Below are 230,686 nucleotides of genomic sequence, written 5' to 3'. Positions count from 1 at the left end.
TAACAATGAGGGTTAAGTCATGTTGTTATCTGACATTTCAGTAAAAAGGCCGGTATTTGCAACGGTTATCAACCTACTGCTGATTATATTTGGTGTGGTCGCCATTTCTATGTTGGCCCTTCGTGAATACCCAGACATTGACCCGCCTATCGTCTCGGTTTCCACCAAATACACAGGCGCATCAGCCAATATTGTTGAAACGCGCATAACCCAATTACTCGAAGACAGGATTTCGGGTATTGAAGGGATTAAAAATATTACTTCAACGTCCACCAATGGGCGCTCTGATATCACCATCGAATTTAAATTATCCCGAGATATTGACGCTGCAGCCAACGATGTGCGAGAGCGAGTGAGTCGGGCACTGAACAACCTGCCTGATCAGGCCGATCCCCCAGAAGTTTCAAAGGCCGACTCTGATCAAAGCGCTATTGTGTGGTACAACCTGCGCAGTACAAACCTTAATACCATGGAGCTTACCGACTACGCAGAGCGTTTCTTAGTTGACCGCCTCTCGGTAGCCGATGGAGTAGCACGGGTTCAAATTGGCGGTGGTCGTCGCTATGCCATGAAAGTGTTTCTTGATAGAAACGCGATGGCTGCCCGCGGCATAACCGTTGCCGATGTTGAAAGCGTTATTAGTTCCGAGAACGTTGAACTTCCCGCCGGTGAAGTAGAATCGCTAGATAGAAACTTTGAAGTGCGTGTAGCACGTACGTTCTTATCGCCAGAAGATTTTGCGGCGTTAACCGTAGCGGTAGGGGACGATGGATACCTTGTTCGCTTGGGGGAAATTGCGAACGTAGAGTTAGCGGCTGAAGACGACGAAACCGAGTTTAGAGGTGACGGCGTTAACATGATTGGTTTGGGCATTATTAAGCAATCAAAAGCCAATACCTTAGATGTTGCACGCTCAGCAAAAGCGCAAATCAGAAAAATTGAAGAAACCTTGCCGGACAATATTTTCATTGTGCCTAGCTACGACTCATCGGTATTTATTGAAGCATCGATTAACGAAGTTTATGAAACCCTTGCCATAGCCATGCTTATGGTGGTGATTGTTATTTATCTTTTCTTAGGCAATGTACGCGCCACACTTATTCCCGCGGTCACCGTACCCGTATCTCTAGTCGCAGCATTTATTGTGATGTATGCATTAGGCTTCTCTATCAACCTACTTACCTTACTGGCCATGGTGTTGGCGATTGGGCTGGTGGTAGATGACGCTATTGTGGTACTTGAGAATATTTCCCGTCGTATAGAAATGGGCGAGCCCCCTATATTAGCCGCTTTTCGAGGCGCTAGAGAGGTGGGTTTTGCAGTTATTGCTACTACCCTGGTATTGATTTCTGTATTTGTGCCCTTGGTGTTTTTAGAAGGTAATGTAGGGCGTTTGTTTACTGAGTTTGCCTTAGCTATTGCTGCTGCTGTGGCGTTTTCTAGTTTCACCGCATTAACCCTATCGCCCATGATGGCCTCGAAAATTCTGAAAAAGCGTACCCGTTCAGCAGGATTCGGGGCGTGGATGGATAAGCGTTTTCATGCCCTAGAAAATCGCTATTTCAAAAGCCTAGGAAGTACTATTCACCAGCCGTTTATCATGGTGTTATTGCTGATTGTTTCAGTGGTGGCATTAGTGCAAATATCAGAAAAGTTACCTAGCGAATTTGTGCCAAAAGAAGATCGCGGTAATTTTTATATTTTAATGAATTCGCAAGAAGGGGCTAGTTTCGAAAGCAATGCAGCTAATTTAAAACTTATCGAAGACATTCTAATGCCTTACCGTGAAAGTGGTGAAATAGGCAGATTACTGGTACGTACACCTGGGTTTGGGAATAATGCAGGTATGGCTATTATTGGCTCTGCTGATTGGGATGAACGTGACTTTAGCACCTTCTCATTGATGGATGAAATCAGTGCGAAGCTTGATGTCGTGCCAGATGTAAGAGCATTTGCCATCATGCGAAGTGGTATTTCAGGCGCAGGTTTCGGCCGCCCAGTGCAATTCGTCTTGCAAGGTGACACTTATGAGAACTTAGTTGAGTGGCGTGACATCCTAATCGAAAAAGCGTCAGAAAATCGAAAGTTAGTTCGTATCGACTCTGACTATAAAGAAACATCACCTCAGTTGTTGGTCAATATAGACAGAGACAGGGCAGCTGATTTAGGTGTGTCTATAAGTGATATTGGCCGTACCTTAGAAGTGATGTTAGGGCAACGTACGGTATCCACATTTTTAGATAGAGGCGAAGAGTACGATGTTATTATCGAGGGTATAGAAGCTGATTTCAGAAGTCCAAATAGTATCGATAATCTTTATGTTCGCTCTTCCAGAAGCGGCGAGCTTATTCCCATGGACAACTTGCTTACTTTCGAAGAGCAGGCAACGTCCTCTCGTTTAAATCGCTATAACCGTATGCGTGCTGTGACCATTTCAGCCAACCTTGCCGGCGACTACACGTTAGGAGAAGGCTTAGCTTACCTCGAGAATATCGTACGCACAGAGCTACCTGATAATGTCTCTATCGACTACAAAGGTGAGTCACAGCTTTATCAAGAACAAGGAAATTCATTTATCTATGTGTTCATGCTGGCGCTTGCAGTCACATACTTGATCCTTGCTGCGCAATTTGAAAGCTGGATACACCCGCTAGTCATCATGTTAACCGTACCTCTTGCGCTAATAGGTGCTTTTATTGGCCTCTATTTTGCCGGTATGACACTTAATATTTATAGCCAAATAGGGCTGGTTATGTTGATTGGTCTTGCTGCGAAGAACGGTATTTTGATTGTGGAGTTTGCGAATCAACTTCGCGATGCAGGTATGAACTTCGAAGATGCGCTACGACGGGCAGCCGCTCAACGTCTTCGCCCTATCGTTATGACTGGTTTTACGACGGTATTTAGTTCTTTGCCCTTAGTGTTTGCTTCAGGGCCTGGCGCGGAAAGTCGCATGGTTATTGGTATGGTTATCGCTGCAGGCGTGCTGGTTTCAGCATTCATGACCTTATACGTAGTGCCTACCGCTTACAGTTGGCTGGCCCGAAATACAGGCTCACCACAGCAAAGAACCACTGAGATAGAACGCTTAGAAGTTGAAATTCCCTACCGTAAAGGAGAAGAAAACTAAGTCTGTTTTACTATGAGCAAAAGCGTGTTTATTAAACGCCTATTCAATTCATCTATACGTAGTGAATAACTAAGAAGTATTGAAAAGTTCAAAAAGTCGTACGATATTAAGGTATATGTTTTTATACATTAATATCGTTCGACACTCCTAAGTGAAATTTTTTATTTGTTGGTATCTATATGATTTTATTGGTTTTTGTTTGTTTATCCGCTAAGCCTTAATTATTTTCACGTATGAATTAGTGACCCCTACCGTTACGCTTATCCTTTAGTATAGTTGCTTCTACGCCCTTCTTCCCTAAACTGCGCCTACTTTTTAAAGCCAGACTGAACTTACAGAAATTTTATACAAAAATTTTTTCGTATCTCAGTTGGCAGTTTTTCCAATCCTTGCTAATACTTATCTTAATCTTTAAGCAGGAAGATATCTGTATGAGTAAGCTTAAAAAATAAGCATATCGGTGTTGCGAATTGAAAATTAACGTTCTTAAATCGCGCTACCGAAACAAATACGACTTAGAGGACATGTAATGAAACAGTGGATACTAGCAGCAAGTTTGTGCAGCAGCATGGCTTTTGCAGATGTAGCAGTGATAGTTCACCCATCCAATGGTGATGCGTTAGATAAAGATTCAATCAGCCGCCTCTTTCTTAACAAAATGAAAGCTTTTCCAAACGGCACGAAAGCAGTACCGCTAGCGCTTGCTGAAGGGCAAGCTGCGACAGATGAATTCAACGGTAAAGTTCTGAATAAATCAGCGTCTCAGCTTACCGCGTTTTGGTCAAAACTAGTTTTTACTGGGAAAGGTCAGCCCCCTAAAACATTAGGGAGTGACGCCGAGGTGGTTTCAGCTGTTGCTGCAGACCCAGGTGCAATTGGCTATGTAGATGCTGGCTCCGTAGACGGAAGCGTACGCGTAGTAGCCACGTTCTGATTACACAGTTTAAAAATATTAAAGGATTCAACATGAAAACCAAACTTGCCCTTTTATCAGTTGCTAGCTTACTTGCCATGCCGGCGGTTGCAGACATAAAAATCAATGGATTCGCCAACCTTATTGGTGGTATGACACTAGATGATGACGAAGTTTTATACGGTTACGATAGCGATTTTAATTTCGACCCTGCGAGTGTTTTTGGACTTCAAGTTCGTGGTGATGTTAGTGAGAAGCTTTCTGCAACAGCGCAACTTGTTGGTCGTGGAAGTGACGATTACGATGCAAGTTTCGAATGGGCATACATGACTTATGCACTTTCAAATAACTCGAGCATCAGTGCCGGGCGTATTCGTATGCCATTGTTTAAATATTCAGCATCACTAGATGTGGGTTACTCATACCACTGGATAACGCCACCAGATTCTGTGTACGGTGTACCTTTCGATAATATGGATGGTGTCCGCTATGATTACACCAACTACTATGGTGATTGGGAGTATTCTGTACAGGTGTTTGGAGGCCGTGCAGAAAGTGGCCCAATAGAAGCAGAAAAACTTGTTGGACTGACGTTTGAGGCAACCCTGGATTGGTTCAACATTCGTTCGATTTATTCACACACTGAATATAGTGCCCCGAACGAAGATTTAATCGCCTTAACAAATGCCTTTAATCAGTTTTCTTCTGTTGTTCCAGCGGTGACGGCTTTATCAAATAATTTTTTAACCGACGAAGATTCAACGCAGTTCATCGAACTAGCGGTTAGCATTGATAAGTACGACTGGTTCATAGGAGCGGAATATACTCAGATTGACTTCGATGGGGCGCCCATCGCAGGGGATGCTTCTTGGTATGTGACGGCAGGTATGCGTTTCGGAAAATTCACTCCGCATATTACTTATGAATATAAAGATGCAGATGCTAATGATGTACTAGGGTACCTTAACGGTATTCCTTCTACTATCGCGACCGGCGATGCTGTAGATGATGCAACCTATTCTGCCTTATATCAAAATTTTGCTGAAATAGCTGCGGCGCAAGAAGTGGGAACATCAGCAGTAACGCTAGGATTGCGTTACGATGTTGAGCCTGGTTTTGCACTTAAAAGCGAAGTGACTTGGTATACTGACGATGTAAATGAAGCGAACGATGCAACACTATTACGCGTTGGCGCAAGTTACACTTTCTAGTCTTCGTTTGTAGTAAAGTTTAGGCCCCGCTCAGTAATGAGTGGGGCTAAGATATTTCTAAAGTTTTTTGAGAAAGTGAAGATATAGAATAACAAAGCCATGTTTTGTGGCCGTGCCTAAAGTAACGTGACGTAATTGGTGAGATAAAAATGAATTTTCTAAAAAAAATGCCCATCGCAACAAAGATTTTCCTGATACCGGGAATTGCTGCATTAAGCTTTATTATTTACCTCTTAATTACGGTTTATGTTGCTTTGAACAATGGCGACACCCTAGAGAAAGTTGAGAAGGTTCAGTTCCCCGCACTTCAATTGTCTGCCTCTACCTTGGTAGATATGCAAAAAGTGAGAGATACATTGAGTAGCGCGGTGACCACAGGCGATCAAGATACATTAAGCGCTGCGAGTGAGTTAGCCTCAGATGCAAAAGCAGGGCTAGATGAGATTAAAGCAATTAGCCCTGAATTCGGTTCTGCAATATCTAAGATTTCCCAGGGATTTGATGATTACTTCGAAGTGGCCTACGGAGTTTCTCAATCAATGGTTGATGGCACTGCTGATTTTAGCCGTTTAGGTCAATTATCGTCGCAAATGAACGGTTCATATGACGCCGTTATTGCCTCTATGTCGAATTTTAGAGACGAGCAACAGGCCGCTTTTGATGCTTCATTCGCCAAAACCGATGCGGCGAATACTTCGTTAATTAGTACTGGTGTGGTAATGACTATTGTCGTTACTTTATTATTGTTTGCTACTGCAGTGCCCATCGTTCGTGGCATTAAGCAGAGTATTGATGACGTCGTACGCTCGCTTAAAGATATTGCTCAGGAAAATGGTGACCTGACGGTTCGAATCGCAACGAAAAGTGAAGATGAAATTGGTGAGCTGGTTTATTGGTTCAACCAGTTTATGGATAAACTGCAAGGCGTTGTGAAAGACGTGGTTGAGGCAAGTTTGCCGTTATCAAACTTGGCGCAAAACCTTCGCGGCCTAACGGAAGAAACTCAACGCACTATTGATATTCAACAGCAGTCTGCACAAAACGCCAAACTAGCGGTTGATACCATGAGTGGTTCGGTCGACGGTGTGGCACACAGTGCTGCGCAAGCTGCAGGTGATGCTAACGAAGCGACTAGCGCTGCTGGCGAAGGTCGTCTAATAGTACAACAAACCGTTTCTAGTATTCAGCAGTTAGCCGAAAACGTGCGTGAAACCGCTGACGTGATTGGGCGCCTTGAGTCAGATTCTAATAAAGTTGGTTCGGTACTCGACGTGATTAAAGGTATTGCTGAGCAAACTAACTTACTGGCACTTAATGCCGCTATTGAAGCCGCTAGAGCCGGCGAGCAAGGGCGTGGTTTCGCCGTTGTTGCTGATGAAGTTCGTACATTAGCATCACGTACCCAACAATCGACTGAAGAAATTCAAAGCACCATTGAGCAGCTACAGAGCGCAGCGCATTCGGCTGTAGAAGTGATGTCTCGCGGTACCGAGCAAGCAACCAATAGTGTTGAAACAGCTAATAAAGCCGGTGTTAGTTTAGAAACGATAACCAGTACAATCGGTCGCATTAATCAAATGAACGAACAGATTGCGCACAACACTGAAGATCAGCGTACAGTGGCGGTAGACATTGTTAGGCATGTTGAAGAGATTCACCAACGTACAGAGCAAACCTCTAGTCGTTCGGGTGAATTAGGTGTTATGTGTAACGAACTTGCCGATTTAGCACAGCATTTAGAATTGATAGCAAAGCAGTTCCGTGTATAACCGCTAACCAAACATTAAAAACGCCCTCAACATTGAGGGCGTTTTTGTATCTGGCATTAAGTCGTATCGCCCAGTACAAATTGCGAGCGACTGAATAATTAGCGCCGCAAATGAAACGTAATTACTTTGACAAGTAACCATGTTGGCTGTTGCAAGTGACTATTTTGTGCCACCGCTTAGCGCTAATTCAGATAAAAAAAATCCCCTGACAAAGCAGGGGATTTTTAACTGTTTTATTACTCGCGAGTATTCTACTCGTCTAAGAAGCTTCGTAGCTGCTCAGAGCGACTAGGGTGACGTAGCTTACGCAATGCCTTCGCTTCAATTTGACGAATACGCTCACGGGTAACGTCAAACTGCTTACCCACTTCTTCAAGTGTATGGTCAGTATTCATGTCGATACCGAAACGCATGCGAAGTACTTTCGCTTCACGTGCTGTAAGCCCTGCCAACACTTCTTGTGTTGCGTCTTTAAGGCTACCGCCGGTCGCAGAATCGAGGGGCTGTATAATGGTACTGTCCTCGATAAAATCACCTAGATGCGAATCTTCATCATCGCCAATTGGCGTTTCCATTGAGATTGGCTCTTTAGCAATTTTCAACACTTTGCGAATTTTGTCTTCTGGCATAAGCATGCGTTCAGATAATTCTTCAGGTGTTGGCTCACGACCCATTTCTTGTAGCATTTGACGAGAGATACGATTAAGTTTGTTAATCGTTTCAATCATGTGCACAGGAATACGGATAGTACGCGCTTGGTCGGCAATAGAACGGGTAATTGCCTGACGAATCCACCAGGTAGCATAAGTTGAGAACTTATAACCACGGCGATATTCAAACTTATCTACCGCCTTCATCAGGCCGATGTTACCTTCCTGAATAAGGTCAAGAAATTGCAAACCACGGTTGGTGTATTTCTTAGCAATTGAAATAACCAAACGTAAGTTAGCTTCAACCATCTCTTTCTTCGCACGGCGAGCTTTTGCTTCACCAATTGACATACGACGGTTGATGTCTTTGATATCAGCAATAACCAAACCAGTTTCTTGTTCAACCTGGTTCATCTTGCTAATACAGCGTTCAATTTCTTCTTTATTAACGGCTAATGCGTCAGAATAAGCTGCGTTAGCTTTAATCGCTTTTGTTAACCAAGCAGAAGACGTTTCGTTTCCTGCAAATGCCTTAATGAAATCTTTCTTAGGCATTTTAGCGTTAACAACACAGAACTTCATGACAAGACGTTCTTGGATACGCACTTTGTCCATCATTGAACGCATGTTTTTAACCATACGATCAAATTGCTTAGGCACTAGACGGAATTCTTTGAAAACTTCACTCAATGCATTGATTTGCTCACGAGCGGCGGCATGAGAGCGGCCTTTCTTCTCGATAACGTCACGTGCTTTGATGTATTGATCACGAAGTGCACCAAACTTAGCACGGGCTAATTCAGGATCTACACCGCCTTCATCTTCGTCTTCTTCATCATCGTCATCATCTTCATCTTCCAGTTCTTCTTCTGAAAGTTCAGAGCCGATGTGCGTGGCCGTAGGAGCAAGATCTTGATCATCATTCGGGTCAACAAAACCAGAAATAATGTCGCTAATGCGAATTTCTTCTGCTTCGTACAAGTCCCATTGATCGAGCAAATAGGTGATGGCTTCAGGGTATTCAGCAACAGAGCACTGAACCTGGTTAATACCATCTTCTATACGCTTGGCAATTTCAATTTCGCCTTCACGAGTAAGAAGCTCAACCGTACCCATTTCACGCATATACATACGCACAGGGTCGGTGGTGCGCCCAATTTCGCTTTCTACTGTAGCAAGCGCTTGAGCCGCAGCTTCGGCTGCGTCTTCATCGGCGGTTGCTTCTTGCATGAGAAGTTCGTCTGAATCTGGAGCAGATTCAGAAACTTGAATTCCCATGTCGTTGATCATGCGAATAATATCTTCAATTTGATCAGAATCGACAATATCTTGCGGCAGGTGGTCGTTAACTTCTGCAAAGGTTAAGTAACCTTGCTCTTTACCTTTTGCAATCAGGAGTTTAATCTGAGACTGCTTGCTTTGCGCCATATAACCTACACTTCTCACATTCAATTAGTTTGCAATAGAAATACCCATACCAAAGAGGTATGTACATTATTTCTCTGTAGTACTACTGTTGTATCAATGCCGCTTCCGCTCGGTGTCACGTCATATTAAACGGTGCACACCTGCCCGGGTTTGGTTCTGCCCGTTTTGTTCGGCTTTATAATTGCTACTGACATTGCTGCAAATTTGTTCACATTTATGCTTATAAGCTTGCGTGCAGCGAATTAGCCAGTATAGCAGAATTACTAATGGTTTTACCAGATTGACGGCTGTTTTTTTAGCCAGTTATTAGCCTCGACCTTATGGTCAGCTTTTCTGGCGCTCCTTCATTAACAAGTTCAGTTCCTCTTTTTCCACTTGAGTGAGTGGTTGAACCCGAGAGCGGGAAATTAAAGTTTCTATGCGGCTATCGAAATGCCAATCGAGTAATCGAGCAAAACTGTCGCTATAAACACGCTCAGCATCCTCGTCTTTAACAAGATGTTCTTGTAACAATAATTTCGCGATAGTAGAAGAATGGGGATGATTGCGGAAGTTTTCAACCAGCTGAGCAGTGGTTGCTTGGGGATATTGGGCACAATAGCGATGAATATCCAATAACAGGTCCATCCCAGTTGCGTCACTCCCTTCAAATACCGAAGGTTGCACGTCATCACAACGTGTGGCTAACGAGGGAGAGTCTAGCAGTAACCTAATCAGCATGCGTAGCGGTGACAAGCGAGCTTTACCTACTTGATTTCTATTCGCTGAATATGCGGGTTTGCTACTGGCGTGGTTCGCTTTGGATATATCTTGCTGTAACTTAAATCTATCGTATTCACCGGTGTGTTTAGCAAGCTCTTCTAATAGCATTTGCTTTTGGTCGTCACCCTGCACACTCTCAATTAACGGCATGGCTGCTTTGCGAAGCGCTATTTTACCTTCCGGTGTACCCACTTTATGTGTTTTCAATTGATTTTCGAAGAAGAAGCGTGACAATGGCATAGCATTATCAAGCATTTCCATGAAGGCATCTTTACCAATTTTTCTTACCATAGTATCTGGGTCTTCGCCGTCAGGTAAGAATAAGAAAGACAGTCTGACACCGTCTTTCAAAGCAGGCAGAGCATTTTCTAATGCGCGCCACGCCGCTTCTCGACCTGCACGGTCGCCATCATAACAACAAACAATATGCGGGGTTGCGCGCACTAACATTTGCATATGTTCAGCCGTGGTGGCGGTGCCAAGTGCAGCCGTTGCTTGGTTAATACCAAACTGACTTAACGCCACCACGTCCATATAACCTTCAACAATGAGTACTGCGTCGAGCTGACGGTTCTGTTGACGAGCTTGGTAAAAACCAAATAGCTCGCTGCCTTTATGAAAAATACGGGTTTCAGGGGAGTTTAAGTATTTAGGGCCACCGTCTTCTAATACACGGCCACCAAAACCAACAACGCGGCCTCGCTTGTCCCGAATGGGGAACATAATTCGGTCGCGAAAAAAGTCGTAGCGTCTACCTTGATCGTTCTGATTAACCAATTTTAAGTCGATAAGCTGTTTTACCCGGGCTTGGTCTTTGCCAAACGTTTTTAGCAACGCATCCCAACTGTCTGGTGCATAGCCTATTTCCCATTGCTTAACGATATCGCCACTAAGCCCACGACTTTTTAAATAATCTATGGCTTTGCCGCTATTTTCATTTTGTTTAAGTTGGTGTTGGAAAAAGCGAACAACTTGTTCCATTAGTGAGTAGTCGTCTTGCTGCTGCTGCTTTTTCTCTTCGCTAACAACAGGCAAGTGGCCTTTTTCTCTCGGTACTTCTAATCCGTAGAGTTTGGCGAGTTCTTCAATAGCCTCAACAAACTCAAGGCGGTCGAATTCCATCAAAAAAGAAATCGCGTTGCCGTGGGCACCACAACCAAAGCAATGATAAAACTGCTTTTCTTGGCTTACGGTAAAAGAAGGGCTTTTCTCATTATGAAAAGGGCAGCAAGCTTGATAATTTTTGCCCGCTTTTTTTAACTTCACCCTACTATCAACAATGTCTACAACATCGGTACGTGAGAGAAGATCATCAATAAAATCGCGAGGTATTTTTCCGGCCATGGGGAGACACTAATGCTTATAACGGTAATTAGGGTAGCACAAAAAAGTACTGTAACAGGGAAGGTAAATAATGAAAATGCCAGGTTTGCGATTACACAAACCTAGCTAATGCTATTACTACCCCTCGACTTTTATCGATAGTTAGGCATTTAAACGGGCTTTTATTTTAGCGCTTAGAGCGCCCATATCTGTGCGGCCTTGTACTTGTGGTTTAAGGCTACCCATTACTTTACCCATGTCTTGCATGCCTTGAGCACCGGTACTTACCATAGCTTCATCAATTAAGGCAGCCAGTTCGTCTTCGGTCAAAGGCTGTGGAAGGAAACCTTCTAACACAACAATCTCTTCACGCTCTTTACTGGCCAAGTCATCACGGTCAGCGGCATCAAATTGAGAGGCGGCATCTTGACGTTGCTTAACCATCTTGGTTAGTACTGCAAGAATGTCGCTATCAGTAAGGGTGATTTGCTCGTCGATTTCACGTTGTTTAATGGCTGCTATTGCCATGCGAATGGTGCCTAGACGTAATTTCTCTTTAGCGCGCATTGCATCTTTTTGTGCAGATTTTAAATCGTCTATTAAAGCCATGATGCTCCCAAATTAAGTAAAGTTTCAACAAAGAAGGAAAGTCATTATAAAGGTATAAAGAAAAAAGTTATAAAAAGAAAAAAGTTAAACAGTAAAAGTAAAAAAACATTCTATGCAGGGACACTCATAAAAAGGCATACACTATCTATAACGGGCAAGTCAGTGGGGTATTAAAAATCGGGAGTCTATCAGGGGGTCTTGATATTCACCGACGCACTGCAGGTTAATAACCGGCGCGTTTCGCGTAAACAAATAATGCTAACAAGCGCTAATCAAAAATTTTCTGTACCCCAGAAACGCGAAAGGTGCTGCAAATGCAACACCTTTCAGACTCGTAACTTAACCCTGTTTTAGTAGAGTTTTACGCGACGTGCGTTTTCACGAGCTAATTTCTTTAGATGACGCTTTTTCGCAGCGGCTTTCTTACGCTTGCGTTCCCAAGTAGGCTTTTCGAAGAACTCACGACGACGAACTTCAGACAATACACCTGCTTTTTCACAAGAACGCTTAAAACGACGCAGCGCTACATCAAACGGCTCGTTTTCTCTAACTTTAACGATAGGCATTTAAACACTCACCTCAAAACTTTTGCTGTATAATTCCGGGAAATTGAGCGCTAAAAAGGCCACCCGGGTTAAAAATGGTGCGAAATTCTAATCATTTCCGAACAGAAAGTAAAGACTGAATTGCCAAAAAATAGGCAATATTGCGCAAATAAACGAAGCACCATTCCAAGATATGCGGAATAAAGGTAAACTCTGCGCCCTCTGAGACAAGGTAATACCTTTTATCTGTCTACGTGAGAAGAAGAATTCAGCGCGATCCCGCATTGGTTGAGTGGATCATATCACAGATCGCAGATGATCAAACAGGTCAGGTGCTGATCTATTGCAATAAACTTTGTTGCAATAAGTGCTGAGGTAACTCAAGTATCCTCTTGCAGGGTAAACGATGCTGATTATGCTCAATACTTGCGATTCGGCTATAGCTTGGGCTCGACAGGTTCGATAACTAAGCAAGCCATTGGTGTTTGTTATACCGTAAACATTGTTGTTAAAGACGTAAAAGTAAGGTTTGGCTCAATGCAAATATTAGGAATAGTATGCGTATATTAGGAATAGAAACTTCTTGTGATGAAACGGGTATCGCCGTTTATGACGACACTGCGGGATTATTGTCACACGAATTATACAGCCAAGTGAAATTACACGCCGATTACGGTGGTGTAGTGCCTGAACTTGCGTCACGGGATCATGTTAGAAAAATTATCCCGCTTATCGAAAAAGCGCTTAGTGATGCTAACACCCAACCTAATGAATTAGACGGCGTAGCCTTCACCCAAGGCCCAGGCCTTATTGGTGCGTTACTAGTGGGTTCTTCCGTGGGGCGTTCTCTAGCTTACGCGTGGGGGGTACCCGCAGTAGGTGTACATCATATGGAAGGGCATTTACTCGCCCCCATGTTAGAAGATAACGCGCCTGAATTTCCTTTTATTGCATTACTAGTTTCTGGCGGCCACTCTATGTTGGTAAAAGTAGAAGGCATAGGCAGCTACGAAGTTCTCGGTGAGTCGATAGATGACGCAGCCGGTGAAGCCTTTGATAAAACGGCCAAACTACTGGGGCTTGATTATCCAGGCGGGCCTTTATTAGCCAAGCTGGCAGAAAAAGGCGAGCCAGGGCATTACAAATTCCCAAGGCCAATGACAGACCGCCCAGGTTTAGATTTCAGCTTCAGCGGCTTGAAAACTTTTGCCGCTAATACCATCCGTGCTGCGGATGACAACGAGCAAACCAAAGCTAATATTGCATACGCATTTCAAGAAGCGGTTATCGACACGCTTATTATTAAGTGTAAGCGTGCACTCAAGCAAACGGGTATGAAGCGCTTAGTGATTGCCGGTGGCGTAAGTGCGAACACCATGTTGCGTACACAAATGAAAACCTTGATGGACGACTTACGTGGTGAGGTTTTCTATCCTAACTTAGCGTACTGTACCGACAACGGCGCCATGATAGCTTATGCAGGTATGCAGCGTTTGAAAGCCGGTGAAGTATTGGGGCTTTCTTCACAAGCTAAGCCTCGCTGGCCGCTGGATACGTTAGCGCCAGTATAATAATGTTGTCATCACAGGGTTTTATCATGCATGCTAAGTAGCAAATAAATTTACTTAGCATGTAGGAAATCTAGTGGTGTTTTTCCGTGATAGCGCTCGGCTCACAATACCGTTTATTGGCGCGGTACTTACCGCTAGTTGGTTGTCGCTAGCGGCCTTTAGTGCCCATGCAGATAATAAGCATGCAATTAATAACACCGTCGTTAATCAGAATGCGGTTAGCCATAAGAATCTGGCCTCGAGCCAGTCGGCTGAAAGTAGCAAAAATCATGTAGTTCTTATATCTTTAGACGGGTTTAGACATGATTACATCGAGCTGCACAATGCAAAAAATCTCGCACGAATTGCTAAGGCTGGTGTTCGAAGCACATCGTTAACACCTGTCTATCCCGCCAATACTTTCCCCAACCATATTTCTATTGTGACTGGGCTACTCCCCATACATCACGGCATTGTCGATAATCGTTTTTATGACAAGTTGCGACCCAGCAAAGAGGGTAGCTACGCACAATATTCTATGGGGAAGGCGCAAGACGATAGCAGCTGGATTACTGCGATGCCGCGTTGGCATTTGGCCGAGTTTCAGGGGCATAAAGCTGCAACCTATTTCTGGCCTGAATCTGACGCTAGAATAGCAGGAGCGCTGCCTTCTTATCTTTATCACTACTCGAAGCATGCAGATTACCAACAACGGATAGACCAAATTGTTCAATGGTTAAGTCTGCCGGAAGCTGCAAGGCCACTTTTTGTCTCAGGCTACTTTTCATTGACTGACACTGTGGGTCACGACGAAGGGCCTATGTCCGAGAAAACAAAAGAGGCTGTTGCAAAGGTAGATAAGCTAATCGGTCAATTGTACGACCGATTAAATGCGCTTTCGATAGACGTTAATTTGGTTGTGGTATCTGATCACGGTATGACCAACGTCAAAGATAGCCACCAGATTATGGTTGAGTCTTTAAATATTCCTGATTATTTCACTGTGCTTAACAGTGGTGCGCAAGTGCGTTTATATGCTAAGCCAGAGGTTACCTATGAGCAAATTGAAGATGAAAAAAATCGCCTCCGGTTGTTAGCGGAAGGGAGATTCATCTTGCTTACCTCCGTTGAACGCGATGCCAGGCATGCACAGTACAATGCGCGAACCGGCGATATTATTATGGAAACTGCCCCGCCTGCACGGTTTAAAAGTGAAGGAGATACTCATGTGAGCAAAGGTAGCCATGGTTATCTCAATACGTTGCCAGACATGGGCGGGCTATTTGTGGCGTCCGGGCCTTCGTTTAAACAAGGTAAAATGCTTCCAGCTTTCAGTAATCTAGAAATATACCCAGCGCTTGCTGAAATTATGGGCTTGGCCTTACTTGCCCCTATCGATGGTGAAATTAAGGTACTTCGGGAAGGTTTAAAAGAGGAATAACGCTAGGGCAGCTTTACCATACGCCCGAGCGAAAATAAAACATGTACGCTAAAGAAAGGTTGCTCACTCTTTGGTGTTGCCTTTGTCCCAAATTTTGCCCTCAGAGCGGCTGACTAACCTTTTGATATTGTCGCGATGACGCAAGATAATCAGCAAAGAGAGCATGATGACTGGAACGGTATAAAGGGGTTTTATTAACCAAGTAAAAAGCGGGGCAAGGCTTACTGCTACCAAGGCGCCAAGTGAGGAATAGCCGGTAAGAAACACCACTATAACCCAGCTCAAAATAAGCAAGCCAGCTAAATCTAATCCAATGGGTAACATGGCACCAAAGGCCGTTGCTACTGCTTTGCCCCCTTTGAAGCCAAAATATAAAGGGAAAATATGACCTAAACATGCGGCAATAGCGACTAGGCCTAAAAGCACGGGGTCTAAGCCCAAAAAGTAGCTGGAATAAACCGGAATAGTCCCTTTTAAAATATCCATTACTAGCACCAGCAATGCCGGAATCCTGCCGCCAATTCGATATACATTGGTGGCGCCGGGGTTCTTAGAACCAGCAGTGCGGGGATCGGGAAGAGAAAATGCTTTGCAGATAACTACCGCGCTCGATAAAGAGCCAAACAAATAGGCTACGCAAATCATTAAAAGGGCCAACGGTATCATTATTGCTACTTTAACCTGCTGCTTTGTACACTAAACGTATATCTACACTAATAATATGGGGCGAATGCTATTGTGCGTGTTGCCCCCACTTGCAGTACAACGGTATAGTTGTGCCACCATCGCCCCATGGCGAATAACGTAAAGCGTAAAGCTACTCCATTCAAAAGTGATATACCACCTTTTGAGAAGAAGTTAACGTGGTAGTAAGACCAGTATGGTCATAAGAATGAAAAGGTTTATGGGAAAAATATATATAACAGGGCTGGCTGTCGATACCCTTATCGGTGTGTATGATTGGGAACGGGAGCGTTTAACCACGCTGTTGCTCGATGTTGAACTCGACGCTAACCTAGATGCCGCAATGCAGTCAGATAATGTCGACGATACCATTAACTATGCCGACGTGGCTGATTGTATTACCGAGGTAGGAAAAAACAGTCGTTTTATGCTGTTAGAAGCATTTGGCGGCGCGGTAATGAACAAGGTATTAGCCATGTTTCCGGCCCATGCCATCAGCCTTAAAATTGTGAAGCCGAATATTCTACCTAATGCCCAAACGGTGGCAGTGGCTATGTATCAGGAAAAGTCCTAGTGGGGCGTCATACCATTTTAATCAGTGTGGGTTCCAATATCGACAAAGAACACTACATACGAGAAAGTATTAAAGCGCTTAAACTGCATTTCGATGACGTTAGTTACTCGTCGGTATATGAGAGTGAGTCAGTCGGCTTCGATGGCAGTGCCTTTTATAACCTAGTGGCGAAAGCCGTTACTTCTATGAGTATTATTGAAGTGCGAGATACCTTTCGTCAGATTGAAAGTGACAACGGCCGTAAACACGGGGAAAAGAAATTTTGTTCCCGTACACTGGACTTAGATTTACTCACGTACGATGACCAAATTACCCATGAACCCGTTGTGCTACCTCGGGAAGAGATTCTGTATAACGCCTTTGTATTATGGCCGTTAGCTGAATTGGTTCCTAATGAAATCCACCCTGTTGAAGGCAAAACCTACGAGGCACTTTGGCAGGCATTTGATAAAGAAAAACAAACACTCTCGCCCATCAATTTTACTTGGAGCTAAGCAACGGAATGACACTGTTCGAAATAATCATATTGGCCATTATTCAGGGCGTTACCGAATTTTTACCTATCAGCAGTTCTGGGCATCTTTTGCTGCCCGCAGAATTATTTGGCTGGGTAAGTCAGGGGTTAGCGTTTGATGTTGCTGTTCACGTGGGAAGCTTACTGGCGGTAATGATTTATTTTCGCCAAGAAATTGCACAAATGACAGTGGCTTGGGTAACTAAGGGTTTTACAAAAGAGCAAAGCACCGACAGTAAGTTAGCATGGTATGTGATTATCGCGACTATACCTGCTGTGATTATTGGCTTTGTAATGAAAGACTGGATAGAACTTAACGCCAGAACCGCCCTTGTTATTGCCGCTACCACCATTATTTTTGGCCTTGCCCTATGGTATGCCGACGCCACTGCGAAACGCACCCAAGAATTAACATCGCTTAATTGGAAACAAGCATTGTTAATTGGATTAGCACAAGTGCTGGCACTTATTCCTGGTACTTCACGCTCGGGTATTACCATGACCGCAGGTTTGATGTTGGGGTTAAATAGAGAGAGTTGTGCGCGCTTTTCGTTTTTACTTTCTATACCCGTTATTCTGGGCGCTGGTTTGCTTGCCACCCTCGATTTATTGCAAGCTAACGAAGCGGTTGATTGGTCTGCATTACTTTATGGCGCTGCGTTTTCATTTGTGAGTGCTTACTTATGTATTTACCTTTTCCTTAGCTGGATATCACGAATTGGTATGCTGCCATTTGTGATTTACCGCTTACTGTTAGGCGTCATTTTGCTTTGGTTCGTTTTTGCATAAGTTGTTCCTATAAACTCAAGAGCAAAGAAGACTGGGTCGCAAATGACTGTGTTGGTGTAATACAATAAGGCGAATTCCTGTCTAGGGAAAGCGCCTCTTTTAAAGCATAAACAATGTAGTATGGTTACAATAATTGATGCAGGGAGTACGCAATGTTAGACACTATTTTTACGAAGATTATCAATAAAGAAATACCAGCAGATATCCTTTATGAAGATGATATCTCGTTGGCGTTTAGGGATATAAATCCGCAAGCGCCGGTGCATTTTTTAGTGATCCCGAAAAAGGCTATTCCTACCATTAACGACATCACTAAAGAAGACAGGGAAGTCGTAGGGCACCTATCTTATGTGGCTGCAAAGGTCGCGGGTGAATTAGGCGTAGATGAGCAGGGTTACCGCACGGTAATGAACTGTAATGAGTTTGGTGGGCAAACGGTGTACCACATACACTTACATGTGCTAGCCGGTAAAATCATGGGCTGGCCGCCATATACTGATACCGCAAAGCCTTTGGAATAGATAGGGTTTAGCGTAAAAGCCCTTAGAATGAAAAACGTTTTAACTCACCACTCAACGTAGAATGGTGAGTTAAATAGCCAGTCAGTTGCTTAACACAGGCAACTAACTGGCTTAGTGTTTAATGAACCGCTTATCGATAGATAGTGGTTAGTTCAAACCAAGTACCTTTTTACCTTGTTCGAAGTGAATATCGACAGGGATGTTTGCCGCTTCTAAGCGCGCTAAATCTGCTGCTAGCTGTGGTTTAATCACGCCCATATTGGCTACAAGTTCTGCAACACCATCGTAGTCGCCATCACCTTGCAGGGTTAAAATAAGCTCAGATAATGCGGCGACTGCTGCGCCCATCTTCTCAACATTAACGCGATAAACACCTTCTTCGGTTTGCTCAAAAGCGCCTTCTTGTGCAAAGAAATTAAAGCGGATCATATTCGCCTTACCGTGCGCACTAGAGGCCCCAAAACGTACTGAGCGGAAAATGCCGGCCATAAAAGTGACATAGTAATCTTCAAGTGTACCCTCTGAAATTTCGCCTTTTTCAAGCAAGCTTTGAATCATGTAAAGACCCAAAATGTCAGCTTTACCTTCTTCTAATGCCGAGGCGTGTTCTTTAAGTGAGCCTCTTACCGTATCGCTACCATCAAGGGTGTTTTTTATACCTAAGCCATGCGCCACTTCATGAAACATGGTGTTAGCAAAAAACGCATCAAACGTAATATGATCACGTTGCTCAGGTGCAATTAACATATCCGCAATAGGAATAAGAATATTGTCGAACTTGGCACGCATCGCGTTTTTAAGTTGCAAACGACGGGTGCCTTTTTCAAGCTGTACACGCTCATCATTAGGTAAGTTGATCGCAATGGTTTTACTGCCAGCATTTGAATGCCCCGCGTAATACACAACGTCATAGGCGTTTAAGTCGGCGTCGGAGCCAGGTACTTCCGCTTTGTACTGGGCAGGTACAGGCAAACCTTTTTGTAGCTCTGGAAGAAAAGCAGCGTATTTTGCGAGTTTTTCACTCCACGCTAAATCTTTTACCAAAACGTAGGCTTCAAAGGCGGCGCGATAACCAAATAGTTGGTCTTCATAGCTTTCGATTGGGCCAATTACCAACTCTACAGGGTTGGTCTTCATGTCCATCCACGCCATATCTGAGGCTAAGTAATCGTCGGTAAGTAATGCTTGTGCACGTAGGGTTAAGTAGGCTTTAAAGCTTGGATCTTCGGCAAGTTCAGCAGCCTCTTTAAGAATATTTGATGCAGCGGTTAATTCACTTTTATACGCCTCAGAGTAGGGCACTGAGTAAAGGTTGCCAGCTTCATCTTGCTTCACCAATGAGTATAAGCCTTGTTTGTCATCAAACGTGGCGGTCGCGAAGCCAGCCTTTGTCATGTTGTGAGGATAAAATTCAGCACCTAGGGCTTTCTCCTCATAGCCCGAAAGAAACGCGTTATCGCCGTTCAATCTGTCCCATGGGCCATAGTTGATTGAAGCAAAGTGTTTAACGTCGTCGTTTTCAATACTATTTAAAAACGCATTTTTATCACCGAAGAAGGCTTGTTTCCAAAACAGGTCGTCCATTATTTTAGACGCATCTATGAGCAAACCTATCATCTTTTGTTGGTTGTCACTTAAATGGGATAAGTCGCTGGTCAGTTCAACAGGATGATAAATAGATAACCGAGACTCATTCACAAGAAGCGTACTGTCAGGTAATACGGTTTGTGAAGCTTTTTCAGTGGTATTAGCTTGTGATACGGCTTCTTCTGGCGCCTTGGAGCAGGCGCTCATAAATAAACTTGTGGCAACTGCCACGGCAAGAGTAGAGTAATGTTTGCGTGATAATTTCATCATAAAGTTTTCTGTTCTACATTTATCGGCAGGTAAAGAATATACAATAAAGTAACATGTTAGCGAGTGGCATTTTGATGTGTATCAAGGTTTCATGTAAAGGCATATGTACTACACTGTTGATAACGCGTAATAATGCATATTCAATGTTGAGTTAGTAAAAGGTTCAATGTTATTCGAGCTCAATAACGGTTATAACATAAGGGGAATGTGATTTCCTGCTATCATAAAGCTATGCTTTTCATATGCGTAGCGTATAGTGGAATAGTAAGTCTCTGAGCAACTGCAACTTGGTCATTTACTCGCAAACAAGGATTACAGTGTAACCGCGGGTATCTTAAATTCATTGCCTTTTAGTGGCTATTTGAAACATATCTAAGGGTAGGTATATGTCTACACAAAATGCGCTCTCAACAATTCTTGTTGAAAAAATAACAAACGACACACTCGTACTTCCTACATTACCGGCTATTGCTTTAAAAGTAAGAAAGTCAGCGGACGATCCTAATATCAACTTAAGTGCAATGGGTGATGTTATCGGACAAGACCCCTCCTTAAGCGCAAGAATGATTAAAATTGCGAACAGTGCTTATATGGGGCGCAGTATCAAAGTAAATTCTATCAGCCAAGCGGTAACCCGCATTGGTTTACGCCAAATCAAAAATATTTCAACTGCGCTTGCCATGGAGCAGCTGTTCGTTTCTAAAAACGATGTAGTGAGTGCCTATTTGCAAAAAGAGTGGGCGAATACGGTGAATATCGTGGCTAACTCAATGGCGGTAATGCAGCTTTATATCGCGCGCACGAAAAAGCGTGAAATGAGTATGGATATTATGACGCTAACAGCGTTAACCCATAACATTGGCGTATTACCTATTTTGACCGAAGCGGAAAGACACCCTGAAGTGTTTGCGAATCCAACCTTTTTAGAAGTGGCCATCGACAAACTGGCTGGGCAAATTGGCGCTAGCATCATGCGAGAGTGGGGCTTTGGTGAAGAGTTTGTGAGTGTAGCTAAATGCTGGAAAGATTTAAGCTATATTCCTGAGCAGGTTACCTACATAGATTTCGTTCGTGTTGGTGCGGCCGTTTCTGGCGCAATGGACAGTCAAAAAGACGCTGTTTTGAACTTAGCCATACAGCGTGATGTGATTGACGATGTAGCGATACTTCATTCTGATGAATTTGCCGACCTTGCCAGTGCCGCAAAGCAAATATTTGCCTAACACCTTACTAGCATAATGTTAGTAAAGCAGGATTATCTGAAGCCGAACTTATGTTCGGCTTTTTTGTTTGTTGCTTTCAACCAACATTAACAATAAGCCAAGTAAAAGGCCCCACACCGCTGACGTGATGGATAGAAGACTAAAGCCTGATGCCGTACATAAAAAGGTGACCAAGGCAGCGTGACGGTACTTGTCGCTCTCTACGGTTTTGACCAAGGCGGCTTGCAAGGTAGCCAGTAGTGCAAGACCTGCCAGTAAATGCACCACAATCGAGGGCATTGATACGAATAGCACCACCACAACAGACGCGAGTAGCCCCATAAATAGGTAGCCAATACCTGCTGCAATGGCCGCTTTGTACCGCTGGCTTTTATCTTTGTCTGCTTCTTCCCCCATACACAAGGCAGCAGTTATTGCCGCTAGATTAAACGTGAACCCGCCAAACGGTGCTAGCACACCCTGCAATATTGCAATGCCACTTAGCACCTTTTTATGGTCGGGGTGATAACCGTGGGCATGCTGTATCGCAATACCGGGCAAATTCTGAGAAAGGGTAGTAATGATGTACAAGGGAACGGCAAGCCCTATAGCGGCGGTTACTGAAAACTCAGGGCTAACCCACACGGGAGTTGGAAGTGCGAGTGTTAAGGGAATCTCGCCGTTTAACCAGCTACTTGTAACGATAGAAACAGCCAGTAAGCACAACATAAGGTAGCGAGGGAAAAACCGACTTCCAACAAGATAGATAGCCAGAAAACTGGCAACAATGTAGGGGTGTTGCTCTACATCAGTAAATATCGAAATACAGATAGGCAGTAAAATACCTGCCAGTAGCGCCGATGAGATACTAGCCGGAATGCGGCTTATTTGATTGAGTAGACTGCGACTTTGCGCGGTAACCAGTGAAAGTAACGCGCAAATAATAAAGGCGCCAATACTCTCGGGAAGACTGTACTGTTCAACGCTCCCTAATAAAAAAGCCGCACCAGGGGTAGACCAGGCGGTGACCACGGGCATTTTCATTAGCCAAGAATAGAAAATACAGGAAATGCCCATTCCTAAACCTAATGCGAGAAGCCAACTTATAACCATATCAGGGCTTGCCCCCGCTTTACGGGCAACATCGATAACAATAACAACGGCGCTGCTATAGCCAACGGTGACTGCGGTTAACCCTGAAGAAATGTGGCTAATCTGCCATTTTGATTTCATCTTTGCCTCAACGATTTGAACCCATTTCAAAATTACTTCATACTCTGTGCGTTATAACGTACGCAATAAGTTAACTCTACACTTGTGCGCTATAGCGCACAAGGTATTTTGTTTTTAAAATACTCAATCGATTCTATTTATGGGTATTCGATAAGAAGCAGTGAATGATGAAGAACAATAGCGATGCACTACAGGCGGGGGATTTTTCGTTAAGTATTTCTTTGCGTTTGAAGCAATTACGTAATGATATGGGCTTGTCTCTTGATAAAGCCGCCACGCTAACCGGCGTATCTAAAGCTATGTTAGGCCAAATAGAGCGGCAAGAATCAAGTCCTACTATCGCCACCTTGTGGAAAATTGCAACTGGGTTGAATGCTTCGTTTTCCTCCTTTATTGCGGCAAACGCACAGTCTGAATTCGACGTTAATCACGGCTTTATTCACGACCCAAACATGCAAGTCAAAACCCTTTTTCCTTTTGATGTAAACAAAGGTTTTGAGGTGTTTGAAATTACCTTAACGCATTTTCATGAACAGCGTTCTACGGCCCATCAAAGTGGGGTGACAGAGCATATTCATTGTATTGAGGGCAGGTTAACCTTGAGGCAAGGCGATGAGAGTAAAACCATCACGGCAGGCGAGCAGTATTTAATAAAGGCCGATCAAGTACATGGCTATAAAGACGAAAGTGGGGAAACCCGGTTTATTAATATTATCCACTATCCGGTGCTGTAGAGGCAGATGACAGGCAAATGGTTAGATGCAAAGCTGGAGGGTAAGATAAATAAAGTGTTAAGCGGTGCCTATGAGGCACTGCTCAACACGTATTAGTTATGCGCTACTTGAAAATGATATTACGTGTTAGCGTCATTCAAGTTGAGCGTTTCTCGCAAGAAGTTTAGCAAAGTACAAAGCTCCGCAGACATTAAGGCAAATTCAGCATCTAAGCGGGCTTCCACTTGGTCTTTAGGAATGTCTTCAGTCTCTTCTTTTAATCGGTCGGTAAACTTAATACGCTTTAACGATCCGTCTTCAGCAATAACAGCCGTTAGCGTATCTTGGTATTCAAAAGCGACTTTTTGTACCAGCTTTCCTGCATCCAAATGTATCGTGATTTCATCACTATCCAGAGGCTGGTTTTTGCAGCGAATAATACTGCCAGCATCATCGGTCGATTTAAACTCAGCTTCTTCAAGTAGCGCTATGCCATCTGGCGCAGCATCAGTCAGCCAGTGAGTAAGTTCCGACTGCAAACTGTGTCGTGCCAAAGGTACAACAGGCAGTGAGCCAATGGCTTTTCTTACCAAGGCTAAAAAGGCTTCAGCTTTGCCATCGGCAGAAGCATCAACAGCTACAAGGTTATCTTCTAACGATATAAACCCATGGGTATAAGTGTTTTTAGTAAACGCTTGAGGCAACAAGCGAGTTTGAATTTCCTGTTTAAGATCGGCTTTCGCTTTTTTACCTACAGGTGAACCGGTTTCCATTTCAATTTTGGCAACCATGTCGTCCAGTTCGGCATTTATGACCGCAGCAGGAAGTAGCTTTTCTTGCTTCTTAACAGTAAGCCAGTAACGTTGGCCAACACGCTGAAACATGGTGCCTTGTTTGCCGGCCTGAGAGAAAGGGGAGGCAAAGCCCATAGTGGCCAAGTCTTGACTCTTACAAGGACGGAATGCTTGCTCGCTTAGCACGCGTTCTAGGTCGCCATCGTCAAGGGAAAGTGGCTGTGTAATTTGGTAGGCTTTTATATTTTTAAACCACATTTGAGGCTATCTCTTTTAAAAATGGTGGGCAAGCGTACCAAGCTAGCGAATGCGGTGCAACGGATATAGTACGGGAGCTATAGAGATTTTTTGTTAAGCCTGTTTACCCTTCATAGGAAAGCGAATGGTATATTGAAGGCCATCGCCAGGCTTGCTTTGCGCTTCAATGTGGCCAGATAAAGACTGAGTAACAAGGTTGTACATAATGTGTGTGCCAAGCCCGCTGCCGCCTTCTCCTCGCTTAGTGGTAAAGAAGGCATCAAATAACTTATCCAAGTCATCATTAGACAAGCCTTTTCCATTGTCGCGGTAACGCATCTCTATGGTGTTGTTATCAGTACTTACATCTAGCGTAATTTTGCCATCGTTGGTATCTTCAAAACCATGCACTAAAGAGTTTACAATCATGTTTGTTACAATTTGAGCAATGGCACCTGGTGCACAGCGAATATAAAGATCTTCAGGGCAATTAACTACTATTTCATGGTTACTGTGCTTGAAGCTTGGCTTAAGCGATTTAATGATGTCACGAATGTAATCATTTAGGTTTATCTCTCGCTCAGTTTCGCTGGTTTGATCCACCGCCACCTGTTTGAAGCTAGCAATAAGCTCAGACGCTCTATTTAAGTTAGTTAAGAGAAGATTCGCTGTTTGTTCTGCTTCATTAATGAAGTTTTCCATGTTCTTAGTTGTCAGACTTTTCTCTTCAAAACTAGTTTTTAAGTTACCGAGTCGCTCTTGTAAAAAGCTGGCTGCCGTCACGCCAACGCCCAATGGTGTATTCACATCGTGGGTAATACCAGCTACCAAACCGCCAAGAGAGGCCATGCGTTCTGATTCTACCAACTGGTCTTTGGCAAGTTGTAAATTTCCCATAGAATTCGCCAACTCCGCATTTCTTTTGCGAAGCTCGTCTTCTATATACTGCCTATTTTCATTCTCTTGTCGGAGCTCTCTTTGATTTGCGATAAGTTCGTCTTTTTGCTGTTCGAGGCTAAGCATAATTTGAGAAAGCGAAGAGGTTTTCTTGGCGACTTCTTGCTCTAAAATGAGGTTCTGATCGTCTAGTTTTTTATTGGCATGTGACAGCTGGTCTTGTGCATTGGTCAACTTGTTATTAGAAACGATTAAATCGTCGATAACGTTGTTGTAGGATTCTTTTAATTGCAGTAATTCATTATCGTCATTAATTTTTACTGAAAGCTTACTTTCGTTGGGATGAAGCGGGTCGAACCCTTCCATTTGATGAATTATTTCAGCCAAGGGTTCGGACAACATGGTGCGAAACGCGGTCATAAAAAGAAACACCAAAAAGGTGGTTTTTATTAACGCATTTCCAATAAGAAAAAAGATCCCAATTTCGATACGGCCAAAAATAGTATCGAAACTTGAGTAGAGCGTTACATCGCCTACGGTCGATTCTCGTCCTGAAAATTTAAATATTAATGGAAAGCTATAGCTAAAAATGCCACTTGGGTGGTCTTCTATTAATTCTTCTTCGATAGGAGAGCGAGGACGCTGAATACTTAAACCGTAGTCGGCAATTTGATTGCCATTTTCATCTCTAACTTGCACGCCTTCAACGATGGGAAGTTCTAATAACCCCTCTGCAATTGAGTTTGCTTGCTCGGTGTTAAGTTCCCACAGGGCGCGGGTTAAGCTGGTTGAGAAGGTGTTTTTTAACGTTTGTAATTCGTCTTCAACATGATCTTTGGTGCTTAAATACTCAGTGAAAATCTGTCCAACGGTAACAATAAGCGTAAGAATGAAGTATACAGAGAGCACTCGTGTCAGCAGTTTTCTTGATAACCCAGTTTTTACCGCCGCCATTGAACAACATTCCTCTGTCTATAATTTACTTTACCTTCATTGCCAAGAATATGCGTAAATGTATGAATAAACAAGCAAGCGCTATGAAGAAAATACGACCCATCTTTGTAGAAAACTTGACACATTAATGTAATCGTTTTAATAAAAGTGTCACAGTGCACATTAATAATAGCGGCGTTTTGTGATGAGCAGGAAAATAATAATGTCTCGTACAGTTTTGGTGGTTGAGGACGAAGCGCCCATCCGTGAAATGCTTAAGTTTGTGTTAGAGCAATCTGGTTTTAATATTATTGAAGCCGAAGATTACGATATAGCGCAAGAAAAAATATGTGAACCTTACCCAGATTTAATCTTACTCGATTGGATGCTACCTGGTGGAAGCGGCGTTCAATTGGCCAAGAGTTTAAAGCAACATGAGTTCACTCGTGATATCCCAGTGATCATGCTTACCGCAAGAGGCGAAGAAGAAGATAAAATTCGCGGTCTTGATGCGGGTGCTGACGATTACGTCACCAAACCGTTCTCACCTAAAGAGCTTATTGCTCGAATAAAAGCGGTGATGCGACGAGTAACGCCTACATCAAATGAAGAGCCTATTGAATTTAACGGCTTGAAACTTGAGCCTGTGTCTCATCGCGTTATGGCCAATGAAGATCCGTTAGACATGGGTCCAACCGAGTTTAAACTTCTTCACTTCTTCATGACCCATCCAGAGCGCGTTTATAGCCGTGAGCTATTACTCGACAATGTCTGGGGGACGAATGTATATGTGGAAGATAGAACCGTTGATGTGCATATCAGACGTTTACGCAAAGCTATCTCTCGTCATGGGCATGATGCTATGATTCAAACCGTGCGTGGAGCCGGTTACCGTTTCTCTACCAAACTCTAAATTCCCAGCGGATAAGAGACGCCGATAGCGTCTCTTCGCTCTCCGCGTTTCACTGTTTCAGGGCGCATTCACTATGTACTACCCGTTCTCATGGCTGAGAAGTACCCTTCGACTAGTGCTATACCTTTTGGTATTCGCGCTAATCGGTTGGTATATGAATGACATGTTATTTGCTGTAGCCATTGGCGCCACCTTGCTGCTTATCTTCAACTATTGGCATTTATACAAGCTTAACCGCTGGTTGTGGCATAGTCGTAAAATGTCACCACCCACCGTGCGTGGTGTGTGGGAACATATTTACGAAGGCATTTATTACCTGCAGCGCAGAAACAGAAATAAGCGTAAAGAGCTAGGTGAACTCGTGAAGCGATTTCGTGAGGGCTCTGAAGCCTTACCCGATGCCGCGGTAGTGGTGGATTCAAAAGCATGTATTATTTGGTGTAACCGCTTAGCCCGGCTGGATTTGGGCTTGAAGTGGCCACAGGATGCGGGCAGAAGGCTCGATAATTTACTACGCCACCCAGAGTTTATTCAGTACTTCCATGCTGGAAATTTCAAATATCCTATTGAAGTACCATCACCCACTAACCCGCATAAAACCTTTGAATATCGGGTTATGCCTTATGGTGACGAACACCTTTTATTAATTGCGCGTGATATTACCCGTGTTTCTCAGTTAGAGGCCATGCGTAAAGATTTTGTCGCCAATGTGTCACATGAATTAAGAACGCCGCTTACGGTAATTAATGGGTATTTAGAAATTTTGCCGGTGGATGAGTCGGCCGATCCTTTTATGCAAAAAGCCATGAAGGAAATGACCGCGCAAACTCATCGTATGCAAAATTTGATTGAAGATTTATTAGTGTTGTCTCGCATTGAGGCCAGCTCTGAACGCATTTATGAAAACGTAGTGAATATTCCTACGGTACTGTCTCAGATAGAGCGAGAAGCGCAGGCGCTTAATAAAGAAAAACAGCACCATATTGAATTTCATATTGATACCGAACTAAAAGTATTTGGGGTTGAAACCGAATTGCGAAGTGCTTGTTCTAACTTGGTATTCAATGCCGTGCACTACACTCCACCTGGTGGAGAAATTCATGTATATTGGCATGGTGACGAGGAAGGGGCTAAATTTGCCGTTCATGATAATGGCGATGGTATTGAGTCTAATCACCTTAATCGACTTACCGAGCGTTTTTACCGTGTCGATAAAGCACGGTCTCGCAAGACTGGTGGCTCAGGATTAGGCTTGTCGATAGTAAAGCACGTACTTAGCCATCACAATTCCCGTTTAGACATTGCCAGTACCTTAGGTGAGGGCAGTCAGTTTTCCTTTGTGCTTGATAAAGAGTTAATTGCGGAGCAAATTTAAATGCGAATAAAGCAATTCATCGCCTCGTGCAATGTGGCCGTTTTGCTTCTTGTATCAGGCTCGTTGGGGGCTGAAACTACCCATGAGCTAGAGTATGAACGCCAACCTGGGGTGGCAGGAAAGATCACCTCGGTAGGTTCAGACACACTCGCGAATTTAATGACCTTTTGGTCGCAAGAGTTCAAAGCCCTCTATCCGCAGGTGGGTTTCCAAATTCAAGCCTCGGGGTCTTCTACTGCGCCCCCTGCGCTTATTGAAGGTACAGCCACTATCGGCCCCATGAGCCGAGAATTAAAGCCTAGTGAAATTCGCGATTTTACCCGCAAGCACGGTTACCCGCCTTTAGTCCTTAAGGTTGCGATGGATGCTATCGCTATTTTTGTGGAACGCAGAAACCCGCTACAAGGCCTTACCCTGAACCAAGTCGATTCTATCTTTTCTCAAACACAATTTTGCGGTGGGGATGGACCAATCAATAAATGGTCAGAGTTAGGCATTGATGCCAACGGATATCGCGCCCCAATTCGCTTGTACGGGCGAAACTCGGTATCAGGAACCTATGGATTATTTAAAATCATAGCCATGTGTGACGGTGATTTTAGAAATACGGTAAACGAGCAGCCTGGGTCGGCTTCAGTAGTGCTGTCTGTCGCCTCAGGTAAAGGCGCTATGGGTTATGCGGCCTATGGTTACAAAACCGCAGGGGTGCGGGCGCTGCCGTTAGGTGAAACGAAAGATTCGTTAGTGCCACTTACCATAGATAACGTTCGTAGTGAGTCTTATCCGTTCTCGCGCTTCTTGTATTTGGTGATAAACAAAAAACCTGGTGAGCCACTGCCTACCCTTGAAAGAGAGTTTTTGCGTTATATTCTATCTGAACAAGGGCAAGAACAAGTCGCGCGTGATGGGTACTTTCCAATTAGGGAAGATATGCTCTTAAGGCAGCGTAGGTTGGTCGATTAATTTGTATCAAACAGGTGAATAACCGTGGAGCATGTTTCATCACGCTGGAAAAATTGGGTAGTTAAAAACCTTCTCGCAGGCACAGCACTTCCCGTGATTACAGAGCAGTTAACGCTAAATGGGTTTGATGCAGATACAGTTCGTCGGCTTTTAGGCCGTAATTTACCTTCAAACTATGTTTTCGACCGAGATGTAGAGTTTTATCGCAAGCTCGCAACGCCCGCATTTTTACATCAGCCTTCAATTAATAATGTGACCTGTTTGTGCGATGAAAAGGAAGTTCAGCTTTATCGTGTAGATGACTTTTTATCGGCAGAAGAGTGCCATGCTGTAATCGACCTTTCTTCTAGCAAGCTTTCGCCCTCAAAACTGACAGGGGCGCCCTCTGCAAAAGGGATCAGAACATCGTCAACTTGCGAACTCGCCTTTATGGACAGCGCACTAGTTACCTCAATAGATAGCCGCATCGTCAATTTTTTAGGCTTGGGCATAGGAGAAAAAGAAGTTATACAAGCTCAGCATTATGAGCAGGGTCAATACTTTAAACCGCATTTTGATTTCTTTCCCCCAGGTACGCCGCAATATTTAGAACACGCAAAGCGGCGAGGTCAACGAACATGGACTTGCATGGTTTACTTAGATGATGGCATGGAAGGAGGCCATACTCATTTTACAAAAATGGGTGTATCGGTAAAACCCCATCGAGGCACAGCACTCCTATGGAATAATCTGACGAACACAGGGGAGCCTAACTTCAATACGCTTCATTATGCTGAGCCTGTAACGGCTGGTAATAAAAACGTCATAACTAAGTGGTTTCGAGATAAAAATTAGTCCCTTTGTCAATATAACCACCCGGTTCGCCCCTTCAATCTCTCACTAACAATATAAAAAACAAGACAAAATTTAAGGTGTTAACTGATTTTATAAAAGTTCCAAAAATTTCAGTGTGAATCCACATTTGTAACAAAAATGTCACCCTTCTCATTTAACCTCTACCGGACTTTGAAATTCAAACTAAGATCTAACTGGAGAATTTAATGGAAATTCGTAATGTTTTTAAGATCAGTGCTATTACCACAGCACTTGTTCTTGCAGGTTGCGGTGGCGATATAAATATTAACGAAGGTGACGAAGTTGTTGTAACGCCAACGACTCCAACCACGCCAACGACCCCAACTACGCCAACGACCCCTGATGTTGATACGCCATTTTCATTAGGCTTGGCGACTGACGCCTCAAGCGAATTCTCTACAATTACCGATAAGCCTGTCTATCGCTTAAACGACGATTTAGTGTTAACCCAAGACATGACGTTAACAAATGATGCTCACTGGATCATCAAAGGTCGTACGGCAGTAGGTAACGACAATGCTGATTCAACAGTACTGACGATTGAAGAAGGTACAACCGTTATCGGTGAAGACGGTGATGACTTTTTAGTCGTACGCCGTGGCTCACAAATCGAAGCGTCTGGTTCATCTTCAGCGCCAATCATAATGACGTCTATCCAAGACGTCACTGGTGAAGAGACATCAATTGGCCAATGGGGTGGTGTGGTATTACTAGGTAATGCCCCAACTAATCTTTGTAACACAGGTGACGATGACCAAACTTCTGACGATGAATTGGCTTCTTGTGGTGTTTCAGCGGAAGGTGATGCAGGCCTATATGGCGGCAACAACGCGGAAGATAACTCAGGTACGCTTGAATACGTTGTTGTAAAGCATGCTGGTAAAGCATTGGCTTCTGGTGATGAACTAAACGGTATTTCATTTGCGGGTATCGGTTCTGAAACAACAGTTAATCACATTCAAGTTCATCAAAACCTTGATGACGGAATCGAATTTTTCGGTGGTACGGTTAGTGTAAGTAATGTTGTACTTACTGACATTGGTGATGATTCACTCGATTGGTCTTTCGGCTGGACGGGTAGTGCAACTAACGTTTACATTCAGCAATCTGCAGACGGTGGCGACAACGCTATTGAAGCGGATAACAATGAAGATAATCCTTCATGGTTACCACTTACCAAGCCAACTGTTTCTAACGTAACCATTGTAAGTGCCGACGGTACTAACGGCGTACGTTTACGTAACGGTACAGCAGGGGTGCTATCTAATGTAGTCGTTACCGGCTCTACATTAGCGGCTAACTGTCTGCGCGTAAATGGCGACGAGTCTATTGCGAATGCAGAGTCTGGCGAGCTAGCGATAACTAACTCTGTTGTTGCGTGTGAAACACCAGCAAACAACTTTGGTTCTGATGATATTGGTGGCGAATCTACGCAAGCTTGGTTTGAAGGTCAAACAGGTAATAGCGTATTAACGCCTTCTGAACTTTTATTTGAAGATAACGGTTATTTCCCAACTTCTGCATCGCCTTTAGCTAACAGTGGAAATTACATCGGCGCATTTGACCCAGCGGGAGAAGATTGGACGACCGGTTGGACGGTTGGTGTAAACGGTGGATTCCCAATTGATATTCAGACTGCTTTCGAGCAAGGTCTTGCGACAGATGTTTCAGCTAACTTCCCTGAATTAACAGACAAGCCAGTTTATGAACTTGCTGAAGATACAACACTAACCAATGATGTAACGTTAACTAACGATGCTTACTGGTTAATTAAAGGTCGTTTAGCTGTTGGTAACGATAACGCAGACAACGCGGTACTTTACATTGAACAAGGCACAACCGTTTTCGGTGAAGAAGGCGATGACTTTTTAGTAGTGCGTCGTGGCTCTCAGATTCAAGCTGAAGGTACGGCTAACGCACCAATCACTTTTACGTCGGTTCAAGACTTAACGGGTCAAGAAACGTCAATCGGCCAATGGGGCGGTCTAGTTTTACTTGGTAACGCACCTACAAACCTATGTAACACGGGTGATGACTCAGATACTTCAGATGCTGAGTTAGCGGCATGTGGTGTAGCAGCGGAAGGTGACGCAGGCCTTTACGGTGGTGCAGATGCTGAAGATAATTCAGGTACACTTCGCTATATCGTTGTTAAGCATGCAGGTCGCGCATTAGCGGCAGGTGACGAACTCAACGGTATCTCATTTGCGGGTATCGGCTCTGGTACTGAAGTTGAATTTATCCAAGTTCACCAAAACCTAGATGACGGTGTTGAATTCTTCGGTGGAACAGTAAGCGTTCGTAACATTGTGTTGACTGATATCGGCGATGACTCACTTGATTGGTCATTTGGTTGGACTGGTAACGCACAAAACGTTTATATCCAGCAATCGGCTGCAGGTGGTGATAACGCTATTGAAGCGGATAACAACGAAGATAACCCTGCATGGTTGCCGCTTACTAGCCCAACTATCTCGAACGTAACTATCGTTGGTGCAGATGGCACAAACGGTGTGCGTTTACGTAACGGTACCGCTGGTGCAGTACGTAACTTAGTCGTTACTGCGGGTGAAGGCTATTCAAACTGCCTACGTGTTAATGGCGCTGAATCTATCGCGAATGCAGAGTCTGGTGCGCTTTCAGTGGAAAACTCAATAGTTGCCTGTGAGACAGATGACAACTTCGGTTCTGATGAAATCAGCGGTGGTTCAACACAAGCATGGTTTTCCGGCCAAACTGGGAACAGTGTACAAACGGCTGACGCATTGATGCTTTCTACTGATGGCTTCACACCTCGCTCTGGTTCTCCTTTGCTTGGCGCTGGCGTTGATATGTCTGCTGACAGTGATTTCTTCACATCAACTGACTACATCGGTGCGTTCGACGGTGAAAACAACTGGATGGATGGTTGGACTGTTGCTGTTAACGATTCAATTCCTTCTGATGTGACTAACGCATTTGAGCAAGGTTTGGCCACTGACGTTTCAGGCAGCTTTGCCGCGATTACTGACAAGCCAGTGTATCAGCTAGCCGCTGATACTATCTTTACCGCAGACGTTTCTTTAACCAACGATGCTCATTGGTTGATTAAAGGCCGCACTGCTGTAGGTAACGATAACGCTGATAGCGCTACGCTTTATATCCAACGCGGTACTACCGTATTTGGTGAAGATGGCGACGATTTCTTAGTAGTACGCCGCGGTTCGAAAATGGAAGCGTCTGGTACTGCAACATTGCCTATCACTTTCACCTCATCTGAAGATATTACAGGTGGCGAAACGACTATCGGTCAATGGGGTGGCCTAGTTATCTTAGGTAATGCACCTACTAACTTGTGTAACACAGGCGACGACGACGCAACCTCAGATGCGGAATTAGCATCATGTGGTGTATCTGCTGAAGGTGATGCTGGTCTATACGGCGGCGCTGATGCAGAAGATAGCTCTGGTACTTTCCGCTACGTTATTGTTAAGCATGCAGGTAAAGCACTTGCTGCTGGTGATGAACTAAACGGTATCTCATTCGCAGGTGTTGGCAGTGGTACAGAAGTAGACTTCATCCAAGTGCACGAAAACTTAGACGATGGTGTTGAGTTCTTCGGTGGCTCGGTAAACGTTAGTCACCTAGTTCTAACTGCCATTGGTGATGACTCACTAGATTGGTCTTTCGGTTGGACGGGTAAAGCACAGTACGTGCTTATCAAGCAGGGCCTTAATGGCGGCGACAATGCATTTGAAGCTGACAATAACGAAGATAACCCTACTTGGACACCACTAACAACGCCTACTGTTTCTAATGTAACCATTATTGGTTCTACAGATACCAACGGCGTACGTCTTCGCAACGGTACCGCAGGAACCATTAAGAACTTAGTAGTAACTGGCGGCGCTGACTACAGCAACTGCCTACGCGTTAACGGTGATGAATCAATTGCAAACGCAGCAGATGCTTCACTTACTGTTACTCACTCTACAGTGGCTTGTGAGTCTACCAGCGCATTTGGTTCTGACGTAATTGGTACGGCAACAACCCAAGAATGGTTTGAAGCACAAGACGGTAACACCGTTGTAGCAGACATTGACGCGCTAAGTTTCGATGATGCAACCGGTTATGTTCCAAGCAGTGATTCAGCGTTACTTGGTTCTGGTTTTGATGCGTCTACGCTAGATAGCTTCTTCGATAGCACAGATTATAAAGGTGCATTCGATGGCGAAGCTAACTGGACGCTAGGCTGGGTAACTGTAGGTCTTGAAGACTAATTTACTTTCGTCATTCATTGAAGCTAAGGCGCTTGTGCGCCTTAGCTTTTGTGTTGAAAGGTCTTCCTAACTACAGTCCCATAGGAGTTTCCATAATGAAAAATAATCAATCGTCAATATTCAAGTTAGGTAGTCTGACGCTTGCCATTTCTACTATTCTAGGTTCAAGCTTATTGTCTACCACGGCAATGGCGCAACAATCAGAAGATGAAGTGATTGAAGAAGTTGTTGCTACAGGAACCCGATTAAAAGGGACAGCAACAGCGGTAATGCAAGAACGTCAAAACCAAGCGTTTGTTGCCGATATCATGGGTGCAGATCAAATTGCACGTACCGGTGATGGTGATGCTGCGGCGGCACTTCGCCGTGTAACTGGATTGACATTGGTAGATGGCAAGTTCATCTACGTTCGTGGTTTGGGTGAACGTTACTCAAGTACACAGTTAAATGGTATGACAGTACCTAGCCCTGATCCAACGCGTTCGGTGGTTCCGCTAGATTTATTCCCTTCAAGCATCATTGAAAGCTTGAACGTTCAAAAATCGTTTTCGCCCAATATGCCTGGTCATTTTGGTGGCGGTAACGTTAATATTCGCACTAAATCTATCCCTACTGAATTTGTTTTCAGTGTGTCTGGTGGAGCAGGTTGGAATTCAGAAAACAGTAACGATGGTTTTTTCTACGACGGTGGCAGCGACGATTGGACTGGACGAGATGATGGCACACGTGCCTTACCGTCTATCATAGCATCGAACCTAGCGGCTTCTGGTTCAGATGGGTTTGAAGGTGATTCTTCACGCACGTTAGCGCAAACACAAGAAATACTAAATTCGTTCAATTGGGATATTGGCCCTGAAAGTAAGTCTGCAGACCCAGACTTCAATTTTGGCGCAACCTTAGGTAATCGTTACACGTTTGACGATGACAGTGTATTGGGTTTTCTCGCGACGGTTTCTTACAGTAATGAATGGTCAATTACCGAAGAGCAATTGGGTAATGATATTGGTGGCGGACAAGATAATCCGCGCTTTACTAAATATCGTGACATGATTTCTACCGAGCAAAATGTTCGTTGGAGCGGCATGTTCAACGTGGGCTACGAGTTAAATAGCAACCACAAAATTGAACTTGTTAATATGATGCTGCATGACATGCGCGACCGCCTGCGCGATGGCGAATACTTCGACGACAGTGAAACAACGGTAGGCGTTGAAGAATTTAGCCGTATGGATATCATTTTCGAAGAGCGTGAAATGGTATCGTCACAGTTGAAAGGAACCCACAACTTCCTTGACATTGCTAACGGTGTATTCTTTGATTGGTATGCAGGTACAAGTCGTGCCTCACGTGAAGCGCCAGATATTATGGAAGTCACTTACCAGTTATTTTATGACGACGCAGGTGCGTTAGAGCTTGAACGTATTGATGATACTTCAGGGACTAACTTAAACCGTCAATATCAAAGCCTTCAAGATGAATCTGATACTTATGGTTTTAATGTCTCTACCCCCTTCTATGGAGACGGGTATGATATTGAAATTAAGGCGGGTTTCGACTATTACGAGAAAACTCGTGATGCCGTTAATATCGATTTAGCTATTCGTCATTTTGGTATCAATGATGAGTTTAAAGTGGGTAACCGTCTGTATGATATTTTCTCAGAAGAAAATATTAATAACCCAGACTTCTACGCAAGCTCAACCGGTAGCTCGTTATTCCAAGACAATACCGGTGAAGGTGATAAGTATTCTGCAGCAAGTAAATTGACTGCCGGTTACTTGATGGTAGATGCCTTTATCGATAAGAAATGGCGTCTAAGTGGTGGCGCACGTTGGGAAGAGTTCCAGCAAATTTCAGTCCCTTATGTTGAACACTCGAATGAGTTTGCAGCAGAGACAGATGAAATTGTTGATAGTATTTACAACGAAGATGACATCCTACCTTCATTCGCGTTGACGTATATTGCTAATGATGAAATGCAGTATCGTTTCAACATCAGCCAAACGTTAATTCGTCCTGATTTACGTGATATCAGCACCACATTCTTTATCGATCCGCTTACCGAATTCCTTGTTCGTGGCTCACCATCTTTGGTAGAAACAGAGCTAATGAACATAGACGTTCGCTGGGAATGGTATATGTCTCAGGGGAATAACGTATCTGTAGCATTATTCTATAAAGACATGGAAAACCCTATCGAGATGGTTCAGTTCGATGGTGGTGAGGGTGTACCTCAGTTACTTACCGCTAACGGTGAAGAAGGTGAGTTGTACGGGCTTGAAGTCGAGTTTTTACACGACCTTAGCTTCGTCAGCGATTCAATGAGCAACTTCTTTATATCCGGTAACATGACTGTATCGGATTCAGAAGTGACTATTGGCAGCGGTGATCAAGACTCTTTGTTCTCACAGCAAGCTCGTGAAGCTTATGGCGGTACTATTACAGCGACTATTACTAATGACCAGCGTCGTTTAGTGGGCCATTCAGAGTGGGTTGCTAACCTTCAACTAGGTTGGGATTCAGACAATGGAGAGCACTCGGCTTCATTGGTGTATAACTCGTTTGGTGAACGTATTATTGCGCCAGGTGTTCGCGGATTTGAAGATGGTATTGAAAACCCTTTCCATTCTTTAGATTTTGTTTACACCTACTATCCAGATTTCAATACTACGATTAAGGTTAAGTTTCAAAATATCCTTAACGAGGATAAAGAAATTGAACAGGAAGGGCTACTGTTACGCCGTGAATCAGTCGGCACAGGCATTAGCGCTAGCGTGAAGTACGACTTCTAATTTAAAAAGCCCGGAATTATCCGGGCTTTTTATTGCGCGATAGTCTACTGAATGTGACGGTTGTGTAATAAAACTGTCATGGAAAACTCCTATCCTACGCCCAGAATTTTATAGTCGGTAATCCCGATTTCTTTTAACTTTAAAGGTTTGAATGTATGAAGCTTATCAATTCTTTGCTTATTGCAGGCGCGCTTGTAGCGACACCTGTACTAGCACAAGACGATGAAGTACTAAATCCCGTTATCGATGAGGCGGCGAAAATTAATGAATCTGCTGCGAAGTCGCAGGAAAAAATAAACGGCATTACCGATCAGATTGACAGTAAACTTCAGCAATTCAAAACTTTGATGAAAGAAATTGAAGGTTTGGAAGTTTATAACACTCAACTTCGTAAACAAATTAACAGCCAAGAACAAGAAATGGATGACTTGAACGCCGCTATTGATGAAGTATCGGTTGTTGAGCGTCAAATTACCCCGCTTATGATGCGTATGATTGACGGCATGGAACAGTTTATTGCCCTAGACGTACCTTTTCTTCCTGAAGAACGCAAAAACCGCGTTATGGATTTGAAAGCCATGATGGACCGCGCCGATGTAGCCGCGTCTGAGAAGTTCCGACGTGTAATGGAAGCGTACCAAGTTGAGATGGACTACGGTCGCACCATGGAAGCCTACAGCGGCTTGCATACTATTAATGGTCAAGAGCGTGACGTAGAGTTTTTACGCTTAGGTCGCACAGCGCTTATTTATCAAACTCGTGATGCTAGTTCACAAGGTGTTTGGAACAAGCAAACTCGCCAGTGGGAAGAGCTAGACAGTAGCTACCGCACACAAATTACCAAAGGTCTGCGCATGGCGAAGAAACAACTTGCCCCAGACTTATTAATGCTACCAGTGGCTATCACAGACTAAGAGGTTGATGAGAATGTTTAATTCAGTAAAACGTATCGCTTTTGGCCTAGTAGCCCTTAGCTTAAGCGCTGGTGCAGTAGCACAGAACGACCGCGCAATGGACCTTGATGCACTGCTTAAGCAGCTAGAAGAAGGTCAATTTGCCCAGTCTGAGCAAAACAAACAACGTGAGCGCGATTTCATCGCTCAACGTGCTGAGCAAGATCAAGTATTGCGTGACACCCGTGCTCGTCGTGACCAGATGTTGGCACAGTCAGAGCAGCTTGAAACACGATTTGAAGAAAATGAATTTAAATTGGCCGACCTTAACGGCGCACTAGATACACGTTTAGGTTCACTAAAAGAATTGTTTGGTGTTCTTCAGCAAATTGCTGGCGACACGAAAAACAAATTTTATAACTCAGTAGTATCGGCTCAAATCACAGGTCGTTCAGACTTCCTTGATAAAATGGCACAAGACATGGGCTCTAGCTCAAAGCTTGCCTCTATCGAAGAAATTGAGCGTGTATGGTTTGAAATGCAACGTGAAATGACTGAGTCAGGTAAAGTAACCAAATTCACTACTGACGTAGTTGAAGCGGGTGGCCAGAAAGTATCAAAAGAAGTGGTGCGCGTAGGACCTTTCGCATTAGTTGCTGACGGTAAATACCTTGAATACAACGGTGTGACTGGTACGGTTTCAGAACTTATCCGTCAGCCTGCTGACCGTTACAACAGTTCTGCTGCAGAGCTTCAAGAATCGACTAGCGGTGAACTTGTACAGTTTGGTATCGACCCAACCGGTGGTTCAATTCTAGGCTTGTTAGTTCAAGCGCCTAATCTGAAAGAGCGTGTAGAGCAAGGCGGCGTGGTTGGATACATCATCCTTATCGTTGGTGCGTTTGGTTTACTGCTAGCCATAGAGCGTTTGATTACCTTGTCGCTTATTCGCATGAAAGTGAACAAGCAACTTAAGAGCAAAGAAGTTAAAACTAACAACCCGCTAGGCCGTGTACTTAAAGTACGTGATGAGCATCCAAATGCTGATGTTGAAGCACTAGAGCTTCATCTTACCGAAGCGATTTTAGGTGAAGTACCTAAGTTAGGGCGTAACCTTACTATCATCAAGATTATCTCAGTAGTAGCACCGCTTATGGGTCTACTTGGTACGGTTACCGGTATGATTAATACTTTCCAGGCAATTACCTTGTTTGGTACAGGCGACCCGAAACTAATGGCTGGTGGTATTTCAACAGCACTAGTTACAACGGTTCTTGGCCTAGTAGTCGCGATTCCGATGACTTTGCTATACGCCATGCTTAATACACGTTCTAAGAACATCGTATACATTCTTCAAGAACAAGCGTCTGGCGTTATTGCAGAGCGCGCAGAGCGGAGCTAATCATGATCGAGTTTCTGGAGGCAATTCGCGATTTCACAGAAACAGGTGGCCAGGTTCTCCTGGTCATCGGTCTGCTGATATTCGTTATGTGGCTTTTGATCCTCGAGCGTGCCATGTATCTGATGATTTGGCATAAGCAAGCTAAGAAAGAAGCGGTGTCTATGTGGACTGCACGTAACGACCGCGCTTCTTGGATTGCACAGCAAGTTCGTCAGAAAACGATTTCACAGTTAACTATGCGTCTTAACGGTAGTATCCCGATTATTCAGTCTTTGGTTGCGCTTTGTCCGCTACTTGGCTTGATGGGAACGGTAACCGGTATGATTGAAGTGTTCGATGTGATGGCCATTGCTGGTTCGGGTAACGCCCGCTCTATGGCATCAGGCGTATCGAAAGCCACTATCCCCACTATGGCGGGCATGGTTGGTGCACTTTCAGGCGTATTTGCCTCTACATGGCTTAACCGTATGGTGAAATCTGAACGCACGCATCTTGAGGATGCATTGACTATTCAACGTTAATGCTACGGCATTAAGGTAAGGTAAAAATTATGAAGCAACATTTTCAAAACCTAGTTGATGAAGAAGAAGCAGCCATAGATATGACGCCCATGCTGGACGTTGTATTTATCATGTTGATTTTCTTTATCGTAACCGCATCCTTCGTAAAAGAAGCGGGTATTGATGTTAACCGTCCTGAAGCAGCCACTGCTGTTAAAAAAGACCGGGCTAACATTCTTATCGCTATCTCTGACAAAGGCGAAATTTGGATCAATAAGCGTCGTATAGATGAGCGTGCAGTACAGGCGAACATCGAGCGTCTTCACGCTGAAAACCCGCAGGGTACCGTTGTGATTCAAGCAGATAAAGAATCAACGACTGAAACCCTTATTAAAGTTATGGATGCCTCCCGTGCGGCAGGTGTTTTTGATGTTTCGATTGCAGCTCAAGAGCCATAAATCATGCCACGATATATAATCGCATTTGTTATATCCCTTGCGATCACGTTAGGCCTGTTCTTCTTGATGCAATCACTCATCAAGATGGGTGGCAGTGCGTTAACGGAACCGCCAAAGGGTAGTGTACTTGACTTTGTTAGGGTTAAGCAGGACGAACAGGTCGAGAAAAAAGATCGTAAGCCTAAGAAGCCGCCTAAGCCAGATCAGCCGCCACCGCAAATGGAACAACCTCAAATGGACTCACCTACTCCGGATGCGGAAGGGACGTCTATGGACTTTGGTGCAGATGTTGGTGATGATATTTCATTAGACGGAGGGTTAGCCCTTGAGTCTGGTGATGGCGAGTATTTACCTATTGTTAAGGTGGCGCCGGTTTATCCTCGTCGAGCTTTACAACGTGGTATTGAAGGCTTTGTTATTGTTGAATTTACGGTAACTAAGCAAGGCGCAGTACGAGATCCTATCGTGATAGAAGCCAACCCAGAAGGTATATTTGAACAAGCAGCAATGGATGCCGCAATGAAGTTTAAATATAAGCCGCGAGTGGTAAATGGCGAAGCCACGGAAGTGTCTGGTATTCAAAACCGTATTACCTTCCAGATAGACGGATAATGACATGAGAAAAAAACAAACGAATACATTGCTTAGTGCACTGGCGTTTGCAGTTGTTTGCGCAACTGTGTCTGTTCCTACTCTGTTGGTTGCCGGTGATGCAGTTGCTCAGGAACAAAAAGCCAGTGATAAGAAAACCCGTCGTGTGCCTACACTTCGTGGAAAGGTTTACGAGCAGTTAGCGCGAGCACAATCAGCCGCCGACGATGCGGGGAATGTAGAAGAAGCTATAGCTATTCTTAAAGAGGTGGAAGATAAATCTGACTCGATGAATAGCTACGAAAAAGCCATGATGTATAACTTTTTCGGCTTTATTTACTACAACGATGAAAATTACGACAAAGCGTTAGAGTCGTTTGAAAACGTGGTTAACCAGCAACCTATTCCTGAGAAGTTCGAAATGTCGACGCTTTTCAGCTTAGCGCAGTTGCATTTGATGCAAGGTAACTACGACAGAACGATTGAGTTTATCGAACGCTGGGAAGTATTAAACGACGGTGTTATACCACCTAAAAATAAGGTGTTAAAAGCGCAAGCCTACTATCAAAATAAGCAGTATCAAGAGTCTGCTGATTGGATAACACAGGCCATTGATGAACATGAAGCCGAGGGCATGTTACCCGATGAAGCATGGCTTATTCTTCAACGCGCGGTTTACTATGAACTAAAGCAACCTGAGAAAGTAAAAGATATTTTGATTAAGCTGGTAAAGCTGTACAGCGAACCGAAATATTGGATACAACTGGCTGGTATGTACGGTGAGTTAGGTGAAGAGCGTAAGCAGCTTGCGATTATGGAAACGGCTTACCAACAGGGTTTTGTAGAGTCTCCAGCGGATATCTTCAACATGGCGCAGCTTTATTACTATCACCGTGCTCCTTATAAAGGTGCATTGTTGATGGAACAAGCCATGAAAGAGGGCGTGCTGGAAGAAAACCTTCGAAATCTTAAGTTTTTAGGGCAAAGCTGGACGCTAGCCAAAGAGCAAGACAAAGCCATTCCGGTGATGATGCAAGCAGCAGAATTATCAGAAGATGGTGAGTTAGATGCTCAGTTAGCGCAAATCCTACTTAACGAACAACGCTGGGACGACGCTATTGCAGCGGCAGATCGCGCCGTTGAAAAAGGTGAGATGCGTAACCCAGGCTTGGTGTATTTGATTAAAGGCATGGCCCTTTATAATCAAAAGCAGTACGCACTGGCGCTTAACCAGCTTGCTGAAGCTGAAAAGCATCAGAAAAGCCGAGCTATGGCGCAGCAGTGGAAACAGTTTGTTCAATCTGAAAAGAGACAAGCTGAAATCATCGAAACTGAGCTTGGTAATAGTTAAACGCAACAGTTAGCACGTTTATACGTGGTAGTAGAAACGCCGCAGGCATCTAAACGAGCCTGCGGCGTTTTTGTTTGGGCCATCGTAATTAATGGCTTACTAGGCTGAGTCGTTACCCTTAAAGCCGCTGGCTAAAAGATAATGATACAAAATCTAATCCAGGGTTAGGCTTCTTAAAGCCGGCGTTTGAGTAATGAAAATAGCGCAATGACACGCGGTATTCTTGGTATTGTCCAAACGTCGTTGAAAATCCAATTCTATCTTCAAATTGATAATGGGTAGACACGTCTTTACCCGCAAATTGTGTATCGTCTAGTAACGACACCCCAATCCCCAGTTCTAAATCGATAGGTTTATCAAACACTGTGGTTAGCGGAAAGCGTAAAATAGGTGAAAGGGCGAGTACGACATTTGAGTCGTACTGGTTATCGTCGCCATACTCCCAAAAGTTTGCGCTGGTTTCCATGGTTAAAGTCATAGGCCAACTTACGTTTAAAGGCTGGTCGATATTATATTGATAAGCTAATTTGATGCCATTTACAGCGCCTTCCCCGCGTATAAAGTCGATAGCATAGCCATGGGCGCTTTGTGTTTGTGTGGGCCATAGGCTAGTCGATTGGCTCTCGCTGCTACTAGCAGAAAGTGGGGTAAGTAATAGTGTGAGTAATGCCGTAAGTGTAACGATGTGTGTGTTAGTCATAGTGTGTTCCTCCAACGCCCTATATGAGGGAGGAACATCGGTAACCCAATTCTAAAAAAAGACGTGTTTTATTCGATTAAATATGACAATTTTATTCTGATAATTTAGAGAAAAACGAACTAACAGATTAACGCTAAAACCCGTCGTTTCATCGTGGTTTTTTGCGCTATAAACTGCTTTCGCTGATTAGCGCCTTTCACAGAAGGCGCCAATAATAAAGGCTCAGGGAAGAAAGGCTTCAATTGATGGGAGTTCATTTCTAGCTTCAAGTTCATTCCAGTAAACTTTTGTTTTCAACACATCTTCTTTGATAGACATAAAAGTGGACACTAATTCCGGGTCGAAGTGCTTGCCCGATTCACTTTCGATGTAGGCAAATGCTTCTTCATCTGGCCACGCTTGTTTATAAGGCCGCTTCATCGTCAGAGCATCAAACACATCTGCAATTGCCACAATGCGTGCGCTTATTGGAATTTGTTCACGCTTTAATGAATTAGGGTAGCCACTGCCATCCCACTTTTCATGATGATAGCGCGCAATTTCTGCCGCCAAACTAAACAAGGGTGAATTACTGCGGGTTAATATTTCATAGCCAATTGCCGCATGAGTGCGCATGACTTCCATTTCATCAAAGGTAAGTCGTCTTGGGGCTTTTAAAATACTATCAGGAATTCCTATTTTCCCGGTATCGTGCATAGGCGCGGCTTGTGCCAGCAAAGAGGCTTCTTCGGGTGACCAACCGGAGGCTAACGCTAAACACTGACAATAAGCGGCCATGCGCCAGATGTGATGGCCGGTGTCAGTATCGTTGTAATGTCCGGCTGCGGCCAACATACTAATAGCACTTTGCTGACTACGAAGTAGCTCTTGAGTTCTGATTTTAACTTCTTGTTCAGTTACTCTCACTTGATGTGCTAACGAGATGTGAGTTTTTACTCTAGCAAGCACCAAAGCCGGTGAGATAGGCTTAGTAATATAATCCACTGCACCTAATTCAAATCCTTTCTCTTCATCTTGACCTTGACCCAAAGCCGTTACAAATATGATAGGCACCTTAGCCAGTCTTGGGGCAAGCGCTGGGGAAGTTTTAATCTGTCTGCATACCTCATGGCCATCAATACCCGGCATCATGATATCGAGTAAAATAAGGTCTGGAGTGAACTGCTCTACGACTTTCAACGCAATATGCCCAGTGGGCGCTACTTTTACTTGGTAATAAGGCGACAGAATACCCTGTAATAAATCGATGTTTGCAGGCTCGTCGTCAACGACTAAAATGCTAAAGTCCGTTTTTCTCGATTTCTGGTTATCAGCCATTTAGCAATGTATCCCTTAGGCGTAAAAGTTCTTCAAGTGCTCGGCCGTAATCGTAAACACTAACAAGTTGCCTTGCATGGTTTAATGCATGTACCGATGCCGATGCCGATGTTGATGATGCATGTTTGTTGTATAGCGCTGATAGTAGAGATACCGCCTCAGCATCGTAAGATTCAAGGCTAGTGATCACCGCTGATAAATCTGAGATAGATAGTGTCTCTTCTACTTCTTTTTCATCATACTCTTTTGGCAATGAAAGCGTATGAGCAATAAGTCGAAGAGTGGCGTCTAAAGCGAAAGAGATGTTGGATATCTTATGCGCATAATTAGCTTTGTTTTCAAGGCTGCTTGGTAGCTCTTCTAACGCGGCCACCAAAGTATCAGCCCCTATTTTTCTCGCATCGTCCAATAGCGAATTAATGGCATCATGCTTTGAGTCGTTTTCAACCATGATATTAATAAGCTGCGCGAGTAATTCTGCATTTCCGTAATTTAAGTAAAACTCAGCGAGGGAAGTGAGGTAGGGATCGTCACTGTCATGCATGTTATTTAGATTGGCAGTAGTGTGAATATTGATGTCGATGACATGTAATATTTCAGCCGCGCTTGCGGGTTTCAACAAGTGCGCACACATACCAACGCTAGATGCTTTTTGTTTATTCTCGCTACTACCATCTGCACTAAGTGCAATGATAGGACAGTGCCAGCCATTTAAATTATTTAGTTCCTCAGCAACAGTGAATCCACTCATATTTGGAAGAATGCAATCGAGTAGTACCACGTCGAAGTCGTTACTATTGCCCAGTGCCAAGGCTTGCTCGCCAGAGGTTGCTGTGGTCACACTCAAGCCTGCATCAAGTAAAATTTGCTGCGCTATTTCAAGGCTTATACTGTCATCATCAACCAACAAGGCATGCTTTCCTGCTAGTCGTCGCTTACGCCATATCTTGCTTTCCAATCCATCAGCGTGAGTTGGCGAAGTGGAGCTAGAGGTAGGGAATAATTCCCGCAAGATGTGAACGTCAGTAAAGGGTAACTCTATAATATTAAGCGTGTTGAGTTTGACAGATTGTAATCGACGTTTAGCTTCTTCGGTGTCGATAGGCGTTACAATACATACAAGGTTGAGGTTTTCATATTCACCAAGTTTTATATGGTTGACGAATTTTTGCCATTCTGCTGGCTTAGCGGGAAGCAACACCATTGCATCATGCCGTGTAACTGGGAACGCATCTGTATTTGGGTTAACAAAGGTGCAAGGTATGGAGAGTCGCGACAGTGTGTGTGCTAAAATATTGTTCGCTTCATCCATATCCTGGCTTGTGTTCGCACACAGTAAGGGGTGATCCAATTTCGATATGGGTATGGCTGGCTTTACTTTTTCACGGCTAATTTCATTAGCCGTCTCATGAACCAATTCCGGAACAGCAAAACAAAATTGCGTTCCCTTACCAAGCTCACTGGTAAATTCAAGTTCACCATGCATCAGTTCAACTAAGCGCTTGCTAATCGCTAGGCCTAATCCAGTACCGCCATATTCCCTTGAAATAGACGCATCGGCCTGTACGAAGGCGTTAAACAGTTTTTCTTTGTTGTCGGCATCAATGCCTATACCTGTATCGCTCACACAAAAACTAAGGGCGTCTTTTTCTTTACTGACGGTTAATTTAACGAATCCGTGACGAGTGAACTTGATTGCATTTCCCAATAAATTAACCAATACCTGATAAATCTTGTCGCTATCACCGTTACAGGTAACGTCTGTGTCTAAGCGCATGTCGAATAGTAACTGTAAATGCTTTTGGCGCGCTTTATGTTGAAACACCTGTGCGAGCTTGTTCATCATATCGGCAAGGTTGAAATCAGCATGGTGTAATTCAATTTGTTGGGCTTCAACTTTGGAAAAATCCAAAATGCCGTTTATTAGCGTTAGCAACGAGGTGGCGCTGCCTTTTACCTTGGTCATGTAACTTTGCTGCTGCGTGTAATTGTCGGTTTCAAGTGCTAAGTGGGTTAAGCCTATAATGGCATTCATTGGGGTGCGAATTTCGTGGCTCATTGTGGCTAAAAAGTCACCCTTGGCTTTGTTGGCATTAGCCGCTTCTTTGTAGGCATGTTGCAGCTGTCGCTCTAACCCTTTACGTCCACTTATATCTCTAAACACGCCTACGTGGCCGTTGGGTTCGCCATGAATGTCTTCAAGAGGTACTGCAACAATTGAAATTGGAAAGATGCGTCCTCGCTTATCGGTAAAGAAGTCTTCATCAGAGCTATAGGTTTTTCCCTTACAGATCGCATGGTTTACGGGGCATTCATCTCGAGATAAAAGTGTGCCATCTTCTTTTTGATAATGAACAGCATTGTGGAACCTGTGGCTTTGTAAATCTGCTAATTCCCACCCTAACAAACGAGATGCTTCAGGGTTGAGAAATTGGGTTTTGCCTTTAGCATCTACGGCATATACACCTTCACCGATGCTGTTAGTAATACTTTGATAAAACTGCCTACCGGTCTCTAACCTTTTTTCTAACCTTTTTTGATTGGAAATATCTGTGCAGAGTACAACGAGGTTTTCGACACGGCCTTGTTCATTAACGTTGGGAACAATGGTACAAAATACAAACCAAGGGGTGCCGGATTTCGTGACACTTTGAAGCTCGCCGTGCCAAATCTCTCCTTTAAATAAGGATTGCAGAATGGCTAAGCGTGTGGGCAGGGGAACGTTTTTAACATTGAGCATATCCGCATTGTTCCCGATAAGCTCGCCTCGAGTAAATTCAGATAGCTGACAACATTTATCATTAGCGCTTAAGATAGTGCCATTTAAGTCGAGCGTGACCACTATGCTGTGCTCATCCATAGCTCGCCTTTGGATCAGCATGTCGTTCTCTTTATGTTGCTGCTCAGTAATTAAGTCTAATACCAAGGTAGACAGCGACGTTAAGCTAGCAATGTCGTCATCAATTTCGGGGCGCGCTTGCGCTGTTAATAATGTATTTACCGATTGAACAAGGTTGTCGGTTATGGCTGCTAATTCTTGAGGCGAAGTTTGCCCCTGAGCTACAGGTGGCCTATCCATATTATTTTGACGTGCATAACCGCCGCTTGTTGTCTTACCTTCTGCTTCAAGACCATGTTGGCGGTATGTATTGTCAATAGAGGCGAGCAATGCACTAAGGCCCGTGGTAAGGCGGGATGCATCATGGTTGTCTAATAAAGAGGTTTTATTAAGTATATCGTCTAACCAAAGTTCGCCTTCTTCGTTGTTTTCACAAGAAAAAGCAGCTTTGATTTGCTTGATTAAAAGGGAGTTCACAGCGTTGGGAGCAGACTTACGTTAGGCCTAATAGATTATGTATAGAATGAAAATGGTATTGCAGCAAACAAATCAGGTTATTCTTTGGTAGCAATAACCTGATTTTATTCATATTAACGGCAATTATCGCCAAGACAATTTAGACTGAACGAAGCTCTCTACGCAGAATTTTCCCAACGGTAGATTTAGGCAGCTCTTCTAAAACGGTAAGTTCCTTAGGGACTTTGTAATTGGTTAAGCTTTCTTTGCAAAACGCAATGATGTCATCGTTAGTAACTGGCTTGCTGACGGTGATGAACGCGCATACTCGCTCACCAGATTTTTCATCTGGTTTACCGACTACAGCGGCTTCCATAATATCTGGGTGGGCAGTGAGTACATCTTCTACTTCATTAGGGTACACATTGAAACCAGAAACAATAATCATGTCTTTCAAGCGATCGACAATTTTAAGTGCGCCAGATGCTACCCAAACGCCGATATCACCGGTTTTAAAGTAGCCATCTTTGGTCATGACTTTTGCTGTCTCATCGTCTCTGTTCCAATAGCCCAGCATCACTTGTGGTCCACGAACCGCAATTTGCCCTGACTCGCCTTCGCCTACTGGGTTATCGTAGCTATCTAGCAAAGCTACCTCAGTATCTTGCAGTGGTTTACCAACGGTACCAACTTCTTCTTCGCCAGGTAAGTTAAAAGAAACCACTGGCGCGGTTTCTGACAACCCGTAACCTTCAGTAATAGTATTGCCTGTTACTTGTTTCCATATAGATACTGCGCCTTGAGCGAGGGCTGTACCACCAGACATGGTTAAATGCAGTTTTGAAAAGTCGAGCTTGGCAAATTCTGGGTGACGACCCAAACCAACGAACAAAGTATTGATACCCGCAAACGCGGTAATTTTATGCGGCTTTAATGTTTGAATGAAACCGTCGATATCACGAGGATTCGGAATAAGCACGATATGGCTGCCCTTCGCGAATAGTGCCATCATACAAACAGTAAAGGCATAAATGTGATACAAAGGAAGTGGACAAACTACCACTTCTTCACCTTCCTTGAAGAACCCGCCTAGGTGGTCAAGCATTTGAACGCTGTTGCTCATAACGTTTTTATGGCTAAGGGCTGCGCCTTTAGATACCCCTGTAGTTCCTCCCGTGTATTGCAACATGGCAAGGGCTTCAAACTCTGTTTTAGGTCTTACCACGGCGGGCAAATTTGCACCGGCGTTAATCGCATCAGTTAACGATACAGTACCTGTTAAAGTAGGCGCTGTAGCAGCATCTAATAATTCAGTCGCCGATGTAGCAACAACGGTTTTAATTTGAGTGTCGCTTTTAATGGCATCAAATTTTGGCAGTAAATCACTTAAGATAACTAACGCTGTTGCGCCGCTATCAGTAAATTGGTGCTTCATTTCCCGCTCGGTATAAAGCGGGTTAGTGTTAACCACTACCAAGCCTGCGCGCAAAGCAGCATAAACGGCAATAGGGTTTTGAATAAGGTTAGGCAGCTGGATAGCAATTCTGTCGCCGGCTTCTAGCTTGGCTTCATGAGTGAAGTAGCGCGCTAAGGCAGCAGATTTTTCGTCTATTTCTTTGAAGGTAAGGGTTTGACCCAATGCGGTATACGCAGGCTTATCAGCATGCTTAGTAAGAACGGCTTCAATATTGTCGGCCAGGCAAGTAACGTTTTCTGGGTACGTTAACATAATGCTTTATCCTGAATGAGAGGTTTCAATGAAAGATGACTATGTCGCTACAGTAACAAATGTTCATTTTTATTTACATACCTATTACATTATAGCTAAATATTCACCTCAGTGATGGTTGCTGACAGTTTGAATAAATTTGAATGGGGCTGGGGATCGCTGGTTTGAGAAAGGTTTAAGCGTGGATCCTGCGTGACATTAGCGTTGGGAGTGGCGGCTATTACCTATTTGAAAGTGCACCCGACTCACTCGTTGCCCGCAATAAGCCATAAATGAAACCACCTAATAGTCCTGCGAAACATTGAAGTAAAAAGCCATCGTACCCGCGCGCTCCCGCAATAAGCGTGACGTTAAGAATAGGCTGCATGGCAAGTAACGCGACGGCAATACTGCTTGCACCCGCTACACTCGTTAACGTGATAAAGCGAGGTTTTTTAATGTCGTGCTTTATCGCGTATTTGCGAATGATAGTGACAACCCAGAACGCAAGTAACAGTGCAACAGCGATGATAATGCCGTAGGTGGGTAGCAAGCCTACGGCATCCTTCCAAGCAGCAGATAACCACTCAGTGGATGATATTTCTACCCCAATACTGGACAGTGCATTCAGTACTTGAAACGTGTGTAAACTGCTAGCCACTAGAAAGGTTGCTAACCACGCAGGAAGAAAACTTTTGATAAAAGACCACATAACCGCTGTTTCCGCTATTTTAAGGTGTTATAACAATCAAACTACTATTGCATGCTAAGGTAGCGTAATAAATAGGGTAAGGGAATGCTGTTTAGCAATAGTGAGTCGGCAAGACTAGGTAATAAAATGGCTATTAATAAAATGCGAGTTTACAAAATAAGCGGATTTAAAAAACATCGGACACAATCGATTTCACGACATGTAGCCATTTTGTTGCTCATGTTTTTGAATGTACAGTCAGCGTTTGGTGTTTCAGCAAATATATCAGGTAAAAGTGCTCTTAAGGCGCAAACGTCTGATACAGCAATAACGACGGCAATTGCCAAAGATTTACATTATCCGAAAGCACTTTTGCAATTGCCCGATAGCAGCTGGCTAGTGGCAGAACGAGACGGCACGATTGTCACTGTACCTTATACTGTTAATAGTTCTGGCAAACCTTCTTCGCCCCAACAAGCCGGCTCAGCACAAGCATCAGCTCGAAAAACCTTAGCTCAACAAAAATTACCCCTTCCACAGCTTTATCAAAAAGGGCAGGGCGGTCTGCTGCACATGGCGCTTTCTCCTGATTTTAGCACCTCGAGAATCATTCTTTTTTCTTACTCTAAAGGCACCGATGACGCGAATCGTTTGGCAATCATGCGGGGTGTTTTGGCTGATGATGGGCAAATTAAAGCACTCACACCAGTAATGGAAATTAAAGACAGTAAAGCTACGCCTGTGCATTTTGGCGGTAAGCTTGTCGCCATGAAAGATGGTACTTGGTTGGTAACCACAGGCGATGGTTTCGATTACCGCGAGCAGGCCCAAGTATTAAGTTCACAGTTAGGGAAAGTGCTTCGTTTTACTTTAGAAGGAGAGCCTGTCTCAAATGTGCCTTTTAATAATGCACCGTTTGTTTATACCTTGGGGCACAGGAACCCACAAGGGTTAGTGAAAATGCAAAATGGTGACGTCTACTTGAATGAACACGGCCCAGATGGCGGCGATGAACTAAACAAGCTGACGCCTGGAGCGAACTATGGTTGGCCGGTGGTTACGCTAGGAAGGGACTATTCTGGGGCAACCATTTCCCCCTTTAATCATTACGAAGGCATGGTGAATCCGCTGGTGGATTGGACGCCATCTATAGCGCCATCGTCTATGGCGATATACAACCACAATACTTTTCCGGCACTCTCTAATCACTTGCTTGTTTCGGCCTTAAAAGCGAAGGCGCTTTATGCGGTTGACTTATCAAGCCAGTCTTTTCAATATCGAAAGGTATTTTCTTCGGTAAATCAAAGGGTTCGTGATGTTGCGGTAGGAAACGATGGCGGCGTTTATGTGCTGACTGATGGGGAAAGAGCCGAGCTGATACAGTTACTCCCCCCTAACCCTTTTATCGCTGAAACAAACTTAGATTAGTTACAGAGAATTCAATAACTAGAAAATATTGTAAAATTACTACATTATTGTTTATTATTTCATCTGGTTCGACCATAAATACGAGAAATACCTAAGATAAGTCGTACTTTGTATAGCTCGCTTTTCATATTGCCCAAAGAAGCAGTATAAAAGTAGTTTAACGCTAACTGTTTATTCTAACTCAATGATAATTAGTAACTATTTTTTGTTTTAGTCAATTGGCTTTTAACTGACAAGTAAGAAAATTGTAAATACGCCGAAGTTAATAAAAAGTGTAAATAGGGCTTTGCGCCATTCTGCGGTTTTCTAATGATTACCTGACGCTTAAAAATCAGTTAAAATAACCACTATAATTTCATGCGTATAGCTAAGACCGACGTATAATTAAACCCTGCGTATAAAAATACCTACGTATAACCAAGACCGAGAGAATTATATGAGTTTGTATTCAGATTACATGGCCGAAATCGAGACCCGTAAAGCGGAGCTTGGTTTACACCCTAAGCCTATCGACAGTGCCGATTTACTGTCAGAAATTATTGCTCAAATTAAAGATACGAATAACGAGCACCGTGAAGACTCTCTTAACTTCTTCATCTACAACACACTGCCAGGTACAACAAGTGCTGCAGGTGTTAAAGCTGCATTCCTTAAAGAAATCGTACTAGGTGAGTCAGTTGTTGCTGAAATTACACCTGAGTTTGCGTTAGAGCTGCTTTCACACATGAAAGGTGGTCCGTCTGTTGAAGTGCTTCTTGATTTGGCGCTTTCAGACAACGAAGCCGTCACTAAGGCTGCTGCTGAAGTAGTTAAAACACAGGTTTACTTATACGAAGCTGATACAGAACGTTTAGAAGCGTCTTACAACGCAGGTAATGTGATAGCAAAAGAGATCCTAGAGAGCTACGCAAAAGCAGAGTTCTTTACTAAACTGCCTGACGTTCCAGAAAAAATTGATGTAGTGACTTATATTGCTGCAGAAGGTGATATCTCTACTGATTTGCTTTCTCCTGGTAACCAAGCTCACTCTCGTGCAGATCGCGAGCTACACGGTCAGTGCATGATCACCCCTGAAGCACAGCAAGAAATTGTTGAGCTAGGTAAAAAGCACCCTAACGCTAAAGTAATGCTTATTGCTGAAAAAGGCACCATGGGCGTAGGTTCTTCGCGTATGTCAGGTGTGAATAACGTTGCACTTTGGGCCGGTGAGGCAGCAAGCCCTTACATTCCATTTGTGAACAAAGCGCCAGTAGTTGCAGGTACCAACGGTATCGCGCCTATCTTCTTAACGACCGTAGACGTTACCGGCGGTATTGGTTTAGACCTTAAAAACTGGGTTAAAAAGACGGATGCTAACGGTGATGTGGTTCGCGATGCTAACGGCGACCCAGTGTTAGAAGAAGCATATTCTGTTGCTACAGGCACCGTGCTTACCATCGACACTAAAGCGAAGAAACTGTTTAACGGCTCAGAAGAACTTGCTGATATATCAAGCGCTTTCACTCCGCAAAAAATGGAGTTTATGAAAGCCGGTGGTTCTTACGCGGTAACGTTTGGTAAGCAGTTACAAACTTTTGCTGCAAAAGTGTTAGGTACAGACGTACCTGAAGTTTATGCACGTTCGAAAGAAGTATCTGTAGCGAACCAAGGTCTAACAGCTGTTGAAAAAATCTTTAACCGCAATGCGGTAGGCGTTAAGTCTGAGACTCCGCTTCACGCTGGCTCAGACGTTCGCGTTAAAGTAAACATTGTAGGCTCACAAGATACAACCGGCCCGATGACATGCCAAGAGCTAGAGTCGATGGCAGCATCAACTATTTCTCCGCTTGTAGACGGTGCATACCAGTCGGGCTGTCACACAGCGTCGGTATGGGATAAGAAAGCCCAAGCTAATATTCCTAAGCTTATGTCTTTCATGAATAACTTTGGCGTAATCACGGCACGTGACCCTAAAGGGGTTTACCATGCAATGACTGACGTTATTCACAAAGTATTGAACGATATTACCGTTGACGATCGCGCTATTATCATTGGTGGTGACTCACATACACGTATGTCTAAAGGCGTCGCGTTCGGAGCTGACTCGGGTACGGTAGCGGTAGCGCTTGCGACAGGTGAAGCGGCGATGCCAATTCCAGAGTCGGTTAAAGTGACCTTTAAAGGCCACATGAAGAGCCACATGGACTTCCGTGACGTTGTTCATGCTACTCAAGCTCAAATGCTGAAGCAATTTGGCGGTGAGAATGTGTTCCAAGGTCGTGTTATTGAAGTGCAAATCGGTACTTTGCTTGCTGACCAAGCGTTTACCTTTACCGACTGGACAGCAGAAATGAAGGCGAAAGCCTCAATCTGTATTTCTAACGACGAGACTATGATCAAGTCGCTAGAAGTGGCGAAGAGCCGCATTCAGATAATGATCGATAAGGGCATGGAAAACGATGCCAGCATGCTTCAAGGTTTGATTGACCTTGCTGATAAGCGTATTGCTGAAATCGAGTCTGGCGAAGAGCCAGCGCTTGCACCAGATGACAGCGCAAAATACTACGCAGAAGTGGTTGTTGATTTAGACCAAATCGACGAGCCAATGATTGCTGACCCAGACGTAAATAACGATGACGTTTCCAAGCGTTATACCCATGACGTTATTCGCCCAGTTTCTTTCTACGACGGCAAAACTGTTGATTTAGCCTTTGTTGGTTCTTGTATGGTTCACAAAGGTGACATGCAGATTATCGCTCAAATGCTTCGTAATTTAGAAAAGCAAAATGGCAGCGTGTCGTTTAACGTACCACTTGTTGTTGCACCACCAACATACAACATTGTTGATGAACTAAAAGCGGAAGGCGATTGGGACATTCTTACTAAGTACGCAGGTTTCGAGTTTAACGACGACAAGCCAAAAGAATCTGCGCGTACCAAGTACGACAACATCATGTACCTAGAGCGTCCAGGATGTAACCTTTGTATGGGTAACCAAGAAAAGGCAGAACCTGGTGATACGGTAATTGCTACCTCTACGCGCTTATTCCAAGGTCGTGTTGTTGCCGACTCTAACGAGAAGAAAGGTGAGTCACTTCTTGGTTCAACACCATTAGTCGTGCTATCTGCTGTGCTAGGTCGCTTCCCAACAATGGAAGAGTACAAAGCTGCGGTTGAGGGTATTAACCTTACTGACTTCGCGCCGCCAGCAGAAGACATGAGCGTTAAAGCTAAGTTCGAGCCAAGCGTTGCTGTTAAAACAGTAGGCTAAAACGCTATTTAACCTTACGCTAAATAGCAACTAGCATATAAAGCCTCAACCTCGGTTGGGGCTTTTTTATATCTCTATTCCCACCTGTATTTCCGCCTGTATTCCGCCTGTATTCAAAGCCTTCATGTAAACCCACCTTAAGCCCAGTTTACACATAAGTTGATAAGCGTAAGCTTTTTGTTTTTTAACAAGAATGCCAAAATGAATATTAAATATGTTATCTCGATACTACTACTTGCGATAAGCCAGCCTACAGTTTCATTTGCCACACCCGTTGCGACACCCGTTGCCACCCCCGTCACTTACCTAACGTCTGACACAACTGAACCGATGTCTGACTTTGCTAAGCCAATTTCTGATGCTGCTAAGCCGATGGCTAATGTCGCCAAGCCGTTGTTTAGCCCTATTAAACCCGTGACAGAGCAGGGTGTAATGCCTATCCAATTGGCAGCGACCTACAATAAGAGTGACTACATCAATATTGCTGAGTATTTGGTTAGCGAAAAGTTAGATGGCGTGCGTGCCCGCTGGACGGGTACGCAGCTTCTTACCCGCAACGGTAATAAAATTCACGCACCTGAGTGGTTTACCAAGAACTGGCCTGATGTAGCCCTTGATGGAGAGCTATGGACTCAGCGAAGCAGTTTTGAAGCTATCGCTTCTATTGTGCTTAGTCATACGCCTGATGAACGCTGGAGGACGGTGAAGATGATGCTGTTTGATATGCCCGTCAGTCATGTCCCGTTTGCCACACGCTTGTCTACGATGGAGGCACTGGTAAAGCAAGCAAATAGCAATAGTTTAACTACTATCCCCCAGTTTACGTTGGATTCTCAGCGGCTTCTTGAAGCGAAAATAGATGAGGTCACTGCGAAGGGCGGTGAAGGCCTAATGCTACATCACAAAGCTGCTTTTTATCAGGACGGACGCAGTAATCAATTATTAAAAGCGAAACGGTTCAACGATGCTGAAGCCAAAGTGGTTGGCTATGTAAAAGGTAAAGGAAAGTTCGCCGGCATGATGGGCTCGCTTATGGTCGAGACGCCCGAAGGGGTACAATTTAAAATCGGCACGGGGTTTAGTATGAAACAGCGCCGATATCCGCCTCCAATGAACAGTTGGATCACCTTCAAATACTTTGGCGTAACAAAGAAGGGGATCCCCCGATTTGCAAGCTTTAGGCATGTACGCCCAGACAAAGACCTTCCCGATTTATAAGATGTTATCCCCCAGTGGTGTTCAAACCGAGCTTGTGTTCCACGATTATCGCCTCCATTTCAATGATGACAGGGAATAATCCTAGGAAGCAATAACACCCAATAAATGTGATTGCTTTTAGGGTTTAATTTTAGAGTTTTTAATAGCTTTAATCGTTCAATATTAAGCGCGCTGAATGGCGACTATAAGCGAATAAAAAGCCTCAAAAATTTAATTTAGGCAGGTTAATCGTTATACTTATGAAGTATTTTTAATCAGACCTTGCGTCAAGACCGTACAAGACCGTTATTCCCATTGCGCAAGCTAAACCAAGAGGAAGACATCGTGTTACAAGACTATCGCAAACACGTAGAAGAACGTGCTGTTGAAGGGATCCCTCCAAAGCCGCTAAATGCTGAACAGGTAGCAGGCTTGGTTGAGTTAATTAAAAATCCACCAGAAGGCGAAGCAGACAATCTACTAGAATTGTTGTCTGAACGTGTTCCACCTGGCGTAGATGAGGCCGCTTACGTTAAAGCCGGTTTCCTAAGTGCTATCGTTAAAGGCGAGGACAGCTGCTCGTTAATTTCAAAAGAAAAGGCCATTGAGCTTCTAGGCAACATGCATGGTGGCTACAACATCGTGACATTAGTTGAGCTTCTCGACGATGAGGGCCTAGCGCCACTAGCGGCTAAAGAACTTAAGCACACGCTGCTTATGTTTGACGCCTACCATGATGTTGAAGAAAAACACAAAGCCGGAAATGAATTTGCCACTGACATTATTAAGTCGTGGGCAGAAGGTGAGTGGTTTACCTCGCGTAAATTAATGGACGATAAAATCACTTACTCTGTATTTAAAGTAACCGGTGAAACCAATACCGACGACTTGTCTCCCGCCCCAGATGCGTGGTCGCGCCCAGACATTCCTCTTCACGCCTTAGCCGCTTATAAGATGACCCGTGATGGCTTAGAGCCAGAAGAGCATGGTGTTAAAGGCCCAATGAAGCAAATCGAAGATGTAAAAAACCAAGGTTATCCCGTTGCCTTTGTAGGAGATGTGGTAGGAACCGGCTCTTCACGTAAATCGGCCACCAACTCAGTGCTGTGGTTCTTTGGTGAAGATTTACCTGGCGTGCCAAATAAGCGCGGCGGCGGTGTATGTATTGGCAGCAAAGTAGCACCCATTTTCTTCAATACTATGGAAGACGCTGGGGCCTTGGTTTTTGAAGCTGATGTAGAAAAAATGAATATGGGCGATGTTATCGACATCTACCCGTTTGAAGGCAAAATTACCAACCATGAAACAGGTGAAGTGTTAGCTGAGTACGAATACAAATCTAAAGTCATTTTAGATGAAGTACGCGCTGGTGGTCGAATCAACCTTATTATTGGCCGCGCGCTCACTGAAAAAGCACGAGAAACATTAGGTTTAGGCGCAACAGATTTGTTCCGCACGCCAGAACAACCTGCCGATACCGGTAAGGGCTACACTCTTGCCCAGAAGATGGTAGGTAAAGCATGTGGCGTAGAAGGCATTCGCCCCGGCACCTATTGCGAACCTAAGATGACCACCGTTGGTTCGCAAGATACTACAGGCCCTATGACGCGAGATGAGCTAAAAGACTTAGCCTGTCTTGGTTTCACTGCCGACTTAACCATGCAGTCGTTTTGTCATACCGCGGCATACCCTAAGCCTGTTGATATTGAAACTCAGCATACCTTGCCAGACTTCATGATGAACCGAGGCGGAGTATCCCTTCGCCCCGGCGACGGCATTATTCACAGCTGGTTAAACCGCATGTTGTTGCCAGACACAGTAGGTACCGGTGGCGATTCACACACCCGTTTCCCATTGGGCATTTCATTCCCAGCAGGGTCTGGCTTAGTGGCTTTTGCTGCAGCAACCGGTGTGATGCCCCTTGATATGCCTGAATCCATTCTGGTTCGTTTTAAAGGCGAAATGCAGCCGGGCATTACCCTGCGTGATTTAGTACACGCCATTCCGTTATACGGTATTAAGCAAGGCTTACTTACCGTAGAGAAGAAAGGCAAAATTAATGCGTTCTCTGGTCGCGTACTTGAAATTGAAGGGCTGGAACACCTAACGGTAGAGCAAGCATTTGAATTATCTGATGCATCGGCAGAGCGTTCTGCGGCGGGCTGCAGTATTAACCTTTCAGAAGAGTCTATTGCTGAATACCTGAACTCAAACATCACTATGCTTCGTTGGATGATTAACGAAGGTTACGGTGACCCACGTACGCTTGAACGCCGTGCTCAGAAGATGGAAGAGTGGTTGGCCAACCCTGAACTTATGCGCGCCGATGCAGATGCTGAGTACAAAGAAATTATCGAGATAGACCTTAGCGATATTAAGGAGCCTATCGTTTGTTGCCCTAACGATCCTGATGATGCGAAAACCTTATCAGAAGTAGCTGGTGAGAACGTAGATGAGGTCTTTATTGGTTCATGTATGACAAACATTGGTCACTTTAGAGCGGCCGGTAAGTTACTTGAGCAGTTCAATAAAACCCTACCTACCCGTTTGTGGATGTCGCCACCCACGAAAATGGATAAGGCTCAGTTGATGGAAGAAGGCTACTACAACATTTATGGGCGAGTGGGCGTGCGTACAGAAATGCCCGGGTGTTCATTGTGTATGGGTAACCAAGCACGTGTAAATGCAGGTGCTACGGTGCTGTCTACCTCTACCAGAAACTTCCCTAACCGTTTAGGTGACGGGGCGAATGTGTACCTTACGTCGGCTGAATTAGCGGCGGTAGGTGCTATCGTTGGCCGTATTCCCACGGCAGAAGAATACATGGAATATGCGAGCAAAATTAACTCCATGTCGTCTGAAGTATTCCGTTACTTAAACTTCGATAAAATGCCAAGTTTCAAGAAGGCAGAGGAAGAGGCAAAGGCCAATATCATTCCAACGTTGAATGTTGCCTGATTTAGTGTATAAACTACAAAGCCGGGCGCCGTAAGTGTCCGGCTTTTTTTATGGGTAAAAGGAATGTCTAATGGCTAAAACTACTGTCATCGCAATCGCGCTTTTTGTGCTTCTAGGGTATGGCGCTTTAAATGCCAGCGCGCAAATGGAACCTAGCGTAAAGTTTGATCAAGTTACTTTAACGATTGATGGAAAACTTTACCAAATGGAATACGCGCATTCTTTTGAACAACGTGCTCAAGGGTTAATGTTCAGAGAATCACTGTGTGATGACTGTGGAATGTTTTTTAAGTTTGCATCGCCGCGATACGCCAGTATGTGGATGAAGAATACAAATGTTGCTTTAGATGTCGCCTATATCGACAGAAATGGCGTAATTACAGATATAAAACCTCTAGAGCCTCACGACCTAACGTCAGTGCAGGCAACTAAAGAGGTACTCTACGCGCTAGAAATGAACCAAGGGTGGTTCGCTTCACATGACATTCGTGTGGGTGACCAGATAGAAATTAATCGTTAAACCGGTGCGAATAATTAATTCGCCGGTCGGTATCGAGCAGTATGCTCGGTAAAAGAAATTCGGAGTAAAATCGTGGCAAATGCTTTAACCATCGCCAAGTTCGGCGGAACCAGTGTTGCGAACTATGAAGTGATGCAAAACTGTGCGCGAATTGTTGCCTCAAACAGTGCGACCCGTATCGTGGTAGTAAGTGCATCAGCAGGGGTGACAAACCACCTGGTGAATTTAGCGCACAGCCCACTTACCCAAGAGCAAATAGAATCTACTTGCCAATCTATTGTTGATATTGAACTTGCCATTCTCAACAAGCTTGCAGATAAGAGCTCGGTTGAAAGCAAGCTAAATGATTTGCTAGATGAAATGAAATCGCTAGCGTTCCACGAAGAGATTTTACATAGAAACGATTTGAAAGATCAGTTGCTTTCTATGGGGGAGCGCATGTCGTCATTGATGTTCAGTGCAGTCTTAGCCGAACAAAAAGTAGCTGAACAAAATGTGACTACCATGAACTTCGATGTACGCAAAGTCTTGCGCACCGACAGTGAATTTGGTGAAGCAGTGCCACAGATAGACACTATTGAAGCTTTGGCAAAGCAGTTGCTGGCCCCTGAAATTGAAAATGCCATTGTGGTTACACAAGGGTTTGTGGGAGCCGATGATGAAGGGCGAACTACGACCTTAGGTCGTGGTGGTTCTGATTTTACTGCCGCGCTTCTAGCAGAAGCATTAGACGCTGACGCCTGTGAAATATGGACAGACGTGATTGGGGTTTATACTACCGATCCACGAATTACTGCTGCTGCTCGCCCATTACCAGAACTTAGCTTTGAAGAAGCGGCTGAAATGGCGACATTTGGTGCTAAGGTACTGCATCCTGCCACCATGGAGCCAGCCCTACGTAAAAATATTAAAGTGTTTGTGGGTTCAAGCAAAGAGCCAGAAAAAGGCGGTACTTGGATTGTTCGCGATTGTGTTGAAGAACCACCTTATCGTGCCATTACTCGCCGTAAAGACCAAGTTATGGTAACAGTGAAAACACCCAAGATGATGTATGCTCAGGGCTTCCTACAGCAGGTTTTTGCCATCATCGCTAAGCACAAGCTAAGTGTGGATTTGGTGACTACGTCGGAAATTTCGGTGTCGTTTACCTTAGACAACCCTGCCAATTCAGTGGCACAGCGCTTAAACAAAGAAACCATTGCAGAGCTTGAAACTATTTGTGATGTGAAAGTAGAGAACGGTTACGACTTAGTCACTGTGGTCGGTAACCACATGCAAACGGCAATTGGTGTGTCTAGCAAGATTTTTGCTGCGGTGTCTGACTTTAACTTGCGCATGATTTGTTTCGGTGCGAATCCGCACAATCTGTCATTCCTAGTGAATGAAACTGACAGCGATAAAATAGTGAAGGACTTACATAAAGCGCTTTTTGAATAGCGTGTAATGTGTTTTTCACAGACAAAAAAGGGAAGGTGTTAACCTTCCCTTTGTCATTTAACGCTAAGTATTTAAGTCTATCCAATCCAATTAAACCAAATACGCAGTGAGATTCTATACCTTAAACTGACGGATAGATTGCTGTAGTTCTTCAGCAAGCCTTGCCACTTCGTGGCTAGAGTCAGAAGTTTGCTGAGCTCCTGAAGTGGTTTCTTCAGCAATATTAACGATAGTTTCAAGCTTCTCGCTAATTTCTTGTGATACCGTATTTTGTTCACGTGCCGATTGTTCAATTTGAGAACTTACGTCGTGGGCTTTGTGTACCGCTTCAGAGATGATATCAAGCGCTTGAGTTGCTTTTTCCGTTTGCTCAACACAGGCTACGGTTTGTTCTTTACCTTGATTCATTACTGATACCGCGCGCTCAGCACCCGCTTGAAGTACCTCAATCATCGCGTTAATTTCTTGCGTAGACTGTTGCGTTCGGCTCGCTAGCGTACGTACTTCATCGGCAACTACCGCAAAGCCTCTACCTTGCTCACCCGCACGGGCAGCTTCAATGGCGGCATTCAAGGCAAGTAGGTTAGTTTGGTCGGCCACGCCGCGGATAACATCAAGAATACCCCCGATGCTAGCGCTGTCTTGATGAAGTTTGTTGATAACATCTGCAGCATCTTGTACGTCTTTGGCAAGAATTTCGATAATACGTTTATTCTCAAGTGAGATTTGACGTACATTTTCAGCTTCGGCATCAGCATGACGAATTTGGCTCAGCGTATCTTCAGCGTTTTGCACTACTAATTGCGAGGTAGAGTGCATCTCTGTAGTGGCGGTTGCCACTTGACCAATTTGCGACTTTTGATCTTGAATCGAATGCGTGGTTTGCGCGGTAACGGCTGAGGTTTGTTCTGATGCCGCGGCAAGCTGCTCTGCACGGGTATTAATTCCTGAAATCAGCTCTTTGAGGTTGCCAATCAAGTTATTACAGTTTTTAGCTAATAGGCCAAATTCATCTTCTGCTGAGTCGTCTAAACGGTGAGTTAAGTCGCCAGAAGCGGCCACGGTAAGCAACTCGTTCACGCGGTACAGCGGGCGAGTAATGGCGCGTACTGTTATGTAACCAATAATGATAGCTATCACGATAGATAGGATAACCACTGCACTGATAATAATGTTACCTGTGGTAATAGCACCGTTCACCTGGTCTTCGACGTCTTTTGCTTTGGCGTCTGCAAGCGCTAGTAATTGTTCAAGTTCAACAATACCGTTCGCGATGTTTTTATCTGACGCATTCAGCGCGGTTTCAGAGTCGTTTCTGCGTTCTAGTCTTTCTACATGCAACGCCATTACGCCATCACTGGCTGTAATCGCATTAAGGGCATCGTTTACTAATTCATTAATATCGCTAAGCGTACCAGACTGGTCTCGCTGTCCAGCGGCTTGGCTCATATCACTGAGTAAAGTAGCAACCTTATCTACCACTAAGTCAACTTCGTTACCCAGGGTTTGAGAGCGTACGATAGTTTCGGTCTTTACGTATTCATAAGAAACGGTAAGTAGAGAAAGTAATGAGGTTTCTAGTTGGCTACCAATATCTGCTGCGCGTCTAAGATTTGGGTCACTTTGCACTGCGTCAAGGTCAGAAAAGTCTAGTAGGTAAGTAGACGCATCGTCAGCGTTATCTTCAGCATCACCTAAACGGTCGTCAATGGTGTTTCGGATATCCATGAACTTTTGGTGGTTCAAATAAACCGCTTCAACATTCTTAATATAGTTGTCAAAGGAAGCTCGAACGCTGTTTAACTTACTCTGAAGTTCAGGTTCATCGGCTACCGCAGTCGCAAGCTTCTTATATTCAGTTTCGAACATGTCTCGGCTTTGATTGAACGCTGTACGCTTTTCCTGAAGGCCAGACAAATCTTCTTCTATATAGGCTTCGAATGTCAATCTACCCATGTTTAGGAAGTTCGCTTTTAAGGCGTTACTACCCGCTACTGTAGGAAGCGCAACGTCATTTACCTCTTCGGTTGCTGAACCAATGGAATTGAGGTTAAACAACGAAACAACGCTAATGACAATCAGTAGACAAGTAATTGCTACAAAACCGCCGACTACGCGAGTGGCTACTGTAATCTTCATTGAAACTCCTAGACTATTTTTTATTCTTTTGCGTGACGATACTACCCCGCACTACGTCCAAAATACACCTCAATGACCTAGAGGAAGGTATTAAAATGTATAACATGAACGGTAATGGGATTATAGACTATCGTATATAACCAGAGTATCGGCAGGTAAGCCATTAAGTTAACAAGTAAAGCATAAGAAATTGCGATTTAGTAGTTTGCTTTAGCAATTAAGTCATTTACGCATTTACTCTGATGAGTTTACCTGTATTGACATCCAGCATGGTCATTTCTTGACCCCAAATATACCCAGTATCTAGCGCGACAAAACGATCATCTTGCGTCTCGCTGTTAAGTGCAGCCCAATGACCGAAGAGTACTTGTTCTTGTGCTTTTAGATGGGGGTTGTCTACCTTGAACCAAGGAACGATAGATTTCGAAGCCTGAGCGGGATGGGTTTTCGTCTCAAACTCTAAGCTAGTATCTGCGTTTAGAAAGCGCATTCTGGTGCACGCGTTGACAATAAAGCGGGTTCGCAATTCACCTTCAAGTTTATCAGACCATTTAGCCGGTGTGTTGCCATACATATTTTTTAAAAAGTCAGCATAGTGCTTCGATTGTAATTTTTGACTGACTTCATCACTTAAGCTGACGAGCGTGTCTGTACTCCAGTGAGGGTAGAGACCGGCATGTACGATGGTGTGATTGTCATTGATTTTTTTAGCGAGAGGAAATTGGCGAAGCCAATCGAGTAGTGTTTTTAAATCAGGAGCATCAAGCAAGGGCTGCAGGTTGTCAGCTTTCTTAGGTTTACGAATTTTGTTCGCAACCGCCAGCAAGTGAAGATCATGGTTTCCTAGTACTGTTTCAAAACTGCTACCTAAGCTTTTTAAAAACCGTAAGGTGCTTAGGGAGTCTTCGCCTCTGGCAACTAGGTCGCCAACGGCGAAGAGTTTATCTTTATCCGCAGAGAATTTGGCTTTTTCTAGCAGTTGCTGTAGCCCGCTATAACAACCTTGAATATCACCCACGACGAAGGTGTTGCGATAAGTCATAAATCTCAAAAATCAGTGAAGAATGTTGGGAACCGCTAAACGGAATACTTCAATAGGAACACGAAAACGTTCTCCATTTTCACGCTCCATTTCGTAATAGCCTTGCATATTTCCTACCGGGGTATCAAGTACTGCACCACTGGTATAGTCAAAATCTTCGCCCGGTTTTAATATGGGCTGTTTACCCACAACACCTGAGCCACTCACCTCTGAGGTTTTACCGTTAGCATCGGTAATTTGCCAGTAACGATTAATCAGTTGTACCGTTTCCTGGCTGTCATTCACAATGGTCACGTGATAAGCGAACGCAAATTGTGGCGAATCAGAAGGTAGATGTTCGGGCAGGTGACGGGTTTTCACCCGCACCTTAATTTCAGACTCATTCATAAGCTAACTTTAATTTTCTTGTGCTTCTTCTAACGCTGATACTGCATTCGCTATGGTGGCGAAATCCTGCAAGGATAGCACTTCAGCCCTTACGGTTGGGTTTATACCCAGCTCGCTGATTTGTGTTTCAGTAAGACTTTCTTTTAACGAGTTTCGTATTGTCTTGCGACGTTGATTGAACGCCTGCGCGCATACTCGCTCAAGGGTAGCTACTGAAACCACATCTACTGGCGGTGTTTTGTGCGGAATAAGACGTACTACCGCAGAATCAACCTTCGGGGGCGGCTTAAAGGCACCTGGTGGCACATTGAGAACCGGCATAACCTTACAATAGTATTGGGCCATTACCGATAATCGGCCATAGCTTTTAGAACCATGCCCTGCGGCTAAACGATTCACCACTTCTTTTTGTAGCATGAAGTGCATGTCATCTACGCACGCTGCGTGAGAAAACAGGTGAAACATTAGCGGCGTTGAAATGTTATACGGTAAGTTACCAAAAACGCGTAACCCTTTATCTTTCACGGGCATAGTTTTAGCCAGCTCAGTGAAATCCATGGTCATTGCGTCTTGTTCAATAACAGTTAGCTTATCGCCGTTAAACGGATGTTCTCGTAAACGCTTAGCTAAATCTCGGTCAAGCTCGATAACGGTAAGTGCTTCAACTTCATCGCAAACAGGATCGGTTAGCGCGCCTAAGCCAGGGCCGATTTCAACCAAGTTTTGCTCGTGTTGCGGATTAATGGCCGACACGATTTGTCCAATCACATAGTCGTCATGAAGGAAGTTTTGTCCGAAGCGTTTTCTGGCCGTGTGGCCTAAATGTGTTTTACTCATTGTTGATGATGTGCAAGCTCAATGGCTTTTTCCAATGCTTTTCTGAAACTGCCAGGATCGGCATTACCATGGCCTGCTAAATCTAGTGCAGTACCGTGATCGACGGATGTTCTTATAAATGGAAGGCCAAGGGTAATGTTAACCGAAGCGCCAAACCCTTTATATTTTAGCACGGGAAGGCCTTGGTCGTGGTACATCGCAAGAACAACATCTGCATCTTCCAGATATTTAGGCTGAAATATCGTATCGGCAGGAAGTGGCCCGGTAATATTTAGCCCTTCTTCACGTAACTCGTTTAGCGCCGGAATAATGGTTTGAATTTCTTCTGTACCAATATGACCATCTTCACCTGCATGGGGATTAAGCCCACACACGTAAATATGCGGATTACGAACACCAAATTTTAGTTTAAAGTCGGTGTTAATAATATGGAGCACTTTGTGAAGGCGTTCTTTAGTAATGGCGCGAGATACATATTCTAAAGGAATATGGGTAGTAGCTAGTGCGACATTTAAGCCTTCTGTTGCCAACAACATGACAACATCAATCGTATTGGATTGATACGCGAAAAATTCAGTATGACCACTAAAAGATACGCCAGCTTTATTGATAATGCCCTTGTGCACCGGTCCGGTGACTACCGCATGAAAGTCGCCTTCCATGTTTGCTTGGCACGCTTGTCGAAGGGTTTCTACTACGTATAACCCGTTCTCACTATCTAAGGTTCCTGCAACCACATCGGCCGCTTTATCAATTTGCTTAATAAACAGCGAACCCGCAGGCTGAACCTGCGGGTTTGATGCATCATAAGGAAGCAGTGTAAGCGGTAAACCAAGTGCTTTCGCTCTGGTTTCAAGTATCTCGCCATCGGCGAATACCACTAACTGAGCTTGCCATGATTCTTGAGCCAGCTTGATAATTAAGTCTGGCCCAATACCGGCAGGCTCACCTGGTGTTACTGCAATTTTTATCGGTGTCATTTATGCTCTATATATTACTCGATAACTTCAATGTAGGCAGCGTCGCGCATTTCACGTAACCAGTTTTCCGTTTCTTCTGCGAACTTTCTGTTGAAAATAAGCTGATACGCTTTGTCTTCTTTGCGGCGCTCTGTTGCGTCGTCTACACGTCTATCGATTAATTGGATTAAGTGCCAACCGTGTACTGAACGTACTGGGTCGCTGTATTCACCAGCTGATAATTGCGCAAGGGCGTCTTTAAAAGCTGGTACGTAGTTGTTTGGATCTGACCAACCGAGCTCGCCGCCTTTAAGGGCTGAACCTGGATCTTCTGAATGTTCTTTAGCAAGATCTTCAAATTCAACTTCACCCGCTTCAAGCTGAGCTCTGAATTTAACTAGCATCGCTTTGGCTTTGTCTTCACTGAGTATGATTGAAGGCTTAACGAGGATATGACGAGAGTTAACCTCTTCAATAGTGACTTTTTCAATGCCTCGAGTATCTAATACTTTCAAGATATGAAAACCAGCACCACTTCGGATAGGGCCGACCAGCTCGTCTTTTGCTTTCCCCTGAATCGCTTCAGCAAACAAGGTAGGCATAGCGTTAATGTTCAACCAACCCATGTCACCACCTTCTAAGGCTTCATTACCTGATGATGATGCGATAGCTATTTTAGCAAAATCTGACCCAGAATTTAATAGAGAAAGTACTTTGTCTGCACGCTCTCTTGCTGCATCGATTTGTTCGTCGGAAGGATCCGATGGAAAGCCAATAAGAATGTGGCCTAGACGGTATTCTTCTTGTTCTGCACCTTGTTGTTCCATAAGTTCAATAAGGGTTTCTCTTTCTTGGTCGGTAATATAAACACGGCGGCGAACATTCGCGCGACGTACTTCACCCATCACGATTTCTTCGCGTATATCTTCACGGTAATCTTCATAAGCGATGCCTTCTAAACGCAATTGTCTGCGTAGTTCATCTACCGTGGTATTTTGGTTTGCAGCAATATTTGCAATGGTTTGTTCAAGCTGTGGGTCGCTTATTTGAATACCCATTCTTTGTGCCATCTGCAATTGAAGACTTTTGGTGATTAAACGCTCAATGGCTTGAGTACGCAGTGCGCGGTCAGAAGGAAGGTCTTGCCCATTTGCCTCTGCGTTTCGTTTTACATCGTTCATGAGTGCATCGACTTCACTTTGAAGTACAACACCCTGATCGACAATAACCGCTACGCGGTCAAGCATTACTTCTTGCGCGTAGCTGCTAAACGACAACACTGCACTGACTAACAAGGCCCGGATTATGAACTTCATACTCACTCTTTTATTATTGGTTAATGCTTAACGTAGGGCTACTCCCCACGCTACAACGGATTAATTTAAACTATATGGCTGACGATAGCCAAACATGCCATCTTGTAACATGCTTCTTTGTGTACCAGACGTACCGATACCTTTGAATATAAATTGTAATGACACACCCGTATCGAAATCGTCGGTAGATTGTTCACCCGATGAGTCATAACGGTTGCTTAAACTTCTTTCTGCCACTAAGCGTATTGCCCAACAACAGGATTCATACTGAATACCTGCATAAGTCTCAATACTTCTATCGCGCTCGATGTCACGGTAAGTTCTACCCACCCATTGCCAGTTTTCAGCAATAGGCCAACTCGCCGATATTCCCACTTGGTCAATGGTTTCACCACTTAAGTCACGAACATATCGGTGACTCAACTGAATAAATCGCTTTGCATCTTGTCGATATTCTACGCCAACACTACTTAAGTCAACTTTGTCGGTGTCGGTAGTCACTTGAATATCAGAATGGGCGTACCAGTTTTTGTTAAAGCGCCAGTCCATCTCAGCGGCTAGCGCCGAACGGTCTTGATTTTTAGTCGCGGCAATAACCTTGTTATCTTCAAGGTAGAATATCTGACCCAAGCTAAGTACAAATTGTTCCCTATTGTTTTTATCCAATATTCGACTGGTTATACCAAGGGTAACTTGGTTGTTATCTGAAATTCTATCCAATCCGGTAAATTCTTGCCCTCTGAATAGCCCTTCAACATCGGTTAACAGAGGCGTTGAATCATACAGCCCAATCGCTGTTTGGTCTTCATATGAGGTGTAAAGATACTGAATTTTAGGTTCTAACGTCATGGCGGTATCGTGACCAAACCATGAGGAATCTTTTTCGAAATACAGCGCGCCGAATAGGCGAGCTTGACCTAAAGTACGCTCTACATTTTCTTCTAAGTCAGTATCTTGAATATTTTCTTGTTTATAGACAGTTTGCAACACGGTGGTTTCAGCAACAAATTCACCCCATGCAGCACGAATAGGCATAGCAAGGGTAGGGGCTACATGAAAGCGGGTTGCTGTTGGCGCGGTTTCAGAAGTGTTGTCAAAATACGCTAGTTCAGAGTTAACACTAAATTCGAAATAGCGGCCAAAAGGCGTACGGTAATCAATTTTAACTTCAGGAAGCGCACGATAACTGTCGGCGGTATCACCCAATATTTCGAAGTCTTTTACTTGCATATTTACTGTGAGATCTCGGGTGTAATAACCCAAGCTTACGGTACGATAAAGGTGTGTATCTGCGCTGTTATAATAGTCAGAGCCTAAATCAACAATGTAGTTGTCATCACTCAAACCATTGAAATCGATACCCAGTACCCAGTTATCGTTAAGTTGACCTTGATGCTGTAAACGGTAGAAATAACGATCGGGAGACCCTTCAATATCACTGTCACTTGGCAAGTATTCTACGTACGCGGTCCCTTCACTTTTTTCGGTTAGGTAACGAAACTCTGTATTTAGCTGAATACCGCGCTGGGTCATCACCCGAGGCGAAATGGTCATGTCAAAATTAGGGGCAATATTCCAATAAAATGGTTGTGTGTAATCGATGCCGGTATTGCTAGAGCTTGTTATTTCGGGAAACAATAAGCCCGTTTGACGTTCATTACTTACTGGAAATGCGAAATAAGGGAGATAGAAAACAGGAACGTCAGCGACATAAAAGCGGGTATGTTTGGCTTTACCCCATGCTGTGCCTTTTTCAATGCTAATCTCACTGGCCCGAATCATCCAATCTTCATGGCCTTCGGGGCAGGTAGTAAAACTCACTTCCTTTAAAACAATACCTTCATTGGTATCAACCAATATGTCTTCGGCTGCGCCTTGTCCAACAAACCCAGTGAGTTGATAACGGGTGTTTTGCATTTCTAAGCGTTCTTCTTTTGAACGAAGTGACACCGCATCACTTTCTACGCTTAACTGTGCATCGCGAAAATGCACATCGCCTTTTGCTAGCACGTCTTCACCATTGCCATTCACTTGTGCTTGAGACGCACTGATGATGGCGCTATCAGATGTAATATCAACATTACCTGAAAACAGTGCTACTTTATTTTCGATGATTTCAGTTCGGTTAGCTTCAACTTTCACATGCCCCTTCGGCATAAGTGCTGAGCTTTTAAAGACAATGGGCTCCACCGAGCAAAAGGCTAGCGGTGAGACTGATTCTGGATTAGCTTCCTGTGCAAACGCGACGTGAGTAGACAAGGTCGCGGAAACAAGCATGGCGCAGGTCTTTTTCATGCGGTGGTGAATGGCCTGTTTTGTTATTCGGTGCTGACACTATAATGATGTGACCTTAAGGCACACATATAGTTCTGCATAGAGTTAATAATACGCCAACCTAGTAGCGTTGGCAGTTAACGCAATGTAATTAGCCGTCAATTCTAAGCACTTCTGTTGTATTTACCAACCATTGGATTAAAAAAATCGTATTTCTCTTTATCTAAATAGGGATTTACCGCATATTTACTGACTTATTGGGTAAAAATCGTCTCAATTAATGAAGCGAATAGACGAGTTTTTAGCTTGAAAAGCGTCAAGCTGTACCTACTTCTAATGATTACTTTATTTTTATAGCCTTTTAAGGCTTGCAGATCATAGTGCTTAAACAACGATTTCAGACGTGGGTTGAGTGCAAAATCATCATCAATAATGCGCTAATGATTACAGGAGAATACTGACATGGCCGTGTGGGGAAAAATCCTTGGTGTGCTTTTTGGGTTTATGTTTTTAAAAATCCCCGGCGCTATTTTAGGGCTAATCGTAGGGCATTTCTTCGATAAGGCGTACAGCCAAGACTTTAATCAACTCGGTGGGTTTGGCCGTTTCTTTACCGATCAAAATAGTATGAAGCAACAAGCGGTATTTTTTCATAGCTTGTTCTCAGCGCTGGGTCATTTAGCGAAATCTGATGGCAAAGTAACCAGTCGTGAAATTCAAATTGCTACTGCACTCATGGATGACATGAAGTTAACCGGTGATGCACGAAAAGAAGCACAAGAAGCATTTCGTGAAGGTAAAGCCAGAGACTTCCCTATTACTGATACGTTGAAAGGGTTGTACGAGGCCAGTCATGGTCGCCGAGATATATTACAAGTTTTCTTGGAGATATTGATTCAAGCGGCATTTGCCGATGGCAAGTTAACCCAAGAAGAGTATGTGGTTTTAGAAAAAGTAGCGAAGCCACTGGGTTTTAGACGTCGTGATCTCGATTATCTTATTTCCATGTTTGAAGCTGAAATACGCTTTAGGCAGCGAGGCGGACAAAGTGGCTCCAATGGACGTCAGCGTTCTTCGCAACAAAGCGCCTATACCGAAAAACAATCTCTTGATGATGCTTATCGTATTTTGGGTGTTAGTGCATCAGATGATGAAAAAACCATTAAGCGTGCCTACCGAAAACGTATGTCTGAGCACCACCCAGATAAACTCGTTTCGAAAGGGTTACCTGAGCAAGCTATGGAAATGGCGAAGAAAAAGACCCAAGATATTCAGTCTGCCTATGAGCTTATCAAGCAAAAGCGTGGCTTTTAATGGCGCGTGAGCTTACTTATGTGCCTGCTGCTAGTCAGGCACATATCAATGGCTTTATAGACATGCTGTGGCTTGAGAAGGGATTATCAGATCATACTCAGCAAAGCTATCGTACCGATTTAACTAAACTGGCTATATTCTGTAATAACCAAGGCATTAAAGACATTGCGGTACTGACCACTGAAATGATGCAAGACTATCTTGCCTACCGCCACGACAAGGGGCTTTCGGCGCGAAGCACACAACGGGCAATGAGTGCGCTACGAGCCTTTTATACGTATTTAATCGGTAAGCAAATACGGGTAGATAACCCTATATCTTCCTTATCAAATCCCAAGCTACCTAAATCTTTGCCTGCCTCTTTAAGTGAACGCCAAGTTGAAGATTTACTCGCTGCGCCCTTAATAGAAGACCCGATAGAGTGCAGAGACAAAAGCATGCTAGAAGTGCTTTATGCCACAGGATTGCGGGTAAGTGAGCTTATCGGTTTGCAAATGAGCGAGGTAAGCTTACAGCAAGGCGTGGTACGGGTTACCGGTAAAGGTAATAAAGATAGATTAGTGCCACTTGGGGAAGATGCCATAGAATGGCTGTTAACGTATATAAAAACTGCCCGCCCCGTGCTGGCCACTAAGCAATCAGACTATGTGTATTTGAGCAAACGTGGTCAAAAAATGACGCGGCAAACTTTTTGGCATCGTATTAAATATTATGCTGTTAAAGCGAATATTGAACAGCATCTGTCTCCACACACTTTGCGTCATGCCTTTGCCACCCATTTGCTCAACCATGGCGCCGATTTGCGGGTTGTGCAGATGTTGTTGGGGCACAGCGATTTGTCGACGACCCAAATTTATACCCATGTGGCGACCGAGCGTTTACAAACGCTCATTCACAGCCATCACCCTAGGGGATAACTCCACTAATTGGCAAGGCAAACTTCAGTGTTACCCAGCGAGTGGTGTGATAGCATTACGTTAAATACTCGCTAAGTATCGCTTTAGTGAAATGCGCAAATGAAATTTTTCTCTTGCATGGGCGGTCTTAGTTATATCCCATTTTAATATTTTGAAAGCATGATTGCTGTCGGAGTAAATATAGTGAAAGTAGTAAAATTTAGCTTATTGGTTGCAATGGTGTTCACTACGAGCCTTTTCGCGAGTGCCGCAAGCGCAGCAGATGAAACGGCAATTAAGAGTAAGCTGACTAATATGCTGGGGCTAGAGGTTGACTCTCTTGCTGATTCACCCATTCCAGGCTTGGTACAAGTATCGACCAATCGCGGTTTCTTCTATGTCAGTGATGATGCTAAATATTTGGTTCAGGCGCGTATTCTCAATATAGATGAAGGCATGCGTAATGAAACCGAAGCCGCCTATTCGGACCTTCGCATCGAAGGTGTGAAGGAAATGGAATCATCAGCCATTACGTTTAAAGCTAAAAACGAAAAGCATGTGATCAGTGTTTTCACCGATACCACTTGTGGTTATTGTCGCAAGCTTCATAAAGAAGTGGGCGACTTAAACGACTTGGGGATTACGGTAAACTACTTGGCTTTTCCTCGTGCAGGGTTAGACAGCCAGAATTACCAAGATATGGTGTCGGTATGGTGTGCAGCAAATCCGCAAAAAGCATTAACTGATGCAAAAGCGGGCAACGATGTGGCAACCGCTAAATGTGCTAACAAAGTGGCAGAGCAATATTTGTTGGGACAAAAACTAGGTGTAAACGGTACCCCTAACATTGTATTGCCAGATGGCTCGCTAATTCCAGGTTACCAACCTGCAGGTATGATTGCACAGGCTATTGAGCAAGCCGAATAGCGCCAATTTTAATTTTTTAAAACGCACCGTAGCAAAAGTGAATACTCAGGCTAGGTGCGTTTTTTTATGTTCTGATTTTACCTACCTCATTCCCTTGGGTATCATTACCCTCTAATTAACCGTAGTGATGAATGTCGATGATATTGCCTGTAGTGCGCCGTGAAACTGGTGACGCCCCTCTTGCTTCTACTTTGCACCCTGTAATAGACCGTATTTATCGCGGCAGAAATGTGCAAGATATTAGCGAATTAGAAAATGGGCTGAAGGGCCTTACCCATTTCAATGAGTTAAAAGGCATGGCCGGTGCGGCAAGTATTCTGGCAGACACTATTGAGCAAGATAAGACGCTTGTTATAGTGGGTGATTTCGATGCCGATGGGGCGACCAGTATTGCAGTGTGTATTCGTTCATTGCATATGATGGGGTTTAAAAAGGTTGATTATTTGGTGCCAAATCGTTTCGATTTTGGTTATGGCCTTAGTGTCCCTATTGTGGATATCGCCAAGCAGCAAGGCGCTGACGTTATTATTACGGTAGATAACGGCATTGCCTGTATTGACGGAGTGACGCATGCAAAAGCCTTGGGCATAGAGGTTATTGTTACTGATCACCACTTACCCGGTGACGACCTTCCCCCTGCCGATGCTATTGTGAACCCCAATCAACCAGGTTGTACGTTCCCTTCTAAAAACTTAGCGGGGGTTGGCGTGGCGTTCTACATCATGCTTGCACTTAAAACCGAGCTACAACAACGAAATTGGTTTACTAAAAAGAATCTTCCAGCGCCTAATTTGGCATCGTTACTAGATATTGTAGCCGTAGGTACAGTGGCCGACGTGGTGGTTTTAGATAAAAATAACCGAATTTTGGTACATCAAGGCCTGCAGCGTATCCGTGCAGGTAAATGCAGACCGGGTATTAAAGCGTTGGTTGAAGTGGCTAACCGTGATTGCGCTCACCTTACTTCAACCGATTTAGGTTTTGTTATTGGCCCTCGCTTAAATGCTGCTGGCAGGTTAGATGATATGTCTCAAGGCATAGCTTGCCTGCTAGAAGACGATACTATGCAAGCTCGCATGATAGCCTCGGAGCTAGATGCACTTAACCGTGAACGCCGAGAAATAGAAACCGGAATGAAGGCGCAAGCAGAACAAGTGCTAGAAAAAATGTCCCTAGCTGAAGGTGATATTCCTGCCGCGTTAGTGGTGTATCAAGCCGATTTCCATCAAGGTGTGATTGGCATTGTGGCGGGGCGTTTAAAAGAAAAGTATTTGAAACCGGTTATCGCTTTTGCTCATCAAGACGAGGCGACAATAAAAGGCTCGGCTCGCTCTATTCCAGGGGTGCATATTCGTGATGTACTCGATGAAGTGAATACGCGTTTTCCGGGTGTTATTGACAAATTTGGTGGCCATGCAATGGCAGCAGGGCTAAGTTTGCCGGTGGCTAATTTAGCCGCATTCCAAAAGGCGTTCATCGATATTGCTAAGCAACATATGGATAAACTAGACGGTAACCAAGTGTTACTGTCTGACGGCAGCCTAACGGGCCAAGAGCTATCGTTGCCATTCGCCCATTTGCTTAGGCAAGCTGGCCCGTTTGGGCAGGGCTTTGAATCGCCATTATTCGATGGCGAGTTTCAAGTAGTGCAACAGCGACTGGTGGGTGAAAAACACTTAAAGTTGGTACTACGAGAGCCTTCGGTTGGCGAAGTGGATGCGATTGCCTTTAATATTGATATTAAAGCGTGGCCCAATGCCATGGTGAAACAAGTACGCATTGCCTACCGATTAGATGTAAACGTATTTCGCGGCCAGGAGTCGGTACAGCTTATTATCGAACAGCTAGAAAGCGCATAAATCAAACAGCTAGAGTACTTAAAGGCAAAGCGCTTAAGGTTCGCATATCAGAATACAACGCGGTGCAAGGTGAATAATATGAAATCAGAGACTGACAAATTAATCAGCAAGCATGGCCAATTAAATCAATCAGATAATATGAAGGTGGTGTCGCACGTCCAGCGTGAAGAAGATGATTGGGTGCGCAACACCGTAATGTTAGAAGGCATTGATGTGCCGTTTATTTATCGCCGAAAAAAGCTATACCAAAGCCTAAAAGGGGCGCGGGTCAATATCACTTACTACCGACAGGTAGAAGAGGTGGCAGGGATTGAGTTTGAAACCATGAAAGTGGTACGCATTAAACGAAGCTAAGCCCATTACTCTGTTAGAGTTGCTAATACATACGGGAAAATGAATGAATAACGACTGGTTGACTGCTTTTGTGTTGCACCGCCGAGCCTATAGAGAGACCAGTTATATCGTCGATTTCTTTACCCTAGAACAAGGCAAAGTGAGTGCCGTGGCGAAAGGTGTACGTAACAGCAAGTCTGATAAAAAAAGTCTGCTTCAACCTTTTCAAGCTCTCAAACTACAACTTGCCGGTAAATCTGATTTAAAAAACTTGCGGCATGTCGAAAGCACCGCGCCATCCATTAATTTAGTGGGCACGCCGCTATTTTGTGCTATGTACCTCAATGAACTTACCAATCGAATAATGCCTGCTGGCCTTGCCAGTGATGCGGTATTTGAGGCTTACGGACAGGCGCTTACGGCGCTATTTAGCGATGATGACATTGAAATTACCCTGCGAAAGTTTGAACTGTCACTTCTAGATGAAATGGGATTACTGCCTGATTTCACTGAAGATGTAGAATATGAAATGCCCATCGAGGCCGAAAAGCACTATGTACTGCAGCCGGAATTTGGCTTTTGTGCGCTGCCAGATGATGTGTCAAATAGCCATACTCGCAAGGGCTTGCCGGGTAGTGCGCTACTCGCCCTAGCACAAGGTGAATTTACGCCTATGAGTAAACGTGTGGCCAAAGTGCTATGCCGTGATTTACTCAAGCCGCTTATTGGCGATAAACCACTAAAAAGTAGAGAATTGTTTGTGGTTAGAAAGTAATAAAACAATAAGTGTTACGCATATTTAATCACGCTTTTTGCCATGTGATGGTTCGAAAGTTTGTTACAATAGCGCTTAATCAATTTTAGATAGGTAATACGCGCCTTTACTATGAAGCGCTGATTACCAAAGGCTTGTTCTACTATAGGTATCTGTTAATGAGTACACTTCTTCTTGGCGTTAACATCGATCACATTGCCACACTTCGAAATGCCCGTGGTACCAACTACCCCGATCCTGTGCATGCAGCAGATGTTGCGGAGCGCGCTGGAGCGGACGGTATTACTGTTCACTTACGTGAAGATCGTCGCCATATAAAAGACAGAGATGTACGCATTTTGGCGCAAACTATCAATACCCGCCTAAACTTAGAGATGGCGGTTACCGACGAGATGCTAGCGATTGCCGAGGAAGTTAAACCGGTATTTTGTTGCTTAGTGCCCGAGAAGCGTGAAGAACTAACCACTGAAGGCGGTCTTGACGTAGCGGGTAATTTGGCCGTGATGAAACAAGCATGCGAGCGTTTGGCGGCCGCGAACATTTTGGTGTCTTTGTTTATCGATGCAGATAAACAACAAATAGATGCAGCGGTTGAGTGCGGTGCGCCTTATATAGAAATTCATACTGGCCAGTATGCTGAAGCAACCAGTGAAGCCGAACTTGAAGAAGAGCTAGCTCGATTAGTAGAAGGTATTGAGTATGCCGATAAACGAGGGCTTAAAGTGAATGCTGGTCATGGTTTGCATTATCATAACGTGAAACCGATTGCGGCTATCCCTCAACTTATCGAGTTGAATATTGGCCATGCGATTATCGCAAGAGCGGCGTTTGATGGCTTAGCCACTGCGGTGGCTGATATGCGTAAACTCATGTTAGAAGCAAGAAGTGGAATCTAACGTCATATCCATCTAAGTTGCTAAACAAGTAAAATTGAAAGTTAACGCTAAAAACCAAAAAGAGAATACCTTGTGGCCATAGCTGGATTAGGCACAGACATTATTGAAATTGCACGTTTGAATAAAAGCGACGCTACTACCGAGCGCCTCGCCAAACGTGTACTCACGCCTTACGAGCTTAACCTTTATGTTGCTAGTAATGAGCCCGTGCGCTATTTAGCCAAGCGATTTGCCGCCAAAGAAGCAACGGTGAAGGCGTTAGGTACAGGTATTGGTAACGGCGTCAGTTGGCAACATATTGAAGTGCGCAACAATGCTTTAGGCGCGCCAGAACTTCACTTTACTGGAGAGGTTGCCATGCTGTGTGAACAGCGAGCCATTACCTCTAGTGTTATCAGCATTTCCGATGAAACTCACTATGCGGTTGCTACCGTTATTCTTGAAAATTAATGTAACGGGAGCACCACGTGGCCATCTTTTATAAACCGAGCAAGGGCAAAAACAAAAGCAATGTTAAAGGGCGAGTACGCGGCGCTGGCTCGGGTGAAAAGCAGCACATTGTAAAAACTAAACAATCATGGCCCTCGGTTGATGACATTAATGCTGCTAATGAAGCGGTAACCATTGATGGTATGGATTGGCAGGGGCAGGGCGTTGCTCGGGGTGACACCTTATATTTTGTAGATGGTGCATTACCTGGTGAAACCGTTGAGATAAAAGCACTTTCAAGCAATAAGCAGATTGTTAACGCAAAAGTCACTAAAGTGAATACACCCTCAGAGCACCGCCAAAAACCGTTTTGCGGGGTGGCAAATCAGTGCGGTGGTTGTCAGCTCCAGCACGTAGAGCCTCAGGAAGCCCTCGCACTGCGAGACGATGCGCTTAAAAGTATGTTCCAGCGTAAACTCGGTTTCAACGAGGGGGCCTGGCAAGCGCCCGTCAGTGGTAATCGACCACGCTACCGCCGTAAAGCTCGACTAGCAATTGATGCAAGAAACCCAGATAAAATAAAACTTGGCTTTCGAGAAAATGCAGGCAAAAACATTGTTGATATCGAAGGCTGCCCAGTTTTAGTTGAATCGTTAAGCCAACTTATCGCGCCACTTAAATCTGCCATTACTGGCTATGCTAGCGCTCGCTTGGTTGGGCATGTCAGCTTGTTGGCCGGAGAAAACGCGGTGCAAGTCACGGTAAAGCATACCCGTTCATTAGCCAACGACTTTATTGCGTCGCTTTCCCAGTTCGCTGTGGAACAAAACGTGAATATGACAATCGAAGACGGTAATGGCGAATTTACTCATTTGCATGAAATAGCGCCAATTACCTGTAACACAGTAGATGGCTTCTATTTGCAACCTGGTCCGAACGACTTTGTGCAGGTGAACGCAGAAGTCAATACTAAAATGGTGGCGCAAGCCCTGTCGTGGTTAGCACCAAAAGCCGGTGAACGTATAGCCGATTGGTTCAGTGGTTTAGGTAATTTCACCTTGCCCATTGCCAATAGTGGCGCCACGGTAAGCGCGGTGGAAGGGGTTGCTGAAATGGTGCAGCGTGCCAAAAGTAACGCCCTCGAACAGGGCATAACGAACGTGGATTGGATGCAGCTTGACTTGGCTGATGAAAAATCAGTGGATAAAGCGTTAGCGGGTGGCTTCGATAAAGTCTTGCTTGATCCGTCTCGAGAAGGAGCATTGACGGTTTGTCATGCACTGGTTCGAGCAACACCGAATACGATAGTGTATGTTTCTTGCAACCCGAACACTTTTTCGCGGGATGCGCGTGTACTGATAGATGGAGGTTATCAAATGCAAAAAGCGGGTGTGGTTGAAATGTTCCCCTTTACCCATCACATGGAAACGATGGCGCTATTTACACGCCAACAGCAATAGCGAGCAGCGGTTATGGTGACAACAAGAAAAGTGCATGCAGCCGATAGACCTCCTTTTGAGGTGTGGCTAGACAGCCTCGATTTAAGTGAAGAAACGAAAGACAAACTACGCAGTGTGTCTTCTATGCCAGAGCGTCTTCTCGTCGGCCAGGAAATGGTTGAAATACTCTGTCAGTTGAATATGGATGACGTCACCTTACAGGCGGCATTGGTCTTTCCCTACTGCGAACAACACTGTTTAACCGAAGCTGATATTGAGCAAGAATTCGATGTTGAAATTCGTGACTTAGTCGTGGGGGTTAGGCGTATGGACGCCATTAAAACCTTACACGCTAGAAAAAATAATGGCTCGCCGTTCAACGAAAAATCTGATGAACAACATATAGATAGTATTCGTCGTATGTTGCTTGCTATGGTTGAAGATGTACGTGCCGTTGTGATTAAAATGGCAGAACGTATTTGCGCCCTTCAACAAGCGAAAAAAGCGGATGAAGAAACGCGGGTTATGGTGGCCCGTGAATGTGCCAGCATTTATGCCCCGTTGGCCAACCGTTTAGGAATAGGTCAGTTAAAATGGGAATTGGAAGATTTAGCCTTTCGCTATTTGCATCCTATTACCTACAAACAAATCGCTAAGCAACTTGACGGTAAACGTCGAGAGCGAGCCGATTATATTGATGGCATCGTTGATGATCTTCAATCATTAATGAATAGCGAAAATATTCGCGCGGATGTGTACGGCAGGCCAAAACACATTTTCAGCATTTGGAAAAAAATGCAGAAAAAGCGCCTTACCTTCGAACAACTTTTCGATATACGTGCTGTGCGGGTTATCGCCGAGCGGTTACAAGATTGTTATGCCGCGCTTGGCACCGTGCACGCCAGTTACAAGCATTTGCCCAATGAATTCGACGATTATATTGCCACGCCTAAAGCGAATGGCTATCAGTCTATTCACACCGTTATTGTGGGTCCTGAAGGTAAACCGGTAGAAATCCAAATTCGTACTCACAAAATGCACCAAGACGCCGAGCTAGGTGTTGCTGCGCATTGGAAATATAAAGAAGGCAGTACGGGTAAACAGTCGGGCTACGATGAGCGCATAAACTGGCTTCGCCGCATATTAGCCTGGCAAGAAGAAGTGGCCGAATCTGGTGATATGGTGGAAGAGTTGCGCAGTCAGGTATTTGATGACCGCGTGTATGTGTTTACCCCAAAAGGCGATGTTATCGACTTGCCACAAGGCGCTACGCCCCTCGACTTTGCCTACTATATTCACAGCAATGTAGGGCATCGCTGCATTGGGGCGAAAGCCAATGGACGCATTGTGCCTTTTACTTATCAGCTGCATAGCGGCGATCAAGTGGAAGTGCTTACTGGCAAAGAGCTTAACCCCAGTCGCGATTGGATGCACCCAGGCTTGGGCTATGTTCACTCATCTCGCGCTCGCGCTACTATCCATTCCTATTTCAAAAAACAAGACAGGGATAAAAACTTAGCCGCGGGTAAAGAATTGCTAGAGCGTGAATTGCATCGCGCCCATTTGCCTTTGAAGATCACCAGTGAAGTATACGAGAAGTTCAATGGACATTGCGTTGACGATTTGTATGCAGCTATAGGTACGGGCGACGTGAGGGTGATGCAAGTCATCAACTTTATTCATTTCTTACAAGAGCCTGAGCCAGAAGAGCCTGAAATTAGCCCTAAAGTAAAAACAAAGCGTACGGCTAAGGGCGCAGGCAAGAAAGACGCAGTTGTTGTACAAGGGGTTGGCCACTTGATGAGCCAGTTGGCCAATTGCTGTAAACCCGTTCCGGGTGAGCCCATTATGGGGTATATCACGCAAGGGCGTGGAGTAAGCGTACATAAAGAAAGCTGCGATCAATTGCAGCATTTGCTTGAGCAGCACCCAGAACGTCAAATTGAGGTGAACTGGTCACAAGAGCTTAAAGTAGGTTTTGAAACCTCAGTCGATATTTTCTGCCACGACAGAACCGGTTTGTTGCGTGATATCACTACCGTGCTGGCAAATGAAAACGTGCCATTACTGGGGGTGAACAGTTTAAGTGATAAACACAGGCAAACGGCGCTAATTACCATTTCTATTGAAGTACAAGACTTAGATACCTTATCAAAAGTACTTGCTCGATTACGTCAGTTAAAAGGCATTACGGATGCAAAACGTAAACAATTCTGAGTTGCCTGAGATAAAGCGACTTCAAGAAATAATGGCGACGCTTCGTGATCCGGAATCTGGCTGCCCGTGGGATATTCAGCAAACGATGGAAAGCCTAACCCGCTATACCATTGAAGAAGCCTACGAAGTGGCTGATGCTATCGCGAAAGGGGAGCCTTCAGATATTCGTGACGAGCTGGGTGACTTGTTGTTTCAGGTAGTGTTCTATTCCCGTATTGCAGAGGAAGAAGGCAATTTCACCTTTAACGATGTTGCGAAAAGCATTAGCGACAAAATGACCCGCCGTCATCCACATGTATTCGGCAATGCTTCAGCGCAGCCAAGTAGCGAAGAAGGCTTAACTGCACAGTGGGACAGTATAAAAGCGCAAGAAAAAGCGTTAAAGCATGAGAATTCAAGGCAACGGGCTTTAACGCAAAAGCTGACTTCTACATCGCCGAGTAAAGATAATGAACCGACTTTTCCTAGTCTACTTGATGATGTGCCAGTGGGAATGCCGGCATTAATGTATGCCCAAAAATTACAAAAAGCCTGTGCAAAGGTGGGTTTTGATTGGCCAGACGTTGCGCCTGTTTTAGATAAAGTGCGAGAAGAAGTTGAAGAAATACAACAAGAACTTGATGCCGAAACCCTGAATCAGCAAGCCTTAGAAGAAGAAATTGGCGATGCGTTGTTTGCTATGGTTAATTTGGCAAGACATTGTAAAGTCGATGCAGATACGGCGTTACGTAACGCCAGTAACAAATTCGCCAAACGTTTTAAAGTGGTAGAGTCTTTAGCCTTCAAAGCAGAATCAGCCCATAAAATAGACTCAGAAAACTTGTCTATAATAGAAGGCGAGCCCGAGAGTAAGGGCTCACCATTAGCTAATATGACGCTTGATGAGATGGAAGCACTATGGCAGCAAGCAAAAATCACCACTGCTAATTCATAGCGCTTTACCGGTCTTACTAAAGCTTAACCGTTAAAGCTTGCTCGCTACTTTTAAAGCTTGTTCGCTACCTTGGCTTCTAATATTTCTATCTCCGCTCTTCGGCCTTTGTCTGCAATAGGGCGGTTTGGTTTTTCAGGTGCGCTTTTGGCTAGTGTTAAGTGTCGAGCAGCCTCTTCATACTCACCATCATCAAACAAGTATTCTGCGTAAAAGTAGTGCGTATCCATACTGTTTGGGTAAAGCGCTAGCGCCTTTTCAAACAAGCGCGCTGCTTTTTTGTCACTGCCAAACGCAACCGGCCAGCCAGGTACATTGTGATACAGCGCCGCTAATACGGTTAATGCAGTACCTTCTAATACTTGCTCATCTGCCTCTAATGCTTTTTCAAGGTTTGCTCTAGCTGCTTTTGCGAAATCGAGCGCACCTAGGCCACCTTTAGCTTTCGCAGCACTAGATTGGGTAATGGCTAACCACGTGAGGGCTTCGGCACTGTTATTCGATGATGCAACAAAGGCTTCAGCATCAGCGATAAGCGCTATAAACGCCTTCTCTTTCTCGCTGCTATCTGCGTCATAATTGATTAACGCCCATTGCTGTTGAATACCAAGCAATGTGTGATTGTTGTCAGCGAAGGTAGGGGTTGCATAAAGTATAAGAGAGATGAAAACAGCGATAAGTCCACATTTACTGCGCATTGTGGGTTCCTCATTGATTATAAGTCGTATTTTAGGCAGGTGTTTTACCAGTAATACGGGGTATAAAACAAGAAAAATGGTGAAGTTGGGTATTTATTCGCTTGTCAGTGCCTTGATGGCTTTCTCTTTCTCTAAATCCCACCGCGCGTAATCAAGCACATACGGTAGAAAATGGTTCTGCAGTGTGTGCCTAGTACGGTGAGGATCGTCTGCCAAGGTGAGGGCGAGCTTATGAGTTTGAAAATGATTAAATATGGCTTCAAGTTTGCCGTTTTCTATCAGTCGGGATAGACCAACACGAATTCTTTTTGCTAAAGCATCATCGTCCGGACGTACGAAAAAGTATTCATAGTTGGGATAAACAAGAAGATGATTTTTATCGATAGTAATAGGCTTGTCTGCATGACGTGCTAAGTCTCCACTTACCTCAATAACATTTCTAGGGAAACCATCCACCATGCCTTTTTCTACCATGATGTACATTGACGTAAACCATAAACTCCATTCTTCGCCTTCCGCATTAAACCCGTTCGATTTAAGTACGTGTAAGTCAGGCCAGTCGTTCCCCTGCACCAAGGTGCGGGTTTTAAGTTCATCGGTAGTTAATGTAGGTTCGAAGTTGTGTTGAGCATCGTCTGCTATCACTAATATTCGGTAACCAGCCAACCCTTTTAAAAGGGGAAGTTTAATGGGGGTCAATAATTTCTCGCGTTCAGCATTAGTCACGCTCCACATCACATCTGCATCGCCCTTTAGTAGGGATACTACTTGTCGACTTTGTGGCATAGGGTGGGGGTGCAAGGAAATCTGCGTGTTGCCATATTCGGGGGTTGCCGACAATACAGCCTCAAGTACTTTCTGCTGATAAAAACCATAATCGTCATCGGCAAATGCCCGTGTGAGAGTGACGTTACCAGATTCGGCTTTAGCATAAACACTTGCTAGAAGTTGAACCACAACTAAAAAAACAGCCGATAAGCGCATTATTTTCCTGTTTATTCTCTTCTAAAAAGGTTTGCTCATTGAAATTAACGGAATTAATTAGGCTTGTCACTGTTTCTGTAGAGACTTTGTGCAGAAAAAGAGCCCATATTTGCAAATTAGGGGTTCGCATTTTCGTCAAAACCTGTATAATTCGCGCCCTGCCCAGTTACGCCCACCTTTGGGAAGGTGGAAGAATCGACCGGCTCGAAGGGGTCTTTGTGTTGATTTTATGGTGATTTCTGGTGTTCAGAAATCAGTAACGACGATATTATTCGGGTGATATTTAAATGAAAACTTTTGTTGCAAAGCCAGAAACGGTACAACGTGACTGGTACGTGGTTGACGCCACAGACAAAACTCTAGGCCGTTTGGCTTCAGAAATCGCATTGCGCCTTCGTGGTAAGCATAAGCCAGAGTACACGCCTCACGTGGACACTGGTGATTACATTGTAGTTATCAATGCTGATAAAATTACGGTTACTGGCCGTAAAGCATTGAACAAAATCTATTATGCACACAGTGGCTATCCAGGTGGTCTGAAAGAAACTAACTTTGAAAAGCTGCTAGCTTTCAAACCAGAAATGGTTATTGAGAAAGCAGTGAAAGGAATGCTGCCAAAAGGTCCTCTAGGCCGTGCAATGTTCCGTAAAATGAAAGTTTACGCTGGTGCTGAACATAAGCACGCAGCACAGCAACCACAAGTTTTGGACATCTAAGGGGCAATCGACATGGCAGATACTCAATACTACGGCACCGGCCGCCGCAAAAGTTCTACCGCTCGTGTGTTCCTGCGTCCAGGCTCAGGTAACATTCAAGTAAACAAACGTGCTCTAGACGAGTACTTTGGTCGCGAGACTGAGTGCATGGTTGTTCGTCAACCTCTAGAACTTGTTGAAATGTTGGAAAAGTTTGACCTATACGTCACTGTTAAAGGTGGTGGTTCTAACGGTCAAGCTGGCGCAATTCGTCACGGCATCACTCGTGCTCTTATGGAGTACGATGAGACGTTACGTCCTGCTCTACGTAAAGCTGGCTTCGTTACTCGTGACGCTCGTCAAGTTGAACGTAAGAAAGTGGGTCTACACAAAGCACGTAAGCGTCCACAATTCTCAAAACGTTAATTTTACGTTTTATATATTGTGCAAAAAACCCGGCTCATGCCGGGTTTTTTATTTTCTGGCGCTAATAAAATGAATAATAGTGGAGGGGGTTATGCTCTACTGCGTATTAGTAGTTAAGCCAGAAATGAATGAAGAATTAGTGTGAAAGTCGTTTATTTAAATACTCAATCAGCTATAGCGCAGTCTCAAAGCGACAATGCTATGCTTTACGAACTCATTTCTGAACATGAGCCCGCGCTTCGTCGGTTTATTCGTGTTCGAGCCCGTGCGAATGCCCCTGAGGTAGAAGACATACTTCAAGAAATGTACGCCAAACTCTTTTCACTTGATGAATTGGCACAGAAGGTTGAAGCGCGACAAGATACGTTTCGAAGCTTTTTGTTTACCGTTGTGACTAATTTAATTATAGATAGGGAACGGCGGGCAAAAGTGCGCGCTCATGATGCTCACGAACCATTTTCTGATACTCTATATTCTACGTGGAACAATGAGCCGGAAAAGTGTGCAGGGATTGCTGAGAAGCTAATTGAAATTGAAAACGTGCTTGAAAATATTAACCCTCATCACAAATCTGCATTTGTGCTTTGCCGCGTTGAAGGTAAGGCTTACCGGGAAATCAGCGACATATTAGGCGTTTCTGTGAGTACAGTAGAAAAATATATTTCAGCCGCACTGATGGCTATTCGAAATAAGGTGCAAGATTAATGGCTACGGCTTTGAACCAGCATTCAATTAATAAACGTGCAAGTGATTACGTTGTGCGTCTTTACTCTGGTGAACTGACAGCTAAAGAAGAAAGTGAGATCCTTGAGTGGTGCGATGCGAAAGGCGCACATCAAGCTGCTTTTAACGATGCGCTTTATTTGTGGGAAACTTCAGCTCAAATTGCGCCTCATATAGGCTGGCGGCAAAAGCTGGAAAAACGCTTCTATCGAATGCGCTATCTAGCGGCATCTATTGTTGTTGCATCGTTCTGCTTTTTACTCATCACGCATCACAATGCGCCTGACCAAAGTATTGATAACAGTGAGCTTGCCAATAATTACTCTACTGCCATTGGCGAGGTGAGCAATGTTGGATTATCAGATGGCTCTACCATTACGTTAAATACAGATACCCGCATTAATATAAAGTTTAGTGAAGCGCACAGAGAGCTCTGGCTAGAACAAGGTGAGGCATTTTTTGATATTGCTAAAGATCGCTCTCGTCCATTCCTAATTCATACCGCAAACAAGACGGTGAGAGTCGTAGGAACGAAGTTTAATATTAAGCTGTCACAGGCTGGGTTTGATATCGCAGTAGAAGAAGGTACCGTTGCCATAGAAGAAAAGGCAGAGCCGAACACCGACAAACCAGCGAAAGATGATACTCAAGTGTTATTGGAAGCCGGCGCAGTCGCATCGTTCAATGATACCAGTGCACTTATCGCAAAACAAAGTGTGGACAGTGTAGTAAAAGCGCAAAGTTGGCGTACCGGTTACTTACGTTTTGATGAAGAACGGCTAGAGAAAGTGATTACCAGTTTTAACCGCTATAGAAGCAAAAAAATAGTGATTAGCCAAGAGATTGCTGATTTACGTATTAGTGGCGTTTTTAAACTTTCAGATGGTGATGCTATTTTAACGGCACTTGAAGCGACCTTGCCTGTAGAAATAAAAAAAGAGAATGAAAAGGTTAAATTAGTGAAAAAATAGCGGAGGGTTTTGTTTTTGGCTGCGTATTAGCTTATGGGAACACAACAAAATACTATAGGAGCAGCCATGAAGTTGCCAAAAACCACAACAAGTACGTTAGCCCTGTGTGTCGCACTATCACTAAGTGCAAGTATCAAAGCACAGCAAATAGAAAACATTTCAATTCAAGCCACCACACTCGATAACGCATTGCTCTCACTGGCACAGCACAGTGAAATTCAAATTCTGTTTTCAGACGCTAGAATAAAGAAAAAACTAAGCCCTAAGCTAGAAGGCAGTATGGATGTGCAGGATGCACTTTCTACCTTGCTTAAAGACACTGGCTTTACCTACAAGCAGACATCTAAAAGCACTTACATTGTTACTCCAATTGAAAATAAAGAGGAGAGCCAATCAGGTACGCGCCCTGCTACCTCTGCTCCTACTGACGTTCAAAAACAAGAAGCAAGTGTAGAGCGTATTCAAGTTACTGGCTCAAACATCCGTGGAATGCAAGATACTGGCGCATTGCCCGTCACCATGATGTCATCTGAAGATATTGATGGTTTAGGCTTAAGCAGTGGCGCGGAAATTTTAGCGGAGTTACCACAACAAGGTGCCGTAAATTTTAATAGCGAGCGTGTAGTTGGTGGCGTAAACGATGCACGTGGCGATGTCTCTTCAGTAAATCTACGAGGTATAGGTACAGGCTACACACTTACACTGTTGAACGGTCGCCGATTAGTGCTACACCCAGGTACGCAGGCCGAAAACTTGGTGCCTGTTACTACTGTGAATTCAAATACGCTGCCAGTTAAAGGGCTAAAACGCGTTGAAGTGTTACGCGATGGCGCTGCGGCTATTTACGGTACTGATGCCATATCAGGTGTAGTGAATTATGTATTAGACGATAAATATACCGGCGGTGAGCTTCAAGCTCAATATGGCAGTAGCCAAGGTACAGGTCGCGACCAAATCAATTTATCAGGCGCTGGTGGCTGGTTATTTAATAATGATAAAACACACGTTACTTTTAGTGGTGGGTACTATCATCGTGACATGGTAATGGCGAGTGAGCGGGACTATGCCGCCAGTTCTGACTTACGCAACTTCAGCGAAGTGCCTGCTGATTTTGTTGGCGATACACAGCTAGATAATCGCTCAACGGTAACGCCATGGGGCGAATTCTCCTCAGACAGTTTAGGCACGTTTCACCTTGAGCCAGCGTCATACAACGATTGTGTTGCAGACGTTAGTGGCGATGTGTGTGCGTCTTCTGGATCAACACCTCGAGATATGCGCTTCGATTCGAACTCACAGCGTAGCTTAAGCTCTGAAGTCGATAGGCTCAACCTGTACACCTTGGTGAATCATCAAATCAACGACGACGTTGAGATATACGGTGAAGCCCTTTACTACTCGGCAACGGCAAAACGTATTCGTGAACAATCGGGCAATCTAACAGCACAGCGTTTTACGGTGTCTGCTGATGCATTTTACAACCCTTTTGGTGAGGACGTAACAGTTCGTCGCTATCGTCCCATTGATACAGGCCCACGAAATATCGAAGTCGATGACTACAGTTATCGTTTATTAGCAGGCTCCCGTGGTTATATAGGCGATTGGGACTTCGACTCAGCCGTGTTGTATTCAAAAGCGAATACCATAGATACCGCAAATCGAATTAACACCACCTTGTTCCAACAAGCGGTTAATAGTACCGATGAAAGCACGGCTTACAATATTTTCAGCGGCGCCAGTGTAACTAACCCAAATACGGTTGACGATACGCCGGTATCACAAAGTGTTATAGACAGTTTTATGGTGGACGTTGAGCGGGAGTCAGAAACAGAACTTGCCTCAATTGATGCCAAAGTATCTCGACCAGATTTGTTTAGTTTACCCGCCGGTAATGTAGGTTTTGCCGCAGGTGTTGAATATCGCTATGAGAGCTTTTTCGACAAACGAACCGATGATTTGAACGGCACGTTGTTTTTCAGTGACTTAGTGGGTGGCACTTCGTCTGAAATTGCTAGCCAAGTATTAGGAAGTAGCCCCACGCCTGATGCCAGCGGAAGTCGCAATGTGGTATCTGCGTACGCGGAATTTGCTATTCCATTGCTGGCCGATAAACCTTTTATTGAAAGTTTGAATTTGCAGGTGGCTGGCCGTTACGAAGATTTCTCTGATGTAGGCAGTGTATTTAAACCTAAATTTGCCCTTGCATGGACGGTAAATGAAAATGCGTTAATTCGTGGTGCTTATTCAGGGGGCTTCAAAGCGCCAGGGTTACCACAAACCACAGCAGTAAATGTTGCCCGTTCAAATACCAGAACCGATCCGCTGACACAAACGAATCGCGGTACGCTAGAACTTCGAAATGGTAGCGATACCTTAAGCCCCGAAGAAAGTGAAAACTACTCGTTTGGTGTAGTACTTACGCCTACCAAAGCGTTAACCCTTACAGTCGATTGGTGGCAAATCAAGCAAGAGAACACGGTGGGTATTTTAAATAGCCAAACGCAAATTTTGTATGACGCATTATTGCGTAGCCAGGGTAGCGCGAATGAAAATGTGGTTCGTGATGAAAATGACGAAATTATATATATTCGAAACGACTACACTAACTTATTGCCAAGAGACATTTCTGGTATCGATTACAGTGCTGATTACCGTTTTGAAACTGAAGTAGGTGATTTTTCCATTAAGCTCAGTGCCGCTAACTTACGAAAGTTCGATCAAGGGTCTGACGATATCACAGACCTAGTGGTTGCAGCGCAAGAAGCTGGAAACGAAGCGTTATTGTACGAAGGGGAGCGAGTTGCCATATTTGGTAGCGATGGCGACCTTATTCGTCAAAACGAACGCCCAGAATGGCGGGCTAATTTATCGCTAACCTATTCTCGCGATGCTTGGCGTGCCGGTCTTAAATATCGTTACGTTAGTGATGTTGAAGACACTAGCTTAAATTATACCGACGATTCAGGTGATTTAGTGACTTACGTCATTGATGATTGGTCAACGTTAGATGCGTACGTAAGTTACCGCTTAAGTGAAGACGCCTTATTTAGCGGAAAAACGAAAGTGACCGTAGGCATGCGTAACCTGACAAACGAAGAACCGCCGTTTGCCGATGGAACCTTTGGATTCAGCAGTAGCCTTCATTCATCGATTGGCCGTTATACCTACGTAACACTTAATCATAAATTCTAAGTTAAACACTTAACCTACTTTTACATCATAAAAAAGCGCCTACCATTAGGGGGCGCTTATTTCATGGAGATATCATGTTTCGATTACTTTTCATTGCACTGGCATTTGCTTCCCCTGTTACATTGGCGTGTGAATTCGAAGGCGTTACTTTTTCTGCAGATTTTGAAGCCGGTAAGTTAGATTCCTGTGAAGTCGACGAAAATGGCACCTATGTATTGAGCTTCTTACCAGAAGATAAGCCCATAAACCCTAGTCCTTGGTATTACTTTAGTGTTACCGCAGCAGGCAATTCATCGTCAAAACAAGCAGGAAAAGTAGACGTAGTGCTGACCTTTGACGGTTATACGCCAAGGTATTTACCTAAAGTGAGTTACGATCAAAAAAGCTGGGAGATAACTGCGTTTGATACCACAGAGCAGGGAATGACAATATCTTTACCTGTGTCAAAACGACCACTCTATGTGGCAGCCCAGCGTCCTATTCCAAATTTAGTTTACATAAACTGGCTAAAACAAGCAGAGCAAGACTTTGGCATTAAGCCGTTTACGATTGGTAAATCTACCGAAGGCCGCACGCTTTCTGCATTTGCTCTAGAAAAGCCAGAAAACACAGAGTGGGTTATTTTCGTTGGTCGCCAACACCCACCGGAAGTAACAGGCGCAGTAGCTATGTTCTCTTTTCTAAATCAATTCTTAACCACTACGTCTGAAACCAGTGCGTTTTTGTCACGATTTAATGTGTTGGTAGTGCCAAACATAAACCCTGATGGTGTAGCTAATGGACATTGGCGACATAGCCTTGGGCATAAAGATCTAAACCGCGATTGGAATGTATTCTCTCAACCAGAGACCAGAGCAGTGAAAACGTATTTAGATAAAATCACGGATGCCGGCGGGAAAATTGTAATGGGTATGGACTTTCACTCTACCCACAACAATGTTTTTTATACCATTCCGGTAGATGAAAGTATTGCCCCTAGCGACATGGTTGTAGACTGGTTAGCCGAGTTGCAAACGCAAACAAGAGGCGTGTTCAAAGTCGTAGATAAACCTGGCACATCGCCAGGGAAGGGCGTTTTTAAACAGTTTTTTGCTGATGTTTATCACGTGCATGGCGTTACTTATGAAGTCGGTGATAATGAACCCAATGAGAAAACACGTTACGTCGCTAAGCATGCTGCCAATACGCTTGTCGATACGTTAATTGCCACCCCTGCCGAGGCATTTTATATTAAAGCGTGTACTGCTGAAGCAACAAGTTGTGAGCAATGATGATGCATTTATGCACAACTAAACTCTTAGCATTTTGGCATAAACTCGCTTTCGCTATACTCATATCCTTCATTAGTGTTGTTGGCGCTGTGAAGGCTCAAAGTGTTGAGCAAACCGATGCTTCGGCTATAGACTCTAAAGCCGCGATTACGTTTGCTCATCAAAGCACGATGAAGCATATTGCAAAAACCATGTGGGAAAAGCCTGAACTAGGTTTTTTAGAACACAACAGCAGCGCATTAATGCAACAAACGCTGATTGGACGTGGCTTTGATGTTACTGCTGGCATTGCGGGCATGCCTACTGCATTTATTGCGCAATACAGCCCAGCAGACCAGACGGAAGATGGCGAGCATAAGCCTGTTATCGGCTTACTTGCCGAAATGGATGCTCTTCCCAGCATGGGAGTATTAAACACGTCTGACAAACAGCCGATTAGCACTAACGGACATGTTCACGCAGGTCATGCTTGTGGACACAACTTGTTTGCCGGCGGGGTAATAGGCGCTGCGCTTAGCTTAGCTGATTATCTCGATACTCACCCAAACCAAGGTTCACTAAAGGTTTTTGGCACACCCGCAGAGGAAGGGGGCTCAGGTAAAGTCTATATGGTAAAAGCAGGCGTTTTTGAAAATGTGGATGTTGCGCTTCACTGGCACCCATCAGATAGTACATCTTCTTCACCCTCATCTTCGCTGGCCAATAAGAGCGGTAAGTTTCGTTTTTACGGTGTAGCTGCGCATGCTGCCGCAGCGCCAGACAAAGGGCGCTCGGCATTAGATGGCGTAGAAGCCATGAACATGATGGTAAATTTAATGCGTGAGCATGTGCCGGATGGCACGCGAATTCATTATGTGATCACCGATGGCGGAACGGCGCCGAACGTGGTGCCGGATTTCGCCGAAGTGTATTATTACGTCCGCTCAGCACAGCCTGCTGTCGTGTTATCATTATGGGATAGATTGGAAAAAGCGGCGAAGGGTGCAGCACTTGGCACTGAAACCCGTGTTGATTGGGAAGTCACAGGTGGAGTGTGGAATGTATTACCTAATGTGACCTTATCAAAATTAATGCACAAGCATATTGACGCCGCACCGCCGATTATTTTGACCAAAAGTGAGCAGCAGTTTGCTAGCGAAATAAGTAGCACCCGCGAGCAGACCTTTAGTCACAATGCTCACAGCACACCAGAGCCCTTCGATGAAAAGATTACTGTTTGGTCGGCATCAACTGATGTAGGTGATGTGAGTTGGCAAGTACCTACCGTGGGGCTATCTAGTACCACCTGGGTAAAAGGTACTCCTCCTCACACTTGGCAGGCGTCAGCAATGAGTGGTACTGACATTGGTTACAAAGGTATGTACTTGGCCAGTGAGGTCATCACGCAAACCGCTATATCCCTTTTCTCTGAACCTGAAAATATTAGTAAAGCGAAGCAAGAGTTTCAGCTACGAAAAAGTACGCTGAACTATGAATCCATGCTAGGGCAGAGAGCACCAGCACTCGATTATCGTAAGTAGAATATCTTCGCACTACTGGGTCGAAGGTTTATAACAATGTTTTAATATAACAAAGGGATTTGACCGAATTTCGGTCAAATTCTTGATTTTATTCCAATCACTCACTAATTCTTAACAGTGGCCTCAGATTAATTTATTGCTTAAATACCAGTAAAACCTTGTGTTTATAAGGGCTTTTCTTTTATCATTTGCGGTCGAAATTTGACGAAACTTTAGTGAATTCTCGAATGGGCACAAAAGTGCCTTAGAGTTAACTTCATGACAAGCCATATGATGGGCGATCCTAACGTGATAAAACCAGTAAAAGTTAGGGTTATACATCATAATTATCCGAACCTGGAGAAATGTGGATGAGCAATGTATCTGTAGATGCAACAGAGTCTGCACACAATGATAACCAGCCAGAAAACAACACCCGTCGTCGGTTTTTGACCGTTGCCACGTCGGTAGTTGGTGGTGTAGGTGTTGTTGGAGCGGCAGTGCCTTTTATTGCGTCCTGGAATCCAAGTGCCAAAGCGAAAGCGGCCGGTGCTGACGTTGAAGTAGATATCAGCGGGATTGAACCTGGACAGCTAGTGCGTGTGATGTGGCGAAGCAAGCCTGTATGGATTGTTCGTCGTACTCCTGAAATTCTTGAAGAATTGAGCACTCACGAAGATAAACTGAAAGATCCTAACTCTGAAGCAGAGCAACAACCTACGTTTGCCCAGAACCGTTTCCGTTCTATGAAAGAAGAGTACCTTATCTTAGTCGGTATTTGTACGCATCTAGGTTGTTCACCGCAGCACCTTAAAGATGGCGCTTTCGAAGAAGTGGTTGAAGGGGTTCCAGACGGTTTCTTCTGCCCATGTCACGGCTCTAAGTTTGATATGGCGGGTCGAGTATTCCAAAACGTACCTGCGCCGTTGAACCTTGTTGTTCCGCCTTACCAGTTCGTAGATGACACAAACATCATCCTCGGCTCAGAAGCGGAGGCTGTGTAATATGAATGCTTTTTTAGAGTGGATTGAAGCGCGTATTCCAATTATGCGTGTGGCGAATATGCACGCCATCCAATACCCAGCGCCTAAGAACATGAACTTTTGGTACGTGTTTGGATTTTTGGCTACCATCGTTTTAGTTAACCAAATTATTACTGGAATCTGGTTAACAATGAACTTCGTACCAACTTCTGAAGGTGCGTTCGCGTCTGTTGAATACATCATGCGTGAAATTGATTACGGATGGATTATCCGCTATATGCACAGTACTGGCGCTTCAGCGTTCTTTATTGTGGTATATCTACATATGTTCCGTGGCATGATTTACGGTTCTTACCAAAAGCCTCGTGAATTGCTTTGGGTGTTTGGTATGTTTATCTACCTTGCACTAATGGCTGAAGCCTTCATGGGTTATGTATTACCATGGGGACAAATGTCTTACTGGGGCGCACAGGTAATCGTATCACTATTTGGTGCAATTCCAGTTGTAGGTCCAGACTTAGTTATCTGGCTACAAGGTGACTATGTAATCTCGGGTGCTACCCTAAACCGATTCTTCGCATTGCACGTTATTGCATTGCCATTGGTTATTGTTATTTTAGTGTTCTTACACATTATTGCGCTACACGAAGTGGGCTCTAACAACCCAGACGGTATTGCGATTAAGCATAAGAAAGGCTCGTTACCTGAGTCAGAAAAGACTAAATTCCAAATCCATGAGTACTACACAAGCAAGTATGATATCGCTGATGACATCTTGCCATTCTTCCCGCACATGGTGCTGAAAGACTTAGTAGCGTTCTGTATTTTCTTAGCCTTGTTCACTTATATCTTGTTCTTCGCACCTGAAATGGGCGGTAAGTTCCTTGAGCATCCTAACTTTGAAATTGCGAACCCGTTGAAAACACCTGAACATATCTTCCCTGTTTGGTACTTCACGCCGTTCTACGCCATCCTTAAGGCAGTACCTGATAAGCTAATTGGTGTACTTGCGATGTTTGGTGCTATTGCAGCCTTGTTCGCTTTACCATGGATAGATCGCGGTCGTGTTAAATCGTGGCGCTATCGTTGTGGTTTACACACCGTAAACCTTATTGTGTTCGCAATTGTATTCGTTTTCCTAGGTTACTTAGGTGCTACACCTCAAGAAAACTGGAAGATTGTTGCGTCGCAAATCGCGACCGTTATGTACTTTGGTTTCTTCGTGTTGTTGTTCCTATACAGCCGTAACGAGAAAACTAAGCCTGTACCAGAGAGGATTGCCTAATGAAAAAATTGATGTGCTTTTTAGCATTTTTTCTACCGGGTGTAGCGTTAGCCGCTGGTGGTAGTGTGCATCTTGATAAGGCACCTATCGACCTAACTGATAAGGCCTCGTTGCAACGTGGTGCGCAGTTGTTCATGAACTACTGCTTAGGCTGTCACTCAATGAAGTATCAGCGTTATCAGCGTACGTTTGCCGATTTGGGCATTCCAGATGAGCTAGGAACTGAAAACCTTCAGTTTACGGGCGAAAAGGTTGCTGATTATATTACGCGTGCAATGCCTGAAGATGCAGCAGCAGGTTGGTTTGGTGCTGCGCCACCAGACTTGACTCTTGTAGCTCGTGTTCGTGGTGAAGATTGGATTTACACTTATCTACGTTCTTTCTACGTAGATGAGAGTCGTCCATTTGGTGTGAACAATAAAGTATTCCCAGAAGTGGGTATGCCGCATGTACTTCAACCTTTGCAAGGTACACCAACTGAAATGCACGAAGAAGTTATGGTCGACGGTGAAATGGTTGAACAATATGTAGGTATTAAATCTGATGGTACAGGTTCAATGTCTCCAGATGAGTACGACCAAGCTGTTGCCGATATTGTTAACTTCTTAGAGTATACCGGTGAGCCAGCTAAGCTAGAGTCACACCGTATTGGTAAATGGGTTCTTATCTTCATTGCCGTACTGTTTGTATTTGTTTACTTGCTGAAGAAAGAATACTGGCGAGAAGTGCACTAATCGCACAGAATTATGTATAATGGCAAAGGGGGCTTCTCGCCCCCTTTTTTATTATTTGAATTTCGCCCGATTTAGCGGGCATAACTAGTTTCTCGACGGAGGAAATTGAATGGCCGTAGCCGCGAATAAACGTTCTATTATGACGTTGTTCTCTGACACAATTGATATTTACAGCCATCAGGTGCGTATTGTGTTGGCAGAAAAAGGTGTGGGTGTTGAAATAAGCTACACAGATCCTAGCAATCTGTCAGAGGATCTGTTGGAGTTAAACCCTTACGGAACCGTTCCAACTCTTGTTGATCGTGAACTGGTGCTTTATAAATCGCATATCATCATGGAATACCTTGATGAGCGTTTCCCGCATCCACCACTTATGCCAGTTTATCCGGTATCTCGTGGCCAAAGCCGTCTTATGATGCACCGCATCGAACAAGACTGGTATTCGTTAGCAGCTCGTATCTTCCGTGGTGAAGGTAATGTTGAAGCTGCGCGTAACGACTTACGTGAAGCGCTACTTGCATTAGCACCTGTGTTTGGTGAATTGCCTTACTTCATGAGCGAAGAGTTCAGCTTAGTTGATTGTTATCTTGCTCCGTTATTATGGCGCTTACCTGCTTTAGGTATTGAGCTTAATGGCGCAGGTAGTAAAGAAATTAATGCCTACATGAACCGTATCTTCTCTCGCAGTTCATTTAAAGCATCGCTAACCGATCAAGAGCGCGAGATCCATAACCCACTATGACATCTATGACGTCTAATCAGCCCTACCTTTTAAGGGCCTTTTACGAATGGATAGTGGACAACGATCTCACACCATACATTGTTGTTGATGCAACGAATGACATGGTGGAAGTGCCTTTAGAGTTTGTTAAGGACGGGCAAATCGTTTTAAACGTGTCGCCTAGTGCGTGTGTTAATTTTTCGTTGGACTTAACCGGGCTTTCTTTTCAAGCTCGTTTTGGTGGCCAACCAAGAAGATTAAGCATGCCTAGCGAAGCTATTATGGCGATTTATGCGCGTGAAAATGGCGCCGGTACTGTATTTGCTACCGAAGAGGAGATGGCCAAAACAAGTAAGCCATCTGAACCTCAAGCCACTGGGCCTGCATCTATTGAAGACGTAGACGCGTCGGATAATACAAATGCACCCGTTCCCCCTAAAAAGGGAAAACCTACCTTAAAAGTGATTAAATAAGCATTCTGACTTCCTGCTACCTTAGCAGGAAGTCAGTTTATTTCCCCCCCCCCGTTGTTCTAGTGTTTCCCTTGTACTTCCCTTTAGCTTTGCGTTCTAATAGATATTGTTTAATAAACTAATAAAAGAATAATAACTACTATGAAAATTTTAAAGGTTCTATTGGGTTTAATTATTGTCTTCATCCTATGTGCAACGGCTTTCGCGTGGTATCAATCTAGCATCGCCGAAAAAGAGCGCCAGGCCGAATTAGCGCTGGAAAACAAAATACTTAATCGCGAGTTTAGGCCAATAATCGAAAATTATATTGGTGCATATAATCGATGTGATATCGACGAAGCGTCAACGTACATTAGTCAAGAGCAATTATCTTTTGATGCCGATGTAACGCGGCTTTTCGAAATGCGGCTAGGTGCGCTAGAGAGGTTCTGTAAAAAGCTTAGTGTTACTATTAAAACGATAAGAACGCTGAGAATGCACAATGACGACGCTGCTTCAATAAGAATAGCACTTAATCTTACTGTCAATGAGTCAGGTGAAACGGTAGATCCAGGAACGGATTACAATAAATGGAGTTTTAAGAAGGAAGAGGGTACTTGGAAAATTAGGAGTGACTCTTTCGAAAAACTCTTGACTAAATATCACTCTGTTTTGGAACAACCAAGTCACAATAATTAAACGGGTATTTTGATATATAGGGCGAGATAATAGGCGTTTTTTCGCCCCCTAATATCGGTGAAGTAGCTTGGGCGGTACTATGTTTAAGCAAAAATTAAAGCAACTAATTGAAAGTAAGCTTACGGAAGATGGCCTGTTTGAGACCGGCGTTAAAGGGGGACAACTGTTTCGAGTTACAGAAGGGGTAAGGTGTTCCCCAGCCATCTATGAGCCTGCTGTTATTGCTATAGTCAGTGGCACAAAAGAAGCCATTGTTGATGGAAAGTCTTATGTTTATGTCGCCGAACAGTATATGTGCTGTTGTATGTCTATGCCTGTAGAAGCAGGAACCCCTAATGCATCTAAAGAGAACCCCTTTGCTAGGGGTGTCTATTGCGCTAGAGCCCCGATGATGACGGAGGTTACAATGGAATATGAGCGCGCGACGGGGGTAACACGTTAGCCTCGCAGTAGTGCCCTTCCTCCAAGTATCGTACTTTCTTCGTGGGATGAGTGTTTTTCCGAGGCGCTATATAGAATATTACAGTTAACCCAGAGTGCTGCGGATACCGCGATCCTAGGTGAAAGTCGTTTACGGGAAGTGTACTACGCTATTTTAAAGGGCAATGCTGGAGCGTCGGCAAGTAGAGCGTTTGGTGTAGATAATGAGATTGCCCGCGCCATTCACTATTTATCAAGCCGTTTAGACAAGCCAATCACAATAGATGAAGTGGCGTCTCATGTGAACATGAGCCGTGCGGTATTCCATCGAAAGTTCAAGCAAGCCACAAGTTTGTCGCCCATTCAGTTCGTAAAGTCTATGCGCCTGAACACGGCTGCAATGAAAATTGTAGGTGGGATGACCGTAAATGAAGCTGCAATGGATGTAGGATATGTAAGTACATCGCAATTTAGCCGCGAGTTTAAACGGTTGTATGGACAGTCACCTAAGCAATGGAGCCACGATAGGCAGGTACCTGCAGGATTGCTGTAATATTAAACTAAAGGTGTAAGCCGATTGTATTGCATTGTCGCAAATATACTGGGAAGGTAAAAAAGTGCATTACACCTTGTAAAGTCAAACGCAAAATATACGACTAACCACAACCTTGTAAGAGAAAATTCGTTCTTCAAGCACAAAAACTATTTGTCATAAAATAAAAATAATAGGCAGTGCAGTATTGGAACAGTTACTTTCAAATAACCGACAAAAATTACAAGCGGCAATTCCACTTATCAATAATTACAACGATAGGTTTGATGATTTGAACCATTGGTGGGGGAAAATATCGCTGATAGGTAAAATCAACAGCCATAATGTATCTGATAGCATTTTGGAAGAAATGCTTAGCACCAAAGAGAAATTTTCTGAGTTACAAGGTCGGCTCATTCAAAACCTGATGAAAGAGCATTTATTGACGCGTTTGGCTGACGATCATAATAAATCTCAAGTCGCTATCGATATTCTGATTAGAAATTTGTTTGAGCGTACTGCCGATGTAGGCTTTTTGGCTACTGATGATGATATCCGAGCTTTCTTGCTTCACACCGATAGGCAAGTCGAAGACATTGAAAATATTCGCCACCGTTTAGCGGAATACGTAAAAAATATAGCGTATATGATGAGATTGTTCTTCTCGATACCCAGGGGCGGGTTAAGGCTAATTTGGATATTGATAGCTCAATTGAATTTAGCGAAGATCCGCTAATTTCAAAAACCTTGGCGTCTACAGATGACTATACAGAAACTTTTCGTTATTCAGATCTTCAGCCTCACAAGCGCAATTCATTAATTTATTCGTGTGTCATTAAGGAAAGTAACGAAAAAGATGCCAAAGCACTAGGTGTTCTTTGTCTATGCTTCAAATTTGACGATGAAATGCAGTCAATTTTTAGCAACTTACAATCTGAACGTGCCGCCAGTAGTATTATGATTTTGTCTGAAAGCAGAGAAGTCATGGCAACTAGCCATTCACAAAAGTTTAAAGTGGGTGAAAAAATACCTAACAGTGGGTCTCCTGATTTAATCACCATAAAAAATAAAAGCTATATATCTACAACGTCGGAAACTAAGGGATACCAAGGTTTTAAAGGTTTATCTTGGCAGGGTGTAGCTATGACGCCACTCAACGATGCTTTTAAGCATTCAAAAGAAACTGGAAAACCTCAAACAGACTCTTGTCAGTTACTCAATTCTCAACTCTTTTCTGATGATTTAAAGCAAATATTCAAAACGTCGATGTTAATCAATGACGATCTGAGTTTAGTGGTATTGAATGGCATTATTGCAGCAGCGCGTAATAATGCTGTTGAATTCATGCCTGTACTTTCTGAGATCAAATCGACCGGTGAGAGTATCGCGTTAATCTTTTCTGACTCTATCGATAACCTACAATCTACAGTGATAAGCGCACGGCTTGGTGACGTAAGGTTTTGCGCAAGCTTAGCAGTAGATATTATGGACAGAAATCTGTACGAGAGAGCGAACGATTGTCGCTGGTGGGCGCTTACCACTGTGTTTCGACAGTACTTGCAACTTCCCACCGTAGGGCCTGATGCTCAGCAAGAAATTTCAAATATTCTTGGTTACATTAATGACCTATACACGGTTTACACCAATTTATACGTTTATGACAAAAATGGCATTATTGTCGCGGTATCTAACAAAGACCATGCGTCAGTCATTGGAGACAAAGTCGATACACAGAGCGGCGCTATAGATGCGTTGAGTTGTACAGATTCACAAAAATATTCCGTGTCGAAATTTGTTCCTAGCGCGCAGTACGATAATAAGCACACCTACATCTACAACGCATCAATCACCAGTTTAGAACAAAACAACGTATTTGGCGGTATAGGAATTGTGTTTGACAGTGGGCCACAATTCACTGAAATGTTAAACGACTCGCTACCTAAAGATGAAAGTGGGCATACTGTAACCGGGTGTTTTGGCATGTTTTGCCAGCGTGATGGGATGATTATTTCTGCTACCGAAGGTAGCCCTCAGCAGGTGGGGGACGTTATCGAGATAGACGACACACTTTTAGGTTTAAAAAACGGCGAGAAAGACTCTCGAATTACAAATTACCAAGGTAAGAAATACGCAATTGGTATTGCCGCGTCTAAAGGGTATAGAGAGTACAAAACAACCGGTGATTATCAAAACGATGTGGTGGCGTTCATCATGATGCCAAGCTAAATAGCATTAGAACAACGCCTACACGATTGTCGCGGCATTACATTAAAAACAGGGTCGCAGTGCCTAAGAACGCAAATATACCCACCACATCAGTGATGGTGGTCAGAATTACGCTTCCTGCTAGTGCAGGGTCTATTTTCAAACGCTTCATGATGAGCGGCAAAGTAGCGCCTGCCATTGCTGCGGCTATCATGTTAACCAGCATGGCAAAGGCAATAATAATCCCTAACATGTAGTCTTGTTTCCAAAGCGCTATTACCGAAGCAATTAAGATTGCCCAAATAGCACCGTTTAAGAAGCCAATAGATATCTCTTTGCTTATTAACCAGCGGGAGTTGTTGGCATTAACGTGCCCAAGCGCCATACCGCGAATAACAAGGGTAAGGGTTTGGTTTCCGGCAACACCGCCCATGCTTGGTACTATGGTGTTCAATATGGCAAGTACGGCCAATTGGCTTAGCGTTGCTTCAAACAAGTCGCTTACCATGGCTGCCATTAGCGCGGTAACCAGGTTTACAGCCAACCAAACGGAGCGTCGTTTGGTACTTTGAAGCACAGGGGCGAAAGTATCTTCGTCATCATCTAAACCCGCCATACTCATCATGGAGTGCTCAGCGTCCTCACGAATAATATCTACCACGTCATCAATGGTAATTCGGCCGACTAAGCGGTGTTTCTCATCAACCACGGGGGCCGATAGCCAGTTATAGCGCTCGAATAAGCTCGCCACTTCATCATCTGGCATATGCACAGGAATCGCTTCAGACTCTTCATCCATCACATCAGACACTTTGGCTTCAGTCTCAGCGGTGAGTAATCGCGTTACCGGTACAATACCCACCAAATTATCGGTGCGGTTAACCACATAAAAGGTATCGGTATTTTCAGGTAATTCACCTTTGAGGCGAATATAACGAAGGACCACATCAATGGTGACATCAGGGCGAAGTGTAATGGTGTCGGTATTCATAATGAAACCGGCAGTTTCTTCGCCGTAAGACAATGCCTGTTCAGCACGTACCCTGTCTTGTGCATCCATAGAGTCTAGAATGTCCTGTAATACAGGCTCAGGCAGACTACTAAGGGTAACCGCTAAGTCATCGGTATCCATCTCTTCTAACGCGTCTACCACGTTAGCAGGCAGCATTTTGGTGATGATACCGTTACGTACGTCGTCAGAGAGTTCTTCTAAAATATCACCATGGAAATCACCATCGATAAGCTCCCACAACTCGTCACGAGTACGACTGGGGCTAGATTCTAGAATGTGTGCAACATCAGATGGGGGTAATTCAAGCAGAAGCTTACGTACAGAAACAAATTGGCCATTATTCAACGCGCCATTTAGTGCCCTTAGTTGGCTTTGTACGTATTTTGAGACCAGCGCTTCTGCCACTGCTTTCGCCTAAAAAATGGAATTTCAATAATGGTAGGATATCGCACTTGCCATGACGCTGTCATGACAAAAGCGCAGTAGGTACAGACAATTACGAGCCGTATGGTGAAATTATAGACGGCTTTTAGCAGAATTTCTCAGTCGTATTGGAAGCTGCATTATTCGTCTTCGTTGAAACGGCCTTCAATTAACGTTTCAATGGCGTTTAATGCCGCTTCGGCATCATTACCTTCAACCACAACGTTTACCTGTTCACCTTGGTGGCTTTCCAGCATCATTAAGCCCAGCACACTGTTAGCATCGGCTTTCTTATCGCCTTTCACCAACACGATTTTTGCGTCAAATTGATTGGCTAATTGAACCAACTGTGTGGCAGCGCGGGCGTGTAAGCCCAATTTATTGACTATGGTAAGTGTTTTTTCGATTGTCATTACTGATTTAACTCGCGGTGGCGAATTTGTACATCGGGATGCATTTCGCCAAAGGTTTTCGCTAACGATTGAGCAATAAATACTGAGCGGTGCTGACCGCCGGTACAACCAATCGCAATGGTGACATAACTACGGTTATTGCGTTCTAAGTGTGGCAGCCATGTAGTGATTAGGTTCTGAATTTGCCAAATAAATTTGGTTACAACAGGCTGGGAACCTAAAAATACTTCTACGGGGGCATCTAAACCAGTTAAGTGTTTTAAATCGGGTTCCCAATGCGGGTTGGGGAGAAAGCGGGCGTCAAATACATAGTCGGCGTCTTTGGGGATACCGTGCTTAAAGCCAAACGATTCAAACACCAATACTAGGCGAGAGCTTTTCTTGCCTAGAATTCGTTCGCGGATAAGCTCTGCGAGTTGATGAATAGTGAGTTTATCCGTATCAATGTACAAATCGGCGCGCTCAACAATAGGCGCAAGCAAGTCTGATTCGGCTTTTATCGATTCAGATAAAGATTTGTTGAGCTTAGCTAGCGGATGTAATCGGCGGGTTTCGCTGAAACGCTTCACCAGTACATCGTCACTCGCGTCGATGTACACAATGGTCATAGACCACGATGAGGGTAGGTAATCTAAGATCTCTACCAAGTCCGCTGGATTTTTGGGTAGGTTTCTTACATCGATACTTACCGCAACTTGGTCATATTCATCAACCACGGTATGGGTCAGAGTAGGGAGAAGGTTAACCGGAATATTATCTACGCAATAGTAACCTAAATCTTCAAGGGCACGTAGCGCAACTGATTTTCCTGAACCGGATCGACCACTGATAATAATCAGTTTCACCTGCATTTCTCCCTTTTAAAATATGGTGCAGTGCTTTTTTAGCTTAAAGCCGTAATGATGTCATCACTGGTGGAGGCCCGCCTAATGGCTTTCACCGTTTCTTTATCACTTAGCTTACCCGCCACGGTAGCGAGTGTTTGTAAGTGACCTTCTGTTTTCTCTTCTGGCACTAATAGGGCAAAGAATATATCTACGGGCTGATCGTCAAGCGCATCAAAATCGATGGCAGGGTTGCTGGTTACAATAATGGCGATAACGTGTTCTAAGCCCGGTAATCGACCGTGGGGCAGAGCAATACCATTGCCAATACCCGTACTCCCCATTCGTTCACGGGTTAGTAGACTATTTAATACACTAGCCTGATCGATGTCGGGATTATTTTTAGCAGCAATGTCGCTAATAATCTCTAGAATACGTTTTTTACTGTTACATTGAACCGCACACTCGGTGCGGTCCAAACTTACTATGGCTTGAATTTCCATACTAATATTTAGTGCTTTTTCAGCTTTTCCTTATGCTTGATAACTTGCCTGTCGAGTTTGTCGATCATGCTGTCTATCGCCGCATACATGTCTGTATTATGAGATGAAGCAAACACTTCTGCGCCGCTAAGGTGCATGGTGGCTTCGGCTTTTTGATTGAGTTTTTCGACGTTCAGGATGACATGCACATTAGATATGTGATCAAAGTGACGCTCTAGTTTGCTGAACTTAGTATCGACATAGCTACGCAAAGAATCAGTAATTTCGACATGATGACCGGTAAGGTTGATTTGCATATTTCGTCTTCCTTAAATTATCAAGGCCTTTAAATAAGGCTTTTGCGTTGGTTTGACGGCGGAATCGATAACGATTCCCGGTATTTTGCTATTGTTCGCCGGGCTACTTTAATGCCTTGTTCGGCCAACAATTGAGCAATCTTGCTATCGCTTAATGGCTTGCTGGGCGTTTCCGCTGCCACAAGCTTTTTAATTAGTGCGCGAATAGCGGTAGATGAACACTCACCACCAGATTCCGTTGCTACATGGCTAGAGAAGAAATATTTCAACTCGAAAATGCCACGAGGGGTATGCATATACTTTTGCGTGGTGACTCGTGAAATGGTGGATTCATGCATATCTACCATTTCTGCGACATCATTTAGCACCATTGGTTTCATCATTTCTGGGCCGTGCTCGAAAAAGCCCATTTGTTGCTGCACAATACAGTTTGCTACTTTCATCAAGGTGTCGTTTCTTGACTCAAGGCTTTTTATAAACCACTTGGCTTCTTGCATATGCGAGCGAATAAATTGCGAATCGCTGCTGTTTTTAGAGCGTCGGCTCATGGCAGCGTATTGTTGATTTACGCTTAATTTTGGCAAGCTGTCGGGATTAAGTTCTACTACCCAACGGCCATTCTTTTTGTTTACCGAAACATCAGGAATAACGTATTCGGGTTCTTTAGTAATTAATGCACTGCCAGGACGAGGATTCAACGTTTGCAATAAGCGCATGGCTTCGCGAAGTTGATCTTCTTTCAAACGGCTCTTGCGCATTAACGTACGGTAATCTTTGCTGCTCAGCAGGTCTGAGTACTCATTAATAAGCTGTCTGGCTTCGGTCAGCCATGGCGTATCGTCCGAGAACTGGCGAAGCTGCACGAGCAAACATTCTTGCGGTGTACGTGAACCTGAACCAATAGGGTCGAACATTTGAATACGTTTTAGTACACATTCAACTTCGTCCATTTCTACCAACTCTTCAACATCGTCAGAGTTTACCGATTCTAAAATCTGTTCAATGGGTACGTTAAGGTAACCAGATTCATCGATGGAGTCGATAATGGCGGTAGCAATGGCGCGGTCTGTATCTGAAAACGGGGTTAAACGCATCTGCCAAAGCAAATGGTCTTGAATATTGTCGGTGGTTTCACCCTGAAACAGTTGGTCGTCATCATTATTAGATGGGCCAGGAGCGGGGGCAGAAGAGGCCGAGTAATACTCATCCCATGTGCTGTCGATTGGCAACTCGTCGGGAAGGTCGTTCTTTTCAAGCGCGTCACCAGCTTCCAACGAATCGCTAGATGCAGTGGGAGCCGCTTCCACAGAAGGGTCGTCTCCATCCATGTTGTTTTTCTCAACCGGGTGGTCATCACCGCCTTCTTCAACTTCTAAAAGAGGGTTTGAGTCAAGTGCTTCCTGAATCTCTTGCTGCAGGTCGAGCGTAGACAACTGCAGCAGCTTGATTGCCTGCTGCAACTGCGGTGTCATGGTAAGTTGTTGACTGAACTTTAGCTGTAAAGATGGTTTCATCTACGTCTTATTTTTAAACTCTTGTTGTGAATATACCCGTGCTTAAAACTGAAAATGACAATTCGGTTACAGTAACTATAGCCTGAATTGTTCTCCTAGGTATACATCCCTTACTTTCTGATTACTTAAAACTTGTTCTGCCGTCCCTTGCGCGATGAGTTCGCCTTGGCTCACAATATACGCTTTCTCACACACATCCAGTGTTTCTCTTACGTTGTGATCGGTGATGAGGATTCCAATTCCTCTGTCACGAAGATGTTGAATGATCTTCTTTATATCATTAACCGATATAGGATCAACACCAGCAAATGGCTCATCAAGCAAAATAAATTGCGGATCGGCTGCTAATGCTCGTGCGATTTCTACTCGGCGGCGTTCACCACCGGATAAACTCATACCCGTACTATTACGTATATGGTTGATATTAAATTCATCAAGTAGCGCATCGGCTTCTTGTTCTTGTTCTGATGAACTTAACCCTTTACGGGTTTGCAAGATAGCCATGATGTTCTCAAACACCGTCAATTTTCTAAAAATAGAGGCTTCTTGCGGCAAATACCCAATACCGCGGCGAGCACGTTCGTGCATGGGCTCGTGAGTTAATTCGCTGTCATCAATACTGATTTTGCCCTTATCTAGGGGAACTAAGCCAACAATCATGTAGAAGGTAGTCGTTTTACCGGCACCATTAGGGCCGAGTAGTCCAACGATTTGCCCCGTCGATACTGATAAGCTTACATCGCGAACCACTTGACGTGCTTTATAAGCCTTTGCAAGGCTCTGTGCGCTCAACGTTGCCATGATTAGTTGTCGTCCGCCTTATCGTCTTCGTTATTCGATGACGCTTTACGTATTGCCTCAGGGGTAAATACGGTAGTGACTCTGCCACCTTCGCCGTCTTCGCCGCCTGTTGCAAGTAATTGTTCAGTGACCATGTCGAAGGTAATCTTATCACCTTGTACTTTACTGGTGTCTTGCTGTAGCTCAGCATTTCCTTGTAAAGAAATAGTTCGATTTACTACTTCATAGCGAATTTCGTTGGCCTTCGCTGTGACAGGAGCACCGTCTTCAAGTTTTTGCGAATAGCTGGCTGGTTTGCCGCGAGCCACGAATATCTCTCGTCCATCACCTTCGCTGGCAATCACTTCAACTTCATCGGCATTTATCACCAAAGAACCTTGAGTAATCCGTACATCATCTTTAAACAATGAGGTTTTGTTTTTACCGTCAACAAATTGCGATTTCGAGTCAACTTTAATCGGTTTATTAAAGTCGCTTTCAGCCGCTATAGCCGCAGTAGCAAATAGGCTAACAGCGAGGCTAGTCGCTAATGCTTTAGTGGCTAGGCGAATAAATGGTTTGTACATGGTCTATTAACTCGTATTCCTGGGTACGCAAATTAGCGTTAAACCCATTGCTGTTAATCACATATTGTAAGCCACGTATTTCCACGGGCTGATCAGATGTCATTTGCTTAGTGTACAGGTTTATCTCTATAAACGCTGTGCGTATTGTTCTTACAAAGTCATCGACACTTTGGTTTTCAATAACGACATTATTTTCTAGCTGTATCAATTCGTTATTATACAAAGTGCCTTCTGTCGCGGTAACTTCCCACGGTGACTGTGCATCGTCGGTATACAATGTATATCTGGGCTTTTGGAATAAAACAAAGCCCAATTGGTCGTAATGTTCCATCGACGCTGCAAATACTTTGTGATTTAGCTGTCCTTCTTGATTGTATAAGGTGGTCGTTAGGTTTTTGGCTTTATATGCAGGCTTTAATGCGTCCGGCCCTTGATCAGATTGCTGAGCAGGGTCTTCGTCCATCCAAATAGGGATATACAGGGCGGATGCCAATATAAATAACACCGAAATACTTAAGCCTAATCGATCAAAACCTAATACCTTCATACGCTAGCACCTTGAATTCCGTGTAGCTTGTCGTTTGCTTGAAGCAAGGTGTCACATATTTCGCGAACGGCCCCGAAGCCGCCGGGCAACGTGGTGATCCAATTCGCTTGCTGTGCAACCGCAGGGTGGGCGTCTTTTACCGCAATTTTTACATTAGCGTGAGGATACATGCCCGTATCAGGCATATCGTCACCTACTACCGCCACATGCTCGGGCTTAAGTGATAAGCGAGCCATCAGTTCAGCAAGGGCGTCAGATTTATTTTCTTCACCCTGCACAATGTGTGCGACATTCAGTGCTTTCATTCTATTTTCGACAATGGCAGAACGCCTGCCCGTAATAACCGCCACTGCCACACCTGAATTCACAAGCGCTTTAACACCATAGCCATCACGGGTATGAAATGCTTTTAACTCTTCGCCAGCATTACCAAGGTAAATACGGCCATCTGAAAACACACCGTCTACATCACAAACTAATAATCGAACTTGTTTTAACGAGGAATACAACGCCGTTGGCATAGCGGTATAAAGTGTATTTACGGCTGTTTGGGTGTCGTTCATTATAAAACTCCCGCTTTAAGTAGCATGTGCATATTGAATGCGCCCACAGGCTTGCGGGCATCATCCGTTACCATAAGCGCACTTATCTTATGAGTTTCCATTACATTTAGCGCTTCTACGGCGAGTTGTTCAGGCATGGTTGTTTTACCGCCTTTGGTCATCACCTGCGTAACCGTGGCGGTATGCAAGTCTATGCGGGCATCTAAAATACGACGTAAATCACCATCGGTGAAAATTCCGACTAAAACACCATCGCTATCGATAACCCCGGTCATACCCAGCCCCTTTTTGGATATCTCCAATAGTGCTTCGGCAACCAAGGCGTTTTCGTCTACCAAGGGTAATTCGCTACCAGTTAGCATGATGTCACTCACTTTCAGCAGTAATTTTCTGCCTAAGCTGCCACCCGGGTGAGAAAGCGCAAAGTCGTCAGAGGTAAAACCTTTACGATCAAGTAGGGCCACGGCAAGGGCGTCACCCATTACCAAGGTAGCGGTGGTACTAGAGGTAGGTGCTAAGCCTAAAGAACACGCTTCTTTTTCTACACTGATATTCAACACCACGTCTGCGTGCTGTCCTAATGAACTGGTTACGCTGTTGGTCATTGCTATAACAGGCACATTTAACCGCTTCACAATGGGCAGTAAATTGACTAGCTCTGCGGTTTCACCAGAATTAGAAATAGCGAGTAGCACATCACCTTTACTCAGCATGCCTAAGTCGCCATGGTTGGCTTCACCTGGGTGCATGAAAAACGAAGGTGTTCCGGTACTGGCAAGCGTTGCTGCTATCTTATGCCCGATATGCCCAGATTTACCCATTCCACACACGACAACTTTGCCCACACAGTTTTGTAATAAATTACATGCGGTAACAAAATCATCGTTCATACGCGATGAAAGCGCTGAAATTGCCTGCGCTTCAATCTCTATAACGCGCTTGGCTGAAGTGATGAAGCTATTTTCTTGTGACATTACGCAAAAAGCCAAAATTGATAACCAATAAAGCAAGCAATCAATAAGCCGCCATTTCTTCGGCTTATTCGTCGATTACCCATTAAGGTGAAACTAAACAAAAATAGCAATAGGGTTAACCCGAGTACAACGAACATATCGCGGTTATACACATCGGGGTCTAATGTGCCAGGCGCTATTAGGCCAGGCATGCCTAATACAGCAAGCAAGTTAAAAATATTAGAACCAATAATATTGCCTAACGCTAAATCATCTTCCCCTTTAAGCACGCCAGCAATGCTGGCAGCCAGTTCGGGTAAACTTGTGCCCAACGCAATAATGGTCAGGCCGATAACTAAATCTGACATGCCTAGGTATTGGGCTATTTCTACTGCTGAACCCACTAAGAAGTGTGCACTTAACGGTAACAGTATTAGACCAACGACAATCCAGAAAACAGCGGAAGAGGTGGGCACATCGTTAGGGATTTCATCTGTTGTCTCACTTACTAACGGGTCTTCTTTATCTACTTTCATAGATAGCCAGCCCATTAGGCCTAAAACAATCACGAAGAGGCTAATAAGGATAATACCTTCCAGATGAGTAAGCTCGCCATCGAAAAGAAAAACCACGGCAATGACGGTAATAACAAGCAGAGCAGGGAGTTCACGCTTTAACGTAGAGGACGCAACAAGAAGCGGTTTGACTAGTGCAGTAATACCAAGCACAAGGGCAATATTAGTAATATTTGAGCCTAATGCGTTACCTACGGCCGTATTCATATTACCGTTAATAGATGCCGCGGCTGACACCACAATTTCAGGTGCAGACGACCCCATTGCGACAATGGTTAAGCCTATCATCATGGGCGCCATACCAATATTCTTGGCGAACGCTGATGCACCGTAAACAAAACGGTCTGCACTCCAGCTAAGTACAATCAGTCCAACTAAAAAAATGACTACGTTTAAAAGCACAACAACCAGCATAGTTAGGAATTTCACAAGATTGTCGCAAAAACAATGCCATTTGCCTATGGGAACTATCGCTTATTTTAGCAAAGGTGGTATTAAGTGCCCCTTTGATCGTGCTTACTGATTGAAAATTATTCGAATTTTCTAAATTCGAATAAATCGAACATAACTTGTAACGTTTTGCTTTTGTGCCGCGCTTGAAAAAGCGTACAATGTCACTAAATTACACTGCTCAGTAAACTTTATCGATTTAACGTACTCAAAGGCATAGAACTTGCCTTGGCTTTAGCTGTTATGTAAAGCCGTTATGGAAAACAGTTTAGCGTTAAAGGCGACTTAAGTAGCTTAAACCTTACATCTATAGGAAGTGAGTGATGTGCGTCATTACTTGCTTTGCTGGTATCACTTATTATTCAAGGGTCGATAAATAAAATCGCTATGGACCATTTAGTCGAGATAGACAACCTAACCTTTCGACGCGCAGACCGTGTTATTTATGACGGTATTACGCTGAGCATTCCGAAAGGAAAAATTACGGCCGTTATGGGCCCCAGTGGTATAGGGAAGACCACTTTACTGCGCCTTATTGGCGGGCAATTAACGCCAGATGAAGGTGATATACAGTTTGATGGCGACTCTGTTGTCGCTATGAGCCGTAAAGAGCTTTATCAAGCACGTCGTCGAATGAGCATGCTTTTTCAAAGTGGTGCTTTGTTCACAGACATGACAGTTTTTGACAATGTGGCATTTCCGCTACGTGAACACACCAAGTTATCGGAAGATCTTATCGCCACAACTGTCGCATTAAAGCTACAGGCTGTTGGGCTAAGAGGCGCAGCGCAACTCATGCCAAGCGAACTTTCTGGTGGAATGGCACGTCGCGCAGCATTAGCCAGAGCTATTGCGTTAGACCCAGACCTTATTATGTACGATGAACCTTTGGCCGGCCAAGATCCGATTTCAATGGGTGTACTGGTTAAATTAATCAGAGGGCTTAACGACGCACTAAACTTAACGAGCGTAGTGGTAACCCACGACGTGACTGAAGTGCTCACTATTGCCGATTATATTTATATTTTGGCAGACAAACGGGTAATTGGGGAAGGAACCGCGCAGCAAATTAGAGAAAGCGACTCAGAGTTAGTTCAGCAGTTCCTAAAAGGTAAAGCCGATGGCCCTGTGCCGTTTCATTACCCTGCTCCGGATATAGAAAATACCTTTTTCGGAGGGGATAAATGAAGTTCTTCCAATCGATAGGTGCTAAAACCATTGGCAAGTTAACTGCCATTGGCCGTGCTACCTACATGTTAATGGGAGCGCTACTTGCCCTTCCTAGATTAAAAAACATTCCGCTTACCATTAAACAGGTTCATGTGGTGGGCGTTCAGTCTTTGTTAATTATTATCGTGTCAGGATTGTTTATTGGCATGGTAATGGCGCTGCAAGGCTATACCATTTTAGTTGATTACGGCGCTGAAGGTAGCTTAGGCCCCATGGTGGCGTTATCGCTGCTACGTGAGCTTGGTCCTGTAGTTACCGCATTATTGTTTGCTGGTAGAGCGGGTTCTGCACTAACCGCAGAAATTGGCTTAATGAAAGCAACTGAGCAAATTAGCAGTCTAGAGATGATGGCTGTTGACCCGCTAAGGCGTATTGTCGCGCCGCGCTTTTGGGCGGGCATTATTTCGATGCCAATGCTAGCGCTGATATTCAGTGCGGTCGGTATTTTAGGCGGTCACCTAGTGGGCGTTGATTGGTTAGGTGTAGATGTTGGCAGTTATTGGTCAATTATGCAGTCTACGGTGGAATGGGGCGAAGATGTGGTAAATGGCATTATTAAAAGCCTTGTTTTTGCCTTGGTTGTCACCTGGATAGCCATATTTAAGGGTTACGATTCTATTCCTACATCGGAAGGGATCAGCAAAGCTACTACAGAAACTGTAGTGTATTCTTCATTAGCAGTATTAGGGCTGGACTTCGTGCTTACCGCCCTTATGTTTGGCATTGAGTAGGGTTGAGTCATGAATAAATATAAATCTGAAGTATTGGTTGGCATGTTCGTTGTATTAACCATTGGTGCGGTAATGTTGCTGGCACTAAAAGTGGCTAATCAATCGGTAGGTGGCGATGGTGATACCTACACGCTATACGCTAAATTCGACAACATCGGTGGGTTGAAAGCACGCTCATCTGTAAAGGTCGGTGGTGTGAATGTTGGTCGAGTTTCTTCCATCACACTTGATCAAGAAGACTTCACGCCCGTAGTAGAGTTATCGATTTTGAAAAGCTACGACGGCTTTCCAGAAACCAGCTCAGTTTCAATACTGACCTCTGGCCTGCTGGGTGAGCAATATGTTGGCTTCCAGCCAGGTTTCTCGTTTGACGGGGTAGCAAACCTAAAAGATGGCGATTATTTGCAAGATACAAAGTCGGCATTGGTATTAGAAGATTTGATAGGGCAATTCTTATTTAGTCGCGGAAGTGACGAAGAATAAGAATACGAAGGTTAATTAGAATTAATAAAGACCTGATGAAACCAAAAAGGGAATTGTCAGGTCTGTTGTAATAAGAATTTAGTTTCAGGAGATAGGCATTGAAAAAGTTAATGGTAATAATGAGCGTGTTGATGTTCTCTTTAGTGGGAACGGCGCAAGCTCAAGAAATCAACGAGCAAAACCCGTATGAGTTGGTTAAAGGCGTTGCTTCTAAAACCTTCGATAGAATTAAAGCGAACCAAGAAGCGGTGAAAGCTGATCCTGAAATGTTGCGCACCATTATGGAAGAAGAGCTAGTCCCTCATATCGACTATAAATTTGCTGCTTTCATGGTATTGGGCAAGCACTTTAAATCGGTTCCACAAGAAAAAATGGGTGAATACATTACCGTATTCAGACAATATCTTATTACGTCTTACGCGGTTGCAATGGGCTACTACAACAACCAAACGGTTCAGTTTGAACCTGAGTCGTCTTTTGATGATAAAAAATCAGTAACGGTTCGCGCTGTAGTTCAAGATCCTAAACGCCCAGAAATCAAAATTGCGTTTAAAGTACGTAAAGACTCAAAAACAAATGAGTGGAAAGCATACGACATGGTAGCTGAAGGTATCAGCATGCTAAATAGTAAGCGCAGCGAATTTGAATCTATCCTTCGTCAAGACGGTATTGATGCAGTGATTGCGCTAATGAGAGATAAGATTGGTAAGCCTGTAGAGCTAAACCAAGATGAGCCTATCGATTTTGACGGAGAGAGTGCGTGAGCCTTTTTCAGGTTAACGATAACGCCCAAGTCAATGTGCACGGTCATTTAGATCGTGACACCCTGTCTAAAAATTTTTTTGAAAGTTTAACCTCATCGCAAAGCGCTTTATTGGCTAAAGCTGGTACGTGTTGTATAGATTTGGGCGATGTTGAGCGAGTAGATAGTGCTGGATTAGCTTGGATATTAAACGCAATTAGGGATGGAAAGCGTGAGGGTATTAATGTTAGCTTGCGTGAACTCCCAGAAAAATTACGTAAACTGGCTAAAATAAGCGACGTTGATGGCTTTTTACCAGTAGAATGATCCTAATTAGCTAGGTAAAGAACAAGCAGGTAAAGAAGTAAGTTATGGAATTGTCCGAAATTGAAAAAATTCTCACCGACGCCCTAGAGCTTCAAGAAGTTCATGTAAAAGGCGAAGGTTCTCATTTCAACATTATCGCGGTAGGCGATATTTTTAATGAAATGAGCCGCGTTAAGCGCCAGCAGGCTGTTTATGCACCTTTATCAGATAAGATTGCAGATGGGTCTATGCATGCCATTACCATCAAAACCTTTTCAGTAAAAGACTGGGAGCGTGAGCGCCAGTTTCACATTCCTCAGTAAGCAGGTCTTTTTTCGTGGATAAACTTGTTATAAAGAAAGGCCCTGCACTACAGGGAACCGTGCGTATTTCCGGTGCTAAGAATGCTGCGTTACCACTACTAATGACCAGTTTGCTTAGCGACCAGCCATGTCGTTATACCAACGTGCCTCGACTGCGTGATATTAATACCACAGTAGCACTACTACGAGAGCTAGGCGTTGAAGTAGCACAACCTGCTGCGAACGACGTGGTGTTAGACTCAAGTACGCTGCAAAGCATTACAGCTTCATATGAATTAGTACGTACCATGCGTGCCTCTATTTTGGTGTTAGGCCCTTTGCTTGCAAAGCAAGGTAAAGCAAACGTATCACTTCCTGGCGGCTGCGCGATAGGTGCACGCCCTGTTAATCTTCATTTGACTGGCCTTGAAAAGATGGGCGCTAAAATTGAAGTAGACGAAGGGTATATTCGCGCTGAAGTCGATGGCCGTTTAAAAGGTGCTCGCATCTTCATGGACATGGTGAGCGTTGGTGCTACTGAAAACCTAATGATGGCAGCGGCGTTGGCAGACGGCACAACCGTGCTAGAAAACGCCGCACGTGAGCCTGAGATTGTCGATTTAGCTAACTGTCTTATTCAGATGGGCGCGGTTATTTCTGGCGCAGGTACTGATAAAATTACGATTGAAGGGGTAGAAACCCTAAATGGTTGTGACTATCGTGTACTGCCAGATCGTATTGAAACTGGTACTTTCTTAGTTGCTGCTGCGGTAACTGGCGGAAAAATTCGTTGTACTCACGCTGCACCTGAAACGTTAGAAGCTGTTATCGATAAGCTTGAACAAGCCGGTGCGGTTATCACTTTAGGTGAAGACTGGATTGAGCTAGACATGCAAGGCAAGCAGCCTAAAGCGGTTCGCGTTAAAACCGCACCACACCCTGCATTTCCTACAGACATGCAAGCCCAGTTCGTTACATTAAACTGCGTAGCGGAAGGCACAGGTGTTATTACCGAAACGATATTTGAAAACCGTTTTATGCACGTGCCAGAGCTACAACGCATGGGCGCTGAAATTGCCCTTGAAGGTAACTCTGCGGTTTCTAAAGGGAGTTCTGCGCTTAAGGGCGCACCTGTAATGGCAACCGATTTACGTGCATCTGCAAGCTTAGTGATTGCTGGGCTTATTGCCGATGGCGAAACCCATGTAAACCGTATCTATCACTTAGATCGCGGTTATGAAGCCATTGAAGAGAAGTTAGGTGCACTTGGCGCCAACATCGAGCGTGTAAAAGAATAAAGCGCTAATTAACGGCTCATAAAAAAGCGCCTTATGATTATTTATCATAAGGCGCTTTTTTGTGCTTGATACAAAAGCTTTTGCTTGTAAGCGTAGGCTTGCGCTACAGCGATTTATTCTTGGGCACGCAGCTCAGCAACTAAAGCGTTAATAGTAAGCGGGTTACCACCACGGCTAATTTCAAGCTCTAAAGTAGTACCAGGCGCAGTTTCTGCAATCATGTCTAACGTTTTAGATGCACTTTCTAACCGGATGCCGTCAATGGCTAATATAATGTCACCTGGTTGCAAGCCAGCTTCATCAGCAGCGCTACCGTTAGCCACCGCTGTAACTTCAATTCCAGGGCGATTTCGGTACTCACCACCAATAAATCCTAGTTGACCACGAATAACACGGCCGTTATTGATAATTTTGTCCATCACTCGCTTAGCGAGTTCGTATGGTACCGCGAAGTTAATACCATCTACATTCCGAACACGATTACGAGAATCACGTACCTGGAAATTTGCGTTGGTAATACCCAGCAATATACCGTTGCTATCAACCAGTGCACCGCCCGAATTACCTTGGTTCAGCACGGCATCGGTTTGAATGAAATCAACGTAGTTAGATAGACCGTTGCGTCCAGCGCGGCTCACAATACCTTGAGTAATCGTTTGACCTAAATCGAAGGGGTTACCGATAGCCATTACCACATCACCTACATGAATATCTGGCTCAGAAACTTGGGGAATAATGTGTAAGTTGTCTGCAGTAACTTTCAATACTGCTAAATCGGTAAGGGGATCGTTACCAACTATTTGTGCTTCCAGAATTCTTCCGTCTTGTACTGCAACATAAATACTATCAGCATTTTCTACCACATGGTGACAGGTAAGAATGTAGCCGTTTTCGGTCATGATTACGCCTGAACCTAAACTGGCGCGCTCTCTAGGCTGATTACGAAACAACCCAGTGTCGTTCTCGATACTGACACTATAAATATTCACTACAGCAGGGGCAGAGCGGCTTAAGGGGGCAAAATAGCTCTCACGGCTAGCACTCACAGAGGGCTCAGTGAAAAGTCCTTGTGTCAGGCCGCTACCTTGACGTAAATCCGGCAGTAAAAACAACAGAAGCAAGGCTACTATTGTTCCAAGGAATATTGATTTTATGATGAAATTAACTATCGAGCTGCCAGTCACAAGCCACACTTACGTTGTTTTTAATGCCAAAGCACTTCAGCCCACAAATTTGAGCCAAAATAGATGGCAAAATAAGGCTATGTGTTAATGGTATTTTTTATTTGATTAAGTTAAAGGATATCACCTTATCCGTCAATCTGTCGTCTTTAATCCGATTGGGTATAAGCATTTTACGACAAACCCACACTTTCACTAAATTACGCACAAAAAAACAGCGCCTATGGGCGCTGTTTTAATGCATAAGTTTGCTACAACTACTGACGAATCAATAAGTAAAGCGTAGAGTTACCGCGTTTAACATTAAGGGCAATCACCCCTTTTGCTTTATCTAACGCGTCTCTAAACTCAGCCACAGATGGCGTGCGTAGGCGGTTCACGCCCATCACGATATCATCTGGCTTCAAGCCAATACGTGCGGCGGGGCTGCCTTTAGCCAGTTCAGAAATCACCACGCCCGCATTACCTGCTTCATCAGTGCCATTCGTTAAGGTCGCCCCTTCCAATGCAGGGTGAATTTGTGCAGCCGTGATGGTTGATTGTGTAGCATCGCCAAGTACCACATCCATATTCATTTCCTTACCTTTACGCATAATGGTAAGTTCAACTTCTGCACCTGCTCCCATGCTAGAGATTTTAGCTCTCAACTCTTGGAAGCTATGCAAGTTTCTACCATTAATACCGGTAATGATATCACCCGCTTTGATACCTGCTTTGTCAGCAGCGGAGTCTGGGGTTACTTCGCTTACAAATGCTCCAATATTAACATCAGCGTTCATGGCTTCTGCAAGACCAGCGTCTATGTCACTGCCTAGTATACCTAATAAGCCACGTCGAACTTCACCGTACTCAGCAATTTGATCGACTAAGCTTTTCATCATGTTACTAGGAATAGCGAAGCCAATTCCCACATTACCGCCGTTAGGACCGAAAATAGCGGTATTAATACCAACAAGTTCGCCGCGCAAACTAACTAAAGCCCCACCAGAGTTTCCACGGTTAATCGCAGCGTCGGTTTGAATGAAATCTTCATAACCTCCAATGTTTAAACCAGAGCGTCCTAATGCACTCACAATACCCGAGGTAACCGTTTGTGAAAGACCAAAGGGATTACCAATAGCGACCACAAAATCACCCACTCGTAGTGCATCTGAATCAGCCAATGGTAATGCAGTGAGGTTATCGGAATCGATTTTTAACAATGCAATATCACTTTGCTCATCAGAGCCAAGTTTTTTCGCTTTAAACTCACGGCCATCGGTAAGCTTGACAGTAATTTCATCGGCATTATCGACAACGTGGTTGTTCGTTACCACATAGCCTTTATCCGCATCAATAATAACACCAGAGCCAAGGCCCCTAAACGGTCGCTCTTGAACCTGTTCTTGCGGTGCGCCGAAAAAATACTGAAACATTTCTGGCACTTGCTGACGAGAAGTTTGCGTTCCCTCAACAGCAATACTCACCACCGCAGGGGTCGCTTCTTCTAGCATGGGCGCTAGAGAGGGCACCTCATCCTTTTTATCTGAAAAGAACGGCAATGCCGCATAAGAGTTCACGCTAAAGCCAAGAGAACTTACTAATACTGCAGACGCCACGATATACTGACGAAAAGACACTTTCATGCTCGCTTATACTCCTTCAGGTTATTGCGATATTGAATCATTTAACTAAAGACTCTGAAATAACTGAAAAAGTTCCTAAATTATGATTTGTCTGCGGTAGATTGCTCAGAACCGCCGACAAATAGCCCCGACCCTGAATTTGCGAAATCTTTTGGTTGGGTGTCGGAAACTTTATTCACTTTAGACTTTTCAGAACTTTTTAAATTGTTGCGAAGGTAAGACGTCGCTTGTTCACCATAGAAGGGGACTTTAGCGTCTTCATCGTCACTGCTTTGCGTGAGCAATGCTTCGTATTCTTCAATTTGTTGCTTCAGTGTTTCGCACTGACTTTCAATACCTTCAAGGCTTTGACGAGTTTGATGAATATGATGTTGAGCTTGCTGAGCTAATATCTCTTTCACTTGTTGCTCAGTTTGAGCCGCACTATTCCCGCCCGTTTTGGTTTGTACAAAACGACCTATAAAAAAGCCAATGATTAAACCCACCACTAGTAAAGCAAGAGACACTAACAGTTCCATTCTATTCTCCGAATTAACGTACTACTCACATTAAGTACACCTTGATACGTGCTACTTAATGCATTCGACCATTACTTGAATATAGCAAGAGCCGGTATGAAAAGCGCATAGAGATCGCATTAATTGTGTTTATACGAGCTATGCAAATTAACTAGGTGCGATTCTACCGTGATTTCCATTAAAATTAAGGTCATAATTGATAATTTCAAGCAGGTCGGTGCAGCCACGGCCACTATTGACATTTTGCGGGAGTGGAATAGGCGATGACGCCATGGGAAAAATATCAAGCAGATTTGACGTCGCCTGAGTTTCAGTACGATGCAGCACAAGAAAATGCAGTTAAAGAATTACAACGTTTGTTCGACGAGTTAACCCAGCCAGAGAGAAAGCATACCTGGCGGGTAAAACTTAAGTCGGCGTTTGGTAAAGGTCAAAAGAACGCAGGCATTCAAGGCATTTATTTTTATGGCGGCGTAGGCAGAGGGAAAACCTACTTGGTAGATACCTTTTACGACTGCCTGCCGTTCGAAAATAAAATGCGAGTACACTTTCACCGGTTTATGCACCGAATTCATGACGAGCTTAAGCAGCTTACAAACGCACAAGACCCATTAAAAACGATTGCTGCCAAGTTAGCGAAAGAAACCAAGGTGATTTGTTTCGATGAGTTTTTTGTATCGGACATTACCGATGCCATGATTTTAGGCACGCTAATGGAAGAACTTTTCGGTTATGGCATTGTGTTAGTGGCGACATCAAATATTGTACCGGATGACTTGTACAAAAATGGCCTTCAGCGAGCACGCTTTTTACCTGCGATCGATTTAATCAATCAGAATACGCGAGTAATAAACGTAGATAGCGGTGTGGACTATCGTCTTCGAACCCTTGAACAAGCAGAAATTTATCATTATCCATTAGATGGTGAAGCGATTAAGAATTTGCATAGCTACTTTGCTCAGTTGGCGCCTGAAGCGGGTTCTGAAAACGAAACGATCGAAGTTAATAATAGGCAAATAGACACGCTTAGAGATGCCGATGGTGTGTTAATGATAGAGTTTAATGCACTATGTGGTGGGCCGCGAAGCCAAAGCGACTATATAGAGCTAAGTCGTTGTTACCATTCGGTGCTATTGGCCAATGTGAAGGTGATGGGGCAACACAATGATGACGTGGCACGCCGCTTTATTGCCATGGTGGATGAATTTTACGAACGTCATGTAAAGCTGATTATTTCTGCCGAAGTAGCGATGGAAAATTTGTACTCAGAGGGGCTGCTAAACTTTGAATTTAGACGCTGTTTAAGTCGTTTGAGCGAAATGCAATCGCACGAATACTTAGCTACTGAGCACTTACCTTAACCAATAAAAACAGCGAGAGTGCCCGTGGCACTGTATTGTTGGGCATAAAATCGGTAGAATTTGCCCAATTTTTTCTGCTACTGATGGCAGAACTCCATTTGTAAAAAAGAGAATCTTAAGATGGGAAGAGCATTCGAAGTAAGAAAAGCCGCCATGGCCAAGACCGCTGGCGCGAAAACTAAAGTGTATTCTAAGTACGGTAAAGAAATTTACGTGTGCGCTAAAAACGGCGGCGCCGATCCAGATACTAACTTGTCGCTTCGTCGCTTAATGGAAAAAGCGAAAAAAGACCAAGTTCCTGGTCATGTTATCGATAAAGCGATTGATAAAGCAGCTGGTGGCGCAGGTGAAGACTTCCAACCAATGCGTTATGAAGGCTTTGGCCCAGGCAACTGCATGGTAATTGTGGATTGCCTTTCTGATAACGCCAACAGAACCATTACTGAAGTACGTAACTGTTTTACTAAGACTAATGCAAAGCTCGGCGCTCAAGGTGCGGTTTCGCACATGTTCGATCATCAAGCGGTATTCCAGTTTGATGGCGACGATGAAGACGCTATTTTGGAAGTCTTAATGGAAGCGGATGTTGATGTGACTGAAGTGGAAGGCGAAGACGGAAAAATTACCGTTTATGCACCGCATACTGAGTACTTCCAAGTTAAAACTGCGCTTACTGAAGCTTACCCAGATATTAGCTTTGACGCAGAAGAGATGAGCTGGATCCCGCAAACGGAATCAGAAATCAGCGAAGAAGACATGCCGATGTTTGAAAAATTCATGGACATGCTGAACGACTGCGATGACGTACAAGATGTTTACCATAACGGTATAACACCGAACTAAGTGTTCACAGTAAATAAGATGTTTAAAGAATAGCTAAAGCCCACTCTGAAGTGGGCTTTTTAATGTAAAGTGATGATCTTAATTATTTTATGGTTCATCAAATATACCTGCCTCATTGCATCCACTTAGAAAAGTTATTTTCAGAAAATTGCTATCAGAATATGGTTGGTTGCTAGCCGTATTAATTTCAGCTTGAAGCATCCCCTCAATGAGCATAACTAGGGTGTGCGGTAGAACGTGAGCTTACGGGGTTTGAACAGTTACAGTTAATGTCGGGCGATTTTGAAATAACGGTGCAGAAAAAGGGCATTAGAAACACGCCTGTGAAAAAAGTGACATTACCTATGTTTCAGTAACGGTCAAGTAAAAGACTTTTTCTTGTTCGAGAAACCCGTGAGCTTATCTTGTACAGTGTTAAATTACTGATATCTATGTTTTAATAAAGGCGAGTATTGTATAAAAGGACTTATCAATAATGCCTCAATCGGCAGATTTCCAAAAAATATTGAGAGAAAGTAAAAACCCTCTCGGTACTTCTGTTTTACTGATTCTGAGCTGGATAGCGCTCAGTGACGAAAATCTAGACAAGTCAGAACTTGAACAGTTAAATCAGATCGCCGCAGCTTCCAAAAGTGGCTCTTCGCTTGAACCTCTTTTGGACCTCATAAAAAGCCGAAATACCTATGCTATTAGGCTAGCCTCGCAAGTTATTAAACAACACTTTACTGGAGAAAAGGGAAAATTATTTCTCGAAATGGCGATTCAAATGTCTATTGCCGACGGATATCTACTCCCGTCTGAAAATCATATTTTACGTTTTCTCGCTGACCTACTTCAGATAAGTAAATTGTCACTAAGTGAAGTTTTCACTGAATATACAGGTAGGCCTCTACCTGACTATAGCGATCCTAGCTATGCGACATACTGGACTTCTAGGTCATCTGAGTCGAAGAATCAAAGTAAGTCTCACAACCTGAGCAAGGAAGACGAAGCAATGTCGATATTGGGAGTACGAAAAGGTGCATCGATGTATGAAATCAAAAAAGCCTATAGAAGGTTAGCGCAAATTCATCATCCTGATAAGTTTTCTACTCTAGGGGATGAGGCAAAAGAAGCAGCTAAGATAAATTTCCAGCGCATCAAAGATGCTTATGATTATTTGGTGGCTTATGCGTGATTTATATAAAAGACTTGGTGTTTCAGAAAGTGCATCGACCAATGAAATAAGTACTGCAATCAGGTTGTGTAATGATAGCGCTCTAAGAATTGATGCTAGTGAAGTCCTACTCAATGAAAATAGGAAGCGCTCTTACGATAAAATCCATAGAACTTTGGAAGATATCGGATCTTTGAGAGCAGAATTTTGTTTAAATAATTCCGAGCACTGGAAGGACAATATAGCTACTGATTACTCAAAAGAATCTCCTCATAAAGCTCCGTCCAATCAACCTACACCAGCTCATGAAAAGAAATACTCAGACAATTTTTTAGTCAATTTTCTAATGAAGTTATTCATGTGGTGTGTGGATTTGGTGATTCAACTTTTGAAAGGGGTACTCGCAGGCCTCTTGGAATTCGCCCTCCGCCTATTACCTCTTGCGTTAATAGTTGTGATTGCTTGGTTTTTTATAGATGCGAATGAGACTAAGAAAGTAGAAAAGCAGCCTGAAGTTGTATTTGAGCAACCAGAATTAACCTCACCTAGCAATGGAAGTGTTAGAAAGTGGACTTCAGCATCAAGCCTTGCACCATTGAGCATAGACACAAGTCCAGGCAGTGACTATCTCGTAAAACTTGTCAATGCAAATACAGGGCAAGACGTCTTAGATGTTTACGTAAAAGGTGGAAGAAACATTGAATTAAAAGTTCCACTCGGCTCCTATCACATTAAATATGCATCTGGTGAAAAGTGGTATGGCTACGAACATTTATTTGGTCCCAATACTGGTTATAGCAAAGCCGATAGTTTATTTAGGTTTGAAGACACGGGATATCAGGTAACTGGATATACTCTTACCCTGTATCGAGTGACTAACGGCAACTTAAGAACCAAAAATATCAATAAGTCACAGTTTTGATACATGGTTATTTTTGTCTCAATTAGAAGTGCTCTCTTCTTGATAAATCGCAATAGTAAATCGATTGATTGGAAGCGCAAGAAAATTTATAAGGGAATTACATGAAATTAGGAATAAAGATAGCATTCACAATATTGGTAATTTTTCAAACTACAAATCACATTTCTCTTTCTTATACTCATTGAGGTATGGGGAACAATCTATAAAAGAGATATAGACACAGGATATACTACTTACGTAGCCAATATTGGCACAGATAAGGTGGCCGTAGCTTACATAGGTGGTTACCTTTATAGACACGGCTACAATGGATACACCAGCAAAAACAGAGAGTTTACGATTTATGAGTGACTATTCAGATTTTTGTGAATCTTATGGTGGTTGTCCAAGTGATCCTGAATTTATGGATCGTTGGATTGAGGAGTATGCAAATGATAGAGATCCAATTGACTCTTTTGTATCACTCCAAGAGCAAAAAAATCTCAAGCTTCAATTTTGTAATGCAAAGGAAGAGTGGGATCAAGTAAAAGATTATGTCCGTATCTACATCGAGAATAACTGCGTAAAGCATCACGAGGTTAATGACATTATCTCAATGCAGAACGATTGGGATAAGTTTACAGAGATTCGATCTATGAACGAGCATAGTAACGGTTTTATTGTTGAAGGGATATCCAGTAAACACTTTCGCTTAGTTTGTGAAATTTTGAAAATTGCAGGTGGGGATGGCGCTTCACTCGTTAAGGATGAGAGATATTGATACAGATAGGGCATCCACGAAAAAAACTAAGACTGCTATGTAGAATGCAGTAAAAAGATTAGCTATTTTTCTTTTTGTTAAAAAACTTCGCTAAAAACACGATACTCTGAACACATTGATTTAATGGGATCGCATTAAACAACTAATTTACGATGAACACTAGATGTTCAACGATCGACTCTTTAAAAGCCCTCTATGATTGAGGGCTTTTTCGTTTGGATAGACTTGGCAAAAGTATAAATGGCTCGGACTGATTTTAAGATGAAAACTACGCGACAACGGCGGGATACCAACTCCCTAATGTTAAGCCAAAAAGACCAATAATAAACACAGCAGAGACAACAAGCAGCGTTACGCTTATTAGGTTTTTGAGTAGGGATACTCGATTGGTATTGCCAGTAGCAGTCACTTTAACCACCCAAATTAACTGCGCAATAATATGAGGGGCTACGTAAGACAGCACACTGACACTTATTACGGCAGGGCCAGTAAAGTCGGCAGTATTAATGCCAAGAGTGCCAAAAAGTGTCATCCAAGCGAATATGAATAACCTAAAAAAGAGCACGCCATTGGCGGCTAAAAACAAATGTAGCGCCCACCTTTGATGTAGCGTCACGTTAGCGTTTCTTATGGCACGAATCGCAAAGAAACTACTTACAATCACCATCACGCCTGAAAAAGCCGTTAACCCATGTAGTAAAGGATTCCCAACGGTACCCCGAGATAACAGGAGATACATGCCCGCTAGCGAGATACTGCACGCAAGGGTGACAAAAAGCCGGCCATTGTATTTGTGAAACGTTTTATAGTTACGCCTAATGGCTGGTACTAGCTGCAAGCTTCCGCCAATAATCATTACTATCGCCAATAAAACATGCGCGGCGTACATCCCATTGCCAAGTGAGTCGCCCGCAACATAGGCCGTGCTATTAAAGCGATTCCATTGAGATACTCCAACAGTCACAACTGTAAAGCCATAGCCTGCAATCAGATAACTAACAAAAAAAGCTTGTGCGATGAGCAAACAAGAAAATGCTATTTTCTGACTCGCCTCATAAAGTTTCGATGCGGCTGATAAGCTAGTGGGTGTCGCAGTAGTGGGTGTTAGTGGATCGGGAGTTGGGGGGTCAGGTTTAAGAGAAACCGGTGCTAAGGTACTTTTCGCCAACATATCTTTGCCTCTTGAATAAATGCTTTGCCCTCTAATGTCCCTCTATCGTATAGAAAATAAGGGTGACGTGCTCCAATAGATTCACACACCCAGTTAAGAGATAATTATCTCAACTGGAGTGTATATGAAAACCCGAAAAAGCTACTCGAAAGAATTCAAACTGGATGCGGTGAGTCTGGTTACAGAACAAAATTACAAGATTACTGAGGCTGCTCGCAGTCTTGGTATCAGTGCCAATATGTTAGGCCGCTGGCTTAAAGAGCAAGAATCAGAAGGGGCTCACGCATTTCGTGGCAATGGTAAGTTGACGCCCGAGCAGGAAGAAATTCGCCAACTGCGAGCAGAGAATAAGCGCCTGAAAATGGAGAAAGAGATCTTAAAAAAGGCAACGGTCTTCTTTGCCAAAGAAACCAAGTAAAATACGGTTTCATCACCCAACATAAGAAGACCTGGCCGATTAGCCTGATGTGCGAGATTCTTGGTGTCAGTCGCTGTAATTACTATAGTGCCGTGCGACGCAAGGAACACATTGAACCGGATCCGCAACATGATGAGTTAATTGAGTGGGTACAGAAAGTAGCAGATGCCAGTGACTTTACCTATGGCGTAAGACGTATGAAACGCGCGTTGAATTCGCTTGGTTATCCGGTTGGAAAACAGCGAACGAGAGCCTTGATGAAAGAAGCTGGAGTGAGCGTCAGACGACGTAGAAAATACAAAGTCACGACTAACAGCGACCATCAGCAACCTGTCTTCGATAACGTGCTGTCACGCGACTTTGATGCTCAAAAGCCAGACCAGGCGTATGTCTCTGACATTACCTACATCTGGACGCAAGAAGGCTGGCTGTATCTGGCCGTAGTGATTGACTTATTCTCACGAAAAATCGTGGGCTGGAGTATGGCATCGCGGATGAATGCCCAGCTTGTGTGTGATGCCTTAACGATGGCTTTGTGGCAACGTAAACCTAAAGTGGGCCTGATACATCATTCGGATCGCGGCTCTCAATACGCAAGCCGACAATTTAGACAGTTACTGACGCAATACAAGGTAACAGGTAGCATGAGCAGGAAAGGTGATTGTTGGGACAATGCCGTCGTAGAAAGCTTCTTCGGCACATTGAAACAAGAGCGAGTGCAGTGGCGTCACTACCAGAGTCGCCGTGCTGCCCAGCAGGATATTCTGCAATACATCACTATGTTTTATAACAGTCAGCGAATGCACTCATATCTGGATTACAAGAGTCCAAATCAATATGAGGCTGACATGGCTAACTTACAAAAAGCGGCTTAACTGGGTTGTGTGATTTTGGTTGACCACGTCAGGGCTCATTCTTCTCAAATTCGAAAAATGAATACCTTAAGTTGGGGCTTTTGACATACTCCTTAACAAAGTTCTTTTGTGCTTGGCGGTGATTCTTCTTACACTGAGGGCAGAGCTATATATTAAGGCGTAGAACCCCTGTGGCATGGCATAACGAGTTACCTTATTACCTTTTAGTGTGCTGTAGTTTGAGCACAATGCTTACTCATGCACTTAAAAAAGATAAGCAATCGGTAAACTATTTAGTTGCCATATTTAGTGCATCGCTTTGTATGATGGCCACGCAGAAATTGAGTGCTGACACCCTTGGTGTATATCAATATGTTATTGGGCTAGCAACCTGTGCGACATGCAATGTGGTTTGGTTAATTGCAAGAACGTTATTTCGAGAACACAACCCCTTAAGTCGTAGGCACTTTGCAGTCGCATTTGTGATTGCAGGATTAGTGATATTTAATCAAACGTGGCACTTAGTAGTATCGAGCGATATTCCACACCTGCTAAACCAAGCACAGATGCTTAAACTTAAACAGGGAATGAATGAAATTACGACTTTGCTTTCATCAAGCATTTTAGCGTTGTCTTTTTGGGAAGCTCTACGCGGGTTCGAGAACAAAAATACCACACAAAAGCGCCAGTCGATTGTTTTTGCCACTGCCTTTTTCCTAGGCTTATTTAATTCTTCAATATTACCTAAGTTTCTATTCACGCCCTCAGAAATTGAATATTACGCACCCTGGTTAATATGTTCTTCGGCAATGCTAATTCTTGGCGCTATTCAGTACGTGGTTCACGCGCAAAAAATGAGTGTTCGACTTAGCGGCCAAATAAAAAAACAACAACAGAATGAACCACGAAATCAAGTTAACGCTGACACAGCTAGTCAATCATTAAATGGCGGCATGTCTGATTCTTCTTGTCTCACTAGCACTTGCAGTGAGGGCGGTGCAATACAACAAGATGAAGCCATTGATATGTCTATAGTGAAAGGAATAAATAGGTTAATTCATCAAGAACAAATATTCCTGCAGCCAAACTTAAAAATTGCTCATTTAGCGCAAGCGTTGAACACGTCGGAATACAAAGTAAGCAAGGTCATCAGAGGCTATTTTGCTACTGCCAACTTCAACCTTTTCGTAAATCAGTTCAGGGTAAAACACGCTAAGCAATTATTACGAAGCAACGAATGCCAGCAATGGAGCATTTTGGTAATAGTATTGGAGAGTGGGTTCTCGTCCTTAGCAACATTCAATCGGGTGTTTAAAGCTATTTCAGGGCAAATGCCAAATGAATATAGAAAGCAGGGAAGCACAATGAATTGTAGTGTGCCAATCCTATAAAAACAGCAGTTCAGATTTACACTAAGAATCATCGATGACCAATAGTTTTAGTGCCTTCTAGCATGTCATCTGCACAATGGTTGCCGTGAAGCACAGAAATGTCGCCGGTGGTTTCCAGTACTACCGCTCTCACTTGCTGCATGTTAAGCACGTTCGCCTCTCGAAGCTTTGCCATGAGATCGCTACGGGCGACCCGCGTTTCGGCTAGCGCAGAATCGATAATTTCACCGTCGCGCATCAATATAACAGGGGTATTCTGCATAAGTGCTTCAATTTTATCGGAACGTCTGCGCAATCGGGCAGTGACGAACTGCACTAAGAACAATGCTGCCATAGCAATCATTGCCTGAAAAAACGCGCTCCAACTATTAGTTTGAGACGCACTTGCTAGCAATGAACCTACTGCTACTGTCATCACAAAATCAAAATTGGTCATTTTAGAAAAGGAACGCAACCCATTCACGCGTACCAGCAGCACCACCCAGAACATCCCCATGGTGGTTAACAGTAAGCCTTTTAGCAGTAAATCTAGGGTAGGGATGGCGCTAAACATGATGTATTCCTTCACGTGGCTGTTGACAACGAAAAGGGTCAGTGTGCTTTTAGGTTTAACTTACACTGACCCCATTAATTTATTTATTCGCGTTTCGCCGCTTCAGAAAACCAATGCTTGTGACGCTTTTCATCGGCCCAATGCCCTTCAATTGCGACTCGCTCTGCTGCAGAAAAGCCATCATGATCTAAGGCTTTTTCATAAGCTTTGGTGGTAACTTCTTCGTTCACTACCATCGCTTTTAAGATAGCTTTGTCATTAATAAGCCCAGCTATCACCACTTTGCCTTTGGTTAGCACTTTCTTAAAGTCAGCCTCGGTAACTTTATCTTCACCTCTTTGAACCAACATGGTGTTAAGAGCGTCGATATGAGCTTTATGATCGTCTCTGAACGTGGCGATAGTGTCTTTAAGACTTGCATCTTCAATACGTTCAAGAGAGGCCTCATAAGCCGCTAGGGCGTCAAAATCCAAATGACATAATTCTGATAAGACTGTTGATGTTGATGACATGAAATTCTCCTTGTTCTGCCTGTTGAGATAATTTGTACCGAAGTAGTCGCCAAAGAGATTAATATTTTTTAACTTGTCTAGAGGAGATTTTTGTATGGATCAAGGTTGGTCGACTTCATTTGCACATTTTTGTCGAGGGATGATGAGGGCTCGTATTATCGGCTGGGAATTTTCCTATTAAGTAAAACTGCCCCCCATTATTTATGCCCGTTATTTGCTTTTCACTATTTCGTACCCATATACAGCGCAACGGAATAATAGAAAGTTATCACTACCGCCCTTATGCATCGTTTTATGCCTGAACGTCACAATGACGATCATTCACCTTCTCAGAAAAACTACGCGTCTTCAGTTTACGCGTGGGTATTTTCTATTGTGGTGTCGGTGCTTGTGTTCAGCGCGCCATTTTCAGCCTATTGTGCAAACGATACCGCATCTTTTAATGAGCAAACCCCGCAGATATCCTTTTCCGACTTCGGCCTTTCTGTTGCTACACGCTTTGGGTTTGCCCAGCACAGTCAACAGCAAGATGCCGATTTAGATAATTCAGATGAACATCTACTTCTCTTTGGATATCAAAATCATTTAGCTCTCGTCGATTTCTCGAATGCTATCTTTAGCAGTCCCTTTGAATATATTGCCTTTTATTGGAAGGGCATATCGAATCGCGGCCCACCTTCTTCCCTGTAATACCTTACTGATATCACGCGCTGCACTTGCAGTGCTTCTCATTTTTTAAAGGTTTATTGCAGGATTTTTATGACACGATTTTCATTTCGTGGCCTAGTGTATGCGCTGGTTATTTTACTAGGCTTACTTAGCGCCGCCCCCAATATGTTGCCCGATTCACTTAAGCAGCATGTACCGCAGTGGTACAGCCAACACACGCTTTCGCTTGGTTTAGATTTACAAGGTGGCTCACATTTATTATTAGAAGCCGATACTGATGCGTTGTTTGCTCGGCAGTTAGATACCTACTCCTCTGCGCTTTTTAGTGACTTAAGAGAGCAAAACATTCGCTATGTTAAACATACTTCCAAACACGCGTTGGCAGTCCAATTTACGCTTTCGAACCCAGATGACCTCTACAAAGTTAAACAGCGGGCAAAGGAAGTGTCGCTGCAATCTGATGGTAGTAGCGCGCTACTTATAACGAAGCAGGGCATAACGCAGCAGGGCACTGCTCCAAAAGGTATTAGCCAAAAAGGGAATGTGATTGACCTTACCCTTACTGAGAAGTATCAAGCAGCGGTAGTAAAAGATGCCATTAATCGCAGCCTTGAAGTGGTTCGCAAGCGACTTGACGAGACTGGCCTCACAGAGCCAAGTGTAACCCGCCAAGGTAGCGATGCTATTTTAGTGCAAATGCCCGGTATTTCAGACCCAGCAAGTGTAAAAGCCTTACTCGGTACTACAGCGCAAATGCGTTTTCACTGGCAAACGCAGGTGAAAAATAGCGAGAGCTTTACTCGGGCTGACATTAACGGCAGGCAGTACTTACTTGAAAAGCATGTTGCGCTAGAAGGTGAACATATTACCGACGCAGCAGCAGTGTTTAGCCCTGAAACCAGCCAACCCGTGGTGACGTTTCGTTTAGATAACGATGGCGCTCGACAATTCGCTACCATGACTAAAAACAATATTGGTCGCGTGCTAGCGGTAGTGCTAGATGACACGGTCGTCACGGCGCCGGTTATCAATAGCGTTATTCCTGGGGGCAGAGGCGAGATTACCGGTAGCTTTACCATGAGCGAAGCGCAGGACGTGGCACTGATGCTACGTACAGGCGCATTACCTGTACCGCTGCATATTATTGAAGAGCGCACTGTAGGGCCGGATTTAGGTAGCGATGCTATTGAAACCGGCGTAAAAAGTGGCATTGCGGGGGCGCTGGGCGTTTTAGTCTTTATGGTGGGTATTTACGGTCGCTGGGGCGCAATTGCGAGTGTTGCGCTTACGGTGAATATGGCGCTGGTATTTGGTGTGCTTACGTTGTTTGGCGCCACACTTACTCTGCCTGGTATTGCTGGGCTGATACTCACTATGGGCATGGCGGTAGATGCAAATATCCTCATTAACGAACGTATTCGTGAGGAAACGAAAAAAGGCAGGCCAGCAGGTAGTGCCCTGAAAATTGGTTTTGATAAGGCGTTTGGTACTATTGTTGATTCAAACTTCACAACCCTTATTGCCGTTAGCTTATTGTTTGTTTTTGGTAGTGGACCAGTGAAAGGTTTTGCCGTCACTATTGCAATAGGCTTGATAACTTCACTGTTTACTTCGGTGGCGCTTACTAAGTTGCTTATGCAGCGAGCAACAAGAAAGCATCAAAGAGAGCCAATCAATTTATCTTCGCCATTGTTAACCATGGCGGATAAATTAGGGCCGTTTAACTTTCTAAAATCTAAAAAGATAGCTTTGAGTGTTTCACTGATATTAACCCTGTGTTCCATGGCGTTCTTCTTTAAACCTGGCTTGCAATACGGGGTAGACTTCACCGGCGGTACCATGATGGAAATTTCTGCGCCTCAACTTTCTACTGAACAATTGCGCACAGTGCTAAAACAACACCATTTTGAAGACATTGCTATTCAAGAATATGGCGCCGAAAATCAGTACTTATTGCGTGCGCCCGTATCAGAACAATCGAACACTGTACCTATTGCAGAAGCTAATGCCGGATCCAGTACCGTAGCCACGCAAGGTAGTAATATCGAAGCGCTAAAACAGGTGATACAAGACGCCGACAGTACCGTGATATTCAACAAGGTTGATGTTGTAGGCCCGAAAGTAAGTGATGGCTTTGCCGACTTGTCTATTCTAGCTTTGCTTATTGCTGGTGGTGGAATGTTGGCCTATTTGTGGTTTCAGTTTGAAGCGCATTTTGCTACCGCCGCCTTACTTACCGTGCTACTTGATTTAACTAAAACCATTGGGTTTATTGCCTTAACCGGTATTGAATTTAATCTTACCGCAGTGGCCGCGCTACTGGCCTTAATAGGATACTCAATTAACGATAAAGTGGTAGTGTTAGACCGCGTAAGAGAGTTGCTGCGCATTAGTCCAGAGCGTTCCCTGGCCGATATTATCAACGAAGCGGTAAATAGCACGCTAAGCAGAACGGTATTTACCTCGCTAACCACACTGCTTGCTTTGCTACCGATGGCGCTAGTAGGGGGAGATGCAGTTAGCAGTTTTGCCGTACCCATGGTATTTGCAGTGGTTATTGGCACCTCATCGACCTTGTTTATTACTTCATCGTTACTTCACATGCTGGGTAAACGTAGAGAGCAAAAAGGGAAGGCTCAACTTCGTCCTACTTCTGAGGAGGTGAAAGCGTCGCTGGCACATATACCTTAACCGCTCAAATCGAAATTGGTGGAGCGGTGAAATACCGCTTTACTCATTTCATCTGTATACTGTTATTACTAAGTTAAAGGGAGATAACGTGTGTTTGCTGTAGACCAAATCATTCTACTCAGTGCTTTGTTAGCGATATTTGGCGTGTTGGTCAGCAAACTGTCCCCCCGTTTTGGCGTGCCGGTATTGGTCCTCTTTTTAGGTGTGGGCATGCTGGCCGGTGAAGATGGTATCGGTCGCATTTCTTTTGATAATGCCGATGCTGCCCATTCCATTGGTACCTTTGCACTTATACTTATCCTGTTCGATGGCGGCCTTCAAACTTCAAAGAAGTCTATAAAACGGGCGTGGAAACCCGCCGCATTACTGGCATCATTTGGTGTGGTAGGTACAGCCGCCATAACGGGCGTGGCAGCTATGTATATTTTAGATTTGCCGCTCTATCTTGGTCTGCTTCTTGGCGCAATCGTAGGGTCTACTGACGCCGCAGCTGTCTTCTCTGTAATGCGCAATGCGGGCATTACTATCCCCTCTAGGATAAAAGCGACGTTAGAGCTTGAGAGCGCATCAAACGATCCTATGGCTATTTTTCTCACAATCGGACTAATTACCCTAATTCAAGACAGCAGTACTAAGGCAACAGAGTTAGCCATATTGTTTGTTAGTCAAATGGGCGTGGGAGCCATTACAGGTGCTGTGGTAGGTGGCCTAGCGGTTGCGCTGTTTAGGCGCGTAACGCTTATGGCGATTGGTTTGTATCCAGTGTTTGTTATGTTATTCGGGGTTTTGGCCTTTGGTTTAGCCTCGAATTTAAATGGTAGCGGATTTTTGGCGACTTTTATTACCGGCGTAATTGTGGGTAATAGCCGATTTTCCTATCAACGAAATACCTTTGTATTCATTGATGGCTTGGCTTGGTTAAGCCAAATAGCGATGTTCGTTATTTTGGGCTTGTTGGTTACCCCTTCTGAGCTTCTACATACTTGGAAAGAAGGCTTATTGATTGCGGTAGTACTTATTTTTGTGGCCCGGCCGCTCGTGGCAATGCCTTTGTTATTGCTCAGTCGGTTCTCATTTAAAGCTTCAGTGCTTATTTCTTGGGTAGGACTTCGTGGGTCTGTGCCTATTATTCTGGCAATTTTTCCACTCATTTTTGAATTACCCAGCGCCGAGCTTATTTTTAACGTGGTGTTCTTCATTGTGATGATTTCAGCCTTACTGCAAGGGGCAAGTTTACCCTTTGCCGCGCGCAAATTGAGGTTGGTGCTAGAAAACCCCAGAGGCGAATCGAACACGCTAGAAATTGTTAAAGTGGCTAAAGACAAACGGGAGCTCATTGAAATAGTACTTCACGCTAGGTCAATTTCCACCGGGAAATATATTTCAGAGTTGGGGTTACCCGAAGATACCGTTGTGGCGTTAGTCGCCCGTGGTGAAAGTACGCTTATCCCCAAAGGAAGCACAGTATTACGAGCAGAAGATCAGGTTTTTGTCATAACAAAACTACTTGATAAGAACACGGTTGAAACATGCTTTTATGGTGATACCTAAAAGCTCACATGTGGTTGTCGCTATATGAGGCATCTTCATGTAGAATGCGCCGCGGAGTTGGCCAGGCAATCGCCGCTTTCGTAAGAAAGGGGAGGAAAGTCCGGGCTCCAAAGGGCAGGGTGCCAGATAACGTCTGGGCGGCGCGAGCCGACGACAAGTGCAGCAGAGAGAAGACCGCCTAAGCCAGTAATGGCCGGTAAGGCTGAAAGGGTGCGGTAAGAGCGCACCGCACACCTGGTAACAGGTTGTGGCAAGGTAAACTCCACCCGGAGCAAGACCAAATAGGATCCCTTAACGTGTGGCCCGCATGGGGATCGGGTAGGTTGCTTGAATCAGTGAGTAATTGCTGATCTAGAGGAATGGTTGCCCACGACAGAACCCGGCTTATCGGCCAACTCCACCTTTCTTTTGAGTAAGTGAAGCGTCTGCTTCACTTGCCATTTCATCATTCGCTCAATAATTTAACTAAGTTGTCCCAAGGCAGCGGGCGAGATAAATAGTATCCCTGCGCCCAATCACAACCGTTTTCCCGTAGATAATTCATCTGAGCTTCGGTTTCAACGCCTTCGGCAATGACGCGAAGGTCATATAGCTTAGCCAAGCTTTGAATAACCATCACCATCTTGCTGCGTGCTTCTCGTTCTGAAAAAAGATCATTAACAAATGAGCGGTCAATTTTAAGACAGTCAGCTGGGTAATGTATCAGTTGACTAAAAGCGGTGTAGCCTGTTCCAAAGTCATCCAATGCTAAAGATACTCCTAGCTCATTTAGTGCTTTTAGCGTTGCTAAGCCAATTGCGTCATCAGCCACAAATGCGGTTTCAGTGATTTCAAGCTCTACACTATCAGGGGTAATCTTATAGCGTTCCAATAGGTCCTTAAGCTGTACGGGAAAGGCTTCATTGTGCAGCTCTACTCCAGAGATATTTATACACATCTGTCCCTTAAAGTGATGTTTTTGTTGCAAGATAACTAGCGCCTGCAAGGCATTGTCCAGCACCCATAAATCAATTTCTTTGATATAGCCGGTAGCTTCCGCAACCGGTATAAAGTGGTCTGGGCCAAACCCTTCTAGTTCAGGGCTTTGACAGCGAAGCAGTACTTCTACGGCTGCGATGGTGTTGTCTTTACAGTCGAATATAGGCATATAAACCAAAGAGAAATGCTCTTCACTTAACGCCTGTCGTAACCCTCTTTCAATCTGTTGTCGTTGGTGCATTGTATCGGCAATTTTCTGAGTGAAAAACCTAAAGCAATTACGGCCGTTGTCTTTGGCGTCATACATAGCCGCATCTGCATGATGAAGTAACATAGAGGGCTCGGTAGCGTCATCGGGATACACGGCAATGCCAATACTGGCATAAATCATATGCGTCACGTCATCGACTTCGAAACCACCATCGAAGATATTCAGTATGCGTGTTGCGACAACACTGGCATCGAGCGGCTCTTTAATGTTAGGAAGTAGCACAACAAACTCATCGCCAGCGAGTCTTGCCAAACTTTCTGCTTCTGGCTTCAACAGTTGGTCGGTGGGACGTATTTCTTCCCAAAGCCGTTCACTGAATTCAAGCAATAGTCGGTCGCCTGCTTCATGGCCGTATTGGTCATTAACTTGCTTAAAGTTGTCTAGGTCAATATACAGTAAGCCAATGCGTTGTTTATCTTTCCCTGCTCGGGCTAGCAGGCGTTCTAGATTAGTTTTGAAGCTCCAGCGATTGGGAAGGCCGGTCAGCGTATCGTAAAAAGCCATCTGCCGGATATCATCAGCATGAAGTTGCATAATCGTTTGATAGGCTTGTTCTTCAGATCGCAAGGCGGCTAGACAGATAGAATTTAGTGCCAGCATCGTTAGAATGAAGCGAACTGCCTCAACGAATGAATAGCTAGCGATCATTAAAGTTGAAAGGGGCGTAAACAGCAGCAGTCCACTGGCAATATTGAAAGCCCCAAACCAAAACACCGCAGGCCAAAAACGATTGATGAAAAGGTTGATGGCCCCAATTGGGTAAACCCACAGTACTCCAGTATTATCCTTACCACCTGTAATTATTAAGCTCATTGATAAGAAGAAAAGAATACCACTTAGGATCGTAGCAGCGCGCTCAATATTACCTGTACGTTTTAAGAGATAAAGGTTTAGCAGGCCGACCAGAGCGTTAACGATTAATATGGTGCCTAAGACATATGCGCCGTCGACGACGCTAAAAATCCCTAACGCAAATAGGAAAAGTACCCCTAATATAGTTAAAATCTGACAGAGCCTATAGCGTCGACGGTATCTTACTGCCAACATGTCTTATTGGCCGGTTGTAATTTCACGGGTGTGCGTCATGTTTACCAAGGGTTCTTTTAGTCATGATATTAAGCCATTGCTGCTTAACGGTATTTACTATTGAAAAGTAAATTTATTGATGGTTATAAATAGGATAGACGACAAATCTACCCTATTCAAAGTGCATAGTGTTTGTGGGGTAACAGGATTGATGAATCAGCTAAGCTGAAGTTTGGCTACCGCGTTTTTTTCAGCCCAGTAATCTACTTTTTCTAATAGGTCTTGAACATCGAAGGGTTTACTCAAATAGTCGTTCATGCCAGCGTTAAAACAGTCTTCTTTATCACCTTTCATGGCGTTCGCTGTAAGTGCAATGATGGGGGCATTAACATATCGCTCGCCGGCTTCACCGCGTCGAATACGGCGAGTTGCTTCAAAACCATCCATGTCGGGCATTTGGCAGTCCATCAATATTAAATCAAAAGTCACTTTCATTTTCTTTAGGGCTTCTAATGCTTCTATACCCGATTTCGCACTCAAGGTTTTGTGGGCACTTAAGTGCTGCTTCACAATGACCTGATTGATGTCGTTATCTTCAACGATGAGAATTTTACGTTTTTGAGTTACCGTATTGTGGTTATGGGTTTTACTTCCTTGGAGTGTAACTAAGCTGTCATCACCTTCTTTTAGCATGATATTGAAAGTGAATGTACTTCCTTCACCTTTCTCACTTTCTAAATGAATTTCACCATCCATAAGCTCACACAACTGTTTACTGATAGAAAGCCCAAGGCCCGTGCCGCCAAATTTGCGGGTTGTAGATAGGTCTTCTTGGGTAAATACATCAAAAATTCCTGCTTGTTTGTCTTTCGCGATGCCTATCCCTGAATCTTTTACTGCGCAGGTTAAGCGAAGCTTGTCGTCGTTGGTATGTTCTAAGGTGGTAGTTACGTCAATTTCACCTTTCTCAGTGAATTTAACCGCGTTACCAATCAAGTTAGACAAAATCTGCCGGAAACGAACAGAGTCTCCAATGACTACGTGAAAGCCTTGTAGGTTAAAATGAAAATGCAGACGTAGTCCCTTTTCTTGACATAAAATAGCGTATTGCGACTGCAAGCTTTCAAGGGTTTCTAGCAAATCGAAAGGTTGATCATCAATTTGAAGTTGCCCGGCCTCAATCTTAGAAAAATCAAGAATGTCATTAACAATGTGCAGTAGACCTTGAATGCTGAACGTAGCAAGTGAGAGGTAATGTTTTTGCTCGTCGTTTAATGGTGAATTCGTGAGCAACTGAAGTACGCCAGAAATACCGTGAATAGGCGTACGTATTTCATGGCTCATACTGGCAAGGAAGCCAGATTTCATATGCGCTGACTCTTCCGCCTTTTGCTTCGCGTCTTGTAAATAGCGCTCTGCTTGGCGTTGCTGCGTAACATCCTGTTGAAAGCCAATGTAGTGTGTGACTTCGCCGTCAGACTTTACTGGCGTGAGGATGAGTTTGTTATAAAAAGAGGCACCGTCTTTACGGTAATTAAGAATGGTGGTTTCAATTGGCTCGCGCTTAGCGATAGCGCTGCGTATTAGTGCGGTGGTATTGCTATCAGTACCTTCACCTTGCATAAACCTGCAATTTCTACCAATAATATCTTCTTTATTGTAACCAGTAAGGCGATTGAACGCATTGTTAACATAGATAATTGGTTGACCCGTACGCTTTATATCCGCAATAACAATAGAGACCGTGGCTTCATCCATGGCGTGATTAAGAATTTGCACATGACTTTCTAGCGAACGCTGAGTGCTATAGTCGACCCCTACGAATATAGCGCCTCTGATGTTATGGTTAGCATCTTCAAGCGGCGTATTGGTCCATTTAATATGCTTTTCCAATCCGTCTTCTACCGAGAAATGTTTTAACTCTCCAGAAGGTTTATTAATGAGCTTATTGAGTATGTACTTAACCGTACCTTCACGCTCTCCGTATTGATCTTCACAAAAAGCATCGAACCGTTTGTTGCTTAACATCACGCGATGGTTTTCATCTACCACTAAGAGCATATCTCCCATCGAATCAATAACATTAGAAAACTGTTCGTTCGATAAAGACATTTCCGCAAGGTCAGAAATTAAGGTATCAAATGCACTGCGAATATTGGCTAATTCTCTAGCCTCTTCTACAATCACTGACTCTTGTGAGTCGGTATCTTTAATACGGTTAACTATATCTTTATAAAGGGCTGATAAGGTGTTCTCTGCAAGTAGTGCAGTGGTTCGAATCATGTGAAAATTAACTAAGATAATACCTACAATAATGGCCAGCATGAGTAGCGCCAACCAATACAAGCCTTTCAGAGCATTGCCGATAGGTTTAATGCTATACAGGGTTAAGTTTTGATAGCGCGAGTCTTGCAACACATAGCCCATGGTGTCGACATCACTAAACGATGTACCGGGAATAATAAATTCCGGCTCACTACTGAAAAGTACTACGCCATTTTGTTCAGTAACAATCTGGTTAGTTAGCCTTGGGTAGGGGGCTAGCAAGTCTTGAAGGCTCTCTACATACATAACCAGCGCACCTTCTGCTGCACCACCTAAAAGTACTGGGACAGAAAAAAGCACGCCATTGTGAGAGATTGAAGAAAATGAAAGAGACGCGCCTAGTGTTTTTTGTTGCCACGCAGTATCCAGTTTTTCAGAAATAGAATGACTCCAGTTTTTCTGAATAACCATTTCGCCGGAAAAGTCGTACAACGCAAACTCCACATTACGGGTTTGGGTTAACTTTAACGACCTAAAGAACATGGGAAGATAATTATCACGCTGCTCTAAATCTACCAGAGAATTAATAATGATATCGTTAGATGCAAGGTCAGATAATTGTCGAGTGGTATCATTAACGATAAAAGAAAGGTCTTGTTTTAAGCCTTCAATAGACTGTTGTTGTACCGTTTCGATCTGCTGCTTGGCAAAAAAGAAGGCAAACGCAAAAAGCATTAACGCAACAACTAAAATCAACCCGAACAAACGGGGTAGCATGCTGGTTAATAAGCGCTTTCTAAGCGGTGGTGGCTGAAATTGCATTACTGATTTTCCAGAACGACCAAGTTACCTTTTTTATCAAATGAAGCCATAAAATAGTCCTTAGCCATTAATGCGTCATGCTGTGTGGGTGTAAATGCTGGGTCATAAGTTTTGATTACACCTTCAAAACTCCCCAAGTCTTCTAGTGAATTTCGTAGCGCATTTACATCATGACTGCCTGCTTTTGCCACGGCTTTAGCTAGCATGTTAACTAAATCATAAGCGTGCGCAATGCCTGTTACAGCTGGGATAGATTTAGGGTCTACGAGCCCATACTTACTATGATAAGCTTCTAACAATTGTTGGGCTTTTGTATGTTTTTGATGATCAAAGTGGAAGGTTTGTAATACTGACAAATTAAGTAAGTCGGGCTCAACGTTCAAACGCTCTATAAAATTGCCCGAAGCAATGCCCCAATGGGAAATTACAGGTAAAGCTGTGAGGTTTTGTGCTGCTAATTCGTTTACGACTACTGCCCCTTCAGGTGCGTTGGCAACCAAAATGATGGCTTCTGCTTTGTCTGATTTGATAGCAGATATATCTTCTTCAAATTTTTTCTGCTGCCAGTTAATCCAGCGAGTAGTCGTAATGGTAATCCCCATTTCGGCAGCGGCTAAGGTGAGCGATGCCTCGTTAGAACGACCCCACCCAGTACGCTCTAAAACCAGCGCTACACGTTTAATACCGCGAGAAGCAGCATGCTGAATAAGTACTTTTCCCGCCTCTGCATCACGAACTGATACGCGAAATACATTGTTAGGAGCATATTGGTTGTCAACCACTTGTGTACCTGCTGCCCAAGGCACGAGATATAGCAAGTTAAGTTGGTGAATAGACTCAAGCTCGGCTAACGCAACAGGCGTATGCACACCTCCTATTACCGCAATTAAGTCGCCATTGGTGGCGAGCTGTTCAATATTATGAATGCCCCGAGCAGGGTTGCCTCTATGATCTTTTAAAATGATATTAAGGGGGCGGCCTAGCAATCCCCCTTTTTTATTAATTTCATCTACAGCAAGTTCAACGCCTCGTTTAATGGCTACACCACCGTCCACAGCGACAGCCGAAAAGTCTGCATCTATACCAATATAAAGTGGTGTCGACGCCTCACTGCCGTTAGAGTGAAAACTTAATGTCATTAACGTTAAGAACCAAAATGTGAAACGTAAGCGCATAAAATCTTGAAGTTGATGGTAAGGCTAGTAATTGTATAGCATTAATTGGTTAGTTTTACCTTCCAAACATTATTCTTTCGTCTATCTTTGTTTAATTATTAGCCATGAATAAACCGCACTTTTAGCAAGGTTTTGTCAGCTGAAGAACAGCGTTAAGTTATTTATAGTACGGCAATTAATGAGCAGATTGACGGTCTTGTACAGGAGTGAATTGGTAGTAGCGTTTAAACTCTCTAGAGAATTGAGATAAGCTGTTATAACCCACCGCTTCGGCAGCGTCTCCCACTCGATAACCTAATGCGATTAACTCCCTGGCTTTAGATAGTCTAAATTTTTTTATATATTGAACGGGTGAATCCATTACTACATCCCGAAATGCGCGGTGGAAACCAGAAACACTCATGTTAGCACTAGCGGCAAGTGAGTCTACGTTTAACACAGAGGAATACTCATCATGAATGGTCCGCAAAGCTTGGGCGATTCTCGCATAATGCCCATTGTCGGTAAGGCCGCAAAGAACATGACCGGCAGGGCCATTAAGGATGTAATATACAATTTCTCGCACAAAACCTGCACCCAATGCTTTGGCACTATTACTGTGAGTTAATGCTTGAAGTAGTCTGCGTGTTGCATCGGTTATGTTTGCATCTAATGACTGCTGACTTACTGTAAAAATAGGAGCGGGGCTATTTTTGGCCTTGTCGTCACGCCATTGTGAAAGCTCTACAAGCAACGACGCGGGAATATCAATGACTAAACCTAATATGCAATCGTCATCATCTAAGGTGGCTGCACATTGAGCAGGCAAGGGCACACCGAAAACAATGTAATCGCCTTTTTTGTATTCGATTTCACGATTATCAACATACAAACGTTTAGTGCCTTGTAGCATGATAATAATGCCAGACTGATAAAGTAATGGCTGCTTAGGGCTGCCATAAGGATCGCGAAAAACTCGTACGCCATCTATATCCGTCTTGCTCACACCACTAAGCGCTGATTTACCTTTTGCGTGTAAAAACTGTTTCAGAATTTGACTTAAAAAAGCCAAATTATGAGTAGAGCCTGGGTTGTTTGTAGAAATAGGCAAATTTTTTCCAGAAATAGACGGTTTGTTTACACTAAATGGCACTATTATGCATTAACACAGGCATGTAATGACAGAGGAAAGACCATGAAATTTTCATTCAGCAACCCAACTCGGATCCAATTTGGCCAAGGACAAATTGGCTCAATCAACACCCTAATCCCAAAGGACAGCCACGTTTTAGTGTTATTTGGTGGCGGTTCCATCAAAAAAAATGGTGTTTATGAGCAAGTAGAGAACGCGCTAGATGGCTACAACTGGGAATCTTTTGGTGGCGTTGAGCCAAACCCAACCATTGAAACACTAGACAAAGCGGTTGCACTGATTAAAGAAACAGGCGTTGACTATATTCTTGCAGTAGGCGGGGGAAGTGTTATTGATGGCGCAAAATATGTGGCGGCAAGCGCCGTATATGAGGGTGAGGGCTGGGATATTCTAACGGGCAAGCATACCGTTGATAACGCGCTACCTATCGGTGCCATTCTAACCTTACCAGCAACAGGTTCTGAATCGAACGGCGGTTCTGTTATAAGTAAGAAAGCAACCAAGCAAAAGCTGGCGTTTATGTCCCCGTTAGTTTATCCGCAATTTGCGGTATTAGACCCCGATGTAATAAAAAGCCTTCCGCATCGACAAGTGGTTAACGGTTTAGTGGATGCCTTTGTTCACGTTTGCGAGCAGTACTTAACCTTTCCACAAAATGCGCCGGTTCAAGACGGCTACGCTGAAACCTTGCTGAAAACCTTAATTCAACTTGGCGGAAAAATTGATAACAAAGATGATGCATGGCGCGCTAACCTTATGTGGTCAGCAAACCAAGCACTAAATGGCCTTATCGGTTCAGGTGTTGCGCAAGATTGGGCTACCCATATGATTGGCCACGAACTCACGGCACTGTATGGCGTAGATCATGCTCGTTCATTAGCGATTGTCCAGCCGTCACTACTACGGGTTCAACTTGACACTAAGTCAGCAAAGCTATCACAGATGGGTCAAAACGTATTTGGTCTAGAAGAGAGCGATGATATTGCGCTTCGAACTATCGACGCTATCGAAGCCTTCTACCAGAGTCTTGAAGTCGCTACCCAGCTTACTGAGCATGAAGGCGACAAGCAAAGTGCCGTTAATGCTGTGGTAGAAAAGCTGAAAGGAAACAAAATGCTTTCACTCGGTGAAACGGGAGCCATTACCCCAGAAGTGAGTGAGCAAATTCTCAACTTGGCAGTGGCTGAGTAATCCCTACCTAAAAGCGGGCTATCACTTTATGTTCAGCCCGTGCGTTGATGTTAAAATGATACAAACTGGCACGATTCTACTATTAACAAAGTAGATGAAGTGTCGGTTTGTTTTTTAATTATACAACAGAAGTATGATTTTCAATTCCGTTTGCGCTTTATGAGTTCGTTTATTAGGTTTAAAGAAGGCAAGGCGTGTTTTACGCCAGCGTAGATGGGAGTTAGCTTGCAGAGAAATTATCCCCCTTCCATTATTGATTTGGAAGCCAGTGGGTTTGGTGCCCGTAGTTATCCTATTGAAATAGGTATAGTGCGCTATGATGGTGCAAAATGGTGCAAGCTTATTCGTCCTTTTGATAGTTGGGTTCATTGGGATCAAGAAGCAGAGTCTTTGCATGGCATCACCAGAGCCATGTTGAACACTTACGGAGTTTGTCCGGTCAAAGTGTGTCACGAGCTTAATGCCTTTTTAAGTAATACCATTGTGTATACTGACGGATGGGTGGTAGATAACCCTTGGCTCATTAAGCTTTTTGCAGCAGCCTCGGTTCAAATGTCTTTTTCATGTCGTGCATTAGAGTATGTTTTAAGCGAACCTCAAATGGCGCTTTGGCACGACGTTAAATCAAATATTGAATCGCAAAGCGACGCTCGACGTCATCGAGCAAGTACCGATGCAAAAGTTATTCAAAGTACGTATGTTGAAACCCGTAATCAGGTAGAAGCGGCAAAACACAAAAATTAGAACCCGCTTTAAGGGGGCGTTCATGTATTAGAAAAAGTATTGAACACCTAACGTAAGCGCATTATTTTCTTTATCTCCTACTTCTCGATGTTCAAATTCCAACGCCATATTTAAACCACTCTCGTCACCAACTAACCAACCCAGTCGAGTAAAAGTGCCTAAGTCTTCAGGTATATAGCGCCATTCAGGATAGTACTGCAAAGGTGAGTGGCTCGTATTAAACGAGGCATATATTTGTTGTTCGAAAAGTAGCGTTAACGCACGGTGAGCGCGAATTGATAGTTGGCTATTTTTGCTAGCATTAAAATGATTATCGTAGCCAGGTATGGATTCAAGGCGTGTTTCATTAAAGCGGCTTTTAATCTTCCACTTTGCTATTTTTTCACTTTTGAACACGATAGGGCCGTAGTAGCCATTCCAATCAGAAGCATCCCAATCAGAAACATCCCAATCAGCGGCCTCGCTGTAAGCGGCACTCAATGAGGCAAGCAATATTAAACAAACCACGCAAGTTGGGTAAGTTTTCATGGATAAATTCCTAGTTGAGTGAGACAGCGTAAACTTGTTCTTATGACTACCGATTATTATAAATGTAGGTGGTAGCTTCATAACCACAAGGGTGTTTTGTTCGCGCTATATGCCGATCTCTAACTTAAAAATATGACACAAAACGGTAACAAAAAATAAGTGCTGAATAGTAAGTGTAGCCTTTTATCTAAAAGGTTAAAAATAAACTTGTTACATATTTCTATTGTGAACTAACTTTTAAAGGGTAGTAGTAAGACTTACTTCAATTTAGTAGGCAAAGCAGTACTTTCAAATAGGGAACTTGGCCGGAGGTGAGTGATGCAAACGGAATGGGAATTTGAACGAAAGTTTTTAGTAAGTTATGTGCCAGAAGGTTTGTTAGATACACGAAAGCCTGTTGCAATAAGACAAGGTTACTTAGCTACCGAGCCGGATAAGCATATTAGAATTAGGGATGAAGGTGGTAATTACACCATGGCCGTTAAACAAGGTATCGGCCTTAAACGCAGAGACACGCGAATTACGTTGGATTCTGAGCAATTCGCTGATTTATGGCCTTTAACCCAAAATATGCGGGTGGAAAAACAGCGATATCGTATCGACTTTTTTGGAGCTCAACTGGTGATAGATATTTTTACCGGTAACTTAGCACCTTTAAAAATGGTGGAAGTTGAATTTGACAGCGAAATGAGTAGTCGACAATTTTTGCCGCCAGATTTTGCGGAAACGGAAGTGACCCATAAGAAAGAATTTCAAAATGTTGCGTTAGCGCGATTTGGCTTGCCTGATATGGTCATAGCGAGTGGGAGTACGAAAAGTGTCTCCATTAATGCAGGTTCCATATAGATAGCCAAAATATAACCACGCTATCGCCAAGCTATAGCAAGATAATAGCCTGAAATTAAAAAGGGTCGCTTCATTATGAAGCGACCCTTTTTCTGTTTTAAGCTTTCAACAGCCTAGCGCAAACTATACCGCTGAGCAAACTATACTGATGAACGTAGTGCTTCAGCTTTATCAGTGGCTTCCCACGGGAAGGCTTCGCGACCGAAGTGACCATAAGCAGCAGTAGGTAGGTAAATAGCACGTTCTAAATCAAGCATTTTGATTAAGCCATAAGGGCGTAAATCGAAATGTTCACGAACCAAGGCTACTAGCGTTTTCTCGTCAACCACACCAGTACCGAAGGTATCTATACTGATAGATGTTGGCTCGGCAACTCCAATGGCGTAAGACACTTGAATTTCACAGCGCTTAGCGAGCCCAGCAGCAACAATGTTTTTAGCAACATAACGGCCTGCGTATGCCGCGCTTCTGTCTACTTTTGAAGGATCTTTACCTGAGAAAGCGCCACCACCGTGACGGGCCATACCACCGTAGGTATCTACAATGATTTTACGTCCAGTTAGACCACAATCACCAACAGGTCCGCCAATAACAAAGCGACCAGTAGGGTTGATGTGGAATTGGGTATTGCTATCAAGCCATTCGCTAGGTAGCACAGGCTTGATAATTTCTTCCATTACTGCTTCGCGTACTTGCGCAGTAGAAACTGAGTCACAATGCTGAGTAGAAAGTACTACGGCATCGATGCCTACAGGCTTGTGGTTTTCGTACTTAAAGGTAATTTGGCTTTTCGCATCTGGGCGCAAAAAGTCTAGCTTGCCAGATTTTCTCACTTTAGCTTGTTTTTGTACTAAGCGGTGAGAATAAGTAATAGGCGCTGGCATTAATACGTCAGTTTCGTCACTGGCGTAACCGAACATAAGACCTTGGTCGCCTGCACCTTGTTCTTCTAAGCTCTCGCGATCAACACCTTGGTTGATATCTGGCGACTGTTTGCCAATGGCGTTTAATACTGCACAAGAATCAGCATCGAAACCCATATCAGAGTGTACATAGCCTATGTCTCTTACCGTTTTACGTGTGATTTCTTCAATATCAACCCACGCAGAGGTAGTGACTTCACCACCAACTAATACCATTCCGGTTTTAACGTAAGTTTCGCAAGCCACGCGGGCACGAGGATCTTGTTCTAGAATAGCATCTAGAACCGCATCTGAAATTTGATCGGCGATTTTGTCCGGGTGTCCTTCAGACACAGACTCGGAGGTGAATAAATGCGTGGCCATACATGCTCCATAAGCGTTTATTGTTCAAAATAGGTGAGTATTGTACTAAAACAAGGTATAAATACCAGTCTTTACTTCTAGACGTCTAAAAGTCCTTTCGTTACGATTTGTTGACAGTCGTGGATCACTTTTATAGATAATTGAGTAAAGTTAGCCACGCTTTCCTAATGAAGCGACATTGGCTGGTGAAGGAATGATGAGAATATTCATTATTTTAGCCAACTTTCGGTAATGGCAATGAAAAGCCATTGAACTGAATGGTGGCATGGGTAAGAATAACGCCCACATTACGATATACAGCAAAGCAGCGCTTTAAGGTTGAACAAAGGGATTTTGCCCACAGTGTTCCCTTAGCGAAATTCAGCTACAAAATAAACCAGGAGACAACATGCCCTCTCGTCGTGAACTTGCCAATGCCATCCGTGCTTTAAGCATGGATGCTGTTCAACAGGCCAAATCTGGTCACCCAGGCGCCCCTATGGGGATGGCCGATATTGCCGAGGTACTATGGGGTGATTTTCTATCACACAACCCGGCAAACCCGTCTTGGGCAAACAGAGACCGCTTTGTGCTTTCAAACGGTCACGGCTCTATGCTGTTGTACTCTTTGCTTCATCTTTCAGGCTATGAACTGCCTATTGAAGAGCTTAAGAACTTCCGTCAGCTTCATTCTAAAACACCGGGTCACCCTGAATATGGGTATGCACCGGGTGTTGAAACTACCACTGGCCCACTTGGTCAAGGCGTTAGTAACGCAGTAGGTATGGCGCTAGCTGAAAAAGTATTAGCGGCGCAGTTTAACCGTGATGGTCATGATATTGTCGATCACTACACCTACACTTTCATGGGCGATGGCTGCCTGATGGAAGGTATTTCTCATGAAACCTGTTCACTAGCGGGCACATTAGGCCTGGGCAAACTTATTGGTTTCTGGGATGACAACGGCATTTCAATTGATGGTGAAGTAGAAGGTTGGTTTACCGACGACACACCAGCACGCTTTAAAAGCTACGGCTGGGAAGTGATTGAAGGTGTTGACGGTCATGACGCTGAACAAATTAAAGCCGCTATTGAACAAGCTAAATCGAACAGCGCTCAGCCTACGCTAATTTGCTGTAAAACCGTAATTGGTTTCGGTTCACCAAACAAAGAAGGCACTGAGTCTTGTCACGGTGCACCATTAGGTGATGACGAAATTATATCTACCCGCGAAAAGCTAGGATGGAAGCATGGCGCGTTCGAAATTCCTGATGATATCTACGCAGGATGGGATGCAAAAGGCAAAGGTGGCGAAGCTGAAAGTGCGTGGAACGACGCCTTCGCAGCATATGAAAGTGCTTACCCTGAGCTTGCCGCAGAATTTAAACGCCGTGTGAACGGTGAGTTGCCAGCAGATTTCAGTGATAAAGCGGATAAAATCATTGCTGATTTGCAAGCTAACCCACAGAACATTGCATCACGTAAAGCATCACAAAATGCATTAAATGCATTTGGTCCTTTGTTACCAGAACTTCTAGGCGGCTCTGCCGACTTAGCCGGTTCAAACCTAACCATTTGGGATGGCAGTAAAGGCGTTGAAGCCACTGATGCATCGGGTAACTACATTTATTACGGTGTACGTGAGTTCGGTATGTCGGCCATGATGAACGGTATTACCCTTCATGGTGGTTTTAAAGCGTACGGTGCTACATTCCTAATGTTTATGGAATACGCACGTAACGCGGTACGTATGGCGGCGCTTATGAAGCAACCTGCTATTTTCGTATACACCCACGATTCAATTGGTTTGGGTGAAGATGGCCCAACGCACCAGCCGGTAGAACAAGTAGTGGCACTGCGTGCTACACCAAATCTAGACAACTGGCGCCCATGTGACCAGGTTGAATCTGCTATTGCATGGAAGTTCGCGATTGAGCGCAACGATGGTCCTTCAACGTTGATCTTCACTCGCCAAGGTTTGCCACAGCAAGAACGTAATGAACAGCAAGTTGCTGACGTTGCCAAAGGTGGTTATGTGCTTAAAGATTGTGCAGGCACGCCTGAATACATCTTTATTGCTACAGGGTCTGAAGTTCAACTTGCTGTTGAAGCAGCAGATAAACTAAGTGCAGATGGTAAAGCGGTTCGCGTAGTTTCTATGCCTTCTACCGACGTGTTCGATCGTCAATCCGCGGATTACCGTGAAAGCGTATTGCCTTCTAGCGTAACTAAGCGTGTTGCAGTTGAAGCGTTATCGAAAGAAAGCTGGTACAAGTACGTAGGTTTCAACGGCGCCATCATTGGGATGGATACGTTCGGTGAATCAGCACCAGCGGGTGACTTGTTCAAACATTTCAATATTACTACTGAAGCAGTGGTAGAGGCAGCATTGTCTCTTAGCTAACGAGGTCACCGCAGTCTATGGTAAACATTGCCATAAACGGGTTTGGTCGTATTGGTCGCAATGTATTGCGTGCGCTTTATGAAAGCGGGCGCAATAGCCACTTTAATGTGGTTGCGATTAATGATGTCGCCGAGCCAGAAGGTATAGCTCACTTATTAAAATACGATACCGCCCACGGGCGGTTCGGTTTTGATGTGACACTAGAAAACAACACACTGAACGTGGCAGGCGATGCTATTCGCTTGTTGGCACAGCCAGATATCAATTTACTGCCTTGGCGTGAAATAGGGGTAGATATTGTGCTGGAATGCACAGGTAAGTTTGATGACAGAGTATCGGGGCAGGCACATATTAATGCAGGCGCAGAAAAGGTACTTTTTTCCTCGCCAGGCTCGCCAGATTTAGACAACACTATCATTTTTGGTACTAACGATGACACGCTGAAAGCGGAGCATAAGTTGGTGTCTAACGGGTCGTGCACTACTAACTGTATCGTGCCGGTTATTCAAGCGCTTGACGCGGCCTTTGGGGTTGAAAGCGGCACGATTACCACTATTCACGCTTCTATGCACGACCAGCAAGTAATTGATGCTTACCACCCAGATTTACGCCGTACTCGCGCAGCCAGTCAGTCTATTATTCCAGTAGACACACGGTTAGCGGCGGGAATTGAGCGTATTTTGCCTAAATTTGCAGGTAAATTTGAAGCTATTGCGGTAAGGGTGCCAACCATTAATGTAACTGCAATGGATTTAAGTGTAACCTTAGGTACGCAAGTGACTATTGCGGATGTCAATCAAGCACTGAAGCGAGTGAAAGCAGGGCGATTACAGGGTATTTTAGATTACACTGAAGAGCCGTTAGTTTCTGTTGATTTCAATCACGATCCTCACTCTTGTATTGTGGATGGTACGCAAACCCGCGTAAGTCATAAGCAGCTGGTAAAAACACTGGTGTGGTGTGACAACGAATGGGGTTTTGCAAACAGAATGCTCGACACTGCGCAAGCAATGTATGACGTAAGCTAATTAAGAATTTTGCTGCCAAGGTTGGTAGCGCCAGCCTTGGCAGCTTTCACAGTTATTCGATTAACAAGGGAAAGACAATGGCAATTCCAAGTATGAGTGATTTGGCCTTAAACGGTCAGCGCGTATTAATTAGACAAGATTTAAACGTGCCTGTAAAAGGTGGCGTAGTTACCTCTGATGCGCGTATTAAAGCTTCCATTCCTACTATTAAAGCGGCGCTAGATGCTGGTGCTGCGGTAATGATAATGTCGCATTTAGGCCGCCCTACAGAAGGTGAACCAGCGGAAGAATTCTCTCTTCAGCCTGTTGTGAATTATTTGAACGACGCGTTAGACGTACCGGTAACCTTAGAAAAAGATTATTTGAACGGTGTTGATGTTGCACCAGGTTCTTTGGTTATTCTAGAAAACGTACGCTTTAACGAAGGCGAGAAAAGCGACGACGAAACCCTATCAAAGCAATATGCAGCCCTATGCGATATTTTCGTGATGGACGCATTTGGTACCGCTCACCGCGCACAAGCGTCTACACATGGTGTGGCAAAATTTGCTACTAAAGCGTGTGCAGGCCCACTTCTTGCTGCTGAATTGGACGCACTAGGCAAAGCCCTAGATAACCCTAAACGTCCAATGGTAGCCATTGTAGGCGGGTCTAAGGTATCTACTAAGCTTACCGTACTTAAAACCTTAGCCGAAAAAGTTGACCAACTTATTGTTGGCGGCGGTATTGCCAATACGTTTATTGCCGCACAAGGCCATAACGTAGGTAAATCGTTGGTTGAAATGGATTTAACCGAGCAGGCGAAGCAACTAATGAGCGATGCCGTTGCGAATGGTGGAAACATTCCAGTGCCTACCGATGTGGTAGTGGGCAAAGCTTTCGATGAAAATACAGAAGCAACGCTTAAAGCCGTTAGTGATGTAGCTGACGACGACATGATTTTTGATATCGGCCCCGATTCATCAAAAGCCCTTGAGAGCATTATCAAAAATGCGGGTACGATTGTGTGGAATGGTCCTGTAGGTGTATTTGAATTTGAACAGTTCAGTGCAGGTACAAAGGCGTTAGCTGAGGCTATTGCTGATAGCGATGCGTTCTCAATTGCAGGTGGTGGTGATACACTGGCAGCAGTAGATAAATATGAAATCGCTGATAAGATATCTTATATCTCTACAGGTGGTGGTGCGTTTCTAGAGTTTTTAGAAGGCAAAACATTACCTGCAGTAGCCATGCTAGAAGAAAAAAACAAATAAAATTAGCAGACTACTAAAAAATCGATTCCGATTTTCGCCGGCGATACATTGAAGTACGTCGGCATATAACGATAAACCCTACACCTGTTCTTAGAGCAGTATTATAAAAAAGGAGTGTTGCAATGGCATCACAAGCACAGCAGGCCATGCTAGATAAACTTAAAACGCAGGTTGGTTTTATTGCAGCTTTAGATCAAAGCGGCGGTAGTACACCAAAAGCGCTACGTTTATACGGCATTGAAGAGTCAGAATACAGTTCTGACGAAGAAATGTTTAACCTTGTTCACCAAATGCGTACACGTATTATCACCAGCACCCCTTTCAGTGGCGAGCGGGTTTTAGGCGCTATTTTATTTGAAAATACCCTAGACCGTGAAATTGAAGGTATGTCTACTGCGCATTACTTGTGGCAGAAGAAGCGCGTTATTCCTTTCTTGAAAGTGGATAAAGGGCTTGTTGAAGAGAGCAACGGTGTACAGGTAATGAAGCCGATTGTTGGTCTAGATGCGTTACTGGCGAAAGCCGTTGCTCAAGATGTTTTTGGTACCAAGATGCGTTCAGTGGTTAAACTGGCAAATCATCAAGGTATCAAAGATGTGGTAGAGCAGCAGTTTGAAGTGGGTAAGCAAATTATCGCAGCAGGTTTAGTGCCTATCATTGAACCAGAAGTAGATATTCATAGCCCTCAAAAAGCGGAAGCAGAAGCACTGCTTAAACTTGAAATTCTAACTCAGCTTAATTTGTTGAACGAAGGCCAAGAAGTGATGTTAAAGCTTACACTGCCTAATGAAGCTAACTTCTATAAAGAGCTTGTTGATCATCCTCGTGTACTTAAAGTGGTAGCATTATCTGGCGGTTACAACCGTGAAGAAGCTAATGCGAAGCTTTCAGAAAACCAAGGTATTATCGCAAGTTTCTCAAGAGCGCTAACTGAAGGTGTTTCTGACAAACAGTCTGATGACGAGTTTGCAGCTACATTAGATGGAGCGATTGAAGGCATTTACCAAGCTTCAAAAGCATAAGTTTTATTGTTTAAAAGGGGGCGCTTGTAAGCGCCCCTTTTTTATTAATTATGTCCCGTCCTAAAATACGTTGACATAAAAACGTAAAAAGGGAGCATTAATGCTCCCTTTTCTGTTGCTCACTAACCGGCTTATTTAATAGAAAGGGTTAAGTCTAGCGCCTTCCAATACGCACTTTCTCGAACCAAGTCTGCTGCCAAAATTGGTTTTTCTTCCAACCAATCTTTAGGAAAAGTAAGGCTTAAGCCGTTCTTATCTGCATCAATCTCTATATCCGGCAAGAAGCCTTCTTGGCGTTTGATATTGAGCAACGCGCCAATACGTAATAAAGCGATAAGCTTTTTAACGGCCGCTAAATCGTACAAGTTAAAGTTGGGAAAATCGTTAGCCCGCACTTTCTTTCTATGAAAACGTACTAGGGTGGCCAATAATTCTTGTTGTTCTTGCGTAAACCCAGGCATATCTACGTTAGCGAGAATATAGGCACTGTGGCGCTGCACACCGCGCGAGTTAATTTGAATGCCCACTTCATGCAACAACGCCGCCCAACCCAACATGCTTTTAAAGTCGTGGTGTTTAAGCTTCCAGGCTTTTTCAGCATGGCTAAAGAGGTTAAGTGACGTGTTAAGCACAAGCGTAGCTTGCGCGGTATCAACATCGTAGCGGGTAGCTAAGCTGCTAGCTGTTCTGCCGCGTATATCGGCATGATGCAGCTCATCTTCCATCTGGTAAATCACGCCTTCGCGTAATGCGGCAGGGGAATAAACCAAAGTGTCTATTTCTAGCGCTTTAAATACTGCCACTAATATAGCCAAACCGCCGGCAATAACCACGCGTCTGTCTTCGGTTAAATCAGGGTAGTTAAGTTTGTCGATATGACCTGCACTAATAAACTGCTTCATTAAGTTACGCAGACTCTTGAGCGTAACGGGTATATCGTGGTCGTTGGGTCTATCTTGTTGGCATAAAGTGAACAACGAGCGAATTGTGCCCGACGTACCAACACATTGTACCCAACCCAGCTTGCGGTACTTATCTTGAATAAATTCCAGCTCTTGTTCAGCCGCAGTAATGGCCAGCTCAAAAGATTTGTTTTTTAATGACCCGTCTGGGAAGAATCGCTTAGTGTAGCTAACACAGCCCATTTGCAAACTACGGCAAATAAGCGGGTTGAAGCCCTCGCCAATCACAAATTCTGTTGAGCCCCCACCGATATCCACCACTAACTGCTGTCCATCAGCATGGTTAGTATGTGCTACGCCAGAGTAAATCAGGCGGGCTTCCTCCACGCCTGAAATTACTTCTACAGGGTAGGGCAGAATATCTTTCGCGGCATTAATGAAGTGGTGGGCGTTTTTGGCTTTGCGCAGAGTGTGTGTGGCCACAATACGAACCGAGTCGGGTTCGAAACCGCGTAGACTTTCAGCCACAATACGTAGCATCTTTAAACCACGTTCCATGGCTTCATCAGACAAAATATTGTCGTCGTCCAACCCCTCAGCTAACCTTACTTTTTGTTTAACGCGATGCAGAATTTGGACAGACCCAGCAACAATACGCGCTACCACAAGGTGAAAGCTATTCGAGCCAATATCTAACGCGGCTACTTTATTAACCTCACGGCTTTCAACGGTATCAAAAACGGATTCATGCTGAGTCATTTCATGCTGAGTCATTTAAGGTTTTATTTTCCTGCTTCTTTTTCTTCTTCTTTCACAAGATAGTCGTAAATCTCTATTTGTGAACGTAATTTCTTGCGATTGCCTCGAGCAACGTACTTGTTGCTTTGTTCCTTGTCAATCACTCTCGCTTTAAGCGTATCACGGAATTGTATATCCATAATATCGACAATGCGCTGTTGCAGGTTTTTATCGTAAATAGGGCAGCCTACTTCTATGCGGTTGTCCATATTGCGGGTCATCCAGTCAGCAGAAGAAATAAACACTTTTCTCTCACCGCCGCCTTCAAATACCATCACCCTAGGGTGCTCTAAGAACCTATCGACAATAGAGATGATTTCAATGTTTTCGCTAATACCTTTTAAGCCAGGTATTATGGAACACATCCCGCGAACAATACCGCGAATTTTCACCCCTGCTTGACTGGCCCGATACAAATCATCCATTAATTCCTTATCAACAAGGTTATTAATCTTAAAGGTAATTTGCGCAGGACGGCCTTCTTTTAAATGCTGAATTTCTTGACGAATAAGTGACTGAATTCGGGTTCTCGCGTTTAACGGTGAAATCTGCAAATGCTGAAATTTATACCGGCGGAAAGGGTATTGAATAAGGTCAAATACTGCCACCGCTTCATTGGCCAATTCTTGGTTTCGAGTGAATAAACTGTAATCGGTATAGATTTTTGCGGTTTTTTCGTTGAAGTTACCCGTACCAAAATGCGCATAGTTAATCATCGCGCCACGTTCTTCGCGGGTGATCACGCAAAGCTTCGAGTGAATTTTTAAGGTTGGCACGCCGAGCACTACGCGAATACCCGCATCGGTCATGCGTTTAGACCATTCAATGTTGGCCTCTTCATCAAAGCGAGCGCGCAGTTCTACCACTACGGTCACCTTTTTACCGTTATCAACGGCATCAATGAGCGAGTTGATAATGCGAGAGTTACTGGCCACACGATAAATATTAATGCGAATAGATTTTACGCTAGGGTCGAATGCTGCTTGGCGGACAAATTCGGTAACATGTAAGAATCGGTGATATGGGTAATACAGTAGAATATCGTGGGCGGTAATGGCATCGAATACCGTATTAAATTTGGAAAAAGCATTGCTGTCGATAGCCGGCAGCGGAGCATGCTCTAAATATTCGCGGCCCACGTTTGGAAAGCCAATGAAATCTTTAAAGTTACGATAGTGCCCTGCAGCATGCATGGTATCGAGTTTTGTTATACGTAAACGCTTACGTAAATCCTGCATCATATCTTCAGGCATATCGTTGTCGTAAATAACCCGAACAGGCTCGGCAATTAAGCGCTGTTTCATGCTCTCAGACATTTTTTCTACATAACTTTCGTCAATCTCGTCATTGATAGAGTATTCGGCGTCTCGGGTCATCTTGAATGAAAATGACTCGACTTCGTCAAATTTAACAAAGCCGCGGAAAATGTCTTCCAAGCTAAGCTGAATCATGTCATCGAGCATAATAATATGCTTTTTCTTTCGACTCTTTTCCGGCGGAATAAGCATAAAGCGAGACATTTCAGACGTAGGCACCTGAATAACCGCATAGCGCGTGTTGCGGTCTTTACGGCGCAGCGCGACATACAAATAAACAGATGTGCCATTTAAACGGCTTAACAAGTCCATTTTCTTGTCAATAATGATAGGGGCTATATGGCGAAGCACCTTATTGACGAAGAAGTTACGTACCCACTGCTTTTGATACTCGTTTAATTCATGCTTTTGCAGAATATGAATATTGTATCGCGCGAGCGCTTTTAAAACGTCTTTATGAATATGGTCGAACTTGTCGGAAAGCTGAACAACCTTTTGCTGAATAATCGCCATTAGCGCGGTTTGCTTTTCCGCTTCTTCTTCGTTGCCATCATTTTGGGCAATGGTTATTTGGCGTTTTACGTCAGCAGCACGAACACGATAAAATTCGTCAAGGTTGTTGGAGTAAATACCTAAAAAACGAATACGTTCTACTACAGGGTTGTTCTTATCTGCAGCTTCCTGCAAAACCCTTTCATTAAATGCTAACCAGCTAAGTTCTTTGGGATAATATAGTTCTGGGTTATCCATAATTTATCGTTTTTTCACTTCTTAAAATGGCCAAAGACTGACATCAGTCAATGACATTACTGTGACAACCCTTAGATATAATAGGGTTAATTCGTAGTCCTTTACCTCAACGAGGTGATTTGAAACCTTTCTGTGTCGCTAGGGCCTTATTGCTTGGCCTGTATATCCACTACCAAGTCGTTCGACAACGATTCAAGGGCGTCTTGTAACGCATCGTCATCAAACCCTTCAGGTACCGCAATAACGGCATTGGCTTTGAATATTAAACTTCCCCAGTTAGGTGCGCTCTCGCAGCGTGATGAAAAGTTAAGAATGTTCAGGTTAAATTGGTTTAGCACCGAGGTTAACTCTTGCACTATGCCGGCTTTGTCGTTGCCCATCACATCAACGGTAAGTTGATTGGTTAATGAATTGGGTGATGTATTCACTGCCACAGACTGGACCGATAAATCGGAAATGGCATTTAGCGCGTCGACAAGTTTTTCGTTTTCGTCAGCTGGGACGTGTACTTCAACAAAGCCGGTAAACATGCCTGCCATATGTGCAAAGCTAGAGCCTTGCCAATTACCTTTGTGCTTGTAGATGCACTTAGCTAGCGTATCAACCAAACCAGGCTTGTCTTTACCCATAATACTAATAATGAGCGATTGCATGAGAAACTCCTATTCCAGAATCTGTAGAAATACGTTTGCTACTGTGGTTTTACGGTAATACCATAAGCCACACTGTAAAAGCGCTACTGGTTAGTATTGTTAATAAACCTTGATAACAACAGTGTTTGAGGCTGCATACTTTAGGCGTTATTCGCCGGAACTAATCCAAAAGTTTTCGCTTGCTATTAGCATAACAAAACTTACACTGCTCACCAGTGTAATTTACACCTGATAATATTATTAAATAAGAATGACTTCCTACAGCGATAGCATCAATAAAAAACGCCAGCGCAATGATAAGTGGGGGCGATATATCGTCACCGGCTTTGGTGGGTTGGTATTGCTGACGCTGGTTATCTTAATTTCGCACCTTGTTAGTCAGGCTTTACCTCTGGCGTTAGTGCCTAATATTGAGAAAGAGCACCAGCTTGCATTACCCGAAGGTAGCCAAGTAGAAAGCGCTGGAGATTTGCTTGGCGGTCAATTAGTGGTAACTAACGGTGAAGATTGCCGTTTAAGCTTATATGGCTACAAACGTCACGATTTCGCTAAGCATCACGACTACATTCGCCCTTGTGATCATCAATTGGCGACGACCTCTTTAATGGGCGAAAATGCAATTGTGGATATTTCTGCTGGCGGGCAAGTTCGGGTGGTGCCCGTCAGATCGTTAGCGTATCGAAGTGTATTAATTGCGAATAATTCAGATCCTTTAGCTCAACCCTCAAGCCTTGTGTCCTCTACAATATCTTTTGCTTTACCGGGCGAGTATTGGTCACAAACTACGTCTTGGCAATTTGCATTTTCATCTAAGTGGGCGGCAATAGCGCTACATACACCATCGGGTACTTTTATTCGCTGGGTGAACCAGCTTAACCCCACGCAAATGATTGATAAGTTCTTTGCCAATGTTGATAAAATACATTTGTTGCCTGGTGCACAAATGATGTTGGTAGAAAAAGAAGCACACTTGTTCCTTTCACGTCTTTTCGAGGATGAATCACAGCTCTCACTGTTAGCGTCTTTTGAGAAACTCAGCCGTAATGACATTGCTATTTTATCTTTAGAGAAAGACAGAACGTTTTTCTTACAGGATGGCACTAACCAAGTTACCCGCTGGGTATTACATCGCGATGCGAACACGCTCGATTTCATTGAAACCTACCAGTTCCTTTTGAACGCGGACGAACGGCTAATTGATATAAAAGAGCATGCCAGTATTAATGTGGTGGCAGCGCTTACCGATAAACGACGCCTTTTATTTATAAACCGAGTATCAGGTGAAGTGGTTACGACAATTGATTTACCAGAGCCCATGCAATCTATCTCTTGGTTTGGCAACCGTCTTTACGGTTATAACGATGATTCTATTTACATTTGGCGGGCGAATAATTTAAGCGGTATTACTACGTGGCGATCGCTATTTGCGCCGCAACATTATGAGGGATATACCGAAGCAGATACGGTGTGGCAAACCACAAACGCCACCGATTTCCAAGAGGCCAAGTTTAGCCTTACGCCGTTAATTATAGGTAGCTTGAAAGCGTCGCTACTGGCTTTATTTATTGCCATACCCGTAGCAATAGGTGCAGCGATATACACCGCTTTTTTTGCTAAAGAACGACTTCGTCATGCGCTAAAGCCCGCCATCGAAATGTTAGAAGCTGTTCCCAGTGTGCTTATTGGTTTTATCGCGGCCATTTGGCTTGCCCCCATGGCCGAACAGTTTCTATTCTCTTTTGCTTTTTTTCTTATTGTTGTTCCATTTGTACTCATTGCCGTGGCCTTTGTTCAGCGCCCTGTTGCCGACCGCCTACCGGCTAAACTTCGACGCGGTGCTGAATTGGGATTTGCCTTACTTGGCGTATTCATATTGGGTTTCATAAGTGTGGTATGGGCGCCAGAGTGGTTCTTTAGCTTAATTAATGTAGATGGTTTTGACATGCTAGCCGCTGAGTCTGATAGCCCTATAGGAAAAACGACAATAGTGGTGGCGATAGCCTTAGGTGTGGCAATTTCACCGAGTATTTACTCTATTGCTGAAGATGCCATTGGGGGCGTGCCCGATGAGTTAAAGCATGCATCATTTGCGTTGGGCGCCACGCGTCTTCAAACCCTTAAATATATAGTGCTGCATGTCGCGTTTCCGGGCATTATGGCGGCGATTATGCTGGGTTTTGGTCGCGCGTTCGGGGAAACCATGATTGTGCTTATGGTGACGGGAAATACCCCAATATCTAGCTGGGGCTTAATTGAGGGCTTACGGGCATTAACGGCCAACTTAGCCATAGAATTACCCGAAGCAGATGTGTCATCTGCGCATTATCAAATTCTGTTCTTTACCGCTGGCATACTGTTTGTTTTCACGTTTGTTGTAAATACGATTGCTGAATTTACTCGTCAACGCTTACGCAGTAGATCTTATTATGAATAATATGTTCAATGGCTTTAACGCCGTTCATCGCCAGTCGCTAGTGATATCGTTAACGGCGTTTTTTACTAGCTTGCTGTTAATTGCTTTGGTGAGTGTGTTGTTCCTTATTACCTTTCGTGGTGGTGCGTATTTTTGGCCAGAGCCCATTTATGATGTGACTTATAAGGTCACCGGAGCCAATGAAAGTGCTAAAACCGAACATAAAATGTTCGCTCAGCTTTATATGGCTGATGAAGAAGAGCAAATATATCAAGTTCACTTTGCTGACGAGCAAAGCCCTTACGGCTCACAAATGCAGTTGGCCAGTACGGATATTATTAACAAAGAACTTGCCTACGGTAGTGCCGAAATAAAAACAAAAGATGGTCGCTTTGTTTTGGGACAGCCAGAGTTTTTATCCACACCAGACAGCCGACGGGAAGACTTGTCGCTGTTTTCAGATATTCAAAACAGAGTATCGGCACTTAGTGCTCAAATCGAAAAAATTAGGAGCGAGCGACTATCGCCCATTCACGAATCTTTGGCATCATTAGATAGCAAAGGTGTTGATCAAAATGCACCGGCAAGAGAACGTTTAGAGACTCAGTTTGAACGTTGGCAGCATGAAGTTATTCATTTGGAGGAAGAGCGAGACGAGTACGAACTCAGCGTTACTTTTGCCAATGCGCAAGCGTACGCTATTCGGGTGTCGGAAATTAAAAGCGTCGATTATGTAAGCCAGCTTAGCTATTTTGAAAAATGGCAGGTGGCATTTAGTCGTATTGCTACCTTCCTTACTGATTCTCCGAAACAGGCGAATACGTCTGGCGGGGTATATCCCGCACTATTTGGCACCGTGCTAATGGTATTTTTGATGACCATTATAGTGACGCCTTTTGGCGTACTTGCGGCTATTTATTTAAGTGAATACGCTCCTGATACGCCGTTTACCACCGCCATAAGAATAAGCGTTAGCAATATGGCAGGCGTACCTTCCATTGTTTATGGGGTTTTTGGTTTAGGCTTTTTTGTTTATACCTTGGGCGGCAATATAGATGCACTTTTCTTTGCTGATAAATTGCCAGCGCCCACTATGGGAACCCCAGGTGTGTTCTGGGCAAGTTTAACCATGGCTATCTTAACCTTGCCAGTTGTTATTGTTGCCACCGAAGAAGGCTTGCGGCGGGTACCAGAAGGGTTAAAACGGGGAAGTTATGCCCTTGGCGCCACTAAGGTAGAAACTATCGCTAAAACCATTCTTCCCATTGCGTCACCCGGAATAATGACAGGCGTCATATTGGCAATCGCTAGGGCGGCAGGCGAAGTCGCGCCCCTAATGCTGGTTGGCGCGGTGAAATTTGCTCCTACGCTACCTATAGATGGAGAATTTCCGTATCTGCATTTAGACCGGCAATTCATGCATTTGGGCGTACTTATTTATGATGGCGCTTTTCATAGTCATACTGATGCGAAGAATTCTTCAATGATGTTTGCCGCCTGCTTGCTACTGCTATTAGTGGTATTTGTATTGAATGTGCTGGCAGTTATACTAAGAACGCGGTTAAGAAAGCGCTATTTACAAGGGTAACCTTTTACATGCTGAAGTTGTTTGAACGCAATACGCTCAACGTGGCTGACATCACTGATGACACCACGGCTATCGATGTGCGTAACCTTAATTTATGGTTTGGAAATAAGCATGTGCTTAACGACATTTCTATGCGTATTCCAAAAAACAAAATCACCGCATTAATCGGGCAAAGTGGGTGCGGGAAATCTACCTTGGTTAATTGCTTCAATAGGCTTAACGATTTGTACGATGGCTGCAAATACGAGGGTGAAATTAATATTGGTGGTCGCAACATCAATAGTAAAAAGGTGAACGTGTCGCGCCTGCGTACCCAAGTAGGTATGGTATTCCAGCGGCCTAATCCTTTTCCCATGAGTATTTACGATAACGTTTGTTACGGGCTTCGTCTGCAAGGCATTAAAACTCGTCGCCACCTTGACGATGCGGTAGAAAGCGCATTAAAAGAAGCAGCGTTATGGGATGAAGTTAAAGACAGGTTGTTTGAGTCGGCAAATGCATTATCCGGTGGTCAGCAACAGCGCCTTGTTATTGCCAGAGCGCTAGCACTCAAACCTGATATTTTGTTGTTAGACGAGCCTACCTCAGCGCTAGACCCATTAACGACCTTATTTATTGAGGAGTTGATGGCTGAGCTTAAGAAGCGTTGTACCATCGTGATTGTTACCCACAATATGCAGCAAGCCTCTCGAGTTTCAGATTACACGGCGTTCTTTCATCAAGGGCGATTGGTTGAATATGCAGACAGCGATTCGCTATTCACTATGCCAGAGAAGAAACAGACTGAAGATTATATTACTGGCCGCTACGGCTAATTAACAAAATCAGCAGTTGCGAATAGGAGCCATACAATGCGTCAGGTTGCACTGAATACCCATATTTCCGGAACCTTTAATATTGAGTTGGAAAATTTAAGAAACTCGGTATTAACCATGGGCGGCGAAGTAGAACAGCAATTATTAGATACCTTAAAAGCGCTTAAATTAAACCACCCTGGCTTGGCAGAAAAAGTGGTGTTGAATGACCTTAAGATTAACTCTATGGAAATCCAGATAGATGAAGAATGTATTCGAATTATCGCCAAGCGCCATCCTACGGCAAGCGATCTGCGCTTAATCATGACCATTTCTAAAGCCATCACCGACATTGAAAGAATGGGCGACGAAATAGAACGTATCGCTAAGCTGGTCACCCGTAATAAATTACCCAGCTCTGACACTATTAAAAGCAGCATGTTGTTAATCGGCGAACGTGTAGCGGCGATGATGCGGGGTACGTTCGATGCGTTTGCGCGTCAGGATGAAAGTGCAGCCTTGGCGGTGTATAAACAAGACAACCGAATAGACAGCGAATATAAACGCCTGCTTACCTACACCACCACAGAAATGGAAAAAACCACAGAAGATATGCAAGACTGGCTAGACGTGTTGTGGGCCATGCGTTCCTTAGAGCGGATTGGAGATAGGTGTAAAAACGTGTGCGAATACGTAGTTTATTTAACCAGGGGGACGGATGTAAGGCATACGCCGCTAGAAAACATTCATCAAAAGTTAGAAGATTTGAGTTAAAAAATGCTCAAAAACTGTCACAAAACCGCAACACTTGCCCAAATTATCATCGTATGAATTTAATTCCGTTGCGTTTTCTGTTTTTTCGTAGATTTTCACTATGGCTCTGCAGACGATTACGCTATCATGCGCCGCAGCAAAGTATAATTCGTGCAAAAAATAATCTAAGCCTTTGCTAAGAATCGTTTTGCCGTGTAACTATCATTTTTGTCTACGTCATAGCCGCACATTTGTCGGGTGATGTGGCAGTAGCTAGCTTAAATCGCGTAAAGATCAGGAGCGGTTATCCGTGGAATTTTTCGAGAGTTATGGTCTCATTCTTATTCTCCTTGCTGCCGGTGTCGGCTTCATTATGGCTTGGGGTATTGGTGCAAATGACGTCGCCAATGCAATGGGAACATCTGTTGGTTCTAAAGCGTTAACAATAAAACAGGCAATTGTTATTGCCATGATTTTTGAGTTCGCCGGAGCATACTTAGCGGGTGGGGAAGTAACCTCTACCATTCGCAAGGGTATTATTGATCCAGAGTATTTTTCTGCTATTCCTGAGTACCTCGTACTCGGTATGATTTCGTCTCTGTTTGCAGCAGGTATATGGTTAGCCTTTGCATCTTGGCTAGGATGGCCTGTATCTACTACGCATTCTATTATTGGCGCTATTATCGGTTTTACCGCAACTGGCGTTAGTATGGACGCGGTAGCATGGGGCAAAGTAGGCGGCATTGTTGGTAGTTGGGTAGTGACGCCAGCTATTTCGGGCATTATTGCATACCTCATTTTCATGAGTGCCCATAAACTTATCTTTGAAACCAAATCTCCGTTTGAAAATGCCAAGCGTTACGTTCCGTTCTATATGGCACTAGCAGGCTTCATTATGTCGCTAGTTACCATTAAAAAAGGGCTTAAACACGTAGGCTTAGAAATGAGCGCCGTGAACGGTTATATATTGGCTGTGATTATCGCTATTATATTAGCCATAATTGGTAAGTGGTTTATTGGTCGCATGAAGTTCAGCGGTTCAGAAGACGCTGATTTACAAGCTGCCAATGTGGAAAAAGTGTTCGCCTTACTCATGGTTGTTACTGCCTGTTGTATGGCATTTGCGCATGGTTCAAATGATGTTGCTAACGCTATTGGGCCTTTGGCTGCGGTAGTGAGTGTGGTGACTTCTGGCGGTGAAATTAATGCCAGTGCCAACCTAGCGTGGTGGATTTTACCGCTTGGTGGTTTGGGTATTGTGCTTGGTTTAGCTATATTCGGTCATCGCGTTATTAAAACTATCGGCCAAGGTATTACTCACCTTACGCCAAGTCGTGGCTTTGCCGCTGAATTAGCAGCAGCTACTACGGTTGTAATAGCATCAGGTACTGGCTTACCTATTTCTACCACGCAAACCCTAGTAGGCGCGGTATTAGGTGTAGGTTTGGCTCGAGGCGTATCGGCACTTAATCTTGGTATTGTTAGAAATATCGTGGTGTCGTGGATTGTTACCCTGCCTGCAGGCGCAATACTTTCCATTATTTTCTTCTTCGCACTGAAGGCAGCTTTCGGCGTTTAATAGCCTATTAAGATTTGAAAACAAAAACCGCGTTTAACGCGGTTTTTGTTTTTTATAACGCGTATATTTGAATAGCGCGGAAGTCCGCTCTTTTTGTATTCGCTACTCTTCAACCTGTTCAGATTTATCAAGTTTGATGGGGGAGTCAAATCCCTCGGGTTTAATGCCTACCACCGCACAGTTAAGTTGTTGAATAGTCTCCTCTGCCGTACCGCCCATAATAAAGCCTGGAACGCCAATACGGGCCACGGTACCCATCACAATAACATCAGTATTGAGTGATTTTGTGGTAGCCGCTATCTCTCTACGAGGATAACCATGCACAATATGCTTTTCAGGTTGCAAGAAGTCGATAATATCAGGGGCTAGTTCACTTTCTAATTCGCTTAATAGCGACTCGAGGGCTTGCTCTCTTTCGTCATGAATTTTTGCAAGATCGGTTTCCATTTGGTCGTTATCTACGCTAATAAAACCATCCCGAACGATGTTCTCCGGGACTGCATCAAAAACATGCACAATATGAAGCTGTGCAAACTCCAACATGGCGATGCGGGCAGCATGGCGTAATATATCTAAATTTAGCTTTTTGCGAACTGAGATTTCGTGTTTAGGGTAGTGATAATTTAAATCGAGTGCCGCCACCACGTTTTTATATTGGCTACGGTTTTTCTTACTTAATACCCAAACCGGGCAGGGGCATTTACGAAATAGGCGAATATCTAACCCGCCAAATAGACGGTCTAAAAAACCTTCTTCGCTTCGTTTAATAACCAAGTCGTAATGGTGTCTTAGCACGCCGGTTACAATATCAATCAGCGGGTGTCCAATTTTAACCACGGTTTGCAGGGGGTACTCTTTCGACCAGGTTTCTTCCTGCTCGGTAAGCCAATTTCTTGCCTGAGACTCCATAGATTGGTGTGAGTCGATATAAGCAAATGACTCCATTACCATATTTGCATTAGGGGGCAGGGCTTCTAAGGTAAGCATAATGGTTAGTGATGCTTGATTGCTTTTTGCAATATGAATGGCCTGAGCCACCACATCGTCTTGGCGATGTGAGTCACTGAGTACACATAAAATATTAGTAAAATGACTGTCCATAGAAATCCTTAGCTATTGAGGCGCTATACGTTCTTATACCTCATCCTAACGCTTGATTTGCGCGCTTGCTACCTTGAAAGCATGATTTACATCATAACCAAGAGCGATTTCATAAAAGGGTCATAACCGTATTCTTATTGGGTATTTTGTAATCTTTGTGCTAGATTAAAACCTAATTTTCTAATCAGTAAAGAGTCGTTATGAAGTGGCCTAATCTCAAACACTTACATTACCTAGTTACCCTATATCAAGAGCAGCATTTTCACCGCGCTGCCCAGCGCTGTAATGTAAGCCAATCTACATTGAGCACGGCAATTCAAAACCTAGAAGAACATTTTGGTAGCCAGTTGCTGGAGCGGGAACACAAGACCTTTGTGTTTACTTCATTGGGGTTAGATATTGTTGAACGAAGCAAGTTGCTGCTGCAAGAAGCCGGTGAGCTGGTGGAATACGCACAAAATGCAGGAAATTGGCAACGGGGTACACTGAAGCTAGGTGTCATTCCCACCATCGCGCCATTTTTGTTTGAAGGCATGCTGGGCGCATTTAACGCCTTCTTGCCTGACATCAACGTAGAGATGCAAGAAGACACTACGGAAAAGCTACTTCAGCAATTAATAGATGGGCGTTTAGACTTACTTATTTTAGCGTTACCGATGGAAACGCCAGGGTGTAAGCAAATGGTACTGGGGCACGACCCTTTCCATCTTGTGGCCCATGAAGAAATGGCTGACAAATTGCCCGATCCTGTCGATATTTCTTCTTTACCCAAGAAGAGTATTTTCTTACTGCAACAAGAGCATTGTATGACTGGCCACGCGGTTAGTGCATGTAACCTTCAGCACAGCGACCAAATAAGCTCTGTAGCCGCCAGCAGCTTGTACACTTTGGTTCAGTTAGCAAACAGTAAAATGGGTTATACCTTCTTACCCGAACTTGCCATTAACCAATCTATTTTGTCACATACCAACTTAAAAAGTTTTGCTGCCGAAGAGCAAGGCTTTAGAGAAATAGGTTTAGTGTGGCGTTCAGGCACCACGCGTATGCAATTGTTTCGTCGTATTGGCGAAATCATCTCTCCTCTTCTCCCTGTTCCCACCCTTAAATAACGTTTTTGGCGAAAAAGTTTCAAACTTTTTCGCCCACTGCCTCGACTCTATGAGTAGGAAATATAAAAAACACCTATATCGCGGGGAACGCAGTGTTCACAAAACGGGATGAAAAGCTCGTACACCAAGCATTAAAGGGCAACAGAAAAGCCTGGTTCACGCTTATTTCGCGCTATGAAACGGCCATGTACCAATACGGTATCCGCATGACCGGAAATAGCCATGACGCCTCAGATTTGATGCAGGATATTTTTGTCTCGGTTTATCGAAGCCTAGCGAACTATCGCGGCGACGGCACATTTAAAAGCTGGCTGTATCGAATAGCCCATTGTCGATGTATGGAGCTGTACCGAAAACGAAAAGCGTTTACCGATATTGATGATATTCCAGCGCCTTTATGTGAAACATCATGTCCTGAAATGCAGCTTACTAGCGACCGTCAGAGTCGGGCGGTAACGCAAGCTATGCAAGCTTTGCCCTTGGCGCAAAAAGCTGTGGTGGAGCTGAAATTTTTTGGACAGTTCACTTTTGAAGAAATTGCTGAGCAAATGGATATTTCGGTTAATACCGCCAAGTCGCGTTTGTATAGCGCACTAACCAAATTAAAGTTGGAGTTGGAATAAATGAATCAACCTGACCATACCAATGAAGCATTGATTATCGCGTGGGTAAATAACAGCCTTACCCAAGAACAGAAAGCTATATTTTCTAAAAAATACGCACAAGATAGCGTATTTGCCGCGGCGGCTGATAATGCCAGTGTCCTGGCAGGCAGTGCCAGTGATTTTGTTGCACCCCCAGTACCTGATTGGAATAAAACACAGCTATTTTCAGCAAAAAATAAATCGAGTTGGTTTCAGTGGCAAGGCTTCCCCGCACTGGCTTGTGCACTATCTGCGGTTGCCATTGTATTGGTATTTACGGGTCTGCCCAATAAAGATAATGGGAAGTTATTAACAGCCCAAACACCAAGCAATGTAGATGCCGAGCAGCTATCGAGCTTGGTTGAAGAACAAGTACGTGTGCAAGTAAAACAGCAGCGGGAAATGTACCAAGAAGCGAATCAAGTGTTGTTTAAAGAATATGCACAATCACTTGCAGCACAGCAACAACAAACGAGTGCCGAACTCACTCAGTATTTATTGACCTCTAGTCGAGAGGCTCGTAAGCAAGACTTTGCTGAGTTACTTCAATTTATTAACGATCAGCGCATTGATGATCAGCGATTTTACGCCCGTCAGTTCAGTAAATTACAAGATGAAATTGATGGCATAGGTATGGGGTATAGCGCTGTGCTTCCCAACTCGAACTCAGTGTCTTTGAAAGACGAATAACCAATAGGTAGCCCTTATGAAAAGACTATTATCTCTTTGCTTACTAACCAGTATTAGTACGTTAACCTTTGCCCAAAGTAATGCCACTTCTTATGCGTCTTTGTCAGATGAATTGGAAATTATGTCGGGCGTTATGAATACCGCTTTTCGCCAAAACGCCAACCCAAAAGGGTGGCGAGTATCGCGACTAGAAAGCAGCTATCTAGCGGGGCAGGGGGCAGTGTTCACTGTGTCTGTACGCGGTAAAAGTGCTGATTGGATCCACGATATAGAAACTATGGTGGAAGGAATGCCAACCCCTCCAGCAGCGCCGGTTGCTCCAGAAGGTGGTGGTATTGTTTTTGAGCTAAGCCGTGAATGGGAAGATTTCGCAGGCGAAGCAAGCCGTCGAATTGCCGAGGTTTTTGAAGATAACAATGATCAAATTCGTGATATCCGCTCTCGCTCTAGAGAATTAGCGTGGGAAACTCGCGAGCTAGAACGCCGCAAGCGCGATATGTCTTTTGAGTTAAGACAAGCTGATGACGATAGAAAAGAAGCGCTTGAAAAAGAAATGCAGGAACTTGAATCGTCTTTAGCGTCTATAAGTGCACAGTCAGCAGAGCTCGAAGAAGAGGTGCGTCAATTAGAAGGTGAGCGGCAAGCGAAACTAGCTAAGCAAAAAGAAAGTCGTCAGCAAGCCTATCGTTCATTTTTGGCTAATTTTGAAGCCAGCATTGGTAGCACATTTTGCCGATTTGGCGCAGGACTTCGGGGGTTACCTGAAGGAGAGCACGTCAGCATGATATTAAAAGACTTTGAATACGGCGATGATAACAACAAACACGACCGAATTTATGTGTTTAGCAAAGCGAATATAAAAGCGTGCGTGCAAGAGCGGATTGACGCCGAAGCGCTATTAACCAGCGCTACTATTTATACATTCTAGCTGTACTTTCACAACCAGCGCTAACTAAGGGGCGGTATGACCGAGTTCTGCTGCCCATTGTAGTTCGCCCCGCGACAACCCATTCGCCGAACTTGCCCCAAAGCTATGTAATGCACTGTATGCACTGTTTGAAGGCACGCGGCAATAATGACATAAGGCATAAAACAGTAAGCTACAGCGATGCTGTGAACCATAACAGTGTAAGTACACACTGGCGCCTTCAGTTAGCATCTGCGACAGTTCGTGCAGATATTGATGCAAGTGAACATCATCGGTAGGTGAATCTGCTGAAGGGTGTAAAAAAGGCAGCCATATCCATTCTAACCCGGCTGCTTTAGCACCATCGCGAATAATAGGGGCGTCTTCCTCTCCAGTTTGTACCGTAGCAAGGTGAGTCACACCCAACCCTTTTAATCTTGCATAGGTGTCTGATGTCGGTTTTTGCCCCAGACAGATTTTGCCAGCGATAAGTGAAAACCACGCAAGAGAGATTTGGCTATTTGTACCTTGAGATACAGATGGTGATTCGTTTTTATTCATACCACATAATAATATATTGAGAAATAATGGCAGCTGCACCCGCCTAATACGAACACATGCCAAATAGCATGAGTGTATTTTACCTTTTTCGCCACATAAAAACATACCCCAAGGCTAAAGCACAAACCACCCGCGACCAGTAACCACAAACCCGCCCCTGGTAGCGCAACATACAACGGGTAAATAAGCCCAATGGCAATCCATCCCATCAATAGGTAAGTCATTACGGATACTTTGGGAAAGCGGTGCTTAGCAACAAGTTTAAAGGCAACGCCACCTATTGCTAAACACCAAATTACCGCCGTCATGGTAATACCAAGCACGCCGCCAATAGACACTAATAATAAAGGTGTGTAAGTACCTGCTATCAGTAAATATATTGCGCTGTGGTCGAATAGCTTTAACCAGCCCTTTGCCCTATGGTGTGATGTTGCATGATAAAGGGTAGAGCTCAAAAACATAAGAATGAGCGTAGCACCGTATATTGCACCGGCAGTAATGGTTAGTGTGTTATCTGCACGGTAGAGCAGAAATACCATGCCTACAATGGCAGCAATAAAACCAACACCGTGACTGATACTATTAAGCCATTCTTCAAGTACAGAATAGGCTTTTGCCGTAATGCTTGTCATGATTTCCTCCAACTCTGCTTTCATCTAGCGGCCGAACTAATACTTTTTGCATCTAAGCGTTTTATCATTTTCATAGCACATGCGCTTTTCAGCGTACACTTGTTCGCTCAAGTATAACAGATGCGTAATCGGCGAGTATTACAATTTTAAATTGCACGTTAATGAAAACGTGATCTTAAGTATCTTTGATACTAAAAAATATTCGCCACTTATTTCATTGCGTTTGTGCGTTTGAATGACAATCGGTAAATGTGTTTAATGTAGCGTCTCGGTTAAGTTTTGAGGCTAGGTATTTGAAGTGAACATTTGAGCCAGATATTTGGTGGGCTGGAGTATCAATGAGGGTAAGGTAAGAAACTTAAGTCGGTATATTATTACTGATTGTCGCTGCTATCTAACCCTTCAGGTTCGGCAAACATCAGATAATCATCTGGTGCCGCGACCTTATTCTGCTTAGCTTTATACATGGCGATATCTGCTAACTTTATTAAGGTATTCATGTTGCGACTCATGCGAGGGTAAAAAGCAACGCCCACACTCATAGAGACAACAGTGGGGGTGGTATCATCATTAAAATAAAACGGCTGCTTAATTCCTTTATTCACCTTTGATATGACTGTTTCAACCGCCTTTTCGTCTTCGGCCTGTAAAAGCAGTACAAATTCATCGCCTCCCCAGCGCACTGCCACATCAACTTTACGAATTTTGTCTCTTAATTGTTCAGATACGAAGATAAGTACTTCATCGCCCGCATCGTGACCGAAAATATCATTTACGGCTTTAAAGCCGTTCAGGTCGATTAGCGCGAGTGCAAAGTGATGGCCTTTATTCATCAACTTAGCAATGAGTTTTTCACCACCATTTCGATTGTATATGCCGGTTAGTGAGTCGAAGTCCGCTTGCAGTGCCAGATTTTGCAGTTCACGTTTTCGAGTTGAAATATCATTGAAGGTTATTTGATAAAAACGCTCGCCCTCTTCAGTCATCAACGGGCTGGCAATCAATTGAACCCAAATGGCGGCTTTATTAACCCCTGACTTCAGTTTAAATTCGCCCGTGGCAAACTCGTTACGGGAAAAAGCTTCTAGCAGTGAGACTTTTATTGAAGCAGGGTTTTCAAATAACTCTTCTAATAGTTCCCCATAGTCCTGTTTCTCTTCAAGGCCAATTTTTACAACAAGATCTATAAAAGCTTTATTTCTAAGTTCAATTATTCCACTTTCAGTCATTAACACCGTGGCTGACTTCGCATTTTCAAAAAGCATCCTAAAGCGCTTTTCCAAAAACTCAATTTCTTCTCTTAATTGCCTTTCTTGGGAGAACTGCTCTTCGACTTTGCTTAACAGCTGATTGGTATCATGTACAAAAGCACCAATTTCACTGTCAGTGTGGTATTCAGGCACAGCAATACGCTGCGTTGTGCCTGGGGTAATTTCATGTAGTGAACGTCCCACACGAAGCATGGGGGAAATAATGATGTAGTAAGTAATGACTAAGGCAACAATACCCACAACAAGCGCTTCTACGTACAGTGAATAACTATTGTCGTTACTTATTTTCTCGGCTTGATGAATGATATGGTCAAAGTTTGGGTATATATTGACCTCAGCTAATGTTTCTTCTGGTATGAAAGGGTGCCGGACTAGAAATACCCGAGGTTCTATGTTTTTGTTAATCGCATCGGTAACGTTGAGCTGATAATACAAAGCGTCACTTTTGATAGACGCCGCGAGAATTTTGTCACTTTTAACCAATCCATTTATCGCTTCTTTGGCTAAATCTTCTTCTTCTAAAAATGCCGCTATGGACGCGGTTGGACCAACTGTTCGATAAAGTTCTTCGATATCGTGGTTTGCTTCATCAAGCTCGTTCTCGTATGTGGCGCGGTAAAAAAACTCTGCGGTAGTTATCACTACCAACATGGCGGCAGCCACCAAGAAAAGTGCAAAACGAAAACCTAGACCACGAATATTAATCAAAACGATACACTACCTTCATCTTGTCGGTAACATAAGACTCGTAAACATAAGCTAAGGCGGACTCATCCTCTTCTAGTCGCTGCTTAACATCATCTATTGTCAGTTCGATTTCAGGCGGTTTAACGCGGCCTGAAAATTTTAACCTAGACCAATAGGCATTCACGCGAGCAGGGGGTAAACCGACTAATGCCTGGTAAAATTCTGCTTTAAGTTTAGCCTCAACTTCTATATCGATGGGCGTCGCTTGTTTACCATTAGGAAACGCAGAGTACTTGCCCATAAATAGATTAATTAAGCCTTTTTTATCCAGTACTTCCATCTCATTTTTCTGATTTGTAACCACAACAATCTTCTCTGACGTGTATGCAAAGCAAGAGACGCTGTGTAATGCTATCAGCGCAGTTAGGATGAGGGGGACGGGGCTATAAAATTTCATATCAGCCCCTAAAAACTATAACTTAGAGCAAGAAACAAGGTATGCGCCACGTTATCATCTTCATCATCAACAACTAGCCCCTCACGGGCTCTCAGGCCGCTACCTCTTGATTCTATATCGGTTCGCTCAAGTTGTACTTTAAACGCGAGGTTTTCTTTTAAGTCCCACCGCCAGCCTAAGGAGAATGAATGCTGATGATGTGCCAACGTACTGGCGACTTCCTCCACGTAGGTGGCTAATTCGGATGTACCTGCATTAATCGGAAAGCCTGGCTGTTCTTGGCTAAGGTAATAAGCGTCTGCTGTTGCAAATGAATATAAAGCGTAGAAGGTATGCGCACCATAGAGGTAACTTAGATTCACAAATCCATTTAAAGAGTGCCTTAATGCAATTGAGTCAGAATCAATATGTGATAGCTCGCCAGATATTTCCCAGTCGCCAAGATAGCGATTTAGATAAACAGAGGTGTATTGGATAGTTGCACCGCGTAAACTCAATGAGTCTGCAAAAGTGGTGGCACCATTCCAAAACGGTTGCAGTTGCGCAACCGACGTCGCCACGAGCGCGGTGTCTTCATTATCATTTTTTGCTTCGGTTTGAGTGTGTTTGAATGCAATGCTCCAATCAAATGCTACAAACTCAATGCCTACTGAGCGCAAATCATTAAAGGTTATCGGGCTATAATCATTTCTAGTAAAGTCACTTTCTCCTTGGCCCCAGAAGGCTTTAATTAGTAGGTTAAAATCGCGGTAGGGTTTAAGGTAGCTGATATCCGCCCCATCAAAACTTCTGGCTGGGACAATACCATAAACCTCTGTAGGCACTTTCACCCAAGGGTAGGCGATTGATACGTCTCTGGTATCACTAAAGTGAAAGATATCGGCGGCGAGTCTCCCGGCTCTGACTTGCCACGAAGGAGTGATGTCATATCTTAAAAAGGCCATCTGCGTGATTGAGCCTAGGTTTTGTTCATCTTGCTCTCGATAAACAAATTGCCCAACAAAATCGAGGTTCCGTGAAAAACTGTAGTCGAACTGCACGCCGATTAAACTCAGAGGTTTAAAGGCAAAACCGTCTTTTTAGCTATCTCCGCTTGTGAACGATCGGTACGAAACTGATGATTACGAGTGTCAGCGGTTGCCGAAGCTAGCGTGGCAAACCCACTTACTTTTAGCTTGTCTTGTTCAGCTAAAACGCTAAAAGTTGTCAGCAAGCTCATCATTACCACAATGAGAGAAAACTGCTTTTTTATCATTTATGAGTACCTGCTTCGTAGTCTGGTCTTTATTACTGTGACAAACGTTTATATTTTTGGATTTTGACAACTATAAGCATAGTAAAGAAACAAAAAAAACGACTGATAAATCAGCCGTTTTTTTCAATATCATGAGTAGGTTAAAAAAGCAGTTGCAATGAGTTTTTAGTACCATACATCCACTGACTTTTGTAGCCTAGTAAGGCGTGCCAGCAAATGATCGGCATGGAAAATCTATAAATGCGAGCGTCATTGCTGCAAGTGCCCAGATTGAACCTGACTTTTTTTCGGTGACTGGTCCATTACGCCTTTCTTAGCCAGATACATTTCAATCAACGTTAAAGCACCCTTGTAGTTTGTCCATTAATACAACAAGTTGCTTCGCTTCAGTTTTCGACATGCCATCTAGTTTGCATAGCATTTGCGCAGGCACATCAAGCGCTTTCAGCTTGGCGTTTTCACCTGCTTTCGACAGCACTACGCGGCGTACACGCTTATCATGTTCATCTTTAACCACACTCAATAATTCTTTTTGTTCTAGCTTTTTAAGGATCAGTGTCATAGCGCCGCCGTCTATCACGGTTTTATCGAGTAGCTCGGCAATGGTCACATTAGACTGTTCCCACAAAGCCATCATCACAACGTACTGTGGATAGGTAATATCAAGGCTTTTCAGTAGGGGACGATAGGCGCGAGTAAATGCATTAGATAGCGTATAAAAACGATGGCACAACTGACTTTCTAACTTAAGTGTGTCGGGCCCAAGCGCTTCCGATGAAAGTGCTTCTGATGAAAGCGCTTCAGCGCCTGAATCGTTGGGCGTATATTCATCAAGCCTAGCTTTGTCAGACATGCGTGCTCCAGAAAGGATGTAGAGAGTAAAAAGATTATGATTAATATTTTGCATGCAAAAGACTTGATCTACAAGCCGCATTAGTGTTAATTTATTTTGCATGCAAAATAAATTGCATTTCTCATTCATCACTTATGTTCAATTGAATACTTAATTTGAGCAAGACCAAAGAGGATTTATACAATGCACACACTTCAACAGGTGGTTTATACCGGCACAGCAACGGCAACAGGCGGTCGTGAAGGTACAGCAAAATCAAGCGACGGAAGCTTAGACGTTACTCTTTCAACACCAAAAGCACTAGGTGGCGCGGGTGGCAGTGGCACTAACCCAGAGCAAATGTTTGCAGCTGGCTATTCAGCATGTTTCATTGGTGCGCTCAAGCATGTCGCTGCGGCTGAAAAAGTTAAACTGGGCAGCGATATTAGTGTAACTGGCGATGTATCAATTGGACCTATCGAAGTCGGTTTTGCTATTGCAGTAAAATTAAGTGTCGACTTGGGCGATATGGAGAAATCTGTAGCAGAGAGCCTAGTGGCAAAAGCGCACCAAGTATGCCCATACTCTAATGCCACTCGTGGCAATATTGATGTGCAAATTTCAGTAGCGTAAAACGCCTACTATTCGCTTTTTCCTGACCTCCTCCCTCACTAAATAATCACACTGCAATATACAGGTGGGGAAGGAGGTAAACGACAATTTAACTTTTGGTGTTGTAGCTTGTCGTTTTGGACTTAAGCATTAGGCTACTTCTTTGTTATTATGATTAAGACAGAAAAAATAACAGGAAGTATTATGAAGAATATAGGCTGGGTAGCCATTTGTGCGCCAATGTTGTTTGCGTGTAGCGAACAACCCTCACAAGAAATTACAACACCATCAACGGTTTCTGATAGCGCGGATAGCAAAATTGCTGCCGAGAGCGCAGTATCTAAAGTAGATGTGATCAGTGAAATAGAAGCGGGTAAAGATTACCACTCATTCGCCAACCCATCCGAAGTACGGGTAACCCACTTAGATTTAGACCTAACGGCAGATTTTGAAACGTCAAAATTATCCGGCAGTGCTACATTAACCGTTGAGCGCAGTGCGCCTAACTTCAATACGGTTGTTCTTGATACCCGTGCACTGGATATTACATCGGTAACCGTTAACGATGAAGCCGTGCCTTTTGATATGGGCGACGCCGATCCTGAACTTGGCACGCCACTTTCTGTTGAATTGCCTGAAGGTGCAGACAAGCTAACGATTGCTTATTCTACCTCGCCTGAAGCGTCGGGTGTACAGTGGTTAACCCCAGCGCAGACCGCTGGAAAGCAACATCCTTTCTTATTTACCCAAGCCCAAGCTATGCATGCGAGAAGCTTTATTCCACTGCAAGACTCTCCACAAGTTCGGGTAACCTACACGGCCACTATTCATACACCTGAAGCTTTATTGGCAGTGATGAGTGCTTCTAACGATCCTACTACGGCTCGTGATGGTGAGTACTCGTTTACTATGCCGCAGCCTGTACCGTCTTACTTAATTGCATTGGCAATTGGTGATTTGAAATTTAAGCCAATGGGCGAGCGCACGGGCGTTTATGCTGAACCTAGTGTGTTAGATGCCGCGGCGAAAGAGTTTGAAGATACCGAGGCCATGTTAGAAGTTACAGAAAAAACCTATGGTCCGTATCAATGGGATCGTTACGATTTACTGATTTTACCGCCTTCTTTCCCGTTTGGTGGTATGGAAAACCCACGCTTATCGTTTATTACGCCTACCGTTATCGCTGGCGATAAAAGCTTAGTGTCACTAATTGCGCATGAATTAGCGCACAGCTGGTCAGGTAATACGGTGACCAATGCCACGTGGCGTGACCTGTGGTTAAACGAAGGTTTCACCACCTATTTAACCTACCGTATTATGGAAATGATATACGGCCACGAGCGATTTAAAAAAGAAGCGGTGTTGGGGTACCAAGATTTACAAAACGACATACAAGCCCTAAACGAAGAAGATGAAATTTTAGCAATCGATCTTCGCGGAAGAAATCCAGACGATGTTTTCTCTAATATTCCTTACGAGAAAGGCGCGCTCTTTTTACGTGAAATTGAAAACAAAATTGGCCGTAAGAATTTCGATGCTTTTTTAATGCAGTACTTTGAAGATTTTGCGTTTAAGAGCATCACCACTGATACGTTTTTGGCCTATTTGGATGAAACCTTATTGGCACAATACCCAGATAAGTTGAGCAAAGCACGTATCGATACGTGGGTATTCGAGCCTGGAATTCCTGAAGGGGCACCTGTGCCAGTGTCTGATGCCTTCGATAAAATCGATACCACTCGCAGTGCCTGGTTAGCCGGTGAAGTCGAAGCGGTAAATATAGATACCGAGCTATGGACTGTGCACGAATGGTTATACTTCTTGAACAATATGCCAAATGAACTATCAGCGCAGCAATTAGCTGAATTAGATGCGGCGTTCTCGTTAACCACCACGCAAAATAACGAAATAGCCCATAGTTGGTTGATGATAGCGGTGGCAAATGAATACAAACCGGCCTACGACAGATTGTACGAGTACCTTGTTAAGATTGGTCGTAACAAGTTAGTTAAACCGCTGTATCGCGAGTTATCGAAAACCCCAGAAGGCAAAGCATTTGCTAAACGTGCGTTTGAAGAAGCAAAACCGGGTTATCATCCTTTAACCATAAGAGCCAATGAAGGCTTTGTGGAGTAAAAGCGATCTTTACAAGTCTTAAGGCGTAGAACTAATTAGGTAGCATCGGTAGCACTAGCGGGATTGTTAGCGCTACTGATGACTCATATTACCAATGTAATTGGTTCATGTAGCTAATACGCAATTAAGGAGACTGTATGTATACGCAAAAACTACAACCTGATTCTTCATTTCCCGATGTGCAAGTAACGCTGAGCACGGGTGAGGCTGTTTCATTAAGCAACAAACGTGAAGGCTGTGATTGGAAAATGGTGGTCGTTTATCGTGGCAAGCACTGTCCAATCTGCACCAAATACTTAAACGCGCTTGAAGACTACAAAGGGCGTTTGTTAGCGCTAGGCGTTGATCTAATCGCGGTATCTGCTGATAGTCAATCTCAGTTGAAAGAGCACCTTGAAGACCTATCAATTACGTTCCCTATTGCTTCGGGCTTAAGTGAAGAAGATATGAAGGGGCTAGGTTTATACATCTCGGTGCCTCGCAGCGAAAAGGAAACCGACCACAATTTCGCTGAACCTGCCTTGTTTATTTTAAATCAAGACAACACAATTCAAATCAGTGAGTTGGCGAATGCACCTTTTGTACGCCCTGATTTAGAACAGCTGGTTTCAGGTTTGGAATTTATTCGCGATCCAGAAAATGATTACCCCATTCGCGGCACCTTTAGCGGATAGCCTTGATGGATAGCGTTAATGAATAGCTTTGACGGCGACTAAAATTGCTGTTTGAGTAATTCTTTTAGAACCCAAAAGCCCGCTAAGCGGGCTTTTTTATGCTTATCACAACTACGTGTTATAAATGTAAGAAAAAGCTGGGAACACCCACACTCTTTAGGTGCTGTCAGGGCGTGTAAAATCAATTGCCATGGCGGCAGTTTTTTCTTGAAACTCGTCGATAGTGTGACTTGGTAATTGCACATCAACAGTTACGTGCTGTGCATAGCTACAATTCACTACCTTGCCCGAAAATTGTTCGCATAAATGGCGGATAAATTGCTCGTGCTTAAAGTCTATATCAATAGAGACATCATAAAGACGCACTTCTTCCCGCGTTGGCAATTGTTCCATCGCTTGCTGCGCCGAGGCTGAGTAAGCTCGCACTAAACCACCAGCGCCCAACTTAATACCACCAAAGTAGCGGGTAACAATCACCATGACATCGCCTACACCTTTGTGCTGGAGAACGTTCAGGATAGGTTTTCCGGCCGTGCCACTTGGTTCGCCATCGTCAGCCATTGCTGCGCTGGATGGGGAATGAGGATTGCCAAGTAAATACGCCCAGCAATGATGACGAGCATCTGGGTATTGTTGCTTTACATTTGCTAGATGTGCCATAGCGGCTTCGCGGCTATCGGCGAAAGCGGCGAAGGCAATAAACTTGCTTTTTTTAATCTCGTACAGAGTTTCAATCTGTTGAGCGGGGACGGGATACGACATCACGCCATTGTACCTGAGTTTCGCTTTAGGCTAAATACAGGGACAACAGCGTTTTGTGTTTTACTACTTTATTAGAAATGACTCTGTATTAACGAAGTATGCCTGAAACCGTTTCCGATACGTTTGTCGCACCTTTAAGGATTTCATCCATCACGCCTTGTACTTGGGTGATTTGCTGACTGTTTAGGTCAACATTGTCTTTCACAGTCGCCATCTTGCTTGTCGATTTATTCGCAAGCTTACGGTTTTCTGCTACAACTGATTCAATTTCTACTGTTGAATCACTAGTACGCTGTGCAAGTTGACGAACTTCATCCGCAACCACGGCGAAACCACGACCTTGTTCTCCAGCTCTGGCCGCTTCAATAGCAGCATTCAGTGCCAGTAGGTTGGTTTGATCGGCAATTCCGCTAATAGTGGTTACAATAGTTTCAATTTTAAGCGATTGCTCACTAAGTTCATGCATAAGTTTGTTGGTTTGGTCAACTTCATCAAGTGCCACTTGGAATACATCAATACTACGTTGTAGCGATGACGCACCGTCTGCGGCAATTTGTGATGTTTCTTCTGCAGTAGATACAGCAAGCTCGGCGGCTTGTGAAATAGCATGCTTTTCTTGAACTTGCGCTGTTACATCAGACGCAAACTTTATAACTTTAACCACTTTACCCGTACCGTCGAACACAGGGTTGTACGTAGCTTCAAGCCATAACGTTTCTCTATCAGCATTGATTCGTTCAAAGGTTCCCGAAGAAAATTGGCCGTTTGCTAAGGACTGCCAAAACTGAGGGTTATTCTGATAGAAATCGTCTTTACAGAACATGCGGTGGTGCTTGCCTTTAATTTCATCAAGGCTGTACTTAACGGTCGCAGTAAAGTTTTCGTTCGCAGTAACAATGGTGCCATCAGGTTCAAACTCGATAACCGCCATCGACTTATTCAGAGCGTCGGTAATTGCTTTACCAGAGAAAACAGCGTTTTCTTGTTCGGTAACATCATGATAAATAGCATGAATTTCAGAGTTGCTGCCGTTGAGTACATTAACGTAGTTCGCTTTTAGCCACTTTGTCTCGCCTGTCTCTGCTTTCATCGCAATGGTATTCGTGTAAGATCCACCGTTTGATAATGACTGCCAAAATAGACGGTAATCGTTGTCGTTTTGAACACCAGGGACACGAAGATCTTTGTGATTGAATGAATAATCACCTGACGATGGGCGCGCGAGTATTTGTAGGAACTGAGAAGATGCGTATAGACAATCTCCTCTATCCGAATACACTGCGTAAGCAAGGTTATCTTTCAATGCATTTAGCGTCGCCGCTAAGCTGTTATTCTCGTCCGTGAGTGAGGAAACTTCCTTATTATATCGTGAACTGGATACAAACAGGACGGCTCCGTTAACTTCTAATAAAGTAGAAGAAGTATAGAACGGTTAATTTTAAAGCGCGTTTAGACAATAGATGCAATTGGTGCATTTTTAGGTATGTCATTTCATAACTAAATGTTCACGATTACTATTTTTTCATACTTGAACGCTTTTTTACTCTATTTTTACTAGTATTTCAGAGTCAATTTACATGAAAGTTCTTCACACCTCAGATTGGCATTTAGGTCAAAGTTTCTTTACCAAAAGCCGTAAAAATGAACATGAGCAATTTTTTAAATGGCTGCTTGAGGTGGTTGAGCAAGAAAGTATAGATGCTGTTGTCGTGGCCGGTGATATTTTTGATACCGGCACTCCACCGAGTTACGCGCGGGAGCTTTATCATCAACTAGTGGGTAACTTTCAGGGAATGGGGTGCACCTTAGTAGTACTAGCCGGCAATCATGACTCGGTGTCGGTATTAAATGAAAGTAGGGAATTACTGTCTTATTTAAACTGTCACGTTATTGCTAGCACTTACGGCAATGCTGAATCGCAAGTCTTACCTTTGCGTACCCGAGATGGCGACATAGGCGCAATACTGTGCGCGGTACCTTTTATTCGTGCTCGGGACGTTTTAAAAAGCGAAGCTGGAAAATCGGCGATTGAAAAACGTCAGGCGCTGGGTGAAGCCATTAAGCAGCACTACGCCAACCTTTATCAGATTGCGCTAGATAAACGCAAGGAATTGCATGTAGAAGTGCCAATTATTGCCACCGGACACTTAACTGCGTTAGGGGTAAGCCAGAGTGAAAGTGTGCGCGACATTTATATAGGTACGCTAGAAGGCTTTTCAGCTGATGGGTTTCCTCCTGCGGATTATATTGCCCTTGGGCACATTCACCGACCGCAAAAAGTGGCAGGGTGCGATCATATTCGATATTCCGGCTCGCCTATTCCCTTAAGTTTCGATGAACTGAAATCACAAAAGCAGGTATTAATAGCCACGTTCGAAAACAAATCACTAGTGCAGGTAGAAAGTAAGCCTATTCCTCGTTTTCAACCGATGGCAGTTTTACGAGGCAACTTAGAAGACATTGAGCTTGCCTTACAGCAAAATGAGGCGGTGAAAAGCGCAAGCACAGAACACCCAGCGTGGCTGTGTATTGAAGTAGAAACTCAAGATTACTTAACCGACCTGCAACAGCGCATTCAAGCGCTAATCGACGATAAACCTGCCGAAATTTTGCAATTAAAACGAATGCGCAAACAAAGAGCCAGCGTCATTTCAGCAGAAGAAAACGTTAACTTAAGCGAGTTGTCTGTGCATGAGGTGTTTGATGCTAGATTGTCACTGGAAGCGTTTGAGTCGGACGAAGACCAACAACGCAAGCAGCGCGTTCAAACCTTATTCGAGCAGGTAGTAGACGATGTGCAATTGTCACATGAGGGCACCGAAGCGGCAGATGGTGCCAATGCTACCGATGTGAACAGCGCTATTGATGAAAAGCAAAATAACGCACCTGTTAATAACGCACCTGTTAATAAAGCACCTGTTAATACCTCACCCGCAAGTGAGGGTAACCTATGAAAATTCTTACCCTTAGGCTCAAAAATTTAAATGCATTAAAAGGGGAGTGGAAGATAGACTTCACCCAGTCTCCTTTCATCGACAACGGTTTGTTTGCCATTACCGGCCCAACAGGGGCAGGAAAAACTACATTGCTTGATGCTATTTGTTTAGCGCTTTATCACCAAACGCCGCGCTTGGGCACTATTTCGGCGACCTCAAACGATATTATGACGCGCGGTACGTCAGAGTGCTTGGCGGAAGTTGAATTCGATATAAAGGGTAAAGCGTATCGGGCATTTTGGAGTATGCGGCGCGCAAGAGGAAAAGCTGACGGCAATTTACAATCTGCTGATGTGGAATTAGCGGAAGTAGAATCTGGCAAAGTGTTAGCTACCCAAGTGAGGCCAAAGAGTGAAGAGATAGAGCGCCTGACTGGGCTTAACTTTGCGCGCTTTACAAAGTCGATGATGCTCTCCCAAGGCGACTTTGCTGCCTTTTTAAATGCCAACGAAGGTGACAGAGCTGAATTATTAGAAGAGCTTACTGGTACAGAAATTTATGGCCAGTTATCTCAAGCGATTCATGAAAAATACAAGGCAGCAGAAACCACAAAACGGGAATTCAAACTAAAACTGGAAGGCGTAGCATTACTCAGTGAAGCGCAGCATAGCGAACTTAGTACTCAGCTGAACCAATTTAAAACCCAGCTACTTACTGTAAATACCGAGATTGTTTCGCTACGAGAACAGTTGCAATGGCAACAGGCGTGTGAGCAAAATCAACAAGAGCTTACTAAGGCGAACGCGGCATTAGTTGAAGCAAATAACGTGTATGAACAGGCAAAGGGCGAACTAGCGCTATTAGTTGCTGGTGAGCCTGCGGAATTGCTTCGCTTGCCACATTCCGCGCTTAGTCAGCTATGTGAGGATGTGCAGCGCATTGCCAACAATCTCAGCCTGAAACAAGAGCAATTGCCAGATTTAGAAAGCCAGCAACAAAAGCGACAGGCGGAATGTGAAAGCAGTGAGACGGACTTTACCAACGCGAAAGCCCATCAACAGCGTTTTGAAACCCTGATTAACGAACAAATCATTCCACTTGATAGTGAAATCAATAAGCTTACCAACCGCATTGAGACAAACCAACAGACGTTAGCTGATGCGAAAATAAAGCAGGGCAAAGCGCAAGAAAACCATCAAACATACTCTGATGAACTTGAAGGTAAAAAGCGCACGCTGGATGAGTTAACCACCTACCTTAATGTTCATGCGGCAAATGGTAAGATGGCAGGCGAAATCAGTGGCTGGAAAGAAAAAGCGGCACGATTTAGCGATGACGAAAGTACTCTAGCGGAAATAACCAAGAAAATAACCGCAACGCAGCAGCTTAAAGACAGTGCCGTGGCCGATTTAGCTGAGAAACAACACGCCAAAACTAATGTGGTGGCGTTACATCAACAAAGCGCAGATAACGTTTCACTGTGTGAATCTAGCCTCAATCAACTCCTTAGTAATGGTGATACAGCCAGCGTGAATGCAGATATCACAGTACTTAATAATAACTGGCCAGTTCTTGCGTCGTGCGAACAATGGCAGCGGCTTTATATCAATCATAAAAATAGCCATGCTGAAAAGGCGCAAAGACTAACGTCATTGTTATCCAATATAGAAACCCTTAAACAAGAGCGGGCAGAGTTAGCGGCAAGTTACAAAGCCACGCAAAGCCATTTAAAAGACGTTGAGTCGTTAATTAAGTTAGATGCCGAGCTTGCGCATTTACGCCAAACGCTTTCACAAGGTGAGGCATGCCCTTTGTGCGGCGCCACTGAGCACGATGCTTCTTTGATGAATATTGATGTGCCTGAAACCATTGCCAAGCGCGACGAACTAACCCGCTCACTTGAAAATATAGAGAAACTAGGTACGCAAAAGCGAGAGCAAATCATTACCGCCGAGTTCGAAAAACAGCAGTGCGAGAAGGTGATCGCAGAAGCACTCGCAGCCTTTTCTCAACTTGAAGCCGACTGGCAAGGGGCTATGTCGTCTTTAAATGCTAGCGTTGTTATTTCAGATGTTGAGTCTTTTCACCAGCTTCAGCTGAACTGCAAAGCACGTCAATCTCGCTTAAACGCCCAGTTTAGCAATATACACGCTAGCGAGGAAAAATTAGCCGAAGCCAAAAATAAGACGCTTTTGCATCAACAGCAAATAGAATCAATAAACAGTGAGATGGCGCTTTTAACGGCAAAAGTCTCGCAACTAGAAGGGCAACTAAACGACTTCCACACCACTAAATCTAGTATTGAGAGCGCACTTGCCCATAATCGCCGCACGCTTATTGATGAGATTGAAAGCGTGGGTTTAACACCAGATGCCAATATCACTGAGTGGCTTGCTCAGAAACACAAGGATGTGGAAGTGTTTCAAGAGAAAACTCATCTGCACAGTACCTTGTCTCACGAGTTAACAGCCCTTAAAGATAAATTGGTAGAGCAAAGTGAAATTAAAGCGGCTGCAGATAAAGAAGCCCAATTATACACTACACGTATTCAAGAAATTGAAGCCCAGCGTGAAGCGCAACGTGCTAAACGTCATGATTTGTTCCCCCAAGGGGATATTGGCGCTGCTAGACGTGAAATTCAGCACACCCTATCGGTAAAAGAGCGGCGCTATAAAGAATGTGACACTGCTCTTCGTGAGGCGCAGCGAGCATTAGAAAATGCTAACGCCCAACTAAAAATACTCACTGCAGAGTTAGAAGAAAAACAACAAGCCAAAGAAGCAAAGCAAGTCGAATTCGATTCCGCATTAAGCCAAAGCCCGTTTGCTGATGAAGCCGAATTTTTAAGTGCATTATTGCCCTATGAGGAACGCCAGCGTTTACTTCAAAGGAAGCAATTAATTGAACGTGAGCAGCAGAATGCGCAGTTGTTATTAAATACCGCCACGCAAAAGCACAACACTTTATTAGCTCATGAGCACGCCACGAAATGGCAACAATCGACTGCAGAAGCGACACAGGCAAGTTTGAATGAGAAAGATGATGAAAAAGATCGGTTACTGGCACAACAAGGGCAACTATCTCAACAGTTAGAGAGTAATAGGCAGGCGATTGAAAAACAGCAAAGCTTAATCAATGAAATGCGTGAGTTGGAAACATCGTATGATGATATTGCTTATTTGCACTCTCTTATTGGCTCAGCCAGCGGCGATAAATTTAGACGATTTGCACAAGGCTTAACGCTAGATAATTTAGTTCGTTTAGCCAATCAACAACTCGATAGGTTGCACGGGCGTTACCAGCTTACCCGCAACACAAAAGACAGTTTAGGTTTGAGTGTATTAGACACGTGGCAGGGCGATGTGGTGCGCGATACTAAAACTCTATCGGGAGGCGAAAGCTTTCTGGTGAGTTTAGCGTTAGCGCTGGCCTTGTCTGATTTAGTGAGTTTTAAAACGAGTATAGATTCTCTTTTCCTCGATGAGGGTTTTGGTACGCTAGATGCCGAAACTTTAGATGTTGCTTTAGACGCATTAGATAACCTAAACGCTAGCGGTAAAATGATTGGTGTTATTAGCCACATAGAAGCGATGAAAGAACGTATTCCTACCCAGCTTAAAGTAATAAAACGAAATGGCGTTGGGTTAAGTGCGCTGGAAAAATGTTACTCAGCGACAGAAAATTGACGGATATTTGGCAGGTTTAGTTTTTTGAAGCTACACTAAAAATAGCCTTTAATGAACTATCGCATACAACACGGCGGTTTTAGGGGTGATGCCGACTAATCTGTGTTGTAATTTCAACGGCGCATATTGTTTAGTCAGGGTGAAGTTCATAAGGTAATTCCACGCAAATTGGATCTTGCATCAGTACAGATTGTTGGGGGCGAGTAACCTTCCATGTGCGACCTGAATGCAAGATGGTCAGTAAAATTACTGATTGCTGCTTTGTGTGTTTTAGTGTGTGAGTGTGTGTACGCCTCGTGTGTCATTACCTCACCATTAAACAGCAAAGTGGGTACACCTATTCCCATGGTGAAAGGCGAGCAGCGTTTAACGCTACATTGTGATTTAGCGCAACCGCATATTTTCCATTTTCCCCGCAACTTCGTAAATAAAGCCATGCTGTATCGGTTAGAGGCTGATGTTTCTATAACAGGCGCCTTCGAAACCCAGAGCTCAGCAGCACCTACTTTAACGCTACCAATCGAGCTACCTAGCGCGCGGCATGCCTATATGCTTCCCACTGGCGCAGCGTCTTACTACTTAGATATAGAAGCCCAGTACGGTAGGGCACTGTACCCGAGTCTATCCTCAGTACCTGAGTTCTACGCATTTAATACTATTCATACCTTAACACTGAGTGCATTTGCTGGCTTCTGCTTTGCGCTGGCTATTTATGTTGGGGTATTAGGCAATAGCATGCGAAGTTTTGGGTTCTATTCTTACAGTTTATACGTGGCAAGTGCAGCCACCTTTTTCTTGTTGCAGGAAGGGATATTTTACACATTATTGCCCAATGTGCCGTTTCTAAATAGCGTACAGTTAAGCGTGCTTTTTGCCGGGCTGACCATCTTTGCTTCTTTGCGATTTTTAGATCAATTGCTCGATTTTAAGGCGTTGCTAAAAAAGTGGCAAAGAAGCGCACTGCACTATTTATCGCTAATCATATTAGTTTTGGTGAGCGTTCAGTTAGTGTTAAGTAGTGATGTAAGCATGATGATAAACAAGGTCATGTCGAAACTAACCTTGGTTATCATGGTCGGTATTTTATTAGCAATACTTTATGCGGCGTATCATAAAGTACACTGCGCAAAATTAGTACTGCTGGGTGTCTCGACAATTATACTTGCCATGCTAGCCAGGTTCTATTTGAAAGACTTCAGCCCGTTCCTTCAGCGCTACGGGCTTATTATCGCGGTGACAATAGAGGCGTTAATTTTTGCGTTTGCTGCAGCGCAAAAAGTGAAGAAGCTTGATAATGACAGGATGGCAGCATTTAAGCGTGCCGCTACCGATCCGCTTTGTCATATTCTCAACCGTGACGGTTGGGAGGGGGCCGCAAAAGTACTCTTAGATGACTTCAATCGTCAAGGCGGTTACATCACTTTAATGTTTATCGATGTAGATAACTTCAAGCGAATTAATGACTCTTTTGGGCATCGTTCAGGCGATGATGTACTGCGTATCTTGGCGAAAATTCTTAAACGTCAATGTCGAGAACAAGATGTGGTAGGTAGGTTAGGCGGTGATGAGTTTGTGGTGCTAAGTTATTGCCACAGCCGTAGTCAATCTGAACGGTTGGTGGGGCGAATTAAAGCGCGCTTAAGCAACTTAACTATTCAAACGCCTAATGCTCAAATTCCCGTTACGGCGAGTGTAGGCGCAGTGGTAACTGATACGTCGTGCAAGAACTTAGATGCCTTGCTCCAAGAGGCGGACATCCTGATGTATGAACAAAAGAAAGCGCGCCACACTGAAGTATCACAACCCATCTAATACCATCCAATATAAATAGGGCGCTGACTCAATGATACTGGCTTAATGAGCTCTTGCTAATTGAACCGGCCTATTGAACTGGTTTATTGAACTGGCTTAGTCAAGTAATACAATGGTGTTTCACATTGGGCTTATACATCTTTAAGCATTTTCGCTAACATCAAAAGCGGTAACCCAACAATTGAATGTCTTTTGCGAAGTGGTTATCCACTAAGCGCTTCAGTTCGTCCGTGTAATACGCTTGATAGCTGCCTCTATCTGTCGCTTTACGTTTATGGGGAAGTGTTGACGGGGGAATAGACAAGTGCGAACAGATAGCATCAAAATCTTCCTGTAAATTTTCGTAGTGACCAATAAAATCAGTCAGCAAATTTCCATGTAAATCCACAAGGTAATCGCTTTGCAATTGCAGTGATGTGTCTATGTGGTATTGATATGGACGCTCAGGGTTGAATTTCCATCGCATAAAGCGCTCGAAGGTATCATGACCTTCCATCACCTGAGGTCGTTCGCGTTTAATGTGATGATAGAAGCTTACCTGCAAGTCCCAGGGGTTTCTCACCACCGAAAACTTGTACAACCCATTAAAGTATTCTTCGGGGAGCATTTCTTTTGCCGCAATAATGCGAGAATGCCGGGGAAAGCGGCTACCAATCTTATGCCCACAAAACTGACTCATTTTATTACTGATAAACTGTGCTACGGCATAGCGGTGTCCCCAGCGGTACTGTGACAGCGCCTCACGAATACTTGTACCACCAGTTTTAGCAATGTGTACAAAGAGAAACTGTTTACTATGGGAAAGTAACACCGGATAGGTTCCTTGTTGAAGCTGATTTTAGGTATCAATACAGTGTGGCGGTCAATTGTGACAATCATATGGATATTTGAGTCATACCTAGTAGTGAATAAACGCTACTAAGTGATGAAAATGGATGGCTTTTGCTTTTTGTTGGTTGAGAGTAAAGCTATGATAAAATACCGTTAAATGAAGCTTCAACAAGTTAAATGCGGCGCAGAATATTCGCCATGCAAATGGCTTCAATCAGTACACCCTAGTACCACTGATGACAGCACAAAAATGGAAATTAAGAGTAAATGGTAGAGCAGAGTTATTATATTGGTGTGGATGGCGGCGGTACTCACTGCAGAGTGCAGTTAGAGGATGAGCACGGTAACGTATTAAGCTACGCCGACGCTGGTTCTGCCAATATTATGACCAATGCTGCTGCCGCAATGCAGTCAATTATCGATGCTAGTGAAAAAGCGATTAGCGCAATAAAGCCCATTAGCGCAGTAGATAAGTCAATTAGCGAAGTAGATAAGCCCATTAGCGCAATAGATAAGCCCAGTAGCGCGACAAATAAACCTACCAACCCAGCAATCAAGCTCAATCAAATACACCTTGCCGCAGGGCTTGCTGGTGCAAATATTCCCAGCGCATTAAATCAGTTTTTAAGTTTACACCACCCCTTCAAAAGCGTAACCGTCATCAGTGATTTACATGCCGCCTGCCTTGGCGCTCATAACGGCTATGCCGGTGCATTAATTATTTGCGGCACTGGATCGGCGGCTACAGTTTTTACTGGCACTGGCACCAGTACTAATTCGCACAATTTTAAAGACAAGGGCGGTTACGGGCTTCCAATTAGCGACAATGCTAGTGGCGGTTGGTTAGGCCTTGAGGCGGTTAAACACAGCTTGTTGGTGTTTGATGAACTTATTCCTCATAGTCTCTTGTTTGCATCTATTTGCGATAATTTAGCCGTATCAAACCCACAACAGTTGGTCACAAAAGTGGCGGGGTTTAAAGGAAGAGAGTTTGGTGCATTGGCCCCCAGTGTGGTGGCAGCCTATAAAAAAGGTTGCGCCGCAGCCGGGGCACTTATTCAACAAGGGGCTAGCTACCTCAACGATGTTGGTCAAACACTTACCTGCAAGGCACCTAGTGAAAAAACATTCACCAATAATCAGGATTTGCCCCTTTGCTTAGTCGGTGGGCTAAGTCATGTGTATCAGCCGTTATTAAGTGCTGATCTTCAAACTAGGCTTATTGAACCCAAATCGTCACCTCAAGCAGCGGTTATTCAATACGCAAAACAACAGGTAGCACTGGCTTAATGCAAACAATTACCTCAGACAAAGTACTGACACCCGCAGGCATTCAGTTTAATAAAACCCTATGTATAGAACAGGGCGTGATCCAACGCATTCAAGATGCCACAAAGGAAGAGCTTGCAGAAAAGTACGCAGGTACGCTTATTCCTGGGTATATAGACACACAGGTAAATGGTGGCGGGGGGATACTGTTTAATCATACGCCCACGTACGATGCACTAAAAACCATGGCGAATGCGCATTTGCAGTTCGGCACTACCAGTATGTTGCCTACACTCATTACCGATAATGTGACCACTATGGCTAACGCCGCCGATGCGGTAAGTGAAGCCATTGCCAATAATCATCCAAATATTGAAGGTATTCATTATGAGGGGCCTTTTTTAAGTACTGCGAAAAAAGGCGTGCATGAAGAAAGCTTTATTCGTACGCCACATGATAGTGAGCTGGCGACCTTGTGCAGAAAGGATATTGGCAAGGTACTGTTAACGGTGGCCCCTGAAAGTGTGAGCCCCAGTTTTATTAAAGAAATGGTGGCAGAAGGGGTAGTGGTTGCATTAGGGCACACCAATGCTAGCTTTGAACAAGTAAGCGATGCACTTAACGCTGGGGCGAGTGGTTTCACCCATTTGTATAATGCAATGTCAGCGTTTACCTCTCGGGCGCCAGGTGCTGTGGGCGCAGCATTGTTGTTTGATAGTGCGTATTGTGGGTTAATTGTGGATCACCATCACGTACACCCTAAAAGTGCTGAGTTGGCCATAAAGGTTAAAGGTAAAGAAAAGATAATGTTGGTGACCGATGCCATGGCGCATGTGGGGAGCAACCTAGACACGCTGGCTTTTTTCAAGACAGAAATTAAGCGCAGTGGCAGTAAACTCACCACCCCTGATGGCACATTGGCCGGTTCATGCTTAGATATGCATGGGGCTGTGGCAAATACTTGTCATGATTTAGGCGTAAGCTTAACCCAAGCAAGCGCAATGGCAAGTAGTACGCCTGCAACCTTCATGGGAATGCAGCATAAACTAGGCAGTCTCGCAGCAGGGCAGTATGCTAATGTGTTATTAGTGGATGATAATATAAAGTTAGCCAATATTTGGGTAAAAGGAAGGCTTCAATAACCCAAGCTTCAAGCGTATATTACCCTAAAGTGCTGTGGATCAGCGTTCTGAGACTGCCTTCTCGGTGATTCAAAAATATTGAATTTTCTGGAGCGTAACATGACCTACCGCGTTGCAATTGCCATATCAGGCGCCGTTTCTTTGGGCTCTTATGAAGCGGGTACGCTTTATGAAATTATTAAAGCGCTAAAAGAACATAACGAAAACCCTGCCAACCCAAAAATTGAAATAGATGTGCTTACTGGCGCTAGTGCTGGTGGCATGACCGCCGCAATGATAGCGCAGAAACTCTTATATGATGGCGACGCCTTATCGGGCGAAAATACCAATGTGGGTTACGAAGCATGGGTGAAGTCGGTTGATATAAACGGGTTATTAACGCCTTTACCCGGCGACAATGCCAAAAACTCACTGCTCTCGAATGGCTTTGTAAAAACCATTGCTGATAAGCTGATTAATAGCCGGTACGTAGAATCATCAGTACCTAACTCTCCACCAGCACAAGCAGAAACACCGCTAGTTCAAACGCCCCACATTGCCAGCGCTACCTCTATCAGGTTAGGGCTGGCCATGTCTAACCTCAATGGCGTCGATTATGAAGTAGATACGTTTGCTTATTTAACGGAAACCTTGGGGCAAGGAAAGTTCACCCAAACGCGCCATCAAGACCGGTATACCGCTACGCTGGACAACACAACCGATAACCAGGCTATTTGGAACGAGATTAGTTCCGCGGCACGAGGATGTGGTGCCTTCCCAGTAGCGTTCTCGCCGGTGTCACTCTCCCGAAGTTGGCTACATGGCGATTACAGCGGTCGAGGCGCTGTAAAATTTGAAGACAGTACCTTTAGCTTTATGGATGGTGGGGCGTTTAATAATTACCCTTTAGGTATGGCTGTATCATTGGCTGAACAAAATGATACAAACTATACCGATTATGAAAACCGCTTTTACTTTTACATTTCACCCAACCCTAGGGAGAGTGCTGCCAATCCAGAATTTGATGCAACCACAGCATCCTTTGCACAAAGTGCCAAGCAAATGCTCAATAGCGTGTACCTTCAAAGCGGGTTTCAAGAGTGGCTACTGCAAGAGCAAGGCAACGAAAAGGTGCTTAGGCTAGATCATCAAGCCGACATCTTACGTGAAAAATTGTACAGCGCTACCAGCGATGAGGTGTTCGCTGAGCAAGCCATTATAGATTCAATGATCGCCGTGGTATATGGCGGAAATACGCTTGAATATGCCGCCGATATTGCCCGGCTCGCTACTCAATATCGTGTTGATGTTGCAGAAAAACCACTTCCACCAAGCCACTTTAAACTATGGATAGACACAATCGCGGTGCTAGAACATGCCGCGGAGTTGGGCCCAACCAATTTAAAAACCATCTATACTATTACCGCCAAAAAAGACGAGCTTAGTGGTGAGTTGCTAGGCGCATTTTTAGGCTTTTTTGATGAACGCTTTCGCCAATATGATTACGAACGGGGAAGGTTAAATGCCATGCTGACCATTAATGGTATTTTAGATAAGCAGCGCGATGAAGGAGTAATTCAAAAGCAATTACCACTGAACATTGAAAAACGTGATTATCACAGTATTCAGCAGTTTTTGGATTCATCGCGTTTAAATCATGCGTCTATGGCTGATGTGAAATACGAAAATAGAGAGCTGGCGTACAAGCGAGTTAAAGCACGCTTTTTTGCATTTACAAAAGACGCCGGTATAGCAAGTATTGCCCGTTTTTTCGCATGGAATTTTATTGTTAGAAAAACGGTAAAAAAGGTGTTGGTATTATAGTATTTAAAGCCTCCCATATTAAAAAGCCCCCCATACTAAAAAAGCCCAGCAAGGTAATTTACCATGCTGGGCTTTAGCAATAACATTGACTACTTTAAAGGCTACTTGCCTTCGCTATGCGCCAAGAATTCTTCGTAGTTACCTTCAAAGTGGTTAAGCTTGTTATCTTTAATTTCAATAATCTGGGTGGCCAGTGATGACACAAACTCGCGGTCGTGGCTTACAAATATAACCGTGCCGTCGAATTTATAAAGGCCATTGTTCAGCGCTTCAATAGATTCCATATCTAAGTGGTTAGTAGGTTCGTCCATCACCAATACGTTGATGTCTTGTAGCATCAGCTTACCGAATAACAAGCGGTTCTTCTCACCACCAGAACACACAGCTACTTTCTTGTTAAAGTCGTCTGAACTAAACAATAGGCGGCCTAACATGCCACGAACTTGCAAGTCGTCATGCTTAGGCAAGCGCCACTGGCTCATCCAATCAAACAAGCTTAAATCGCAATCGAAGTCTTTGGTGCTATCTTGTGGAATATAACCAATAGCGGCATTTTCAGCCCATTTTATCGTACCGTGCTCAGGTGATAATTCATCAACTAAACATTTTAAGAGGGTGGTTTTACCCGCGCCGTTTTCACCAATGATAGCAAGGCGAGAGCCTGCTTCTAACAATAAGTTAGCGTTGTTAAATAACGGAAGATCAGGGTAGCCATGACCTACATCTTCTAGCGTAATGGCTAAGCGGTGCAGTTTCTTGTGTTGTTCAAACACAATATAGGGCTTGCGGCGGCTAGAAGCTTTAACTTCAGCTAGCTCAATTTTTTCCAAGCGCTTAGCACGAGAGGTAGCCTGCTTCGCTTTAGAGGCGTTAGCAGAGAAACGCGCTACGAAGCCTTGAAGTTCTTCAATTTCAGCAGATTTCTTTGCGTTCTCGTTAAGTAACTGCTCTTGAACCAACATTGACGCTTCAATGAACGCATCATAGTTGCCTGGATAAACGCGTAATTCACCGTAATCGATATCAGCCATGTGAGTACATACTGAGTTTAAGAAGTGGCGGTCATGCGAGATAATTAGCATGGTGGATTTACGTTTATTTAGCTCATCGGCTAACCACGTAATGGTGTAAATATCCAAGTTGTTGGTAGGTTCGTCGAGAAGCAAAATGTCTGGGTCGGCAAACAAAGCTTGTGCCAATAAAACACGTACTTTTTTACCTGGCGCCACTTCTTTCATTAAACCAAAATGGTAGTGTTCTTCAATACCTGCTGCGTTCAAGATGTCGCCAGCGCGGGCTTCTGCGGTGTAGCCATCCATTTCAGCAAATTGGGTTTCTAAGTCGGCAACGCGCATACCGTCTTCTTCACTCATATCTAGCTTGCTGTATATTTCGTCACGCTCTTTTTTGACTTCCCACAACTCACGGTCGCCCATGATCACGGCATCAACCACGCTGAATTCTTCAAACGCGAATTGATCCTGACTTAAGATACCTAATTTGGTACCCGGCGCCATAGACACGTTACCGGCACTTGGCGTTAACTTACCGCTCAAAATTTTCATGAAGGTAGACTTGCCGCAACCGTTCGCGCCGATAAGGCCATAGCGGTTGCCGTTACCAAATTTGGCAGAGATATTTTCAAACAAGGGTGCAGAACCAAACTGCATGGTGATATTGGCGGTGGTAATCAAAACAGGTATCCAGCGGGTAAATCAGAAGAAAAGATAGCTTGGTAGTTAACGCAAAAAAATGCGTTTTGTACGAGTAAGCTTTGGGCGCGCACTATAAGGAATTACGGCCGCTGTGTCGAGGAAATTTTGAGCTATTGGCCGTATCTTCACAAATTTGTAGTGAATCAATAAGCAATTAAAGCGGGACGCAACAGAGATATCAATGGCTCGTGCCCTTATAATCTTTTGGGAGTAGGTTGCGTGTATTGTCGGTGCTGCGAATATTTAGAAAAATTGCTACGGCGTATGTCTTAGCGAAAAGGGGGTAATATGACTTACCCCTAACGCTAAGAATGCTAAGAATGTATTTTAGCCAAAAATAAACTCAAACTAAAACGCATGTGGACTCACTTTGTATTAGTTGTCGTCAACATCCACATAAATGTCTTCACGTTCAACATCAACCGTGGGTTCAGGTTGTTTTACCGCTACTTCGGGGTCATCCTGTCTAACATCAACCGCTGGTTTACCTGTTTTCACATTTACTTTAGGCTTTGCCTGCGAAACCGTAACTTCCGGTTCTGGCTGTTGAATAGAGATATCAGGATCGTTTGTGGTAATCGATACCTCAGGTTTAGGTTGTGTCACCGTAATTTGAGCCGGTTTTTGATTGATGGTAACTATTGCAGGTTTCTGAACCACAGAAACCTTATCGCCCTTTCGCTCAGTAGCTTGAGGTTGGCTGTCTGACATATAAGCTTGTAGCTCATCTCTGTCTAATTCGCCGTTTTTGTTCACATCGTACTGTTCGATTACGGCATCATAGTTTGTCTTTTGCTTTTCAACAGAAGCCATCTCTTGAGCAAAAATAGCCGGTGACGTAGTTAGTGCCGTAAGTGCTAGTGCAGTGTTTAATTTATTGAATTTCATGATATATATCCTCTTAAGCTGTAAAAAATTGTCGTCAAATAAGCTGCTAAATTATTCACCGCTTAAAAAGTCTTCAATGGTTTGGCCCTTTTGCTGAATAGAAACAAACTGGCTGTCTGAATATTCAGGCAACTGTTCTACCTTCTTTTCAGAACTCCATACAATTTCATCATTCTCCAAAGATACTTCACTTAATGGCAACACACTTTTGCGAGAACCTACGCCCATTACACCGCCACTTTCTATTACAAGTGCAAGTTCATCACTTCGATTGCTTTTAACGACTTGGTCAATGGAAGCAAGTTCTTCACCGTTAGGTGCCATCACATCTTTGTCTTCTAGCTCTTGAACGGTTAAATGCTTCACATATGCGGCGTCGCTATCTCTTCGAATATCACCATTTTCATCCCGTCTAACGATATTGATATCAGGCTCACTTTTTTCGATGATTATTTCTGGCTCAGCTTGGTTTACGGTCACCTGAGGTTCCGCTGTTTCTACATTAATTTGCGGCTCTGCCTGAACGACTTCAACTTCAGGCTGTTGCTGTTGAATTCTAATTTCAGGATCTTGATATTCTACATCGACCTTCGCTTGACCAACGGCAACATCAACTTCTGGATCCTTTTGTTTTACGTCTACAGATGGCGCTGGTTGTGTAACTTCAACATCAGTCTTACCCTTCACAACCTCTATTTCGGAATTTGTAGCCTCATTATATTCCTGAGCAGACACGGAGAAGGCGCTACTACCTAGGGTTAACGCAATAACACTGGCGATTACAGTAGGCTTTGAAAAAATTGACTGTCTATTTCGATTGTTCATTAGATTGTTCCTTCTGATGTTAAATTTAACTACCTTTAAAATCTTGTCTACATCGTTATGACAAATTTGATAAAGCAACCTAGCAGTAGCAACTAGCATACCTAGTGAAATGCAACACCAATTACTTGGCTCTTTTCTTATCTTAAAATCAGAGTTAAGTTATTTTTTTACAAAGCTTTTGTAAATATGTAACTTTTTAAATAAGGTGTTTTTGACTTTTTAATGGCGTTGAAGTTTATTTTTATTCTTAACTTTTATTATATTTAATTTGTAAATTATTTGCAGCGAGTTGAAATATAATCACGCTAATTATTATTTTATTTAAAATGCGATTTTTGGTTCTTATTGGTTTGTATAAAAGATATTTAGAGTGGCCGTGATGTTGTCAAAAAAAGAAGCGGAATAGGGTGATTTATATAAGCTAGCTATATTGGTTTAAATTTGCGGAATTATTACAGTAAAGAAATGTAAACTTTTCATAAAGGCCAGGGCAACCGCATGAGTGCTCACTAATTAATCATGCCACTAAAACCCGCAGTTAGCACAGCTTCCAGATAGCTGGCTTTCATCCAAGCCCGTTTTTGCTTGGCGGGTATGCTGCCTTTTGATGACTCTGCCCGCAACATGTTTAGCGCTAAATGGCGTAGCATCGACCAGTTTTCGGCACCGTGATTCTGGTGTATCTGGCAGTCGTCTTCACCCATGCTGACATCCAGTACCCAATGCAAGCTGTTCTCTACAGCCCAGTGAGAACGTACTGCTTCGGCTAGTTGCTTCTCACTTAATGGTGCGGAGCTGATATGGTAGCGATATGTCAGTTCAGGTGCTTTGCCTTGTTGTTGGCGGAAGCTCATGCTCATGCCAAGCGTCTTTAACTCAGGCCATTGCGGGAACGCTTTGCTCACGTCATCAGCACTTAACACATGGTATGTCCGGGCTTCTATGCGACCCCGCTTTTGCTCGAAGGTTAAGCCACCAAGTGGTGCTTCCCGTGTCTCAGTAAACGCATCCTCGACTGCTTTACAGAGCTTGCCCTGATTGCTTTTGAGTGTGAACAGGTAATCACCACCTTGCTCGACTATTTGCTCTGCGATGCTGGTCTGGCAGCCCATAGCATCAATTGATACCAAGGTGTCCTGAACATCAAGTAACTGAATAAGCTCAGGGATCGCTGTAATTTCGTTCGACTTCTCTGAGGTTTTAACCTGACCTAAAACGACTTTATTGGTGCAGGCAAACGCGTTGACCATGTGTATCGTTGATTGGCGGTCACCGCGCTGGTAGGAGCTTCGCAGCGTTTTACCGTCAATCGCAATCAATTGTCCTTCGGTGCTTTCATGTACAGCCTGCATCCAGTTGATAAAGCAAACTCTAAACTGCTCTGGGTCGATACGCGAAATGGTACGGGCAATAGTGTCATCAACGGGGACGCCATCGCGCAAGTAACCATGTTGTTGGAACCAGCCAATATGACCGTCGGCATAGTCCCGGATATCGCTCCACCCTTCGGCTCCAGCGACGACACCACACAAGGTGATAAACAAAATATCCTCAAGTGGATAGGTCACTTTTGCTGATTGACGCGTGTCAGATAATTCCCCAAAGTGGGTGGTGAAGGCTTCGATATACATGGTTTTACTCCCCAAAAAGAGAGTATAAGATCACGACTAAACCGGATCGTCAAACTGATCGTTTAGTTTCCGCCAACTGGTCAATAAATATTCACGATCTCACCCTGTCATAAAGGCCATCTTTAATTCATACTCGGTCATATTTTTTCCAGCTTGCTCACTTTCACCTTCTATCGTTAAAACGCCAATACAAAGGCGTTAGACAATAGCTTACAGACTAGTTTAGGGAAGTTTTAAGGCTCTTAGCCGCTCTGGTATTGAATTTGCTGACTAATGAAAGGACAACATTGCATTTTCTTTCACTAGATCTTCTCTCATTGGAATAAGGATTCACCATGCGCAAAATCTGTTTGTTACTTCTCACCTCTGTACTCTCAGTGTTACCTGGGTTAGCGACAGCTCAAACTATCGTTGCAAGCTCTCCTACATCACTTTCTGGTCACTTTTTTGTAAGCGTTATTGCTGGCGTTGTTATTGCGGTGGGGATCCAGTTTCTACTAAGCAATTTAGCCATCGCTTCAGGTATTAGTGCGATAGGCGATGTTCAGGACACCAGCGATAGCAGTAGCGCTAGCGACTCGTCTTATTCAACGAAAAAGGCAGGCCAAAAGCTTTCAGCAGCGTTAGGTATTTTTACTATCGTAACTATGTCGATTTCGCTTTTCATCGCCACTTACCTTGCTATTGAATTAAGCTTAGTAAGTACAGTACTAAATGGCGCAATTCTAGGCGTAGTGGTATGGGCGCTATTTTTTATAACGGCAGTTGTTGTAGATATCAAACTAACCACTGCAGTGTGTTGAAACCTTTTAAGTTTTCTTCGTAAAGGTATAGCCGGAGCCAGTGATACCGTTATCAGTGGATTTGCGAAAAGCGACCAAGCTAAGGCGCAAAGCTTCGCTAAGGAAACCGTGAAAGCTATTCACGAAGAGGTAAGAAGTGAATTTAATACGTCAGATTTTGATAAAAAGGTAAAGCAATACATAGACAGAGCAACACAATCTCAATTCTCAGCTAAAGACTTACGCAAAGAAATGGAAAAGCTGATTAATGAAATTGAAGTGGAAGAAAAGTTAGAGATGAATGACTCTAATACGCTTCGTAAGCTCATTTTAGATATTGCTAGTAATAGACCTTCTTTGGATGAAGACCAAAAGAAAAAAGTTGCTTCAACATACGATGATATTAAAGGTGCTATTAGTAATAACAGTTCTAATCAAGATAGAGCAACCGAAGCGTTTGATAAACTTTCACCGGGTGATGAAGAAAAAGGGCGCCAATATCGCGCTAAGTTTTCATCATATTTAGATGAATCTGATCAAGAAGAAATTACCCCTGAGAAACTTCAGGAAGATATGAATGCTATTTTTGATAACCCCAAAAATGCGCAGCGCATCATTTCAAACAGAGCATCTAAATTAGATAGAAATACATTAAAAGCGCTTATTGAAAGCCACCCTAAAATGGACTCATCAAAAACTGAAAAGCTACTAAGTACTTACGACAAAGTAGTGGCTAAATTTCAAAGTAATGAAGATTCATACGAAGAACAGGTTGATAATCTTCCTGCTAAGCGTAGCCAGTTAGAGCAGCGTATTCAAAAGTGGTTTGATAGCTTAGATAGACCTGAACTTGCGTATCGCAATTTGAAATCTGACTTCATGGATATGCTGGACAATCCAACTGATGCGCCAGAAATCGCACTTAGCAGAATGAAGAAGATGGATGAGAGATCGCTTCGCGCATTGTTGACCAACAATGACCGCTTATCGAATGAAGACATTGACGAGTATATTGCTAAGTACAATGAGGCACGCGAAGAGCTGATTACTAAGTTGGAATCGATGAAAGATGAAATCGATAGCCGTGTAACACAAATGAAGGACATGGCATTGCGTGAAACGGAAGCGGTAAGAGCAACTGCAGCATCGGCAGCGTGGTGGTTATTTGCAAGTGCGTTAATTTCACTTGCATCTGCAACAGTAGCAGGCGCTATTGCAACGAACCTCATCTAATAAGTCACTAACCTAGTACGATCAAAAGCGTTTACCGAAAGGTAAACGCTTTTTACTTTGTATTAGGCAATTACTCAGAGCTCTGTATGCTTTAAGTCTACTTAGAGCCTTATATGGCATTAATACCTTTCACGATATTTTCACTTAATTTCACACAACAAGCCGGTTATGCTGACAAGCGCTGTTTTTCGAACTGTGTAGCGCTGTGCTGTATATGTGCCGAATTAGGTATTATGTCGCGGGTCAAATCATCATTACTCGTATCGAAAGATGTATCGCCAATCGGTAAATTCAGTTCGCCATGTTCAAATAAATAATCTCGCCCTGCTTCAACACCCACTTTATAGTCGTGGCGAAGATCGCTATCCGCACTGCCTAGTAATTTACTGTGTAATTTAGTGCCTGCAAAAATTTGAATAATTTCCACATCCGCTGGTGGATTAGCAATAAAGGCTAACTCTTGCTGGTACGCTTGTTCATGCTGAACCAGGTAGTTAATTGTTTTTGGGCAATGTCCCGTTGCGCACACCAGTGATTTTAATTTGTGAAGCCATGCTGATTGAGCTTGAAAATTCACATCGCCAGTACGAATAACCACGATTTTTCTGGCACCCCGTTCGTAAGCTTCACGGACAGGCAAGGGGGCTCCTAAGCCGCCATCTAAATAATAATCTGATTCAGGTTGTGCTTGAGGAAGCGAATTCGTTTTGTTCTCGCTAACCGAAACCGCGTTGTATTCAGTAGTAAGCTTTACGCCTTGTTTGTATAAAAAAGGTAGAGCGCTAGAGGCTTTCAATAGTTCACGCCATTGATTACCACTGCCTTTGGGGCTTAAAAAATAAGGCTTACGATCGCGAGAATTTGTAGCGGTAATTAATAACTCTCTATTGCCTAAGCTTTCTTTCGCGGCCTTGAAATCTAAAATGCGGTTCGCTTCTTTCGTTTTCTCAAAATACCAATCTAAATCGACAATATGCTTTCCCATTAAACCACGGCCTAATTGGAAGAATCGCTTATGCCGAGACAAGCCACGAATTAAACGTTTCGCATAACCCTTTTGACGGGCTAAAAAACTGGTTAAGTTTTGTGAGCCCGCAGACGTGCCAATGAACATGTCAAAAGGGTCGTAACCTGCTTCAAGCCAGGCATCTAATACGCCAGCTGTAAAGATCCCTCGCTGCCCACCACCTTCAGCGATAAGCGCAAGTTTAGGGCGCTTGGTGGCATAAAGAGGAAAGGACGTGGGCGCAGCTGAGGAATTCATTTCGTTGACCTGATTATTAAATCTGTTGAGTTGATTTAAACAAGTATAAGGACAACTTTTCTGTGGCGAAAATTGAAAGAATGAATCGGTGTGATAGGAAAAAACCTACAGGATGTTAGCTACCTGTTGCCGTATTTCTTGTTCGACTATCTTTTTCGCCTTTGCAGGAAGGTATTTCGTGTGTGCTTCGATAAAAATGGGGTTGGCGTAAATGCTTTTTATCGCCTCGTTTACTTTCTCAATAAAGGCAAGCGCTTCAGGTGTTTTACCGCAGATAACGTGCCCAGAAACGAACTTTGGGTTGTTCCCAATAGCGTAACTTCTCATTTCAATAGGCTTAGTTTTGCCGAATGATTGATACAAAGACGCGGGGAATATAAGGGCGAAATCAGCTTTGCCAGCAGCAATAATTTTCGTAAAACGCGAGAAAAATGCAGGGTTGCTTAAGGTTATAATTTGTTTGTCGTCTATTTTACGTAAGTCATCATCTACCCGCTCACCGTAAGAATAGGTTTCTGGCAGCACAATGGCAGAGGCTTTAAACGCGTCTAGTACTTTATGAATGCTGACTATTTCGCCATTCTCGTTTAGTAGCGCTGGAGCCAAAGGCGGCAGTGAGGAAAGCTGATATAACCGTTGGGTTTGAAAAAAGTTAAGCGGCAAAGAAATTGTGTACTTCTTTTCTCGCTCGGCTGATTTTATCTTGTTGATAACACAAACCGATTCGCCATTCTCTATCTGTTGGAATGAACGTTTGAGTGAGACTTCTAAAATAGGCTTATCGTAGCCTAAGGCATCAACCAATAATTGCGCCGTATCCACACTTGCGGAAAAGGGGGCATGTGGTTGATTAATTCTGTTCGTTAAATTGTGGTCGTCAGTATGAAGCGTTATTGATGATGTGTTAATAACGTTTCCACTTACTAATCCTGAAATAAGTGAGCTAAGAAAAAAAACGGCCGAAAGGGCAATAAAGCGCATAGTGAGAACAGTTGGATACTCTTAATTGTTATGCCTAGAAGGGTAAACCTATTTCACTATTTTTAAAATACATAGTGCGCTATTTCATTTCACATGGGACTACATAGTTAATGCATGATTGAGCTGTAGGCAGTGGTATTAACTGATTTTGGCGTGTTGTCATTACTGCTCAACTCGCTAGCTTCTTCAACGAGTGCAGTCATCGCGTTAATGATATCAAGAAAGTTGGATAGCTGGTCTTGTGACAAATCATTAGATAGTGTTTCAATTTTACTGATAAGTTGTTTGGTTGGTAGGCGCATAGTGTCAAAATCTCGTTGTTCAGTGCGTATTAGGCACTCTTTTATTCAATACCTGCCTCTGAACTTACAAATAGCTTGCCAACTTTTTTTGACGCTAAACTCAGCATATTAAATGCGTCATTAATACTGAAATAAAAAAGCCAGCTAAATGCAGCTGGCTTTGTCCTGATGAATATATTTATTTAAAAATTAGAAGGTATACTTCACGCCTACCTTAATTCGCCATGTAGATTGCTCTTCATCAAACGAGTCATAGTTGCTGGTGTCTGTGCCGCCGTATGCCTCAGAATAAACATATTGGCCCGCATCGTTGATGTCGTAATCAAACAGTATTTGCTGAGGATAAGTCATTTCATACACTTTACCCCAGTCACTGTTTAACAGGTTCGCAAAGTTATCGATATTCAAATAAATACGACCTTTGTGGCCTTCAACAAACCCTGGAATTTCTTGCGAAATAGCTAAATCTACTGTGGTGATCCAAGGTTGAGTTGACGAGTACTTTCCAACATATCCGCCAGCGCTTCCAGCGACACCTGCTTGCTCAGCAATCGCCATAATTTCGTCGTAGCTAAGGCCATTGTCGAAATCTACGGCAGCATCGTTGGCGCCTGATGGAATATAAGGAAGATACACATCTGAATCATCAAACGCAGTTTGATCGCCCAAACCGCCGCTTTGATATGAACCTAGTACCCAAGAGAAAGGCTGACCAGAGCGACGTTCAAAGAATAAGTTGAAGTTAGTGCTATAACCCTCAAAATACTCATGAGTGTAACCAAGGTTCACTAAAAAACGGTGTTTGGTTTCATAGTAAGCGGTGCCCACGGTAGGGTCGTTACGATTGACCGTTACTTCATATTGATAGTTAGATTCTGCCGTTGAGCTTGTACCTGGGTTAACCTCGGTAATATCCTGGTGGGTATAGGATGTATTTAGGCTTATGCCGTTATCCCATTGTTTAGCTAACGCAGTGGTAAACAGAATGCTACGGCCACCGTCATCCGAGTTGGTTAATTGAATATCATAGTTGTCTTCATATTCAGTGCCGTCGTAAACATTGTCCCAGATAATACGGCCATCTGGGGTACTGTTACCATTATCGATACGCGATAAGTCTTCCCAATAAGCCGCATTTTCGCGGTCAACGTAGGTTAACTCAGTTGTCCACGCGAAGTTGTCGCCAAGGGTAGGGATGTCGAACGTGTAGTCGGCCGCAATTTGATAGCGCCAATCAGAGGGCAGTTCAAAATCTGGATCGATTGAGTTCGTGCTTCCTGCACCTTGCATTAACGCACTTTGGGCTTCTGTAGGAACTGATGTGAAGTCTACCGAGCTTGTGTCAAGGCTAGAAAAGGTTACTGAGTCGTTGGTTACACCATCGGTGGTGTAAGCGTTAGATATCCAAACCAGTGGCATACCACCGTAGAAGCGGCCAGCACCACCACGTAGAGTTAAGTCGTCGTTGATATCCCAATTAAAGCTTACGCGTGGAAGGAAAATATCGAAGCCATCTAGATTTTCAGTATTCGCAAAGCCATAGGTGCTAGCGAAGTTGCTATTTAATTGTGGTGAGTCTTCAACGGTAAGGTACTCGTAGCGAAGGCCTGCGGTTACCGTAAAGTCGTCAAACACTTCATAAGTAGCATCACCGTAAAGTGAGTAAACCGTACTTTCAACGTCATAGGCAAGGTCTTGAACATCATTTGTATACGCGTTGGCATATTCGAAATAAGAGATTTCCTGATTAGCGAATGCCTCAGTATCGTCAAAATACCAAGTGCCTAAAGAATCACGACCATATAGGTTGTAGTTCCACGTGTTTTCTATTTCAGTACCAAACTTATATTCGATATCGCCAGCTAAGTAAGTAGCATGCAATGCAAAGTTCCACACTTCGTTTTCTAGCACGTTTGCATGGCGGTTCTCATCTACGCCTGCTACTACGGTATAGCCACTCTCTGTGCCCGCTGCGGTATCAACGTTTATTTCACCCCAATCAGAAGCCGTGACAGAGGCTTGTTCAAACTCTTTGTAAGAAAGGCTAACTTCTGTTTGAAGGTTATTTGTCCAGTCAGAATAGACATGGGCAGTGTAGTAAGTATTTTTTTGCGCAAGGGTCCAGGTATTCGAAGTTAATAAAATAGTATCTGAATCTTCGTTGTAGTTTTGTGCCGCTGTGTTTTCTTGATAGCTGTAGGTGAAATCGGCGCGGTGGTCGTTGTTAATGTTCCAGTCTAATTTAATGAGGTATTTTTCATCTTCGTCTGCATCAGGCGCGCCCGCTATTGAATCTTCAAGGCCGTAGGTATCGCTAAGGGCAGTAATCACGTCTTCTGCCGCGCTTACGAGCTCTGTAGGGTAGGCTGAAGAGTTAAAGCCGGTATCGATTTCTTCTTCCCATTTTTCATAGGAGCCAAAGAAGAAAAGTTTGTCTTTTATTAGTGGACCACCAAGAGTGAAACCGTAGGACGATTCATCGTTATCGACGTCATATTCCGTGTTGTAAAGTTTGGTGTCTTTTGCGGTGCCAGAGAAAGGCACTTCTTCATAGAATGCCGTACCGTGAAATTCATTGGTACCAGATTTGGTCACCACGTTCACGTTACCACCGCCAAATTTACCTGCGCGGGCGGTAAAGGGCGTAAACTCAACAGACACTTGGCCAATAGCATCTAAAGACACTGGGGGGCGTGACGTAGGGTAACCGTTACTTTGTAGGCCGAAGGTGTCGTTAACGCCTACGCCATCAACGGTGAAAGTATTATATTTCGGGTTAGAGCCGGCAATACTTAATTCTTCACCATCGGCACTTACCACCGCTAACGGGTTTGAACGAACAATATCTTTTATATCTCGGTTAAAGGTAGGCATGTTCTCAATAGCCGATTCACCAAATACTGAATTTGAACCGTTGTTTGAGAAAAAGTCGCGGCTACCGGTTACCGTCACACGCTCTATATCAGAAGTCGTTTCAAGGGCAGCATCAAGTTCGAATGTGTCATTCAGTTCTAAATATACATCTTCGATAACACGGCTTTGGAACTTTTGTGACTCTACGATAATCATATAAGGGCCACCAACACGTAAACCTCGTGCTGAGAATGCGCCTTCTTCATTTACGGTGGTCTCTTTTACCGTTCCTGAAGGTTGATGAATAATAGTAATTGAACTGCCTGCTGCGGGATTACCTTGAGGGCCTAGTATGGTGCCGCGCATAGCTGATGATTGACCAGTGGCTGCAACGGCTGTTGTTGCAACGCCAATAGACAAAGCCACAGCCATCGCGATGCGATTGAACTGAGTTTTATGGTTCATGAATTTCCCGTTCTAAGTAAAGTTTGGTTTAAGTGCTCAGCTAGCCACGCATGCTTATTTGGGCATGTCGTATTACTGTTGCCTGAGGTAGCGCAATTGTTGGCTATTTTTATTTCATCTTTATTTCATTTGTGTAAATCTGAACTTACATAACTCTATGAAATAAAACATTATTTGAGCTTTTATGAGGATGATGAGGCAAGGGCTTTTACGTGTTTTTACACGTTTTACGTGTGCTTACGTAAATGTAGCCTGTAGATGTGTATTTGAAAGAGGTTAGCAATAGAGACAAGAAGACTGTTTAAGATAGTAGGGCGGCGGCGCGCGCAAGTGAGCGCAAGTGAATATTATCGTAGGAGTAAGATATTCTTGGGAAGAATTTTAATACAGATAAGAAATTCAAAGAAGAAATGGTGGCCCCACCCTGACTTGAACAGGGGACCTGCCGATTATGAGGCCCCGTTGGCTAGCTTGTAATCCCTTTATAAGTGCCCATTTTAACGTGGTCATGACCAGCAACTTACCGATATTGTTACCACCTATGAATTGTATGGTGTAACTCAAATTGATTCTTACCAGTTCTGAACTAAACTTTATTGTGGTAGTATAAAGTAGGATTATATCCTTACGAGATTTCTTTCATTGGAGGTAAATTATGGCAATGGTAAAGAAAAGTATCACAGTAACTGATCAACAAGAACAATGGATGCAAGCTCAACTTGCAACTGGAGACTATGCTAGTGACAGCGAGTTATTACGAGATTTGATCAGAAAAGAGCAAATGCGTACAAGCGAAGTTGAAATTATAAGGCAAGAACTGATCAAAGCAGAGCAAAGCGGTTTTAGCTCTCGTTCTCCTGAAGATATTGTTAATGCAGTGATTGCTCGAAAACAAACTAATGGCGAAGTATAGATTAAGCTCTGCTGCCGATCAGGATTTCGAGCAGCTTTTTGAATATGGCATTGATAACTTTGGGTTAGCTCAGGCCAAATCATACGTTGATGGGTTGATTATTCAGTTTCAAAGCATAGCGGAAAACCCGTTGCATTATCAGGCTGTTGCTCATATTCGCAAGGGATATAGACGAAGTGTGTATGGGAAACATGCTATTTACTATGTCGTTTCTAATGACTACGTTGATATCATGCGAATATTAAGAGCTGAAAATCTTAAAACTGCTTTTGAGTTATAAATGTGTCCAGTTCGTTATCAGATAGACTCTTAGAAATTGATAATCAGCTTCAGCGACTCGCTGAAGAAAAAGAGTCGTTGTTAAATGAACGTAATAGTATTCTTGCACAACAAGAAGTCGAGCTAGCCAAACACTTTAACCAACACGTTTCACCTGAAGCTAAAGTCGATTTATTCATTTCTTATTTTAAAGGTCGAAATGACGTTTATCCGTTTCGTTGGGAATCGCAAAATGGTCGAAGTGGTTATTCGCCAGCGTGTTGGAATGAATGGAAACCTAAAGTTTGTAATAAACCACGGATTAGTTGCACAGAATGCTCAAATAAACAATTCAAGCATTATGATGGTCAAGCGATATTTGATCACCTAAAAGGGAATCAAACGATTGGTATTTACCCACTTCTAGAGAATAATACAACCCACATTCTTGCTGCTGATTTTGATAAAGACGATTGGATTCACTCCGTTAAAGCTTTTTCTGAAGCCTGTGATTTTTATAAAGTACCTCACATTATCGAACGCTCTAGAAGCGGCAATGGTGGACATGTATGGATCTTCTTTTCGCAAGCTATTGAAGCAGCCAAAGCTAGAAAGTTGGGTAATGGGCTATTAACGAAAGCGATGGAAATGTACCCTGCGCTCTCATTTACTTGCTTTGATCGTTTGTTTCCGAATCAAGATGTTATGCCAGAAGGTGGCTTTGGTAACTTGATAGCATTACCTCTTCAACTAGAGCCAAGAAAACTTGGCAATAGTGTATTCATAAATTCCTCAGGGATAGCTTATAAAGACCAGTGGGCTAAGCTCGCTTCAATTCAAAAAATTAATAGTACGACACTTGATAGCTTGCTGGATGAAATAACGTTAATTGATGAAAAAGCTAATAATGACTTGGCAGACACACCTTGGAAGAAACTCTCTTCTATTGATAATGATGTGATTGCCAATTGCCCAGAAGAAATAACCTTAGTTATTGCAGATCAGATTTATATTCCTATAGATAAACTTCCCGGCAAATTAACATCAAGACTTAAACAGTTAGCAGTATTTTCTAATTCTGAGTTTTATAAACGGCAAGGCCTTCGCTTATCTACTATTGGCATTCCAAGATATATTTGCGCCGCTCATGTTGAAGGTACATTTTTAATTTTACCCAGAGGGTGTTTATCATCTGTAGAAGCTCAATTAACTGAACAAAAAATTGAAATCATTTTCGATGATAAGCGGTTTTCAGGTGACAACCTTGCCAAAGTTAAGTTTACTGGAAAGCTGAAAAGTCAGCAGAATAAGGCGGTTAATGCGTTATTAGAATCATCGGTTGGCATACTGGAAGCTTCTACTGGCTTTGGTAAAACTGTCACGGCACTAGCATTGGTTGCTAAACGTAAAGTAAACACATTGATATTAGTTCACAGTCGGCAACTGGCTGAACAGTGGTTAGAACGTATTAATGTTTTTCTAAAAGATACTGAAGTTGGTTCATTACTTGGTGGTAAGGAAAAGCTGTCGTATCAGGTTGATGTAGCCACATATCAAAGTTTAGTTAGTCGAAACGGCATGGATATAAAGCCATACATTGAAAAATATGGGCAAATTATTGTTGATGAATGCCACCATTTACCAGCATCAAACTATGAAAGCTTGATCAAGTCCAGTCACGCAAAATTCATTCATGGATTCACTGCAACACCAAAACGCCAAGATGGCTTAGAAAAGCTGATGATGTTTCAACTTGGAGATATTGTTTATAAAGGCGTTAAATCAGGTTCAATGCTTAATCAGCAAGTGATAGCACATGAAACAGATACAACGTTTCCTAAGGAGTGGCTAGAGCCTGATACTAAGCCTCATATTTCACAAATTTATAAGCACCTAGTAAACAGTGATTGCAGAAACCAAAAGATCGTCGACGATATTCTCAGTTGTATTGATGATAAACGTGCTGTAATGGTGTTAACCGAAAGAAAAGAGCACATCGAGCTTTTGTCAGCTTTACTAACGAAGAAAGAGCTAATGGTTGTAGAGTTGCATGGTGGAATATCAGCTAAACAGCGGCAAGAGCGTATCGCTATGCTCGAAGAAAATGTAGATCTAAGTAACGATAAACAGGTAATTCTTGCAACGGGTAAGTATGTTGGCGAAGGGTTTGATTTACCATACTTGGATACGTTGTTCATCACCTTACCGATAGCATGGAAGGGTATATTAGCTCAATATGCCGGACGAATAGGACGAGAGTGGAGTAACAAAAATTCAGTTCAGGTTTATGATTACCTCGATACCTTCCCAACACTGAAGCGAATGTTTTCAAAACGTGAAAAGGGATACAAAGCATTGGGTTATGAAATCACATACCGTTAAGGTTGATACTGAAATACTCGAGTAACTTTTTGTATCGTATGCCCAATTTAAAGACGATTAAAAGTCGATAAGGTAAATACTTAAGTATTGATATTCCAGACTTTTGTCGTTAGCTATAAAATGTCGTCAGGCTTTTGGTTTAATAAGAATCGAAGAAAACTTTTTTCTTTGATTTCACAATTTTGGTAGATTGTTAGAATCGTCATGTAATCTTCAATTTTTTTAATGCTTAAGTATTTTAGGTTTTTATTTCTGTGAGTAGCTATAAGCTTAATAGCATGTTCTGCCACAGTATTATTCCAATGAATGTCATTGTGATTAGTAAACTCAAACAATTCATGCCAATACTTTAACAACCTGCTCTGCAGTTTTTTTGTATCAATATTATGGCAGTCTGTTGCAACAATAGTTTTGTGACATAAATGTATTTCTGGCTTAAATCTCTTTAAATACCGTTTGCGAGATTTAGATCTTTCTTCGATATCTCTTACTATTCCAGCTAGTAATTCCGTGAAGTTGCTTGTAATAACCTTTAATGCGGTATCATCAGGGTATCGTAAGTAAGCGTCCGATAATTCCACCTAGCGCTTAGCAAACTGCCATGGTAGCAGTTGCTCGATATTGACGTCGGGCTGGCTGAGTTCATCAAGGCAAGTCATCACATACTCGAATACGTTCAGGTCGTTGGCTTTAGCCGTTTCGATGATGCTGTAGAGAACAGCGCTGGCGTTGGCGCCCGTGGCCGTTTGGCTAAACAGCCAGTTTTTTCTACCTATGACGAACGGCTTTATCCCGCGCTCAGCGCGATTATTATCGATACTCAATAACCCGCCGAGTGTATAGCGTTCCAGCTTTTTCCATTGGTTTAAGCAGTATTGTATCGCTTCGCCCAACTTGGTTTTGGGTAACACTTGTTGAGCCGATTTCATTAGCCACATATGAAGCTGGCTCAGTAACGGCACACTTTTTTCTTGTCTTGTAATATATCGCACCTCTACCGTTTTATCTTTTAGCTGGGTTTCTAGGCGGTAGAGTTTTTGGATGTGATTGAGTGCCCAATCCGCTTTGCCACTGCCTTTCTTACCTGCGCCTTTTTTGGCTTCCATGAACTTACGGCGTGCATGTGCCCAGCAACCAATGAGTATGGCTTGCGTTTGCTCGTAGCCTTGATAGCCATCCACTTGTAAGTAGCCGCTGTAACCTTTAAGGAAGTCTACGGCGCATTGCCCAGCGCGACTATTGTGATAGTCGTACAGCACGATATTAGGTATCTCTGTCCCCGAGATATTACCGGTAGGTGAGTCAGCGCCACTGGCGTACAACCACATGTAGCTATTCACTTTCTCAGATTCAACGACCTTCAGCGTGGTTTCATCCGCCGCGATAACCGGTTGTTTCAGGATATGTTGATGGAGCTGGTCATAAAGCGGTTTAAATAGCTCAGCGCAGCGGATTATCCAGTCAGCCATGGTTTTACGACTTAATTCGATACCATGCTGTTTGAACATAGACTCTTGTCGATACAGCGGTAACCCATACTGATATTTGCTGGTAATGATTTGGCTTAATAAACTTGGGGTCGCATAACCTTTAGGGATAACGCTGTGAGGTACAGGCGCTTGTTTTACTGTGTTGCTAATACCGTCTTTTCTCACAGGTACGACACGCATATTTAGGGCGAACATGCTCAATCACTTTGACCTGAGCAGGAATAAACTGAAGCTTTTCTGACTTATCTTCACCAATGCGATGTAGCTCACCTGCACAACAGCCACAGACTTTTTCTTCGTCGCTAATATCGTGAACGATAACCTCACGAGGTAGGCCTTTGGGTAACGGTTTACGTGTGGGCTTTTTACGCGTGTAGCTTATGGCTTCTTCTTGCGTATCTGATTCAACAGCAAGCGCTTCCGCTTCATTAAACAACTCACCTTGCCCAGGATGACCTTCGGCGCTTTGACCGAACTGTTTATGCTGGGAAATACGAAACTGCTCCTCAAGATATTGATAGCGAGACATCACCTGCGACAACACCTTTTTCAATGTTGCTGGGTCATCAGGTAAGCTTTCGATATCAATATTCATGGTCTTATTATAATGTAATAATGCATTGATTTACCGACATTATTAAGACGATTTCGTGATCGTTAATCGCTACTTATGATCACAGGTTATAAGCCGGATGCATTGTAGTGCAACGGCTGATGGCCTATTACATCGTAGCCTGATAACAGCCACTGTAACTGCTGTTCACTTACATTCAGATGCTGTAAGTTAGCATCGACAGGCCACTTGAACCGATGCTTCTCGAGACGTTTGTACCAAAGCGCAAAGCCCGTTTTATCCCAATAGAGTATTTTGAGCTTATCGCGCTTTTTATTGCAAAACACAAACAGCGCATCACGAAAGGCATTGAGCTCCATGTTCTGTTCGACCACTACAATCAAGCCATTAATCGATTTACGAAAGTCGACGATATCCATGTATAAATAAACGTCGGCAGGCTCAACAAACATCTTCATTCAGCTAGTGCCTTCATCACGGTAGCAAGCCAGTGAGGGCTAACATTCGTTGGCACGCTAAGATGAGCGCTCCCAAGTTGCAGAAGAAGTTCGCCACCGGTCTCATCGGTGTGTGACTCAACCTTTGTTACTTCACGTTTGACGTGAACGAACTTGCTGTGAGTACGCTGAAGACGAATATCACGTCGCCTGGTGTAGTAGGTTTGGACATTAATCTGTTGCTGGCGGCAAAACGCCACCGCTGTGAGTCCACTTTGTTTTTGTTGCTCAAATAAATTGAGCCAGTCTTCTACTTCTCTTCGTTGATGATGCGCCATGGTCATTCTCCTTAACAAAGAGAGCACCATGACGTAGAAAACCTATGAATTGAATGTGGGGATTACCGGACGGACACGATTTTGGAAGCGATAACCGTGTTGCATTACGTGTAAGCGTGAGGGGCGCTGAAAATCGGTATATAGAATGGGTAATTGGACTGAAGGTAGCACGCACCCAATTGGAATCTTCACTTTCTATTCTTCATGGAAAGCGTTACTTGAGCTCCTACCGCGAAGTTCATCTATTGCGACTATGCTTCTACTAATCTATCGTGCTCAATACAGAGGGCGCTATGATAAAAGCATCGGGGAAACGCTATTGTTTAAATGGTAATACCTTTGTTGTTTTGTTTGATGTCACCAAGAGTTTCTTCGCATTTTGTATACTCAAGTATGGCGCCACTTGTTCAAATCAGTTAGCTTGAGGTAACAATAGAAGCATTTATAAATTTGACGTTAAAAATTAGCGTTAAAGTCACAAATTCTAAGGCTTATTACATGGAAGTTATCTACATTTTTGTTATCGCATTTTTCATTTGGCTAATATTTAAACCCAAAAGCGATGTGGGGAAAGTAAGGGTAAATACGAAATACAATAAAAAGGAAACTGGTTCTAAAAAAGAGACTGTTACTGTAGTGAGAAGTTCTTCGTCTGAAAAAAAATCAGATGAACAAAACAAAGTCGATACTGGATCTTGCGACGAAAATGATAAAGAGAATGTTCAACTTACTCCTAATAATTTATCAAGAATTAGCAGCGAAAAGAAAGCTAGTATAGATTCAACTAAGAATAGTGGCAAAGCGAAAATCGCAGAAGAAAAAGAAATAGATGTAAAAGATATTCCGATACAAGCTTCAGAGAGTACCACTACCACAAAAACGGCTTCGAATTATTTGGCTTCTCAGCTTGATAGCCAACCCCAACTAGCTTCTACGTCAAGAATTGAGCATGCATCCAGTTCATCTTCTGCCGATGACGGTCTTGCTTCCCTCAATATTTATGAAAGCGCGCAAACTCACAGCGATTTCACAAAAGTCGGTAAAAAGGGGACGTGGATTGGGAAGTATCAAGAGGTCAAAGTACACGACCGCTTACTTAGTGGATTTCTATATGTCGGTGAGCAACTGGAATCATTACGAGGGTTTAAACCAGAACCTGCATTAGTAAGTAACTTGTTACCTGTTGCAAAGCCATCTATCAACCAAAATGTTTTTTACATTGATGAGACTTTAGGCTACTGGCCCAGTTATGATTCATTATCAAAACAATGTAGGGGGTCTTACCTTGATTGGTTAGCGACAGATCGAAACTTGGAAAATACACCGATAGGCTTCGTGTTCATATATTTTAATGGTCTTGAGCGATTCGTGATAGAAAACAGTAAGGATATTGAAACCACTAGGATTCATTTCGAACATATTTTTGATGAGGTACTTCGCTTAAATAAGCAGTTTAGCTCTAGTCGTTCTTTTCTTAGCTATTCCTCAAACTTACTCGAACTGATGTACCTGCTAAAACCTGATTTATTCGAAAGTAAAAAAGATGAGCTTCCCCGAACACGTCATTCTTTGCTTTTCAAATCTCGATTAGCAGAACAAGTAGTTGAATCACAAAGGATCGGAGATTCATTAGCGCTTGAATGGATTAAAAATACTGAGCATTACAACCTTAAAACTGCGGCAAGACGTTGCGAAGTTGAATTTGATTCCCTGTTTAAAATGTATTTTAAACAGAAGTTTCCTGATGGGATACCTGTTAAGCCCAATAAAACTCAATTGAACGCGGAGTACTACCCCGCCAATAATGGTATTCCTACTGTGAGGATTTCATTAGATGGACTACCCGATCCAAGTATTTTAAAAGGTCCGATAAACAAGCTAATCCCGCTAGCTGAAAGAGCTTCAGAAGAGTTAGCAAGTTATAGCAGATATTTAGGTAAAGCGGATACAACGAAAGATGACTTAGCCGCATTAATGTTACTTCCTACTGCAATCGCGAATAGCCAGCAATCGCCACTAATCAAAAAGTTTAAAGCTTGGGCACAGACTATCATTTCTGAAAATGAGGGATTGACAGATGTTGCTGAGTTTTGGTTACAAACGGGATTACCGAAACCAAAAGCCATTAACAAAAAAGAAAGTGAATTGATTTGTAGTCTGGCAAACTTTGCGAATGTTGGGATTGCTCCTGATTTAAGGTATCACCACGCGAAACTTAAGTTAGATGGGAAAATCGTGTTGTTTGCACCAGGTCATGAAAACGGTTTTATCCCCAGTCATACATTTAATCAAGTTGGTGTGGCTCTTCGGTTAGGGGCGATGGTTGCCAGTATAGATGGTTTTGTTGACGAATCAGAAAGCACCGAGTTACAGAAGCTTATTGCGCGTGATGAAAAGCTAACAGATACAGAAAAGCGCTCTTTGCAAGCATATTTGACATGGCGCTTAGCGACACCTTCCGACAATACCGGTTTGAAAAATCGACTTAGTAGCCTAGGTGCAAAGGAGATCGAGTTTGTTAAGCGGTTTATTATTTCTATAGCACTCGCTGATGGCAATGTTGATAACAAAGAAGTAAAACAGATCGAGAAACTCTATACGAATTTAGGGTTGGACAAAGATACTGTATCGAGTGATATACACCAACTAACTACGAGTAATCATCAATCAGTTTCCGGACGCGAGAGTTCATCCGAATTTTCTATTGATGAAACTATCTTAGCGCTTCATGAGAGTCAAACTACAGAGGCGAGAAGTATGCTAGAGGAGATATTTACCTCTGAAGAAGATGATGAAAGTGAAAGTTTAAAAGTTGCTGAATCTTCAAATGATATTAATGGATTAGATCAAGCACATAGCCAGCTTTACGAAAAGCTATGTACTCAAGCGCGATGGAGCCGTAATGAAGTGGCTAAAATATGCGGTGATCTTAATCTTATGGTCGATGGTGCAATCGAAACCATTAACGATTGGGCGTTTGATTTAGTCGATGCGCCAGTGATTGAAGATGATGGCGAAATATACATAGATGAAGAAATAGTTGAAGAAATAAGGGAGTTATAGCAATGGCAGCCAAAAAAATTAGAGCTAAAGAGCGAGATGCTATTATCCAGTCGCTTAAATCTGGTGTTACGCCAAAAGTAGGGATACAGCACATACAGGTCGGTAGAGGCAACGAGTTAAAAGCTTTGATTGCGGATATAGATCGGGTTACTGAAGGTGGCTCAGCTTTTCGTTTAATTATTGGTGAATATGGATCCGGTAAAACTTTCTTTTTAAGTGTTGTCAGGGCTATAGCTTTGGAGCGAAAACTGGTAACTGTGAATGCTGATTTATCTCCGGATAGACGTATTCATGCATCATCTGGACAAGCCAGGAATTTATACTCTGAGCTCATGCGGAATATGTCCACTCGCAATAAGCCTGACGGTAATGCTTTAACGAGCGTAGTAGAAAAATTCATTACTGAAGCGCGAAAAGAAGCTGATAATAACGGTAAAGATATCACCACTGTAATTCAAGAAAGGTTATCTTCATTGTCAGAACTAGTGGGAGGATACGACTTCTCTAAAGTGATTGAAGCTTACTGGACTGGACATGAAACAGACAATGAGACGTTAAAAAACAATGCTGTAAAATGGTTAAGAGCCGAATATGCAACTAAGACCGATGCACACAAAGATCTTGGGATTAGGAGTATTATTTCTGATGCATCGTTTTATGATTCTTTAAAGCTAATGAGCCTATTCGTGAGGCAAGCAGGCTACGAGGGTTTACTAGTTAACCTCGATGAAATGGTAAATTTATACAAACTCAATAGTACTCAAGCGCGAGTGTCGAACTATGAACAGATCTTAAGAATATTAAATGACTGTTTGCAGGGATCTGCGGAGTATCTGGGCTTTTTACTCGGGGGAACACCTGAGTTCTTACTTGACCCAAGAAAAGGCTTATATAGCTATGAAGCACTGCAATCACGCCTAGCTGGTAATACATTTGCAAAACAAGCGGGGGTTATTGATTATTCTTCACCTGCGCTACATTTAGCTAGCTTGACGCCTGAAGAGTTATTTATTCTTCTGAAAAATCTGAGGCATGTTTATGCGTCTGGCGATGAAACACAGTATTTAGTGCCTGATGAATCCCTTAAGGCATTTTTAGTACATTGCAGTAGAACAATTGGTGATGCTTATTTCAGAACTCCAAGAAATACCATAAAAGCTTTTTTAGATATGCTCGCAGTAATAGATCAAAATGCAAGTATTTCGTGGGATAGCTTGATTGCGAAAGTTGATATTGTGGAAGATAAACCATCGGATGTTGAGCTTGATGTCGAATCAGAAGAAGATGGACTAGCTGATTTCAAATTATGATAGATGCACACGAGAAGCTGGATTTCCGTGTACAGCAGTGGATTTTTAAGCAGGGCTGGGATCGCCTACGAGAAATTCAATGCCTAGCGATCGATCCTATCTTGACCGGTTGCACTGATGTGCTCATTAGTGCTTCTACAGCAGCAGGCAAAACGGAAGCATTTTTTTTACCCGCAATAAGTGCTATTGCAGAGGATAAGCGGGGCGTCGGGATCTTATATATAAGTCCCCTAAAAGCACTAATAAACGATCAAGATAGAAGGCTTGAAAGTCTAGCAGATATACTAGACTTACAAGTTACGCCTTGGCACGGTGATAGTGCTCAAGGCCGTAAATCAAAACTTAAACGAAATCCTTCTGGTATTGTTTTAATAACACCTGAGTCATTAGAGTCACTATTTATACGGGATAGTGGTTGGGTTAAATCTGCTTTTCAAAATTTAAAACATATTGTAATAGACGAATTTCACGCATTCATAGGGACTGAACGTGGTCATCATTTGTTGAGTTTACTTCACCGATTAGAGCATTTGCTTGGTCGCCTAAAAAATCCTATACCCAGAACTGCATTAAGTGCCACTCTTGGCGAATTAGAGACCGTACCACTCTCTCTTAGGCCAAATAAATCATTACCATGCAAAATAATTAAGCAAACCCAATCTTCGGCTTCGCTAAAAATGCAGGTCAAGGGCTACATTGAGACCAATACAGCAGTAGGTGATGCCGTGCGAGCTGAGCATCTTGTATGTAATGATTTATATGAACTTTGCCGAGGTGGTAACCATCTAGTCTTTGCGAATAGCAGAAGTCGTACTGAAATCCTTGCAGCAGTATTAGCCGATATGTGTGAGAGTAACGCTGTACCAAATGAGTTTTTTCCTCATCATGGTTCCCTTTCAAAGGAAATGAGAGAAACATTAGAAGCTCGGCTACAGCAGGAAAGGCTCCCAACTACTGCAATTTGTACCATGACCTTGGAGCTTGGTATTGATATTGGGAAAGTTAACTCAGTTGTGCAAGTTACCGCGCCTCATTCGATAGCTAGTTTGAGACAAAGAATGGGGCGGTCAGGAAGACGCGGTGGTGCAAGTATTCTAAGGATGCTGATTACCGAGAACGAACTGACAGAGCAATCCAGTATTGTAGATCAGTTACGTCTGGAGCTAGTTCAGTCATTAGCGATGGTCAGATTATTAGTTGCTAATAAGTGGTATGAACCGGCTGACTCCTCACTATTGCATTTCTCGACACTTCTGCATCAAATATTAGCATTAACTGCCCAGTGGGGAGGAATAAGAGCTGACCAAATATATAGTTTGCTGTGTAAGGATGGCCCGTTTCAGCATGTTACCGTCGCTCATTTTAAATGCTTATTGTCCCATATGGGTAATACTGAATTAATTACTCAGTTAGGTAGTGGAGAGCTTGTTTTAGGGCATGCTGGCGAAAAAATAACGAATCATTATAGCTTTTACGCTGTATTTAAAACACCTGAAGAATTTAGAATTGTTTCAGGCAGCAAAACGCTAGGAACACTTCCTGTAGATAGCTTGATATTAGAAGGTCAACATATCGTTTTTGCTGGAAGAAGGTGGGTGGTTGAATTGGTTGATGTGGAAAAAAAGGTAATATTAGTCAACCGCGCTAAAGGAGGCCAGCCACCTAAATTTGGCGGCGCTGGAATGGCGATTCATGATGTGGTTCGACAAGAAATGTTTAAAATACTGTGTGAGGGCGACTACAAAATAAAGGTTGGCGAACACCGAATAGAGTTTGCGGATGAAACTGCACAGTCATTGTTTCAGGAAGCGGCTAAATTTTTCCAAACAGCTAACCTTGCAAAAACTAATTTTATTCAGCAAGGTAATAGAACGGTGATCCTCACGTGGGCTGGCGATAAAATTGTAAACACTATCGTTGCTGTACTGATCAGCAAGGGTTTTGCTGCTGGAGCATTTGCAGGAATCATCGAAATTGAAAAGGCCGATGCGCAAGATGTAATCGATGCACTTAAGAGTTTCCAGACTGATGGCACAATATCTGCGGATCAGTTAGCTAAGTCAATTCCTGAAAAGGCGATCGATAAATTTGATGAGTATCTACCAGAAAATTTGCTTTTGGCTGGTTATGCCGCGAGAGCATTTGATGTCTTAAGTACTAAATTGAAAATTAAAGAACTATTAACAGATTTCGTCTCATAGATTTATTTTGACTAAATTGTAAGTTCAATAGCTTTAGCTCGTTCTTAAGGCTCTTCAACACTACCTTCAAATTCGTTGTGTTTTTTATCGTGAAGCGATTGAACTCATTAGAAACTGTAGCACATATGTAGCACAGAAAAATATGGTTGGTGGTTACTATCGCTTGAAGCGAGGGAAAATGGTGGCCCCACCCTGACTTGAACAGGGGACCTGCCGATTATGAGTCGGATGCTCTAACCAACTGAGCTATGGGGCCATATTTGAAATCGCTTGCTTGAAAACGTGAAACGTATCAATGAAAAGCGAGCGCAAGTATAAGCAGTTTTATTTGCCTTGTCACGCCTAGGGTTAGGCTTTGTGAACAGTTTGCTTTATTTTTGTTCAGCTTTACCTGCATTTGTGATGAATTTGCATTGTTATCACCTTCTTTACCTTGCTCGAACACCTCAATCCTTGACGAGCCAGCCTTATTAGCCTCACTATGATCCTTAGCAACAGGTCGTTTATTAGTTATCACCTCTGGGCGAAGGGGTTAACACCACTATACCAAGGTCCTAGCACCTTAAATTCAAACAGGAAGTACAGATAGAAATGAAAATGCACGGGCGTTTAGGTGTCATATTAGCGGTTATTATAGGGTTGTCGGGCTGCGACAAGCTGGGCTTGAGTGAACGAGAAGTGGGCGAAATCCCATTTACGCTTACGGGCATTGAAAATAGCGCATGCCCATTAATGGTAAAAGTAGGGCCTACAAAATGGCAACTAGATTACTTTGGCTTCTACTTAACCAAACCTGAAGTGCGTATTGACGGTAAATGGCAGCGAGTATCTTTTAAGCAAACGCAGTGGCAAACCCAATCTACTGCCTTATTAAAGTTCCATACGTTATGTAGCGCGCCACAAAATGCCAATAATAAAATCATTCTAGATGTATCGGAAGGTCTATTAAAACTGGCGACCAACCTTAGGTTCACAATGGGGCTTCCCTTTGATGTAAACCATACCGACCCTCTAGCTCAAGCATCACCGTTAAATGATACCAGCATGTTTTTAAACAAACAGTCGGGGCATCGTTTCTTACGCCTGGATTTATCTCACGCGGGGGCTAACAATAAACAGTGGCAGTATCATTTGGGCAGTGCTAATTGTGAGTCTGAATCCGCTGATGCAGCGCCTGAAGCATCTTGTGCCTTTACTAACAGGGTAGAATTCATTTTACCGATGACACAGCTCGATAGCGAACTGGCACTTGAGATTTCGGTTTCAAATATACTCGCTCAGGTCGACCTTTTAGAGGCTGATAGCTGTGAATTTGGAAGCCCTGAAGCACAACCATGCAAGCAATTGCTACGTAACTTACTGAATAGACCATGGATAAAGTGGGATTAGGCTCGCGCTAAGGGCGTATTATAGACTTTCGGATACTAGAGAGGCTGCGGCTCGCGGGTCATAATAATAGCGAGCGCATGGGGTTAAGTAGAAATTAACCATGCTAAATAGTTTTTTTTAATCAATGATAGATGCTTTTATACGCGCGAACGTGAATTTAAGCTTATACTTTAAGCAGAGATAATAACCTATCGCCAATAGGTTAAGCTGTGCACATAGTGTCAAAATTTGCTATCTTAATAAAAATAAATGATTCCTGAACAAGGCGAACTGGCGCGGAGAGAAGAATGACAGAGAAGGCCTTCCTGATAAGCGGTAGAAATACCATTATCCATAAAATTCGAAAGTTAGATTTGCTAGTAACAAACGGCGACGAAAATCCGCCCATTATCGTTACTTATAAAGGCATCAAGCAGTACGAAGGGAAAATCCCTGAGAATAAGCGCGATGCTAAAATGATGGATATGGAACTTGTTGATATTACAACAAGCGATGTGTTTGGCGATGAAAAAACCTTAGTGTTTATTCAAACCCTAAATGGAAAAGAATATAAAATCGATTACACAAAAATCGGTACCAGTATGTTCATCAAAATCCATCAAGATAGCATTTTCTAGTTATTAGAAATTATGTGGGGTCAGCAAACCTGTCCCCAGTTATCTGCTAGCTGCGTATTAAACCCTGCTATTGGCCGTGCTTCTCCTTTAAGTTGCACATAGCGCTGTTCAAATATTGAGAATCGACAAATATCTACTGGCGTAACTTCTGATGCGTTAACACTATTTATGATACCTGCAGTTTCCAGCCCTTCGGCAATTAACTCGGAACAAAACCAACTACTGAAGTCTTCTTGGTTGTAGCTAATGCTTCCTAAAATAGGGTGGCTATCTAACGCGTCTACAGCGGAACCAAAAAGTTGTAGTACGTCATAGGCCTTGCCTTCCTGGTCAAACATGAAATTAAAAAATTCATGTTTGTTTTGCTCGAACATATCGCGAGCAGATTCACCTAATGGTAGCCACCACATGTCGCCGTCGTAGGTATGCACCCGTTCACTTAAGCGGTTAGTCATCACGCCTTTTTTACCGTCATAAACGGTGGCTTCCATAACTTGATTAAAGTACCGACCCGACGCTTCGTCACGCATTTTGGTTTGCATAACAATAGCAATGTGAGTTACGGCTGAGCGGGTGGTTAATTTTGTCCATCGAGAGAAAAGGCTGTTTCCGCCAAAAGCGATAATATCGCCTGGACGCATTTGTTCTCTAATATGATGGTATTTTTGCTGTTCTAACATGATTACCTCCTTGTCTAATGACTGAGTGATTTGTATCAAAGTGTGTGTAACCTGCGACCAGTAAGCGTTTTAGTATGGTTAATTATCGGCTTCTATCGGCCGTTTATCGCTTGGTCTCACGTAACAGAGTTTTAACCTTTTTATAGCGCGAATGTCATATTTTTTCACTAGTTTATGCACGCGAAGACAAAAGTAGTTGTCGACGCATCATTTAACTACTCTCATTTGAGGAACTTGATATGGATATGTCACGCCACGTTAGATTACCCGCTTTGTTTGGTTTTGGAATCACTCTTGCGTTGTCTGCAAGTCTAGCCAATGCAAATGGGTATCCTGAAAGCACTGAACAAGACCTTGTAGCAGTTTGCGAAGCGATAAAAGAAGATAATCGCTTAGCATTGCATAAAGCAGTAAAACGCAGTCGTATCAGTTATAAAAATTTGCACAGAGGATTAGTGTGTAACGGCGAAGATATGCTGTCTTTCGCTCAGTCACACAACGCGACGTCAACAGGCGACTATCTTGCTCGTAAAGTAAAAGCTGATAAATCAGTCTTAACGGCGAAACGTTAACGGCAACTAAATCAGACTTTATGATTGAATTTTAAATCCCTGGATTTGGAGCTACTGATTTTCAGTAGCTCTTTTTTATTTAAAAAGGGGATTAAACTATCAAGTTCATGCGTCATTCCTTTACGCTCTAAACTTTTAAGTACCAGCCTTTTAAGTACCAGCCTTCTAAGCTTGAGCCCTTTGCACATAATCTGCCTATATTCTATTTCCTTCTCTCTATTTCCTTCTCCATAAGGCTTGGAAAGAAAAACGTCGAAAAAGACCAATGTCTTACTAGCGTCATATTCGTTCAGCCGATAGACTGTTTTCGCTAAGAAGTAAGTGCTTTGTCTACTCACTTACTGGGTTTTCAGGAGAACAAGAAGTGTAATGGTTGAACTACGACAATGGATAACCGGCGCGATATTAGTACTTGGATGTTATTACCTTGGTACGTGGCTGTCTTCTTCAACAGGTTTACCCCTGCCTGGTGCGCTTACTGGCTTGCTCATTCTTTTAGCGGTGCTTTTTATCGCTCCTAAGGCCGAACCTCTTGTGGCACGTGCCGCCTCTCCTTTACTCAGTCATATGTCGGTATTGTTTGTACCTGCTGTTCTTGGCGTTAGCGCATATTGGAAGGAAATAGCAGAAAATGGGTGGGCCATAGGTATCGCGATAATTATCACTACCTGCATAAGTTTAGGTATTAGCGCTAAAATAGCAGAAAAACTACTTTCCTCACGCCATGCACACCTTTCGCAAGTACCTGCTAAAAAAGATACAGCCGAACAAGTCACCGAGCAAAAGGTAGTGAAAAAAATGGTGAGAAAGGGAAGTGACAATGATTGAAGCTATTAGACATGCCGCTACGCTTTCGGGTGTGGCGTGGCTTGCAATTACGCTACTATTTTATTGGATTGGGTTAACCATAAACCGAAAATATTACCGTTACCCGATTTCTCACCCACTTATTTTTACGGCGCTAAGTGTGGGAGTGCTCGTGTATTTGTCCAATACTGCTATGACCCATTATCAGCAATCTGCTGGTTTGTTGCATTGGTTGTTAGGCCCTGTCACCGTTGCGTTGGCACTGCCTATTTATCGACAATGGCAACGCTTGCGTCACTATGGTTTACCCTTGCTGTTAAGTATAGTGGCTGGCGGTATTGTAGCGCCTATTTTAGCTTGGGCTGCACTGTGGGCGTTTAACTCGCCAGTTAGTCTTCAACTCACTATGTTAGCCAAATCTATTACCACGCCCCTCGCCATGGAAGCATCGGCTCAAATAGGTGGAATTCCTGCTCTTGCCGCTGTGTTTGTCATTACAACCGGTGTAGTAGGCGCCATTGCCGCTACGAGTGTTTTTCGTATTTTTAAGGTAACCGATACGCAATCTCAAGGCGTTGCGCTAGGCACGGTTGCCCATGCAGTAGGAACCGCAAAATCGCTCCACATGGGCGATGAAGTGGCAGCCATGGCAACACTAGGTTTGTGCGTAAATGGCATATTTACCGCTATTATTTTGCCATTAATATTTAGTTTTCTCTCACCATCTCTTTAATTTTGACTACAATGGATAAAAAGCATTTCATTCGAAAGTGCTATTGTTAGTTTCGACGTGTCACGTCAATATATGAACCGTCAAAATTTATCGCTTCAGTTCGAAGTATTAACGCCGATACAGTGTTGATTACAACGCATTGTAATTTTCACTATTATCAAAAAGCTAGGTGGTAAGATTATTCAATGTTTTCTGTACTCGTCTGTGACGACTCGTTAGTCGCTCGAAAACAAGTTGCCAAATGTTTGCCTCAGGACTGGGAAATTGCCGTGCATTTTGCAAAGAATGGGCAGGAAGCACTCGTTGCACTCAAAGAAGGGAAAGGCGACTTACTGCTACTTGATTTGAACATGCCCATACTCGATGGTTATGGCACGTTAGAAGCAATTAAAGCGGAAGGCTTGTCGACTAAGGTCATTGTCATTTCAGGTGATATTCAACCTGAAGCTTACGATAGAGTAACGGCCTTGGGGGCATTGGATTTTATTCGTAAGCCGGTCTCACCTCAAACCCTTGCTGAAGTGCTCGATAAATTTGACATATTGCACAGCGAGCCAGAGCCCGTTGTTGAGGCTGCGCCGTTAGATCCTGATATTCGTGACTGTTACCAAGAAATAACGAATATCGCCATGGGGCAAGCCGGTGATCACTTAGCCCGTATTATGAACGTCTTCGTTCGACTTCCTATTCCTAATGTAAACCTTATTGAAGTCTCTGAATTACATATGATGCTTTCAGATATTGAAAGTCATGAGCAAGTTACTGCTGTGTGTCAGGGCTTTCTAGGGCCGGGCATCAGTGGTGAGGCCATTTGTATTTTAAGTGACTCGAGCTTTGAAGATGTGGCAAAAATTCTCAACGTTGAGGGCGAAGTGGATGATCAGCTACAGCTAGAACTATTAATGGATGCGGCCAGTATTCTTATCGGTACTTGCCTTACTGGCCTAGCAGTGCAAATGGATGTTAACTTCAGCCAAGGTCATCCCATTGTTTTAGGGCAGCACCGAGCTATTACTGAAATTATCAGTATGAATCAGATTAGATGGAAACGAACCCTCGCCATCGAGCTAAGCTATGGCTTAGAAGGTTACAATGTTCAATGTGATTTGATTTTGTTGTTTACCGAAGAGTCGATGAAAATGATGAATTCGAAACTTGCCCACCTGTTGGAGGACTTCTAATGAGCCAACAATTGGATGATATACTCGAATTCCATTGGATGATGGACATGCTTCAAACGGTTGATGTAGGCATTGTTGTGCTAAATCGACAGTTTAAAATTCAAGTCTGGAACGGCTTCATGGAAAGTCATAGTGGCATGCTGCCTAGTGATGTTCGTGATAAATCGCTTTTTGACTTATTCCCTACCATTAAAGAAGACTGGTTTACGCAAAAGTCTAAACCGGTATTTGATCTAAAAACCAGAGCCTTTATGACCTGGGAACAGCGCCCTTATTTATTTAAGTTTCCTAACTACCGGCCGATTACAGGTAGTGAGTCATTTATGTATCAAAACATCACACTGTCGCCATTAATATCGGCTACAGGAAACGTTGAATACATCAGTATGATGATTTACGACATGACAGATGTTGCGGTGGGTAAAAAGCAACTTGAAGCCATACAAGTGCATATGACGGAAGCACAAGAGCGTAATCAGCTCGCCCGCTAATATTTACTTTTATCGCCACAAGTACTTGCGAACCACCCCCATTTTTTATTCGAGCTAATCAACACGTGGCCACAGTTGCACGTGTTGCCGGAGTCACTATGCGAACGTTTTTCCAGTTTCTATTCTCACCCCAACTATTGCCATTAGAGGCGAAAGCAAACGCTGTCTCTTCCACAAAGCATTTCATTTTAGTCGCTACGGTGTTTGCGTTAGCTGCGTGTGGTGGCGGAGGCGGTGATTCAGATGGCGGTAGTGGCTCTAGTAACAGTGACTTAGTGATTAACGCCGGTGACGATGCAACGGTGACCGAGGGCGCAAGTTATTCCTTGAGTGCGGTAGTGAGTGGTGGGAATGAAGAATATACTTATCGCTGGTCGGCATCGCCTTCACTGACTATCACCAACGAAGACACTAGCGATTCTGCTGCTAGTTTTGAAGCACCAAGCGTATCAAGTGCCACTGAATATACTATTACCGTAACGGTTAACGACACGGGGGGCAACGAAGCCAGTGACTTGACCATTATAACCGTGGTGCCGATTAATATTGCTCCAGAAGCAATTATTGATGTGCCCGAGTGGGATGGTTTAGACGCAAATAATTTCCCTGGCGGCGTAGAAGTTATTTTTGATGGCAGTAGCAGTACCGATGACGACGCTACAGACGAGAGCGCGTCCATCTCTGATTACAGCTGGACGCAAACCGATGGTACTAACGTTATTACGGGGGAAGAAACCAATTTATCAACTCTTACCATAGTGACGCCTATTGCAAATGATGCTCAGACCTTGAGTTTCGAACTAACTGTAACCGACAGTGAAGGCACCACCGACACAGAATCTGTGACTATTTTTGTTCAGTCGGAGTCAGATACGCTTCCCGTCGTTGACGCAGGTTCCTCACAAGGCGTATTCAGCGGTGAAACGATTGTACTAGATGGCGATGCCAGCACCAGTATTCCAAGCGCATTACCCCTGACCTACGATTGGGAGCGCAGCAATAACGTCTCTTCAATAACCTTACCTGCTAATGCGGCAGATGCAGCTACCTTAAGCCAAAACGTAGACATACAAGCAATCGATGATGAAGATGACTTATCGACGTTTGCTATCGCGCCTGCGGTAACTGAATATACTGTAGTGGCTTACACATTAACCGTGACCGATGCCAACGGTAATCAAGTAGAAGATACAATTAATGTGGGTGTACGCCCCATGCCGACTCCTTTAATGAATGATACTGGCGTGTTGCAGCAAGCAACTGATAATGCGCTGACTGAAGCGCAACAAAACGAGTGGCCGGGTCAAGATGGTCAACGAGGCGCTGATATTGTTGAACAAAATGGATTAATTGAGAAAGCCGGACGTGGTAAAGCGGGCTTCGATTATACCCGCTTAAATGCCAATGGTGATGAACAGGATGCCAGTGCAGATACGTGGTCATGCGTACGCGACAACGTAACGGGCTTAGTGTGGGAAGTTAAAACCGACGACGGTACACTGCAAGATAAAGACTACACTTATTCATGGTATAGCGACGATGTTAATGGCGGCTATGAAGGTGATTTAAGCGGCAGAGATACGGTTTGTTCACTGACCAACTGCAACACACAAGCTTATGTGACAGCGCTAAACGCTCAAGGATTATGCGGTTTTTACGATTGGCGTATGCCCACCCACCAAGAGCTTTTCTCGCTCATGCATTTAGGTATCTCTGATAGTATGACCATTGATGAAGACTACTTTCCGTATACTGGCGTACTTTCGGCAAACCCAGTGTGGTACTGGACTTCTGTACCTAGCGCCGACGGTGTAAACAGCGACGATGCGCAAAATGCATGGGCGCTGGATTTCGATTCTGGGGTAGATAACTTTTTAAATAAATCCTCGGCGGCAAAAGTACGCTTAGTAAGAGCGGGGAGATAATCATGAAAACATTTGCACCTTTATTAGCACCGATAGCAGCATCGTTGATGTTAATTTCTACGACACTTTCGGCACAAACCTGTTTGTCCGATGGGCTTGAAACCACACCTGATGAAGACTTTACCACTATCACCAGTAGTACGGTATTGCATGAGCCTACCGACTTGGTGTGGGAGCGGTGTGCAGAAGGGCAAACATGGGATGGAAGTACGTGTGACGGCGAAGCCGTGAAGTACACATGGCAGCAAGCATTGAAGTTAGCGCAAGCGGCCAGTGATGAAGACTTATTAGGTTGGCGACTTCCTAATGTTAAGGAACTTGCCACCATTGTTGAGCGTGACTGTGTACGCCCCGCTGTAAATAGCACCATGTTCCCAGAAACGCCGCCAGATGACTTTTGGACATCTACCCCTTCGGTTGATGACCCCGATAGGGCGTGGGTAGTGGCTTTCTTCAATGCGAGCCATTCAATTAAAGAGAAAGATCGCTTTATTTACGTAAGATTGGTGCGAACGTACACAAACGATTAGCGAATATGCACCAATCTTCAATTTATACTTTAGGCTAATGCTAAGGTTGTATGGTAGGAAATATGAAAGCGCGCACTTATAATGCGCGCTTTTCTTATTGCTAGCAGGCATCCATGTTGACCTTGATACTTCACCCTGATTTTTCGCAGTTTAGACTCATGTCGCCTTCCTATTTGCGTGTAAGCTAGCCACAATACTCCCATGAAATATTTTGAACGCCTTTTACTAGGTATTGTAAGCACAGTGCTATTTGCTGGATGGATTAAACCAGCCTCGGCAGAAATCTCGTGCAACATTGATTTTGCGTATGGCTTAGCGGTTAACGACACTCAACTTCGCGTTATGGAAAAGTCTCGCACGCGGGTGCAAATTAACGATCAAACTCAACTTTTTATCGATGGTCGTTGGCAAACCCTTACCGCTGAGCAAAGCGAGTGGTTAGGAGAGTATGCGCATGGCTTGCATTATGTGGTGCCCAAAATGATAGTTTTGGCTACCGAGGGTGTCGACCTGGCAGTAGATACTATTGAAAGTGTTTACTTGGGTTTAGTAGGAAGCGACCACGATAGCTACGAGCGCTTAAATAGCGCCATGAAGCGAGTGAAGGTAAGGGTTAAAGATAAGTTTAGGCACGCCAGTAATCACTACTTCATTGGCCCAGGATCGTTAGAAAGTGTGGATGATTTTGTTGATAGTGAAATTGAAGCCCAATTGGAAGAGGCTATTTCCACCTCTGTAGGTGGCATCTTGTCGGCGATTAGCGGGATCAATACCAATAGTGATGAAGTGAACAGCGAGAAAGTGGCTGAAATTACCCGTCAGTTAGGCACGGTAGGCGAACAGCTTGAGAGAGATATGAACAGTAAAGCGACCAGCCTGCGGAATAAAGCAGAGTGGATTTGTAACAAGCTAAAACGCTTAGATGTTGCAGAAGAAAAGCTTCGCGCTTCAATTCCTGCACTGCAACCGTATAATCTGATTACTTCCCATTCTCCAGAAGAAACGGAATAGCGGATAGCCTCGCACTAATCTCTGATAATTCAAGCCAACCAATCTCAATACCACCTATACGAAGCAAGACAGCAAAGTATTCAGGTAACGTCTGCCTTTGGCGGTGACCTGCCAATGGGTATCGGTGATATCCAGCAGTCCTTTTGCCTGTGCATCATCCAATGCATCTTGATATTCTTTCGTTAATTCAACACCGGTTAATGCAGGGTAATCCTCGATAGGGCAGGGCTCTACCAATCTAAAGCGGTTCATGAAGAATTCAAAAGGTAAGTCTTCAGCAGGTACTTGAGTTTCAGTATCTAAATAAGGACGGCTTATTTCCATATAGCCACGAGGGTGCTTAATTTTAACCGTGCGCGTAATCGTGCCCGTGGCGATATCTGTAATTTTTCCGTGTGCACCGCAGCCTATTCCTAAGTAATCCCCAAAGCGCCAGTAGTTAAGGTTATGCTGGCACTGATGCCCCGCTTTTGCGTAAGCAGAAATCTCATATTGCTCGTACCCAGCAGCTTTTAAACGGGCATGCCCCTGTTCTTGAATGTCCCATAAAATATCATCATCGGGTAACTCAGGGGGACGTGAATAAAAAGGTGTATTGGGTTCAATCGTTAGCTGATACCACGACAAATGATAGGGTGACAACGCCAGTGCTTTGTCTACATCAGACATGGCATTTTCAACACTTTGCTCAGGCAAGCCGTGCATTAAATCAAGGTTAAATGTAGGTAGCCCAGCGCTGTGTGCCTGATTAATCGCTTCTATGGCTTGGGTATCGTCATGAATGCGGCCAAGTACCTTTAAGTGGGCTGGCTGAAAGCTTTGTATACCTACTGAAATGCGGTTGATACCCGCTTGATAGAAGCCAGCGAAACGGCCACTTTCCACCGTGCCAGGGTTGGCTTCCATAGTGATTTCGGCATTATCTGCCAAGTTCACGCGCTCGCGAATGCCTTTAACTAGGTCGCTAATCGCCTCGGCTGAAAATAAGCTAGGTGTGCCACCGCCTATGAAAATAGTTTCAACGGTCCTATCGCCTATGCGCTTAGCATCTATGGCTAAGTCATCAAGCAGATGAGCGACATACTCTTTTTCGGGCAATGCCGACTTTAAGCCGTGTGAATTAAAATCGCAATATGGGCATTTTTGTACGCACCAAGGAATATGCACATACAAACTTAGTGGAGGATTACGCAAAGGTGTTTCTCATCGTTTCTAATAGTATAGCCAGTGCGTTTCCGCGGTGACTAATACGGTTCTTTTCAGCTTTATCTAACTGTGCGGCTGTGCAGTTGTGAGATGGCACATTGAAAACAGGATCGTAACCAAAGCCGCCATCGCCTTCACGAGATTTAAGAATTTCACCTTCCCACTTACCTTGGCTAACGAGTGGGACAGGGTCACCTGCGTGACGCATGAATACCAGTGTGCAAAAGAAGTGGGCTTTGCGGTTATCAGAACCTGCTAACTCACTTAAAAGCTTGTCGATATTGTCGCTGTCGGTAGCATTAACTCCAGCAAAACGGGCTGAATAAATACCTGGCGCGCCACCCAGGGCGTCGACCACTAAGCCCGAATCGTCAGCAATAGCGGGTAAACCTGTAACCTTGGCAGCATGTCGCGCTTTAATAATGGCGTTCTCAACAAAGGTAGTGCCCGTTTCAGGCACGTCTTCCACGCCCAATTCTTTTTGCGCAATAACATCTACACCGTACTCAGCAAACAAGCTGGTGAATTCACGCACCTTGCCCTGATTACCAGACGCGAGCACTATCTTTTGAGGAAAAGTCATAAAAATACCTTAACAAATTTAATTCAGTTTTAGCTGGCGCTGGCTAAGCTAAGCAGGAGACCTAACTACCCCGTAACCACGCGGTGAATACATCCCTGTACGCCCTTCTTTTGCATGTAGGCCGCATCCATGCGGCAGAGGGGTTACTGTGCAGTTAGTTCTCCTACTTGCTAGCCTGTGTCGCTAATATTGCAGTTTTAATCGCGATTTATTTAATAGCTTGTGTAGCAGATTAAGAGCAACTTAATAAGACACCGTTTTTAAAAAACTTTGAATGGCTAAAGGTGGTTTATACCTGCCGGTTTCGCAGATTGCCCTGAATTGGGAGAAAGCTTGCGCAGCCAATACACCTGATTGGCCGCGCTAACCGTGCCATCGCTAACCGTGCCATCACCAACCTCGTCATCAACTAGCAGGCAAATGGCCGCATCACTTATCCCCGTGTCAGGTTATCGCGTTAGCGCTTCTTCGTGCGATTCTTAATTTTTGGCTTCGCTTTAGACTTGGCTTTTGCTTTGTCTTTCGCCGTTAGCTTTTTCTTTCTTGGGCCAATTTTGGGGGCTTTATTTTGCGGACGAAGTTCTGAAATAACCCGGGCTTTGATTGGTTCTTCGGTGTAGCGCGCTGCTTTGGTGATAAATTCAAAGTCGTGGGCTTCTATCAAAGATATCGCAGTGCCTTTGGCGCCAGCACGGCCGGTACGTCCAATTCGGTGAACATAAACGTCGGCTTTACGTGGCATATCGAAGTTAATAACATGGCTAACTTCAGGTACATCAATGCCTCGCGCGGCTACGTCGGTAGCTAAGAGTACCGGCACTTCGCCACTTTTAAAGCGCGTTAAGGCAGCCATACGTTTATCTTGTGGCATTTCGCCTTGTAACCAGCACACCATAATATCTTGCGATGCTAAATAGTCTTTAAGCATTTGCAGGCGTTCGCGGGTTTTAACGAATACAACCGTGGTAGTCGCTTGTTCTTTTAATATATGAACGAGCAATGCCTTTTTATGGTTTAAGTCATCAGCTAAGTGATACCACTGGTGAATTTTGTTCTTTTCTTTGCGTGATGGAAAGGCTTCAATCACTTCAGGATTTTGTAGAATGTCTTTGGCAAACTGACTTACACCGCCGCCTTCCAATGTGGCAGAAAATAGCATGTTCTGTTTGCGCCAGCGTGCTTCACTCGCAATCTGGTTCACAATAGTGCGGAAACCCATGTCTAGCATGCGATCGGCTTCATCAAGAATAAGGCACTCGATGTCTCGACAATCGGCCATTTCATTTTGAATATGCTCGAATAGACGCCCTGGAGTCGCCACCAAAATATCGATGCTTTGGCTAAGGGTTTCTCTGTCGGTACCGTAGTTAATGCCACCGGTGATCACACCGCTAACAATGTCAGTGTGCTTGGTTAACTCTACGGCTTGTTCATACACCTGCAGCGCGAGTTCGCGGGTAGGGGTAAGAATAAGAATACGGGTTGAACCGGGTTGTTTACGCGGGTAGTCGAGTAAAAACTGACAAACCGGTAACAAGAACGCAGCGGTTTTACCCGTGCCAGTAGGCGCAGACGCTAAAATGTCGCGCCCGTCCATTGCATGAGGGATAACCAAAGATTGTACGCTGGTGGGGCTCTCGTAGCCCATATCCGCCACCGCGTGGCAGAGTTCTTCGTCTAATTCGAGATCTTCGAAAGTCATAGTATAAAACGCTCATATTGAATGGGGCGTATTGTAGCATTTATGGTACAAAACGTAGAAAAAAAACACGTAATAGGTAATTTACCGACGTGTTTTGTGTGAGCTCTTTATAAAAGCTCATTTTTAAAACGCACTTGCCAGTGCGCCTTATCAAAGTAGTGCGCTTATTTTTTCCAATTTAGCGTTGTTCAGGGCTTCACGAATTTCTGGGCCTTTAAATCCTTGAGCAATAATGTGCTGAACATCCACGGCATTGGCTGCCACTAAGGCTTGAGTTATCAACGCTTCGCGCTCTGGCCAATGTAATGAACTCATAGCGCCGGCCTGCGCTAAATCAGAGGGTTGCATTGCAATTGGTTGCAGGGCATTAAGGAAAAGCCTAAAGCGCTCAGGTCGTCGCCATGCATCGGTTTTATTAAACACTGTTAACAGCGTGTCGGCGTCTAGTTTGTCGCAATTAAGAAGTGATGTTTTATGCGCGCTTACCATTTCAGCAATGTCGCTTACCGTATTTTGCACTTTTAATCGTTTACACATCTGCTGAACGTCATTGAGTGATAAGCCTGAACAAAACGCTGCAAAACGAACTTCTATTGGCGCAGACGGACTGGCGTCTTGTTCTTGTGGTTGAGAGTGCGTTTGCCTTTGAATTTGTTTGAGCGTTTGAATGGCAGTGTTAAAAGCGCTTTCAGACTGACTAAGTTCTGCAAACCAGTCGTCTAAGCCGTTGCACGCTTTTAAAGTTTTGA

Annotated in this window: 194 protein-coding genes, 1 tRNA gene, 1 other RNA gene and 4 pseudogenes (2 of these 200 only partly in view); 120 read left to right on the top strand and 80 right to left on the bottom strand. The window is 43.7% G+C overall.

What is annotated here, in order from left to right; translation table 11 throughout:
* The 5 genes from AMBT_RS14815 to AMBT_RS14795 all read left to right on the top strand — a co-directional run.
* Positions 1–16, top strand: partial view of an efflux RND transporter periplasmic adaptor subunit gene (locus AMBT_RS14815; protein ID WP_013785442.1) — the final stretch only. It extends 1,046 nt beyond the left edge of the window; 16 of the gene's 1,062 nt are visible here — the last part of the coding sequence; the start codon falls outside the window, past its left edge; it ends in the stop codon at positions 14–16.
* A gap of 3 nt (positions 17–19) precedes the next feature.
* Positions 20–3,130, top strand: coding sequence for an efflux RND transporter permease subunit (locus AMBT_RS14810; protein ID WP_013785441.1), 3,111 nt, complete (start codon positions 20–22; stop codon positions 3,128–3,130).
* Between the two features lie 529 nt (positions 3,131–3,659).
* A complete protein-coding gene (locus AMBT_RS14805; protein ID WP_013785440.1) occupies positions 3,660–4,064 on the top strand; it encodes a type 2 periplasmic-binding domain-containing protein in 405 nt (134 codons plus the stop codon).
* 32 nt (positions 4,065–4,096) lie between these two features.
* Positions 4,097–5,254 (top strand): hypothetical protein, encoded by a 1,158-nt coding sequence (locus tag AMBT_RS14800; protein ID WP_013785439.1) that lies wholly within the window; start codon positions 4,097–4,099, stop codon positions 5,252–5,254.
* Positions 5,255–5,403: 149 nt separating this feature from the next.
* On the top strand, positions 5,404–7,023 hold the full coding sequence (locus AMBT_RS14795) for a methyl-accepting chemotaxis protein (protein ID WP_013785438.1): 1,620 nt from the start codon (positions 5,404–5,406) through the stop codon (positions 7,021–7,023).
* A 251-nt stretch (positions 7,024–7,274) separates the two neighbouring features.
* On the opposite strand, the gene rpoD is transcribed toward AMBT_RS14795, so the two are convergent.
* The 4 genes from rpoD to rpsU form a co-directional block, all read right to left on the bottom strand.
* Complete coding sequence (rpoD, locus tag AMBT_RS14790) at positions 7,275–9,101, bottom strand: RNA polymerase sigma factor RpoD (protein WP_013785437.1); 1,827 nt, start codon at positions 9,099–9,101, stop codon at positions 7,275–7,277.
* Positions 9,102–9,425: 324 nt separating this feature from the next.
* The gene (gene dnaG / locus AMBT_RS14785; protein ID WP_013785436.1) at positions 9,426–11,207 is read right to left on the bottom strand and encodes a DNA primase; all 1,782 of its coding nucleotides are present in this window, start codon (positions 11,205–11,207) and stop codon (positions 9,426–9,428) included.
* 141 nt (positions 11,208–11,348) lie between these two features.
* The gene (locus tag AMBT_RS14780; RefSeq protein WP_013785435.1) at positions 11,349–11,795 is read right to left on the bottom strand and encodes a GatB/YqeY domain-containing protein; all 447 of its coding nucleotides are present in this window, start codon (positions 11,793–11,795) and stop codon (positions 11,349–11,351) included.
* Positions 11,796–12,145: 350 nt separating this feature from the next.
* Positions 12,146–12,361, bottom strand: a complete 216-nt coding sequence (gene rpsU / locus AMBT_RS14775) for a 30S ribosomal protein S21 (protein ID WP_012517258.1) — start codon at positions 12,359–12,361, stop codon at positions 12,146–12,148.
* A 536-nt stretch (positions 12,362–12,897) separates the two neighbouring features.
* On the opposite strand from rpsU, the gene tsaD reads away from it, so the two are divergent.
* Both tsaD and AMBT_RS14765 read left to right on the top strand, forming a co-directional pair.
* Positions 12,898–13,911, top strand: a complete 1,014-nt coding sequence (gene tsaD, locus AMBT_RS14770; RefSeq protein ID WP_013785434.1) for a tRNA (adenosine(37)-N6)-threonylcarbamoyltransferase complex transferase subunit TsaD — start codon at positions 12,898–12,900, stop codon at positions 13,909–13,911.
* Between the two features lie 76 nt (positions 13,912–13,987).
* On the top strand, positions 13,988–15,331 hold the full coding sequence (locus AMBT_RS14765) for an alkaline phosphatase family protein (protein ID WP_013785433.1): 1,344 nt from the start codon (positions 13,988–13,990) through the stop codon (positions 15,329–15,331).
* Between the two features lie 63 nt (positions 15,332–15,394).
* Here the strand turns inward: AMBT_RS14765 and plsY are convergent, their stop codons facing one another.
* The gene (gene plsY, locus AMBT_RS14760; RefSeq protein WP_013785432.1) at positions 15,395–15,997 is read right to left on the bottom strand and encodes a glycerol-3-phosphate 1-O-acyltransferase PlsY; all 603 of its coding nucleotides are present in this window, start codon (positions 15,995–15,997) and stop codon (positions 15,395–15,397) included.
* A 238-nt stretch (positions 15,998–16,235) separates the two neighbouring features.
* Between plsY and folB the strand changes: the two genes are divergently transcribed.
* From folB to AMBT_RS14740, 4 genes are all read left to right on the top strand, one after another.
* Positions 16,236–16,589, top strand: a complete 354-nt coding sequence (folB, locus tag AMBT_RS14755; protein WP_013785431.1) for a dihydroneopterin aldolase — start codon at positions 16,236–16,238, stop codon at positions 16,587–16,589.
* Positions 16,589–17,083 carry a 2-amino-4-hydroxy-6-hydroxymethyldihydropteridine diphosphokinase gene (gene folK, locus AMBT_RS14750; RefSeq protein WP_013785430.1) on the top strand — a complete coding sequence of 165 codons (495 nt, stop codon included), beginning with the start codon at positions 16,589–16,591 and terminating at the stop codon, positions 17,081–17,083. Before folB ends, folK begins: the two co-directional genes overlap by 1 nt.
* Before the next feature lie 8 nt (positions 17,084–17,091).
* On the top strand, positions 17,092–17,892 hold the full coding sequence (locus AMBT_RS14745) for an undecaprenyl-diphosphate phosphatase (protein WP_013785429.1): 801 nt from the start codon (positions 17,092–17,094) through the stop codon (positions 17,890–17,892).
* A 152-nt stretch (positions 17,893–18,044) separates the two neighbouring features.
* Complete coding sequence (locus AMBT_RS14740; protein WP_013785428.1) at positions 18,045–18,413, top strand: histidine triad nucleotide-binding protein; 369 nt, start codon at positions 18,045–18,047, stop codon at positions 18,411–18,413.
* A 147-nt stretch (positions 18,414–18,560) separates the two neighbouring features.
* Here AMBT_RS14740 and AMBT_RS14735 read toward each other — a convergent pair whose 3' ends face one another.
* Complete coding sequence (locus AMBT_RS14735; RefSeq protein ID WP_013785427.1) at positions 18,561–20,267, bottom strand: dipeptidyl-peptidase 3 family protein; 1,707 nt, start codon at positions 20,265–20,267, stop codon at positions 18,561–18,563.
* 389 nt (positions 20,268–20,656) lie between these two features.
* On the opposite strand from AMBT_RS14735, the gene AMBT_RS14730 reads away from it, so the two are divergent.
* Positions 20,657–21,493 carry an HDOD domain-containing protein gene (locus tag AMBT_RS14730; protein WP_013785426.1) on the top strand — a complete coding sequence of 279 codons (837 nt, stop codon included), beginning with the start codon at positions 20,657–20,659 and terminating at the stop codon, positions 21,491–21,493.
* Positions 21,494–21,541: 48 nt separating this feature from the next.
* On the opposite strand, the gene AMBT_RS14725 is transcribed toward AMBT_RS14730, so the two are convergent.
* The gene (locus tag AMBT_RS14725; RefSeq protein ID WP_013785425.1) at positions 21,542–22,705 is read right to left on the bottom strand and encodes a benzoate/H(+) symporter BenE family transporter; all 1,164 of its coding nucleotides are present in this window, start codon (positions 22,703–22,705) and stop codon (positions 21,542–21,544) included.
* A 164-nt stretch (positions 22,706–22,869) separates the two neighbouring features.
* Here AMBT_RS14725 and AMBT_RS14720 point away from each other — a divergent pair, with 164 nt between their 5' ends.
* A complete protein-coding gene (locus tag AMBT_RS14720) occupies positions 22,870–23,439 on the top strand; it encodes a helix-turn-helix domain-containing protein (protein ID WP_013785424.1) in 570 nt (189 codons plus the stop codon).
* Between the two features lie 119 nt (positions 23,440–23,558).
* Here AMBT_RS14720 and rdgC read toward each other — a convergent pair whose 3' ends face one another.
* Both rdgC and AMBT_RS14710 read right to left on the bottom strand, forming a co-directional pair.
* Positions 23,559–24,470, bottom strand: a complete 912-nt coding sequence (gene rdgC, locus AMBT_RS14715; protein ID WP_013785423.1) for a recombination-associated protein RdgC — start codon at positions 24,468–24,470, stop codon at positions 23,559–23,561.
* Between the two features lie 93 nt (positions 24,471–24,563).
* Complete coding sequence (locus tag AMBT_RS14710) at positions 24,564–26,300, bottom strand: sensor histidine kinase (RefSeq protein WP_013785422.1); 1,737 nt, start codon at positions 26,298–26,300, stop codon at positions 24,564–24,566.
* Positions 26,301–26,502: 202 nt separating this feature from the next.
* On the opposite strand from AMBT_RS14710, the gene phoB reads away from it, so the two are divergent.
* The 12 genes from phoB (at position 26,503) to AMBT_RS14650 (ending at position 42,631) form a co-directional block, all read left to right on the top strand.
* Entirely contained in the window at positions 26,503–27,192 is a 690-nt protein-coding gene (gene phoB, locus AMBT_RS14705; protein WP_013785421.1) for a phosphate regulon transcriptional regulator PhoB, read from the top strand.
* A 73-nt stretch (positions 27,193–27,265) separates the two neighbouring features.
* On the top strand, positions 27,266–28,567 hold the full coding sequence (phoR, locus tag AMBT_RS14700; protein WP_013785420.1) for a phosphate regulon sensor histidine kinase PhoR: 1,302 nt from the start codon (positions 27,266–27,268) through the stop codon (positions 28,565–28,567).
* Positions 28,568–29,530 (top strand): PstS family phosphate ABC transporter substrate-binding protein, encoded by a 963-nt coding sequence (locus AMBT_RS14695; protein WP_013785419.1) that lies wholly within the window; start codon positions 28,568–28,570, stop codon positions 29,528–29,530.
* 24 nt (positions 29,531–29,554) lie between these two features.
* Positions 29,555–30,364: a 2OG-Fe(II) oxygenase gene (locus AMBT_RS14690; protein WP_013785418.1), complete on the top strand. Its 810-nt coding sequence runs from the start codon at positions 29,555–29,557 to the stop codon at positions 30,362–30,364.
* 206 nt (positions 30,365–30,570) lie between these two features.
* On the top strand, positions 30,571–34,644 hold the full coding sequence (locus AMBT_RS14685; RefSeq protein ID WP_013785417.1) for a beta-helix domain-containing protein: 4,074 nt from the start codon (positions 30,571–30,573) through the stop codon (positions 34,642–34,644).
* Between the two features lie 95 nt (positions 34,645–34,739).
* Positions 34,740–37,436 carry a TonB-dependent receptor domain-containing protein gene (locus AMBT_RS14680; RefSeq protein ID WP_013785416.1) on the top strand — a complete coding sequence of 899 codons (2,697 nt, stop codon included), beginning with the start codon at positions 34,740–34,742 and terminating at the stop codon, positions 37,434–37,436.
* A 155-nt stretch (positions 37,437–37,591) separates the two neighbouring features.
* Positions 37,592–38,350 carry a DUF3450 domain-containing protein gene (locus AMBT_RS14675; protein ID WP_013785415.1) on the top strand — a complete coding sequence of 253 codons (759 nt, stop codon included), beginning with the start codon at positions 37,592–37,594 and terminating at the stop codon, positions 38,348–38,350.
* A 13-nt stretch (positions 38,351–38,363) separates the two neighbouring features.
* Positions 38,364–39,731 carry a MotA/TolQ/ExbB proton channel family protein gene (locus AMBT_RS14670; RefSeq protein ID WP_013785414.1) on the top strand — a complete coding sequence of 456 codons (1,368 nt, stop codon included), beginning with the start codon at positions 38,364–38,366 and terminating at the stop codon, positions 39,729–39,731.
* A 2-nt stretch (positions 39,732–39,733) separates the two neighbouring features.
* Positions 39,734–40,252 carry a MotA/TolQ/ExbB proton channel family protein gene (locus tag AMBT_RS14665; protein ID WP_013785413.1) on the top strand — a complete coding sequence of 173 codons (519 nt, stop codon included), beginning with the start codon at positions 39,734–39,736 and terminating at the stop codon, positions 40,250–40,252.
* A 29-nt stretch (positions 40,253–40,281) separates the two neighbouring features.
* On the top strand, positions 40,282–40,689 hold the full coding sequence (locus AMBT_RS14660) for an ExbD/TolR family protein (RefSeq protein WP_013785412.1): 408 nt from the start codon (positions 40,282–40,284) through the stop codon (positions 40,687–40,689).
* A gap of 3 nt (positions 40,690–40,692) precedes the next feature.
* Positions 40,693–41,301 carry an energy transducer TonB gene (locus tag AMBT_RS14655; RefSeq protein ID WP_013785411.1) on the top strand — a complete coding sequence of 203 codons (609 nt, stop codon included), beginning with the start codon at positions 40,693–40,695 and terminating at the stop codon, positions 41,299–41,301.
* Positions 41,302–41,305: 4 nt separating this feature from the next.
* The gene (locus AMBT_RS14650) at positions 41,306–42,631 is read left to right on the top strand and encodes a tetratricopeptide repeat protein (RefSeq protein ID WP_013785410.1); all 1,326 of its coding nucleotides are present in this window, start codon (positions 41,306–41,308) and stop codon (positions 42,629–42,631) included.
* A gap of 118 nt (positions 42,632–42,749) precedes the next feature.
* Here AMBT_RS14650 and AMBT_RS14645 read toward each other — a convergent pair whose 3' ends face one another.
* From AMBT_RS14645 to AMBT_RS14625, 5 genes are all read right to left on the bottom strand, one after another.
* A complete protein-coding gene (locus tag AMBT_RS14645; RefSeq protein WP_013785409.1) occupies positions 42,750–43,331 on the bottom strand; it encodes an acyloxyacyl hydrolase in 582 nt (193 codons plus the stop codon).
* Positions 43,332–43,553: 222 nt separating this feature from the next.
* The gene (locus tag AMBT_RS14640) at positions 43,554–44,648 is read right to left on the bottom strand and encodes a response regulator (protein ID WP_013785408.1); all 1,095 of its coding nucleotides are present in this window, start codon (positions 44,646–44,648) and stop codon (positions 43,554–43,556) included.
* Positions 44,641–47,964: a hybrid sensor histidine kinase/response regulator gene (locus AMBT_RS14635; protein ID WP_013785407.1), complete on the bottom strand. Its 3,324-nt coding sequence runs from the start codon at positions 47,962–47,964 to the stop codon at positions 44,641–44,643. Before AMBT_RS14635 ends, AMBT_RS14640 begins: the two co-directional genes overlap by 8 nt.
* 139 nt (positions 47,965–48,103) lie before the next feature.
* Positions 48,104–49,672: an AMP-binding protein gene (locus AMBT_RS14630; protein WP_013785406.1), complete on the bottom strand. Its 1,569-nt coding sequence runs from the start codon at positions 49,670–49,672 to the stop codon at positions 48,104–48,106.
* Between the two features lie 220 nt (positions 49,673–49,892).
* Positions 49,893–50,363: a hypothetical protein gene (locus AMBT_RS14625; protein WP_013785405.1), complete on the bottom strand. Its 471-nt coding sequence runs from the start codon at positions 50,361–50,363 to the stop codon at positions 49,893–49,895.
* An 84-nt stretch (positions 50,364–50,447) separates the two neighbouring features.
* On the opposite strand from AMBT_RS14625, the gene AMBT_RS14620 reads away from it, so the two are divergent.
* The 6 genes from AMBT_RS14620 to lysC all read left to right on the top strand — a co-directional run bounded on the left by AMBT_RS14620 (position 50,448) and on the right by lysC (position 61,132).
* On the top strand, positions 50,448–51,770 hold the full coding sequence (locus AMBT_RS14620; RefSeq protein WP_013785404.1) for a PQQ-dependent sugar dehydrogenase: 1,323 nt from the start codon (positions 50,448–50,450) through the stop codon (positions 51,768–51,770).
* A 436-nt stretch (positions 51,771–52,206) separates the two neighbouring features.
* Positions 52,207–55,020: a bifunctional aconitate hydratase 2/2-methylisocitrate dehydratase gene (locus tag AMBT_RS14615; RefSeq protein ID WP_013785403.1), complete on the top strand. Its 2,814-nt coding sequence runs from the start codon at positions 52,207–52,209 to the stop codon at positions 55,018–55,020.
* A 201-nt stretch (positions 55,021–55,221) separates the two neighbouring features.
* Entirely contained in the window at positions 55,222–56,238 is a 1,017-nt protein-coding gene (locus AMBT_RS14610; RefSeq protein ID WP_013785402.1) for a DNA ligase, read from the top strand.
* A gap of 324 nt (positions 56,239–56,562) precedes the next feature.
* The gene (gene acnB, locus AMBT_RS14605) at positions 56,563–59,175 is read left to right on the top strand and encodes a bifunctional aconitate hydratase 2/2-methylisocitrate dehydratase (RefSeq protein WP_013785401.1); all 2,613 of its coding nucleotides are present in this window, start codon (positions 56,563–56,565) and stop codon (positions 59,173–59,175) included.
* Between the two features lie 70 nt (positions 59,176–59,245).
* Entirely contained in the window at positions 59,246–59,695 is a 450-nt protein-coding gene (locus AMBT_RS14600) for a DUF192 domain-containing protein (RefSeq protein WP_013785400.1), read from the top strand.
* Between the two features lie 72 nt (positions 59,696–59,767).
* A complete protein-coding gene (lysC, locus tag AMBT_RS14595) occupies positions 59,768–61,132 on the top strand; it encodes a lysine-sensitive aspartokinase 3 (protein WP_013785399.1) in 1,365 nt (454 codons plus the stop codon).
* Positions 61,133–61,246: 114 nt separating this feature from the next.
* Here lysC and AMBT_RS14590 read toward each other — a convergent pair whose 3' ends face one another.
* The 7 genes from AMBT_RS14590 to AMBT_RS14560 all read right to left on the bottom strand — a co-directional run bounded on the left by AMBT_RS14590 (position 61,247) and on the right by AMBT_RS14560 (position 70,107).
* Positions 61,247–63,271: a HAMP domain-containing methyl-accepting chemotaxis protein gene (locus AMBT_RS14590; RefSeq protein WP_013785398.1), complete on the bottom strand. Its 2,025-nt coding sequence runs from the start codon at positions 63,269–63,271 to the stop codon at positions 61,247–61,249.
* A 226-nt stretch (positions 63,272–63,497) separates the two neighbouring features.
* Positions 63,498–64,313: a symmetrical bis(5'-nucleosyl)-tetraphosphatase gene (locus tag AMBT_RS14585; protein ID WP_013785397.1), complete on the bottom strand. Its 816-nt coding sequence runs from the start codon at positions 64,311–64,313 to the stop codon at positions 63,498–63,500.
* A 12-nt stretch (positions 64,314–64,325) separates the two neighbouring features.
* On the bottom strand, positions 64,326–64,700 hold the full coding sequence (apaG, locus tag AMBT_RS14580; protein ID WP_013785396.1) for a Co2+/Mg2+ efflux facilitator ApaG/CorD: 375 nt from the start codon (positions 64,698–64,700) through the stop codon (positions 64,326–64,328).
* Between the two features lie 9 nt (positions 64,701–64,709).
* Positions 64,710–65,537: a 16S rRNA (adenine(1518)-N(6)/adenine(1519)-N(6))-dimethyltransferase RsmA gene (gene rsmA / locus AMBT_RS14575; protein WP_013785395.1), complete on the bottom strand. Its 828-nt coding sequence runs from the start codon at positions 65,535–65,537 to the stop codon at positions 64,710–64,712.
* Complete coding sequence (pdxA, locus tag AMBT_RS14570) at positions 65,534–66,517, bottom strand: 4-hydroxythreonine-4-phosphate dehydrogenase PdxA (RefSeq protein ID WP_013785394.1); 984 nt, start codon at positions 66,515–66,517, stop codon at positions 65,534–65,536. Before pdxA ends, rsmA begins: the two co-directional genes overlap by 4 nt.
* A gap of 14 nt (positions 66,518–66,531) precedes the next feature.
* Entirely contained in the window at positions 66,532–67,812 is a 1,281-nt protein-coding gene (gene surA / locus AMBT_RS14565) for a peptidylprolyl isomerase SurA (protein WP_013785393.1), read from the bottom strand.
* Positions 67,813–67,872: 60 nt separating this feature from the next.
* Complete coding sequence (locus AMBT_RS14560; protein WP_013785392.1) at positions 67,873–70,107, bottom strand: LPS-assembly protein LptD; 2,235 nt, start codon at positions 70,105–70,107, stop codon at positions 67,873–67,875.
* Between the two features lie 441 nt (positions 70,108–70,548).
* Between AMBT_RS14560 and djlA the strand changes: the two genes are divergently transcribed.
* The 11 genes from djlA (at position 70,549) to mazG (ending at position 82,105) form a co-directional block, all read left to right on the top strand.
* Positions 70,549–71,400 (top strand): co-chaperone DjlA, encoded by an 852-nt coding sequence (gene djlA / locus AMBT_RS14555; protein WP_013785391.1) that lies wholly within the window; start codon positions 70,549–70,551, stop codon positions 71,398–71,400.
* Complete coding sequence (gene xerD / locus AMBT_RS14550) at positions 71,400–72,317, top strand: site-specific tyrosine recombinase XerD (protein WP_013785390.1); 918 nt, start codon at positions 71,400–71,402, stop codon at positions 72,315–72,317. The genes djlA and xerD overlap by 1 nt, the downstream gene beginning before the upstream one ends.
* A 183-nt stretch (positions 72,318–72,500) precedes the next feature.
* Positions 72,501–73,223 carry a bifunctional protein-disulfide isomerase/oxidoreductase DsbC gene (gene dsbC / locus AMBT_RS14545; protein WP_013785389.1) on the top strand — a complete coding sequence of 241 codons (723 nt, stop codon included), beginning with the start codon at positions 72,501–72,503 and terminating at the stop codon, positions 73,221–73,223.
* A 137-nt stretch (positions 73,224–73,360) separates the two neighbouring features.
* Complete coding sequence (gene recJ / locus AMBT_RS14540; RefSeq protein ID WP_013785388.1) at positions 73,361–75,082, top strand: single-stranded-DNA-specific exonuclease RecJ; 1,722 nt, start codon at positions 73,361–73,363, stop codon at positions 75,080–75,082.
* Positions 75,083–75,160: 78 nt separating this feature from the next.
* Positions 75,161–75,436 (top strand): hypothetical protein, encoded by a 276-nt coding sequence (locus AMBT_RS14535; RefSeq protein WP_013785387.1) that lies wholly within the window; start codon positions 75,161–75,163, stop codon positions 75,434–75,436.
* Positions 75,437–75,479: 43 nt separating this feature from the next.
* Positions 75,480–76,190, top strand: a complete 711-nt coding sequence (gene recO / locus AMBT_RS14530; protein WP_013785386.1) for a DNA repair protein RecO — start codon at positions 75,480–75,482, stop codon at positions 76,188–76,190.
* Between the two features lie 158 nt (positions 76,191–76,348).
* Positions 76,349–77,086: a pyridoxine 5'-phosphate synthase gene (gene pdxJ, locus AMBT_RS14525; protein WP_013785385.1), complete on the top strand. Its 738-nt coding sequence runs from the start codon at positions 76,349–76,351 to the stop codon at positions 77,084–77,086.
* A 72-nt stretch (positions 77,087–77,158) separates the two neighbouring features.
* Positions 77,159–77,536 carry a holo-ACP synthase gene (gene acpS, locus AMBT_RS14520; protein WP_013785384.1) on the top strand — a complete coding sequence of 126 codons (378 nt, stop codon included), beginning with the start codon at positions 77,159–77,161 and terminating at the stop codon, positions 77,534–77,536.
* 17 nt (positions 77,537–77,553) lie between these two features.
* Positions 77,554–78,975 carry a 23S rRNA (uracil(1939)-C(5))-methyltransferase RlmD gene (rlmD, locus tag AMBT_RS14515; RefSeq protein WP_013785383.1) on the top strand — a complete coding sequence of 474 codons (1,422 nt, stop codon included), beginning with the start codon at positions 77,554–77,556 and terminating at the stop codon, positions 78,973–78,975.
* 12 nt (positions 78,976–78,987) lie between these two features.
* A complete protein-coding gene (gene relA, locus AMBT_RS14510; RefSeq protein WP_013785382.1) occupies positions 78,988–81,171 on the top strand; it encodes a GTP diphosphokinase in 2,184 nt (727 codons plus the stop codon).
* Positions 81,149–82,105 (top strand): nucleoside triphosphate pyrophosphohydrolase, encoded by a 957-nt coding sequence (gene mazG / locus AMBT_RS14505; protein ID WP_013785381.1) that lies wholly within the window; start codon positions 81,149–81,151, stop codon positions 82,103–82,105. Before relA ends, mazG begins: the two co-directional genes overlap by 23 nt.
* 50 nt (positions 82,106–82,155) lie before the next feature.
* On the opposite strand, the gene AMBT_RS14500 is transcribed toward mazG, so the two are convergent.
* Entirely contained in the window at positions 82,156–82,800 is a 645-nt protein-coding gene (locus AMBT_RS14500) for a tetratricopeptide repeat protein (RefSeq protein ID WP_013785380.1), read from the bottom strand.
* A gap of 93 nt (positions 82,801–82,893) precedes the next feature.
* On the bottom strand, positions 82,894–83,784 hold the full coding sequence (locus AMBT_RS14495; protein ID WP_013785379.1) for a transporter substrate-binding domain-containing protein: 891 nt from the start codon (positions 83,782–83,784) through the stop codon (positions 82,894–82,896).
* A gap of 287 nt (positions 83,785–84,071) precedes the next feature.
* Between AMBT_RS14495 and rplM the strand changes: the two genes are divergently transcribed.
* The 17 genes and pseudogenes from rplM to AMBT_RS14420 all read left to right on the top strand — a co-directional run bounded on the left by rplM (position 84,072) and on the right by AMBT_RS14420 (position 100,613).
* The gene (gene rplM, locus AMBT_RS14490) at positions 84,072–84,500 is read left to right on the top strand and encodes a 50S ribosomal protein L13 (protein ID WP_013785378.1); all 429 of its coding nucleotides are present in this window, start codon (positions 84,072–84,074) and stop codon (positions 84,498–84,500) included.
* 12 nt (positions 84,501–84,512) lie between these two features.
* The gene (rpsI, locus tag AMBT_RS14485; RefSeq protein ID WP_013785377.1) at positions 84,513–84,905 is read left to right on the top strand and encodes a 30S ribosomal protein S9; all 393 of its coding nucleotides are present in this window, start codon (positions 84,513–84,515) and stop codon (positions 84,903–84,905) included.
* A 141-nt stretch (positions 84,906–85,046) separates the two neighbouring features.
* Positions 85,047–85,610 carry an RNA polymerase sigma factor gene (locus AMBT_RS14480; RefSeq protein ID WP_013785376.1) on the top strand — a complete coding sequence of 188 codons (564 nt, stop codon included), beginning with the start codon at positions 85,047–85,049 and terminating at the stop codon, positions 85,608–85,610.
* A complete protein-coding gene (locus tag AMBT_RS14475) occupies positions 85,610–86,599 on the top strand; it encodes a FecR family protein (RefSeq protein WP_013785375.1) in 990 nt (329 codons plus the stop codon). Before AMBT_RS14480 ends, AMBT_RS14475 begins: the two co-directional genes overlap by 1 nt.
* A gap of 66 nt (positions 86,600–86,665) precedes the next feature.
* Entirely contained in the window at positions 86,666–89,791 is a 3,126-nt protein-coding gene (locus tag AMBT_RS14470) for a TonB-dependent receptor (RefSeq protein WP_013785374.1), read from the top strand.
* 74 nt (positions 89,792–89,865) lie between these two features.
* Positions 89,866–91,062, top strand: coding sequence for a M14 family metallopeptidase (locus AMBT_RS14465; protein WP_013785373.1), 1,197 nt, complete (start codon positions 89,866–89,868; stop codon positions 91,060–91,062).
* Positions 91,059–92,582, top strand: a complete 1,524-nt coding sequence (locus AMBT_RS14460) for an amidohydrolase (protein WP_232363147.1) — start codon at positions 91,059–91,061, stop codon at positions 92,580–92,582. Before AMBT_RS14465 ends, AMBT_RS14460 begins: the two co-directional genes overlap by 4 nt.
* Before the next feature lie 350 nt (positions 92,583–92,932).
* Positions 92,933–93,565: a ubiquinol-cytochrome c reductase iron-sulfur subunit gene (gene petA / locus AMBT_RS14455; RefSeq protein WP_013785371.1), complete on the top strand. Its 633-nt coding sequence runs from the start codon at positions 92,933–92,935 to the stop codon at positions 93,563–93,565.
* Between the two features lies 1 nt (position 93,566).
* Positions 93,567–94,829, top strand: a complete 1,263-nt coding sequence (locus tag AMBT_RS14450) for a cytochrome b (RefSeq protein WP_013785370.1) — start codon at positions 93,567–93,569, stop codon at positions 94,827–94,829.
* Complete coding sequence (locus tag AMBT_RS14445) at positions 94,829–95,563, top strand: cytochrome c1 (RefSeq protein ID WP_013785369.1); 735 nt, start codon at positions 94,829–94,831, stop codon at positions 95,561–95,563. The genes AMBT_RS14450 and AMBT_RS14445 overlap by 1 nt, the downstream gene beginning before the upstream one ends.
* 109 nt (positions 95,564–95,672) lie before the next feature.
* Entirely contained in the window at positions 95,673–96,305 is a 633-nt protein-coding gene (gene sspA / locus AMBT_RS14440; protein ID WP_013785368.1) for a stringent starvation protein SspA, read from the top strand.
* The gene (locus AMBT_RS14435; protein ID WP_013785367.1) at positions 96,302–96,757 is read left to right on the top strand and encodes a ClpXP protease specificity-enhancing factor; all 456 of its coding nucleotides are present in this window, start codon (positions 96,302–96,304) and stop codon (positions 96,755–96,757) included. Before sspA ends, AMBT_RS14435 begins: the two co-directional genes overlap by 4 nt.
* A gap of 141 nt (positions 96,758–96,898) precedes the next feature.
* Positions 96,899–97,435, top strand: coding sequence for a hypothetical protein (locus AMBT_RS14430; RefSeq protein ID WP_013785366.1), 537 nt, complete (start codon positions 96,899–96,901; stop codon positions 97,433–97,435).
* Positions 97,436–97,514: 79 nt separating this feature from the next.
* Positions 97,515–97,991 (top strand): annotated as a pseudogene (locus tag AMBT_RS22985) (AraC family transcriptional regulator); the annotation flags it as partial.
* A 24-nt stretch (positions 97,992–98,015) separates the two neighbouring features.
* Positions 98,016–98,408 carry a helix-turn-helix domain-containing protein gene (locus tag AMBT_RS22980; protein WP_232363231.1) on the top strand — a complete coding sequence of 131 codons (393 nt, stop codon included), beginning with the start codon at positions 98,016–98,018 and terminating at the stop codon, positions 98,406–98,408.
* Positions 98,409–98,595: 187 nt separating this feature from the next.
* Entirely contained in the window at positions 98,596–99,123 is a 528-nt protein-coding gene (locus tag AMBT_RS22770) for a hypothetical protein (protein ID WP_202945443.1), read from the top strand.
* Entirely contained in the window at positions 99,081–100,613 is a 1,533-nt protein-coding gene (locus AMBT_RS14420) for a cache domain-containing protein (protein ID WP_202945442.1), read from the top strand. Before AMBT_RS22770 ends, AMBT_RS14420 begins: the two co-directional genes overlap by 43 nt.
* 37 nt (positions 100,614–100,650) lie before the next feature.
* Here the strand turns inward: AMBT_RS14420 and mgtE are convergent, their stop codons facing one another.
* The 12 genes from mgtE to AMBT_RS14360 form a co-directional block, all read right to left on the bottom strand.
* A complete protein-coding gene (gene mgtE / locus AMBT_RS14415; RefSeq protein WP_013785365.1) occupies positions 100,651–102,009 on the bottom strand; it encodes a magnesium transporter in 1,359 nt (452 codons plus the stop codon).
* A 158-nt stretch (positions 102,010–102,167) separates the two neighbouring features.
* The gene (locus AMBT_RS14410) at positions 102,168–102,440 is read right to left on the bottom strand and encodes an HPr family phosphocarrier protein (protein WP_013785364.1); all 273 of its coding nucleotides are present in this window, start codon (positions 102,438–102,440) and stop codon (positions 102,168–102,170) included.
* Positions 102,440–103,285 (bottom strand): RNase adapter RapZ, encoded by an 846-nt coding sequence (gene rapZ, locus AMBT_RS14405; protein WP_041453031.1) that lies wholly within the window; start codon positions 103,283–103,285, stop codon positions 102,440–102,442. Before rapZ ends, AMBT_RS14410 begins: the two co-directional genes overlap by 1 nt.
* Before the next feature lie 38 nt (positions 103,286–103,323).
* Positions 103,324–103,767: a PTS IIA-like nitrogen regulatory protein PtsN gene (gene ptsN / locus AMBT_RS14400; RefSeq protein WP_013785362.1), complete on the bottom strand. Its 444-nt coding sequence runs from the start codon at positions 103,765–103,767 to the stop codon at positions 103,324–103,326.
* A gap of 8 nt (positions 103,768–103,775) precedes the next feature.
* Positions 103,776–104,063 carry a ribosome hibernation promoting factor gene (gene hpf, locus AMBT_RS14395; protein WP_013785361.1) on the bottom strand — a complete coding sequence of 96 codons (288 nt, stop codon included), beginning with the start codon at positions 104,061–104,063 and terminating at the stop codon, positions 103,776–103,778.
* Between the two features lie 29 nt (positions 104,064–104,092).
* A complete protein-coding gene (locus tag AMBT_RS14390; protein ID WP_013785360.1) occupies positions 104,093–105,577 on the bottom strand; it encodes an RNA polymerase factor sigma-54 in 1,485 nt (494 codons plus the stop codon).
* A 75-nt stretch (positions 105,578–105,652) separates the two neighbouring features.
* Entirely contained in the window at positions 105,653–106,378 is a 726-nt protein-coding gene (gene lptB / locus AMBT_RS14385) for an LPS export ABC transporter ATP-binding protein (RefSeq protein WP_013785359.1), read from the bottom strand.
* A 2-nt stretch (positions 106,379–106,380) separates the two neighbouring features.
* Entirely contained in the window at positions 106,381–106,944 is a 564-nt protein-coding gene (gene lptA / locus AMBT_RS14380; protein ID WP_013785358.1) for a lipopolysaccharide transport periplasmic protein LptA, read from the bottom strand.
* On the bottom strand, positions 106,913–107,491 hold the full coding sequence (gene lptC, locus AMBT_RS14375; RefSeq protein WP_013785357.1) for an LPS export ABC transporter periplasmic protein LptC: 579 nt from the start codon (positions 107,489–107,491) through the stop codon (positions 106,913–106,915). Before lptC ends, lptA begins: the two co-directional genes overlap by 32 nt.
* Positions 107,488–108,054, bottom strand: a complete 567-nt coding sequence (kdsC, locus tag AMBT_RS14370; protein ID WP_013785356.1) for a 3-deoxy-manno-octulosonate-8-phosphatase KdsC — start codon at positions 108,052–108,054, stop codon at positions 107,488–107,490. The genes lptC and kdsC overlap by 4 nt, the downstream gene beginning before the upstream one ends.
* Complete coding sequence (locus AMBT_RS14365) at positions 108,054–109,028, bottom strand: KpsF/GutQ family sugar-phosphate isomerase (protein WP_013785355.1); 975 nt, start codon at positions 109,026–109,028, stop codon at positions 108,054–108,056. Before AMBT_RS14365 ends, kdsC begins: the two co-directional genes overlap by 1 nt.
* Positions 109,028–109,984, bottom strand: a complete 957-nt coding sequence (locus AMBT_RS14360) for a calcium/sodium antiporter (RefSeq protein WP_041453030.1) — start codon at positions 109,982–109,984, stop codon at positions 109,028–109,030. The genes AMBT_RS14365 and AMBT_RS14360 overlap by 1 nt, the downstream gene beginning before the upstream one ends.
* 435 nt (positions 109,985–110,419) lie before the next feature.
* On the opposite strand from AMBT_RS14360, the gene AMBT_RS14355 reads away from it, so the two are divergent.
* From AMBT_RS14355 to murA, 7 genes are all read left to right on the top strand, one after another.
* A complete protein-coding gene (locus AMBT_RS14355; RefSeq protein ID WP_013785353.1) occupies positions 110,420–111,220 on the top strand; it encodes an ATP-binding cassette domain-containing protein in 801 nt (266 codons plus the stop codon).
* Positions 111,217–111,993 (top strand): lipid asymmetry maintenance ABC transporter permease subunit MlaE, encoded by a 777-nt coding sequence (gene mlaE, locus AMBT_RS14350; RefSeq protein WP_013785352.1) that lies wholly within the window; start codon positions 111,217–111,219, stop codon positions 111,991–111,993. Before AMBT_RS14355 ends, mlaE begins: the two co-directional genes overlap by 4 nt.
* A 9-nt stretch (positions 111,994–112,002) precedes the next feature.
* Positions 112,003–112,476: an outer membrane lipid asymmetry maintenance protein MlaD gene (gene mlaD / locus AMBT_RS14345; protein WP_013785351.1), complete on the top strand. Its 474-nt coding sequence runs from the start codon at positions 112,003–112,005 to the stop codon at positions 112,474–112,476.
* 110 nt (positions 112,477–112,586) lie between these two features.
* Positions 112,587–113,240 carry an MlaC/ttg2D family ABC transporter substrate-binding protein gene (locus AMBT_RS14340; protein ID WP_417874141.1) on the top strand — a complete coding sequence of 218 codons (654 nt, stop codon included), beginning with the start codon at positions 112,587–112,589 and terminating at the stop codon, positions 113,238–113,240.
* The gene (locus AMBT_RS14335; protein WP_013785349.1) at positions 113,237–113,545 is read left to right on the top strand and encodes an STAS domain-containing protein; all 309 of its coding nucleotides are present in this window, start codon (positions 113,237–113,239) and stop codon (positions 113,543–113,545) included. The genes AMBT_RS14340 and AMBT_RS14335 overlap by 4 nt, the downstream gene beginning before the upstream one ends.
* A gap of 44 nt (positions 113,546–113,589) precedes the next feature.
* A complete protein-coding gene (locus AMBT_RS14330) occupies positions 113,590–113,847 on the top strand; it encodes a BolA family protein (protein ID WP_013785348.1) in 258 nt (85 codons plus the stop codon).
* Positions 113,848–113,861: 14 nt separating this feature from the next.
* Positions 113,862–115,124, top strand: coding sequence for a UDP-N-acetylglucosamine 1-carboxyvinyltransferase (gene murA / locus AMBT_RS14325; protein WP_013785347.1), 1,263 nt, complete (start codon positions 113,862–113,864; stop codon positions 115,122–115,124).
* Positions 115,125–115,237: 113 nt separating this feature from the next.
* On the opposite strand, the gene AMBT_RS14320 is transcribed toward murA, so the two are convergent.
* The 3 genes from AMBT_RS14320 to AMBT_RS14310 form a co-directional block, all read right to left on the bottom strand.
* Positions 115,238–116,308: a trypsin-like peptidase domain-containing protein gene (locus AMBT_RS14320; protein WP_041452585.1), complete on the bottom strand. Its 1,071-nt coding sequence runs from the start codon at positions 116,306–116,308 to the stop codon at positions 115,238–115,240.
* A gap of 254 nt (positions 116,309–116,562) precedes the next feature.
* Positions 116,563–117,924 carry a DegQ family serine endoprotease gene (locus AMBT_RS14315; protein ID WP_417874140.1) on the bottom strand — a complete coding sequence of 454 codons (1,362 nt, stop codon included), beginning with the start codon at positions 117,922–117,924 and terminating at the stop codon, positions 116,563–116,565.
* An 86-nt stretch (positions 117,925–118,010) separates the two neighbouring features.
* A complete protein-coding gene (locus AMBT_RS14310; protein WP_013785344.1) occupies positions 118,011–118,448 on the bottom strand; it encodes a ZapG family protein in 438 nt (145 codons plus the stop codon).
* Positions 118,449–118,711: 263 nt separating this feature from the next.
* On the opposite strand from AMBT_RS14310, the gene zapE reads away from it, so the two are divergent.
* The 5 genes from zapE to AMBT_RS14280 all read left to right on the top strand — a co-directional run bounded on the left by zapE (position 118,712) and on the right by AMBT_RS14280 (position 123,490).
* Positions 118,712–119,809, top strand: a complete 1,098-nt coding sequence (zapE, locus tag AMBT_RS14305) for a cell division protein ZapE (protein WP_013785343.1) — start codon at positions 118,712–118,714, stop codon at positions 119,807–119,809.
* A 120-nt stretch (positions 119,810–119,929) separates the two neighbouring features.
* Positions 119,930–120,652, top strand: coding sequence for a YebC/PmpR family DNA-binding transcriptional regulator (locus AMBT_RS14300; protein ID WP_013785342.1), 723 nt, complete (start codon positions 119,930–119,932; stop codon positions 120,650–120,652).
* Between the two features lie 475 nt (positions 120,653–121,127).
* Complete coding sequence (locus AMBT_RS14295) at positions 121,128–121,829, top strand: DnaJ domain-containing protein (protein WP_013785341.1); 702 nt, start codon at positions 121,128–121,130, stop codon at positions 121,827–121,829.
* Positions 121,804–122,730, top strand: coding sequence for a hypothetical protein (locus AMBT_RS21975; RefSeq protein WP_158306775.1), 927 nt, complete (start codon positions 121,804–121,806; stop codon positions 122,728–122,730). Before AMBT_RS14295 ends, AMBT_RS21975 begins: the two co-directional genes overlap by 26 nt.
* 307 nt (positions 122,731–123,037) lie before the next feature.
* On the top strand, positions 123,038–123,490 hold the full coding sequence (locus tag AMBT_RS14280) for a hypothetical protein (RefSeq protein ID WP_041452584.1): 453 nt from the start codon (positions 123,038–123,040) through the stop codon (positions 123,488–123,490).
* Between the two features lie 268 nt (positions 123,491–123,758).
* Here AMBT_RS14280 and AMBT_RS14275 read toward each other — a convergent pair whose 3' ends face one another.
* Entirely contained in the window at positions 123,759–124,661 is a 903-nt protein-coding gene (locus AMBT_RS14275; protein ID WP_013785338.1) for a DUF2306 domain-containing protein, read from the bottom strand.
* A 124-nt stretch (positions 124,662–124,785) separates the two neighbouring features.
* On the opposite strand from AMBT_RS14275, the gene AMBT_RS14265 reads away from it, so the two are divergent.
* Positions 124,786–125,954, top strand: a protein-coding gene (locus AMBT_RS14265) for an IS3-like element ISAma1 family transposase (RefSeq protein ID WP_085929700.1) whose coding sequence is annotated in 2 segments (ribosomal slippage) — positions 124,786–125,035 and positions 125,035–125,954 — 1,170 coding nt in all. Because the reading frame shifts where the segments join, the coding sequence is not laid out codon by codon here.
* Between the two features lie 170 nt (positions 125,955–126,124).
* The gene (locus AMBT_RS14260; RefSeq protein ID WP_013785337.1) at positions 126,125–127,324 is read left to right on the top strand and encodes a helix-turn-helix domain-containing protein; all 1,200 of its coding nucleotides are present in this window, start codon (positions 126,125–126,127) and stop codon (positions 127,322–127,324) included.
* 28 nt (positions 127,325–127,352) lie between these two features.
* Here the strand turns inward: AMBT_RS14260 and AMBT_RS14255 are convergent, their stop codons facing one another.
* Both AMBT_RS14255 and AMBT_RS14250 read right to left on the bottom strand, forming a co-directional pair.
* Positions 127,353–127,877 carry a DUF421 domain-containing protein gene (locus AMBT_RS14255; RefSeq protein WP_013785336.1) on the bottom strand — a complete coding sequence of 175 codons (525 nt, stop codon included), beginning with the start codon at positions 127,875–127,877 and terminating at the stop codon, positions 127,353–127,355.
* 83 nt (positions 127,878–127,960) lie between these two features.
* The gene (locus AMBT_RS14250; RefSeq protein ID WP_013785335.1) at positions 127,961–128,389 is read right to left on the bottom strand and encodes a ferritin-like domain-containing protein; all 429 of its coding nucleotides are present in this window, start codon (positions 128,387–128,389) and stop codon (positions 127,961–127,963) included.
* A gap of 294 nt (positions 128,390–128,683) precedes the next feature.
* On the opposite strand from AMBT_RS14250, the gene AMBT_RS14245 reads away from it, so the two are divergent.
* From AMBT_RS14245 to rnpB, 4 genes are all read left to right on the top strand, one after another.
* A complete protein-coding gene (locus AMBT_RS14245; protein WP_148259110.1) occupies positions 128,684–129,079 on the top strand; it encodes a hypothetical protein in 396 nt (131 codons plus the stop codon).
* 69 nt (positions 129,080–129,148) lie between these two features.
* Entirely contained in the window at positions 129,149–131,749 is a 2,601-nt protein-coding gene (gene secD, locus AMBT_RS14240; RefSeq protein WP_013785333.1) for a protein translocase subunit SecD, read from the top strand.
* 90 nt (positions 131,750–131,839) lie between these two features.
* Positions 131,840–133,300, top strand: a complete 1,461-nt coding sequence (locus AMBT_RS14235; protein ID WP_013785332.1) for a potassium/proton antiporter — start codon at positions 131,840–131,842, stop codon at positions 133,298–133,300.
* A gap of 53 nt (positions 133,301–133,353) precedes the next feature.
* Positions 133,354–133,703, top strand: an RNA gene (rnpB, locus tag AMBT_RS22060) — RNase P RNA component class A.
* A gap of 42 nt (positions 133,704–133,745) precedes the next feature.
* On the opposite strand, the gene AMBT_RS14225 is transcribed toward rnpB, so the two are convergent.
* The 4 genes from AMBT_RS14225 to AMBT_RS14210 all read right to left on the bottom strand — a co-directional run bounded on the left by AMBT_RS14225 (position 133,746) and on the right by AMBT_RS14210 (position 140,927).
* Positions 133,746–135,596, bottom strand: a complete 1,851-nt coding sequence (locus AMBT_RS14225; protein WP_232363146.1) for a putative bifunctional diguanylate cyclase/phosphodiesterase — start codon at positions 135,594–135,596, stop codon at positions 133,746–133,748.
* A gap of 195 nt (positions 135,597–135,791) precedes the next feature.
* A complete protein-coding gene (locus tag AMBT_RS14220; RefSeq protein WP_013785329.1) occupies positions 135,792–138,662 on the bottom strand; it encodes an ATP-binding protein in 2,871 nt (956 codons plus the stop codon).
* Positions 138,662–139,801, bottom strand: a complete 1,140-nt coding sequence (locus AMBT_RS14215) for an ABC transporter substrate-binding protein (RefSeq protein ID WP_232363145.1) — start codon at positions 139,799–139,801, stop codon at positions 138,662–138,664. The genes AMBT_RS14220 and AMBT_RS14215 overlap by 1 nt, the downstream gene beginning before the upstream one ends.
* Before the next feature lie 211 nt (positions 139,802–140,012).
* On the bottom strand, positions 140,013–140,927 hold the full coding sequence (locus AMBT_RS14210; protein WP_013785327.1) for an AraC family transcriptional regulator: 915 nt from the start codon (positions 140,925–140,927) through the stop codon (positions 140,013–140,015).
* Positions 140,928–141,011: 84 nt separating this feature from the next.
* Between AMBT_RS14210 and AMBT_RS14205 the strand changes: the two genes are divergently transcribed.
* Positions 141,012–142,160 carry an iron-containing alcohol dehydrogenase gene (locus AMBT_RS14205; RefSeq protein ID WP_013785326.1) on the top strand — a complete coding sequence of 383 codons (1,149 nt, stop codon included), beginning with the start codon at positions 141,012–141,014 and terminating at the stop codon, positions 142,158–142,160.
* Between the two features lie 213 nt (positions 142,161–142,373).
* Positions 142,374–142,904 carry a 3'-5' exonuclease gene (locus AMBT_RS14200; RefSeq protein ID WP_013785325.1) on the top strand — a complete coding sequence of 177 codons (531 nt, stop codon included), beginning with the start codon at positions 142,374–142,376 and terminating at the stop codon, positions 142,902–142,904.
* A gap of 27 nt (positions 142,905–142,931) precedes the next feature.
* On the opposite strand, the gene AMBT_RS14195 is transcribed toward AMBT_RS14200, so the two are convergent.
* The gene (locus tag AMBT_RS14195) at positions 142,932–143,432 is read right to left on the bottom strand and encodes a hypothetical protein (protein ID WP_013785324.1); all 501 of its coding nucleotides are present in this window, start codon (positions 143,430–143,432) and stop codon (positions 142,932–142,934) included.
* Between the two features lie 318 nt (positions 143,433–143,750).
* Here AMBT_RS14195 and AMBT_RS14190 point away from each other — a divergent pair, with 318 nt between their 5' ends.
* Complete coding sequence (locus tag AMBT_RS14190; protein ID WP_013785323.1) at positions 143,751–144,278, top strand: CYTH domain-containing protein; 528 nt, start codon at positions 143,751–143,753, stop codon at positions 144,276–144,278.
* A 140-nt stretch (positions 144,279–144,418) separates the two neighbouring features.
* Here the strand turns inward: AMBT_RS14190 and metK are convergent, their stop codons facing one another.
* Positions 144,419–145,564, bottom strand: coding sequence for a methionine adenosyltransferase (metK, locus tag AMBT_RS14185; protein ID WP_013785322.1), 1,146 nt, complete (start codon positions 145,562–145,564; stop codon positions 144,419–144,421).
* 388 nt (positions 145,565–145,952) lie between these two features.
* Between metK and tkt the strand changes: the two genes are divergently transcribed.
* The 4 genes from tkt to AMBT_RS14165 all read left to right on the top strand — a co-directional run bounded on the left by tkt (position 145,953) and on the right by AMBT_RS14165 (position 151,250).
* Positions 145,953–147,947, top strand: a complete 1,995-nt coding sequence (tkt, locus tag AMBT_RS14180; RefSeq protein WP_013785321.1) for a transketolase — start codon at positions 145,953–145,955, stop codon at positions 147,945–147,947.
* Positions 147,948–147,964: 17 nt separating this feature from the next.
* Positions 147,965–148,975 (top strand): erythrose-4-phosphate dehydrogenase, encoded by a 1,011-nt coding sequence (gene epd / locus AMBT_RS14175; protein WP_013785320.1) that lies wholly within the window; start codon positions 147,965–147,967, stop codon positions 148,973–148,975.
* 77 nt (positions 148,976–149,052) lie between these two features.
* Complete coding sequence (locus AMBT_RS14170; protein WP_013785319.1) at positions 149,053–150,228, top strand: phosphoglycerate kinase; 1,176 nt, start codon at positions 149,053–149,055, stop codon at positions 150,226–150,228.
* 122 nt (positions 150,229–150,350) lie between these two features.
* On the top strand, positions 150,351–151,250 hold the full coding sequence (locus AMBT_RS14165) for a fructose bisphosphate aldolase (RefSeq protein ID WP_013785318.1): 900 nt from the start codon (positions 150,351–150,353) through the stop codon (positions 151,248–151,250).
* A 131-nt stretch (positions 151,251–151,381) separates the two neighbouring features.
* On the opposite strand, the gene ppx is transcribed toward AMBT_RS14165, so the two are convergent.
* The 3 genes from ppx to AMBT_RS14150 form a co-directional block, all read right to left on the bottom strand.
* Entirely contained in the window at positions 151,382–152,911 is a 1,530-nt protein-coding gene (ppx, locus tag AMBT_RS14160) for an exopolyphosphatase (protein WP_041453025.1), read from the bottom strand.
* A 23-nt stretch (positions 152,912–152,934) separates the two neighbouring features.
* Positions 152,935–155,016: a polyphosphate kinase 1 gene (gene ppk1 / locus AMBT_RS14155; RefSeq protein WP_013785316.1), complete on the bottom strand. Its 2,082-nt coding sequence runs from the start codon at positions 155,014–155,016 to the stop codon at positions 152,935–152,937.
* 146 nt (positions 155,017–155,162) lie between these two features.
* Complete coding sequence (locus AMBT_RS14150; RefSeq protein WP_013785315.1) at positions 155,163–155,669, bottom strand: glycine cleavage system transcriptional repressor; 507 nt, start codon at positions 155,667–155,669, stop codon at positions 155,163–155,165.
* Between the two features lie 250 nt (positions 155,670–155,919).
* Here AMBT_RS14150 and AMBT_RS14145 point away from each other — a divergent pair, with 250 nt between their 5' ends.
* From AMBT_RS14145 to AMBT_RS14125, 5 genes are all read left to right on the top strand, one after another.
* Positions 155,920–158,103: an ABC transporter permease subunit gene (locus tag AMBT_RS14145; RefSeq protein WP_013785314.1), complete on the top strand. Its 2,184-nt coding sequence runs from the start codon at positions 155,920–155,922 to the stop codon at positions 158,101–158,103.
* Positions 158,096–159,670: a phosphate ABC transporter permease PstA gene (pstA, locus tag AMBT_RS14140; protein ID WP_013785313.1), complete on the top strand. Its 1,575-nt coding sequence runs from the start codon at positions 158,096–158,098 to the stop codon at positions 159,668–159,670. Before AMBT_RS14145 ends, pstA begins: the two co-directional genes overlap by 8 nt.
* A gap of 8 nt (positions 159,671–159,678) precedes the next feature.
* Positions 159,679–160,485, top strand: coding sequence for a phosphate ABC transporter ATP-binding protein PstB (gene pstB, locus AMBT_RS14135; RefSeq protein ID WP_013785312.1), 807 nt, complete (start codon positions 159,679–159,681; stop codon positions 160,483–160,485).
* A 36-nt stretch (positions 160,486–160,521) separates the two neighbouring features.
* Positions 160,522–161,238 carry a phosphate signaling complex protein PhoU gene (phoU, locus tag AMBT_RS14130; RefSeq protein WP_013785311.1) on the top strand — a complete coding sequence of 239 codons (717 nt, stop codon included), beginning with the start codon at positions 160,522–160,524 and terminating at the stop codon, positions 161,236–161,238.
* 289 nt (positions 161,239–161,527) lie between these two features.
* The gene (locus AMBT_RS14125) at positions 161,528–162,796 is read left to right on the top strand and encodes an inorganic phosphate transporter (protein ID WP_013785310.1); all 1,269 of its coding nucleotides are present in this window, start codon (positions 161,528–161,530) and stop codon (positions 162,794–162,796) included.
* Between the two features lie 102 nt (positions 162,797–162,898).
* Here AMBT_RS14125 and AMBT_RS14120 read toward each other — a convergent pair whose 3' ends face one another.
* Positions 162,899–163,897: a universal stress protein gene (locus tag AMBT_RS14120; RefSeq protein ID WP_013785309.1), complete on the bottom strand. Its 999-nt coding sequence runs from the start codon at positions 163,895–163,897 to the stop codon at positions 162,899–162,901.
* A 200-nt stretch (positions 163,898–164,097) separates the two neighbouring features.
* Here AMBT_RS14120 and AMBT_RS14115 point away from each other — a divergent pair, with 200 nt between their 5' ends.
* The 4 genes from AMBT_RS14115 (at position 164,098) to AMBT_RS14100 (ending at position 167,268) form a co-directional block, all read left to right on the top strand.
* On the top strand, positions 164,098–165,006 hold the full coding sequence (locus AMBT_RS14115) for a hydrogen peroxide-inducible genes activator (RefSeq protein ID WP_013785308.1): 909 nt from the start codon (positions 164,098–164,100) through the stop codon (positions 165,004–165,006).
* A gap of 92 nt (positions 165,007–165,098) precedes the next feature.
* A complete protein-coding gene (locus tag AMBT_RS14110; RefSeq protein WP_013785307.1) occupies positions 165,099–165,629 on the top strand; it encodes an RNA polymerase sigma factor in 531 nt (176 codons plus the stop codon).
* Positions 165,630–166,340 (top strand): hypothetical protein, encoded by a 711-nt coding sequence (locus tag AMBT_RS14105; protein ID WP_013785306.1) that lies wholly within the window; start codon positions 165,630–165,632, stop codon positions 166,338–166,340. It begins immediately after the preceding gene.
* 16 nt (positions 166,341–166,356) lie between these two features.
* The gene (locus tag AMBT_RS14100; RefSeq protein WP_013785305.1) at positions 166,357–167,268 is read left to right on the top strand and encodes a hypothetical protein; all 912 of its coding nucleotides are present in this window, start codon (positions 166,357–166,359) and stop codon (positions 167,266–167,268) included.
* A 24-nt stretch (positions 167,269–167,292) separates the two neighbouring features.
* On the opposite strand, the gene AMBT_RS14095 is transcribed toward AMBT_RS14100, so the two are convergent.
* From AMBT_RS14095 to AMBT_RS14070, 7 genes are all read right to left on the bottom strand, one after another.
* On the bottom strand, positions 167,293–167,808 hold the full coding sequence (locus AMBT_RS14095; protein ID WP_013785304.1) for a protein-tyrosine phosphatase family protein: 516 nt from the start codon (positions 167,806–167,808) through the stop codon (positions 167,293–167,295).
* Positions 167,805–168,440, bottom strand: a complete 636-nt coding sequence (trhA, locus tag AMBT_RS14090; RefSeq protein WP_013785303.1) for a PAQR family membrane homeostasis protein TrhA — start codon at positions 168,438–168,440, stop codon at positions 167,805–167,807. The genes AMBT_RS14095 and trhA overlap by 4 nt, the downstream gene beginning before the upstream one ends.
* A gap of 374 nt (positions 168,441–168,814) precedes the next feature.
* Entirely contained in the window at positions 168,815–170,419 is a 1,605-nt protein-coding gene (locus tag AMBT_RS14085) for a sensor domain-containing diguanylate cyclase (RefSeq protein ID WP_013785302.1), read from the bottom strand.
* Entirely contained in the window at positions 170,412–170,855 is a 444-nt protein-coding gene (locus AMBT_RS14080) for a hypothetical protein (RefSeq protein WP_041452582.1), read from the bottom strand. Before AMBT_RS14080 ends, AMBT_RS14085 begins: the two co-directional genes overlap by 8 nt.
* Before the next feature lie 8 nt (positions 170,856–170,863).
* Entirely contained in the window at positions 170,864–171,895 is a 1,032-nt protein-coding gene (locus tag AMBT_RS14075; protein ID WP_013785300.1) for a hypothetical protein, read from the bottom strand.
* Positions 171,896–171,906: 11 nt separating this feature from the next.
* Positions 171,907–172,110, bottom strand: a complete 204-nt coding sequence (locus tag AMBT_RS22975) for a hypothetical protein (protein ID WP_013785299.1) — start codon at positions 172,108–172,110, stop codon at positions 171,907–171,909.
* 328 nt (positions 172,111–172,438) lie between these two features.
* Positions 172,439–172,963 carry a MarR family winged helix-turn-helix transcriptional regulator gene (locus AMBT_RS14070; RefSeq protein ID WP_013785298.1) on the bottom strand — a complete coding sequence of 175 codons (525 nt, stop codon included), beginning with the start codon at positions 172,961–172,963 and terminating at the stop codon, positions 172,439–172,441.
* Positions 172,964–173,146: 183 nt separating this feature from the next.
* Here AMBT_RS14070 and AMBT_RS14065 point away from each other — a divergent pair, with 183 nt between their 5' ends.
* The 3 genes from AMBT_RS14065 (at position 173,147) to AMBT_RS14055 (ending at position 176,364) form a co-directional block, all read left to right on the top strand.
* Positions 173,147–173,575 (top strand): organic hydroperoxide resistance protein, encoded by a 429-nt coding sequence (locus AMBT_RS14065; RefSeq protein ID WP_013785297.1) that lies wholly within the window; start codon positions 173,147–173,149, stop codon positions 173,573–173,575.
* 183 nt (positions 173,576–173,758) lie between these two features.
* Positions 173,759–175,690, top strand: coding sequence for a M1 family metallopeptidase (locus AMBT_RS14060; protein WP_013785296.1), 1,932 nt, complete (start codon positions 173,759–173,761; stop codon positions 175,688–175,690).
* Between the two features lie 137 nt (positions 175,691–175,827).
* Positions 175,828–176,364, top strand: a complete 537-nt coding sequence (locus AMBT_RS14055; RefSeq protein ID WP_013785295.1) for a peroxiredoxin-like family protein — start codon at positions 175,828–175,830, stop codon at positions 176,362–176,364.
* A 156-nt stretch (positions 176,365–176,520) separates the two neighbouring features.
* Here the strand turns inward: AMBT_RS14055 and AMBT_RS14050 are convergent, their stop codons facing one another.
* The 3 genes and pseudogenes from AMBT_RS14050 to AMBT_RS23190 all read right to left on the bottom strand — a co-directional run.
* A complete protein-coding gene (locus tag AMBT_RS14050) occupies positions 176,521–177,126 on the bottom strand; it encodes a YigZ family protein (RefSeq protein ID WP_013785294.1) in 606 nt (201 codons plus the stop codon).
* Between the two features lie 88 nt (positions 177,127–177,214).
* Positions 177,215–177,571, bottom strand: a pseudogene (locus tag AMBT_RS23195) (methyl-accepting chemotaxis protein); the annotation flags it as partial.
* 222 nt (positions 177,572–177,793) lie between these two features.
* Positions 177,794–178,057: pseudogene (locus AMBT_RS23190) on the bottom strand (PAS domain-containing protein); the annotation flags it as partial.
* A gap of 646 nt (positions 178,058–178,703) precedes the next feature.
* Here AMBT_RS23190 and sbcD point away from each other — a divergent pair.
* From sbcD to AMBT_RS14030, 3 genes are all read left to right on the top strand, one after another.
* Positions 178,704–180,080 (top strand): exonuclease subunit SbcD, encoded by a 1,377-nt coding sequence (sbcD, locus tag AMBT_RS14040; RefSeq protein ID WP_013785292.1) that lies wholly within the window; start codon positions 178,704–178,706, stop codon positions 180,078–180,080.
* Complete coding sequence (locus tag AMBT_RS14035) at positions 180,077–183,748, top strand: AAA family ATPase (RefSeq protein WP_013785291.1); 3,672 nt, start codon at positions 180,077–180,079, stop codon at positions 183,746–183,748. Before sbcD ends, AMBT_RS14035 begins: the two co-directional genes overlap by 4 nt.
* A gap of 213 nt (positions 183,749–183,961) precedes the next feature.
* Positions 183,962–185,560: a sensor domain-containing diguanylate cyclase gene (locus tag AMBT_RS14030; RefSeq protein ID WP_013785290.1), complete on the top strand. Its 1,599-nt coding sequence runs from the start codon at positions 183,962–183,964 to the stop codon at positions 185,558–185,560.
* A 160-nt stretch (positions 185,561–185,720) separates the two neighbouring features.
* Here the strand turns inward: AMBT_RS14030 and AMBT_RS14025 are convergent, their stop codons facing one another.
* Positions 185,721–186,371, bottom strand: coding sequence for a sulfotransferase family 2 domain-containing protein (locus AMBT_RS14025; RefSeq protein WP_013785289.1), 651 nt, complete (start codon positions 186,369–186,371; stop codon positions 185,721–185,723).
* Positions 186,372–186,658: 287 nt separating this feature from the next.
* Between AMBT_RS14025 and AMBT_RS14020 the strand changes: the two genes are divergently transcribed.
* The 3 genes from AMBT_RS14020 (at position 186,659) to AMBT_RS14010 (ending at position 190,605) form a co-directional block, all read left to right on the top strand.
* On the top strand, positions 186,659–187,681 hold the full coding sequence (locus AMBT_RS14020) for a glucosamine kinase nucleotide-binding domain-containing protein (RefSeq protein WP_013785288.1): 1,023 nt from the start codon (positions 186,659–186,661) through the stop codon (positions 187,679–187,681).
* Positions 187,681–188,802, top strand: a complete 1,122-nt coding sequence (gene nagA / locus AMBT_RS14015; protein ID WP_013785287.1) for an N-acetylglucosamine-6-phosphate deacetylase — start codon at positions 187,681–187,683, stop codon at positions 188,800–188,802. The genes AMBT_RS14020 and nagA overlap by 1 nt, the downstream gene beginning before the upstream one ends.
* Before the next feature lie 99 nt (positions 188,803–188,901).
* On the top strand, positions 188,902–190,605 hold the full coding sequence (locus tag AMBT_RS14010; RefSeq protein ID WP_013785286.1) for a patatin-like phospholipase family protein: 1,704 nt from the start codon (positions 188,902–188,904) through the stop codon (positions 190,603–190,605).
* Positions 190,606–190,706: 101 nt separating this feature from the next.
* On the opposite strand, the gene AMBT_RS14005 is transcribed toward AMBT_RS14010, so the two are convergent.
* From AMBT_RS14005 to AMBT_RS13990, 4 genes are all read right to left on the bottom strand, one after another.
* Positions 190,707–192,299, bottom strand: coding sequence for an ABC-F family ATPase (locus tag AMBT_RS14005; RefSeq protein WP_013785285.1), 1,593 nt, complete (start codon positions 192,297–192,299; stop codon positions 190,707–190,709).
* A gap of 396 nt (positions 192,300–192,695) precedes the next feature.
* On the bottom strand, positions 192,696–193,208 hold the full coding sequence (locus AMBT_RS14000) for a hypothetical protein (protein WP_013785284.1): 513 nt from the start codon (positions 193,206–193,208) through the stop codon (positions 192,696–192,698).
* 51 nt (positions 193,209–193,259) lie between these two features.
* Positions 193,260–194,033, bottom strand: a complete 774-nt coding sequence (locus tag AMBT_RS13995; RefSeq protein WP_013785283.1) for a PRC-barrel domain-containing protein — start codon at positions 194,031–194,033, stop codon at positions 193,260–193,262.
* Positions 194,034–194,542: 509 nt separating this feature from the next.
* Positions 194,543–195,664 (bottom strand): ISAs1 family transposase, encoded by a 1,122-nt coding sequence (locus AMBT_RS13990; RefSeq protein ID WP_013782999.1) that lies wholly within the window; start codon positions 195,662–195,664, stop codon positions 194,543–194,545.
* Positions 195,665–195,999: 335 nt separating this feature from the next.
* Between AMBT_RS13990 and AMBT_RS13985 the strand changes: the two genes are divergently transcribed.
* Complete coding sequence (locus AMBT_RS13985; protein WP_041452580.1) at positions 196,000–196,467, top strand: hypothetical protein; 468 nt, start codon at positions 196,000–196,002, stop codon at positions 196,465–196,467.
* A 108-nt stretch (positions 196,468–196,575) separates the two neighbouring features.
* Complete coding sequence (locus AMBT_RS13980; RefSeq protein WP_041452579.1) at positions 196,576–197,679, top strand: hypothetical protein; 1,104 nt, start codon at positions 196,576–196,578, stop codon at positions 197,677–197,679.
* Positions 197,680–197,845: 166 nt separating this feature from the next.
* Here the strand turns inward: AMBT_RS13980 and AMBT_RS13975 are convergent, their stop codons facing one another.
* The 4 genes from AMBT_RS13975 to AMBT_RS13960 all read right to left on the bottom strand — a co-directional run bounded on the left by AMBT_RS13975 (position 197,846) and on the right by AMBT_RS13960 (position 203,544).
* Entirely contained in the window at positions 197,846–198,943 is a 1,098-nt protein-coding gene (locus tag AMBT_RS13975; RefSeq protein ID WP_013785282.1) for a patatin-like phospholipase family protein, read from the bottom strand.
* Between the two features lie 105 nt (positions 198,944–199,048).
* On the bottom strand, positions 199,049–199,924 hold the full coding sequence (locus tag AMBT_RS13970) for a transporter substrate-binding domain-containing protein (protein WP_013785281.1): 876 nt from the start codon (positions 199,922–199,924) through the stop codon (positions 199,049–199,051).
* A gap of 107 nt (positions 199,925–200,031) precedes the next feature.
* Positions 200,032–200,226 (bottom strand): hypothetical protein, encoded by a 195-nt coding sequence (locus tag AMBT_RS13965; protein ID WP_013785280.1) that lies wholly within the window; start codon positions 200,224–200,226, stop codon positions 200,032–200,034.
* A gap of 189 nt (positions 200,227–200,415) precedes the next feature.
* Positions 200,416–203,544 carry a TonB-dependent receptor gene (locus AMBT_RS13960; protein WP_013785279.1) on the bottom strand — a complete coding sequence of 1,043 codons (3,129 nt, stop codon included), beginning with the start codon at positions 203,542–203,544 and terminating at the stop codon, positions 200,416–200,418.
* A 655-nt stretch (positions 203,545–204,199) separates the two neighbouring features.
* Here AMBT_RS13960 and AMBT_RS13955 point away from each other — a divergent pair.
* From AMBT_RS13955 to AMBT_RS13945, 3 genes are read left to right on the top strand one after another with little or no spacing between them, the layout of a single operon-like run.
* On the top strand, positions 204,200–204,457 hold the full coding sequence (locus AMBT_RS13955) for a ribbon-helix-helix domain-containing protein (RefSeq protein WP_013785278.1): 258 nt from the start codon (positions 204,200–204,202) through the stop codon (positions 204,455–204,457).
* Positions 204,444–204,737, top strand: coding sequence for a type II toxin-antitoxin system RelE/ParE family toxin (locus tag AMBT_RS13950; protein ID WP_013785277.1), 294 nt, complete (start codon positions 204,444–204,446; stop codon positions 204,735–204,737). The genes AMBT_RS13955 and AMBT_RS13950 overlap by 14 nt, the downstream gene beginning before the upstream one ends.
* A 2-nt stretch (positions 204,738–204,739) precedes the next feature.
* Positions 204,740–207,097 carry a TOTE conflict system archaeo-eukaryotic primase domain-containing protein gene (locus AMBT_RS13945; RefSeq protein WP_013785276.1) on the top strand — a complete coding sequence of 786 codons (2,358 nt, stop codon included), beginning with the start codon at positions 204,740–204,742 and terminating at the stop codon, positions 207,095–207,097.
* 113 nt (positions 207,098–207,210) lie between these two features.
* Here AMBT_RS13945 and AMBT_RS13940 read toward each other — a convergent pair whose 3' ends face one another.
* The 4 genes and pseudogenes from AMBT_RS13940 to tnpA form a co-directional block, all read right to left on the bottom strand.
* Complete coding sequence (locus tag AMBT_RS13940; protein ID WP_013785275.1) at positions 207,211–207,678, bottom strand: transposase; 468 nt, start codon at positions 207,676–207,678, stop codon at positions 207,211–207,213.
* Positions 207,679–209,182: pseudogene (gene tnpC, locus AMBT_RS13935) on the bottom strand (IS66 family transposase). It abuts the gene before it with no gap.
* Between the two features lie 86 nt (positions 209,183–209,268).
* On the bottom strand, positions 209,269–209,619 hold the full coding sequence (gene tnpB, locus AMBT_RS13930) for an IS66 family insertion sequence element accessory protein TnpB (protein WP_013784480.1): 351 nt from the start codon (positions 209,617–209,619) through the stop codon (positions 209,269–209,271).
* On the bottom strand, positions 209,616–209,936 hold the full coding sequence (gene tnpA, locus AMBT_RS13925) for an IS66 family insertion sequence element accessory protein TnpA (protein WP_013784481.1): 321 nt from the start codon (positions 209,934–209,936) through the stop codon (positions 209,616–209,618). Before tnpA ends, tnpB begins: the two co-directional genes overlap by 4 nt.
* Before the next feature lie 498 nt (positions 209,937–210,434).
* Here tnpA and AMBT_RS13920 point away from each other — a divergent pair, with 498 nt between their 5' ends.
* Genes AMBT_RS13920 through AMBT_RS13910 form a run of 3 tightly spaced genes read left to right on the top strand, consistent with a single transcriptional unit; the run spans position 210,435 to position 216,510 of the window.
* Entirely contained in the window at positions 210,435–212,999 is a 2,565-nt protein-coding gene (locus tag AMBT_RS13920; RefSeq protein WP_013785274.1) for a tellurite resistance TerB family protein, read from the top strand.
* Between the two features lie 2 nt (positions 213,000–213,001).
* The gene (locus AMBT_RS13915) at positions 213,002–214,309 is read left to right on the top strand and encodes an ATP-binding protein (protein WP_013785273.1); all 1,308 of its coding nucleotides are present in this window, start codon (positions 213,002–213,004) and stop codon (positions 214,307–214,309) included.
* Positions 214,306–216,510, top strand: a complete 2,205-nt coding sequence (locus AMBT_RS13910; protein WP_013785272.1) for a DEAD/DEAH box helicase — start codon at positions 214,306–214,308, stop codon at positions 216,508–216,510. The genes AMBT_RS13915 and AMBT_RS13910 overlap by 4 nt, the downstream gene beginning before the upstream one ends.
* Positions 216,511–216,689: 179 nt before the next feature.
* Here AMBT_RS13910 and AMBT_RS13905 read toward each other — a convergent pair.
* Positions 216,690–216,766 (bottom strand) — tRNA-Ile (locus AMBT_RS13905).
* A gap of 335 nt (positions 216,767–217,101) precedes the next feature.
* Between AMBT_RS13905 and AMBT_RS13900 the strand changes: the two genes are divergently transcribed.
* Together AMBT_RS13900 and AMBT_RS13895 are read left to right on the top strand one after the other, a co-directional pair.
* Complete coding sequence (locus AMBT_RS13900) at positions 217,102–217,899, top strand: MbnP family protein (protein ID WP_013785270.1); 798 nt, start codon at positions 217,102–217,104, stop codon at positions 217,897–217,899.
* A 287-nt stretch (positions 217,900–218,186) separates the two neighbouring features.
* Complete coding sequence (locus AMBT_RS13895; protein ID WP_013785269.1) at positions 218,187–218,516, top strand: hypothetical protein; 330 nt, start codon at positions 218,187–218,189, stop codon at positions 218,514–218,516.
* Between the two features lie 20 nt (positions 218,517–218,536).
* On the opposite strand, the gene AMBT_RS13890 is transcribed toward AMBT_RS13895, so the two are convergent.
* Positions 218,537–219,196 carry a hypothetical protein gene (locus AMBT_RS13890; RefSeq protein ID WP_013785268.1) on the bottom strand — a complete coding sequence of 220 codons (660 nt, stop codon included), beginning with the start codon at positions 219,194–219,196 and terminating at the stop codon, positions 218,537–218,539.
* Between the two features lie 239 nt (positions 219,197–219,435).
* On the opposite strand from AMBT_RS13890, the gene AMBT_RS13885 reads away from it, so the two are divergent.
* From AMBT_RS13885 to AMBT_RS13845, 8 genes are all read left to right on the top strand, one after another.
* Positions 219,436–219,768, top strand: coding sequence for a DUF3718 domain-containing protein (locus tag AMBT_RS13885; protein ID WP_013785267.1), 333 nt, complete (start codon positions 219,436–219,438; stop codon positions 219,766–219,768).
* A gap of 369 nt (positions 219,769–220,137) precedes the next feature.
* Entirely contained in the window at positions 220,138–220,596 is a 459-nt protein-coding gene (locus AMBT_RS13875; protein WP_013785265.1) for a CidA/LrgA family protein, read from the top strand.
* Positions 220,589–221,308: an LrgB family protein gene (locus AMBT_RS13870; protein WP_013785264.1), complete on the top strand. Its 720-nt coding sequence runs from the start codon at positions 220,589–220,591 to the stop codon at positions 221,306–221,308. Before AMBT_RS13875 ends, AMBT_RS13870 begins: the two co-directional genes overlap by 8 nt.
* 185 nt (positions 221,309–221,493) lie before the next feature.
* Entirely contained in the window at positions 221,494–222,489 is a 996-nt protein-coding gene (locus tag AMBT_RS13865) for a response regulator (RefSeq protein ID WP_013785263.1), read from the top strand.
* The gene (locus tag AMBT_RS13860) at positions 222,489–222,980 is read left to right on the top strand and encodes a PAS domain-containing protein (protein ID WP_013785262.1); all 492 of its coding nucleotides are present in this window, start codon (positions 222,489–222,491) and stop codon (positions 222,978–222,980) included. The genes AMBT_RS13865 and AMBT_RS13860 overlap by 1 nt, the downstream gene beginning before the upstream one ends.
* Before the next feature lie 98 nt (positions 222,981–223,078).
* Positions 223,079–224,905, top strand: a complete 1,827-nt coding sequence (locus tag AMBT_RS13855) for an Lcl C-terminal domain-containing protein (RefSeq protein WP_013785261.1) — start codon at positions 223,079–223,081, stop codon at positions 224,903–224,905.
* Positions 224,906–224,907: 2 nt separating this feature from the next.
* On the top strand, positions 224,908–225,435 hold the full coding sequence (locus AMBT_RS13850; RefSeq protein WP_013785260.1) for an Lcl C-terminal domain-containing protein: 528 nt from the start codon (positions 224,908–224,910) through the stop codon (positions 225,433–225,435).
* A 201-nt stretch (positions 225,436–225,636) separates the two neighbouring features.
* Complete coding sequence (locus AMBT_RS13845; protein ID WP_013785259.1) at positions 225,637–226,446, top strand: YggN family protein; 810 nt, start codon at positions 225,637–225,639, stop codon at positions 226,444–226,446.
* Between the two features lie 54 nt (positions 226,447–226,500).
* On the opposite strand, the gene hemW is transcribed toward AMBT_RS13845, so the two are convergent.
* From hemW to AMBT_RS13825, 4 genes are all read right to left on the bottom strand, one after another.
* Positions 226,501–227,640, bottom strand: a complete 1,140-nt coding sequence (gene hemW, locus AMBT_RS13840) for a radical SAM family heme chaperone HemW (protein ID WP_013785258.1) — start codon at positions 227,638–227,640, stop codon at positions 226,501–226,503.
* Positions 227,633–228,235 (bottom strand): XTP/dITP diphosphatase, encoded by a 603-nt coding sequence (locus AMBT_RS13835; RefSeq protein WP_013785257.1) that lies wholly within the window; start codon positions 228,233–228,235, stop codon positions 227,633–227,635. Before AMBT_RS13835 ends, hemW begins: the two co-directional genes overlap by 8 nt.
* Before the next feature lie 457 nt (positions 228,236–228,692).
* Positions 228,693–229,937, bottom strand: coding sequence for an ATP-dependent RNA helicase SrmB (srmB, locus tag AMBT_RS13830; RefSeq protein WP_013785256.1), 1,245 nt, complete (start codon positions 229,935–229,937; stop codon positions 228,693–228,695).
* Between the two features lie 150 nt (positions 229,938–230,087).
* Positions 230,088–230,686, bottom strand: partial view of a tRNA nucleotidyltransferase/poly(A) polymerase-related protein gene (locus tag AMBT_RS13825; protein WP_013785255.1) — the 3' portion only. It continues 580 nt past the right edge of the window; 599 of the gene's 1,179 nt are visible here — the last part of the coding sequence; its start codon lies off the right edge, out of view; its stop codon occupies positions 230,088–230,090.

This window comes from Alteromonas naphthalenivorans, from assembly GCF_000213655.1.
Lineage (GTDB): Bacteria > Pseudomonadota > Gammaproteobacteria > Enterobacterales > Alteromonadaceae > Alteromonas > Alteromonas naphthalenivorans.
This window is presented reverse-complemented; position numbering and strand designations above follow the sequence as displayed.

Bases quoted from the DNA above. Each gene is read 5' to 3' on its own strand.
- AMBT_RS14810 (WP_013785441.1), top strand. From the start codon at position 20: ATGTTGTTATCTGACATTTCAGTAAAAAGGCCGGTATTTGCAACGGTT.
- AMBT_RS14805 (WP_013785440.1), top strand. From the start codon at position 3,660: ATGAAACAGTGGATACTAGCAGCAAGTTTGTGCAGCAGCATGGCTTTT.
- AMBT_RS14800 (WP_013785439.1), top strand. From the start codon at position 4,097: ATGAAAACCAAACTTGCCCTTTTATCAGTTGCTAGCTTACTTGCCATG.
- AMBT_RS14795 (WP_013785438.1), top strand. From the start codon at position 5,404: ATGAATTTTCTAAAAAAAATGCCCATCGCAACAAAGATTTTCCTGATA.
- rpoD (WP_013785437.1), bottom strand. From the start codon at position 9,101: ATGGCGCAAAGCAAGCAGTCTCAGATTAAACTCCTGATTGCAAAAGGT.
- dnaG (WP_013785436.1), bottom strand. From the start codon at position 11,207: ATGGCCGGAAAAATACCTCGCGATTTTATTGATGATCTTCTCTCACGT.
- AMBT_RS14780 (WP_013785435.1), bottom strand. From the start codon at position 11,795: ATGGCTTTAATAGACGATTTAAAATCTGCACAAAAAGATGCAATGCGC.
- rpsU (WP_012517258.1), bottom strand. From the start codon at position 12,361: ATGCCTATCGTTAAAGTTAGAGAAAACGAGCCGTTTGATGTAGCGCTG.
- tsaD (WP_013785434.1), top strand. From the start codon at position 12,898: ATGCGTATATTAGGAATAGAAACTTCTTGTGATGAAACGGGTATCGCC.
- plsY (WP_013785432.1), bottom strand. From the start codon at position 15,997: ATGATACCGTTGGCCCTTTTAATGATTTGCGTAGCCTATTTGTTTGGC.
- folB (WP_013785431.1), top strand. From the start codon at position 16,236: ATGGGAAAAATATATATAACAGGGCTGGCTGTCGATACCCTTATCGGT.
- AMBT_RS14745 (WP_013785429.1), top strand. From the start codon at position 17,092: ATGACACTGTTCGAAATAATCATATTGGCCATTATTCAGGGCGTTACC.
- AMBT_RS14740 (WP_013785428.1), top strand. From the start codon at position 18,045: ATGTTAGACACTATTTTTACGAAGATTATCAATAAAGAAATACCAGCA.
- AMBT_RS14735 (WP_013785427.1), bottom strand. From the start codon at position 20,267: ATGAAATTATCACGCAAACATTACTCTACTCTTGCCGTGGCAGTTGCC.
- AMBT_RS14730 (WP_013785426.1), top strand. From the start codon at position 20,657: ATGTCTACACAAAATGCGCTCTCAACAATTCTTGTTGAAAAAATAACA.
- AMBT_RS14725 (WP_013785425.1), bottom strand. From the start codon at position 22,705: ATGAAATCAAAATGGCAGATTAGCCACATTTCTTCAGGGTTAACCGCA.
- AMBT_RS14720 (WP_013785424.1), top strand. From the start codon at position 22,870: ATGATGAAGAACAATAGCGATGCACTACAGGCGGGGGATTTTTCGTTA.
- rdgC (WP_013785423.1), bottom strand. From the start codon at position 24,470: ATGTGGTTTAAAAATATAAAAGCCTACCAAATTACACAGCCACTTTCC.
- AMBT_RS14710 (WP_013785422.1), bottom strand. From the start codon at position 26,300: ATGGCGGCGGTAAAAACTGGGTTATCAAGAAAACTGCTGACACGAGTG.
- phoB (WP_013785421.1), top strand. From the start codon at position 26,503: ATGTCTCGTACAGTTTTGGTGGTTGAGGACGAAGCGCCCATCCGTGAA.
- phoR (WP_013785420.1), top strand. From the start codon at position 27,266: ATGTACTACCCGTTCTCATGGCTGAGAAGTACCCTTCGACTAGTGCTA.
- AMBT_RS14695 (WP_013785419.1), top strand. From the start codon at position 28,568: ATGCGAATAAAGCAATTCATCGCCTCGTGCAATGTGGCCGTTTTGCTT.
- AMBT_RS14685 (WP_013785417.1), top strand. From the start codon at position 30,571: ATGGAAATTCGTAATGTTTTTAAGATCAGTGCTATTACCACAGCACTT.
- AMBT_RS14680 (WP_013785416.1), top strand. From the start codon at position 34,740: ATGAAAAATAATCAATCGTCAATATTCAAGTTAGGTAGTCTGACGCTT.
- AMBT_RS14675 (WP_013785415.1), top strand. From the start codon at position 37,592: ATGAAGCTTATCAATTCTTTGCTTATTGCAGGCGCGCTTGTAGCGACA.
- AMBT_RS14670 (WP_013785414.1), top strand. From the start codon at position 38,364: ATGTTTAATTCAGTAAAACGTATCGCTTTTGGCCTAGTAGCCCTTAGC.
- AMBT_RS14665 (WP_013785413.1), top strand. From the start codon at position 39,734: ATGATCGAGTTTCTGGAGGCAATTCGCGATTTCACAGAAACAGGTGGC.
- AMBT_RS14660 (WP_013785412.1), top strand. From the start codon at position 40,282: ATGAAGCAACATTTTCAAAACCTAGTTGATGAAGAAGAAGCAGCCATA.
- AMBT_RS14655 (WP_013785411.1), top strand. From the start codon at position 40,693: ATGCCACGATATATAATCGCATTTGTTATATCCCTTGCGATCACGTTA.
- AMBT_RS14650 (WP_013785410.1), top strand. From the start codon at position 41,306: ATGAGAAAAAAACAAACGAATACATTGCTTAGTGCACTGGCGTTTGCA.
- AMBT_RS14645 (WP_013785409.1), bottom strand. From the start codon at position 43,331: ATGACTAACACACACATCGTTACACTTACGGCATTACTCACACTATTA.
- AMBT_RS14640 (WP_013785408.1), bottom strand. From the start codon at position 44,648: ATGGCTGATAACCAGAAATCGAGAAAAACGGACTTTAGCATTTTAGTC.
- AMBT_RS14630 (WP_013785406.1), bottom strand. From the start codon at position 49,672: ATGTTAACGTACCCAGAAAACGTTACTTGCCTGGCCGACAATATTGAA.
- AMBT_RS14625 (WP_013785405.1), bottom strand. From the start codon at position 50,363: ATGTGGTCTTTTATCAAAAGTTTTCTTCCTGCGTGGTTAGCAACCTTT.
- AMBT_RS14620 (WP_013785404.1), top strand. From the start codon at position 50,448: ATGCTGTTTAGCAATAGTGAGTCGGCAAGACTAGGTAATAAAATGGCT.
- AMBT_RS14615 (WP_013785403.1), top strand. From the start codon at position 52,207: ATGAGTTTGTATTCAGATTACATGGCCGAAATCGAGACCCGTAAAGCG.
- AMBT_RS14610 (WP_013785402.1), top strand. From the start codon at position 55,222: ATGAATATTAAATATGTTATCTCGATACTACTACTTGCGATAAGCCAG.
- AMBT_RS14600 (WP_013785400.1), top strand. From the start codon at position 59,246: ATGGCTAAAACTACTGTCATCGCAATCGCGCTTTTTGTGCTTCTAGGG.
- AMBT_RS14590 (WP_013785398.1), bottom strand. From the start codon at position 63,271: ATGAAGATTACAGTAGCCACTCGCGTAGTCGGCGGTTTTGTAGCAATT.
- AMBT_RS14585 (WP_013785397.1), bottom strand. From the start codon at position 64,313: ATGACTTATCGCAACACCTTCGTCGTGGGTGATATTCAAGGTTGTTAT.
- apaG (WP_013785396.1), bottom strand. From the start codon at position 64,700: ATGAATGAGTCTGAAATTAAGGTGCGGGTGAAAACCCGTCACCTGCCC.
- rsmA (WP_013785395.1), bottom strand. From the start codon at position 65,537: ATGAGTAAAACACATTTAGGCCACACGGCCAGAAAACGCTTCGGACAA.
- pdxA (WP_013785394.1), bottom strand. From the start codon at position 66,517: ATGACACCGATAAAAATTGCAGTAACACCAGGTGAGCCTGCCGGTATT.
- surA (WP_013785393.1), bottom strand. From the start codon at position 67,812: ATGAAGTTCATAATCCGGGCCTTGTTAGTCAGTGCAGTGTTGTCGTTT.
- AMBT_RS14560 (WP_013785392.1), bottom strand. From the start codon at position 70,107: ATGAAAAAGACCTGCGCCATGCTTGTTTCCGCGACCTTGTCTACTCAC.
- djlA (WP_013785391.1), top strand. From the start codon at position 70,549: ATGGCCGTGTGGGGAAAAATCCTTGGTGTGCTTTTTGGGTTTATGTTT.
- xerD (WP_013785390.1), top strand. From the start codon at position 71,400: ATGGCGCGTGAGCTTACTTATGTGCCTGCTGCTAGTCAGGCACATATC.
- recJ (WP_013785388.1), top strand. From the start codon at position 73,361: ATGATATTGCCTGTAGTGCGCCGTGAAACTGGTGACGCCCCTCTTGCT.
- AMBT_RS14535 (WP_013785387.1), top strand. From the start codon at position 75,161: ATGAAATCAGAGACTGACAAATTAATCAGCAAGCATGGCCAATTAAAT.
- recO (WP_013785386.1), top strand. From the start codon at position 75,480: ATGAATAACGACTGGTTGACTGCTTTTGTGTTGCACCGCCGAGCCTAT.
- pdxJ (WP_013785385.1), top strand. From the start codon at position 76,349: ATGAGTACACTTCTTCTTGGCGTTAACATCGATCACATTGCCACACTT.
- relA (WP_013785382.1), top strand. From the start codon at position 78,988: ATGGTGACAACAAGAAAAGTGCATGCAGCCGATAGACCTCCTTTTGAG.
- mazG (WP_013785381.1), top strand. From the start codon at position 81,149: ATGCAAAACGTAAACAATTCTGAGTTGCCTGAGATAAAGCGACTTCAA.
- AMBT_RS14500 (WP_013785380.1), bottom strand. From the start codon at position 82,800: ATGCGCAGTAAATGTGGACTTATCGCTGTTTTCATCTCTCTTATACTT.
- AMBT_RS14495 (WP_013785379.1), bottom strand. From the start codon at position 83,784: ATGCGCTTATCGGCTGTTTTTTTAGTTGTGGTTCAACTTCTAGCAAGT.
- rplM (WP_013785378.1), top strand. From the start codon at position 84,072: ATGAAAACTTTTGTTGCAAAGCCAGAAACGGTACAACGTGACTGGTAC.
- rpsI (WP_013785377.1), top strand. From the start codon at position 84,513: ATGGCAGATACTCAATACTACGGCACCGGCCGCCGCAAAAGTTCTACC.
- AMBT_RS14475 (WP_013785375.1), top strand. From the start codon at position 85,610: ATGGCTACGGCTTTGAACCAGCATTCAATTAATAAACGTGCAAGTGAT.
- AMBT_RS14470 (WP_013785374.1), top strand. From the start codon at position 86,666: ATGAAGTTGCCAAAAACCACAACAAGTACGTTAGCCCTGTGTGTCGCA.
- AMBT_RS14465 (WP_013785373.1), top strand. From the start codon at position 89,866: ATGTTTCGATTACTTTTCATTGCACTGGCATTTGCTTCCCCTGTTACA.
- AMBT_RS14460 (WP_232363147.1), top strand. From the start codon at position 91,059: ATGATGATGCATTTATGCACAACTAAACTCTTAGCATTTTGGCATAAA.
- petA (WP_013785371.1), top strand. From the start codon at position 92,933: ATGAGCAATGTATCTGTAGATGCAACAGAGTCTGCACACAATGATAAC.
- AMBT_RS14450 (WP_013785370.1), top strand. From the start codon at position 93,567: ATGAATGCTTTTTTAGAGTGGATTGAAGCGCGTATTCCAATTATGCGT.
- AMBT_RS14445 (WP_013785369.1), top strand. From the start codon at position 94,829: ATGAAAAAATTGATGTGCTTTTTAGCATTTTTTCTACCGGGTGTAGCG.
- sspA (WP_013785368.1), top strand. From the start codon at position 95,673: ATGGCCGTAGCCGCGAATAAACGTTCTATTATGACGTTGTTCTCTGAC.
- AMBT_RS14435 (WP_013785367.1), top strand. From the start codon at position 96,302: ATGACATCTATGACGTCTAATCAGCCCTACCTTTTAAGGGCCTTTTAC.
- AMBT_RS14430 (WP_013785366.1), top strand. From the start codon at position 96,899: ATGAAAATTTTAAAGGTTCTATTGGGTTTAATTATTGTCTTCATCCTA.
- AMBT_RS14410 (WP_013785364.1), bottom strand. From the start codon at position 102,440: ATGACAATCGAAAAAACACTTACCATAGTCAATAAATTGGGCTTACAC.
- ptsN (WP_013785362.1), bottom strand. From the start codon at position 103,767: ATGGAAATTCAAGCCATAGTAAGTTTGGACCGCACCGAGTGTGCGGTT.
- hpf (WP_013785361.1), bottom strand. From the start codon at position 104,063: ATGCAAATCAACCTTACCGGTCATCATGTCGAAATTACTGATTCTTTG.
- AMBT_RS14390 (WP_013785360.1), bottom strand. From the start codon at position 105,577: ATGAAACCATCTTTACAGCTAAAGTTCAGTCAACAACTTACCATGACA.
- lptB (WP_013785359.1), bottom strand. From the start codon at position 106,378: ATGGCAACGTTGAGCGCACAGAGCCTTGCAAAGGCTTATAAAGCACGT.
- lptA (WP_013785358.1), bottom strand. From the start codon at position 106,944: ATGTACAAACCATTTATTCGCCTAGCCACTAAAGCATTAGCGACTAGC.
- lptC (WP_013785357.1), bottom strand. From the start codon at position 107,491: ATGAAGGTATTAGGTTTTGATCGATTAGGCTTAAGTATTTCGGTGTTA.
- kdsC (WP_013785356.1), bottom strand. From the start codon at position 108,054: ATGAACGACACCCAAACAGCCGTAAATACACTTTATACCGCTATGCCA.
- AMBT_RS14365 (WP_013785355.1), bottom strand. From the start codon at position 109,028: ATGTCACAAGAAAATAGCTTCATCACTTCAGCCAAGCGCGTTATAGAG.
- AMBT_RS14355 (WP_013785353.1), top strand. From the start codon at position 110,420: ATGGACCATTTAGTCGAGATAGACAACCTAACCTTTCGACGCGCAGAC.
- mlaE (WP_013785352.1), top strand. From the start codon at position 111,217: ATGAAGTTCTTCCAATCGATAGGTGCTAAAACCATTGGCAAGTTAACT.
- mlaD (WP_013785351.1), top strand. From the start codon at position 112,003: ATGAATAAATATAAATCTGAAGTATTGGTTGGCATGTTCGTTGTATTA.
- AMBT_RS14340 (WP_417874141.1), top strand. From the start codon at position 112,587: ATGGTAATAATGAGCGTGTTGATGTTCTCTTTAGTGGGAACGGCGCAA.
- AMBT_RS14330 (WP_013785348.1), top strand. From the start codon at position 113,590: ATGGAATTGTCCGAAATTGAAAAAATTCTCACCGACGCCCTAGAGCTT.
- AMBT_RS14310 (WP_013785344.1), bottom strand. From the start codon at position 118,448: ATGGAACTGTTAGTGTCTCTTGCTTTACTAGTGGTGGGTTTAATCATT.
- zapE (WP_013785343.1), top strand. From the start codon at position 118,712: ATGACGCCATGGGAAAAATATCAAGCAGATTTGACGTCGCCTGAGTTT.
- AMBT_RS14300 (WP_013785342.1), top strand. From the start codon at position 119,930: ATGGGAAGAGCATTCGAAGTAAGAAAAGCCGCCATGGCCAAGACCGCT.
- AMBT_RS14295 (WP_013785341.1), top strand. From the start codon at position 121,128: ATGCCTCAATCGGCAGATTTCCAAAAAATATTGAGAGAAAGTAAAAAC.
- AMBT_RS21975 (WP_158306775.1), top strand. From the start codon at position 121,804: ATGATTATTTGGTGGCTTATGCGTGATTTATATAAAAGACTTGGTGTT.
- AMBT_RS14280 (WP_041452584.1), top strand. From the start codon at position 123,038: ATGGATACACCAGCAAAAACAGAGAGTTTACGATTTATGAGTGACTAT.
- AMBT_RS14275 (WP_013785338.1), bottom strand. From the start codon at position 124,661: ATGTTGGCGAAAAGTACCTTAGCACCGGTTTCTCTTAAACCTGACCCC.
- AMBT_RS14255 (WP_013785336.1), bottom strand. From the start codon at position 127,877: ATGTTTAGCGCCATCCCTACCCTAGATTTACTGCTAAAAGGCTTACTG.
- AMBT_RS14250 (WP_013785335.1), bottom strand. From the start codon at position 128,389: ATGTCATCAACATCAACAGTCTTATCAGAATTATGTCATTTGGATTTT.
- AMBT_RS14245 (WP_148259110.1), top strand. From the start codon at position 128,684: ATGCCTGAACGTCACAATGACGATCATTCACCTTCTCAGAAAAACTAC.
- secD (WP_013785333.1), top strand. From the start codon at position 129,149: ATGACACGATTTTCATTTCGTGGCCTAGTGTATGCGCTGGTTATTTTA.
- AMBT_RS14225 (WP_232363146.1), bottom strand. From the start codon at position 135,596: ATGTTGGCAGTAAGATACCGTCGACGCTATAGGCTCTGTCAGATTTTA.
- AMBT_RS14220 (WP_013785329.1), bottom strand. From the start codon at position 138,662: ATGCAATTTCAGCCACCACCGCTTAGAAAGCGCTTATTAACCAGCATG.
- AMBT_RS14215 (WP_232363145.1), bottom strand. From the start codon at position 139,801: ATGACATTAAGTTTTCACTCTAACGGCAGTGAGGCGTCGACACCACTT.
- AMBT_RS14205 (WP_013785326.1), top strand. From the start codon at position 141,012: ATGAAATTTTCATTCAGCAACCCAACTCGGATCCAATTTGGCCAAGGA.
- AMBT_RS14200 (WP_013785325.1), top strand. From the start codon at position 142,374: ATGGGAGTTAGCTTGCAGAGAAATTATCCCCCTTCCATTATTGATTTG.
- AMBT_RS14195 (WP_013785324.1), bottom strand. From the start codon at position 143,432: ATGAAAACTTACCCAACTTGCGTGGTTTGTTTAATATTGCTTGCCTCA.
- AMBT_RS14190 (WP_013785323.1), top strand. From the start codon at position 143,751: ATGCAAACGGAATGGGAATTTGAACGAAAGTTTTTAGTAAGTTATGTG.
- metK (WP_013785322.1), bottom strand. From the start codon at position 145,564: ATGGCCACGCATTTATTCACCTCCGAGTCTGTGTCTGAAGGACACCCG.
- tkt (WP_013785321.1), top strand. From the start codon at position 145,953: ATGCCCTCTCGTCGTGAACTTGCCAATGCCATCCGTGCTTTAAGCATG.
- epd (WP_013785320.1), top strand. From the start codon at position 147,965: ATGGTAAACATTGCCATAAACGGGTTTGGTCGTATTGGTCGCAATGTA.
- AMBT_RS14170 (WP_013785319.1), top strand. From the start codon at position 149,053: ATGGCAATTCCAAGTATGAGTGATTTGGCCTTAAACGGTCAGCGCGTA.
- AMBT_RS14165 (WP_013785318.1), top strand. From the start codon at position 150,351: ATGGCATCACAAGCACAGCAGGCCATGCTAGATAAACTTAAAACGCAG.
- ppx (WP_041453025.1), bottom strand. From the start codon at position 152,911: ATGACTCAGCATGAATCCGTTTTTGATACCGTTGAAAGCCGTGAGGTT.
- ppk1 (WP_013785316.1), bottom strand. From the start codon at position 155,016: ATGGATAACCCAGAACTATATTATCCCAAAGAACTTAGCTGGTTAGCA.
- AMBT_RS14150 (WP_013785315.1), bottom strand. From the start codon at position 155,669: ATGCAATCGCTCATTATTAGTATTATGGGTAAAGACAAGCCTGGTTTG.
- AMBT_RS14145 (WP_013785314.1), top strand. From the start codon at position 155,920: ATGACTTCCTACAGCGATAGCATCAATAAAAAACGCCAGCGCAATGAT.
- pstA (WP_013785313.1), top strand. From the start codon at position 158,096: ATGAATAATATGTTCAATGGCTTTAACGCCGTTCATCGCCAGTCGCTA.
- pstB (WP_013785312.1), top strand. From the start codon at position 159,679: ATGCTGAAGTTGTTTGAACGCAATACGCTCAACGTGGCTGACATCACT.
- phoU (WP_013785311.1), top strand. From the start codon at position 160,522: ATGCGTCAGGTTGCACTGAATACCCATATTTCCGGAACCTTTAATATT.
- AMBT_RS14120 (WP_013785309.1), bottom strand. From the start codon at position 163,897: ATGGACAGTCATTTTACTAATATTTTATGTGTACTCAGTGACTCACAT.
- AMBT_RS14115 (WP_013785308.1), top strand. From the start codon at position 164,098: ATGAAGTGGCCTAATCTCAAACACTTACATTACCTAGTTACCCTATAT.
- AMBT_RS14105 (WP_013785306.1), top strand. From the start codon at position 165,630: ATGAATCAACCTGACCATACCAATGAAGCATTGATTATCGCGTGGGTA.
- AMBT_RS14100 (WP_013785305.1), top strand. From the start codon at position 166,357: ATGAAAAGACTATTATCTCTTTGCTTACTAACCAGTATTAGTACGTTA.
- AMBT_RS14095 (WP_013785304.1), bottom strand. From the start codon at position 167,808: ATGAATAAAAACGAATCACCATCTGTATCTCAAGGTACAAATAGCCAA.
- trhA (WP_013785303.1), bottom strand. From the start codon at position 168,440: ATGACAAGCATTACGGCAAAAGCCTATTCTGTACTTGAAGAATGGCTT.
- AMBT_RS14080 (WP_041452582.1), bottom strand. From the start codon at position 170,855: ATGAAATTTTATAGCCCCGTCCCCCTCATCCTAACTGCGCTGATAGCA.
- AMBT_RS22975 (WP_013785299.1), bottom strand. From the start codon at position 172,110: ATGATAAAAAAGCAGTTTTCTCTCATTGTGGTAATGATGAGCTTGCTG.
- AMBT_RS14070 (WP_013785298.1), bottom strand. From the start codon at position 172,963: ATGTCTGACAAAGCTAGGCTTGATGAATATACGCCCAACGATTCAGGC.
- AMBT_RS14065 (WP_013785297.1), top strand. From the start codon at position 173,147: ATGCACACACTTCAACAGGTGGTTTATACCGGCACAGCAACGGCAACA.
- AMBT_RS14060 (WP_013785296.1), top strand. From the start codon at position 173,759: ATGAAGAATATAGGCTGGGTAGCCATTTGTGCGCCAATGTTGTTTGCG.
- AMBT_RS14055 (WP_013785295.1), top strand. From the start codon at position 175,828: ATGTATACGCAAAAACTACAACCTGATTCTTCATTTCCCGATGTGCAA.
- AMBT_RS14050 (WP_013785294.1), bottom strand. From the start codon at position 177,126: ATGTCGTATCCCGTCCCCGCTCAACAGATTGAAACTCTGTACGAGATT.
- sbcD (WP_013785292.1), top strand. From the start codon at position 178,704: ATGAAAGTTCTTCACACCTCAGATTGGCATTTAGGTCAAAGTTTCTTT.
- AMBT_RS14035 (WP_013785291.1), top strand. From the start codon at position 180,077: ATGAAAATTCTTACCCTTAGGCTCAAAAATTTAAATGCATTAAAAGGG.
- AMBT_RS14030 (WP_013785290.1), top strand. From the start codon at position 183,962: ATGTGCGACCTGAATGCAAGATGGTCAGTAAAATTACTGATTGCTGCT.
- AMBT_RS14020 (WP_013785288.1), top strand. From the start codon at position 186,659: ATGGTAGAGCAGAGTTATTATATTGGTGTGGATGGCGGCGGTACTCAC.
- nagA (WP_013785287.1), top strand. From the start codon at position 187,681: ATGCAAACAATTACCTCAGACAAAGTACTGACACCCGCAGGCATTCAG.
- AMBT_RS14010 (WP_013785286.1), top strand. From the start codon at position 188,902: ATGACCTACCGCGTTGCAATTGCCATATCAGGCGCCGTTTCTTTGGGC.
- AMBT_RS14000 (WP_013785284.1), bottom strand. From the start codon at position 193,208: ATGAAATTCAATAAATTAAACACTGCACTAGCACTTACGGCACTAACT.
- AMBT_RS13995 (WP_013785283.1), bottom strand. From the start codon at position 194,033: ATGAACAATCGAAATAGACAGTCAATTTTTTCAAAGCCTACTGTAATC.
- AMBT_RS13990 (WP_013782999.1), bottom strand. From the start codon at position 195,664: ATGTATATCGAAGCCTTCACCACCCACTTTGGGGAATTATCTGACACG.
- AMBT_RS13985 (WP_041452580.1), top strand. From the start codon at position 196,000: ATGCGCAAAATCTGTTTGTTACTTCTCACCTCTGTACTCTCAGTGTTA.
- AMBT_RS13975 (WP_013785282.1), bottom strand. From the start codon at position 198,943: ATGAATTCCTCAGCTGCGCCCACGTCCTTTCCTCTTTATGCCACCAAG.
- AMBT_RS13970 (WP_013785281.1), bottom strand. From the start codon at position 199,924: ATGCGCTTTATTGCCCTTTCGGCCGTTTTTTTTCTTAGCTCACTTATT.
- AMBT_RS13965 (WP_013785280.1), bottom strand. From the start codon at position 200,226: ATGCGCCTACCAACCAAACAACTTATCAGTAAAATTGAAACACTATCT.
- AMBT_RS13960 (WP_013785279.1), bottom strand. From the start codon at position 203,544: ATGAACCATAAAACTCAGTTCAATCGCATCGCGATGGCTGTGGCTTTG.
- AMBT_RS13955 (WP_013785278.1), top strand. From the start codon at position 204,200: ATGGCAATGGTAAAGAAAAGTATCACAGTAACTGATCAACAAGAACAA.
- AMBT_RS13950 (WP_013785277.1), top strand. From the start codon at position 204,444: ATGGCGAAGTATAGATTAAGCTCTGCTGCCGATCAGGATTTCGAGCAG.
- tnpB (WP_013784480.1), bottom strand. From the start codon at position 209,619: ATGAAGATGTTTGTTGAGCCTGCCGACGTTTATTTATACATGGATATC.
- tnpA (WP_013784481.1), bottom strand. From the start codon at position 209,936: ATGGCGCATCATCAACGAAGAGAAGTAGAAGACTGGCTCAATTTATTT.
- AMBT_RS13920 (WP_013785274.1), top strand. From the start codon at position 210,435: ATGGAAGTTATCTACATTTTTGTTATCGCATTTTTCATTTGGCTAATA.
- AMBT_RS13915 (WP_013785273.1), top strand. From the start codon at position 213,002: ATGGCAGCCAAAAAAATTAGAGCTAAAGAGCGAGATGCTATTATCCAG.
- AMBT_RS13910 (WP_013785272.1), top strand. From the start codon at position 214,306: ATGATAGATGCACACGAGAAGCTGGATTTCCGTGTACAGCAGTGGATT.
- AMBT_RS13900 (WP_013785270.1), top strand. From the start codon at position 217,102: ATGAAAATGCACGGGCGTTTAGGTGTCATATTAGCGGTTATTATAGGG.
- AMBT_RS13895 (WP_013785269.1), top strand. From the start codon at position 218,187: ATGACAGAGAAGGCCTTCCTGATAAGCGGTAGAAATACCATTATCCAT.
- AMBT_RS13890 (WP_013785268.1), bottom strand. From the start codon at position 219,196: ATGTTAGAACAGCAAAAATACCATCATATTAGAGAACAAATGCGTCCA.
- AMBT_RS13885 (WP_013785267.1), top strand. From the start codon at position 219,436: ATGGATATGTCACGCCACGTTAGATTACCCGCTTTGTTTGGTTTTGGA.
- AMBT_RS13875 (WP_013785265.1), top strand. From the start codon at position 220,138: ATGGTTGAACTACGACAATGGATAACCGGCGCGATATTAGTACTTGGA.
- AMBT_RS13870 (WP_013785264.1), top strand. From the start codon at position 220,589: ATGATTGAAGCTATTAGACATGCCGCTACGCTTTCGGGTGTGGCGTGG.
- AMBT_RS13865 (WP_013785263.1), top strand. From the start codon at position 221,494: ATGTTTTCTGTACTCGTCTGTGACGACTCGTTAGTCGCTCGAAAACAA.
- AMBT_RS13860 (WP_013785262.1), top strand. From the start codon at position 222,489: ATGAGCCAACAATTGGATGATATACTCGAATTCCATTGGATGATGGAC.
- AMBT_RS13855 (WP_013785261.1), top strand. From the start codon at position 223,079: ATGCGAACGTTTTTCCAGTTTCTATTCTCACCCCAACTATTGCCATTA.
- AMBT_RS13850 (WP_013785260.1), top strand. From the start codon at position 224,908: ATGAAAACATTTGCACCTTTATTAGCACCGATAGCAGCATCGTTGATG.
- AMBT_RS13845 (WP_013785259.1), top strand. From the start codon at position 225,637: ATGAAATATTTTGAACGCCTTTTACTAGGTATTGTAAGCACAGTGCTA.
- AMBT_RS13835 (WP_013785257.1), bottom strand. From the start codon at position 228,235: ATGACTTTTCCTCAAAAGATAGTGCTCGCGTCTGGTAATCAGGGCAAG.
- srmB (WP_013785256.1), bottom strand. From the start codon at position 229,937: ATGACTTTCGAAGATCTCGAATTAGACGAAGAACTCTGCCACGCGGTG.